This window comes from Sphingobium sp. GW456-12-10-14-TSB1, assembly GCF_059424385.1.
The window spans coordinates 224,047-448,173 of the sequence record NZ_JBWKZI010000001.1 but is presented as its reverse complement, the minus strand read 5'-3'; the positions used below and the strand labels follow the sequence as shown (position 1 = coordinate 448,173).

Below are 224,127 nucleotides of genomic sequence, written 5' to 3'. Positions count from 1 at the left end.
CCGCCGCCGTCCCAGTCCGCGCCGATCCCGACATGGTCCGGCCCCACGACCTTCAGCGCGTGCAGCATATGCGCCATGAAATCGTCGAAGGTCGCCCGGTCGGTCTCCGGATAGAGCCGATCGATCTCCTGCCGCCTGGCCAGCAGTTCGGCGCGTTTCTCGGCCGTTATCGCCCCCCCTCGCGCAGCGACGCGAACAGCGCACCCATCGCCTTCTGCCGCTCCGGGTTGGGTTTGGATGCTTTCAGATAGCTTCCATAGGCGTTCATCTGAATGACGCCGCCCTTCGCCGCCAGCGCCTTGAGATGATCATCGTCAATATTGCGCGGATGGTCATAAATCGCCTTGCACCCCGAATGGGTGAGCAGCACCGGCGTGGTCGATAGCGCCAGCAGATCGTCCAGTACCTGGTCTGAGCTATGCGACGCATCGGGCACCACGCCCAGCCGGTTCATCTCCTTGAGCAATTCCTTGCCCAGCGGACTAAGCCCGCCATAACGCGGCTTTTTCGACGGGTCGGTCGAACTGTCGGCAAACTGGTTATGCGCGAAATGGGCAAAGCCCACCACCCGCACGCCCATGTCGTAAAATGTCTGGAGCAGCGACACATCCTCGCCCAGCGGATAGGCGTTTTCGATCGACATATAGACGACCCGCTTGCCCGCCGCCGCGATCGGCGCTGCGTCCTTGGCTTCCAGCGCCAGCGCAAAATTGGCCGGGTCCGCCGCCACCATCTGGCGGATCGACACGCCCCGCAGGATCGCAAAATCGCGCGCCTTGTGGAAACCCTCGACCGTCAGCGGTCCCTGGCTCGTATAGATCGCCCAGAAACCGCCATCCAGCCCGCCCTTCTTCATGCGCGGCAGATCGACCTGGGTATAATCCAGATGAACATCATGCTCCTCTTCGATCGACCAACCCGGCAGGTCCAGAGAGGCAGGCGTGTCCATATGACTGTCGAGCGTCAGTAATTTCTGGTGCAATTGCTGCACCTTCTTGGGCACCGCCTGCGCCGACGCCGGACCTGCAAGCAGCGCCGCCAGCGCTGCCCCCATCACCAAAGTCCTCCGCATCAGATTTCACCCGAAATGGTCAGCTGGAACGTGCGCGGCGACAGCGGTCGGAAGAAGCCGTCGCCCGTCACCACCGGCGAAATATAGGATAGCGTATCCTTGTCGAACAGATTGTCGACATTGGCGCGCACCTTTATCCCCTTGACCGGACCGAAGCTGATGCCGTCGCCAATATCGACATAAGCGCTGAACACGGTGAACCCCGGCACGCTGGAACCGGGCGAGTTGGTGAAGGTCGACCAGCGCTTGGACGTATATTTGCCCGAAATATTGGCCACCAGCCAGCTCGCCGGCTCCACTGTCACGCCGCCGCTGACGATCCATTTGGCGCTGTCGGGGATATATTTGTCGGCGATCAGGATCGGCGTCGCCGCGGGCACGTCATCCTTGAACTTGGCATTGTTATAGGTGACGTTCAGATTGCCGTAGGCCAGCCCGTTCAGGAAGGACGGCTTATAGGTTCCGGCAAATTCCACGCCATAGGAACGGACCCGGCCGACATTCTGGAAGAAGGTTTCGGTCGCCAGCCCGCCGCCCGGTATCAGGCTGGTGATCGACTGGATGCGATTGTCAAATTTGGTGTAGAATGCCGCCAGCGACGCATAAAGCTGCCCCTGGTTGGTGCGGATGCCCAGTTCCATATTCTTGGATCGTTCGGGCGCAGGCTGCGGCACCAGCCCGCCGCCGGGGCGGATGACCGAATAGATGTCGTCCAGCCCCTTGGGCAGCGCCATATTTTCAGCGTAGGAGGCAAAGAGCTGCGTGCGCTCGTCAAATTTGTAGAGCAGCCCCGCCATCGGCAGGAAGAAATCGCTATAGTGCGCCGTATTGATCTGCGGACCATAGCCCGGCACGCCGACCCCGCCGACGACGCGATAAAAATCGTCAAATTCGCGATAGCCGTTATGGACATAGTCCAGGTTCAGCCCCTTGAAGCCGACATCGATGATGAAACGATCATCCGCCAGCTTGAGCGTATCCTTCAGGAAGATCTGAAGCGTATCGCGCTTGGTCCGATAATCGCGGCGCAGATAGACCAGTTCATCCAGATTGGGTGCGCCATCGGGCGCGCCGCCGACCGTATTATACCGTGCCTGCGTCCGGTGATATTTATCGACTTCGGCCCACACGCCCGCCTCGACCGTGTTGGCGCCCATCTCCCAATGCAGCTTGCTGGTAATGCCGTACCGGTCACCGCCCACGCCCGACAGGCCATATTGCACGCCCTTGGGCGCGACCACGGGCAGCCCCGCCTGCGCCTGCGGCGTGTAGCGGCCCAGCGAGTTGGCATAGCCGTCGGGCGACACGCCATAGCCGTCCTTATCCTCCCAATAGAGGGTGGATTCCGCCCAGACGCCCTCGGCAATCCCGGCATGGAAGGTCGCGCCATACAGCTTGTCCTTCCGCACGTTGATCGCCAGATTATAGACAGCGGTATAGGCGGCGTTCGAATAATAGACGCCGGGCGCGGTCGCCAATGGCGCAAAGCCGGGCGTTGTGTTGGGCACATTTTCGATCAGCGCAAAATTCCGGCCGCACTGGCCCAGCGCATTCCGGACCGTGCAATTATATTGCGCCCGGCTGATCGTGGGCGAGTCATAATCGAAAAAGTCGTTCGACACGAATTTGAACCGCGCCCAGCTGTCGCCGCCCAGGTCCGCGTGAATCTGCCCTTCCCAATGCTCGCGATCGACCGTGCCGGGACCGCGCCACAATTCCGTGTCCAGCTTGGTGCGGCTGACATAGGCCGTAAACGGCCCGACCCGCCCTGTGCTCGCGCGAATGAAGGTGCGGCGCAGATCCTGATCGCCAAAGCTTTGCGACACGAACAGGCCCATCTCTTCCTGTGGCGCGATGCTGTTATACTGGATGACCGGGCCCAGCGTCGAATAGCTGGGCAGGCTGACATCGCCCGCGCCGATCGCGGCTTCCACCACGCCCAGATTTTCATTGTCGACGTACCGGAATACCGGGCTGCCGCCAAAGGCGTCGCTGCGCCCGGTCGGAATACCATCGACCACAAAGCCGATCTGGTCGAGGTTGAAGGCGCGGGTCTGCACGCTGTTGCCAAATTCATACAGGCCCAGAGCGCCGTCGGTCTGGACGTTGAAACCGGGCAACTGCTCCAGCATTTTCAAGCCCGAAATGCCCGAAGGGGCCGACAGCAGCGCTTCCCGCGTGACCGCCACGACATTGCTGACCTTATCTTCGCCAATCGCTTCGGACGATTGCGAAATGCGGCGGCCAGTGACGGTGATGTTCATTTCGTCGTCGGCGGCCGGTTCCTGCGCGAAGGCCACCGGCGCCAGTGTGCCGGCCGCGCAGGCGAGCAGCAGCGCGCGAATGGACAGGCGGGCGGAAAATAGGTCGGACATGAAGAGGCTCCCTGCATATTATGAGCCTTTCAGGGCGGCGCGCCGCGCCACACCTCTCCATGTCTTTTGTTCCGTTTCCAAGTGAAACGAGAATGCCGGAAAACCCCTCTATGGGCTGATGCGAATTTGTCAGCAGACTATCAACCGCCATGGTCCCATGCAGGCGGAACCCAGTTCAGCGGACCTACTGGTCTCCCGCATTCGCAAGAGACCACAGCACCCTGAACGCTTAGCGCCCTTTCCAGACGCCCGGCCGCTTTTCGACAAAGGCGGTCATGCCTTCCTTCTTGTCCTGCGTCGCCGTCAATATCTGGAACATGCGCCGTTCGGTCAGCAGCCCCTGGGCAAGGCCGGTTTCGAACGCGATATTGACCATTTCCTTGTTCACCATCGCGGCCATAGGCGGCATCGCGGCAATCGCGGCGGCCGTCTTGAGCGCATCGTCCAGCAGATCAGCGGCAGCCACGACACGGCTGACAAGCCCGGACCGCTCGGCTTCTTCCGCGCCCATCATGCGCCCGGTCAGGCACATTTCCATCGCCTTGGCCTTGCCCACCGCGCGGGTCAGGCGCTGCGACCCGCCCATGCCCGGCGCGACGCCCAGCTTGATTTCGGGCTGGCCGAATTTCGCCGTGTCCGCCGCAATGATGAAGTCCGCCATCATCGCCAGTTCGCATCCGCCACCCAGCGCAAAACCGGCCACAGCCGCGATCCACGGCTTGCGCGTCGCAACCACGCCGGTCTGCCAGCCGGAAAAGAAATCCTGCAGGAAGAAATCGGCCGCTTCCTTTTCGACCATTTCCTTGATGTCGGCGCCCGCCGCAAACGCCTTTTCGCTGCCGGTCAGGACCGCACAATGCTGGGTCGGGTCAGCGTCATAGGCGGCAAAGGCGGCGCTCAGGTCCGTCAACACCTGCCCATTCAGTGCATTCAGTGCCTGCGGGCGGTTGAGCGTGATCAGCGTTACCGCGTCGCGCTGTTCCACCAAAATCGTCTCATAGGTCATCGCCGTCTCCCTTATGCCTTTGGACAGGCTCTATGGTCGACGCGCGTCGACCGCCAGCCCCTACTCCGCCGCATTTGCGCCGCACCTATCGGCATAGATGCATGAAATCCCGGTCGTAGCTGCGCATGTGCGCGCCGCCATCGACATATAGCGTCTGCCCCGTCACCGCACTGGCGTCGACCAGATAGAGGACCGCCTGCGCAATCTGCTCCGCCTGCGGCAGGCGACCCAGCGGCATCATATGCTCCAGCCGCGCCATCTGATCCGCATCATAGTCGGGCGTCGCGATCGTCAACCCCGGCGCCACCGCATTGACCCGCACCTGCGGCGCCAGACTGCTCGCGGTCGTCCGGGTCAGACCCGCCAGCGCCAGTTTGGACAATGTATAGGCCAGTTGGTCGCCATGGGGATGGTCGATCCGCTGGTCCAATATATTGATGATGCACCTGTCGCCCGATCCGGCCGGGACGGTTGCGAATGCCTTGGTCAGCATGGCCGGCGCGGCGCAATTGACCGCATAATGGCGCATCAGATCCTCGGCCGTCACATCGTCCAGTCGGTCCTGCCCGAACAGCGCAGCGCTATTGACGAGGATGTCGGGCGGGCGGCCAAAGCGCGCCGCGACCTGTGCGATCAGTTCCTCGGCATTTTCGGGGTCGGCGAAATCGACGACAAAGCCTTCCCACTGCGTCCCCTCCTCCTCCAGCGTCAGCGCCAGATGCGAATCGAGCCGCGTATCATGGCTGCCGTGGATCGCCAGCGAATGGCCCGCTCTGGCCAGCACCCCGGCGATGATCCCGCCCAGACGCCGATGGCCGCCGGTCACCAGCGCCAGCCTTTTGTTCGCGATCGGCAAGGCACCCGCCTCGCCCTGACCGCGCGCGCTGCCCAATGGGCGATAGGGGACGTCCTCCTCGATCATGACGAGATGAGTTTCAGCACTTCTTCCCGCGACTTTTCGTCATCACGGAATACGCCCAGCATCCGACTGGTTTTCATGATGACATTGGGCGTCCTGACCCCACGGCCGGTCATGCAACCATGGGTCGCCTCTATCACGACGGCCACACCCTGGGGCTTCAAATGCTCCCAGATGCAGTTGGCCACTTCGGACGTCAGCCGCTCCTGCACCTGCAAGCGATTGGCAAAGGCATGCAGCACGCGGGCCAGCTTGGAAATGCCGACCACATAGTCGCCCGGCAGATAGGCGATATGCGCCTTCCCCACGATCGGCGCCATATGATGTTCGCAATGCGACTGAAACGGAATGTCCTTCAACAACACGACATCGTCATATCCGCCCACCTCATGAAAAATGCGCGAGAGATGATAGGCGGGATCGTCATGATAGCCCCGGCAATATTCGCGCCAGGCCCTCGCCACACGTTCAGGCGTCTCGATCAACCCTTCGCGTTCGGGCGCATCGCCCGACCAGCGGATCAGCGTGCGGATCGCTTCCGAAACCTCTGCCGGAACCGGCTCCTTGCCTTCGCCAACCATCTCCGCATCGGGATCACATGCCATGAACAGGGCCACTCCTTATCGTATCGGCCCCGCATATGGCGACTAGCCCCGCCGATGACCAGACCCTTTGACGGTGGTGGACACAAGATCGCGGCGGTGGCAAATCGGACAAAAACAGAAGGTCGCCACACATAATATGCCAATCATTGTCTCGTCTCATGCGTACTGAACGGATCGCAGCTGTCCTGTTGGCGGCCGGCACCTCATCGCGTTTTGGTGAGGAGGACAAGCTGATGGCGGAGCTGCGCGGCAAGCCGCTCGCCGCCCACACGCTTGAAACCGTAGCTTCGATGGCGTTTGCCGAACTGATCGCCGTCGTCCGCCCGATAGAGGTCGCCCCCGTCCTGCATCGCAAGCTTGACCGGCGCGGCTACACCATCATCGTCAACGATCGTCCCGAAGACGGCATTTCGGGCAGCATCGTGCGCGCGGTCGAGCATGTCATGCCGGTGAACCGCATCCGCGGCATCCTTATCTGCCTGGCCGATATGCCCGAAGTGCCCCAGACCCACTATAACCGCATCTGCCTGGCAGCGGAGGACATAAGATCGGTCGTCGCCAGCACCGATGGATTCTCCTCTTCCCCGCCCGCTTTCATAGGCCGCAAGCATTTCCCCGAATTGCTGGCGCTCAAGGGCGATCAAGGGGCGCGGGCGCTGCTCAGCCACGGGCTTCAAATCGAAACCACCGGCAATGTCCTGCATGACATCGACACGCCGGAGGACTTGCCCGGCTGGCGACCGGCACCCTCCGATTGATCAGCTCGATCGCGTCGGGTCCGTCATCGCATCGCCCATTTCGCGCGGATCGGGCGCGCGGCTGATCGGCAGCGATCCGGTCTGCCGTTCCAGCATCCGGTGAACCACTGGCGGGATCGGGCCGGTGTGCAGCGCCCAGATCGCGTCGCTATTGGCAATATCGGCCACGGTGCGCCGCTGGTTATGGCGCACATAGTCCAGCCAGGTCGACACATGATAGCGTTCCAGCCATAGTTCCGGATCGCCAAGATCGCGCATCAGCGACCAGCCATGCGCGCCGTCGCGCCGCCTGATCCGTCGCCGCTCGCTCATTGCCGCCAGAAAGGGGACGATCGACCCCGCCGGAATGCGATATTCGATCGTCACGACCACTGGCCCGCTACGCGGTTCGACCGGCACGGCGGTATCAGGTTCACGCCAGCTGTTTTGCAGATCCAGATTGTCGTCGCCCGTCTGTGGCAAGCGCCAGACAAGGCCCAGCATCGCCGCGACAAACTGGGCCGCCGCCGACGCATAGAGCGCTTCGACCACGCCATGAGACTCGGCCAGCCAGCCAAACAGCCAGGCGCCGATCGCCATACCGCCGAAAGCAGTCATCTGATAGAGCGACACCGCGCGCGCCACCACCCAGCGCGGCGCGGACATCTGCACCGATACGTTGAACGTCGCCAGCGCCGTCACCCAGCCGAACCCGGCGAGGAGATAGCCCAGCAAGGCTAGCGCCAGCCAACCGCTCGCGCCGGTGATCGCGGTTCCCAGCGCCAGCGTCAGCGCCGCTGTCCGCACGATGGTTTCGACGGAATAGCGCGTACGCAGTCGGCGCGTGGACAGCGCGCCAATCACGGCGCCGATGCCGAAAGCGCCGCTCGTCACGCCGAATGTCAGCGCCCCGCCGCCCAATATGTTGCGCGCGACCAGCGGCATCAGCGCCGACACCGCACTCGCGCCGATGCCGAACACGCCCGCGCGCAGCAGCACCAGCTGGATTTTGGGCGACATCGCCACATAACGCACGCCTGCGCGCATCGCGACGCCCAGCCGCTCGCGCGGCAACAGCTTGGCTGGCAGGTCGGGCCGCCAGCGGAACAGCACCGCCAGCAGCGCGATATAGGTCAGCGCATTGGTCAGGAATGCGGCTGCGGCACCTGCGGTCGCGACGATGACCCCGCCCAGCGCCGGGCCGACGCTGCGTGCCAGGTTGAACCCCATGCTGTTCATCGCCACCGCGCTCGGCAGGATTGCGCGCGGGACCATATCGCCCACCGATGCCTGCCAGGCCGGGCCGTTGATCGCTGTGGCGCAGCCCAGCGCAAAGGTGAAGGCCAGCAGCAGCCATGGCGTAATCATCCCCGCCCAGGCCGTGATTGCCAGCGCAGCCGACACGATCAGCATCGCCAATTGGCAACCGATCATCACCATGCGCCGGTCCAGATTGTCCGCAACCGCCCCCGCCCATAGCGACAGCAGCATGATCGGCAGTGTCGTCGCCGCCGGAACCAGCGCGATTAGCAACGGGGAAGCCGAAAGCGACGTCATCATCCATGCCGCGCCGACAGACTGGATCAACCCGCCAAAATTCGACACCAGACTGGCCGTCCAGATCGCACGAAAAATGGGAATGGAAAGCGGCGACGGGGCTTTGGGGGAATCAACATCGGGCACATGCCCATGAAGCGGAATATCGTCCGCCGGTCAAACCCGTCAGTCTTTGGCCCCTGCCCTTACGTCAGAGCCACGCCACGCAAAAACTGCATTTCTTGCTTGCACTTTACGTAAACGTAAATACATTCAAGTGCGTATCCGATGCCCCCGGCAAGGGTGACCCACGGAGAGGGAAAATCTTATGGAAGCCTATATTTATGACGCCGTCAGGACGCCCCGTGGTCGGGGCAAGCCCGATGGGTCGCTGCACGAAATCACCCCGATCCAGTTGGCGACGCAGACGCTGGAAGCGATCCGTGATCGCAACGCCATCGATACCGCCGATGTCGACGATGTGATTCTGGGCTGCGTAACGCCAGTGGGCGAACAGGGCGCGGACATTGCGCGCACCGCCGTGCTGAACGCCGACTATGCACAGACAACGCCGGGCGTGCAGGTCAACCGGTTCTGCGCGTCTGGCCTTGAAGCCGTGAACATCGCGGCGGCGAAGGTCATGTCGGGCGAAGCGCTCTTCGCCATCGGCGGTGGCGTCGAATCGATGAGCCGCGTGCCGATGGCATCTGACGGCGGCGCAATCGCGATGGACCCCGCAGTCGCCTACAAGACCTATTTTGCGCCGCAGGGCATCGGCGCGGACGTCATAGCCACCAAGTTCGGCATCAGCCGCGACGATGCCGACGCCTATGCCGTGGAAAGCCAGAAGCGCGCCAAGATGGCGTGGGACGAAGGCCGCTTTGCCAAATCAATCGTCCCCGTGCGCGACGTGATCGGCCAGATCGTGCTCGACCATGACGAACATATGCGCCCGGACGCCACGATGCAGTCGCTGGGCGCGCTGAAACCCAGCTTCACCGCCCTTGGTGAGGAGATGCCCGGCTTCGACACCGTCGCCCTGCTGCGCTATCCCGAACTGGAAAGGGTCAACCATATTCACCATGCCGGCAACAGCAGCGGCATCGTCGATGGCGCCGCCGCCGTCCTGGTCGGTGGCAAGGATATTGGCGACAAATATGGCCTGAAGCCCCGCGCCAGCATCCGCGCCATGGCCTCGATCGGTTCGGAACCGCTCATCATGCTGACAGGGCCGGAATTTGTCGCAGGCAAGCTGCTGTCACGCGCGGGCATGACTGCCGCCGACATCGATCTGTGGGAACTCAACGAAGCCTTCGCCAGCGTCGTGCTGCGCTACATGCAGGCGATGCAGCTCGACCATGACCAGATCAACGTCAATGGCGGCGCGATCGCCATGGGTCATCCGCTCGGCGCGACCGGCGCCATGGTGCTGGGCACCGCGCTCGACGAACTGGAACGGTCGGGCAAGGGCACCGCGCTCATCAACCTGTGTGTTGGCGCAGGCATGGGCACCGGCATCATCATCGAACGTATCTAGCTATTTCCGTTCGGGCTGAGCGACGTCGAAGCCCACCATCGAACGCAGTGAGATGCCTTCGCTCCGCTCAGGCGAGCCCTTAGACCGGCTCAGGGCGAACGGGGGAGAGGAGATCAAAATGAACAGCATCACTATCAGCACCGACGCCGACGGCATCGCCACCTTGATGATCGACGTGCCGGACCAGTCGATGAACGTCATCGGCCCGGATTTCATCGCCGATCTGGACGCCGCGATCACCCGCATCGCGTCGGACGACGCGATCAAGGGCGCCGTGATCGCGTCGGGCAAGGATAGCGGCTTCATGGCCGGCATGGACCTTAAATATTTCGGCTCGATGCTTGCCACCAGCGATGGCAGCCGCCCGCAGCCCGCTGCGATCTTCGATCAGGTGTTCGTTCTCAACCAGTTGTTCCGCCGCCTCGAAACCTGTGGCAAGCCCGTCGCCTGCGCGATCGAAGGCACCTGCGTTGGCGGCGGCTTTGAACTCGCCCTCGCCTGCCACCGCCGGATCGTCGGCGACAGTCCCAAGACCCAGCTTGGCCTGCCCGAAATCCTGATCGGCCTGTTCCCCGGCGGCGGCGGGTCGCAGCGTCTGCCACGCCTCATCGGCGTGCAGGCTGCGCTCATGTACATGCTGCAAGGCAAGCTGTTCCGTCCCGCCGAAGCGGCGATGCTGAAAGCCGTCGATCAGGTCGTGCCGCAGGGCACGGCGCTGGAAACCGCGCGCGAATGGGTCAAGGCCAACCCCAACGCCGCGAGCCAGCCATGGGACGTCAAGGGTTTCAAATTTCCCGGCGGTGCGGGCGGGTTCAACCCCGCCTTCGTGCAGACCATGGTGGGCGCGCTGCCGATGACGCTCAAGCAGACCCAGCGTAACATGAATGCGCCCATCGCCTTGCTGTCGGCGGTCTATGAAGGGGCGATCCTGCCCTTCGACCGCGCGATCCGCGTCGAAAGCAAATATTTCGCCAGGGTCGCGGCCGATCCGCAGGCCGGCAACATGATCCGCAGCCTGTTCGTCAACAAGCAGGCCGCCGAACGCGGCGCGCGCCGCCCCAAGGACCAGCCCAAGGCCCCGACCATGAAGCTCGCCATGCTGGGCGCGGGCATGATGGGTGCAGGGATTGCCACCGTCGCCGCGCAGGCGGGGATGGAGGTCATCCTGTTCGACCGCGACATTGCCTATGCGCAAAAGGGCAAGGCGCATGTCGAATCCGTCCTGTCCAAGCGGCTTGGCAAGGGGATGACGCCCGAAAAGCTGGCCGCCACCCTCGCCCGCGTCACGCCGACCGCAACCTATGCCGACCTGGCAGGCGCGGACTTCGTGATCGAGGCGGTGTTCGAGGATGTCGCGATCAAGGCTGAAGTCACGAAGCAGGTCGAGGCTGTGCTTGGCCCCGACGTCATCTTCGGGTCCAACACCTCCACCCTGCCGATCACCAAGCTGGCGGGCGCATGGTCCAAGCCGGAAAATTTCATCGGCGTCCATTTCTTCTCGCCGGTCGAAAAAATGCCGCTGGTCGAAATCATCCTGGGCAAGCAGACTGGCCCCGCCGCCATTGCCAAGGCGCTCGATTTCGTCGCCCAGATCAAGAAAACGCCGATCGTCGTCAATGACTCGCGCGGTTTCTACACCTCGCGCTGCTTCGGCACCTATGTGCAGGAAGGTGCGGAACTGGTGGCCGAAGGGATCAATCCCGCGCTGATCGAAAATGCGGGCAAGCAATTGGGTATGCCCGTCGGCCCGCTCGCGGTCAGCGACGAAGTGTCGATCGAACTCGGCTATAAGGTGATGACGGCGGCCAAGAAGGAACTGGGCGACGCCTATGTCGCGCAATGTTCCGACGACGTCATGACGCAGATGGTGGAACTCGATCGCCTGGGCCGCAAAAATGCCAAGGGATGGTATGACTATCCCGAAAATGGCAAGAAAGCGCTCTGGCCCGGTATCGCCGATCTGTTCCCCCGTGCCGAGGATCAGCCGGATGTCGAGGCGGTCAAGGAGCGCCTTCTCTATCGCCAACTGGTCGAATGCGCCCGCTGTTTCGAGGAAGGCGTGCTGGAAACGCCTGAAGATGGCGACATTGGCGCCATCTTCGGCTGGGGCTTTGCCCCTTACACCGGCGGTCCCTTCGCTCATATGGACACGGTCGGCATCGCCCATGTCGTTGCGGTGCTGGACCGGCTGGCCGCGACCCATGGGAATCGCTTCGCGCCCACCGCGCAACTGCGCGAGATGGCGTCCACCGGCAGCACATTCTACCGCCCCGCGCCATCCCGCGCTGCGGCATGAAAAGACTGTAAATCGTAGCGTCGCTCGTTTAGGTCTCCCCATGACATCTGGGGAGACCTATTCTTTATGAGCGACAAACCGACGATCCTGGTAACAGGCGGCGCAGGCTATATCGGCAGCCACGCCGTATTGGCTCTGAAGGACGCCGGCTATGGCGTCGTCGTCATCGACAATCTTGTCACCGGGTTCGACTGGGCGGTGCCCGATGGGGTGCCGCTGGTGCGTGGCGACATTGCCGATCAGCCTTTGGTCGAATCCACCCTGCGCAAGCATGAAATCCGCGCGATCATGCATTTTGCAGGATCGGTCGTCGTGCCCGAATCCGTCGAAAACCCGCTCAAATATTACCACAATAACAGCGCCAAGACCCGCGACCTGATAGAGAGCGCGGTTCGCGTCGGCGTCAACCATTTCATCTTCTCTTCGACGGCCGCCACCTATGGCATTCCCGAAGAAAGCCCGGTCAAGGAAACGACGCCGCAACGGCCGATCAACCCGTACGGCATGTCGAAACTCATGACCGAATATATGCTGCGCGACGTCGCGGCGGCCCATCCGATGAACTTTTGCGCCCTGCGCTATTTCAACGTTGCGGGGGCGGACCCGCAGGGACGCAGCGGCCAGTCGACCGCAGGCGCCACCCACCTCATCAAGGTCGCGGTTGAAGCAGCGCTCGGCAAGCGCGCAGGCGTCTCGGTTTTCGGCACGGACTTCGACACCCCTGACGGCACCGGCGTTCGCGACTATATCCATGTAACGGACCTTGCCGCCGCCCATGTCCTCGCCCTCGAAGCCCTGATGGCCGATCCCGCGCGCAGCCACCTGCTCAATTGCGGCTATGGCCGGGGCTTCTCCGTCCTTGAAGTGCTCGACGCCGTGGATCGTGTCACCAACATGACCATCAACCGCACCTTGGGACCGCGCCGCGCGGGCGATCCCGATGCGCTGATCTCCGACAATCGCGCCATTCTGTCCACCTTCCCATGGGAACCGCGCTACGCCGATCTCGACCTCATCGTCCGCCACGCCCTGGCATGGGAGCGCAGCCTGAGCGAACGCGCCTGATGAGCGAAGCCTCCGTACGCGCCTGGTTCGCTGCAAATGCGCCGGACATCGCGATCATCGACCAGGGCGTCAGCACAGCTACCGTGCTGGAGGCGGCGCAGGCGCTGGGCGTCGAGCCTGCCCGCATCGCCAAGACGCTGTCGCTGCGCGTCGGTGACACCGTCGCCTTGGTCTGTACCCGTGGCGATGCCCGCCTGCATAACGCAAAGGCGAAAGCCGCGCTCGGCGCCAAACCCCGCATGCTTGGTGCTGACGAAGTCGAGGCCATCACCGGCCACCCGGTCGGCGGCGTCTGCCCTTTCGGCCTCGCTGCGCCGCTTCCGGTCTATTGCGACGTCTCGCTCCAAGCCTTCGCCACCGTCTTTCCAGCCGCCGGTTCACGCACCAGTTCGGTCGAACTCACCCCCGCCCGCCTCGCGCAACTGACTGACGCTAAATGGATCGACATCTGCACCCTGCCTGAAACCGTGGAATAATCACATGCCGACAGAGTATCATTTCACCGACGGTGGTGCAGCCGCCGCCGACCTCGCCACCCGCATCGCGACCGTGCTGAGCGAAGCGATCGCAACGCGCGGCACCGCTAGCCTCGCTTTGTCCGGTGGCCGGTCGCCAAAGCCCGTGCTGGAGGCACTCGCCCGCACCCCGCTCGACTGGAGCAAGGTTGTCGTAACTTTGGTCGACGAACGATGGGTGGCGCCCGATGCGCCCGACAGCAATGAACGGCTGCTGCGCGATACCTTGCTGACCGGCCCGGCCGCCGCCGCGCACTTCGTGCCGATGAAAAATGACGCGGCAGATGCTTATGCAGGCCGGCCCGCCGTCGAAGCCGCCTTCGCCGCCATTCCTTGGCCGCTCGACATAGTGCTGCTGGGCATGGGCGAGGATGGCCACACCGCCTCGCTTTTTCCCGCTGCGGCGGAACTGGCCGATGGCCTATCGAGCACCGCCCGCACCATCGCGGTCACGCCCCCCGCAGCGCCGCACCAGCGCCTCTCGCTGACGGCCAGCGCCATATTGGCCGCGCGCCACATCTTTCTGCAAATCAGCGGCGACGCCAAGAAGGCGGTCTATGCCCAAGCGCTGGAGGATGGCCCGGTCGAAACACTGCCTATCCGCCTTGCCCTGCTTCAGGCGCAGACGCCGGTGGAAGTCTGGATTAGCGCCTGAAAAGGCTTCCCCCGGCAGGAGAGGATTGACGACAAAAACGCCGCCTCCCCCCGGAAGCGGCGTCCAGTCAGCCTTAGTTGGCTTTGCTCATATCCACCTTCTCAACCCATTCGGGGTAGAAGGTCGGCTCGCGGTTGGACCAGCCAGCCGCCGTCGCCGCCGCTTCGCTGATCGACTGAAGCAGCGTACGACGCTTTTCGGGATGCAAATGCGGCAGACTGGCCGCCGCGCAGAAGGCGCCCGGAAGCCAGGGCCGTGCCCCCGCACCCAGCAGCCGCTCATAAAGAAAACGATAGGCCGAAAAACTTGCCAGCCGGTCCTGCCCCAGATCGAAGGCGGAGATGGTGACGAGCGGCGCCATGAATGGCTCGACCTGATCCAGCCCACTATCATCGGGCACGCGCGCCTTGATCTCCTCGATCCGGCCATAGATGCGGGCTTGTGCGCGAATGGAGGCTTCCTCCACCATGTCGCGCGACCACAGCTTCATCGCATCGCGACGATGCAGCCCAATATCCAGCGACCGACGAATATAGCGTTGCGTGGCAGACGGGAAACTGGCGAATTCACGCAATTCCGCCAAGGTTACGGCCCCGTCCGCAGGTCTTGCACTCGTACCCATTGTCATGCCCTCCGACTCCAAGTCGATCGTAGGAACATGCGCCTCTTATGGTTGCTAAAGGCTTAAGCGCCTGTTCCACGGCCATTCACAACGGACCAGATTTTGTTGTGCGGCGCAACATGAAAATTTGGCCTCGGTTGCGCAATCTTTCACGCGCCCGTCTGTCGCTCCAGCACTGCGCCGATCATGCTGCGCCACACCGCGACGTCGCCCGCCTGCGCCATCTGCGCGTCCGGTTCGCGCAACGTGTGCAATATTGCATAGGCATCATCGACATGACTGGGCCACGCCGCATCCACCGCGCCTGCCGCATGGGGATCGCTGCCGCCGCCATTCAGGCTAAGCTGACGGCCGGCAAGAACGCGGGCTATGCGTTCGATCGCGGGGGTGGCAGATGTCGGCATGGATGATCGCTCCTCTCAAAAACGCAGGTGCGTATTCGCAATCCCGCGAAGCAAAACTAGCATGATTTGCGGCAAAGAACCATCAATCCTGCCCTTCCTTGAAGCCCGACGAAGGCACCGGATCGCCCTTGTCACCCGGACGGGTGGCGGCTGGTGGATCGGACGCATCCATCGAATCCTTCAACCCTTCGTCCAGCTTCTCTTCCTCGCTCAGCACATGATCCTGTGCATCGGATTCACGCGCATCGCCCGCTTCCTCGCGACTGTTGGGGCGGACATCATCCTGATCGTTCATCACACTCTCCTTCTTGCCTGTTTCAACGGGCGGCGGCGGGCGGCGGTTCCCATGTTCGACCAACGGGCGGGGCAGTTCGACCAGCTACCGTGCCATGGGGCGACATTTCCCCCGCCAGCGCGTAAAAGGTGAAGATGACAAGCCTTCCCGACGACGGCGAACGCGGCGTATCCCCCGCGGTCGCGCTTTATTCCATTCTTGGTTTCTGGCTCTTCTACGCCATACTCGTAACCCTGCGCGCCGCCGTGATGGGCTTTGAATCGCAGGGCGAACTGGGTATTCGCCGCGCCGTCGTCACGGTGATCGGCATAGTCGTCACCTGGGTTCTCTACCTGGTGCTGCGCCGCTTCGACGCCAAGCCTTTAAGCGTCCGCATCGTCGCCGCCTTCTCGCTCGCCGCCCCCTTCGCGCTCGCGATGGCGTCTGCCAATTTCTACATGTTCAACGTCTATGACCCGGTGAATATCTTCACCGACGGCGATCGGGGCAAATATGCCAGCGAAGAGGCTTTTGCCCTGATCCAGATCGTCGAAGATGCGATCAGCCGCTATTTCTTCCTCGCCGCCTGGGCTGGCCTCTATCTCGCCTTGTCCTACGCCAGCGAAGCCCATCGTACGGAACGCCGCGCTGCCCGGCTGGAGCGCGCGGCCCAGCAGGCCGAACTGCGATCGCTGCGCTATCAGGTGAACCCGCATTTCCTGTTCAACACGCTCAACTCCCTCTCCTCCCTCGTCATGAAGGACCGGCGGGACGAGGCGGAGCAGATGATCATGTCACTCTCCAACTTCTACCGCACCAGCTTGACCGGCGATCCGCTGGACGACGTGCCGTTGGAGGAGGAAGTCCATCTCCAGAAACTCTATCTCGATATTGAGGGGGTTCGCTTTCCCGACCGGCTGAATACGGTGATCGATATTCCTCCCGGCCTGATGAGCGCTTGCGTCCCCGGCCTCATCCTCCAGCCGCTCGTCGAAAATGCCATCAAATATGGCGTCTCGCGCACCTCCAGCCCGGTCGAGATCCGTATCACCGCAAGGGAAGATGGCGGATTGATGCACATCGCCGTCACCGACGATGGCGACAACCCGCCCAGCCTGTCGGACAGCGGCAGCGGCATTGGCCTTGCCAATGTGCGGGACAGGCTATCAGCGCGCTTTGGCGATCAGGGCCAGATCGCCTATGGTCCGCGCGAGGAGAAGGGATTTTCCGTCCTCCTCACCCTACCCATCATCCGTCGGGGTTGCTGACGTCCATGTCCATCCGCACCATGATCGTTGACGATGAACCGCTTGCCGTCGAGCGGCTCCAGATGCTGTGCGCGCGTGAACCGCGCATCGCGCTTGTGGGCACCGCCACCGATGGCGAAGCTGCGCTACGCCTGATCGAAGGATTGAAGCCCGACCTCGTCATGCTCGACATCGCCATGCCGTTGCTCGACGGCATCGGCGTCGCCCGCGCGGTCGGGCGCATGGGCATCCGCCCGGCCGTCATCTTCGTTACCGCCTTTGAAGGGTTCGCGGTCGAAGCCTTCGACCTGGCCGCCATCGATTATATGCTCAAGCCCGTGGCGCACGATCGCCTGACCCGCGCCATCGACCGGGTCGAGGCAGTGTTGCGCAACCGCGCGCCCGAAGGCATCCCTGCACCCGCCGAACCACAACCCGACTGGGCCGAAGAATTCTGGGTGCCCCATCGTTCCGAACTGATCCGCATCGCCACTGACCAGATCGACCGGATCGAAGCCGAACGCGACTATATGCGCCTGCATGTCGGCAGCCACAGCTATCTGCTGCACCAGACGATCAGCAGCTTGGAGGAGCGGCTCGATCCGCAGCAGTTCGTCCGCCTCCATCGCTCCCACATCGTCCGGCGCGATCATATCGCCCGCCTGCGTCATGACGGCAGCGGCGTCTGGTTCGCCGCGCTCGTCGACGGTAACGAAATCCGCATTGGCCGCACCTTCCTGGCGAACGCCCGCGCCATGACGGGACGCTGAGGCGGAACAACGGCGCGTCGCCCTGCCCTCACGCAAAAAAGCCCGGCATTGGCCGGGCTTCTTCACAATTTGGCGGGTACCCCGGTAATCAGTTCTGCATGCCCTTCGCGCCTGCATCGGCATAGCGTTCGCTGGTTTCGGCACGAGCGATGGCGGCGTTGACCGGCGCTTCGACATGCGCGATCGCCTGCGTCTTGCATGCCTGCTTGGTGGCGTGGTCGGTCGACTTGCAAACCCGGTTTGCCGCGCGGGAAATGCGCTGACGCAATTCCCGCTGGTCGGACGCCTTGGACAGGTTCAGGTCGCCATGGCGCACTTCGCTCGTGCGGCCATTGGATATAAATTCACCAGCCGAAGCCGAACCGGCGGTGGCGATCAGCGCGAAGGAACCGAGCGCGGCGAAAAGGGTCGAACGGAACATGGGCTTATCTCCTCAAATCTGCTGTGGCTCAATCGCCACTTATCGACCACCGCCTGTTAGGGGCGGGCGGCGGTCCGGGTGCGAACGGGGCGGGCCTGGGGATCATTTGGGGTCGGCGCCGTCTCCCGTTCGCCCACCCTGTTTAGGCGCGGGCCGATGATGACGCCCGCCTGGTTCGACCGGCGGCACTCCGCATCGGCCAACGACGCTCCCATCGACAAAGCGCCGCGCGGCTCGGACAAACAGCGCGACGAACGACATGAACAGGCCGCCAAACGACATTTGCCGTAACGGAAAGCGGGAATCGCAACGAATGGCGGATGCGGAATTCGCGCGCCTGCGACAGCAGGGTCAGCGCATCGGTCCGCGCCAGCCAAACGAGAAAACGCCCCCGGCGCAAGGGATGGCCGGGGGCGTATCCAGGATGCTGTCGGGCACCGGGATCGGGATGAACTGTTGCGGAAAAGACGGTGCGACATCTGCGCAGCCGTTTTCTGCATGGCGCTCATCATAGCTGCAATGCCGCTGCGCGAACGCCCCGTTCGACAACCTGCCCCGGCAATACGCCCGGCGGCATTCCCCGGCGACAAACCGCCGACCGACATCCACCAACGACATGGGACGCGCCGTTGGCAGCGTTCCTGCGTTGGCCAGGATAGGCTCAGTCGGATGACTGGACGCTACGTCATGGCCGACAAAATCGGCAATGACGCGCAAATCAACGCCCATGTCTTTGGTACAGGGCAGCTAGCTTTGCGCTCCACGGTGCGGATTTTCCCTTCTCAAATCCCTGCCCTCGCCCCATCTGTCGGGACGATCGGCAGATGGACTTGCCCGAACAGAACAAATCTGGAACAACACGCCCCATGAGTCTGACCCACATAAGTGTGCGCGGCGCGCGCGAGCATAACCTCAAGGGCGTCGATGTCGATTTGCCCCGCGATTCCCTCATCGTCATTACTGGCCTGTCGGGATCGGGCAAAAGCTCGCTCGCCTTCGACACCATCTATGCCGAAGGACAGCGGCGCTATGTGGAATCGCTTTCCGCCTATGCGCGCCAGTTTCTGGAGATGATGCAGAAGCCCGATGTGGAGCATATCGAGGGTTTGAGCCCCGCAATCAGCATCGAGCAGAAGACCACATCCAAGAATCCGCGCTCGACCGTCGCGACCGTTACCGAAATCTACGATTATATGCGCCTGTTATGGGCGCGGGTCGGCATCCCCTACAGCCCCGCCACCGGCCTGCCGATCAGCGCCCAGACCGTCAGCCAGATGGTCGATCGCGTGATGCTGCTGCCGCAGGGCACCCGCTTTTACCTCCTTGCGCCCGTCGTGCGCGGGCGGAAGGGCGAATATCGCAAGGAATTGGCCGAATGGCAGAAGGCGGGCTATACCCGCGTCCGCATCGACGGCGAAATGATGCTGATCGAGGACGCCCCCGCGCTCGACAAGAAATATAAGCATGACATCGAAGTCGTGGTCGACCGCCTGGCCGTGGAAAACGACATGGGTACCCGCCTCGCCGACAGTTTCGAGCAGGCGCTCAAACTTGCCGACGGCCTGGCCTATGTCGATCTGGCCGATGGCGTCGTGCCGGGCCGCGAGGATGAAGCCCCTGCCGCCGACAAGAAGATGAAGGGGTCCGGCATCCCCGCCAACCGCATCGTGTTCAGTGAAAAATTCGCTTGTCCCGTCAGCGGTTTCACCATCGCGGAGATCGAGCCGCGCCTCTTTTCCTTTAACGCGCCCATGGGCGCCTGCCCGGCGTGCGACGGCCTTGGCGAACGGCTGGAGTTCGACCCCGAACTGGTCGTCCCCAACGAAGCCCTGAGCCTCAAGAAGGGCGCGGTCGTCCCCTGGGCAAAATCCAACCCGCCCAGTCCCTATTATATGCAAGTGCTCGGCTCTTTGGCCAAGGAATTCGGCTTCAGCCTCGACACACCCTGGTCGGACCTGCCGGGCGAAGTGAAGCTCATCATCCTGCACGGTACCGGCGGCAAGCCGGTCACCCTGAAATTCATGGATGGCCGCAAGAGCTATGAGGTGAAGAAAGCGTTTGAGGGCGTCATCGGCAATCTCAACCGCCGTCTGTTGCAAACCGAATCCGCCTGGATGCGCGAGGAACTGAGCAAATATCAGCGCGCCCAGCCCTGCGAAACCTGCCACGGTGCGCGCCTCAAACCCGAAGCGCTGGCGGTCAAGATTGCGGGCGAGGATATTTCCCTCTCCACCCGCCGATCGGTCGTGGACGCGCTCAATTTCTTCACCGCGATGCCGGACAAGCTAAACGATCAGCAGAACCAGATCGCCAAGGCCATTCTCAAGGAAATCGTCGAGCGCCTGGGCTTCCTCAACAATGTCGGGCTCGATTATCTCAATCTCGACCGCACCAGCGGCACGCTGTCCGGCGGCGAATCCCAGCGCATTCGCTTGGCGTCCCAGATCGGTAGCGGGCTGTCCGGCGTACTCTACGTCCTCGATGAACCGTCGATCGGCCTGCACCAGCGCGACAATGACCGGTTGCTCGTGACCTTGAAGCGCCTGCGCGACCTGGGCAACAGCGTGATCGTCGTCGAGCATGACGAGGATGCGATCCGCCACGCCGACTATATCGTCGACATGGGGCCGGGCGCAGGCATCCATGGCGGGCAGATCGTCACCCAGGGCACGCTGTCCGACATCCTCGCCGCCAAAGGGTCGCTGACCGCCGACTATCTGAACGGCACCCGCCGCATCGACGTGCCGAAGAAGCGCCGCAAGGGATCGGGCAAGAAGATCACCGTCCACAATGCCCGCGCCAACAATCTGCGCGGCGTCACCGCATCGATCCCGCTTGGCACCTTCACCTGCATCACCGGCGTCTCCGGCTCCGGCAAGTCCAGCTTCACCATCGACACGCTCTACGCCGCCTCCGCCCGCGCCCTGAACGGCGCCCGCATTCTGGCCGGCGCGCATGACAAGGTGACGGGCCTGGAACATTGCGACAAGGTGATCGACATCGACCAGTCACCCATCGGCCGCACTCCCCGCTCCAACCCGGCCACCTATACCGGCGCCTTCACCAACATCCGCGACTGGTTCGCGGGCCTCCCCGAAGCCCAGGCGCGCGGCTACAAGCCCGGCCGTTTCAGCTTCAACGTCAAGGGCGGCCGATGTGAAGCGTGCCAGGGCGACGGCGTGCTCAAGATCGAGATGCACTTCCTGCCCGACGTCTATGTGACATGCGACGTATGCCACGGCGCACGCTACAATCGCGAAACGCTGGAGGTGAAGTTCAAGGGCCAGTCGATCGCCGACGTGCTGGACATGACGGTCGAGGACGCGGTCGAATTCTTCAAGGCCGTCCCGCCCATCCGCGACAAGATGGCGATGCTCGCCGAAGTGGGCCTTGGCTATATCAAGGTCGGCCAGCAGGCCACGACCCTGTCCGGCGGCGAAGCGCAGCGGGTCAAGCTCGCCAAGGAACTTTCCCGCCGCGCCACCGGCAACACCCTCTACATTCTGGATGAACCGACCACGGGCCTCCATTTCGAGGATGTCCGCAAACTCTTGGAAGTCCTCCACGCGCTGGTCGACCAGGGCAACAGCGTCGTCGTGATCGAACATAATCTGGACGTCATCAAGACCGCCGACTGGATCATCGACATGGGACCGGAAGGCGGCGTGAAGGGTGGCGAAGTGGTTGCCGAGGGCACGCCGGAAAAGGTCGCCAAGGAATCCCGCAGTTTCACTGGCCACTATCTCGCTCCCCTTTTGGCTCGTCCAAAGGCCGAGGCCGCAGAATGATTGAATCCTCGACATTTGAACGCGCCAAGACCGTCCGGGGTACGGTCAACGCAGTCAACCAGAGGGCGGCGTCAAGAGCGGCGAGGTGGTAGCTGAGGGCACATCGGAGACGGTTGTGAAGAGCCGCGATGATTTACGGGGTAACATCTCGCTTCAATCTTAGCTTAACTGATGAATGAGTTTTCTATATAATATACAGGGGCATATAATTAATTAATAAAACTATTGAAAATGATATGTAGATCAATTTCTATGTTTTATTGTAATAAATTATTGGATATTGAAATGACCATATCTGAAAATGAATACTCTGGTTCATTTGGTCACTATTTTCAACACTATTTGCCTGATAATAGATTTGGCGACATCGAGAACATACTAGAAAAAAGGGGATTTTCTGGAAAAATAATAAGCTACTCAGAGGCCGTTTCGAAAGGGGTTGAGCAGCTGAGGCACATGTGATTCCGGGAGTTTGCAGACATCTCGGAGGCAGGTATGTGGACCCCAGCCACCCGCGCGCAGCATACGCGGGTCTCGAAGCGATACCAGACGGATTTGATCGACGCGGAGTGGCAGTTGATCGCAGTTTTTCTGCCGATGCCCGGTTCGACCGGACGACGGCGCGGATGGCCGATGCGTGAGATCGTGAACGCCATTTTCTATGTTCTGCGCGGCGGGATCGCATGGCGCTTGCTGCCGAAAGACTTTCCGCCATGGCAGACGGTCTATCGCTGGTTTGCCCGTTTGCGGGACGAGGCCGTGTTCGAGCGGATAAACCACGCGCTGGTGATGGCGGATCGTCAACGCGTGGGGCGCGAAGCCAGCCCGAGCGCGGCCATCATCGACAGCCAGAGCGTCAAAACTACGGAAAGCGGCGGCCCACGGGGCTACGACGCCGGCAAGAAGATCAAGGGCCGCAAGCGCCATGCCTTGGTCGATACCGATGGCAGGGCGCTGCTGGTCGAACCCCACACCGCCGATGTGCAGGATCGTGATGGCGGCGGCGCAGTGCTGCAAATCTCCCGCAGCCTGTTCCCGTTCATCGAGAAGGTCTGGGCCGATGGTGGCTACAACCATGAGCGCGTCACCCAGGCCACCAATATCAAGGTCGAGATCGTCAACAAGATCACCGGTCAGACCGGCTTTGTCGTCCTGCCACGACGCTGGGTCGTCGAACGCTTCTTCGCATGGATCAACCGAAATCGCCGCCTGGCCAAGGATGTCGAGGCTACGCTGAAATCCGCAGCGGCCTTCCTCTACGCCGCCGCCGCACTGCTCATGATCCGCAGACTGGCACGGTCAGCATGAGTTTCGAAACCGACTCTCAGATATTTATTCATTATCCCCGATCAATGCCGTCCTATGTAATTTAGCAGATAATATTATAAATTACTGTAATTTAACATGGGGTTGCAATTCGGAAATTAATATCTGCTTTATTGATTGTGATGGTTTAGAAAATGCATTTTGTTCTAAAATACGAGACAGATATGTTATTTGTTATTTTAGCGGACTTACTGGTTTACTAGCTAGAAACTGCAGCATATGGCCATGTACTGAAATTGGAAAAGAATTCATGGACATATCAGATGATTTCCATGAAGTTATCACAGAAAAAAATTACAAAAAACTACCTAGAGAAAATGGAATACCTATTATTACGACCACCAAAGATCCATCTCTTTTTAAACTATTATGTGGCGTCTTTGGAATGGTTATATTTCATGAAATTGGCCATATCTTGAACGGGCATTTAGATTTTAAAATATCGAAAGAAAATTTTCTTTCTATTGATGGAATTCATTTATTCGAGGACAGAAGCTCCTCGTTGAGAACGTATAACACGCTAGAATTTGACGCCGATGCTTTTGCTGCAATTGGTTGGCTAAACATGGTTCGCAGCGCCATGAATAAAAAATATTCAAAAGTACCAGAGTTTCTCAAATTTTCGTATAAATCCCCTAACGACTTAGGTGAGTTTTCTTTGATATGCGCGTTTCTTATGTTTCTCGGTGATGACGTAATTCCTTATCGGGACAATGATGATTATACTTTTGATAAAACCCATGCCAGATCCGACGTAAGAGCATGGTGCATCATGTTAACTATAGCAGAATTCCTACATCGCCATCGACTATCTAAGAATCCTTACGAACATATCGCTTCAGTCTATACTAGTATGATATCATCTTCTGTGCTAATTACAGGAAATGATGTAAAAAGTATGTCAGAAATAATGGATTACTATTTAGAATATCTTAATCTTGTCCTGCCGCGGTGGGCAACGCTGAGAGATACTTTGCAACTAATAAAGCCGTCCAAATTGAGCAACTTGGCACCTGCAAGTTGTGAAAAGGGTTAGCTCTAGACTATTCCCCCGTTCTCAATTTCCCCCTCCCCCGCTGATAGTCAAGCAGGATAGGTATGTTCGACGACCCATCCACGGCTGGTTTCATCCTGTTCTGCAACGCGGCTTTGAAGTTGTCGGTTTCGCCCTGCTGGATGGGCTGGCCGACCCTATCGGGTCCGCTTCTTCGATGCAGCAAGTAGTGATCAGTTCCTGACCATTGCACGAGAGTATTTGATCGCAGATCACATGGGCTAATATGCATCCGGGTCCGCCCCGGAAATGTTGGAACTAGTGCGCAACCACGCCAGTCCTTCGGAACGCGAGAAAGCCCCTCTTAAAGCCATCAAGGACATAGGCGGCAACTGGTAACATAAGTCGCTGGCGATAGTACTAACCCTTTGTCTAGGGCCACCGTGCCACTAGAGCGCCTTTATGGCGACGAACGCTGCAAAGTGCAGACCCGCGTGGTCTTTGCCGACGCCCGCGCGTTCACCAGCCCGGTCGACTATTGCGGGGTCACCAATCTGGTCGTCACCGACAGAAATATGTTCACGGAGTAACAGAGCCGCCCCCCCTTTGGGACAGCGCTGCAACATATAGGCGTGGCGCGGCACGACGCGCCGCCTGGCTTGGGCGGATCGCGGCAAAATGCGCCGAAAGCGCCTGTATCCCGCTCGACATGCGGCGCGGGCTGGCCGATAGTCACGTCACGACCTGCCCCGCCGGCCTGTTCGGGGCATGTTGCGGTGCATCATATTATTTCAATGTTAAGACACTTTATTTCGCAATCAGACTTGAGCCTCCCGATGGGCGGAGGCATATAGACGCTCGAAAGCCGAGGAGACGCATGGCGGCGATCCAGTGCCTCCTCCGTTCAATTCCAAGCGGGACGAACCCGCATGAGAGGTTAGGCGAATGACGGCGCTGGCGGACGCGAACATCAAGGAAGTCGACAAGTTCATTCGGGAGGCGCTGGAGACAGCGCTGGAGCGTGGTGCGCTGCCCGGCGAACGCGAAGGGCTGGACGAGCATGGCATTGCCGCCGCCGCCGCCTTTCTGGGCCGCACCGCCAACGGGCGCAAGCCGGGCGAAGCCGCCATCATGGTCGAAACATTGGGCGAAGGCGCCAATGGCCGTTACATGCGGATCGCGATCGTCAACGACGACATGCCGTTTCTGGTCGACAGTATCGCCAACGCGCTCGCGGCCGCCGACATCACCATCCACCGCCTGCTGCACCCCGTCCTGTCGGTAACCCGGCATGCCGACGGATCAATCGCCGCCATTCTGGACGATGACGCGCCGGGCGCGCGGCGCGAATCGATGATTTACATGGAAGCGGACCGGGCAGACGCCAAGGCGCGGCGGGCGCTGGAAAAGGCGATGCGCGATACGCTGGCCGACGTGCGGGCGGCGGTGGCGGACTGGGCGCCGATGCAGGCGGCGATGTCGGCGGACGCCGATGCTGTGCCGGATGAGGAAGGCGCGGCGCTGCTGCGCTGGTTCCTGGCGCGCCATTTCACCCAGACCGGGCACGAACTGTGCAACCGCGACGGTACCACCCAGTCGCAGCTCGGCATCTGCACCCTGCGCGACAAGACGCTGATCGCCCCGGCTTCGCTGGAAGCCGCCTTCGTGTGGTTCGAGGAAGGCAAACGCACGCCGCTGATCATCAAGTCCAGCCGCCTCTCGCGCATTCATCGCCATGTGCTGCTCGACCTGATCATCATCCCCGTGCGCGAAGGTCGCGAGGTCAAGGCGCTGTCGATCCATGCGGGCATGTGGACCAGTTCGGGCCTGTCGGCGACCCCGGACAAGGTGCCTTTGCTGCGATCGACGCTGTCGAACCTGATGGACAAGTTCGGCTTCGATCCGGCGGGCCATGCGGGCAAGACGCTGGCCCACGCGCTCACTGCCCTGCCCCATGACATCACGATCGGCTTTGATCGCGAGACGCTGGAGCGGCTGGCGCTGACCTTCATGTCGCTGACGGACCGGCCGCGGCCGAAACTGGCGCTCGCGACCAGCGCACTGGCGCGCCATCTTTATGCCTTTGTCTGGCTGCCGCGCGACGAATTGTCGACCGCGCGCCGGATGGCGGTGCAGGATATGCTGGCGCAGGCGTCGAACGGGCCGGTTCTCAGCTGGTCGATCGCGCTGGAGGAAGGCGGACTGGCGCTGCTGCGCATCACGCTCGACCTGCGCGAAGGCGGCGTGGTGCCGGATGACGCGGAACTGGACCATCAACTCAAGCAGATGGTGCGCGGCTGGCTGCCCGCCGTCGAGGAAGCGCTGGCCCAGACCGAGGAGCCGGGCCGCGCCGCCGCGCTGGCGCAACGCTACGCCGGGGGTTTCCCTGCGGTCTATCGCAACGGCGCCGGGCCAGCCGAAGCGGCTATCGACATCCGCCTGATCCATGGTCTGTCCGGGGCGGACGACAAATCGATCCGCATCTATCGCAATCCTGAGGATAGCGCGGAACGGCTGCGGCTCAAACTCTACAGCCATATGACGATCGCCTTGTCAGAAGTCGTCCCGGCGTTCGAGAATTTCGGTTTTCGCGTGATCGAGGAGATGACGACGGCCATCGACGCCAATGGCCAGAAGGGCGCGCTGGGCCATGTCCAGCGTTTCGTGCTGGAACTGCCCGCTGGCGGCGATGCACAGGGCGTGGTCGACCGCGCCGACATCGTCACCGAAGCGATCGCCCAGGTGCTGGAAGGCCGGGCGGAAAATGACCGCTTCAACGAACTGATCGTCACCGCCGGGCTGACGCCGCGATCGGTCGTGCTGTTCCGGGCGCTGTTCCGCTATCTGCGCCAGACCGGCATGGCCTATGGCATGGCGACCTTTGCCGAAACGCTGCGCCGTGCGCAGGGGGTTGCCGTCAATCTGGTCGCCCTGTTCGAGGCGCTGCATGATCCCGCCGCGCGCGATGGCGCGGACGCGCGCGTGACCGAGGCGCAGGCGGCGATCGACGCCGGGCTGGAAGCCGTGACCGCGATCGACGAGGATCGGGTGCTGCGCCTGTTGCGCGCGGTCATCACCGCGACGCTGCGCACCAATTTCTTCAGCAAGGCCGCAGTCGAGGCGCTGGCGTTCAAGCTGGACAGCGCGCAGGTTCCCGGCCTGCCCGCGCCGCTGCCATGGCGCGAAATCTGGGTCTATTCCCCCAGGGTAGAGGGCATCCATCTGCGTGCCGGGCCGGTCGCGCGCGGCGGGTTGCGCTGGTCCGACCGGCGCGACGATTTCCGCACCGAGATATTGGGCCTGATGAAGGCGCAGCGGGTGAAGAACGCCGTGATCGTGCCGACCGGGGCCAAGGGCGGCTTCTATCCCAAGCAATTGCCCAATCCGCAGGCCGATCGTGATGCCTGGCTGGCCGAGGGTACGGAAAGCTACCGCATCTTCATCCGCGCGCTGCTGTCGGTCACCGACAATATCGTCAACGATCATGTGAAGCACCCCGCCCAGGTCGTCGTGCGCGATGGCGACGACCCCTATTTCGTGGTCGCCGCCGACAAGGGGACGGCGACCTTCAGCGACGTGGCCAATGGCATTGCGCTCGACCGCAAATTCTGGCTCGGCGATGCCTTTGCCAGCGGCGGGTCTAACGGTTACGACCATAAGGCGATGGGTATCACCGCGCGCGGAGCATGGATCTCCGTCCAGCGCCACTTTGCCGAAATGGGCGTCGACGTGCAGAGCGAACCGATCAGCGTCGTGGGCTGCGGCGACATGTCGGGCGATGTGTTCGGCAACGGCATGTTGCTCAGCAAGGCGATCAAGCTGGTCGCCGCCTTCGATCATCGTCACATCTTCTTCGATCCTGCGCCCGATCCCGCCAGAAGCTGGGAGGAGCGCAACCGCATGTTCCAGCTGCCCCGCTCAAGCTGGGACGATTATGACAAGGCGCTGATCTCGAAGGGCGGCGGCGTATTTTCCCGCGCGCTCAAGAGCATAACGCTGACTCCGGAAATCCAGGCGATACTGGGCGTCACCGATGCCGAGATGGAGCCGACCGCGCTGATTTCCGCGATCCTCAAGGCCCCGGCCGACCTGCTCTGGTTCGGCGGCATTGGCACCTATGTAAAGGCGGCCGCGCAAAGCCACAGCGATGTCGGCGATCCCGCCAATGACCGGTTGCGCGTGAATGCAGAGCAACTGCGCGTCAAGGTGATCGGTGAAGGTGCCAATCTGGGCACGACGCAGGCTGGGCGCATCGCCTTTTCGCTGCATGGCGGACGGATCAACACCGATTTCATCGACAATAGCGCGGGCGTCGATTGTTCGGATAATGAGGTTAACATCAAGATCGCGCTCAACAAGGAGATGGCCGAGGGTCGCCTGCCGTTCGAGGAGCGCAATGCGCTGCTGGAAAGCATGACCGATGCCGTCGGCGCGATCGTGCTGGAGGATAATCGCCTTCAGGCGCTGGGACTGTCGATCGCCGAAAATGGCGGCGCGGCGGATCTGGCAAGCTATGTCCGCCTGATCGAGACATTCGAGGAAAGTGGGCGCCTTGACCGGCAGGTTGAAGGACTGGCCGCCAATGACCAGTTGCTGCGGCGTGGGCAGGACGGCCAGGGGCTGACCCGACCCGAACTGGCTGTGCTGCTTTCGACCGCCAAGCTGTCCTTGCAGGATGCGATCGAACAAAGCGACATCGCCAGCGACGACAGCATGACTGGCGAATTGATGGCCGCCTTCCCGCCTGCGATGCAGGAAAAGGAGGCCGATGCGATTGCCGCCCATGCGCTGCGCAGGGAAATCATCGCCACCAAGGTCGCCAATCGCATCGTGAACCGGCTGGGCCTGATCCATCCGTTTGAAATGGTGGAGGAGGAAGGCTGTTCGCTGGGCGACATGGCCAGCGCCTTCCTGATTGCCGAGCGCCTCTATGACATCGACGCGCTATGGGCGGATATTGACGCCGCCGAGATGGCGGAAAGCGCGCGCCTTGCCCTGTTCGGCGACATTGCCAGCGGGATGCGGGCGCAGATTGCCGACATCTTGCGCAGCCAACCGGCCGGAACATTGCCCAGCGCCGGACTGGCTGCCCTCAAACAAGGAGTCGGCACATTGGCGGCGCAGGTCGACGATCTGCTGACGAGCGAAGCACAGCGCCGCACCAATGCGGTGACAGACAGGCTGCTGGCGCTCGGCGCGCCAGAGGCTCTGGCGCGGCGTGCGGCGGGTCTGTTCAAGCTGGACGGCGCAGTCGGAATCGCGGCCCTGGCCGGAAAGATGGGCGTGGGTGAAGTCGCGCTGACCCGCGCCTTCACCCATCTGGGCGAAGCAGTCGGAATCGACTGGGTCCAGTCAGCCGCCGCGCGCATGGAGCCGAGCGACCCGTGGGAGCGGCTGCTGATTTCGGGCGTCGCCCGCGACATGCAGCAGGTCCGGCTCGATTTCCTGGCCCATGGCAAAGGCAAGGACATATCGGACCATGTCGAGCAATGGCTGATCCAGCGCGGCCCCCGCATCCGCCAGTTCCGCACCCTGGTACAACGCGCCAAGGCCGCGGCGACGCCCAATGTGGCGATGCTGGCCGAAATTGCCGGTCAAGCGCGCGGACTGTTGGGCCGGTAACCAGCGCCGCTGAGGGACGAAGGAGGCGGCCACCGCCGTCTCCGCTTCCCGCATGATTCGATGATGTTTGTCAAACGGCGTTCAAAAGGGACCCCCGATCGGCGTCGAAGAGGGACCCCCTTTTCAGATAATATGATGCTGGTTTGTTGAAGATGGCCTTGCGCTGCGTGCGGCGGAGGGCGGGCGTAGCCCGACCGGAGGCGCGCGCAGCGCAAGATAGATTTTTGAAGGCGCCGAAGGTGGCTGTCAGCTGGACACCTCGAAGAACCGCTGGATTTGCGTGTAGGGTCGACGGTGCGGATTGAGGCGGCGTGGAAGGAGTGATGTTGCAGCGTATTTGTCGGTGATTTCGATATTGCCGGTGCCGCAGTGGCCGGATTTACCGTCGGTAGCGCTTGGTTCATATCAAGCAGGCGCAGTTCGCCCTTCGAGCCAGGCCAAGCGCTGGAAGTTATAGGCCAAGTTGGCCATGCCGATCTTGATGGTAGCGCGGGCGATGCCGATGGTGCGCACGACCAGCCCCATGCGGTTCTTTTGCCCGGCGAACACATGCTCGACCTGGGCGCGGATCTTGGAACGCCGGGTATTGGCCTTGGCGATCCGCTCAGGCAACGCTCGCCGCGGTTTACGCCGCTGGTGAATGTGGCTGGTGAACATGCCACTGGCCAGGAACGCCTCGTTCTTCTTGGATCGATAGGCGGTATCAGCCCAGACGCCGGAGGCAGTGTTGTCCTTACTGATCAGAACCGGCAGCCGTGCGCCGTCATGGGCATTGGCGGCGCTGGCATCCCAGGTGCGGATCAGCCCATGGGTTTTGTCGATGCCGATATGATTCTTGTACCCGAACATCGGGATGGCCAGATCGACCGGCCTAGCCGCCTTGGGATCGGCGCCCTCTTTGATCTTGGCCTTGCTGTACTTGATCGACCAGCGCGCATCACGGTCCTTTTGCCGGGTCTTGGCCGGCTTCCAGCCCTCGGGCACGCCGCCTTCCTTGATCGCTGCTTTCTCCGCTTCGGTATTGCGCTGTTTGGGTGCCTGCACGACCGTAGCGTCGATGATTTGCCCGCCCATGGCGAGATAGCCCCGATCCTTGAGGGCAGCGTCGAAGCGAGCGAAAAGTTTGTCTATGGCCTTGGCATTTACCAGGCGTTCCCGAAACAGCCACACCGTGGTCGCATCCGGCACGGTGCCATCGAGCCCAAGGCCCAGGAACCGTTGGAATGACAACCGGTCTTTGATCTGAAACTCGGCGGCCTCGTCCGACAGCGAATAGAGCGCCTGTAGAACCAGAATCTTGAACATCAGCACCGGATCAAAGGGCGGTCGCCCACCCTTGCCGCGAACGCAGCGACGAAGCGCTGCCACCAGCGGACCACGGAAAACCTCGAAATCCACAACTGCCGCTAATCGCTCCAGCGGATCGCCCGCCGCGCTCAGCGCATCGTACCGGTCCGAAAGATCGAAGAAACCAGGCTGACTTGCCATCATCGCCTCCTACGCATCGCCGACGAAGTGAATCAAATCCGCCGATCAAACGCCAGAGTTTTTCGAGGTGTCCAGCTGCGGTTTTTGAAGCGCCAGCTGTCGTTGCCCGTCTCGACGATATCGCAGTGGTGGGTGACGCGGTCGAGCAGCGCCGTGGTCATCTTGGGATCGCCGAACACGGTCGGCCATTCGCCGAAGGCGAGGTTCGTGGTGATGATGACGCTGGTCCGCTCATAAAGCTTGCTGATGAGGTGGAACAGCAACTGCCCTCCCGAGCGGGCGAACGGCAGATAACCGAGCTCGTCGAGAACGATCAGGTCGAGCCGCGACAGCTGCGCCGCCAGGGTCCCGCCTTTGCCGATCCGGGTCTCCTCTTCGAGGCGTGTCACCAGATCGACGGTGTTGAAGTAGCGGGCGCGAGCGCCCCTTCGCACGACATTGGCGGTGATCGCGATGGCGAGGTGGGTCTTGCCTGTCCCCGTGCCGCCGACCAGCACGATATTGCGGCGAGGCGGGAGGAAGGAGCCATCGTGAAGGGAGCGGATCATCTCCTCATTGATCGGTGTGCCCTCGAAGCTGAACCGCTCCAGGTCCTTCACCACGGGCAGCCTCGCAGCCGTCATCCGATAGCGGATGGAGGCTGCATCCCGGTGGGTCGCCTCAGCACGGAGCAGGTCGGTCAGTATCTCCATGGTGGTGCGCTTGCGCTGGAGGCCGGTGGTGACCGCCTCGTCGAACGCCGCCGCCATGCCCTTGAGTCCGAGGCCGCGCATCGTGTCGATCATATCATGCCGCTGCATCATAGCCTCGCAGCAGATCATAGCGGGCACAGTCGGCGAGCGGAGGATGCTGCAGCATCCGGTCTTCCGAAGTGACGATGCTGTGGGGTGTCGCCGGCTCGCGGCGCCGGGAGAGGATGTTGAGGATCAGCTCGTCGCTGGCCGTTCCGTTCGCCAACGCTTCGCGCACGGCAGCCTCTACCGGCTCCAGGCCATCGGTGAGCACCGCCGAGAGGACCCGCACGAACCTGCGATCGGCCTCGTCCCCGGTGCCGAGCCTTCGCCGTAATCGGTGCAGGGCGGGCGGCAGATCCCAGTCCTGGAACGGTGCGCCGTTACGCAGCGCGCCGGGCTTGTGCGCGAGGACCGGCAGATAATGCCAGGGATCGTATATCGTGCGGTTCCGACCGAAGTGGCGCTCATGCTCCCCGACGATCGCATCGCCGCAGCGTATGACGATGCGATCGGCATAGGAGCGCACCTGAACGGTCCGGCGTGCGGCCGTCGACATGACCGAGTAGCGGTTGCGATCGAAGCTGATGAGGCAGGTGCCGGTGACGGCATGCTCGCTCTCATGGAAGCCGTCGAACGGTGCCAGGATCGGCTGCAGGGCCGGTCGCTCCATATCCAGCGCCTCGGCGACGGTAATATCCCCGCGTTCGGGATGGGCATGATGCTCGGCCCAGCGCCGGCACTCGGCCTCCAGCCACCCGTTGAGCTCGGCCAGGCTGGCGAACCGGAGCCGCGGCTGGAAGAAGCGGCCTCGGATTGTCTGGACCTGCTGCTCGACCTGGCCCTTCTCCCATCCCGCCGCCGGCGAGCAGGCGGTCGGCTCGACCATGTAATGATCGGTCATGATCAGGAAGCGGCGGTTGAACACACGCTCCTTGCCGGTGAACACGGCCGTCACCGCCGTCTTCATATTATCGTAGATACCGCGTCGCGGCACACCGCCGAAGAACGCGAACGCCCGGGCATGGGCATCGAACAGCATCTCCTGGCCCTCGCGCGGATAGGCCCGGACATAGGGTGCGCGCGAGTCGCAGAGACGCATATGCGCCACCTTCACCCGCATCGGCTTGCCGGCGATCTCCACATCCTCGTGGCTCCAGTCGAACTGGTAGGCCTCACCCGGCTGGAAGGTCATCGGGATGAACGCCGGTGCGCCTTCGCCAGCATCCTTCCGCCGCGCAGCACGCCAGCGCGCCGCATAGCGGCGCACCGCATCATAGGATCCATCGAACCCCTCGCGCACCAGCAGGTCATGGATACGCGTCATCCGTAGCCGATCGCGGCGGCCGCGACCTTCGTTCTCCTCAAGCAGCGCATCGAGACGATCCTGATAAGGACCGATCCGCGGCAGCGGCTGGACTTTGCGCTGATAGTTGAACGCCGCCTCCGGCGACCGGATCGCTTTGCGGACGACCTTCCGCGACAAACGAAGGTCACGAGCGATCGCCTTGATCGCCTTACCCGCTGCATGCTCACGCCGAATCCGAACCACTGTCTCCACGATCAACATCCCGTTCTCGCCAACTGATCAAAACCAGTCGGCCGACTAAATCCCCGGGATGAAGGGGTCCTTTTTGCACGCCGATCACCCCACGAAGGGGGTGCCTATTGCACGCTGATCCTCAAACCTCGATCTCGATCCGTCCACCGTCGGTCGTCACCGTCTTGCGGCCATAGCCGTTCCGGCTGTTGTTCCCTTGCTCCTCCTGGCCAAGATGGTGATCCATCTCCGCGTTGAGGGCGCGTTCGGCAAAGGCCTTCTTCAAAGAATCGAGCAGGCCGCCTTGGCTGAGTGCCGCTGCCGCGTCAGTGCCGGCCAGCAACTGATCGAGAATGGCGTTCGGTATTGAGGGTTCTTTCCGTCGTGACATATTGGGTCTCCTTGTTGCCCATTATGCCTCGCCGCACACGAAATTCCTGACAGTCCCAATCAGAATGATCGCTACCTTCTCGATGTTCAATGGGGCCAACCATGTCAGCCGATGATGATCGAAAAATTTGCCACAACTGTGTCGGCGAGGCCTATCTGAGCAACCTCATCGAAACCGATGGCGAGGTCGCTCTTTGCCATTACTGCGGTGACGATGAAGAAAAATGCATTCCGATTGAGGAGCTTGCCGATCATATCGAAGGCGCTTTCGAAAGACACTACTACCGCACTTCGGATCAGCCCGATATGTACGAGTCCATGCTGCTCCGGGACAAGGAGATCGACTACGACTGGGACCGTCACGGCGAGCCCGTCCTCGAAGCCATTGCCGAGGCTGCGTCCATCGAGGAGGATGCAGCAAAGGATGTCCTCGACATTCTGGAAGACCGCCACGCTGACTTCGAGTCAGCGCAAATGGGCGAAGAATGTGAATTCGATTCCGATAGCCGATACGAATGGAAGAGCGCGCGCGATCACGAGTTTGCGTTCGAATGGCGGAACATCGAACGCTCCCTCAAATCCCAATCGCGCTTCTTCAATCAGGGAGCAGAAGCATTTCTCGCGCGCCTCTTCGCCAATCTCGACGGACGCACGACGCGCGACGGCCATCCTGTGGTCGTCGCCGCTGGCCCCGATACCGCGCACGCCTCGTTCTTCCGTGCGCGGGTGTTCCACAAATCGGATGACCTCGATGAGGCCATGAAGCGTCCCGATCTCCACCTCGGGCCGCCGCCCGAACGCTTCGCCCGTGCTGGCCGCATGAATGCGAACGGCATCTCGATGTTCTATGGCGCATCCGACAAAGGCGTCGCACTCGCCGAGGTGCGCCCGCCTGTCGGTAGTCGCGCTCTCGTGGCCGAATTCAAAATAATGCGGCCACTACGTCTGCTCGACGTGACCGTTTTGCAATCGGTTTATGTCGATGGCAGCGTGTTTGATCCTGACTATCTGGAACAGCTATCGCTCGCGAAATTCATGGGACGGCTGAGCGACCGCATCACCATGCCGGTCATGCCAGACGATGAGCCAACCGAATATCTGATCACCCAGATGATCGCCGATTATCTGGCACGGCAGCCAGCTCCGGCCCTCGACGGTATCTTGTTCCCATCCGTCCAATCACCTGGCGATCATCGCAACGTCGTCTTGTTCCATCACGCATCGCGCGTACAGCACTTGGAGATTCCAAAAGGCACGGAAATTTCGGCACGCCAGTATGACTCGACCGAGGACGGTGACGAAACCGATTATCGAGTGTGGGAGGAAGTCCCGCCCGCTCCGGAAAAGAAGGAAGAACCGGATGATGAATTCGGCTTTCTTGCCTTCACGAAGCCGCCGCGATTTGATCCGAATGAGGATGCCCGAGACGTCACGCTTGCCGTCATGACGAATGCCATCTCGGCCCACCACATCACGGGTGTGACCTTCGCCACGGACGATTTCGAGGTCAGCCGCAGCCGGATGGAAAAGCGCGAGTGGAAGTTTGCGAGACCAGCGCAGAAGCCAATGCCTGATGATCTTGATTTCTGACACATTGCGCAGTTCATCTTGTCAAAGGCTAGAGCGCCGCGCTGGCCGCTCCGGCTAGGGCTGTCGCCGCCCGCTCCGATTAGGGCTGTCGCGTTGCTCTATGTCCCCAGATCAACGGGCGATTAGCACTTTCACATAGGTTGGCTCACCGCCCCATTTCCAGTTAGCGACACAAAATTCTGTGCGCCCCACCAATTCGCTAACCTCATCCCCAATCATTGCTTGGTTGGCGGGAACCCATGCATCGGATGCCGGGGCTTCGGCGAATACGGCACCATCTATAGCGTGAGCTAAATATCTTATATAGGTAAAATTATCTGCCGGAAATGTATTGCTCATTCCCAGATTTCTATTTATTTCTTCGCATATAGAACGGCTGATGCCGACTATCGCATACAGCATTTCTGATCTTGAATCATCTCCAACGCCTTTTATTCTTGCATCTATTAGTCCGGGGCCAACAGAGCTGTAATTTTCGATAATATATGGAGGAAAAAAAGAAATATTGGCGACCGGGCCTTTAGGGGCAAAAATCCATGTTCCCGGAATTCTGCTGGTAACGCAATTTGAGCTGCCCCATAGATAGCAAAATTGGTCCTCTTTAACCCCTTCGGAAAGCATCAGCCGTTTGACCAGATTTTCTGCTAGTGTGGCGTTCCCGACAATTAAAGCCGCTTGAGTTCTTATATTCTCGCTCGAACCGTCCTTGCTGCCGCCTTGTATGGAGCTCGTGACAGCATAAGAAAGCGCTGCAAACAGCACGACGGCCAGCAGGATCATGAAAAGAGCGGAACCGCATTGCGAGCGCGTATGACGGAGTGCCGAAGGCATTGATATACAAAGAGTATCATGGCCGATTCCGGCATGACAAGGGGGGCTTAGCCCCCCTTGCTTGTTCCGCCCGCAATGTCCAACTGCGCTACCGTGAGCGGCTGATTCCCTTGTCCGGCCTCTCGGTTACAATCGACTTGAACTCCCGATTGACATCACTCGCCTTGCCGACCTCTCGCGGCGGTTTGGGAACGCGGATCGGCGAGGCTTCCCGCCCCATTTCCATCGGCTGCGGTACTCTAATGCCTGACATACCCGGAGGGGCCAGCCGGGGATTGGGCAGACGGATGTTTTGCGGTGGCGGCATGCGCTGCTGCGTGTTGTCCTGATCGCGCTGCACAGGGCGGGGCGGCTGTGCCGCCCTCGCAAAGGGTGAGAACGGCTTGTCCTTATCCATCGACCCTCTCCCGCACTTCTTGTTCGGCGCGGAGGTTGCGCCCGAGCGTCTTCAGCCCAGGGTCTTCAAACCACCGAACTTTGGTGCCCATGATCGGATGATGGTTCTCAACAAAGATGAGCTGCTTGCCGCTGGGCAGGCGCATCAGTTCGTCAGGGAACGCCAGCTTGCGCTGTGCGAATGCATAGTTCTGGGTGTTGCTCATCGACGAGCTGGTTGACGTGCCATCCTTGCCCGAGGATGAGCCAAAGGTCCGCGCAATCGCATGGCTCAGATTCCAGACCGTCGTCACACCGCAAAGGGCCGAGAAATACTCCGCCGTCAGCCGGTCCCGGCTCCCGAAATATTGGATCATGCCGCTGTTCGCGATCATGCCCTCATACCCGTCGCCGTAGATGCTCTTCAGCTGACTCAGATCCTGGGCTATGCCCCAGAGCTGAATGCCAAAGCCTGCCATCAGCCCGAATGCCTGCTCGACCATGGTCAGGCGACCGAGCGCAGGCATCTCATCGAGAAGGAACAGGATGGGGTGCTCCGGCTGAAGTTCGATGTTGCGCGCATTGACGGTGATCGCCTGCTGAATGACCAGACGCAGCCAGCGGTCAAACGTCTTCAGGCGATCCGCAGGCAGCACGAGATAGACCGTCATCTCGCGCAGCTTCAGGTCTTCGAACGAGAAGTCCGACGCAGACAGGCTCTCACGGACGCGGTGGCTGTCGAGGAAGTTGGTCTGCGCCTGTGCCGAGGAGAGCACGTTCGAAAGCAGCCGCTCTTCCTTCTGGAGCGACCGCCGTCCGGTGCTGGCGACGACGTGATGCGGCGACGCCGCCATACGCATGAACAGGGGACTGTCAGGAATTTCGTGTGCGGCGAGGCGGTTGACCATCAGGCCGTCATGGCCCTGATGAAACGTTCGCCGAAGAGCACGGCAAATTGCGCCTTCGCCATGTTCCACTCACGCGGTGGCATTTTCCACTCTTTCTCCGATCGGTTCAAGATCAGATAGAGCAGCTTTGTCGCCGCCTCATCGTTGGGGAAATGGCCCCGCGCCCGGACAGCGCGGCGGAGCTTGGAATTGAGGGCCTCGATTGAATTGGTCGTATAGACGATCCGCCTGACCTCGTCGGGGAAGGCGAAAAATGGGATGACCTCAGGCCATGCCCGGCGCCAGCTCTGGCCGATAGCGGGATAGCGCTGGCCCCAGAAGCTGGCTTCGAAGGCGGTCAGCGCCTCCTCGGCGGCTGCGGCATCGACGGCACGATAGATGGCCTTCAGGGCTGTTCCGAGCGCCTTGCGATCCTTCCATGCCACGAAATCCATCGAGTTCCTCAGGAGATGGACGATGCAGGTCTGGACCATCGCTTCGGGGAAGACGGCGGTGATGGCATCGGGAAAGCCCTTGAGGCCATCGACGACGGCCAGCATGATATCCTCGACGCCGCGATTGCGCAGTTCGTTCATGACGCGCAGCCAGAATTTGGCGCCTTCATTCTGCTCCAGCCATAGCCCAAGGACCACCTTGGTGCCGTCGGCCATGACGCCCAGGGCAATATGGATCGCCTTATTGCGGACCATCCCCTCGTCGCGGATCTTGACCCGGATCGCATCGAAGAAAACCAACGGATAGGCTGGGTCCAGAGGCCGCTGCTGCCAGGCCGCAACCTCCTCCAGCACAGCGTCGGTGATCGTGCTGATCAGGTCGGGCGAGGCCTCTATGCCGTATAGTTCGCGCAGATGCCCGGTGATCTCACGGGTGCTCATGCCGCGCGCATACATCGAGATGATCTTGTCATCGAAGCCGGGAAAGCGACGCTGATACTTGGCGATCAGTTGAGGATCGAAGCTGCCCGCTCGATCACGCGGAACCTCGATCTCGATCCGTCCACCGTCGGTCGTCACCGTCTTGCGGCCATAGCCGTTCCGGCTGTTGTTCCCTTGCTCCTCCTGGCCAAGATGGTGATCCATCTCCGCGTTGAGGGCGCGTTCGGCAAAGGCCTTCTTCAAAGAATCGAGCAGGCCGCCTTGGCTGAGTGCCGCTGCCGCGTCAGTGCCGGCCAGCAACTGATCGAGAATGGCGTTCGGTATTGAGGGTTCTTTCCGTCGTGACATATTGGGTCTCCTTGTTGCCCATTATGCCTCGCCGCACACGAAATTCCTGACAGTCCCCATGAACAGCGACTTTAGATCGAGTCCATCCAGCAGCAGCAGATCGCGCACGCGGCCAAGGTGACGATCTTGCGCTTCGTCTTCATCCGTCGCGACGAACAGGATGACACCCTGGAACAGTGCGCGCACCTCATCCGACCAGAACGGCTCGTTCACGCTGGGTATGACCAGCGCGTCCGCCAGGATCATGGCATTCTCGGCAATGTCGGGATCATCCAGCCGGAGCCAGTCGAGAGGGTTGAACCGGGAGGGCTGCACCTTGCCGTCAGTGATGCCCCACGGATCAACGACATGGATTTCCTGGCCCATCCTCGCGCGCTGGGCGCGCGTGATCATCGCATTCTCGCCCTTTGGATCGACGACAACCGCAGAGCCTTTGTACAGCAGCAGATTCGGAATGATCGCTGACGTGCCCTTGTTCGAACGGGTCGGCGCAACGGTCAGGAGATGGCGGTCGCCCGTATAGGCCAGAGGCGCAAGTCCGTCCTCGCATGGAAACCCGCCGAGACGGATGCCATCGAGACCGATCAGTCCATGCTTCTGAATGTAGCGCAGCGACGCCCATTCAGCGGAGCCGAACGTGGTAGGCCGATCAAAGAAATGATCGAACGCCCCCCGAAACCATGAACTGAACGCGATGAGGAAACATCCCAGCGCGATCAGCGTGGTCAGGCTCCAGCCCAGCTTGCCCCGATCACCGATGGCCACGAGCACAAGCAGCGTGAACCCCGCGATCATCATGAACTTCCGAAACGCGCGTGCGCGCGGCGAGCAAAGCCAGCCGAGCGCATAACCCTGCACCCATGCCAGCCCGACCATCATCACCTGTTGCAGTGCGGTGCCGACATAGAACTGGAAGAAGTAGAATTTTGAGGCAAACAGCAGCGCCATCGCGCCGAGCACGATGAGATCAGCATTTTTCTTCCACATGGGAAGGACTCCTTTTTCCTAGCGGTCGTGGGAGATGCCGCGTGGGCGGCGGTGCGGATGATCCGGGGATGTCGGATCAGGCCGTTCGAGTTGCGCATCACGGCTGAGCTGTGCCGCCCGCATGAAGCGGACGACTTCGCGCGTGAGCAGCTTGCGGTTTTCAAGATGGCGCAGGCGCATCGCGTTGATGCGCTCCTGGAGCACCGCGCGTTCGCGCATCTGATCGAAGACCAGCGCGTCGCGCTGCTTCTGATCGCGGACGAGGCCCGCCATGGCTTCGCGCAGATTCTCGTCGCGCAGGGCTTTGGCCTTGCCCGTCACGCGGTCAATCAGACCCATGAACCCGGTTCGGATGCGAGCGGCACGTTCTGCCGTCTCCGCATTCCAGCGTTCCGCCTGTCTGGCTTTCAGGGTTTCGCGCTTCGCGCGGTGCTGTCCGCGCATGGCGATAAGCGCCTCGCGCAAGGATGATGCATCGCGCTGATGCTGGCTCTTCACTTGCGCGATAAAGCTGCGCAGTTTTTCGGTCATCAGCCCTGCGACCTCGCGCTGGACCGATGTCACGTCAGGCAGATGATCCGGGCTACCGAACCGGGATGTAATCTCTTTGGCTTTCAGCCCGGTCCATTTGGCGACCGCGAAGACTTCGCCCTGGGCATCCGTTGCGACGAAGCCGCGCCGGTCGCCCTTCGCGAGAAAGAACCCACGTTCGGCCAGTGCCGCCCCGAACGCCTTGAGCGAGTCGGACTGCTTCCACGCTTCCCGGAAAACCTGCCGGATTTCCCGAGGGTCGATGTCGAGACGCTTCGCGCGCTGCCATTCGTCCAGCGTGAAGTTGAGCGGGCTTTTGCCGCCCGCATGTTTCATCCCGTCCGGCAGTGGCCAGTCATGCTGGAGATAGAGTTCCTTGCCGAGTTCGTTCAGCCGCCGCTTGAAGTGCGACAGGTTGATCGCCTTCATCGTCTCCGCATCGATGCGCGACCACACGACATGTGCGTGCCGCCGACCTTCCTTTTCGTGGAAGACGATGGCGCGCGGCTGGCCTTTCAAGCCGAGCCGCTGTTCCGCTTCTTCCGCCGCCTGGCGGAATTGCTCCTCGCTGACCGACGCGCCAATCGGCGGATTGAGGCTGAGCGAGAACAGATATTGCGTGCAGCGCGTGCCCTTCGAGATCGCTTCCGCTTCTCGAAACGCACCCAGCAGATCGCTTGCGACAAAGCCGCGCAGCTCGAACACGGTGACATGATCATTGTCCCGCTCATTGAGCAGGTGAACGGCCAGCGGCTTCGCGCCCGACCGTTGCGAGCCTTTGAGGATCATGGCCGTGGCCGCGTCGGTACGGTCGCGCGCGTGAAAGACTGCGCGACCGACTCGCGCGGCCTCTCTTCGCCATCGAGCTTCAGCCCGAGGGCCGTCATCAACAGTTGCCGCATGATCCTGACATCGCGGCACGCGCCCTGGATCGCCGCCTTCGTATCTTCATCGAAGTAGAAGGTCGCAACGTGCGTCGAATGCGCGAGCTGGTTCAGGTTGCTCGACAGGCGGCTGGCACCCAGACATGCCAGCACCTGCGCGAGCGCCTGGTGATCCTTGACCGGCTCTTTCGAGCGAGCCTGATATCGCGGCGCATCGTCCGCGAAGAGAAGTGACTTGATATAAGCCGCCACGGGCATGTTGCCCGCGTTGGCTTCGACTTTGGTTCGTTCTTCAAACGACAGGCGAAGCGAGAACGGTGCAGCTCGCTTGCCTCTTTGACCATAGCTCATGGCCTCGCTGCCTTTCGGCCCGCGACACCTCGAAGCACAAAGACGCTGTTCCTAAAGGCAAATGCCTAGGAACGAACCGTCTTCGAAACTTTGGAAATGTCGTAGGCGTTGAACAGCAGATTCAAGCCGTAGGTAATGCTGGCTGGGGCGGCAGGATTCGAACCTGCGCATGGCGGCATCAAAAGCCGCTGCCTTACCGCTTGGCGACGCCCCAGCAGGGCCGACTATCGTCGACGCGGTCAGGCATATAGCGTGTGATTGGCGAAAGGAAAGCCCGGCGGATTGATTTTGACATTTGCATCCCCCTGGCGGCTAGGATGGGCCTGCAAATGTCAAAATCGCAAAATCCACCAGGATAAAAGCGGGCTGGTGGTCCGAAAAGATTCTGACATTTGAACAGGCCTTACCCCATAAGGTAGCAAATGTCAGAATCGGACCACTAGTCATCATCCTTTTGGGACGGCAATAAGATACTTTCCTCCCGCGCTGGATCATCACAGCCATGACCGTTACCAGTTCATCGCCTTCCTCGGCCCAGATGTCGCCCGCTTCCCCGCTGTTCCTGCGCGAGGATGAGATACGGCGCGGGATCGAAATGCTCTATTTCGGCTATTCGGCGCTGACCCGGTCCATCGACGAGGGGTTGGCCGCGATCGGGCTGGGCCGGGCGCATCATCGCGCGCTTTATTTCATTTCGCGCCAGCCCGACCTGACGGTCAAGGATCTGCTGCGGCTGCTGGCCATTACCAAACAGTCACTGGGTCGGGTTCTTAACGACCTGATCGAGCGCGGCTATATCGAGACGCGGCCCGGCGCCAGTGATCGCCGCCAGAAATTGCTGCGGCTGAGCGAAGCGGGCGCAGCGTTGGAGGCGGAACTGTTCCGCGCCCTGCGCGAGAAGATGGCGGCAGCCTATGCGCAGGCGGGGCAAGGATCGGTCACCGGCTTCTGGCGGGTGCTGGAAGGGCTGATCCCCGATCAGGACCGGTCGATGGTGTTCGGCCTGCGCGGCGGATAGGCCCGCCGACGCAACCTTATCGCGCCTGCTGCGCTTATCTCCTTCCATGCCATGGGGAAAAGGAGACATCATGCGCACTTCAGTTCTGGCCGCCCTAGCGGTCCTGTCTATCGCCAGCCTGTCGGCTTGCTCGGAAAAGACCCAGGATAGCGTCGAAAACGCTGGCGCTTCGATCGGCAATGACATCAGCCAGTCGGTTGATCGGGCTGGCGACAAGATCGACAATGGCCTGGATGAGGCCGGACGGACGATCGACGAGGGCGCGGACAAGATCGGCGCCGCGACGAGCGATGCGGCCGCAGATGCGGAACGCAAGGCGGATGCCGCCAAGCGCGATGTCGGCGCGTCACTGGAAGAAGCGGGCAAGGATCTGAAGAACGAATAATCCGTCCGGGTGCGCGGGCGCATCCCGCGCACCCCTGGCTTGACCGCGCCCTGCGCGGTCCATAGCGGTCGGTCATGACCCATGCCGCCGTCCTAGACCGTAAGCCCGTCCCAAGCCGCTGGCTTATAGGCCGCGCGGAACTGGCCCTGATCGGCATAACGATCCTGTGGGGCGGCACATTTCTGATCGTGCATGGCGCAGTAACGCATTCTGGCCCGCTCTATTTCGTCGGGCTGCGCTTCGGTACGGCGGCCCTGCTCACCCTGCCGCTGGCGGCTCCGCTGCTGCGCGGCATGACATTGCGCGAATTATGGGCCGGGCTGGTGATCGGGCTGGGCATATTCGCGGGTTACACGCTCCAGACTTGGGGCCTTCAGACGATTTCGAGCAGTTCTTCGGCCTTCATCACGGCGGCCTACGTCCCGCTGGTGCCGGTGCTGCAATGGATCATCCTGCGCCGCCGCCCGCGTCTTGCCAGCTGGATCGGGGTGGTTCTGGCCTTTATCGGCCTGCTGCTCGTCGCCGCGCCGCAAGACGGGGTGAAGTTGGGCAAGGGCGAGTTGATCACGCTGGTCAGCACGGTGCCGATCGCGCTGGAGATTATTTTCATCAGCCTGTTTGCAGGCAGCGTCAACATATTGCGGGTGACGGTGGTGCAGCTTGCGGTGACGTCGCTGCTGGCCTTCGCCTGCATGATGCCCGTGGGCGAGGCGATCCCGCCCTTTTCCTGGGCGGTGGTGATCGCTGCCTGCGGCCTGGGCGCGATGACGGCGATCATCCAATTGGTCATGAACTGGGCGCAGCGCACCGTGTCGCCGACGCGGGCGACCCTGATCTATGCAGGCGAGCCGGTCTGGGCCGGGATCATCGGGCGGATCGCTGGCGACCGGCTGCCGCCCATGGCGCTGCTGGGCGGGGCGATGATCGTCGCAGCGGTGATCGTGAGCGAATTACGGCTGGGCAAGCAGGCCGACGGCCCTAGCCCCGCCTGAATACGGGCGCGCGCTTTTCGAAGAAGGCGGTGAAGGCTTCCTGTGCTTCGGGTGATGTCAGCGATTCGCGGAACAGCCGCGCCTCCTCGTCGATCCGGGCAGTGAGCGTGGCGGGATCGCCCTTCATCAAGCGGCGGGTGACGGCGAGAGCCTGGGGCGGTTTCGCCATCAGTGCGGCGGCCTTGGCGCGGGTATGGTCGAGCAACTGGTCGGCCGGAACGATGGCGGTGACGAGGCCGACGCGGTCAGCCCCTTGTGCATCCATAGGTTCGCCCAGCATCAGCATCGCTGCGGCCTTCGCATGACCCATCAACGCTGGCGCGAGCAGGCTGGACCCGGCTTCCGGCACGATCCCCAGATTGACGAACGGCATGACGAAGCGCGCATCGGGCGCGGCGTAGATCAGGTCGCAATGGAACAACATGGTCGTGCCGACGCCAACGGCCAGCCCCTGCACTGCCGCGACCAGCGGTTTGTCGAACGCGGCGATCGCGCGGATGAAAGCGAAGGCGGCAGCGCCCCCTTCCGGCCCGGCCAGAAAATCCTTCAGATCATTGCCCGCGCAAAAGGCGTCACCACGCCCCGCGAACAGCACGGCGCCAATGTCCGCACGCGCAGACGCATCGGCGAGCGCGGCGGTCATGGCGCGATACATGGCGGCGGTCAGCGCATTTTTCTTGTCGGGTCGGTCGATGTGGATTTCCAGCACGCCAGCCTGCTCGATCACCGCAATATGTTCGCTCATCATCCGCTCCTTGCCTGCTTGTGCGAATCTGTTGGCTCAATGAAGAGGCGGCGTCTATCCCCGATTTTGCGCCCTTCCCTGCCCAAGGCTGACCCATGACCCGCCTTCGTGAACTGATCGATCCATTCCTGTTGCTGCTGCTGGGCACGGTTGCGCTAGCGTCATTGCTGCCCGCGCGTGGTGACGGAGCACGGATCGCGGATGCCGTGGCGGATGCGGGCATCGTCCTGCTGTTTTTTCTGCATGGCGCAAAATTGTCGCGCGCCGCGATCTGGGACGGGGCCAAGGCCTGGCGGCTGCATCTGGCGGTACTGGCGACGACCTTCGCCGTCTTTCCGCTGCTGGGGCTAGCAAGCCAGCAGATCGGCGCGGTGCCCGACGGGATGCGGGCCGGGCTGCTGTTCCTGACGCTTTTGCCATCGACCGTGCAATCGTCCATCGCCTTTACCGCGATCGCGCGGGGGAATGTCGCCGCTGCGGTCGTCAGCGCCTCCTTCTCCAATCTGCTGGGCATTGTCCTGACGCCTTTGCTGGTCGCGCTGCTGATGCAGCGGACGGGCAGCGGCAGTCTGATCTCGCTGGCTTCGGTCGAGGGGATCGTGCTGCAATTGCTGCTCCCCTTCCTGATCGGGCATCTGGCGCGACCCTGGATTGGCGGGTTCGTGGCGCGGCACAAGGCGATGATCGGACGGGTCGATCGCGGATCGATATTGCTGGTCGTCTATGCCGCCTTCAGCGCGGCAGTGGTCGAGGGGCTGTGGCAGACGGTGTCTGCGGGGGAGATGGCGCTGCTGGCGGGGCTTTGCGTTGCCCTGCTGGCGGTGGTCCTGTGCTTCACCTGGGGGCTGGGGCGGATGATGGGCCTGGCGCGGGCGGAGCGGATCGTGCTGGTCTTTTGCGGGTCGAAGAAAAGCCTGGCGACCGGGGTACCGATGGCCGGATTGCTGTTCCCGGCGAGTAGCGTCGGCGCGATCCTGCTGCCGGTGATGCTGTTCCACCAGATCCAGTTGATGGCCTGCGCCGTGCTGGCGCGGCGTTATAGCGCGCAGGTCGACAAAGCCGACACTGACCTGGACATATAGCTGGCATGAACGCGGGTTATATTATACGTTCGTAAAATTGATCGGCAGCGTCGGGGGATGCGCGGAAATGGTGGAGCAGGCAGGAAGCGGGGCAGACCCGGATGCGGGCTGGAGCCTGCCAGCCTGGACCTATAGTGACCCGGAATTTTTCGCCGCCGAAGTCGAACGCATCTTTCGCCCCGCTTGGCAGATCGTCTGCCACATCAGCGACATAGCCCAGCCGGGCGATTTCCAGACGCTCGACTATATCGGTGAAAGTGTCATCGTCATCCGGGGCGAGGATGGCGCGGTGCGCGCCTTTACCAATGTCTGCCGCCATCGCGGCGCGCGGATCGTCGACGGGGTGTCGGGCTGCGCCAGAAAGCTGGTCTGCCCCTATCATGGCTGGACCTATGAGAGCGACGGACGGCTGACCGGCGTGCCGATGAAGGCGGGCTATGCCATGGACCTGGCCGACCATGGCCTGACGCCCGTGCAGGTCGAGGATTTTCACGGATTTCTCTTCGTCCGCCTGACCGATGATGGTGGCCCTTCGGTCGCGCAGATGATGGCCCCCTATGTCGAGGAAATCGCGCCCTATCGCTTTGCCGACCTGCGCGCGCTGGGGCGGGTGACGTTGCGGCCACGCAGCGTGAACTGGAAGAATATCGGCGACAATTATTCCGACGGGCTGCACATCAGCGTCGCGCATCCGGGGCTTAAACGGCTGATGGGCGACGGCTATGGCGTGGAGGCCAGCGCCCATGTCGACAAGATGTGGGGGCCGATCGTCGAACGGCCATCGGCCAACTGGTCGGAGCGCGCCTATCAGCACTTCCTGCCCGCCGTGCCGCATCTGCCGCCGGAGCGGCAGCGGCTATGGACCTATTTCAAGCTGTGGCCCAATTTCGCGTTCGACATCTATCCCGATCAGGTCGATTTCATGGCCTGGCTGCCCGTGTCGCCGACGCAGACGCTGATCCGCGAGATCAGCTATGCTGTGCCGGATGACCGCAGGGAGATGAAGGCGGCGCGCTATCTCAACTGGCGGATCAACCGGCAGGTCAATGCAGAGGATACGGCGCTGGTCGCGCGGGTGCAGGCGGGCATGGCGTCGCACAGTTTCACCGTCGGGCCGCTGCATCAGGATGAAGTGGCGCTGCGCCATTTTTGCGGGCGGATGCGCACGATTATTCCACAGGCGCGGCAGCACCGCGCACCCGCGGCGGGATGGAGCGCGAACGCATGACCAAAAGCTACGACGCCGTCATCATCGGCGGGGGGCATAACGGGCTGGTGTGCGCCTTCTATCTGGCGCGGGCTGGCTATAAGGTGCGTATCCTGGAGCGCCGCGACGTCGTTGGCGGTGCGGCGGTGACGGAGGAATTTCACCCCGGTTTCCGCAACTCGACCGCCAGCTACACGGTCAGCCTGCTCAATCCCAAGGTCATTGCCGATATGAGGCTGGCCGATCACGGCTATCGCGTCATCGAACGGCCCATCAGCAATTTCCTGCCCCAGCCCGATGGCGGCTATCTGAAACTGGGCGGCGGGCTGGAACGGACGCAGGCGGAATTCGCCCGGTTCAGCGCGAGGGACGCCGCCGCCCTGCCCGCTTATTATGATGCGCTGGAGGTGGTGGCCGACATATTGCGCGACCTGGTGCTGAAAAGTCCGCCCAATGTCGGCGACGGCCTGTCGATGATCATCGACGCGCTGAAACAGGGGCGGCGCATCGCGGGGCTGACTATCGAACAGCAGCGCGATACGCTCGACCTGTTCACCAAATCGGCGCGCAGTTTCCTGGACGGCTGGTTCGAGAGTGACGCGGTGAAGGCTGCGTTCGGGTTCGACGCCGTGGTGGGCAATTATGCGTCGCCCGACACGCCGGGCAGTGCCTATGTGCTGTTGCACCATGTCTTTGGCGAGGTGAACGGAAAGAAGGGCGCCTGGGGCCATAGCGTCGGCGGCATGGGCATGATCACCCAGATCATGGCGCGGGTCGTGACCGCCATGGGGGTGGAGATCAGCCTGGAAGCGCCGGTCGGGCGCGTGCTGGTGGACGGCGCGCGGGCCGTGGGCGTGCGGCTGGAGAGCGGCGAAGAGGTGATGGGCAAGGCGGTGATCGCCAATGTCGGGCCGAAACTATTGTATGAGCGGATGATGGCCCCGGCCGATCTGCCCGCCGATTTCGCCAGGCGGATCAAGGCGTTCAAGGCCGGTTCCGGCACGTTCCGCATGAATGTGGCGCTGAGCGCCCTGCCCCATTTCCCCTGCCTGCCCGGCGTGGGGGAGCACCATCAGTCGGGCATCATATTGGCCCCGACGCTGGATTATATGGATCGGGCGTTCATGGACGCCAAGCGCGATGGCTGGTCGAAAGCGCCGATCGTCGAAATGCTGATCCCGTCCACCATCGACGCCTCTCTGGCGCCGGAAGGATGCCATGTCGCCAGCCTCTTCTGCCAGCAATTCGCGCCTGAACTGCCGGATGGCCGTAGCTGGGACGATGAGCGGGAGGCGGCGGCGGACTGCATCATCGCTACGGTGGAGGCGGCTGCGCCGGGCTTTGCCGGCAGCGTGATCGCGCGGCAGATCCACTCGCCGCTGGACCTGGAGCGCAAATTCGGGCTGGTCGGCGGCGACATCATGCACGGCCACCTGTCGCTGGACCAGATGTGGGCCGCGCGCCCGGTGCTGGGCCATGGCGCATACCGCGGGCCGGTGAAGGGCCTGTATATGTGCGGCGCGGGCACGCATCCCGGCGGCGGCGTGACCGGCGCACCGGGACATAACGCCGCGCGGGAGGTGTTGCGGGACGGGGCGCTGCTGGGGCGGCTTCGGGGCCGAAGGTGACTGCGATCCCACGGAAAGAACAAGGCTTCGACAGGCTCAGCCCGAACGGATGTCGGGTTTGCGTTCAACTTCATCACCGCTCCCTTGCCCTCTCTCCTCCCCTCGCCTAAAGCGCATCCCATGCCCGAAACGACCGCCGCGCCCGCTTCGTCCGACCTGACCGGTCGGGCGCTGTTTCCGCACAGGCATTTGCTGTCCATTGCGGACCTGATGCCCTGGGAAATCCGTTTTTTGCTGGACGAGGCGGAGCATTGGGCGCGGGCGAACCGCAGCGGCGCGCGCAAGCATGATGACCGGCTGGCCGGGATGACGCAGATCAACGCCTTTTTCGAAAATAGCACGCGGACCTTGCTGTCGTTCGAGATTGCGGGCAAGCGGCTGGGCGCCGACGTGGTCAATATGCATGCGGGCCAGTCGAGCGTGAAGAAGGGCGAGACGCTGATCGACACGGCGATGACGCTCAACGCCATGGCCGCCGACGTCATCGTGATCCGCCATGCCAGTTCCGGCGCAGTCGCGCTGATCGCGGACAAGGTGGACTGCCCGGTGCTTAACGCGGGCGATGGCTGGCACCAGCATCCCACGCAAGCGCTGCTGGACGCGCTGACCATCCGGCGGCGCAAGGGCGGTTTCGAAGGGCTGGTCGTCGCGATCTGCGGCGATGTGCTGCACAGTCGGGTCGCGCGCTCCAACATGCTGTGCCTCGCCGCGCTGGGCGCGCAGGTCCGGGCGGTCGCGCCGCCCACGCTGATGCCGCCGGAAGTGGAGATGCTGGGCGCGACGCCCTTCACCAACATGGCGCAGGGGCTGGACGGCGCGGACGTGGTGATGATGCTGCGGCTTCAGAATGAGCGGATGGACGGGGCGTTCATCCCGTCGGCGCGCGAATATCACATGCTCTACGGCCTGACGCCTGAGCGACTGGCGCTGGCCAAGCCGGACGCGCTGGTGATGCATCCCGGCCCGATGAACCGGGGCGTGGAGATTGCCAGCGTGGTGGCGGATGATCCCACGCGATCGGCAATCACCGAACAGGTGGAAATGGGCGTGGCGATCCGCATGGCGTGCCTGGACGTGCTGACGCGCGGCGCGCGGGGGGTGGAGGGATGGGCGTGATGAATTCCACAACCTCCGTTCGGGCTGAGCCTGTCGAAGCCCTGACCTTTTCCTTGACGCAACAGAAAGAACGGCCCTTCGACAGGCTCAGGGCGAACGTTTTAGGGGTATTTCTCGGTGACTAAACTCGCCATCATCAACGGTCGCCTGGCCGATCCGGCGGGGGATGCGCTGCTCTCCGGCTCCATCCTGATCGAAGGCGATCGCATCGTCGCGGCCGGGGACATCGCCGTGCCTGCGGACGCGGAGCGGATCGATGCGCAGGGGCAGGTGGTCGCGCCGGGCCTTGTCGACCTGGGCGTCTTTGCGACGGACAAGCCCGCCTTTCATTTTGGCGGGATCACGCGCGCGGCGCTGATGCCCGACCAGTCGTCGCTGCTGGACGATGCGGCGCTGATCCGGCAGGCGACGCGGGCGGGGAAGCCCGATTTCTGGGTTCACCCGATCGCGGCGGCGACGCGCGGCCTCAAGGGCACGGAACTGGCCGAGATTGGCATGATGCAGGCGGCCGGAGCGAAGGCGGTCGGCACCGGGCGGCAGTGGATCGCGGATTCGGGCGTGATGCTGCGGGTATTATCCTATGCGGCCGGGCTGGGGCTGACGGTGATCGCCCATGCCGAGGATGGCGGGCTGGCGGGCAAGGCGGTGGCGACGAGCGGTGAGACGGCGACGCGACTGGGCCTGCCGCACGCGCCCGCCTGCGCCGAAGCCATGGCGATCGCGCGGGACATCATGCTGGCGCGGCAGGCAGGCGCGGCGATCCATTTCCGGCTGGTGACGACCAGGGCTGGCTTCGACCTCATTCGCGCGGCCAAGGCGGAAGGGCTGCGGGTCAGTTGCGGCATCAGCCCCGCCTATCTGTTCCTGGCCGACAATGCGGTGACCGATTTCCGCACCTTCGCCCGCCTGTCGCCCCCGCTCCGGTCGGAGGATGATCGCAAGGCGAGCATCGCGGCGGTCGCGGACGGAACGGTCGACGTCATCACGTCCAGCCATGATCCGCGCGGGGCGGAGGACAAGCGCCTGCCCTTCGCCGACGCCTCGCCCGGCATGGCCGGGGCGGAGACGCTGCTGGCGCTCTCGCTCAATCTGGTGCGGGACGGGCATGTGTCGCTCAACCGGCTGATGACCCTGCTGAGCGCCAATCCGGCCAGGATTTTGGGCGTCAATGCGGGCAGTTTTGCAAGCGGCAGCGCGGCGGACCTGATCTTTGTCGACCCCGACGCGCCGTGGATCGTCGACAGTGGAAAAATGGCGGCGGCGGCGGGCAACACGCCGTTCGACCGGGTGCCGGTGCAGGGCCGCGCGCGGCGGATCATGAAGGGCGGCGTGTTTTTGTAACCCCCAACGGCGGGAACCGCCCTCCCCTTTCATGCGCTTGCCTGGTGTAGCAACAGGGGAAACCGATGAAGCAGCCAGTCGCGCAGCAGGTGCATGTCGATGCACCGTGGAAAATTCCGCCGCGGGCCTGGTGGGAGATTTTGAAGCGGGTCTATGGCGCGCTGTCGGCCAACCATGTCGGTTTGCTCGCGGCAGGCGTCGCTTATTATGCATTCCTCTCGATCGCGCCGATGATGGCGGCCGTCGTGCTGACCTATGGCCTGTTTGGCGATCCGGCGATGGTCGGACGGCATATGCAGGCGATCATCGCGGTCGTGCCGGCCGATGCGGCCAAGCTGATCAACGACCAGTTGCTGGGCGTCGTCAGCACCGCCAAACCGGCGATCGGCTTTGGCCTGGCCGCAGCACTGGGCATTGCGATCTATGGCGCGACGCGCGCGGCATCGGCCATCATGGAGGCGCTGAACATCGTCTATGGGCAGAAGGAAGGACGCGGCATCATCGCGTTCACCCGCGTGTCGATGGGCATCACCTGTTCCGCCGTGCTGGTGATGGTGGCAGGCGTTTTTACGGCCACGGTCATCGGCCTGCTGCAAAAGCTGCTGGTCAACTGGGGACCGGGCGTACTGTTCGCGATCAAGGCCGTGACATGGATTTGCGCCGGCCTGTTCGCCAGCCTGATATTCGGGCTGATCTACCGTTTCGGGCCGCACCGGCGACAGGCGCAGTGGCAATGGCTGACGGTCGGGTCGGTCACAGCCACCCTGTTCTGGCTGGTGGTCACGCTGGGCGTGTCCTTCTATGTCGCGACATTTGGCAATTATAACGAGACATACGGGTCGCTGGGCGCGGTCGTCGTGCTGCAATTATGGCTTTTCGTGTCGGCCTATGTCGTGCTGCTGGGCGCGCAGATCAATGCGGAGGCAGAGCGGCAGACCAGTGCCGAAACGAGCATCGCGGACCGCCAGGAAAAAGCTGCATAATCGCGCTTGCCCTGCCCGTCATGCCACGCTAAAGCGCCCTCCTTCGCCGGCACAGGAGTGTAGCTCAGTTGGTAGAGCGTCGGTCTCCAAAACCGAATGCCGGGGGTTCGAGTCCCTCCACTCCTGCCAGGCGTTCCAGCAGCATCCTTGTCTTGCATGAGGTTTGCCGCTAGACGCGCCGTCGAAATTGTGTCGCGAAGCTATGCGGCCGCATCCCCCGGACGCCGATATGGGCGGGATCGGGAGGGCGGACTATTGCTTCGCGTTTTGGTGTTTGTGCAAAGGGTTTGAGGCAGGCGATGGCGAAGGTTTCCCCCGGCGAATTCGTCAATCAGGTGCGGACCGAAGCGTCGAAGATCGTGTGGCCCACGGGTCGCGAAACGATCATGACCGGCGTGATGGTCGTCATCATGACGACGATGCTGGGCCTGTTCTTCTTTGGCATCGACACTTTTTTCGGCGCGATCGTCCAGTGGCTGCTGAGCCTCGCGGCGGGTCGGGCCTGAGCATGACCGCCTTGGTTTTTGGGAGTTTGAAACGGTAACATGGCGCGCTGGTACATCATCCACGCCTATTCGGGCTTCGAGAACAAGGTCAAGGAATCGATCCTGTCCGAAGCCGAGCGCATGGGCCTTTCCCAGCTGGTCGAACAGGTCGAAGTGCCTGTTGAAACCGTGACCGAAGTGAAGCGCGGCAAGAAGGTGCAGGTCGAGCGCAAGTTCATGCCCGGCTATGTTCTGGCCAAGCTGGCGATGAACGACGACATCTATCACCTGATCAAGAACACGCCCAAGGTGACGGGTTTCCTGGGTTCGATGGGCAAGCCGCAGCCGATCAGCGAATCGGAAGCCGCACGCTATTTCGGCGCCCGCAAGGAAGCCGAGGCCGCGCCCAAGCACAAGGTCAGCGTCGATTACGAAATCGGCGATGCGGTCAAGGTATTGGACGGTCCCTTCGCCAGCTTCAACGGCACGGTCGAGGAACTGGATTTCGAAAAGAACCGGGTCAAGGTGTCGGTGTCGATCTTCGGTCGCGCCACGCCTGTGGAACTGGATTTCGAGCAGGTAGAGCTTTCCAAATAAGGAAAGCTCGTGTCCCGGCGAAGGCCGGGATCCAGGGCGTCTGGGCGTGACGTCGCATGATTTCGCCCTGGGTGCCGGATCAAGTCCGGCATGACGGGGCAAACAGAATTTCCGGGCGACCGGGAATAAGCGCGGGAGGAGGCTTCGCCTTCGTTAGCACCGCTAAACTTGAACCGGGCGTGGCTTTCGGGTCCGCCCAGCAACAGAGTGAGTCATAATGGCCAAGAAAATTACGGGCTATATCAAGCTCCAGGTGCCCGCTGGAGACGCCAAGCCTGCACCGCCGATCGGCCCGGCCCTGGGTCAGCGCGGCGTGAACATCATGGAATTCTGCAAGGCGTTCAACGCGCAGACGGCCAATGTCGACAAGGGCACGCCCCTGCCGACGATCATCACCGTCTATGCCGACCGCAGCTTCACCTTCACCACGAAGCAGCCGCCTGCGACCTTCCTGATCAAGAAGGCGATCAACCTGAAGTCGGGTTCCAAGGAACCGGGCAAGGTCGTCGCTGGCAAGATCACCCGCGCCCAGCTCGCCGAAATCGCCCAGGCCAAGATGGTTGACCTGAACGCGAACGACATCGACGCAGCAACGAAGATTATCGAAGGCTCCGCGCGCGCGATGGGCCTCGACGTGGTGGAGGGCTAAGACCATGGCAAAGCAGACCAAGAAGGCGAAGGCTCTCGCCGCCGCGATCGACAAGAACAAGCTGCACGGCGTTGACGAAGCGCTGGGCCTGATCAAGACCCACGCGACCGCCAAGTTCGACGAAAGCGTCGAAATCGCGATCAATCTGGGCGTCGATCCCCGTCACGCTGACCAGATGGTCCGTGGCGTCGTCACCCTGCCCGCAGGCACCGGCAAGGACGTTCGCGTCGCCGTGTTCGCCCGTAACGACAAGGCTCAGCAGGCGCTCGACGCCGGCGCCGACATCGTGGGTGCAGAAGACCTGCTGGAATCGATCCAGGCCGGCAACATCGACTTCCAGCGCGTCATCGCGACGCCGGACATGATGGGCCTGGTCGGTCGCCTGGGTAAGGTTCTGGGCCCCAAGGGCCTGATGCCCAACCCCAAGCTGGGCACCGTGACCCCGAACGTCGCCGAAGCCGTGAAGGCCGCCAAGGGTGGTCAGATCGAATTCCGCGTCGAAAAGGCCGGTATCATCCATGCGGGCCTGGGCAAGTCGAGCTTCACCGCCGAAGACCTGCGCAAGAATTTCGACGCGTTCGTCGATGCGATCGTCAAGGCGAAGCCGACCGGTTCGAAGGGCAAATATGTGCGCAAGATCGCCCTGTCCTCCTCGATGGGTCCGGGCGTGAAGGTCGATGTGGCGGAAGTCGCCGCAGTCTGATTTTTGCGTTATAGACAATCAGGCAAGCCTCCTTCCTCGCGAAATGGGGAAGGAGGCTTCCTGTTTTTATGTTCATCCTCCCCTGCAAGGGGAGGGGGACCGCCGCATAGCGGTGGTGGAGGGGTATCACCCTATCGAGAGGGGGGACACCCCTCCGTCAGGGCTTCGCCCTGCCACCTCCCCTTGCAGGGGAGGATGGTATGAAACCGAAGCGTGCGACCTTGCGCTTCGGGCGTCCGATTGAACGGGCGGAAGGAACAGGTCTTTTGGTATCCGTCGGTATATGGCGGGTCGCTATTATCCGATGGAATACAACAATATGGCATTTGAAACTCTCCCCCCCATCCTGGCGCAGGCGCTCACGACGAAGGGGTATGAAAACCTGACCGAAGTGCAGGCGTCGGTCATCGAACCCGAAGCGATTGGCCGCGACATGATCGTGTCGGCCAAGACCGGGTCGGGCAAGACCGTCGCCTTTGGCCTGGCCATGGCGGGCGAATTGCTGAACGAGGAAGGCCGCCTGCCCCCGCCCGCCTGGCCGCTGGCGCTGGTCATCGCGCCGACGCGCGAACTGGCATTGCAGGTCAGCCGCGAACTGGAATGGCTCTACGCTGGAGCGCGGGCGCGCATCGCCACCTGCGTTGGCGGCATGGACGCCGCTCGCGAGCGCAAGGCGCTGGCGCAGGGCGCGCATATCGTCGTGGGCACGCCGGGCCGCCTGCGCGACCATCTGGAACGCGGCGCGCTCGACCTGTCGGCGCTGAAAACCGCCGTGCTGGACGAGGCCGACGAAATGCTCGACATGGGCTTTCGCGAAGATCTGGAGGGTATTCTCGACGCCACCCCTGATGGCCGCCGCACCCTGCTGTTTTCGGCGACCATGCCCAAGCCGATCGTGGCGCTGGCCCGCCGCTATCAGAAGGATGCGTTCCAGATCCAGTCCGCCGGCAATGATCGCGGCCATGGCGACATCAGCTATCAGGCGATGACCGTCGCGCCCGCCGACATTGAAAATGCCGTGGTCAACTTGCTGCGCTTCCATGAAGCGGAGACGGCGATCCTGTTCTGCGCCACGCGCGACAATGTCCGCCATCTCCACGCCAGCCTGACCGAGCGTGGCTTTGCCGCCGTCGCGCTGTCGGGCGAACATAGCCAGAATGAGCGCAACCATGCGCTGCAAGCGCTGCGCGACAAGCGAGCGCGCGTGTGCGTGGCGACCGACGTGGCCGCGCGCGGCATCGACCTGCCCACGCTGACGCTGGTGGTGCATGTCGAAATCCCGCGTGACGTCGAGACCATGCAGCATCGCTCCGGTCGTACCGGCCGCGCGGGCAAGAAGGGCACCGCCGTCCTGATCGTCCCCTATCCACGCCGTCGCCGGGTAGAAGGGATGCTGAAGGGCGCGAAAATTCCCGTCGAATGGACGTCCGCCCCCACCAAGGAAGCGATCGCCGCGCAGGATGCCGAACGGCTGCGCGCGCGCCTGCTGGAGCCGATGGAACTGGAAGAGTCCGACTGGGCACTGGGCGGCGAACTGCTGGAAGCCAAGAGCGCCAAGGAAATCGCGGCCATGCTGGTGCGGTCTGCCCGCGCCGCGCTGCCTGCGCCCGAAGAGCTGCTGGACGGCAGCGAAGCGCCCGCCCGCCGCGACGGGCCACGTCCCGGTTTTGAGGATACCCAGTGGTTCCGCATCAATATCGGTCGCCGCCAGAATGCCGATCCGCGCTGGATCCTGCCGCTGATCTGCCGTCGCGGCCATGTGTCGCGCGGTGACATCGGCGCAATCCGCATCACCACCAACGACACGATGTTCGAAATTCCCAAGGCGATCGCGTCCAAATTCCTGGCCGCCGTTCGTCGCACCGGCGAAGCGGGTGACGAGGGCGCGGACGTGCTGTTCGATCCGGTCGATGGCGCCCCGCGCGAGGAAGCGCGCGAAAAGCGCAAGCAGTTGCGCCCTGCCAATGGCGACCGCCCCAACCGCAGCGGTCCGCCCCGCGGCGGTCCCGGCAATTTTTCGCGTGGCGGCGCAGCGCCGCATAGCCCACGCCCGTTCAAGGGCGCGGGCGCAGGCGGCCCGCGCAAGGGGCCGCCGCGCAGCCGGGGGTAAGTTGCAAGATACTTACACATCCGTTCGTGCTGAGTAGAGACTGAGCTTGTCGAAGTTGAACAGGTCGGATCGTCCCCCGGACGATCCTGAACCATCCGGGGGATGGTTCACCTGTTCAAGTATCGAAGCATCGTGCGCATACGCATCCTTCGATACGCCATTTCGACTTCGCTCAATGGCTACTCAGGACGAACGGTGTTGATGTAAACCAGCACCCTTTAGAACAGCTAGGAGCCAAAGGGGCCGTCGGTCATTGCTATGAAGCATGACCGACGGCCCCTTTCTCATTCCGGTGCTGGGCGACCAGTTGACGCCCGACATCGCCGCGCTGCGGCACGCCGACAAGGCACGCAGCGTCGTGCTGATGATGGAGGTAGCGGATGAGACCCGCTATGTCCGCCATCACAAGGCGAAGATCGCCTTCATCCTGTCCGCCATGCGTCACCATGCCGATCGGCTGCGCGCGCTGGGGTGGACAGTCGATTATGTGAAACTCGACGATCCGGCCAATAGCGGCAGCTTCACTGCCGAGGTTGCGCGTGCCATCGCGCGGCATCACCCCGTCGCCATTCACGTGACGGAAGCAGGTGAATGGCGGGTGCGCGCGATGCTGGAAGATTGGGAACTGCGTTTCGGGCTGCCGGTCACGATCCATGAGGATGACCGCTTCCTCTGTTCCCATGCGGAATTCGACAGTTGGGCGGCGGCGCGCAAGCAGTTGCGGATGGAGTTTTTCTATCGCGACATGCGGCGAAAAACCGGACTGTTGATGACAAGCGCGGGCAATCCGGAGGGTGGCGAATGGAATTATGATGCGGAAAATCGCAAGCCACCGCCGGGGCGCGACCTGTTGATGCCGCAGCCCGTCCGGTTCCGGTCTGACGCGGTGACGCAAGATGTGCTGGCGCTGGTTGCGGATCGCTTTGCCGATCATATCGGCAGCCTTGACCATTTCCATTTCGCTGTGACGCATGAGGAAGCGATGCGCCAGCAGCGCCGCTTTCTGGACGAGGCATTGCCGCGCTTTGGCGACTATCAGGACGCGATGCTGACGGACGAGCCGTTCCTGTGGCACTCGATCCTGTCGCCCTATATCAACGCCGGGCTGCTCGATCCGCTGGCACTCTGCCAGGCGGTCGAGGCGCGCTATCGGGCGGGCAAGGTGCCGTTGAACGCAACGGAGGGCTTCATCCGCCAGATCATCGGCTGGCGCGAATATGTGCGTGGCATCTATTGGCACGAAGGGCCGGACTATGCGCAGCGTAACGCGCTGGGGGCGACACGGCCCCTGCCCGGCTTCTACTGGACCGGCGAAACCGACATGCATTGTATGGCGCAGGCCATCGGCCAGACCATCGACCATGCCTATGCCCACCATATCCAGCGACTGATGATCACTGGCAATTTCGCGCTGCTGGCCGGGATCGATCCGCACCAGGTTCATGTCTGGTATCTGGAAGTCTATGCGGACGCCTATGAATGGGTCGAACTGCCCAACACGCTGGGGATGAGCCAGTTTGCCGATGGCGGCCTGCTGGGGTCAAAGCCCTATGCCGCGAGCGGCGCCTATATCAACCGCATGTCGGATTACTGCAAATCCTGCCGCTATGACGTGAAGCAGCGGGTGGGCGAGGATGCGTGTCCGTTCAACGCCCTTTATTGGGATTTCCTGGCCCGTAATGAAAAGCTGCTGGGTGGCAATATGCGGCTGGCCATGCCCTATCGCAACTGGGCGAAGATGGCGCAGCCCGACCGCGCGGCGATCCGGGATCAGGCCGCGCGGTTTCTGACGTCTCTCGATTAATTGGCTCCGCACAGGCTGAGCATGCGGCCCGCCAGTTCCCGTTCCCCCATCACGATTTGCGGCACGCCCAGTTTCTCCAGATAGTCGACCTCCGCGTCGCTGTGCGCGCGGGCGACGACGGCCAGGTTGGGGTTCAAGCGGATCGCATGTTCAAAAATCGCCCCGCCCTCGAAACCTTCCGGCACGGCAATCAGCAGATGATGCGCCTTTTTAACTCCCGCCTTTGTAAGGTGCCGGTCCTCCAGCGCGCTGCCGCGTACCACGGACAGGCCGGCGGATTGGGCATCCTCGGCTTTCGCGCCATCGCCCTCGATCACGACGAACGGCACGGATCGCTCGGTCAGGCGGGTGGCGATCAGCTTGCCGACGCGGCCATAGCCTACCAGCACGACATGCCCCACCGGCGGGCGCTCCGCCGCGACGCGGGCGGCTTCTGCATCCACCTCGTCCTGCTTGCGGCCACGCACGGCCAGCGAGAAGAGGATGGGGTTGAGGAAGATCGAGACGATGGCGCCCGCCAGGATCAAATCGCGCGCATCGGCAGGCAGGACGCCAAGTCCCGTCCCCAGCGTGGCGAGGATGAAGGAAAATTCGCCGATCTGCGCCAGGCTGATCGCGATGGTCATGGCGGTGTCGGCTGGCTTGCCGAAAAGTCGGACAATGGCATAGGCGGCGATCGATTTGCCCACGATGATGATCGCCACGGTGGCCAGCAGCGGCAGCGGCTGTTCCACCAGCACCGCCGGATTGAACAACATGCCGACCGATACGAAGAACAGCACCGCAAATGCGTCGCGCAGAGGCAGCGTCTCCTCGGTCGCGCGGCGGCTGAGCGGCGTTTCGCCCAAAATCATGCCCGCGAAGAATGCGCCGAGCGCGAAGGAGACGTCGAACGCATAGGCCGCGCCGAACGCCACGCCCAGCGCGATGGCCAGAACCGCAAGCCGGAACAGTTCGCGCGATCCGGTATGCACCACCCAGTGCAACGCCCAGGGGATCACCCGTCGCCCCACCACCAGCATCAGGGCCACGAAGCCCGCAACCTTGAGCAGGGTACCGACCAGCGGCGCGATCAGGGCGCCTGCCCCTGCCCCTGCATTGGCGTCGTTGATGACGGTGGCGAGTGCGGGCAGCAGGACCAGCGCCAGGACCATCACCAGATCCTCGACGATCAGCCAGCCGATCGCGATGCGGCCCCGCCGCGTCTCGACCAGATCGGCGCCCTGTAACGCCCGCAGCAGTACGACGGTACTGGCGACCGACAGGGCAAGGCCAAAGACGATGCCCCCCATCAGCGGCCAGCCCATGACATGCGCCAACGCCATGCCAAGGCCGGTCGCGACTGCAATCTGCACCAGTGCGCCGGGGATGGCGATATTCTTGACCGACAGCAGGTCTTTGAGCGAAAAATGCAGTCCTACCCCGAACATCAGCAGGATGACCCCGATTTCGGCCAGTTCGTTGGCCAGCGCAGTGTCGGCAACGAAACCGGGGGTGAAGGGACCAACCATGATCCCGGCGACAAGATAACCGACGAGCGGCGAGAGTTTGAGGCGATGCGCGATCGCCCCCATGATGAAGGCAACAACGAGACCGGCGACAATCGTGCCGATCAGGGGCGTGTGATGGGGCATAGCAGGCTTTCTATTCTGCACGGCGGCCACGCGCATGACAGGCGCGGCCAGCCGGGCGACCTATCCCTGGGCGATGGGCAGCATGGCTAGCGATAGCGCGGCAGCGGCAATGGCCAGCGCGACCATGACGGCCGGCATGAACCACCAGGGCGGGCGTTTGCGGGGCATGAGCGAAGCTCCTTGTTCCGAACGAAGGCCCGCACAGGCGGGCCGGGACTCGATTCGTCAGGAACTGGCGGGCGGAGCGCGGGCGCGTCTATCGTTGGAGTGGAAGCTTGATCGCGCGCTTTCCCCGACAGGGGCGAAGGCGGGGGCAGCAGATTGCCGCCACAGGATCACAAAAGCGGCGGCAAACGCCGCCAGCAACAGCAGCGGGACCGACGGACCTTCGCCGTCCGGTTGCGTGGCCTGCACTGCCTGCGGGGCCAGCGGCGCGCGTGCCTTGATCACGACATCGATCGTCGCGGGATTGAAGGCGGAACCCGCGACCCGGCTGAGCGGAGGCCCAAGCGGCGCAAGCGCGGAGAGCAGGATGACCACAATCAGCGTACACACGGCAGCGACGACCGACAGGCGCTGGCCCGCCGATGCTCCACTGTCCGTTGCAATGCGCTTCATGTGTGTCACTATCCCTTTATCCTGCTATAGATAGGGCAAGGCAGGTCGAAAACCACCCCTCGAACCAGCCTATCGTGGTTGACAGGTCCGAGTCATTCCACTACCGGGCCACATTCCCGCGCGGGTCGGCTAAGGCTTCATGTCTTTGGTGATCTGCGTAAAGCAGATTTGAACGAGAAGAGACAAGCCATGTTCGCTATCGTGCGCACGGGCGGCAAGCAATATCGCGTCGCCGCCGGAGACAAGATCGTCGTCGAAAAGATGGCCGGTGAGGCCGGCGACAAGATCACGCTGGACGACGTCCTGCTGGCCGGTGAAGGCGGCGATCTGAAGGATGTGGCCGGTCTGACCGTCGCAGCCGAGATCATCGCGCAGGCGAAGGGCGAGAAGGTCATCGTCTTCAAGAAGCGCCGCCGCCACAATTATCGCCGCAAGAACGGCCACCGTCAGCGTCACACGATCCTGCGGATCGTTTCGATCGGCAGCGAAGCGAAGAAGGCCAAGAAGGCCGCTGCCAAGACCGAAGACGCGGCCCCTGCCGCTGCCGAAGCCTGATCGCTTCGCGACTAGAATTAGGAGTTTAGACAATGGCACATAAGAAAGCTGGCGGTTCGTCGCGCAACGGTCGTGATTCGGAATCGAAGCGCCTTGGCGTCAAGAAGTTCGGCGGTCAGGAAGTGATCGGCGGCAACATCATCATTCGCCAGCGCGGCACCCGCGTCTATCCCGGCCGCAACGTCGGCATGGGTAAGGACCACACGCTGTTCGCACTGGGCGAAGGCCGCGTGGTATTCCACGCTGGCAAGCAGGGCCGCAAATATGTGTCGGTAGACGCCGTCGCACAGGCCGCTGAATAACGGACGATCGATGACGGATCGTCCCTCCGCAAAGGGGCGATCCTCCCGACAGGGCCAATAGGCACTGTCGGTTTTCGAGGGAAAAAGGGGCGCTCCTTCCACAAGGAGCGCCCCTTTTTCATTGTTGCGGGCCTCCCCTCCACTTTCCCTCAAGTCCTTGGAACTTAAGCCCTTCTCGCGCGTCATGCGGGCGGGGCCAGTCCATGAACCCACGCCGTCGTCAAGCCGTCATCATTGGCGGCTATCGGCGCCGACAAAGAGGAGAGACGAGAATGTTCGCCCGTACCCCCCGCCTGCTCCTGCGTCCGGGCTGGATGGAAGATGCCCCTGCCCTGGCCCAGGCCATTGGCGACCCTGCCGTCCTGCGTAACCTGACGCGCGTGCCCAGCCCCTATGGCCTGGAAGACGCGCTGGCGTTTCTGGAAAGGCCGCAGGACGTGCATCTGCCCAGCCTGCTTGCCTTCACCCGCACCCACGGCGCGCCGCGCCTGGTCGGCGGCTGCGGCATCACCCGCGCCGACGATGGCGGCCATGAGCTGGGTTACTGGATCGCCCGCCCCTATTGGGGGCTGGGTTTCGCGACGGAAGCCGCACAGGCCGTGCTGCGCATGGCGCGCGCCAATGGCGTCAGTGGCATCCGTGCCGTCCATTTCGCCGACAATGGCGCGTCGGGCAATGTCCTGCGCAAGCTGGGCTTTCGCCAGACTGGCCGCGTCGAACCCCGTTTCAGCCCGGCGCGCGGCGACACTGCGCCCTGCCTGATCCTGGAAGAAGGCGGCGTGGCCCGACGGGGCGATGACCCGGCGATGGATCTGTACGCTGACGCCATGCCTGCTATGGCGGCGTAAGCTCCGGTCGTTCGATCATCGTCGACGACCCGGACGGAAAATCGACGCCCGTAAATTCAGGATACGCGGCGCGCAGCAGGGCAACTTGCTGCGCGCTGTCGATGCGGATCAGATACCATTGGCCTTCATCCTGTAACGCCAGCGTACTCGTCTGGCTACGCAGTGTCCCTACATCAGGAATAGCGATCTGACTCTCTGTTGGGATGAGCATATAGGCACGCTGTCGATCTGGCGTCGTGTTAACTGTCGCGGCCTGCATATTCATGGTGAAGGAGAGGAAGCGTACGCCCGCCACGGCATCGGCAATCTGCTTGCCGACCAAAAGCTTCACTTCGCTTTCTGGCACGCCAAAGCGATGCGCGATGCTACGGATCAGGCGGGGCGGAAGAAAGTCCAGGCTGTCAGCGATGCGCCCGTCATTCATCATAGCGTTGAACTCGACAACGCGGGAAGCGATGGCCGCTCGATCCACCTCTCCGATCACGGGCGCAGCGACGATAGCCATTACAGGCACGGACCAGCCGATCATGCCAACAGTCTCCGCCGATCGAACAGCCTGATCGCCTTGCCCGCCAGCATCGCATCGCCAAATTCGGCAAAGCCCAGCTTTCCCGCGACCTTGATTGACGCGCCATTATCGGGTCCGATGATGCAGCGGATCTTGGCCGCGTCCAGATTGGCGTCCGCCCAGCCCAGCACTGCCGTCATCGCCTCGGTCGCCAATCCCCGCCCCCAGGCCTGCGGTCCCAGCACCCAGCCGGCTTCGGGCACGCCCTCCAGTTCAGGCAAACCGCGTGCGGCGCTCAGCAATCCCGCCTCCCCGATCAGCGTGCCGGTCGCCCGGTCCTCCATCACCCACATGCCATAGCCCAGCAGCGACCACATGCCCGCATAGCGCAGCAGGCGGAACCACACCGCCTGCGCATCCTGCGGCGATCCGCCGATATGGCGCACGACATCGGCGTCGGCCCACAGCGCGCAACAGGCGGGATAGTCCGCAACGCCGTGCGGACGCAGGATCAGCCGGTCGGTTTGGAGCGTCGGGGGATGGAGCATGGCCGCGATAAGACCGCACCCCGCCCCGCCGGTCAAGCCGTGGCGGGCGCCGCCATCCGCGCATCGGCATAGGCGCTGTCGGCCAGCGCGATCAATGCCCGGTCGTCCACCCGCCATGGATGAAAACCGGGAAGAAAATAGCTCATCCAGGGTCGTGCCACGCGCCGCAATATGCCGGGCCGCACCAGAGCATAGTGCAGCAGCCCGCCCCATGCGCGCACATTTGTAATCCCGTCCTGCCGCAACAACTCCATCATCCCGCGCGCACGATGGTGCAGGAAATGCCTGGTCACGATCAGCATCATCAGCGTCTTGACGCGCCAGCGTTTCGCCCTGCTCCAGTTGCGGGTCGCATGCATCCATGTGTCATGCGCCGCCCCCTTATGCTCGATCTCCTCGATCGCGTGCCAGCGCCACATCGCGGCCGCTTCCGGCTCTGCCCCGACCAGGTAGCGCGGATCGCGCAGCAGTTCATGGGCCAGGATGGCGGTAAAATGTTCCAGCGCCATGGTCGCGGCCAGGCTGATGATCGGCGGCCGCTGCCGGGCAAGGTCCAGCAACCGAACCACGTCGGCGTCGAGCAGCGACACGTCATAGCCATTGTCCGTCACTTGCCGGTTGAAGGCCAAATGCTCGCGGCTATGGACCACTTCCTGCCTGGTGAAGGCCGCGATCTCCTGCGCCAGCCGATCAGGCACGCCTTCGCGAAAAGCCCGGACACTGTCGATGAAATAGGCTTCGCCGCGCGGAAAGGTGATCGACAGGGCGTTGAAGAAAGCCGTGGCGATCGGATCGCCATTCAGCCAATGTCGGGCGGACCCTTGCCCGCGCCCGAAACGGCGGTCGCGCGGCGTGATGGTCAAGTCAGTCGGGGTCATGGGGACATCTCTTCACTACTTACATGAATGTAAATACGAGTTGCTTACACTAATGTCAATAAAACGTGCCCGCCTCAGCCCCGATGAAAGCCGTCACGCGGCCGTGGAAGCGGCGCGCATGCTGCTGATCGAGGCCGGACCGCAAGCCGTGACGCTCAAGGCCGTGGCAGCGCGGATCGGACGGACCCATGCCAATCTTCTCCATCATTTCGGGTCGGCCGCGGGCTTGCAAAAGGCGCTGGCAGCGCATCTGGGCGAAACGATCACCGCGACGATCGGCAAAGCGGTGGACGCCATGCGGCGCGGCGAAGTCGCCCCCCGCCTGATCGTCGACATGACGTTCGATGCGTTCGACGCGGGCGGCGCGGGCGCGCTGGCCAGTTGGATGCTGGCGTCAGGCAATGAGGATGCGCTCGACCCTGTGGTGGAGGCGATCCACCGGCTGGTCGACAAGCTGGTCGCCACCGCGCTGACCCCGGACCTGGGCGATGTAATCCGCGACAATACGCTGATGCTGGTTCTGCTGGCGCTGGGCGATTCGCAGATGGGCGGGCCGATGGCGGCGTCGCTGGGCCTGCCGCGCGAAAAGGCGCGCGAGATCGCCACGCGCAGCCTGGTCGCTGCGCTCATGGCCGAAGCTGCCGCCTTTGCCGCGACCGAAGCGGCGCAAGCCAAGGTTTAACCTTGTGCGATTGCACGCTATTTCTCATTTTCCGCATTCCGCGAGCGCTCGGCTGTTCCAGCAGAGTTCAGAATGCTCTATGGGCGCCCCATGCATTTTCTCGATCAAGCAAAAATCTTTATCAAATCCGGCTGGGGCGGCCCCGGCGCGGTCAGTTTCCGGCGCGAAAAATATGAAGAATATGGCGGCCCGGATGGCGGCAATGGTGGCAAGGGCGGCGACATCATCTTTGAAGCGGTGCAGGGCCTCAACACCCTCATAGACTTTCGCTACACCCAGCATTTCAAGGCGCAGCGCGGCACGCCCGGCATGGGCAAGAATCGCTATGGCGCGGGCGGCAAGGATCTGGTGATCAAAGTGCCGGTCGGCACCCAGATATTGTCCGATCCCAAACCGATCGAGGGCAGCGAGGATGAGGACGGCATTCCCGATTATGAGGATCAGGAAGTGCTGGCCGACTTCACCGAAGTGGGACAGCGCATCACCTTCCTGCGCGGCGGCGATGGCGGCCGGGGCAACATGTCCTACAAGACCAGCACCAACCGCGCGCCGCGCCAGCATGGCACGGGCTGGCCGGGCCAGGAAATGTGGGTGTGGCTGCGGCTCAAGCTGCTGGCCGATGTCGGCCTTGTCGGCATGCCCAATGCGGGCAAATCGACGCTGATCAATCAGGTCACCAATACCAAGGCTAAGGTTGGCTCCTATGCCTTTACGACCACCAAGCCGCAACTGGGCGTGGTGCTGCACAAGAATCGCGAATTCGTGCTGGCGGACATTCCGGGCCTGATCGCCGGCGCGGCCGAGGGCGTGGGGATTGGCGACCGCTTCCTGGGCCATATCGAACGCTGCCGCGTGCTGCTCCATCTGATCGACGCGACCGGAGACGATCCGATCGAGGCTTTCCACATCGTACAGGACGAACTGGCCGCCTATGGCGAGGGGCTGGACGAAAAGCCGCAGATCGTCGCGCTCAACAAGGGCGACCTGCTTGGCCCCGAACTGATGGAAGATATTGCCGGCCAGCTGCGCGAGGAAGGCGTGGAAGATGTGTTCATCATCTCGGCGGGCACTGGCGAGGGCGTGGAAGCGTTGCTCGACTCGATCCTGCCGATCGTGGGACAGGCGCTGGACGATGCGAAGGCTGAAGGCAGCGCGGATGAAGAAGGCGAAGGCCCATGGTCGCCGCTCTAGGCGTCAACCAACCCACCCCCGTTCGGGCTGAGCCTGTCGAAGCCCTGCACGTCTCTTCAAGAAAGAACGGCCCTTCGACAAGCTCAGGGCGAACGGAATGATAGCTGTGTCCATGCCCCCCCTCTCCGGCTTTCCCCCCGCCCTCATTCGCCGTCTGGTCATCAAGATCGGCTCTGCCCTGCTGGTCGATCCGGCGGGTCAGGTGCGGGTGGACTGGTTGCGTACGCTGGTCGCCGATGTCGCGGCGCGGAAAAGCGCGGGGCAGCAGGTGATCATCGTATCGTCCGGCGCGATCGCGCTGGGCGCGCGCCGGTTGAAATTGCCCAAGGGCGGACGCGGCAGCCTGGAGGATGCGCAGGCAGCGGCGGCAACCGGACAGATCGCCCTGTCGCAATGCTGGGCCAGCCTGCTGGACGAATGCGGCATCACTGCCGCGCAGATGCTGGTGACGCTCGACGACCTGGAAAATCGCCGCCGCTATCTCAATGCGTCCGCTACGCTCGAACGGCTGATGACGCTGGGCGTCGTGCCGGTGGTGAACGAGAATGACAGCGTCGCTACCGCCGAAATCCGCTTTGGCGATAATGACCGGCTGGCGGCGCGTATCGGACAGGCGGCACGGGCTGACGCAGTTGTCCTGCTGTCGGACGTCGACGGGCTTTACACCGCCAACCCGCACGTCGATGCGGACGCGATGCTGATAGAGACAATAGAACGCATCGATGCGCGAATCGCTGCCATGGCCGATGGCGGTTCCGCGTCCGGCATGGGATCGGGCGGGATGACCTCAAAGATCGAGGCGGCCAGGATCGCGACCGGCGCGGGCGCCCATCTGGCCATCATTTCGGGCAAGGTCGATGCGCCCCTGTCGCACTGGACCACTGGTGGCAAGGGGTCGATCTTCCTCGCCGCTCCAGCGAAACGTGCGCGCAAGGGCTGGCTTGCCGGGCGGTTGACCGTGCGCGGGCGGATCATCGTGGATGCGGGCGCGGAACGGGCGCTGGGCCAGGGCAACAGCCTGTTGCCAGCCGGTGTCGCCAGTGTCGAAGGCGTATTCGCGCGCGGCGACGTGGTCGATATCATGACCCCCGATGGCCGGACGATCGCGCGCGGCCTGAGCGAATATGACAGCGAGGAAGCGGCGCGGATCGCGGGCAAGCGCAGCGAGGATATTGCCGTGCTGCTTGGCCATCTGCCACGATCCGTGCTGGTCCATCGCGACCATATGGCGATGGTCTGACGCCATGACATTGCGGATTGCGATGACCGGCGCGACGGGTTTCGTCGGCACGGAGACGTTGGATCAGGCGTTGGCGGCGGGGCATCATGTCACCGCACTGACGCGCAAGGCACAGCCGCCGCGCGCGCGGCTGAAATGGGTGCCGGGATCGCTGGAGGACGCCGCGGGGCTGGATACGCTGGTCCGCGACGCCGATGTCGTGGTGCATATCGCGGGCGTGGTGAACGCGCCGGACAGGGCGGCTTTCGCTGTCGGCAATGCGCGCGGCACCATCGCCGTGATCGACGCGATGCGCAAACGTGGCGTGCGGCGGTTGATCCACGTTTCTTCACTGGCGGCGCGCGAACCGGACCTGTCCGACTATGGCTGGTCCAAGGCGCTGGCCGAACGCCATGTACAGGCCAGCGGCCTCGACTGGACGATTGTGCGCCCGCCCGCCATTTATGGCCCCAATGATCGGGAGATGCTGGAACTGTTCCGCATGGCCAAGCGCGGCGTCATGATGCTGCCGCCCGGCGGGCGCCTTTCGGTGATCGAAGTAGGCGATCTGGCCCGGCTGCTGCTGACGCTGGCGGGCGAGCAGGAAATCAGCCTGACGCACATCTATGAGGCGGACGACGGCACTGTCGGCGGGTGGGATCACAAGGATTTTGGCGCAGCGATCGGCCGCGCGATGGGGCGCACCGTACGGACGCTGGCAACTCCGGCATGGCTGCTGGGCGTGGCGGCACGGACTGACCGGATGATCCGGGGCAAGGGCGCGAAGCTGACCCCTGACCGGGTCGATTATTTCTGCCATCCCGACTGGGTCGCCGCGACCGGCGCGCATGTCCCCCGGCAATTATGGATGCCGCAAGTGCCGACCGAGGCGGGGTTGAAGGCGACGGCGGAGGCTTATCGGGCCAAGGGCTGGGTGTAGGTCCGCCCCCCTTACCCTCACCGTTATGATTCGACGGGCTTCTTCGCTCGCTGTTCCGCCAGAAATTCGCTGATCGCCTGCCCGCTGGCATTGAGCAGCGGAAAGGTGCGCGCGTCGGACAGCCAGTCCGGGCGGCGCGCGCCGCTGCCATACATGGTGTCATAGACCAGACTGAATGCCAGAAAGATCAGGGTCGCGCCGATCAGTCCCTTGACCGCGCCAAAGCCGCCGCCCAGCACCCGGTCGACCGGCCCCAGCACGGACTGGCGGGTACGGCGGCCAATGGCGTGGGCGACCATCTTGCCCGCTGCGAAGGTAACGCCGAACACCAGTACCAGCGCCAGCACGGCGGCCCCGCTGGTCGTCCCGACAAAGGCGCTGAGCAATTCGGTGGCGGAGGCATGGAACAGGCGAATGGCGAAGATCGCGAGCACCCACGCCATCAGCGAAAGGGTTTCCAGCACGAAACCGCGCAGCAAGCCCAATATGGCGCAACCGCCAATGGCGAGCAGGACAAGAATATCAACGGCGTTCATCGCCAGCGTGGCTATCCCCTGCCCAGCATCTGGTCAACCAGCCCCGCGAGCGTGCGGAAGCCATTGACCGCAATTCCCTTCACCCCGTCCGCCGCCGCGGCGGGGATGAAAGCGCGATTGAACCCGAGCTTGGCCGATTCGCGCAGCCGCAGCGGCGCATGGGCGACGGGCCGGATTTCACTCGACAGCGCGATTTCGCCGAACAGCACGACGTCGGCGGGAACGGGCTTTTCCGACAGGGCGGAGACCAGCGCCGCTGCCACCGCCAGGTCCGCCGCCGGGTCCGACAGGCGATAGCCGCCCGCGACGTTCAGATAGACTTCGCAGGTCGAAAAGCTGAGGCCACAGCGCGATTCCAGCACCGCCAGCACCATCGCCAGCCGACCGCTGTCCCAGCCTACTACGGCCCGGCGTGGCGTCGCCCCGCTCGACAGGCGCACGACCAGCGCCTGTATCTCTACCAGCACCGGCCGGGTTCCTTCCAGCGCCGGGAACACGGTCGCGCCGGTCACGCTCTCATCACGATGGGTCAGGAACAAGGCGGACGGGTTGGCGACTTCCTCCAGCCCCTCCGCCACCATTGCGAACACGCCGATCTCGTCCGTGCCGCCAAAGCGGTTCTTGATCGCGCGCAGGATGCGGTACTGGTGGCTGCGCTCCCCCTCGAACGCCAGCACGGTATCGACCATATGTTCCAGCACGCGCGGCCCGGCGATGCTGCCATCCTTGGTCACATGGCCGACCAGCACGAGCGCACTGTTGCGCTGCTTGGCAAAGCGGATCAGTTCCTGAGACGATGCCCGCACCTGGCTGACCGTGCCGGGCGCACCCTCGATCAGATCGCTATGCATCGTCTGGATCGAATCGATGATGAGCAAGGCGGGCGGCTCCCCCTCCCCCAGCGTCGTCAATATGTCGCGCACCGACGTGGCGCTCGCCAGCATCACCGGCGCGCCCCCCAGGCCCAGCCGCTGCGCGCGCAGCCGCACCTGATCGGTCGCTTCCTCGCCACTGATATAGACGACCGACAGCCCGCGCGCCGCCACCCGCGCCGCGGCCTGCAACAACAAGGTCGATTTGCCGATGCCCGGATCGCCGCCGATCAGCGTGGCCGATCCCGCCACGATTCCGCCGCCCAACGCCCGATCGAACTCGGCAATGCCGGTGCTGGTGCGCGGCGGCAGCTCGACCTTGCTGTCCAGCCCGATTAGCGTGATCGCCCGTCCGCCAGCGTGCAGGTCGTGCCGCGCCGAAAACGCGGTTTCCGGCGCTTCCTCGACGATGCTGTTCCACTCGCCGCAATCCTCGCACTGGCCCTGCCACCGCGGCGAGACTGTGCCGCATTGCTGACAGACGAATTTCCGCTTTGCCTTGGCCATGGCGGAGATATGCCGACCATGCGCGAACATTGCAAGAACATCCGGTGATGGACTGGAAACATCATCGCGGCTCAGGCATTGAAGCGGTAATGAAGACAATCCGCGTTGCCAGCTACAATATCCGCAAGGCCATCGGCACCGACCGGCGGCGGATGCCCGAACGGGTGCTGGAGGTGCTGGGCGAGGTGGACGCGGACATCATCGCGCTACAGGAAGCCGACCGGCGCTTTGGCGTGCGATCTGCGGCCATTCCGTCCGTGCTGATGGAGCGCCTGAGCGATTACAAGCCCGTGCCGCTCGACGTGCAGGTGGATTCGATGGGCTGGCACGGCAACGCCCTCCTGGTGCGCAAGGCTGCACAGATCGACCTGAGCGACGTGCTGCATCTCCCCTATCTGGAACCGCGCGGCGCGACCATGGCGGAAGTGACGCTGAACGGCCTGTCGCTGCGCGTGTTCGGCATGCATCTGGACCTGTCGGGCCTGTGGCGGCGGCGGCAGGCCGCAGCCGTCATCAATGCGGCGGCACAGGGTGCGCCCATGCCCACCGTGCTGATGGGCGATCTTAACGAATGGAGCGCCAATCGCGGCTGCCTGGCCGACTTTGCGCATCATTATAGTTTCGCGCCGTGCGGACGCAGTTTCCATGCGCGCCGTCCGGTGGCGCGGCTCGACCGGATCATGCATTGCAACCGGCTGACGCTGACCGACTGCGGCGTCCATGACAGCGCTTCGTCGCGCAAGGCGTCCGACCATTTACCGATCTGGGCCGATTTCCGCGCCTGACAGCCCCTCGACAAGCTGTCTCCGCTCTGCGACGTTCACGCCATGAAGGAGAGGGAACTCAGGCTTGGGCTGGTCTGCTATGGCGGCATCAGCCTGGCCATTTACATGCATGGCATCACCAAGGAGGTATGGCGGTTGGCGCGCGCCAGCCGCGCCTATCATGACGGCGTGCAGCCGGAGACAGGCAGCGAGGCCATCTATCACAAGTTGCTTGCCGATATGGAGGAAGCCAGCGGGGTGCGGCTGCGCGTGCTGCCGGACATTATCGCCGGGGCCAGCGCCGGCGGCATCAATGGCATCTTTCTGGCGCAGGCGATCGAGACCGGCCAGTCGCTGGAGCCGCTGACCAACCTGTGGCTCGACAATGCCGATGTCGACAGCCTGCTCGATCCCGACGCCCGCCCGACCCGCGCGCTCACAAAATTCTGGGCGACGCCGCTGGTCTGGATGGCGGCGCGGCGGCCCGGCGATGCGGTGGAGCGCACGGTCGCGCCGGACACGCGCGAGGAAGTGCGGATGAAATTGTCCCGCTTCATCCGCTCCCGCTGGTTCGAACCGCCCTTTGGCGGGGAGATTTTCACGACGCTGATCCTCGACGCCTTCGACGCGATGGCGGCCAGCGAGCGCGGGCCGGTGCTGTTGCCTGACGGCCATCCGCTCGACCTGTTCGTCACCGTCACCGATTTTGAAGGGCATCCGCAAAGCCTGACCCTCAACAGCCCGCGCCAGGTGATCGAGACCGAACATCGCCTGTCGATCGGCTTCCGGGCACGGGGTCGGGGAGCGCGCGAATTTGCCGATACCGCCGAACTGGTGTTCGCGGCGCGCGCCACCGCCAGCTTTCCGGGCGCCTTCCCCCCCTTCACCGTGCGGGAACTGGACCGGGTGCTCAAGCGCCGCCATCGCAATTGGCCGACGCGCGATGCCTTCCTGGCCCGCGCGCTGCCGCGTCACTGGGCGCGCGGCACGGCCGAGGATGCGGTGCTGATCGACGGGTCGGTGCTGGCCAATGCGCCCTTCGCGCAGGCCATCGGCGCGCTGCGCAACCGGCCATCGCGGCGGGAGGTCGACCGGCGCTTCGTCTATATCGATCCAAAGCCTGGACATCGCACCATCCAGCTCAACCGCCATGGCGATCAGGTCGCGGTGCCCACGGGCGAGGATGCGCCGCTGCCCGGCTTCTTCCGCACCATCTTCGGCGCGCTGAGCGACATTCCGCGCGAACAGCCGATTCGCGACAATCTGGAGGCGATCGACCGCCATTCCTCGCGCATTCGCCGGATGCGCCGCATATTGAACGCGCTGCGCCCCGGTATCGAGGCGGAGGTGGAAGGGGCGATCGGCGGGATGCTGTTCCTCGACCGGCCAACCCCGTCGCGCCTGTCGGCCTGGCGCGCCAAGGCGCAGCAGCGGGCGGCCAGTTCCGCCGGTTTCGCCTTTCCCGCCTATGGCCACCTCAAATTGTCAGGCATCGTCGAATCGCTCGCAACCTTGCTGTTCCGCCTGTCGGGGGAGGACAGCCGGATGCTGCGCGAAACCTATCGCGCGGCGATATGGGCACAGGTGCGCAAGGATGGCGCGGATCAACTGGACGGGAGCGGCGGGTCGGCTTCCGGCCCGGTCACCTTCTTCCGCACCCATGATCTGGCGTTCCGCATTCGCCGCCTGCGCTTTCTGGCGCGGCATCTGGCCGACACGCTGGAAAGCGAGGGCGCGGCGGAGGATGAAGCGGTGCTGGCAATGCATGACGCGATCTACCGCGCGCTGGCGCTCTATGCCGAATGCGAGGAGAGCGATTTTCACGGGGCCGCCGTGCTGGCCGCCGCGCGCGATGTGCCGGGCGATGCCGCCGCCGCACTGGAAGCGGTCGCGCAGGAACGCGGCCTGCGGACGCGGGACGAGGGTGCGGAGATGATCCTGGCCGAAGCCTTCGCCGCCCTGCCCAAGGCCGGTCGCAGGTCCATGCTGCTCGCTTATCTCGGCTTCCCCTTCTATGACATAGCCACCCTACCGTTGCTTCAGGGTGACACTATGGACGAATATGATCCGGTGAAGGTCGACCGGATTTCGCCCGAAGATTGCTCCGCGATCCGGCCCGGCGGCGCTGCCGCCACACTTAAAGGCATTGAATTCAATAATTTCGGCGCTTTCTTCAGCCGGGTCTATCGGGAAAATGACTATCTGTGGGGCCGCCTGCATGGGGTCGAGCGGCTGCTGGACATCGTGATTTCAGCCATGCCCACCGCAAGCCGCCTTTCCCCCGACGCGCTGCGCGACTATAGGCGAGCGGCTTTTCTGGCGATCCTGGACGAAGAAGAGTCGCGGCTACCGCATGCCGCGGACCTGATCGCCAGCTTGCGGGAGGAAATCGGGTGAGCAGGCGTTTGAGGCTGGTTCCGATAGGCATGACGCTGGCGCTCGTCGCCGGCTGCGGAGATTCGTCACCGCAGGTTGCGCAGGCCGATCCCAGCCCCAGCCCGCCGGTCGTTCCCGCGCCTGCCCCGCCACCCCCGCCCAAAGCGGTCGTCAGCCCACCGCCGCGGCCCAAAGCCGGGCCGGTCGTTACCGTTCGCGCCCAGCCCGCGCCATGGCATTCGCTCGACCTGCCGCCGTCGGACGTCGCCGCCAGCGCGGCCCCATTCCCGCGCGAAGTGACCCAGTTCATGGTGGAGCGCGACAGTTGCGACCATTTCCGGGGCGAAGAAGCCTATGATGCGGAACGGCGCGCCTATATCGAGGAAAATGTCGCGGAACTGTGCCACGGGTCCGACGCGACGCTGGCGACGCTCCGCCGCCGCTACGCCGCCGATCCGTCCGTCACCGCCGCACTGCATGGATATGAGGACCGGATCGAAGGGCGCGACGAAGAATAGGCGCTCCCCCCATCCGTTCAGTATTACAACAACCCGTCGACCTGGTGCGCCAGGTCAATGTCCCGCTGCGACAGGCCGCCTGCGTCATGCGTGGTCAAAACCATGTCCACCCGGTTATAGACATTGCTCCATTCGGGATGATGATCCGCCTTCTCGGCCAAGATCGCCACCTGCGTCATGAAACCGAAGGCGGCGACGAAATCCGGAAAGGTGAAACGGCGCGAAATGCCGTCCGGCTCCGCGACCACCAACCATTCGGGCAGGTCGGCCAGCGCCAGCGCGCGCGCCTCATCGCTCAGCTTCTCGATCATGTCCCTATCCTCTGAAAATAGTTTCGCCTATGTGGCAGCCATGTCGCACGAAGGTCAACCGCACCGCTTCGCTCCCACTGCGCAGGATATTGAGGCGCTGGCGCTTGAAGCGCTGGCGCGCCTGCCCGCCCCCTTTACCGACCATCTGCACAATGTCGTCCTGTTCGTTGAGGAATTTGCCGATGCGCAGACGCTCAAGGACATGGACATTGACGATCCGTTCGGCCTGACCGGCCTCTATACCGGCCGCCCCGTCGGGCAGGAGGCGCAGACCGGGGATGCGCCGCCCACCGTCCATCTGTTCCGCCGACCCCTGCTGGACGAATGGATCGAAACCGGGGTGCCGCTGGACGCGCTGATCACCCATGTGGTCGTCCATGAAATCGGCCATCATTTCGGCCTGTCGGACATCGACATGCATGTGCTGGAGGATATGGTCGCGCCATGAGCCGTGCGGCGCTGGCCCTGTCGGACGTCGCCTGCCTGCGCGGCGGACGGATATTGTTTCGCGGCGTCAACCTGACGCTCGATGCAGGCGCCAGCGCGTTGCTGACCGGCCCCAATGGCGTCGGCAAATCCAGCCTGTTGCGGCTATGCGCGGGGCTTCTCCCCGCCTTTTCCGGCACGATGGAACGCCATGGCGCGGTCGCGCTGGCCGATGAGCGGCTGGCGCTCGACAGTGAATTGCCGCTGGCGCGCGCCCTCCATTTCTGGGCGCGACTGGACGGCAGCGCCGCGAATGCCGTCGCCGCGGCGCTCGAGGCTATGGCGCTTACGCGGCTTTCCGACGTGCCGGTTCGGATGCTGTCGACCGGGCAGCGCAAGCGGGCGATGCTGGCGCGGGTCATCGCCAGCGGCGCGCCGATCTGGTTGCTGGACGAGCCGGGCAATGGTCTGGACAGCGCCTCGCTGGCCCTGCTGGGATCGGCCGTGTCCGCGCATCTGGCGGGCGGCGGCATCGTCGTTACAGCGTCGCACCAGCCACTGCCGCTGGGCGCGCCGGTCGTGCTGTCGCTGGCTGACCATCTGCCCGATCCGGCGGAGTGGGACGCATGAGGATGCTCTGGTTGCTCGCCTCGCGCGATCTGGGCACCGCCTGGCGCTCGTCGGGCCTGTGGCTGCCGGTTGCCTTCCTGCTGCTGGTCGCCAGCCTCTATCCCTTTGCTGTCGGCCCGGACCTTGGCCTGCTGCGCCGCACCGGGGGCGGGATGGTGTGGATCGCCGCGCTGCTGGCCAGCCTGCTGCCGGTCGACCGGCTGATCGCGCCGGATCGCGACGCGGGGGTGCTGGATCAGATGGCGCTGCGCGGCATTGGCGACGAAATGGTCGTGCTGGCCCGGCTGATCGCTCACTGGCTGGGCTTTGGCCCGCCGCTGATGATCGCCACCCTGCCCGCCGCCGCCTTGCTGAAGCTGGATGGCGGGACGATCTGGATGCTCGAGGCTGGCCTGCTGATCGGCACGCCTGCGCTGGCGGCGCTCGGCCTGCTGGTCGCGACGCTGACGGCGGGCCTGCGATCCAGCGGTGCGCTGGCGGGATTGCTCGCTCTGCCGCTGGCGGTGCCGCTGCTGATCTTTGGCGCCGGCACGCTGGGCGATGGCAGTGGCGCAGCACTCAAATTCCTCGCCGCCGCCTCGATGCTGCTGGTCGCGATCACGCCATTTGCCGGTGGCGCAGCGATACGGGCGGGGCGGGAATAGTCCGGCATCCGCCGATCGCGAGGCTGTAAAAGGCGAACAAGCCCGACACGGCCCTGCTCCTTCCGCCTCTCGACATCGCCCTTCGCCTGCGCCACAGCCGCCCCATGCTTGCCCTTGCCGCCTCGATCCTGTTCGTCCTGATCTGGTCCACCGGATTCATCGTCGCCCGCGCGACGGTGCCGCACGGCGCGCCAGAACTGGTGCTGGCGATCCGCCTGACGCTGGTTGCGATTCTATTGTGCGGCGCGGCCCTGTTCGCGCGGCAGGACTTTCCGCGCGGGCGCAGGCTGGCCCTCCACCTGCTTGCCGGCGCCATGTTGCACGGCGTCTATCTTACGGTCGGCTGGTGGGCGATCAGCCGTGGCATGCCCGCCGGGATCATGTCGCTGCTGGGGGCGCTCCAGCCGCTGATGGTCGCGGTCGCCAGCGTCGTCCTGCTGGGCGACCGGCTACCGCGCCGCACCTGGGTGGGACTTGCCATCGCGATCCTGGGCGTCACCTGCGTCCTGCTGCCCGCCATCATGCGCAGCGGCACCGGCTCCATCTCCATCGGGTTGGCGATTGCGGGTCTGGTCGCGGTCATCGCCATGACCGGCGGCACGTTGATTCAGCGCGGCGGACTGGCGGGTGATCCGATTTTGGTGTCGGGCGGGGTGCAGAATATCGGCGGCGCACTGGTCGCGATCACCGCCACGCTGATCGTGGGCGAATGGCGTTGGGACAATGATCCCATGCTCTGGGCCGCGCTCGGCTGGTCGGTGCTTGTCCTGTCGGCGGCTGGTCTCAGTCTGCTCGTCTGGCTGGTCCGCCATCAGGGGCCGACCGCCATGTCGATGCTGTTGCTGCTCGTCCCGCCCCTGGCCGCGATCGAGGCTTGGCTGCTCTTTGGCGAACGGCTTGGCCCTATCCAGCTTGTCGGTTTTGCGCTGGCGCTGGGCGGGGTGCTGCTCGGTCGATCGGCGCCCGCCAGACAAGCGGACCTGACCGAACCGGCCTGATCAGCCTTCGCGCAGCCTTTCATGATGGCGGATCACTTCGTCGATGATGAAGCGCAGGAATTTTTCGGTGAAGTCAGGGTCCAGCTTCGCGTCCAGCGCCAGCTGCCGCAACCGGGCAACCTGCCGTTCCTCCCGCCCCGGATCGGCCGGGGGCAGCGCATGGCTCGCCTTATATTCGCCCACCGCCTGCGTCACCTTGAACCGCTCGGCCAGCATGAACACCAGCGCGGCGTCGATATTGTCGATGCTTTCGCGGTAGCGCTGCAATGTGTCGGTCACGTTCATCCTCCGGTCAATCGGCGCGCTTTTTGCGCCATCTGGCCTCACAGGCAAGCTATTCCCGCTTGCCATCTGCATTTTGCCCGGCCAAGGGACGCACATCATGACAGCACCCGCCCCCGGTAACGTCCACCCCATCGGCCGCGCCAAAAGCGCGCCGTCGCTGGCCCCCATCATGAATCTGGTCGCCGATGGCATGAACCAGGTCAATGCCGTGATTCTGGACCGGATGCAGTCGCGCATCCCGCTGATCCCCGAACTGGCCGGGCATTTGATTGCAGGCGGCGGCAAGAGGCTGCGGCCTATGCTGACTCTGGCCTGCGCCGATCTGGTCGGCTATGCCGGATCGCGCCACTACAAGCTGGCCGCCGCGGTCGAATTCATCCACACCGCCACGCTGTTGCATGACGATGTCGTCGATGGATCGGGCCTGCGCCGGGGCCGCAAGACCGCCAACATCATCTGGGGCAACAGCGCCAGCGTGCTGGTCGGCGACTTCCTCTTCTCCCGCTCCTTCGAGCTGATGGTCGAGGCGGAATCGCTCAAAGTCCTGAAAATCCTGGCCAACGCATCGGCGGTGATCGCGGAGGGCGAAGTCAACCAGCTGACCGCCCAGCGCAAGATCGACACCAGCGAGGACCAGTATCTCGACATTATCGGCGCCAAGACCGCAGCGCTGTTCGCCGCCGCCTGCCGCATTTCCGCCGTGGTCGCCGACCGGGACGAGCGGGAGGAGCAGGCGCTCGACGTCTATGGCCGCAATCTGGGCATCGCCTTCCAGCTGATCGACGACGCGATCGATTATGAATCGGATGGCGCGACCATGGGCAAGGATGCTGGCGATGATTTCCGCGATGGCAAGGTGACGCTGCCGGTGATCCTGGCCTATGCCCGTGGCAGCGATGAGGATCGCGCCTTCTGGAAGGCGGCGATCGCGGGTCACAAGATCAGCGATGATGATCTGACCCACGCCACCGGCCTGCTGCGCCGCACCGGCGCGATCGCCGACACGCTCGCCCGCGCCCGCCATTACGGCCAGCGCGCGATCGACGCGCTGGGCATGTTCGACAATGGCAAGGCCAAGGCCGCGCTGACCGAAGCCGTCGAATTTGCAACGATCCGCGCCTATTGAGGATTTGGGTCCGCGTTTCGTCTGACCAGCAAAGGCCGTTCGCCCTGTTTCGAAGGGTCATTCTTCTTAGAAAGTATCAGGCTCCGACAGGCTCAGCCCGAACGGGATGGGGTGGCGGGCCAAAGCACCCATGATCCTGACTCCCGAAACCCTCGCCTTCCTGATGGCCGCCGCATTGACGGCGAGTTGCATCGACGCGATGGCAGGTGGCGGCGGGCTTATCACCCTGCCCGCGCTGATGGCTGCTGGCATTCCGCCGGTGCAGGCTGTCGCCACCAACAAACTGCAAAGCTGCTTTGGCACATTCGGTGCGTGCCTCGCCTATGCCCGGCGCGGGCATATGGACCTCAAAACCTACAAGGCGCCGGTGATCGCCGCCTTCATCGGATCGGTCGGCGGCGCATGGCTGCTCCAGCGGGTCGATCCATCGATCCTAGCCGGGCTTATGCCTGCCCTGCTCATCACCATCGCCGCCTATTTCACCTTCTCTCCCAAACTGGGCGAGGCAGACCGGCACGCGCGCGTCGGCATTGCTGCGCTAAGCGGCCTGATCGGCGTCATCGGCTTTTACGACGGCTTTTTCGGTCCGGGCGCGGGCGCTTTCTACACCACCATCTTTCTGGCGCTGGGCGGCCTGTCGATCCTGCGCGCCACCGCCCAGACCAAGGCCGCCAATTTCGCCAGCAATGTTGCGGGCCTGCTGACCATGGTGGCTGGCGGCCATGTGCTATGGGTCGCGGGCCTCACCATGGCGATCGGCAGTATCATCGGCGGGCAGGTGGGATCGCATCTGGCCATGCGTTTTGGTTCCAGGCTGATCAAGCCGCTGCTGATCATCATGTCGCTGGCGCTGACGACCAAGATGCTGATCGATCCGAAGAACCCGATTCACATCTACCTGTTCGGCTGATCGTCGGACTGGAGCAAGGCGGCGACCCGGCGGCGCAATTCCTCAACGGCGAAGGGCTTGGTCAGCACTTCCATGCCATGTTCGATATGCCCGTGGTTCAACACGGCATTCTCAGCATAACCCGTCACGAACAAGATGCGCAGGTCCGGCCGCAACGCCCGCGCCGCGTCGGCTACCTGCCGCCCGTTCAGCCCGCCCGGCAAGCCGACATCGGTAACCAGCAGGTCTATCCGCGCCGGTGATTCCAGCACCTTGAGGCCCGATGGCCCATCGCCCGCTTCGACGCAGACATAGCCAAGATCGGTCAGGGCATCGACCATCAGCATGCGGACCGATGGTTCATCGTCGATCACCAGCACCGTCTCGCCCGCTTCGGCTTCGGTGGCGGCGTCGGGCAGGGCCGGACTTTCCTCATCCTCTTCGCCGCGATGGCGCGGCAGATAGACGCACACCGTCGTCCCCTGTCCGATTTCGGAATAGAGGCGGACATGGCCGTGGCTCTGCCGGGCAAAGCCATAGACCATCGACAGGCCCAGCCCTGTCCCCTGCCCCATCGGCTTGGTAGTGAAGAAGGGATCGAACACCCGGTCCAGAATCGTCTTTTCAATGCCGGTCCCGGTATCGCTGACGGACACGGTGACATATTGGCCCGGCGTCAGACCATGGTCGCGCGCGGTGCGATCATCCAGCCATCGATTGGCGGTCTCGATCGTGATCTTGCCCCCGTCCGGCATGGCGTCGCGCGCATTGATGCACAGGTTGAGCAGCGCATTTTCCAGCTGGTTGGCATCGACCAGCGCAGGCCATAACCCGCTCGCCGCAATCGTCTGCACCTCGATCTGCGGCCCGACGGTCCGGCGCACCAGTTCGGTAAAGTCGGTGAACAGGCGGTTGATGACAGTTGGCTTGGGCGTCAGCGTCTGACGGCGGGAAAAGGCCAGCAGCCGGTGGGTCAGCGATGCAGCGCGCCGGGTCGCACCCTGCCCGGCGGCCAGATAGCGTTCGACATCCGCCGTGCGTCCCTCGGCCAGGCGCAGGCCGATCATTTCAAACGCGCCGGAAATCCCGGCCAGCAAATTGTTGAAATCATGGGCCAGGCCGCCGGTCAATTGCCCCACCGCCTCCATCTTCTGCGCCTGTCGCAGCGCGGCTTCCGCTTCCTCCCGCTCGGCCAGCGCCTGCGCGATCCGCGTCTCCAGCGTTTCGTTCAGCTGCCGCAACTCGGTTTCGATGCGAATGCGATGGGTCACATCCTTGAACAGAACCGCAACCTGCTTGTCCTCCAGCGCGCCGATGCGAAAGGAGGAAATGTCGAGATGGCGGCCGGTAGCGATCAGTTCGCGCTGGAAGTGGATCGGCTCCCCGGTGCGCAACACGCGGCCATATAGTTCCAGCCAGCCATCGGCCTCGTCCGGAACCATTTCACGCAATGTCTGGCCAACGACATTGGAAATGCCGGCATGGCGTTCATAGGCCGGGTTCGCCTCGATATGAATATAGTCGCTTAACGGTCCATGCGGCCCGTCGAAAAATTCGATGACGCAAAAGCCTTCGTCCATCGTTTCAAACAGCGTACGATAGCGTTCCGCATCTTCGGTAAATGCCGACATGCCCTGTTTATCCCCCACCCATGCTCGCGCGCGCAAGGGCTATAATTTCTGCCTATCACGCAAACGCCTGAAACGGCTAATCTTTCCCTCACCGCGCAATTTCCGTTCCGCTTGCGATTTCGCGTCAATGGGGCGAGAGGAAGGGCCATGAGCGCCCTGCCCATCCATGCCGTCCTGCCCGATCTGCTCGCTGCGCTGCGCACCGGCAGCAACGCCGTGCTGGTCGCGCCGCCGGGGGCTGGCAAGACGACGGCGGTGGCGCCCGCGCTGCTGGACGAACCATGGTGCAGCAGGCAGGTCTTGCTGCTTTCCCCCCGCCGCCTTGCGGCCCGCGCCGCTGCCGAACGGATTGCCGAAATGCTGGGCGAACAGCCGGGCGGCACGGTCGGCTATGCCACGCGGATGGACAGCAAAATGTCGGCGCGTACCCGTCTGCTGGTGCTGACGGAGGGCATTTTCGTCCGCCGAATTCAGGACGACCCCGAACTGACGGGCGTGTCGGCGGTGCTGTTCGACGAAGTGCATGAGCGTAGTCTGGACAGCGATTTCGGCCTCGCGCTGGCGCTCGACGCGCAGGAGGCGCTGCGCCCGGACCTGCGCATCGTGCCCATGTCCGCAACCCTCGACGGCGCGCGCTTCGCCGCCTTGCTGGGCGACGCACCGGTGATCGAGAGCGAAGGCCGCATCCAGCCGCTCGAACTGCGTCATATCGGCCGCCATGCGGAACGACGGATCGAGGATGAGATGGCCGCCGCCATCCGCCGCGCCATCAGCGAGGAAGCGGAAGGCGACCTGCTCGCCTTCCTGCCGGGCGTGCGAGAGATTGAACGCACGGCGGAGCGGATCGACGGCGGCCCCTATGACGTGCATCTCCTCCACGGATCGCTTGGTCCCGCCGCCCAGCGGGCCGCGATCCGGCCATCGCGGTCGGGCGTGCGAAAGGTCATTTTGGCGACCAGCATCGCGGAAACCAGCCTGACCATCGATGGTGTGCGGATCGTCGTCGACAGCGGGCTGGCGCGGCGCCCCCGTTATGACAGGGCGGCGGGCGTCACCCGGCTGGTGACCGAACGGGCAAGCCAGGCGTCGGCGACCCAGCGTGCGGGCCGCGCCGCGCGGCAGCGGCCCGGCGTCGCCTATCGCCTGTGGGAAGCAGCCGCGAACGCTGGCATGCCCCCCTTCGATCCGCCGGAGATATTGGAAAGCGACCTTTCCAGCCTGCTGCTCGATTGCGCGCTGTGGGGCGTGAGCGATCCGGGGACGCTGCGCTGGCTCGATCCCCCGCCCGCCGCAGCCGTCGCCGAGGCGCGGGCAAGGCTGACCGCGCTGGAGGCGCTGGATGGCGACGGTCGGATCACGCCCCATGGCAAGGCGCTGGCGAAACTGCCGCTCAGCCCGGGCATCGCGCATATGCTGGTGCGCGCCGCCGAAATGGGGCTGGCGCAGACCGCCGCCGATATTGCCGTGCTGCTGGGCGAACGCGGCATTGGCGGACAGGACACAGACCTTACGCTGCGCCTGCAACGCTGGCGGCGGGAGGGCGGCAAGCGGGCCGATGCTGGCCGCGCGCTGGCCAAGCGCTGGGCGGGTCTTGTGGCGACGCCCAACCATCTTGCTCCCCTCCCGCTTGCGGGAGGGGCCGGGGGAGGGTCTGTACCAGCTAATCTAGCGACACGCCCTCCCCTAACCCCTCCGGCAAGCGGGAGGGGAACAGTCAGCGCGACGGAAGCCACCGGCCTCTGCCTTGCGCTCGCCTTTCCCGATCGCGTGTCGAAACGCCGCTCCGCCGATGGCGCGGACTGGGCCAGTGTGGGCGGGCGCGGTTTTCGGCTCGACCCCCTGTCGCCGCTCGCCCGCGAAGAATGGCTGGCGGTGGGAGAGGTGCAGGGCAGCGCGGCAGGCGCGCGCATCCTGTCCGCCGCGCCGATCGCCGAAGCGGACGTGCTGGCGCTGTTTCCGGACCGGATCATCACCAGCCGCACCGTCCGCTTCCGCCCCGCCAATGGCGGGATAGAGGCGCTGCGGGAACGGCGGCTGGGCGCGGTGCGCCTGTCGTCAGGCTCCGACGACCGGCCCGATCCGGCGGCGGTGGTGGCGGCGCTGCTGGACGGCGTGCGACAGGGGGGCCTCGATCTGCTTCCCTGGTCGGAGGCCGCGCAGTCGCTGCGGATGCGCGCCGACTTTGCCGGGGTGGAGGCGCTGTCCGATGCCGCCCTGATCGCCAGCCTGGACGAATGGCTCCCGCCGCTGCTGGCGGGCAAGCGCCGCCTGTCGGACATCGACCGGTCGCACTTGTCGGGGGTGCTGGACGGCCTGATCGGCTGGGACGGCAAGCAGCAGGTGGACCGGCTGGCCCCGCCCGATTTCCGCTCCCCGGCAGGCAGCAGCCATGCGATCGACTATATGGCCGATGGCGGCCCGCGCGTCGAATTGCGGGTACAGGCGCTCTACGGCCTGGCCGAGCACCCGACCGTGGGCAGCGCGCGCATCCCGCTCGTCCTGTCGCTCACCTCGCCCGCTGGCCGCCCGATCCAGACCACGCGCGACCTGCCCGGCTTCTGGGCGGGCAACTGGCGCGATGTGGCGAAGGAAATGCGCGGCCGCTACCCCCGCCATCCCTGGCCCGACGATCCGACCGCCGCCCCGCCCACGTTGCGCACCAAGCGCGCCGATGCCCGCACGCGCACTTGACTTCACGCCGGACGCTGGTGCAACGCAGCATGACGATTTACCGGAGTCTTTCGCGATGAGCGCGCGCATTTACCAGATCCAGAAGAACGCCCTGCAATCGGGCAAGGCGCTGACCCATAAATGGGTGCTGGAATATGCACCGGCAGAAGCGAAGCAGGCCGATCCGCTGACCGGATGGGCAGGCTCCGGCGACACGCAGCAGCAGCTCAAGCTCAGCTTCCCCTCGCAGGAAGCCGCCATCGCCTATGCGCAAAAGCAGGGTGTGCCCTACACCGTGATAGCGACGCCGCCCAAGACGCTGAAATTGCAGGCCTACGCCGACAATTTCCGCTAAAGGCGCAAAAACACCGTGCAAATTCGGGCGCGATGCTGCCCGATTACCGCCTTATTCACTTGCCATAGGGCAGGCCAAGGCGGCAAAAGCCGTGCTTTACGGAAAGACAGAAGCAAAAGATGACGGATCGCACCGAAATTTTCGACAGCGTCGCCGCGCAGGTCGCCCCCTTCAACAAGAAGGGCGTCGCGCTGACCGAAACCACCACCTTTGCCGGCGATCTGGAATGGGACAGCCTGACGGTCATGGATTTCGTCGCCGCGATCGAGGATGAATTCGACATTCTGATCACCATGAACATGCAGGCGGAAATTGAGACGGTCGGCCAGCTGGTCGATGCCGTCGCGAAGCTGAAGGCCGCCTGAGTTTGTCGTCACCCCGGACTTGATCCGGGGTCCAGTGCGCCAGGCACTCCGCATGGAACCCTGGATGCCGGATCAGGTCCGGCATGACGAATTGGGAAAGACAGAAGAGATATGACCGACACCGCCACTGAAACCCGCGATCTGCTGTCCAAATTCGATCCCCTGATCGCCGAGCGGCAGGCGCTGCTCGACACCGGCGTGCGCGATCCTTTCTCGATCGTGATGGATCAGGTGCTTTCTCCCACGCGCGCGATCATCAAGGGCAAGGAAACCATCCTGCTGGGCACCTATAATTATATGGGCATGACCTTCGACCCGGACGTGGTCGCGGCGGGCAAGAAAGCGCTGGACGAATTTGGCGCTGGCACGACCGGCAGCCGCGTCCTCAACGGCACCTATCAGGGCCATCGCGAAGTCGAGGACGCGCTCAAGGAATTTTACGGCACATCGTCCGCCATGGTCTTTTCGACCGGCTATCAGGCCAATCTGGGCATGATTTCGACGCTGGCCGGACGCGGCGACTATGTCGTGCTGGACGCTGACAGCCATGCGTCCATCTATGATGGCTGCTTCCTGGGCGACGCGGAAATCGTCCGCTTCCGCCACAACAGCGTCGAGGATCTGGACAAGCGCCTGGGTCGCCTGCCCGCCGACGCGCTCAAGCTGGTCGTGCTGGAAGGCGTCTATTCGATGCTGGGCGACATCGCCCCCCTGCCCGACATGGTGGCCGCGGTGCGCAAGCATCAAAATTGCATGATCCTGGTCGATGAAGCGCATGGCATGGGCTTTTTCGGTCCCAATGGCCGGGGCGTCTATGAGGAACAGGGCGTCGAACAAGACGTGGATTTCGTCGTCGGCACCTTTTCCAAATCGGTCGGCACGGTCGGCGGCTTCTGCGTTTCCAACCATCCCAAGTTTGAGATCATGCGGCTGGTCTGCCGTCCCTATGTGTTCACCGCATCGCTGCCGCCCAGCGTGGTCGCGACCGCCGCGACCTCCATCCGCAAGCTGATGCATGCGGGTGAAAAGCGCGCCCACTTGTGGAAGAACAGCAAGCGGCTGCATCAGGGACTGACCGACCTTGGCTTCACCCTGGGCACCACGACGCCGCAATCGGCAATCATCGCAGTGATCCTGACCGATCAGGCGCAGGCCGTGGCGATCTGGCAGACGCTGCTGGAACTGGGCCTCTACGTCAACATGGCGCGCCCGCCCGCAACCCCGGCCGGCACCTTCCTGCTGCGCTGCTCGCTATGTGCCGATCATAGCGACGAACAGGTCGAACAGATTATCGGCATGTTCAAGGCCGCGGGTCAGGCGACCGGCGCGATCGCCTGACCGGCACGCCGTTGATCAGCGCTGTTTCGCTGCTATGCTTGTTCCGCTAGTGTGACGAGTGATGGCGGACGGCGACACTTTGGATCATGAAGGCAGCAGCTTGCGCGTTAAGGCGCGACGCCTGCTGCCATTCCTGCTCGGCATCCTGCTGGTCGGGTCGCTCGGTGCTTTGCTCTATAGCGCCAGCAACGCCTCGCGCGATCATCAACTGGCGCTGGCCGAACAGCAGCGCAGTTTCGAGATCATCGCGCTGGCCCGCGCGTTTGAGGCCCAGACCGCACGCGCGGAAGTGACGCTGGCCCGCTATGTCATCGGCCTCAACCCCGATACCGGCCGCCTGTTTCAGGACCAGTGGCGCACTGCCGGCGCGCAACTGAAGGCGCTGGCCTTTGCGACGCGCGGCACCGGATGGCAGCGCGGCAATGTGGAGGCGCTGCAAAAAGCCTTCATGGCGCGCGGCAAGACACTCAACGAAATCGGCCTGCGCACCACCTACGACCAGAAGATGGCAGCCCTCGGTCGCTTTCACGAAGCGGGGACGTCGCGCGACCTGAAACGCATCACCGCGCTGCTCAACCGCGTCATAGAGGCGGAAAATCTGCGCCTGCGCGAACGTAGCCTTGCCGTGGCGCTCGCGGGGGACCGTACCGAATGGATGGGGCAGACCTCACGCCTGCTGGGGCTGGCGATGCTGGTATGTGTGCTGTTCGCTGCCTGGTTCGCCCATATCGCCTATAGCGATCGCCGCAACGCCCGGCGGCTGGCGGAGGCGGAGGCGGAACGGGCCGACCGGCTGGACTTGGCGGTGCGCGCACGCACGGCGGAACTGACCGATGCCTATGAGCGGTTGCAACAGGAAACGATCGATCGCGCGGCGGCGGAGGAAAATCTGCGCCAGATGCACAAAATGGATGCGGTGGGTCAGCTGACGGGTGGTATCGCCCATGATTTCAATAACATGCTGGCCGTTGTTGTCGGTGGACTGGAACTGGCGAAGCGCAATATCCGGCTAAAGCCGCAGGAAGCATCCCGTCATCTCGACAATGCGATGGAGGGGGCCAATCGCGCCTCCGCCCTCACGCGTCGCCTGCTTGCCTTTGCCCGGTCCGAACCATTGCTGCCCAGCGCAGTCGATCCCGATGCGCTTGTGTCGGGCATGGCGGACCTTATCGACCGCACCATCGGCGACCAGATCACCGTGGCGCTCGCACCCAAAGCGCAGGGATGGCGCATCTTCGTTGACCAGCACCAGATGGAAAATGCGATCCTGAACCTGTGCGTCAATGCGCGCGACGCCATGGACGGGCGCGGGCGGCTGACCATCGGCACCAGCCAGACCGCGCTAGCGGCGGGTGAGGTCGGCGATTGTCAGGCGGGCGACTATGTCGTGCTGAATGTCACTGATGATGGCTGCGGCATGAGCGCCGAGGTACTGGCGCGCGTGTTCGAGCCGTTTTTCACCACCAAGCCGGTCGGCAAGGGCACGGGTCTGGGCCTCAGCCAGATCTTCGGCTTCGTGCGCCAGTGCGAAGGCGAAATCCGCATCGAGTCCGAACCGGGCAAGGGCACCAGCGTCCATATCTACCTGCCCCGGCGGATGGGCGACGCGGCAGCCGATGCCAGCGAGGCCATATCCTCCCCGCACGACGCAACGCTTCATCCGCCCACCCGCATCCTGGTGGTGGAGGATGATCCGCGCGTGCTGAAACAGACCATGGCGGCGCTGGCGGAACTGGGGCACCTGCCCATCGCCTGCGATCATCCGTCCAAGGCCGCAAAGCTGCTGTCCAATAATAGCGATATTGGCCTGATCATGAGCGACGTGCTGATGCCGGACCTGACCGGGCCGGAAATGATCCGCGCCCTGCCACAGCAATATCGCCATCTGCCGGTGCTGTTCGTCACCGGCTATGCGGGCGACGCAACCGCCAGCGCCGATTTTGCGGGCCATGAAGTGCTGCGCAAACCCTATACGCTGATGTCGCTCGCCAATGCCCTGTCCGTCGCGCTCAGCGGATCGAACCAGAACGGAACAGTCGCGGCAGCAGAGTGAGCGCGCCCAGCAGCGGCCAGCGCCGCTGCCATGGCTTGATGACGATCGCCGTCCCCGCATGACGATTGATTTTCCACGCCAGATAATCGATCCCACCCGCATAGGTGAAGCTCGCCTTGGCCAGCCTCACGACCGACAGCCACTTGCCCCGCCGCTGAAGCGCACGCCAGCGCTGCGCGGCCTGCTCTGGCGATGGGGGCAGGCCATCGGCCAGCGCCGCCTCGCCGAAACGACGGTAGCGATCGGGGTCCGCATCAACGATGGACAGCGACCGCCCCTTGCGCTCCGCCCGCAACTCGGCCTGGTAGGTCAGGGTGAAGCCCGCCTTCCACAGGGACAACGCATCCTGACCTTCCGCCATGGGCAGGGCCAGCGACAATAGGGTCGGTGCGGCTTGAGCCACCGCCGCGATGGCCCGCGCCCGCGCATCCTCATCTACCGCCCACAGCAATCGCGACGGCTGCGCAAAGCGCGCCCAGACCGACACATTGTCCGCCGCTGGACTGCACAGCCGGGCAAAGTCCGGTTCGGACAACACCGCATATTTGGCGATCAAGCCATTATGTTCAAACGGAAACACATTGGGTGGGATCAGCGCATTGGCCCGCGCCAGCCAGCTTTTGCCATAAGCGGCGCGATAGTCCGACACGATCAGATAGAAATCCAGCATCAGCCCGTCGAGATTGGCCTCCCGCAGGCAGGAGCCGTAGAATAGGACCGCGCGGGCCGCGTGCGGATATTGCGCCGCGATCGCCCCGGCCATGGCCGCCGCACGCGGATCGGCGGGCTGGAGCATCTCGGCAGCGACAAGGGGAAGGAGTTGGCTGGACATTGCGCTCCCCTTATCCGTTCGGCCTCAGCTTGTCGAAGGCCTGTTCCTGTTCGCGGGACTGTAAAGCGCTTCGACAGGCGCAGCGCGAACGGATTTCAGAAGGCCGCTCGCCTGAAAATCAGCGACAGATTGTTCGCCGGCATGTCCACCATCCTGTCGAGGCGCAACCCTTGCGCCTGCGCTGCGGTCACGACATCCTCCACCCGGCGCAGGCCCCAGCGCTGGTCGCGGGCCTTGAGCGAGGCGTCGAACGCCAGGTTGCTGGGCGCAGTCTCCACATCATCGCGCATATAAGGTCCGTACAGATAGAGCGGCCCACCCGGCGGTAGAACCCGCCCTGCCCCCTGCATCAACCCCAACGTCGCGTTCCATGGGCTGATATGCACCATGTTGATGCACAATATCGCATCGGCCCGATCGACCGGCCAGTCTCCCGCCGCGTCCAGCCGGATCGGTTCATGCAGATTGGAAAGGTCCGCCTCCGCCCGCCATGCCGCGATGGAGGCCAGCGCAGCCATATCGGGATCGCTTGGCTGCCAATCGAGCGCGGGCAGCGCGGCGGCGAAATGGATGATATGTTCGCCGCTACCGCTCGCCACCTCCAGCACCAGACCGGATGGCGGCAAGGCATCGCGCAGGATGGTCAGGATGGCGTCCCTGTTCCGCAGCGTCGCGGGGGCGTGGCGCTTCTGCGCCTCGCCGCCCGCTTCACCCGGAACCCAGGGCGTCATTCCGCCGCCTGCGCCAGCGTCGGCGCTTCCCATGTCAGCACGGGCTTTCGCGCCGCCAGCGTTTCGTCGAGGCGACGGCGCGGCGCATGATAGGGCGCACCCTTCAATGCCTCATCCCCTGCCTTGGCCCGCTGCGCCAGGCTGCGCAGCGCCATGATGAACTGGTCGAGGGCCGCCTTGCTTTCCGTCTCGGTCGGTTCGACCAGCATCGCGCCATGGACGACCAGCGGAAAATACATGGTCATCGGGTGGAACCCCTCGTCAATCAGCCCCTTGGCGATGTCGAGCGTGGTAAAGCCATCGGCCAGTCCCTTGTCGCTGAACAGCGCCTCATGCATGCAGGGGCCGCTGCCGCCGAACGGCGCGTCCAGCACGTCGTCCAGGCTACGCAGGATATAATTGGCGTTGAGGACCGCATCCTCCGCCACCTGCCGCAGGCCGTCCGCGCCGTGGCTCAGAATATAGGCCAGCGCGCGGGTGAACATCCCCATCTGGCCGTGGAAAGCGACCATCCGCCCGAACGTGCCGGCGTGATGATCCTCGGCCGATTCCTCCTCGATCAGGACGAAGCGATCGCCCTGCCTTTCGACGAAGGGCAGCGGCGCATAAGGGGCAAGCGCCTCCGACAGCACGACCGGGCCGGAACCGGGACCGCCCCCGCCATGGGGCGTGGAGAAGGTCTTGTGCAAATTGATGTGCATCGCATCGACGCCCAGGTCGCCGGGGCGGACCCGGCCGACGATGGCGTTGAAATTCGCGCCATCGCAATAGACGAACGCGCCAGCCGCATGAACCGCGTCGGAAATCGTCTTGAGATCCCGCTCGAACAGGCCGCACGTATTGGGGTTGGTGATCATCACCGCCGCGACGTCCGGTCCCAGCCGCGCGGTCAGCGCCGCCAGATCGACACGGCCCTCAGGGGTCGCCGGAATATCCTCGACCTTATAGCCACAAAAGGCTGCCGTCGCAGGGTTTGTGCCATGCGCGCTTTCGGGCACCAGCACGACGCTGCGCGCGTCACCCCGTGCCTCCAGCGCCGAACGGATCGCCAGCAGGCCGCACAATTCGCCATGCGCCCCGGCCTTGGGCGACATCGCTACCGCATGCATCCCCGTCAGCGTCACCAGCCATTCCGCCAGTTCATGGATCACCGCCAGCGCGCCCTGCACCGTCGATTGCGGAGCGAGCGGGTGAAGATCGGCAAAACCGGGCATCCGCGCGACCTTTTCGTTGAGGCGCGGATTATGCTTCATCGTGCAGCTGCCGAGCGGAAACAAGCCAAGATCGATCGCATAATTCTGGCGACTAAGGCGCGTATAATGCCGCACCGTTTCCTGTTCGGACAGGCCGGGCAAGCCGATCGCCCCGCGCTCCAGTCCGCCAAGGCGGGTGGCAAGCTTGGGCGCGGGCGCGAAATCGACGCCGGTGGTATCGGTCGATCCAATCTCGAAGATCAACGCTTCTTCCAGCATCAGCGCGCGGTTTCCCGTCGCCGTGGCCGGGGCCATATGCGCATCCTTGACGGTGACGGGCGCGGTGGGACGGCCTTCCTTGAGCATGGTCATGCGACAATCTCCTTGTTCGCGCCGTATTCCCGCGAAGGCGGGAACCCAGTCCTGCCCTTGCGGGTAGCTGAACGGCCGGACTGGGCTACCGCCTTCGCGGCAGCACTGAGGCTATGAACCGTCATGCCAGTTCCTCCTCCAGCGCCTGGGCCAGCGTTTCGATATCCTCCGCCGTCACCGTCTCGGTCACAGCGACGACCAACCCGTTGCCGACCGATGCGTGTTGCGGAAACAGACGGCCCAGCGACACGCCGGCCAGCACGCCCTTGTCGGCCAGGCTGCGCACCACTTCCCGCGCATCCTTCGTCAGGACCAGCGTGAATTCGTTGAAGAAGCTCTCATTGAGCAGCGTCACGCCCGGCACCTGCGCCAGACGATCCGCCGCCTGGCAGGCCAGCCCATGATTGAGCGCCGCCAGTTCACGCAACCCGCGCTCACCAAGCAGGGTCATGTGAATACTGAACGCCAGCGCGCAAAGCCCTGAATTGGTGCAGATATTCGACGTCGCCTTCTCGCGGCGGATATGCTGTTCGCGGGTGGAGAGCGTCAGCACGAAACCGCGCTTGCCCGCCGCGTCCACCGTCTCGCCACACAGGCGGCCCGGCATCTGGCGGACATATTTCTGCTTGCAGGCAAAGAGGCCGAGATACGGCCCGCCAAATTGCAGGCCGACGCCGATCGACTGGCCTTCGCCCACGACGATGTCCGCGCCCATCTCGCCGGGCGGGACCAGCGCGCCCAGCGCCACCGGCTCGGTCACCACCGCGACCAGCAGCGCACCGGCGGCATGGGCCGCGTCGGCCAGCGGGGTCAGGTCGGCAATGCGGCCCAAAATGTCGGGATATTGGACGACGACGCAGCTCGTCTCCTTGTCGATGCCGGCGATCAGCGCGTCGATATCGGGGTCGGCGCTCAGGGTCGGCGCGTCATGCACCAACTGGTCGCCGGTGAACTTCGCCATCGTATTGGCGACCGACACATAATGGGGATGCAGGCCCGACGACAAGATCGCCTTGCCCCGCTTGGTGATCCGCCGCGCCATGCCGATCGCTTCCCAGCAGGCGGTCGACCCGTCATACATGGATGCGTTCGCCACGTCGCAGCCCAGCAGGCGCGCCACCTGCGTCTGGAACTCGAACAATACCTGCAACGTCCCCTGCGCGATTTCCGGCTGATAGGGCGTGTAGGCGGTCAGAAACTCGCCGCGCTGGATCAGATGATCGACACTGGCCGGGACATGATGCTTGTACGCCCCCGCCCCCAGGAAAAAGGGCGCTTCCCCCGCCGACAGATTTTGCCGCGCCAGCTTGCTCATATGGCGTTCGACCGCCAGTTCGCTCGCATGATCGGGCAGACCCGCGATCTTGGTCGAAAGGCGGGCTTCAGCGGGCACGTCGACGAACAGATCGTCAATCGACGCCGCGCCGACGACGGACAGCATATCCGCGCGGTCAGTGTCGGTTAGGGGTAGGTAGCGCATCAATTTCTCCTTCTCCCCTTCTGGGGAGGGGCCGAGGGTGGGCGCTGTCCGCTCCACGCGGCGCGTGAGGCAAGCCCCCACCCCAACCCCTCCCCTGAAGAGGAGGGGCGATTAAATATCAAAGGCTGGCCACAAACTTCTTGTAGGCCGCTTCGGTCATCAGCCCTTCCAGCTCGGACGGGTCGGTCATGCGCAGCTTGAAGAACCAGCCATCTTCCTCCGCGTCGCTGTTGACCAACGCGGGTTCATCCTCCAGCGCGCCATTGGTTTCGATCACTTCACCCGAAATCGGCGCATAGACGTCCGACGCGGCCTTCACCGATTCGACCACGGCGGCATCGTCGCCCTTGTCGAACGTGGTGCCTTCGGCGGGCAGTTCGACGAACACGATGTCGCCCAACTGCTCCTGCGCATAGTCGGTAATGCCGACCGTGGCGATCTCGCCCTCGACATCGATCCATTCATGTTCGTCGGTGAAATAGCGGCTCATGGGTCTGTCTCCCCTATCGGACAAAAAATTCAGGCTTTGCGGCGATAATTGTGCGGTACGAACGGCATGGGCGCGACCGTTGCGCCGATGCGCTTGCCGCGCACTTCAATTTCCAGCGCGGTGCCGATGGCGCTATGGGGCAGGCTGACCCAACCCATCGCAATCGGCGCGCCCACGGTCGGGGCAAAACCGCCGGAGGTGACGTCGCCCACCTGCACATCGCCGACATAAATCTGTGCGCCCTCGCGCGCGGGCAGGCGGCCCTCGATGGTCAGGCCCACGCGCTTTGCGCCCGGCCCGTCCGCCAGTTCCTTCATCACCCGGCCATGGCCGATGAAACCGCCCTCCTCACGACGACGCTTTGGAATCGCAAAGCCCAGATCAGCGCCGATCGTGCTGACCGCAGGGGTCAGGTCATGGCCATAGAGCGGCAACCCCGCCTCCAACCGCAAGGAATCGCGCGCGCCAAGGCCGATTGGTTTCACCTGCGGCAGGGCACACAAGGCGTCGGCAAAGGCGTTCGCCGCATCGGCGGGCAGGCTGATCTCGAACCCGTCCTCGCCGGTATAGCCCGACCTGCTGATCCACAGCGGCACCCCGTTCCAGTCGAACGCGCCGCACTGCATGAAAGTCAGTTCGGCAGTCCCCGGCACCAGCACCGCCATCGCCTCGCCCGCTTCCGGCCCCTGCAAAGCCAGCAGCGCCTGATCGGCCATATGGTTCATGGTCACGGCATCGGGCAAATGCTCAATCATCCAGCCAATATCGTCATATTTGGTCGCGCCGTTCACGACCATGTAGATCGCCGCGTCATCGAACGCCCCATCGCCAAGGCGCGATACCATCAGGTCATCCAATATGCCGCCATCGCGATCCAGCAACATCGAATAGCGCTGGCGAAAGGGCTTCAATCCCTTGATATCGCTGGGCAGCAATAGCTCCAGCGCTTCGTCCACGCCCTCACCCGAAAAGGTCAGTTGCCCCATATGGCTGACGTCGAACAGGCCTGCATGTTCGCGGGTCCAGCCATGTTCGGCCATGATGCCATCATATTGGATCGGCATGTGATAACCGGCAAACCCCACCATCCGCGCGCCGCGCGCGCGATGCCAGGCGTCGAGCGGCAAGGCCTCCAGCGGCAGGCTTTCTTCCAGCGTGGCGATATTGTCCGTGGCGGTCATGAAACGACCTTTCCGTAAGAGGGCACAGCGACGATCGACCCGGCCAACGGACCGCCTTTTCGTCACCCCCTCTGTCACGGGAACCTGAGAGCTTTGACCGTCCTTTGCGGGACGGCTTACCCCTTCGGTGGGACAGGTTCCCCCATCCGCTTTCCAGAGCGTCTGCGCGTGATGCGGTCCTTTGGCCTGAGAGATTCCGGGGCGGTTGCTCCTTCGGCGACGGGCTTGGCCTGAAAGGCCGCCCATACTCTCCCGCATCATGCCCGGCGCCGAATCCTCAGCGCCGACGACATGATTTGCATTGCGTCAAACGCACCGGCGCGTCAATCCGCCACCGCCCCGAATATCTCGGCATGGCGCTTTTCGGCGTAACGGTCGGTCATGCCCGCGATGAAATCGGCGATGTGGCGGCTGCGATCGGGTTCGCCGGTCACGCACTCATCGCGCCATTCGCCCGGCATCAGCGCGGGATCGGCCTGATAGGCGGCGAACAGGTCGGTGACGATCACCCGCGCCCGGTCGGCAGCGGCCAATTGTTCGGGATGATGATACAGGCTGGCATACATGAAACGCTTGAGACCACGCTCTTGCGCCGCCAGTTCGGGCGAGAAGGCAACCAGCGTACGGCCCAGCGCACGCACATCCTCCACCGTCCGCACCCCCGATTCTGCGATATTGGCGCGGGTCGCGGCGATCAGGTCGTTGGCCATCACGCCAATCTGTTCGCGCACCAGTTCGCGCAGCAGCCTGTCCTGCGCGACATCGGGATAGCGGGTCCGCACCCGGTCCCAACAGCGCGCCACGAACGGAACCTCCAGCAACTGCTCCAGCACCAGCAGCCCCGCGCGCAGCCCATCGTCAATGTCGTGATTGTCATAGGCGATATCGTCGGAAATCGCCGCGAGTTGCGCCTCCAGCGAGGCATGGCTGGTCAGGTCGAGCGGGAATAAAGCGTCGAGTTCGCGCATCGCCCAGCCGGGATTGCGGATCGGCCCATTATGCTTGGCCAGCCCCTCCAGCATTTCCCAGCTCAGATTGAGTCCCCGGAACCGCGGATAGGGACTTTCCAGCAGCATCAGCGTGCGCAGCGTATGGGCGTTATGATCAAAGCCACCATGCGCCTCCATCGCCGCCTCCAGCGCATCCTCGCCAGCATGGCCAAAGGGCGGATGGCCAATGTCGTGGGCCAGGCACAGAGCCTCGGTCAGATCCTCGTTCAGCCCCAGCGTCCGCGCGGTGGTGCGCCCGATCTGCGCAACCTCCAGACTGTGGGTCAGGCGGACGCGGAAATGATCCCCGTCTGGCGACACAAATACCTGCGTCTTGTGGCGCAGGCGACGAAATGCGATCGAATGGATGATGCGATCCCGATCCCGCTGGAACATGTCGCGCGGGCCGCGCACCTCGCCCCCCTCTTCGGGGTGGAGGCGGCCACGGCTGGCGGCGGGATGGCAGGCATAGGAAGCAAGGGTCGTCATGGGACGCCCCTCTACTCGCCGCTCAGCCTTTCGACCACCTCTCCGGCATCACTTTGCCAGGCAAAAACATCTGCACCCTCGCCCTTCAGCTTGGTTTCGAGCGTCCTGGCGCGGGTGAAGCTGGCGAATGGACCGACGACCAGACGATTGGTCCGGCCCCAACTGGCGGTCCAGGCGCTTTGCGGGGCCAGCTCGTCATATTTCTTGCGCAGCGCCTTCAGCGTGAATGCCAGCGCGCTCTTGTTCGCGCCGGTCGCGATCTGAAGCCAGTTGCGTGACGGATTGTCGGCCAGCCGCTTCTTTTCCTCCGCCTCCTTCTTCGCCTTCGCATCGGCTTCCGCCTTGGCCTTGGCTGCGGCGGCTTTCTTCACCTTTTCGGCAGCCGCCAGACGCTCGGCGCGGCGCGCGGCCTGCATTTTCTCGATCTCGGCCAGATCGACGGCCGCGACGGTGGGCCGCCGTTCCGCTTCCGGCACATCGATGGCGCGGATGATGTCGGCCAGCGTGCGGGTCGCCTGCGGATCGGGCTGAGGCGGCGGCGCGGGCGGCGTGGGCTGGACAACAGGCGAAGCAGCGGGCGTCGATGCCGGTGCGGAAGCCTGGGCCAGCGCGGTGGCATTATTCGGTACCGTGGTTGCAGGCTGGCTGGCGACAGGTGCCGCGGTCCGCGGCGTGTCGAGCGATTCAAGACCGGGCGCTGGCGGCCCCTGTACCTGCGGCGTGGCGGCGGCAAGCTGCCTTGGCGGAGCAGACTGGGTCGGGGCCGGTGCGCCGGGCGTCTGCTGGACCATCTGCACCTGCGCCGGTGCGGGTGTGGGCGCCGGTGTCGGTTGGACGGTTTGCGGCGCAGGCTGCTGCGGGGTGGGCGCTGCACTCGGTGTCGGCGCTGGAGTCGGGGTGGGCGTCGGTGCCGGCGTCGGTTGAACCGTCGCCGTTCGCGGCGTTTCGGCCCGCGCCAGCCGCGTTGCTTCGCGGCGCTGGCGCTGTTGTTCGGCGCGACGCGTGCGGCGATCCTGCGCCGGGCTGGTCGGGGCGGCCGCCACAGCGACTGGCGGTGGTGCCTTGGTTGCAACCGGCTGGCTGTAGCCGGGAGCCGGAGGCGTCGGCACGATCGCGGCGATGGTGGTGCCGACCTGCGCCGGGAAATGCCCGAAATGAATCGCAGCAGCCTTCTGCGCTGGGGTCAGATAGGGCATTTTGCGCAGATAGGGCATCATCGCGGCGGCGAGCTGCGGCGGCATAGTCTGCTCGGCTATCTTCTGCGCTTCAGCCTGCCGGTTGTTCATCGCCAAAATGAATACGCGCGATCGCCATGCCGCGCGATCGCTCTTGTAGAATAGCGGCTGCATGACCTTGTCCGACGCATCGATCTGCCCGGCTATCCCCAATGACGATGCATAGCGGCGAATCAGTTCCGCGTCGTCGGGCGTGCGTTGCAGCGCCGCCTGATAATCGCGCTGCGCCCCGGCCTGATCCCCGGTCATGTCGCGCGCCAGCCCGCGATCGGCCAGGATCGTCGCGTCGGGATAGCCCAGCCGCGCCGCCTGATCGAACAGGCGCAGCGCTTCGCCCGGATTTTGCAGCTTCAACATCACCCGCCCCAGCCCGGCCTTGATCCGGCCATTACCGCTGGCGATCGCATCGGCACGGGCAAAAAAGCCGGTGGCGGCGCGCGGGTCGTCCAACGCCAGCGCCGCCTCCCCCGCGCCGATCAGCGCCGCCACATCGCGCGGATTGGTGGACAGACGGGCAAGGTAGCTGTTGAGGTCGGCCGCGTCTGGCGGACGGACCAGTTGCGATTGGTCAACCTGCGCGAATGCGCCGCCCGGAAGCATCAGCGCGGCAATTATCCAGGGAAGAGAGCGTTTCACACCCGTGCCTTAACCGATGCCGCCATGAATGGGAAATGACCGCCAACGAAAAAGCGCGCCCGGTTGCCTTGTGGGACCGACGGCGCGCTTCTGGTGGAGCAGATGCCCCGGCAAGCGGATCGCTTACTGGTTGTTCTGGCGATTGAGGAAGCGCGGAATGTCCATCCCCGGCGCGCCTTCGTCGGCGGCAGGCGACTTTTCCGTACCGCGGGTCAGGCCGGCCATCCGCTCGAACAGGGTGCCGCCCGATGCGACACGCGGCGCTGGCTCTGCTGGCGGAGGCGGTGCCGCACTTTCCGCGCCGAGCACCAGTTCATCCTCTGCCGGGTCGTCGTCCGAAAAGACAGCGACCGGGCGCGGCGCAGCGAACGGCGCGGGCGCGGCGGCTGCCACCGGCGCGGGGGCCGGCGCTTCGGGGACGTCCAGTTCCAGCGTTTCCGGTTCAGGTGCTGGCGCGGGAGCTGCCTGTGGCGCGGGCGCGGGTGCAGCGGCCTTGGGTGCTGCCGACTGGGGCACCGACACCGCAGGGCGGCTGGCGAAGCTGAAAGGCTGGGTCAGCGGCGCGGCATGATTGCCAACATCATTGTCGATGCCCGTGGCGACAACCGACACGCGAATCTTGCCATTCAGATTGTCGTTGAACGCGCTGCCCCAGATGATGTTTGCGTCCGGGTCCACCAGTTCGCGAATATGGTTGGCGGCTTCGTCCACTTCCATCAGGCGCATATCCTCGCCCCCGACGATCGAGACGATGACGCCCTTTGCCCCGCGCATCGACACGCCATCGAGCAGCGGGTTGGCGATCGCCTTCTCCGCCGCCTGAAGCGCACGACCGTCGCCTTCGGCTTCGCCGGTGCCCATCATCGCCTTGCCCATTTCGCCCATCACAGAGCGGACGTCGGCGAAATCCAGGTTGATGAGGCCGGGCATGACCATCAGGTCGGTGATGCCGCGCACGCCCTGTTGCAACACTTCGTCCGCCATCTGGAACGCTTCCTTGAAGGTCGTGTTCGGATTGGCGATCAGGAACAGATTCTGGTTGGGAATGACGATCAGCGTATCGACATGCTTTTGCAGCTCGTCGATGCCCGATTCCGCCGACTTCATGCGGCGATTGCCTTCGAACGTGAACGGCTTGGTCACGACGCCAACGGTCAGGATGCCACGCTCGCGCGCCGCCTTGGCGATGACGGGGGCCGCCCCGGTGCCGGTGCCGCCGCCCATCCCGGCGGCGATGAAGCACATATGCGCGCCCTCCAGCGCCTGCTCGACCGACACGATCGTTTCTTCCGCAGCCGCCTTGCCGATTTCGGGACGCGATCCTGCGCCCAGACCCTCGGTGATTTGCGGGCCAAGCTGGATGCGGCGTTCGGCTGGCGAGGCGTTGAGCGCCTGCGCATCCGTATTCGCCACGATGAAGTCCACGCCCTCGACATGGGCTGCAATCATGTTCGCGATGGCATTGCCGCCCGCGCCGCCGACACCGATCACCGCGATACGCGGCTTCAGTTCATCCACATGCGGAGGGCTGATCTCAATGCTCATATATTCTGCTCCCTCAGCTTCCTCGTCAGGAAGCAACAACCGACATCAAATGTTAACACCAGAAACTGGAGTATTTCACCAGTTAATTTCGTCTTACTGTAAATTCGTTCAATAGTTGGTCTTTATCGCCCGCATCATCCGCTGCCACCACAAGGGTGCGCCCAGACGATGCACGGTTTGCGGCGCGGGCGCCATCGTGCGGAGATCAACCGGGTTGGAAGCGCCGTAAAGCGCCAGTCCCGCCAGCGTCGCGAAGGCCGGGCCACTATGCGCTTCGGGCATGGCGGACAAGCCCCTTGGCCGACCGATCCGCACCGCGCGGCCCAGCGCGCCCTGCGCATAGTCGGCAATGCCCTTCATTTCCGCGCCGCCCCCGGTCAGCACCACCTGCCGCCCGGTGGGGGAATTGAATCCCATGCCCGCCAGCGCGGCGTTCACTTCGGACATCAACTGATTGAGCCGTTCGCAGATAACGCCGACCAGCGCCGCGCGCGTAATCTTGCCCCCTTCCGCATTGGGACCGGCGCTTTGCCCCGGCAGGGCGACATCGCCATGAGGGGTTGCGATCTCGATCATCTCGCGGAAATCGCGGCGGTTCTGCATCGCCGAACCATAGAAGCATTTGATCCGCTCCGCCTGGCTGCGGCGAATGCCAAAGGCCGATGCAATATCGTCGGTAATGTCGGATGCCCCGATGGGAATGGAATGCAGGCCCACCAGCATTCCCCCGGCATAGAGCGACACATTGGTCACCCCTGCCCCCAATTCCACCAGCGCTACGCCCAGATCGCGTTCTTCTTCGGACAGGCAAGCGAGGCCCGTCGCGATCGGCGATGCGACGATGGAATTGACGTTCAGATAGGCGCCACGCACGCACAGGTCCAGATTGGCAAGCGGCGCGCCGTCGGCCAGCACGACATGAATATCCACGCCCAGCAGGTCCGCATGCATCCCGGCGGGTTTCTTGACCGGCACCTTGCCATTGATGGTGAAGCAGGTGGGTTGCGCGTGCAGCACCACGCGACCATCCGGGTCGATGCCCTGTTGCCCGGTCGTCAGCAAATCGTCGATATCGGCCTGCTCGATGCGATAGCCGCCCATGTCGCGCTCTACCGTCACGACGTCGCTGACCAGGCTGCCGCCCGAAAAGCTGACCCACACATCCTCGATATTGGTGCCAGCAACCCGCTCGGCCTGCTCGATCGTTTCACGCACCGCCAGTTCGGTGCGCTCCATGTCGGCGATGAAGCCGCGCCGCACGCCCCGGCTTTCGCGCTGGCCCGTGCCCAAAATCGCCAGTTCACCTGTGTCGGTTCGCCCCGCGATCAGCGCAGACACTTTCCACGATCCGATGTCGATCGCGGTGATCAGCTTTTCGACCTTGGGCTGCGCCATGGGGCTTAGCCTTCCTCGCCCAACGGCGCGGCGCTGGCCGCGGTGTCGGCCGCATCGACCGGCCGTTCCTCGACCTTGCCCTGCGGCAGCCGCAGGACGAACCGGTCAGGATCGCGCATGTCGAATTTCACGATACCCCGGCCCAATAGCCGGTTGACCCCGTCCATCCGTGCGAAGTTGACCAGAGCGGCTGCGGAAACCTTGTCCCCTTCGGGCAAGGACAGTGTCTCGCCCGACTGGAAGCGCAAATCCCAGCGGCGATTGCCGACCCAGGTGGCACCCGCCAGCATCGGCTTGAGCGCCGGGGCATTTTCCATCAGCCGATTAAGCCCCGCCGTCTGGCGGTTGGCGTTGGGGCCGACAACCAGCGGCAGGTCCGGCATGGCGCTGGCCGACACGGGTTGCAGCACCACGCCCGCCACGTCGATCAGGTGCAATTGCCCGCCATGCTGCCACACCGCCACCGGATCGCGTTCGACAATGTCGACCACCAGCGTATCGGGCAGACGGCGGGAAATGCGCGCATCCTTGACCCAGCCCAGTTTCAGCATGTCGGCGCGGACCTTGGGCAGATCGAGCGAGAGCATCGATCGATCCACCTGTCCCAGCGCGATATTATAGACCGGCAGTTCGTCCATCCGCTCGACGCCGCGCACCTCGACCTTGTCGACCTCGAAACCGGCGCGCGCCGCGATCAGCGCGGCCTGTTGCTGCACCATGGCGGGCAGGCCGAAGAAAATCGCAAACCCGATCAGGATCGCGGCGAAAATGCCCACGATCGTCCAGCTGGCCATGCGTTGCAGCGTGGCTTCGCTGACCGGCAGCGCCTCGATCAGTCGATCGAGTGAGGACTGGCGCTTGAGCGTCCGGCCGCGACCGCCCTTGGTCGCCCTGCCCTTCGCGCTGCTCAGTCGCGCCGTGCCCCCGCGCCTGATCCGTGCTTCAGCCATGTTTCGCTCCCGCCCTGTCCGGCATCCGGGCACCTGCCAGTGCTTCCTCGACAATAGTCTCTACCAGCGTGGCATAGTCAATGCCCAGCTTCGCCGCCTGTTCGGGAACCAGGCTCAGCGGCGTCATGCCCGGCTGGGTATTGACCTCCAGCAGGAACAGCCCCTCGACGCCGCGTTCATCGTCCCAGCGGAAATCGGACCGCGATGCGCCCTTGCACCCCAGCAACTGGTGCGACCGCAACGCCAGCGCCTTGCACGCCTGCGTAATCTCGTCGGGAATGTCGGCGGGGCAGACATGCTCTGTCATGCCATCGGTATATTTGGCATCGAAATCATAAAAGCCGCTCTTGGGCCGCAACTCCGTCACCAGCAGCGCTTCGTCGCCCAGTACGGCGGTGGTCAGTTCACGCCCGCGAATATAGGGTTCGGCCAGCAATTCGGGGAAATCCTGCCATGGCCCCACACTGTCTCGCGCGATGGGGTTGCCATAATTGCCCTCCGCCGTGACGATGGCGACGCCGACAGAACTGCCTTCATTGACAGGCTTCAATACATAGGGACGCGGCAGCGGATCGCCCTCGAACAGGCTCTCGCTCTGCACGATATGGCCGCCGGGCATGGGAATGCCGTGCGGTACCAGCGCCTGTTTGGTCAATTGCTTGTCGATCGCGATGACAGAAGTGGCAAGGCCCGAATGGGTGTAGGTCAGCCCCATCAGGTCCATCATCCCCTGCACGGTGCCATCCTCACCCGGCACGCCATGCAGCGCGTTGAACACGACGTCGGCTTTTGTTTCCGCCAACCGCGCCGCGACATCACGGTCCATGTCGATCCGCGTGACTCGATGCCCACGCGATTCCAGCGCCTTGGCTACACCCTCCCCGCTCATGAGGGAAACAGGCCGCTCCGCCGACCAGCCGCCCATCAGGACGGCGACATGCCAAGGGCCACGCATTAAAATCCTCCCCTGCAAGGGGAGGGGGACCGTTCGCGAAGCGAATGGTGGAGGGGTGTCGCCCTCTCGATAGCGCGACACCCCTCCGTCAGCACTTCGTGCTGCCACCTCCCCTTGCAGGGGAGGATGAAATCAATCCCACTCACTTCACCAACCCCACCCGCTGTATTTCCCATTCCAGCTCCACGCCGCTCTTGTCCTTTACCCGCCGCCGCACTTCTTCGCCCAGCGCTTCGATGTCGGTGCTGGTCGCCTCGCCCAGGTTGAGCAGGAAATTGGTGTGCTTCTCGCTCACCTGCGCGCCGCCCAGTTGCAGCCCGCGACAGCCCGCTTCGTCGACCAAAGCCCAGGCCTTGTGCCCGTCCGGGTTCTTGAAGGTCGATCCGCCGGTCTTGCTGCGCAGCGGCTGGCTTTCCTCGCGCGCGGTGGCGATGCGGTCCATTTCTGCCTGGATCGCGGCGGGTTCGCCCGGTTCGCCCCGGAACGTCGCGCTGACCACGATCGCACCGTCGGTCAGGTTCGAATGGCGATAGGTGTAATGAAGATCGCGGTTGAGCAACGTCACCTGCTCGCCCGACCGCAGCACCACCTGGCATTCCACCAATATATCGCGGGTCTCACGCCCGTAGGCGCCGCCATTCATCCGCACGAAACCGCCGACCGTGCCGGGGATCGAGCGGAGAAATTCAAGCCCCGCAATGCCCGCATCCCGCGCGGTCGATGACACCAATATCCCCGACGCGCCGCCGCCACAGGTGAGCGTCACCGCGTCCAGTCGCTCGACTTTTGCAAACGGCTTGCCCAGCCGCACCACCACGCCCGGCACCCCGCCATCGCGGACGATAAGGTTGGAGCCGAGGCCGAGCGCCATGACCGGCACATCGGGGTCCAGCATCGCCAGGAAATCCGACAGGTCGTCGGCATCTTTCGGCTCGAACAGCCATTGCGCCGCGCCGCCCGCCTTGAACCAGACGAGCGGGGCCAGCGGCGCATCCGCCTTCAAACTGCCGCGCACGGGCGGAAGGGCAATCGTCGCTGTCAACCGCGCATGCCCCACAACTTCATCCAGCTTTTCATCGCCGTCAGCCCCGCCTCGCCCGCCTGATTGGCGGCCATGCCTGCCTTGGCATTTTCCTGCGCCGCCTGCACCATGTCGCGCGCGGCCTCCACGCCCTGCATCTGCACGTCGATCATGCGCTTCTGCATTTCCAGTCCAACCGCGAACAGTTCGAACATCAGGCCGACTCCTTGACCTTGGCGGAAACGGCAGCGGCCAGCCCCGCCGCCCATTTGGTGATGTCGCCAGCACCCAGGCAGATGACCATATCGTCCGCCTGAATGTCGGCGGCCAGCGCCGTCGCCAGCGCATCGGCGTCCGCGATCGTGGAAGCATTGCGATGCCCCCGCCGCTTCAGCCCCGCGACCAGCGCCGCGCTGTCCACACCCTCGATCGGCTGTTCGCCAGCGGTGTAGACGGGCGCGGCATAGACGATGTCGGCATCGTTGAACGCCTGCTGGAAATCATCCATCAGGTCGCGCAGCCGGGTGAAGCGATGCGGCTGGACGACGGCGATGACCCGTCCCTGCGCGCCTTCGCGGGCGGCAGCCAGCACGGCTTTGATCTCGACCGGGTGATGGCCATAATCGTCGATCACGGTGGCAACGCCGCCATCGACGGCGATCTCGCCGACCTTGGTAAAGCGCCGCTTCACCCCACCGAACTTGGCGAAACCCGTCTGGATCGTCGCATCGTCGATCCCCATGTGCAGCGCCACGCCGATCGCCGCCATGGCGTTCAGCACATTGTGGCGACCGGGCATCGGCATCTCGATCCCCTCGATCTTGCGCGTCGACCCGTCCCGCTCGCGGATCTGCACGTCGAAGCGGTTGCCGCCGGGGAAGCTCACCACATTGTCGCCGCGAATATCCGCCTGCGCGGAAAAGCCATAGGTGACGATCCGCCGGTCCTGCACGCGCGGCAAAATCGCCTGCACTTCGGGATGGTCGAGACACAGCAACGCCGCGCCATAGAAAGGCACATTGCCGACGAACTCGACAAACGCATCCTTCACCCGGTCGAAACTGCCATAATGGTCCAGATGTTCGGGATCGATATTGGTGACGACCGCGATCGTGCCGTCGAGCCGCAGGAAACTGCCGTCGCTCTCGTCGGCCTCCACCACCATCCAGTCGCTATTGCCCAGCCGCGCATTGGAGCCATAGCTGTTGATGATGCCGCCATTGATGACGGTCGGGTCCACCCCGCCCGCGTCCAGCAAAGCCGCGACCATCGACGTCGTCGTGGTCTTGCCATGCGTCCCCGCCACGGCAACGGTGGATTTGAGCCGCATCAGTTCGGCCAGCATCTCCGCGCGGCGGATCACCGGCACGCGCGTTTCCAGCGCCAGTTCGACCTCCGGGTTGCCGCGCTTGATCGCGGTGGACGTCACCACCACGGCGGCATCGCCCAGATTTTCCGCCTTGTGGCCGATCATCACGCGAATGCCCTTGGCCCGCAGCCCTTCGACCACATAGCCTTCGGCCACGTCGCTGCCCTGCACATCATAGCCCAGATTGTGCATCACCTCGGCAATGCCCGACATACCGATGCCGCCAATGCCGATGAAATGGATCGTGCCGATGTCCGTGCCGACACCCTTCATGAGCGAGATTCCTTGTAATTCATTATAATAGATCCTCCCCTGCAAGGGGAGGTGGCTGGCCGAAGGTCAGACGGAGGGGTATCACCCTCTCGATGGGACAACACCCCTCCACCATTCGCTTCGCGAACGGTCCCCCTCCCCTTGCAGGGGAGGATGCAGTGCGGACAGCCAGCCTCAAGCAGGAACCCCCGCCAGGTTGAGCGACGTCGGCGTCGGCCCGACCCGCACCGCATCATTGACGATCGGCGCATGGCCGATGCTTTCCAGCAGGTCCGCCATGTCCCGCGCCGCATTGGGACGGCCACAACCGCGCGCGCGCTTCGCCGCATTTTGCAGCGCGCCCGGCTCCATCGCCATCTTCTGCATCTGCTTGGCCAGTTCCACCGCGGTAAAGCGCGCCTGCGGAATGGTGCGCGCACCACCCGCCTCGGTCATTTCACGGGCATTGGCGGTCTGGTGATCATCCATCGCGCTTGGCAACGGCACCAGTATCGCAGGCCGCCCGGCGCAGGTCAGTTCCGCCAGCGTCGACGCGCCCGCGCGCGCGATCACCAGATGCGACCAGCCCAATTTCTCCGGCACATCATTGAAATAGGTGGCAAGGTCGGCGGGGATTTCCATCTCCGCATAGGTTTTGCGAACCCGCTCAATATCCTCGGCCCGGCATTGCTGCGTCACCTGCAAGCGGCGGCGCAGCGCGACCGGCAGCATCGACAGCCCTTCCGGCACGACGCTCGACAGGATCGACGCGCCCTGGCTGCCGCCGATCACCAGCACCCGGAACACGCTCTCTTCCGTCAGCGCCGGGAAATCCTCCTCGCGCAACTGCTTCACTTCCTCGCGCACCGGATTGCCGATCAAATGCACCTTGGCGGCATATTTTTCCTTCAGCCGCTCGACCCCCGGATAGGCGGTCGCAATCGCATCGACGCGGCCCGCCACCAGCCGGTTGACGCGACCGAGCACCGCATTCTGTTCATGCACGGCGGTCGGCACGCCATCGGCCAGCGCGGCGAGCAGAGCCGGCATCGCCGGATAGCCGCCAAAGCCGACGACGGCGGTGGGGCGGAATGTCTCATTGAGCCGCCGCGCCATCGCCCGGCCCGCCAGTATCGCCTTCAATGCGCCCGGCCAGCTTTTGGGATTCTTGGTCATGCGCCCGGCAGGCAACACATGAACCTGCGCCTTGTCGAAGATGCCGGGGATCTTCGCCCCCCGCTCATCGGTGACCAGCGCGACATGATGGCCGCGCGCCATCAATTCCTCGGCCACGGCATGCGCTGGAATCATATGACCGCCCGTCCCGCCGGCAGCGAGGACGAAGTGACGGGAAATGCTCATCGACCACTCCATTTGACGACCGTATGCCGACCCATGAAGGGGTTGCGTCGCGTGAAGGCGAGCAACAGGCCGACGCCGATGCAAAGCGCCAGCATAGAGGAGCCGCCATAGCTGATAAAGGGCAGCGTCATCCCCTTTGACGGAAATATCTGCGCATTGACGCCCATATTGATGATCGCCTGCAATCCAAACTGCGTCGTCAGCCCGGCCGCGGCCAAAATGGTGAAACTATCCTCTTCATCCAGCAGGCGCAGCAGCACCCGCACGACGACGGCCAGATAGACCAGAGCGATGGCGATACAGGCCAACAGGCCGAACTCTTCCCCGATCACCGAAAAGATATAGTCGGTATGCGCTTCGGGCAGGCGGAACTTGTGCTGCCCGCCGCCCGGTCCCACGCCGGTAAAGCCGCCATGAGTGATGGTGCGGAAGGCCAGGTCCGTCTGATCCGGCCCGGCGCTATGATCGACGCCGATCCCCAGAAAGTCATTGATCCGCTGGCGGCCATTTTCATAGAACATATAAACCGCGACCAGCCCAGCCAGCCCCATGCCGCCCAGCGCCGCTATCCATCGCATCGGCAGGCCCGACAGCAGCAGCAGGCAGCCCCAGCAAGCCAGGAAAATGACGGTCTGGCCAAAATCGGGCTGACGCATCAGGATCGCCGCGATCAGCAACGTCATCGCGCCGGTCAGCGGGATCACCGGCAAAGTCGCATCCTTGCCGCGTAGCGACAGCAGCCAGGCCAGCGTCACGACATAGACGGGCTTCAGAAACTCCGACGGCTGAAAGCGAAATCCGGGCAGGTCGATCCAGCGCTTCGCCCCGTTCACCGTACTGCCCAGCAACGGCACGAACAACAGCATGACAAAGAAAAAGACGCACAGAAAGGTCGCCAGCCGCCGCGCCTGCGGTCGGGGCAGCATGGATATGACCAGCATGATCGGCAGGCCGATACCGACCCACACAAGCTGGCGGTACAGATAGTTGAGCGGGTTGACCGCAACCTGCGCAGTCGACCGGTCGATCGCCGCCACCGGCGATGCCGCCGCGACCGCCACCAGACCGATCGCCATCAGCGCGACGATCAGCGACAGAAGGACGCGGTCGATTTCCCAGAACCATATGGCGAGCGCGGTGCGTTCGCGCGGCACGGTGCGGGTGCGAAACCCCTTCACCAGTTCGCCTGCTCTAGACATGTGCCCCGTCCCTTCCCTGTTCGGCCCGTGCCATCACCCTATTCCAGCGCCCCGACCGCCGCGACAAAAGCATCGCCGCGCGCCTCGAAATCGCGAAACTGGTCGAAACTGGCGCAGGCGGGCGACAGCAGCACCACGTCGCCGGGCTGCGCGATCCGCGCGGCGCGGCGCACCGCGGCGCTTAGCATCTCGCTATCGTCCACCGCCATAGAGCCGCGCAGCAGGTCAGCGAACATATGCCCCGCCTCACCGATGGTATAGGCATGGGCGACATTGCCGAAATGCGGCACGCACTCGTCCAGATTATCCGACTTGGCTACCCCGCCCAAAATCCAGTGGATGCGCGGCCGTCCATCAACCGGCGGCCATGCGGCGAGCGCGGGCGCAGTCGAAGCCGCATTGGTCGCCTTGCTGTCATTGACGTAGAGAACGCCGTTGCGCGTGCCGACCGCCTGCATCCGGTGGGGGAGGCTGGCGTAGCTGACGAGCGCATTGGCGATGGTCGCCTCATCAATGCCCAGCGCTTTGGCCACAGCAATTGCGACAGCGGCGTTTTGCGCATTATGCGGGCCTTGCAGGGCGGGCCACGTCAGTTGGGCGACGGGATCAATGTCGCTCGACCCAACCTCTTTCACGTCATCCCCGCGCAGGCGGGGATCCATTTCTCCAACCTCGCCTTGGCCCATAATATCGGGAGATGGGTTCCCGCTTTCGCGGGAATGACGGAGGTTTTGAGCAATCGCCCGGCTCGGTTCATCCTCCGTCGCGATCACCGCGACATGATCCGCCGACTGCATCGCAAACAGCCGCGCCTTGCTCGCCACATAGCCCTCAAACCCGTCATAGCGATCAAGGTGATCGGGCGTGATATTGAGCAGCACCGCCACATCGCAGTCCAGGCTATGCGTCAGGTCGATCTGGTAACTCGACAGTTCCAGCACATAGACGCCCGGCCCCTTCAGGTTCGGCTCCAGCGGCGGCTGGCCCAGGATCGGCAGGCCGATATTGCCACCCATCACCGTCGGATAACCGGCCTGCTCGATGATATGGTGGATCAGCGCCGTGGTGGTCGACTTGCCGTTGGTGCCAGTGATGCCGACCACCTTGTGCGGCGGTAGGGTCGGGCGGGCCAGCGCGAACAGTTCGATGTCACCGATGATCGGCACGCCAGCCAGCTTCGCGCGCATGGTAATGGGATGGCGATTGAGCGGCACGCCCGGCGACACGACGATGCCGTCAAAGCCGCTAAGGTCGATCTCCATCGGATCGCCCAGTTCCGCCTTGCCCGCGACCGCAGCGCGCGCTTCCTCGCGCCCGTCCCACGCCACGACCCGCGCGCCGCTGGCCGACAGGCAATTGACGGTGGCAAGGCCAGACCGCGCCAGCCCCAGCACCGCATAGGTCTTGCCCGCAAAGGCGTCCGAAACGATCATCGCAGCTTCAACGTCGCAAGGCCGGCCAGCGCCAGAATGAAGGCGATGATCCAGAAACGGATCACCACCGTCGGCTCGGCCCAGCCCAGTTGCTCGAAATGATGGTGGATCGGCGCCATCTTGAACACCCGCTTGCCGGTGCGCTTGTAGAAGAACACCTGGATGATGACGCTCATCGCTTCCACCACGAACAGCCCGCCAATGATGCCCAGCACGATTTCATGATGCGCAGTCACCGCGATCACGCCGATCGTCCCGCCCAGCGCAAGGCTGCCGGTATCGCCCATGAATACAGCCGCTGGCGGCGCGTTGAACCACAGAAAGGCCAGCCCCGCGCCAATGATCGCCCCGCAAAGGATCGTCAGATTGCCCGCGCCCGGCACATGCGGGATGCCCAGATATTCGGCAAAATCCGCGCGCCCCACCAGATAGACGATCAGCATGAAGGCCAGGCAGGCGATGATCACCGGCATGGTCGCGAGGCCGTCCAGACCGTCGGTCAGGTTCACTGCATTGCCGAACGCCACGATCACGAAGGCTGCAAACAGGAAATAGAACGGCCCCAGTTCGATCGCCGGGCCATTGTAGAAAGGTACGTAAAGCGCGGTATTGCCGTGCTGCGACACGATCAGCCAGGCGGCAAAGCCAGCGATCAGAAATTCGAACAACAACCGCGCCTTGCCCGACAGCCCCTTGTGGCTGGCCTTGGTCACCTTGTCATAATCGTCCAGAAAACCGATCGCGCCGAAACCCAACGTCACGAACAGGCAGGCCCAGACATAGATGGAACTCAGGTCCATCCACAACAGGACCGACGCCACCATGGAGGTCAGGATCATCAGCCCGCCCATCGTCGGCGTGCCGCGCTTGGCCAGATGGGTCTGCGGCCCGTCGGTACGGATCGGCTGCCCCTTGCCCTGCCGCACGCGCAGCCAGCCAATGAATTTGGGGCCGATCAGCAGGCCGATGAACAGCGCGGTAAAGATCGCCGCGCCCGCGCGGAAACTCAGGTAACGGATCAGGTTGAACCCACCCGCAAAATCCATGGTCTGGGCAAGCCAGTAGAGCATTAGTTGGTCTCTCCGTCGCGGGCGGGTTCGCCAAGCGCCGCGACAAGGCGGGACAGCCCGATGCCGTTGGAGCCTTTGACGAGGACAGCATCGCCCGCGCGTATCTCGGTGGTCAAAAGGGTGGTGGCGCTGGCCGTGTCGGGAACGTGCACATAGGCGATGCTGCCGTCCAGCACATCGGCCAGCGGCGCCATTTCCGCGCCGACCAGGATGGCATAGTCGACATGCCCCGCCTCCAGCGGCCCGGCCAGATCGGCGTGCAACTCAGCGCTGCGCGCGCCCAGTTCGCGCATCCCGCCCAGCACGGCAATGCGCCGGTCGGCCTGCTCGCGCCCCAATTGCTTGAGCGTTGCGGCCATGGACAGCGGGTTGGCGTTATAGCTTTCGTCGATCAGCAGCGCCTCTCCGCCCGCGACCGGCACTATGCGCCGCTCGCCGCGCCCCGGCAGGCCCGGCATTTCCGCGAGCGCCAGCCCGGCCGCCGCCAGATCGCCGCCCACAGCCGACACCGCCGCCAACACCGCCAGCGCATTGGACACCCAATGATCGCCCGGCGCTGCAACGGTAAAGCAGAGTTCCGCGTCCGGCAGCTTCGCCGTCACCAGCGTCCCGCCGCCCGGCGCCGCCACGGCCTCGCGCGCATGAACGTCCGCGTCGGCGCTCATGCCGAAGGTCAGGATATTGGCGGCGTGCCGCTCCGCCCTGTTGTAGAGCAGCGCCACATGCGGACTGTCATAGGGGATGATCGCGGTGCCGCCCGGTTCCAATCCTTCGAAAATCTCCGCCTTGGCCTCGGCAATCTTCGCCTCGGTGCCGAAATATTCGATATGCGCGGGCGCAATGGCGGTGACGATCGCGACATGGGGGCGCACCTGCCGGGTCAGCGCCGCCAGTTCGCCCGCATGGTTCATCCCCATTTCGAACACGCCAAAGGCGGTATCGCGCGGCATCCGCGCCAGGCTCAGCGGCACGCCGACATGATTATTATAGCTTTTGACGGAGCGATGCACCTGCCCCGGATGGGCGCGGTCCAGCGCCTGAAACAGCGCTTCCTTCGTGCCGGTCTTGCCGACCGAGCCGGTCACGCCGATCACCTTGCCGCCCATCCGCTTGCGCGATGCCCGGCCCAATGCTTGGAGCGCTGCGGCACTGTCCTTCACCAATATGTGCGGATGATCGACCGCTTCGCTGACGATCGCCCCTGCCGCACCTTGGGCAAAGGCCTTGCCGATGAATTTGTGCCCGTCGGTCGCCTCGCCCTTCATCGCGACGAACAAATCACCGCCGCTCACTTCGCGGCTGTCGAACGCGACGCCTGAAACGGCAAACGGCGCCGACACGGCGCCGCCCGTTGCCTCGGCGATCTCGGCAGAGGTCCACAGGTCCGCCATCAAACGCCCCCACCGTTCGGGCTGAGCGAAGTCGAAGCCTTCCACTGAGCGGAGCGAAGTGGCCTCCCTATCGGTCGGCCGAGCCCTTCGACTTCGCTCACAGCGAGCGGAATTGAGAACCGCATCAACCCGCGCACTCCCGCGCCACGGTCACATCGTCGAAAGGCAGCACCCGGTCGCCGATAATCTGGCCCTGCTCATGCCCCTTGCCCGCCAGCAGCACGATGTCATCCGCGCCCGCCTGCGCAATCGCCGCCGCAATCGCCGCGCGTCGCCCGCCAATTTCCTCAGCGCCAGCAGCACCCGCCATCACGGCGGCACGGATCGCGGATGGCTCCTCCGACCGTGGATTATCGTCCGTCACGATCACATGATCGGCCAGCTGTGCCGCCACCTGCCCCATCAAAGGCCGCTTGCCCGCATCGCGGTCCCCGCCCGCGCCGAACAGCACGATCAGCTTGCCCTTGGTATGCGGCCGCAGCGCCTCGATCGCGGCGCGCAGGCCGTCGGGCGTATGGGCATAATCGACATAGACCGGCGCGCCCGCCTTGCTGATGACCGCGCGCTCCAGCCGCCCGCGCACCGGCTGAACCCGGCCCAGCAGTTCCAGCACCTTCGCCACGTCCCCGCCGGTCGCAATCACCAGGCCCGCCGCCGTCAGCGCATTGGCCGCCTGATAGGCACCGATCAGCGGCAGATTGACCTTATATGTCTTGCCGTCCGCCTCAATGCCCAGCGTCTGTCCCAATTGCGTCGGCGTGCGCGTGACGAGCCGCAGCGCTTCGCCTTTCTCGCCAACGCTCAACAGGCGCAGGCCGCGCGCGGCCACCCGCGCAATCACCTTGTCCGACCAGGCATCGTCCGCCCACACCACCGCCGCGCCATCCGCCGCCACGACTTTATCGAACAGCCGCATCTTCGCGTCGAAATAGCTGTCCATGTCGCCATGATAGTCGAGATGGTCGCGCGACAGGTTGGTGAAGCCGCCCGCCAGCACCGGCAGCCCTTCGGTACGATATTGCGCCAGCCCGTGGCTCGACGCCTCGAACGCGGCATGGGTAACGCCTTCGCGGCGCAGCCCCGACATGTTCGACAGGAAAGTGACGATGTCCGGCGTGGTCAGGCCCGTCGACACCTGATCCACCGATGTCGTGACGCCCAGCGTGCCGATCGACGCGGCATGATGGCCCATCATCCGCCACAGCTGCCGGGTCAGTTCGACCGTGCTGGTCTTGCCGTTCGTGCCGGTGACGGCAACCGTCACATCGGGAAAGGGCGCGAAATAGCGTGCGGCAAGCTGCGCGAAAAGGCGGCGCGGATTGGCGTGGGCGATATGGATCGCGCCTTCGACCCTGGCTTCTGGCCGCGCGACGACCGCGATCGCCCCCGCCTTCACAGCGTCGGCAATGTAATCCTCGCCATTGACGCGCAGCCCCTGAAAGGCGCCGAACACCGTGCCGGGCGCAACCTTGCGATTGTCGATTGCAAAGCCGGTGACATTGGCGTCCAGCACCGCCCCGGCGCTCACAGCCGCGTCCAGCCCGTCGATCAGCCCGGCAAGGCGCGTCATTCGGCTTCCCCCTTGGGTTTCCACAGCAATGGCGTCAGGTCCGAAATATCGACGTCGCGGCGCTCATCGGGCATCACGCCCAGCATCGGCCCGGTACGCTCGATCACACGCTTGACCACCGGCGCAGCGGTCCAGGCGGCAGTGCGCAGGCCGATCGCGCTGGTCGCGCCATCCATCATGGTCAGGACGACATAGCGCGGATTATCCATCGGGAAAGCAGCAGCAAATGTCGTCACCAGCGAACTCTTATTATAGCGACCATCCTCAGGTTTCTCGGCGGAACCTGTCTTGCCGCCCACCCGGAACCCCGTGGCGTCGGCGCTACGCCCTGTACCCGCCGCAACGATCAATCGCAACAGCTGGCGCATCCGCGCGCTGGTGGCGGCGGAAAAGACGCGCTGTCCGACCGGCGCTTCGCCGGGCTTCAACTTGCGCAGCGTCGCGGGGCGATACATCCCGCCATTGACCAGCGCGGCATAGGCGCTGGCCAGATGCAGCGGCGTTACCGCAATGCCATGGCCATAGGATACGGTCATGGTGGTGATCCGTCCCCAATTGCTCGGCCAGATCGTCCCGGCCCGCTCCTTCAGTTCGATCGGCGCGCGCTGGTCGAATTTGAGCGTGCGGAAAATCTGCTGCATCGGCGCAGCGCCCATTTCATCGGCGATCCGCGCGGTCGCGATGTTGGAGCTGTGGACCAGCGTTTCAGGCACGTTGATCCAGCGTCCCAGCGAATGATCGTCCTTGATGCGGAACCCGCCGATGGAGATCGGCGCGGTCGCGTCATAACGCTTGCTCATCGACGTCACGATGCCATGGTCCATCGCCGCCCCGATGGAGATCGGCTTGAAGGTCGATCCCAGTTCGTAACGGGCCTGCACCATCCGGTTGCACAGCGGTGACTCGCTGCACGATTTGCCGGCATAATTTTGCAGCTTGTTGGGATCGAACACGGGGATGGAGGCCATGGCGATCACTTCGCCCGTATTGGCGTCCAATATGATGCCGCCCGCACCCTTGGCATGTTGCGCGACCATCTGGGCGTAAAGCTCGCTTTCCAGCGCGCCCTGCACCCGGCTGTCGATGGAAATGGCAAAGGGCTGGCCGCGCAGCGCCGCATCGGTCAGCCGATCGTTGAACGCAGCCTCCACGCCCATGCCCCCGACCCCGTCGGCATTGGGCGCAAAGCCCAGCACATGCGCGGCAAGTGTGCGCTGCGGGTAGAGCCGCTCCTTCTCGCGCGGGAATTCGATGCCGATTTCGCCCAGCGCATTTACCGCCGCCACCTGCTCAGGCAAGGCCCGGCGACGCAGATAGGCCCAGCCACGGCCGGTCAGCTTCTTGTAAAAGACTGCCTCGGCCTCATCGGGGAAAATCTCGTGCAGCTTGCGCGCCAGTTCGTCGGGTTCGCCGATCAGCCTGGACGGACGCACCGCCACCGAATAGGCGTCCATCGTCCGCGCCAGCGGCACGCCGTTGCGATCGACTATGTCGGCGCGGGCCGGCAGGAACGCCGACAGGGCGTCGTCGCCCGTTCCGCTGTGCGCGAACACGCCGACCCACAGCAGCCGGCCGACCAGCACCATCGTCACCGCCATGAACAGGATCAGCAGCAGCATCAGCCGGTGATGCGCAATGGCGGTCAGGCTGACCCGTTGCCGCCCCGCCCGCGCCACGCCCGGCTGAACGATGATCGTCGCCATATCAGCGCGCTCCCTTCTTGCGCTCGCGCGCCGCCGTCGCGCTCAGTTCGCCCAGCGTATTGTCGTCCAGCAGCTTGGCGTCCAGCATCGCCATGCGCTCCGCCTTGCGCGCCACCGGATTGGGCCTCGACACATCGGCGTCGACCTTCGCCTGCACCGCAGGCGTGTGCGGCGCGGGCTTGGCCAGTTTCTCGACATTGTCGGCGGCGTGCGCCTCGCGAATCACGGCGATGTCGCTGCGGATCTGGGTGGCGGCGGGGCTGGCGGGCGCCGCCTGCGGAGCGGACGGCAGGTCAGCGGGGGTTTCCACCATCGCCACCATCACCGGCGGCGCGACGTAGTCCGGCCCGTTGGGCTGCACCCCGTCCAGTTGCGCCAGCGCGCGTTCGCCCGCCAGATATTGGCCAGCGGTCGGCGTGCCATACATGAAATCATGCTGGTTCCAGCTTTCCAGCTGCCGCATCGACGCACGCGCGCTGAATTCCGTCTCCAGATAGCGAATATCCCCCTTCGCCCGCGCAATCTGCATCCGCACCTGCATCAATTCGTTGCGCTCGGTCGCGACCTTGAGCGACACCAGATAGGCACCCAGCGCGCCCAGCGCGACCAGCAATACCCAGATCAGGCTCTGCAACCTTTTGACGGCGATCATGCGCGGGGACTCCCGGAGGACGAAACAGGGGCAGATGTACGCACGGCACTGCGCAGCGTGGCCGATCGGGCGCGGGGGTTGCGCGCCAGTTCAGCATCACCCGCGCGCACCGCCTTGGCGGGCTTGGCAAAGGTCGGCGCATCGGCGGCGCGCTTTTCGGGCATGTGCCGCGACCAGCCGCCTTCCCCGCCGCTGCGGTTGCGCAGGAACTGCTTGACGATCCGGTCTTCCAGACTGTGGAAGCTGACGATGGCCAGACGCCCGCCTTCCTCCAGCAGCGCCTCGGCCGCTTCCAGCGCGCGCTCCAGTTCCTCCAGTTCGCGATTCACATGGATGCGGATCGCCTGAAAGGCGCGGGTTGCAGGGTCTTTCTTGTCATGCGGCTTGTGGCCCAGCGCGCGGCGGATGACATGGGCCAGCTGCCCGGTCCGCTCCAGCGGGCGCGCCTCGACAATCGCGCGGGCGACGCGGCGCGAACGCGGCTCCTCGCCATAGCGGTAGAGGATGTTGGCGATCTCCTCTTCGGGCGCATTGTTCAGGAAATCGGCCGCGCTCATCCCGTCCTGGCTCATGGTCATGAGCAGGGGGCCATCGGACTGGAAGGAAAAGCCACGGTCGGCCCGGTCCAGCTGCATCGAGGATACGCCAATGTCGAGCGTGATGCCCGACACCTTGTCGATCCCGCGTTCCGCCAGCAATTCCGCCATGCGCGAAAATTCGCCCGCGATCAGCGTGATGCCATGCGCATCGGCAACCGCCTGGCCTTCGCGGATCGCATCGGGGTCGCGATCCAGCGCATAGACCGTCGCCCCCGCCTTCGCCATGGCGCGCGAATAGCCGCCCGCGCCGAACGTGCCGTCCACATGAATCTCGCCAGGGGTGATGGCAAGAGCATGGAGCACTTCGTCGAGCAGCACGGGGATGTGCGGGGCGGTATCAGCGTCAGACAGGCTCACTTGCCGCCCTCCGCTGTGCGCGCGTCGAGCCAGCGCTTCACCTTGTTGCGGATCAGCGCCGGGCGATCGGGGCTTTCCACAAGGGCTTCGGGCTTCCAGATCTGGAAATAGCGGCCCACACCATAGAAAAACGCCACGTCGGTGATGCCCGCTTCTTCCTTGATATCGGGGTGGAGGAAGAAGCGGCCGCCATCATCGAAATTGACGTCCTCGATCGTGCCGAGGCGATTTTCGCGTTCCAGATCGCCGTTGAAGGGCCGGTTCGCTTCGCGCGCCAGCCGTTCCAGTTCAGCGACTTCATCGAACAGGAAACGCTTGTGGGACAGGCCAAAGCCGGTGGCGCAGCCATTGTCCATGTGGACGGACAGGCACAGGCGATTTTCATCGCCGCTCGCCTGGCGAACCAGCTTGCGCATCTCCAGGGGCAACACGAAACGGCCCTTGCCGTCCGCGACGCTGAACGCGTTGCCCGAATAGAGAATGACATCCGACACGCTGGAAATTCGCCCCTTTCATGCGGGGCACAGGCCACCCGTCGCCGGAATCACTGGAATGACATCCGGCACGCAGGAATCGCCAACACCTGATTAACCCCAATTGCTGATTACCTACCAAGCAAGGGGCCAACTGAAAAGGGAAAAGTCGGGAGAAAGTGGGCTGAGCTGTTAGAAAATGGGTCTAACGGATTTTCCTCGGCTTTTCCAGCATATTTTCATGATTTGTTCTCATTCTCCTCATTGTTCAACTCGCTGTTCAGTCCGGCGGAACAGCACCATTCCCAGGATCGCCCATCCCGTCCCAAAGATCAGCGCCCAGCGTAGCCCTGTCACCACGTCGCGCGCCTCGCGAAACCAGTGCCGCCCTTGTGCAATCGACGCGCCCAGACAGCGCCCGACCAATGCGGGCGTATCCGCCGCCCAGGCGCGCGGATCGAGCGGACTGGCCGGATCGGCGAGCCAGAGCCGGTCATCGATCAGGTCGGCATCGCCCACCAGTACGACGCGCCCCTGCCCGATCCGGCAGCGCATGATCGCACCGCGCGGCGGGATGCAGCCCGGCTGCCTCCCCGTAAATGCCTGCGTCCCGGACAGGGTGACAAGCTGCCCATCATCCAGAAAGTGGCGCGTCTCCGCCTCGTCCAGCCCGCCCGGCTCAACGCCCCAATGCGCCAGCAGCGGGCCTAGCAGACTGATCGATGGCGCGCGCCGACGGTCGCCGGGCGGCAGCGCAGTCGGCCAGCGCAACAGCGGATCGGCCAGTACCAGCGCCGTGCCGCCTGCCCTCACCCAGGCGTCGATGGCTACCAGTTCCTCCGCCGTCATCGCGCGCGGCTGGGCCAGCAGCAAGGCGCGCGCGCCCGATCCGGCCAATGCGCGCGGATCATCCAGCGGTCGCATCGTGAAGCGCGTTCGCAGCACAGTGATGATCGGCGCGTCGGCGCGCGCCCCTTCGGCCCAGAACAGCGGCAGCGCCGTGATCACCGCCAACACAGGCCGGTCGGCCACCGGCGTCAACGGTTGCGCCGGACCGCGCCAGGCCAGCAACCCGGCCAACGCCAGCAACCCGACCGCGATCAACCTTGTCCCGCCTTCCCGCAACCCGCGACTGCCCAACCCCGCCAGCAGCGTCATAAGCAGCAATCCCACAGCCGCCCAAAGATCGGGCGGACGCGCCGCGGCTATCGTGCAGAAAATCAGTGCCGCCCCGGTCGCGCCGATCGCGATCCATAGCAACCACCGCCAAAGATTTTTCGCCAGCAACTGCCCCATCAGCGCCACCATCAGCGCAGCGGGCAAGGCCCATGTCCATGGATCGGCCTGCCCGCCCGATCGCCAGGCGCGCGCCAAACCCGCCACCAACGCCGCAACAACGGGCAGAAACAGAATCAGAAAGATCGTCAGGCGGCGCGGCACCTTCACCCGCCCATCATTCAACGCGGCTGCGGATCGCGGTCCATCGGCTTGCGCAGATTGGGATCGGGCTGAAGATCGGGCACGACCGGCGCCTGATCGGGCACCACCGGCGCCTGCTCCGGCGCGGGCTGCACGCCCAGTTCAGCGAGCGGGTCCTTGGGCGACACGACATTGGTGGGGGCAGTGGACAATGTCGGCACCACTGGCGGCGGCAGCGCGGCATCGTCCTTGCGCGCCTTGTCGATGACGATATTGGCCAGACCCACCAGCAACACGACACCTGCCAGACCGGTCAGCCCGATCTGAACGCGCTGCAACCCTTCCAGTCGGCGGGGTGTTTCAGCCATGCCTGCGCTCATTTGTACATCGCCGCGACCCGTGTCGGCGCTCATGCAGTCTGCGCCAGCCAGGGAAAGACCGTCAAGCCCTTAGATTCCAGCCATTGCCGGTTGTATAGCGTCGACAGATAGCGAAAGCCGGTATCGCACAAGATCGTCGCGATCCGCTTCCCCGGCCCCAACTGCCGCGCCAGCGCCACCGCGCCCGCGACGTTGATGCCTGACGACAGGCCCAGGCAAAGCCCTTCCTCCGCCAGCAGGCGACGGACCCACTCCAGCCCTTCCTCGTCGGAAATGCGGAACTGCGTGTCGATCGGCGCGCCTTCCAGATTAGCGGTGATCCGACCCTGCCCGATCCCTTCGGCAACGGAGCTACCCTCCGCCTTCAGTTCGCCACAGGCATAATATTGATACAGGGCCGCGCCGTGCGGATCGCTCAGCGCAATGGTGATGGCCTCATCCTTGGCCTTGAGGCCCAGGCCCACGCCCGCAATCGTGCCGCCCGTGCCCGCAGCGCAGGTAAAGCCGTCGATCCGGCCTTCCATCTGGGTCCAGATTTCCTCGGCAGTGCCGACGATGTGCGCCTTGCGATTGGCGATATTGTCGAACTGGTTGGCCCAGATCGCGCCTTCCGTCTCCTCCGCCAGCCGGCGCGAGGTGTGGACGAAATGACCCGGATTGGAATAGGGCGCCGCGGGCACCGTCACCAGTTCCGCCCCCAGCGCGCGCAACGTGTCCATCTTCTCGCGGCTCTGGGTTTCGGGCATGACGATGATCGTCTTGTACCCCTTGGCATTGGCGACCAGCGCCAGGCCGATGCCGGTATTGCCCGCCGTCCCTTCGACGATGGTGCCGCCGGGCTTCAGCAGCCCCCTCTCCTCGGCATCATTGACGATGAACAGCGCAGCCCGGTCCTTCACCGACGCGCCGGGATTGGCAAATTCGCACTTGGCGAAAATATCGCAGCCCGTCGCAGCGGAGGGACCGGCAAGGCGCACCATCGGCGTATTGCCGATCAGCGCGAGACTATTGGATTGTAGCAGCATGGCGCACGCATAGCGGACCCCATACGCCTTTGCCAAGCAAGGGAATGATGCGCAGTCAAAAGAGGCGATTTCACCGCCGCGTTAACCCCTGCCCCTCACCCTGTCCCAACACGGCACAGGGCGGAATCGGGGGAGGAAGTGGAAAGGAAATGCGTCTATGGGCGGCATGGGCGACGGTGCGTCGCTGCATATGAAGGATCTGGACATGGGCGCGATCGGGTGGAAGGGACGCAGCGGCATCGTCGCCCTTGTCCTTGCCGCGCTCGTCGCACCGCGCTTCATCACCGCCGCCCCGCTCGACATGCTCGACGGGCAGCAGTCCCATGACGACCCGGCCGAAGAGGCCGCCGCCAACTTCCCCGGCTCCGCCTTCTTCTTTGCAGAAGGCGCTTTCGATCCCGTTCCCGGCGCGCAGACGGTGCAGAGTGAGCATGTCATGGGGCTGGACGAGGTGAAGGCCGCGCCCGCCGCCATCTTTCGCGGCATGACTGGCCTCGACAGCTATCGCGCGCTCAACTGCCTGACTTCCGCCATCTATTATGAGGCAGGCAACGAGCCGGACGATGGCCAGCGGGCCGTCGCACAGGTCGTGCTCAACCGCGTCCGCAGCCAGCTCTGGCCCAATACGGTGTGCGGCGTCGTCTATGAAGGCTCCGAACGCACCGACTATAAATGCCAGTTCACCTTCAGCTGTGACGGCGCGATGGCGCGCCTGCCTGCCGCTGCCCAATGGGTACGCGCGCGGCGGGTCGCGCAGGACGCGCTGGCGGGTCGCGTCTACGCCCCGGTCGGCCTCGCGACCCATTATCACACGCTGGCGGTCCGCCCCGCCTGGTCGTCCAGCCTGCACCCGGTCGCAGTGATCGGCGCGCATATCTTTTATCGCAATCCCGGCTTCAACGGCACATTGGCGGCTTTCCGCACCCCCTATCTGGGGCGGGAAACCATATCCGGTCCCGCGCGCCGGGTCTGGCCGACAAAGCCGGTCACGCCCGTGGAAGCGTTCGCCGCGCCTGCACCTGTCGGCAACGCAGCCGCCGCGAACCCATCGACGGGCTGGATCGCGCCCATCGCCCGTCCTGCGCCATCCGCTCGCGAAGACAGCCTGCCGGAATCCACCATCCGCCCAGAATATCGCAACAGCGGCCGCCCGATCGTCTGAGCAGCGCCAACTTTTTTCAGGTTAACGCGCGCTGCACCAGCCAAATGTCTGGAATTGCGCGGGATTAAAAAATGCATTTTTCCGGGCAGCGCGGGAACCGATCCGCGCCATTGTGGGTTCTTCACTTCGGATAGCAAATCTTTTGCCCCCCGCTCTTGCTATCCACATAATATGAGCCCGGAACGCCTCCCCCCCCCGACGCGTTCCGGGCTCAGATTTTTTTGGACGACCTTCCTGTTGAAATCATTAAATTTTTGATGGTCGGAACGCTTGTGTAAGAAGCGGGTTCTGTTCCTCGTCACCAACATGGCTCACCCCATATGGTCGCATGTTTCTCAAGGAGAGTTTCGATGACGAAAAAGATCCTCGCAGCCTTGCTGCTCACTGGTTCGCTGATGGTCGCCGCCTGCAACACCGTCGAAGGCGCTGGCCGCGACGTGCAGAGCGCAGGCGAAGCCGTGGAGAAGGCGGCGGATTAATCGCCGCCAGCAATACGACTACCCGACTCCCCTAGCATCGGCCCGCCCCTTAAAAGGCGGGCCGCTTTTTGTTCAGGTCGACGCTTCCTCGACCTCTTGCATATTGGCCTGCCGTCGGTCCGTGAACCAGATCGCCACGATGGTGATTTCGTACAGCAGCAACAGCGGAATCGCGAGCATGAGCTGCGACACGACATCGGGTGGCGTCAGCACGGCGGCCAGGATGAAGGCCGCTACGATCATGTAGCGGCGCAGGCTGATCAGCTGCGCGCGGCTGACGAAACCGGCCCGGTTGAGCAGCATCAGCAGCACCGGCATCAGGAAACTGATGCCGAACGCCAGGATGAACTGCATCACCAGCCCCAGATAGGCGTCGGCGCTTGGCAAAGCCTCGACCTGCAAACCGCTGCTGTCGCCCTGAAATTCCAGAAAGAAATGGAAGGCGGTCGGCATCACCACGAAATAGGCAAGGCTCGCGCCCATCGCGAACAGAAAGGGCGTCGCCAGGATGAAGGGCAGCAAAGCCTTCTTCTCCTTGGCATAGAGGCCCGGCGCGACGAACGCCCATAGCTGGTTGGCGATGATCGGGAAGGACAGGCAGAAGGCCCCGAAAAAGGCGATCTTCACCTGCACGAAAAAGGCTTCGTACAGCTTGGTATAGACCAGCTTGCCGCCGCCATCGCCAAAGGCTTCCTTGAGCGGATGGACCAGGATCGCGAACAGTTCGGCGGAAAAATAGAAGCAGAGCGCGCCGGTCAGCGCCAGCGCATAGACGCATTTCAACAAACGGCCACGCAACTCGATCAGATGGTCGAGCAAGGGCGCCTTGCTATCATCAATATCGCCGATCATGCCGCCGACCCGCTCTTATGGTCAGCAGCCGCTTCCCCGGCCAGATAGGGGGGTGCGTCGGTCGTCGGCGCCACGGGCGCGGATTCCGCCACGAAGGGCGGCGGCCCGTCCGGCGCGGCCTCAACATCCGGCGGCGGCAGCGCCTCCATGGCTGGAGCGGCAACCTCTGGCGGATGCTCTTCCATGATCCGCTTGTTCTGCGCGGCCCACTTCTTTTCCAGTTCCTCCAGCTCGACCTCTCGCACCATGGCATCGAGACCAGTGCGGAAATGGCGCGCCATGCCCTGCGCCTTGCCGACGATCTGACCCACCTTGTAAAGCGCGCGCGGCAAATCCTTCGGCCCGATCACGATCACCGCAACGATGACGATCAGCAGGAACTCGGTCGAATCGATACCAAACATGCGTGGCTACCCTACCACCCGGCGCTTGAACGTCAGGCCTTGGTCTTTTCTTCGGTAGCGCCGGTCGCCGTCGTCCCCGCATCCTGTTCGGGCACGCGATGGCCCTCCAGCCGGGTCGCGGGCTTGGCCGGAGCGACATCGTCGTCATCGTCCGCCATGCCCTTCTTGAAGCTCTTGATGCCCTTGGCCACGTCACCCATCAGGCCGGAAATCCGGCCGCCACCGAACAGCAGCATGACGACCAGGAGCACGATCACCCAGTGCATCAGCGAGAAGGAACCCATTTCAAATACTCCTGTAAGGCAACCTATCTAGGCCACATCATCGTCATTTTCCAGAACGGATTGCCCGCCCAGACCCTCCAGCACCAAATCGACCGGATCGAGCAGCCCGGCCGCACGCAGATCGTCGATACCGGGCAAGTCCCGGCGGCTGCTAAGCCCGAAATGTGACAGAAAATCTACGGTCGTCGCATAGATGAGCGGTCGTCCCGGCACCTCGCGCCGTCCGGCGGGACGCACCCAGCCTGCCTCCATCAGCACGTCCAGCGTTCCCTTGGCCACCTGAACGCCCCTTATCGCCTCTATCTCGGCGCGGCTGACCGGCTCATGATAGGCGATGATCGCCAGCGTCTCCATCGCCGCGCGCGACAATTTGCGCGCCTCATCCTTCTCGCGCCGCAATATATGCGCCAGATCCGCCGCCGTCTGGAAATGCCAGCGCCCGCCCCGCTCCACCAGGTTGATGCCGCGCCCGGCATAATCGTCCGCCAATTGCCGGAGCGCCGCCGCCAGATCGCCCGCATCGCCGACATGCAGTCTCAATTCCGCAGCCGTCAGCGGCGCTTCGGCGACGAACAGCGCCGCCTCTACGGCGCGCAGATAATCGTCGGGTTCCCCCTTCATGCCCCCGCCTCCATGTCCGGCGCCCCGGCGCGCAGAAAAATGGGCTGGAAAATCCCGTCCTGCTGGATTTCCAACCGCCCCTGCCGAGCCAGTTCCAATGCCGCGACAAAGCTGCTGGCCAGCGCCGACTTTGCCTTGGCATTGTCCAGCCCGGCGGGCAGAAACGCCTCCAGCCGCGTCCAGTCGATTGCCGCGCCGACCAGCGCACCGACCCGCTGGATCGCCTCGTCCAGCGTCATCACCGGCCGCACCGCGATGGTGTGGACGACGGGCTGGGTCCGGGCGCGGATCTGCCCATAGGATTGGATAAGGTCGTAAAGGCTCGCGTGCCATTTGGCCTTGCGCACCAGCCGCAGCCCTTCGGGATTGCGCCGCACGAACACGTCGCGCCCAATCCGGTCGCGCGCCATCAGCCGCGCCGCCGCATCGCGCATCGCATGCAGCCGTTGCAGCCGCAATTGCAAGCGCAGGGCCAGCTCTTCGGGGCTGGGATCGGCCTGCTCCTGACGCGGCAGCAGCAGCGCGGATTTGAGATAGGCCAGCCACGCTGCCATCACCAGATAGTCGGCGGCCAGTTCCAGCTTCACCTGCTGCGCGCCGTCGATGAACTTCAGATATTGTTCGGTCAGCGCCAGAATCGAAATCTCGCGCAAATCCACCTTCTGCGACCGCGCCAGCGTCAGCAGCAAGTCCAGCGGCCCTTCCCACGCATCGAAGCTGACGGTCAGCGTGTCGGGGCTGGGAATGGCCGGGGCAATGAACAGGTCGTCCACGTCTAGTCCCTCCCGCATGGGCCAGGATTATGGCATATGAAACGGCCCTCTATTTCACCGTCATCCTGAACTTGTTTCAGGATCCATTTTTCCAGCTCACACAGTTGCTTGTGACGAGAAATGGATGCTGAAGTAAATTCAGCATGACGTTGGAGGGATAACCGAACGTCATGCGCAATGGTCGTCGCCCTATGGGAGGCATTTTCGAGTTCGCCCCTCAAGCCGCCACCAACCCCAGCAGACTGTCCCGCGTCGCCAGCAACTCCGCCAGTTCCGGCTGATCGCCGCCACGCTCGACCGACCCCATCGCCCGGTCGAGCCGCGCGCGCGCTACGTCCGTTATCTCCGGCAACTGGTCGGCAATGCCCAGCATATCGTCCATCCGCCCCCAGCAGTTGAGCGCCAGATCGCACCCTGCCGCGACCACGCCCGCCGCCAGATCGGGGATGCCGCCCTGCAACGCCTTCATGTCCAGATCGTCGGACATGAGCAGCCCGTCAAAGCCGATCCTCGTGCGAATAACATCCTCGATCACGGTCGGCGACAGGCTGGCGGGGCGCTGCGCGTCCCAGGCGGTGTAAACGACATGCGCGGTCATCCCCATCGGCGCGTCGCGCAAGCGCTCGAACGGTTGCAGGTCGCTCGCCAGCATATCGGCATCCGCGCGCACCACCGGCAATTCCAGATGGCTGTCCACCAGCGCCCGGCCATGGCCCGGCATATGCTTGACGATGCCGACCACCCCGCCATCGGCCAGCCCTTCGAGAGTCGCCCGCCCCAGCGCGGCGACCCGCATCGGCTCGGCGCCCAGCGTGCGATCGCCCATGATGTCGCTTGCCCCATCCTGCCGCACGTCGAGCAACGGCAGCGCATCGACGGTAATGCCGACCTCTGCCAGCGTCAGCGCGATCGCGCGGGCATTGGCGCGTGCCGCGGCGATCGCGCTGGACGGCGCGACGTCATAAAGCCGGTCGAACATCGCTCCCGCCGGGAAGGCAGGCCAGACCGGCGGCTGCATCCGCGCCACCCGCCCCCCTTCCTGATCAATCATGATCAGCAGGTCGTTGCGGCCATGCAGCGCCCGCAAATCGTCGGTCAGCGCGCGCAGCTGCGCCCGATCGATGATGTTGCGCCGGAACAGGATATAACCGGCCGGTTGTGAATCCGCGAAAAAAGCGCGTTCGTCAGGGGTCAGTGTTGCGCCGGACAGGCCGAAGATCACGGGTTTCATGCGGCAGATGGTAGCGCCAAGTCCCGCCCCTGTCGAAGGCGAATTGATGAACTGCGATCAGGCTGGCGCAGCCGCCGCAGACCTTTCCGCGTCCATCATCGCCTGCAACATGCGCCGACCCTCCACTGCGTTGCGATCGGTCTTGATCAGCAGTTCGTCGGGATTCTCGCCGACGATCGCCAGCATCTTCTCAATCTCTTCGGTCGCGAACTTGTCCTCCTCCAGCACGGGCTTCAGATAATCGAACATGAAATCCATGCCCGCCACATCTTCGGACGCCATGGCGAAGAAATAGATGCAGCTATGCGGCGTCGCGGGCGTAACGGCGTGATAGACCCGGCTCGTCACGATCATCTCGCCGGGATGTTCGGGGTGGTCCTGCGGATAGGCCATGTCGCCAATCCCGGCATGAAAGCCCGGCAGGTAGAAATCCATCCCCGTCACCCGGTCGATCTTGCCCGCATAGCGCCCGGTCGCCGCCATCACGGCAGGCGCGTCGGCATTACGGATATATCGGCGGCAACTCAGAAATCCGGGGCGCTTGACCAGTTCTTCAGGTGCCTGCGCATTTTCCACCGTGCCGATGCTGCTGGCGTGGAGGAAGGCAAGGTGCGACAGGTCGAGCAGATTGTCGTTGAGCAACTGGTAGCGCCCTTGCACCTCCTGCACATAAAAGGGCCGCGCCGTCATGCCCGCCGCAGTCACCCCGATCTCCTCCAGATCGGGCAGCAGCGCGACATCGGCCTTGTCCGCGTCCCCCATCCATATCCACGCCCACAGGCCATGCTCGACCAATGGATAGGTCGGAATCGTGTAGGCGCGCGGCACGACATCCTGCGATGGAATATCGACGCACCGGCCATCCGCGCCAAAGGCGATGCCATGATAGCCACAGACGATCGCATCGCCCTTCAGACAGCTTTTGCCCAGGGGGAAATGTCGGTGCGGACAGCGCCCGCCGACCGCAACCGCCTCGCCATCTTCCTTGCGATACAGGACGACCGGCTGGTTCAGGATCGTCCGCGCCAGCAGGTCACGGCCCAGTTCGTTGCGAAACGCGGCAACATACCAGCCATTGCGAACGGCAAACGACCCTTCCCGAAATGGGTACATGGCATCTCTCCCTGACAAAGGCCGGCATCATCGTCTGTCGCGATTGGTGCCGGACCAGCTAAACTAACAATGTTAGCCTAACACTGTTAGGGAGCAGGATCAAGGCCATGGATCAGCGCGTCCAACCCCTCGGCAAAGGCGGCGTCGATGGGCAATTGGGATTGGAGATAGGCCGCGTTCGGTCCCTGCGCGAACGTGGTCCAGCCAGTGACCAGCGCCTGCACCGACGCCTGCATCATCATGGCGCGCTCCGGTTCCAGCCCCAGCGCAATCAGGGGCGCGCTGGTCGCATCCTGCATCGCTTTGAGCACCTCGACCGGCTGCCCCGCCCCCAGGATCAAGCGTCCCGCGTCGCGCGTCGCATTCTGCGCCTGCCACAGCGCCTTGCCGAACGCACGCAACCAGTCGCGCCAGTCGGCACAGGCCGGAATTTTCGACAGGCAATCTGCGAAGATGCTTTCGGCCAGCAGCGCCAGCAACATATTCTTGTCGGCGACATGCCAGTAGAGCGAGGGCGCTTTGACATCCAGCCGCGCCGCGACCTTGCGCAGGCTCAACTGGTCCAGCCCCTGTTCGTTCAGCACATCCAGCGCCGCCGCCGCGATCGCGGCGCGGGTCAGTTTCCGTTCGGTCATGCCCCTCCTTCGAACAGCATGACGCCTATGTCCATCGCAACGCGAAGGCTCAGTTCACCACCATGCAGCTTTCGCCCGCCACCTTCAGCTTGCCGCAGATCAGGCTGGCCTGCCCGCCAGCACTCGCACGCAGGCGATAGACGGTGCTGCCGCCAACTTCCGCCGGTTCGACGGTCATGGCGAGCGGGGCGAGATAGGCAAAGCGCTTGGACAATCTGGTCCAGGCATCCTTTGCGCCGGACGCGCTGCCATAGGCGCCCAGCTGAATCAGCGCGCCGCCGCTGGCCGCCTTGGGCGCCACGGTCGCGCGATCGCTGGTTTCGTCGGCGACGCGCGCGGTCACGCTCTGTGCAGGCTTGGCCGGGACGGCCGGCTTGGTCCCGGTGGGCGCGGGCGCGGTCTTGGTGATCGGTGCTTCGGGGACGCGGCTGGCGTCAATCCGTCCGTCGCGCGGCACGCCCTCGCTTGCCGCAAAGCTCGCATCGCCCTCGCCATCGAATTTCTTCGCGTCAGCCTCATTGGCGGCGATCTTGTAATTGTCCGCGGGCGCCTCGATCAGTTGGCCCTCACCCGCAGCGCCGGGACCATTGCGGTTCTGCAACCACCATATCCCGGCCACCACGACACCGATCAGCGCGAGACCGAGCAGGATCAGGCTCAGCAGCCGCAGTGGCGAGATGCTGTTGTCATCCTCGTCATCGACCGCAGGCTCCAGCCAGGGCAGCCGGTCCTCATCGTCAAAATCCAGCCGGCCTCGTGCATAATCGCCCATCGTCCGAAACTCCGCCCGCCTTTAGTTCAGCTCAGTCAATGCCGCCACGCCCATCAGCGCAAGGCCATTGCGGATAATCTGCCCTATTCCACGGCTCAGGAAAAGCCGCGACGACGTAACGGCCGGATCGTCGGCCAGAATGACGCGCGCGCGCGGATCATCATTGCCCATATTCCACCAGCCGTGAAAGGCCGAAGCCAGATCATTGAGATAGAAGGCAATTCTATGCGGTTCGCGGGTCAGCGCCGCGCCTTCGACCACACGGGGGAACTGGGCCGCGAGCTTGACGAGGCCCAGCTCTGCCGTCCCAAGAAGGGACAGGTCCGGGGCTGGCAGTTCGATCCCCGCCTCTTCCGCCCGCCGTCCCAGCGATGCAATGCGGGCATGGGCATATTGGACGTAAAAGACCGGATTGTCCTTCGACGCCTCGACCACCTTGGCAAAGTCGAAGTCCATCTGCGCGTCGGCCTTGCGCGTCAGCATGGTGAAGCGCACGACATCCTTGCCCACTTCCCGCACGACATCGGCCAGCGTCACGAAATTGCCCGCGCGCTTGGACATTTTCACCGGCTCGCCATCGCGCAACAGCCGCACCATCTGGATAAGCTTCACGTCGAAACGCGCCTTGCCCTCCGTCAGCGCCGCGACCGCCGCCTGGATGCGCTTGACCGTCCCCGCATGGTCCGCCCCCCATATGTCGATCAGCTGATCGGCGCTCTGGGCCTTCTGATAATGATAGGCCATGTCCGCGCCGAAATAGGTCCAGCTGCCGTTGGACTTCTTGATCGGCCGGTCCTGATCGTCGCCGAACTTGGTCGACCGGAACAGCGGCAGCACGACCGGCTCCCAGTCATCGGGCAATTCGCCCTTGGGCGCTTCCAGCACCCCGTCATAGACCAGATCATGCGCCCGCAACCAGGCTTCGGCCTCGTCAGGCTTGCCCGCCGCCTGCAATTCGGCCTCGGACGCGAAAATGTCGTGATGGATGCCCAGCAGCGCCAGATCGGCGCGGATCATGTCCATCATCTTTGCGACGGCAAAGCTGCGGAACGTGACCAGCCAGTCGGCTTCCGGCGCCTTCAAGAAGCGGTCGCCATATTCAGCAGCCAGCGCCTGCCCAACCGGCACCAGATAATCGCCAGGGTAAAGACCCTCAGGGATTTCGCCCACATCCTCGCCCAGCGCCTGCGCGTAGCGCAGATGCACCGATCGGGCGAGGACATCCACCTGCCCGCCAGCGTCATTGATATAATATTCGCGGATCACCTTGTGCCCGGCATATTCCAGCAGGGTGGCGAGCGCATCGCCCACCACGGCGCCCCGGCAATGCCCCATATGCATGGGGCCGGTCGGATTGGCGGAAACATATTCGACGTTGACCGTGACACCTTGCCCGATGTCGGACCGGCCATAATCGTCGCCCTCTTCCGCCATCACGGAAAGCTCCGAGCGCCATGTCGCGTCGGTCAGCGTCAGGTTGATGAAGCCCGGCCCGGCGATCGACGCGCTCTCGACCTCGGCCAGCCCCTCCAGCTTGCCGACAATCGCCTCGGCCAGCGCGCGCGGGTTCGTCCCCGCCGGCTTGGCCAGCACCATCGCGGCATTGGTCGCCAGATCGCCATGGCTGGCGTCACGCGGCGGCTCGACCGTCACCGGCTTGCGATTGAGGCCGGCAGGCAGGACGCCGTCGGCTTCCAATATGTCCAGCACAGTGTCGAGATGGGCGGTGAAACGGGTATAGAGGGACACGAGACGAAACTTTCTACAAGTCCCGTTCGCCCTGAGCCTGTCGAAGGGCTGCTCTTGTCTTCAAGAAGTGCAAGGCTTCGACTTGTCTCAGCCCGAACGGATGATGGGCTGGCCGTTAACGCGTGGCGTTATATTGGAGCTGGTCCTGGGTCAGGTTGAACCCCACGAGCAGCTCGAAACTGGTTCGTTGCAGCGCCGCCTTGACCTCTGGCTGGGCGAAGGGATCGATCGCGGCATCCGCGTCGCCCGCCTTGCGCTTCTGCGTGATCTTGGCCTGGATGTCGGCTGGCAGCGTTGCCGATGCCTTGTCGACATAGGAACCCGCCTTCGCCTGCGCGCTGGCGCGATATTCGCCCGCGGCAAAGTTCAGCGTCACCTGGCCGACCCGCTTGGCGACCACGCTGTTGCCGCCGCGCACCACGGCGGAGAAATAGGGCAGCGTCACTTGCCGCGCCACGCTGGCGTCGCTGCGCCGGGCGTTCACGGTGAAGCTCGCTTCGGTATAGAATTGCGCCCCATCGGCGCAGGTCGAGCGCAGATTGGTGATGTCGGCCACCACGTCGATCGCGGAAGCATCGCGGCTCTGGGCCGGATTGAACAGGGTGATGTCGCCGGTATAGGCCGGGACGGCCGCCGTCGGGCAGGCAGAGCGCACAGCGACGATACCGCCGGAAGCGTCGATTTCACCCCGGCGCGAACAGCCCGCCAGGGCCAGAGCCAGCATGCCGGTCACAACGACGCGGTTCAGGGCAGTATGAGGCAGGCAGATGTTCCTTGGCACAGGCAGAAATTCCTTGGCATGGCCCGTCGGCCAGAAGCTTTGCGCTTCCTTATCCATCCCCCGCCCCTCGCGCAACCGCAAGGAAGCGGCTTTCCTCCCGGCCCACATTCGCCTAAGCGCAAAGCCATGACCGACAGCGCAGCCGCCCGCCCGCCCATGACCCTTCTGATCGCCGCACCGCGCGGTTTCTGCGCCGGGGTCGACCGCGCCATCATCATCGTCGAACGGGCGATCGAAACCTATGGCGCGCCGGTCTATGTCCGCCATGAAATCGTCCATAACAAATATGTGGTGGACAGCCTGAAGGCGAAGGGCGCGATCTTCGTAGAGGAACTGGACCAGGTGCCCGATGGCGTGCCGGTGGTCTTTTCCGCCCATGGCGTGCCCAAGGCCGTCCCTGCCAAGGCGGAGGAACGCGGCCTTTCCTATCTCGACGCCACCTGCCCGCTGGTCAGCAAGGTTCATCGCCAGGCCGAACGGCAGGTCAAGGATGGCCGCCACATCTTGTTCATCGGGCATAAGGGGCATCCCGAAGTCATCGGCACGTTCGGCCAGGTGCCAGGCGGCACCATGACCCTGATCGAAACGGTCGAGGACGCGCAGGCCTTTACCCCCGCCGATCCCGCCAATCTCGCCTTCCTGACCCAGACCACCCTGTCGGTCGATGATACAGCCGCGATCGTCGCCACCCTGCAAGAGCGCTTTCCAGCGATCGTCGCGCCCAAGGGCGAGGATATTTGCTACGCCACATCCAACCGCCAGACAGCGGTGAAGGCGATCGCCGCGCGTTGCGAAGCGCTCTATGTCATCGGCGCGCCTAACAGTTCCAATTCCCTGCGACTGGTCGAAGTCGCCGAACGCGAAGGCACGCCAGCCCGCCTGATCCAGCGCGCCGACGACATCGATTTTGGCTGGCTGGACGGCGTCACGACGCTGGGCCTGACCGCCGGGGCATCCGCACCCGAAATATTGGTGCGCGAAGTGGTCGACGCGATCGCCAGCCGCTTCACCGTGACCGAGGAACAGGTCGAAACCGCGCGCGAGACCATCGCTTTCAAGCTGCCACGCGGGCTGGAGACCGTCTGAACCATGGCCGTCTATACCCATGTTCCCGCCGAAGAGATTGACGCCTTCCTCAGCCGCTATGACGCAGGCCGCCTCGTATCCGCCAAGGGGATCGCCGAAGGGGTGGAAAACAGCAATTATCTGCTGGAGACCACCGGCCATGATGGCTCTGGCCACCGCTATATCCTCACGCTCTATGAAAAGCGGGTGGATGAGGCCGACCTGCCCTTCTTCATGGACCTGCTCGATCATCTGGGCGCGCGCGGCTGCCTTGTGCCGCGCTTCATCGCCGACCGGGACGGCCAGCGGCTCCAGACCTTGTCGGGTCGCCCCGCCTGCCTGATCGAATTTCTGACCGGCATTTCGCTGACCGAGCCGACCCCGGAACAGGCGCGCGCGACCGGCGCGGCACTGGGGGAGTTGCACCGCGCGGCAGAGGGCTTCCCGCTCGAACGGCGCAACACGCTGGACCTTGCCGGCTGGCATGATCTGGCGGCCCGATGCGGTGAGGATTTCGATCAGATCGCGCCGGGCCTTGCCGCCCGTGTCCGCGACGAACTCGCCTTTCTCGACGCGCACTGGCCCGCCGACCTGCCCCGCAGCATCATCCATGCGGACCTGTTCCCCGACAATGTGCTGATGCTGGGCGACAAGGTGACGGGCCTGATCGATTTCTATTTCAGTTGCACCGACATCCGCGCCTATGACCTGGCCATCACCCACAGCGCCTGGGTGTTCAGCCATGACGGCGGCAGCTTCTTTGCTGATCGCGCGGCGGCGCTTGGCGCTGGCTATGACTTGGCCCATGGCCTGACCGACGCAGAGCGCGCGGCCTTCCCCATATTGTGCCGGGGCGCATCGCTGCGCTTCCTGCTGACCCGCGCCTATGACTGGATCAACACGCCGCCCGACGCGCTGGTGACCCGCAAGGACCCGCTCGCCTATCTGCGCCGCCTCGATTTCTACGCCAGCGCCAATCCAGCGGAATTATTGGGCGCATGAGAGCAGCAGATAAAAGCAACCTGTTCCCGCGCAGCCGGGAACCCGGTTCCATGCCTGCCTATCCTCGCGACGGGACCGGGCTCCCGCCTGTCCAGGAGCACGCAGCATGAGCACTGACCTGCCCATCGTCGACATCTTCACCGACGGCGCGTGCAAGGGCAATCCAGGTCCGGGCGGCTGGGGCGCGGTGCTGCGCTTTGGCGACACGGAAAAGGAAATGTCGGGCGGCGAAGCGCTCACCACCAACAACCGCATGGAGATGATGGCCGCGGTCGAGGCGCTCAACGCGCTCAAGAAGCCGTGCCGCGTCACCCTTCATACCGACAGCAAATATGTGATGGACGGCATCACCAAATGGGTGTTCGGCTGGCAGAAGAAGGGCTGGCGCACCGCCGACAACAAGCCGGTCAAGAATGTCGAAATCTGGCAGGCTCTGGTCAAGGCCGCCGCCCCGCATCAAATGACCTGGAAATGGGTCAAGGGTCATGCCGGCCACCCCGAAAATGAACGCGCCGACCGTCTGGCCAGCGCCGCGGCCGACAGTTTTCGCCGTTAGAGACACGCCCGAAGCAACAGCGTATCTTGCCAGACGCATCGCCAGACCCCAAAGCGGGCCTTCGGGGGAAGAAATGACAGAAAAGCCAGTAAACCGTAAGGGAATTTCAAAGACACGCGCGCGCTTCATTCGCGAAAGCGCCGACGTGCGGCGACAGGCGCTGATCGAAGCGACCGCGCGGTGCCTTGCCGAAAAAGGCGTCGCTGGCACGTCGGTCCGCGCCATCTGCGCGCGCGCGGGTGTTTCGTCGGGCCTGCTCACCCATTATTTCGACGGCGTCGACGCCCTCATCCTCGCCACCTATGAGGATGTCGGCGTGCGCGTGTCCGCCGCGCTGGAACAGGCGGTCGAGGAAGCGGGCGACGATCCGCGCGACCAGCTCCGCGCCTGCCTTCAGGCCAATTTCCGCGCGCCCATCCTTGATCCCGATCTGCTCGCGACCTGGACCGCTTTCTGGAGCCTGGTCCGGACCGACCCCGGCATCGCCGCCATCCATGCCGATGTCTACCGGCGCACCCGCGCCCAGCTCGAAGCGCTGCTGCGCGCGATCGTGCCGGAAATGCCGCAGGACCGCGCCCGCCTGGCGGCGATCAGCCTCACTGCTCTGGTCGATGGGCTGTGGCTCGAGATCTGCCTCGATCCCACCACCTTCTCCGCCGAGGAAGCCCAGGCCATGGTCGAGCGCGCGATGATGCTGGCGCTGGGGCAATGGCGGGGCGACGCGGGGCGCGGTGACTGGATCGATCAATCAGATAAGCCGTGATCGTTTTTCTCACTCTCCAAGTCCGATAAAACCAATTTCCCTCGACTCAGCCGCTACCCTACATGGGGTCGGCAACAGCAACCCCTCAGAAGGAACTGACAAGCCCATGGCTCTCATCAACACCACCATCAAGCCGTTCGCCGCGACCGCCTATAAGGAAGGCAAGTTCGTCGACGTCACCGACGCGGACGTGAAGGGCAAGTGGGCGATCTTCTTCTTCTATCCCGCCGACTTCACCTTCGTCTGCCCGACCGAACTGGAAGACCTGGCCGGCATCTACCCGACCCTCCAGTCGCTCAACGTCGAAGTCTATTCGGTATCGACCGACACGCATTTCAGCCACAAGGCATGGCACGACACCTCGCCCGCCATCGGCAAGATCAACTATTACATGCTGGGCGACCAGTCGGGCACGATCACCAATAATTTCGACGTGATGCGCCCCGGCGTTGGCCTGGCTGACCGCGCAACCTTCCTGGTCGATCCCGAAGGCGTGATCCAGTTCATGGAAATCACGTCCGAAGGCGTGGGCCGCAACGCGACCGAACTGCTGCGCAAGGTGAAGGCCGCGCAATATGTCGCCGCGCACCCCGGTGAAGTCTGCCCGGCCAAGTGGGAAGAAGGCGAAGAAACCCTTGCCCCATCGCTCGACCTAGTCGGCAAGATCTAAATTATCATTCCCCTAGCGGGTCGCAAAGTGGCTCGGAGTGGAACCTCTCCTCCGCTCCGGGCCATTATTGTATCTAACGTAAGGATTATTCCATGCTCGACGCCACCCTGACGCAGCAGCTCAAGGCCTATCTGGTCAACATCCGTGAGCCTATCGAACTCGTCGCCTCTCTGGGTGACGATGCCAAATCGCGCGAACTCAATGACCTGCTCAATGAAATCGCTGCCCTGTCCGACAAGGTCAGCGTGACCACCGGCGCTGACAAGCGCGTCCCCAGCTTCATGATCCGCCGCGTGGGCACCGACATCGGCGTCCGGTTCGCGGGGATTCCGATGGGCCATGAATTCACGTCGCTGGTCCTGGCCCTCCTCCAGGTCGGCGGCCACCCGTCAAAGGCCGCGCAGGATCTGATCGAACAGGTCAAGGGGCTGGACGGCGACTTTGCCTTTGAAACCTATTTCTCCCTGTCCTGCCAGAATTGCCCGGACGTGGTGCAGGCCCTTAACCTGATGAGCGTCCTCAACCCCCGCATCAGCCACGTCGCCATCGACGGCGCGCTGTTCAAGGCGGAAGTGGACGAGCGCAAGGTGATGGCCGTGCCCACCATCTTCCTGAACGGCGAACCCTTTGGGTCGGGCCGCATGGAACTGGAGCAGATCGTTGCCAAAATCGACAGCGGCGCGGCCACCCGCGCGGCGGAAAAGATCAAGCGCCAGGACCCTTTCGAGGTTCTGATCGTCGGCGGCGGGCCTGCCGGGGCCGCGGCGGCCATCTATGCCGCGCGCAAGGGCATCCGCACCGGCGTTGCCGCCGAACGCTTCGGCGGCCAGGTGCTCGATACGATGGACATCGAAAATTTCATCTCCGTGTCGCGCACCGAAGGGCCAAAGCTCGCTTCCGCGCTCGAAGCCCATGTGAAGGATTATGACGTCGAGATCATGAACCTGCAAAAGGCGACGAAGCTGATCCCCGCCCGTACCGAAGGCGGCTATCATGAGGTCGTGCTGGAAAACGGCGCGTCGCTCAAAGGCCGCACCCTCATCCTCTCCACCGGCGCGCGCTGGCGGCAGATGGGCGTGCCGGGCGAGGACGAATATCGCAACAAAGGCGTGGCCTATTGCCCCCATTGCGACGGCCCCCTGTTCAAGGGCAAGCGCGTCGCGGTGATCGGCGGCGGCAATAGCGGCGTCGAAGCCGCGATCGACCTGGCGGGCATCGTCGCCCATGTGACGCTGATCGAATTTGACAGCCAGCTCCGCGCCGACGCGGTGCTGCAACGCAAGCTCGCCAGCCTGCCCAACGTCAAGATCATCACATCGGCGCTGACCAGCAAGGTCGACGGCAATGGCGATCGCGTCACCGGCCTGTCCTACAAGGACCGCAACAGCGGCGAGGAACATGACGTCGAACTGGAAGGCATCTTCGTCCAGATCGGCCTGGTCCCCAACACCGAATGGCTGAAAGACACGGTCGCCCTTTCCCCCCGCGGCGAAATAGAAATCGACGCCCGCGGCGAAACCAGCGTGCCGGGCATCTTCGCGGCAGGCGACTGCACGACCGTGCCCTACAAGCAGATCGTCATAGCCATGGGCGCAGGCTCCACGGCGGGCCTGTCAGCCTTCGACTATCTGATCCGCCTGCCCGCCAGCGAAGAGGCCGCACAGGCGGCGTGACGGGAGAAGTTCGACGGTAAGTTGGACATATGTGAAGCGGCCGATCCGGTGACGGGTCGGCTGCTTTTTTGTGGGGTGGGGAATGGCTGAAGTGCGCCATTTGTCGCCGTTCGGCAGCTACGTACCAGCACTCGGAAACGGACATTCAAATTGTGAATGGGTCTAGGACTTCGCGGCCATTTCCTTCGGACGCGCCCAGCGGCAGGTACACCGCCTCTCTAAAGCCCGAAGGCTACTTGGTCATTGTTGCAAGCGAAGATAGGCCACGATCCATCTTTGCAAATCCGTACATTAGGTCCGCCGGCCAAGTCGCTAGAGTAGGAGACGAAATTGCGGTGGTAGCAGCCACGACTGAAGTGTGCGCGGCTTCACCTCGATAGGTTGCGAGTTGGGCTATACGAGATTTGAACGTAGCACCGACCAAATCGAGATCAAATCCAAGCGCCGTCAATAGTTTAAACTGATACTTCAGCGCCGCTCCATGGTTGTTAGTGACGGTCTGCTTATAACGCTGATAGCCGATGTTCAGCAGCCTCCCGTATTCGATTCTGTTTTGAGCGATCGACTTGGCCGATGCCATAATGCCAAAACCGCTAGTCCCGAAAATTCTTAACATCTTCTGGGACTGTCAGGAATTTCGTGTGCGGCGAGGCATAATGGGCAACAAGGAGACCCAATATGTCACGACGGAAAGAACCCTCAATACCGAACGCCATTCTCGATCAGTTGCTGGCCGGCACTGACGCGGCAGCGGCACTCAGCCAAGGCGGCCTGCTCGATTCTTTGAAGAAGGCCTTTGCCGAACGCGCCCTCAACGCGGAGATGGATCACCATCTTGGCCAGGAGGAGCAAGGGAACAACAGCCGGAACGGCTATGGCCGCAAGACGGTGACGACCGACGGTGGACGGATCGAGATCGAGGTTCCGCGTGATCGAGCGGGCAGCTTCGATCCTCAACTGATCGCCAAGTATCAGCGTCGCTTTCCCGGCTTCGATGACAAGATCATCTCGATGTATGCGCGCGGCATGAGCACCCGTGAGATCACCGGGCATCTGCGCGAACTATACGGCATAGAGGCCTCGCCCGACCTGATCAGCACGATCACCGACGCTGTGCTGGAGGAGGTTGCGGCCTGGCAGCAGCGGCCTCTGGACCCAGCCTATCCGTTGGTTTTCTTCGATGCGATCCGGGTCAAGATCCGCGACGAGGGGATGGTCCGCAATAAGGCGATCCATATTGCCCTGGGCGTCATGGCCGACGGCACCAAGGTGGTCCTTGGGCTATGGCTGGAGCAGAATGAAGGCGCCAAATTCTGGCTGCGCGTCATGAACGAACTGCGCAATCGCGGCGTCGAGGATATCATGCTGGCCGTCGTCGATGGCCTCAAGGGCTTTCCCGATGCCATCACCGCCGTCTTCCCCGAAGCGATGGTCCAGACCTGCATCGTCCATCTCCTGAGGAACTCGATGGATTTCGTGGCATGGAAGGATCGCAAGGCGCTCGGAACAGCCCTGAAGGCCATCTATCGTGCCGTCGATGCCGCAGCCGCCGAGGAGGCGCTGACCGCCTTCGAAGCCAGCTTCTGGGGCCAGCGCTATCCCGCTATCGGCCAGAGCTGGCGCCGGGCATGGCCTGAGGTCATCCCATTTTTCGCCTTCCCCGACGAGGTCAGGCGGATCGTCTATACGACCAATTCAATCGAGGCCCTCAATTCCAAGCTCCGCCGCGCTGTCCGGGCGCGGGGCCATTTCCCCAACGATGAGGCGGCGACAAAGCTGCTCTATCTGATCTTGAACCGATCGGAGAAAGAGTGGAAAATGCCACCGCGTGAGTGGAACATGGCGAAGGCGCAATTTGCCGTGCTCTTCGGCGAACGTTTCATCAGGGCCATGACGGCCTGATGGTCAACCGCCTCGCCGCACACGAAATTCCTGACAGTCCCCATCTTCTCCAAATCTGACATCTGCTTCGGCGCATCTATGAACGGGAAAACGCATAAGTGCCTGGCGACCCTGCCAAAATCTCCCCCGCTATCGAAGGCTGCTTTGGCTTCATCCGCAACTTTCAATGCCCTTTTTTCTAAGAAATGCTCACATTCCGCATGCAATAGAATGACGAACGCAGCCATTTTATCGGCATCCTGCCTTGACGGCGTCGCTCCAGCCGCTGGTGCCGGCGGCAGCAGATGGGTCAGACTTGTTAGCCTTGCCTTCAGGGCTAGATAATCAGCGGTATACGCGCGCGGCATGACGTCGAATCAGCTTAAGGATTGCGAGCCAATGGAAATTCACGAACAACTGCGCCAATAACCTTTCTTAGTGCGTCGCCCCAGTCATGGAACCGCTGGCTTGTAGCCTTTGTTGTCTTCGTTGATGTCTGGAGAGCCTGCAAAAACTTCGCGTTATTATCGCAGAGATCTTCAAACGCGGCGCGAATGGCCGGCTTCTTGTCGTCGGGGATTGCAGCACGCACGGCGGGATCGGCAAAATAGTATGCCATTATATCAATAACGGCGCGGTTCGGACTGCGCTGATACTTTCCGTCCTGTCTGGACTTGAACGCATCCTTGCCGAAGATGGTGCTTGCTAGAGACATACCATCTTCAAGCTGCATCCAGTCATGCTCTAACTGGCCCAGCTGAGAGTCGGTTTCGAAACTCATGCTGACCGTGCCAGTCTGCGGATCATGAGCAGTGCGGCGGCGGCGTAGAGGAAGGCCGCTGCGGATTTCAGCGTAGCCTCGACATCCTTGGCCAGGCGGCGATTTCGGTTGATCCATGCGAAGAAGCGTTCGACGACCCAGCGTCGTGGCAGGACGACAAAGCCGGTCTGACCGGTGATCTTGTTGACGATCTCGACCTTGATATTGGTGGCCTGGGTGACGCGCTCATGGTTGTAGCCACCATCGGCCCAGACCTTCTCGATGAACGGGAACAGGCTGCGGGAGATTTGCAGCACTGCGCCGCCGCCATCACGATCCTGCACATCGGCGGTGTGGGGTTCGACCAGCAGCGCCCTGCCATCGGTATCGACCAAGGCATGGCGCTTGCGGCCCTTGATCTTCTTGCCGGCGTCGTAGCCCCGTGGGCCGCCGCTTTCCGTAGTTTTGACGCTCTGGCTGTCGATGATGGCCGCGCTCGGGCTGGCTTCGCGCCCCACGCGTTGACGATCCGCCATCACCAGCGCGTGGTTTATCCGCTCGAACACGGCCTCGTCCCGCAAACGGGCAAACCAGCGATAGACCGTCTGCCATGGCGGAAAGTCTTTCGGCAGCAAGCGCCATGCGATCCCGCCGCGCAGAACATAGAAAATGGCGTTCACGATCTCACGCATCGGCCATCCGCGCCGTCGTCCGGTCGAACCGGGCATCGGCAGAAAAACTGCGATCAACTGCCACTCCGCGTCGATCAAATCCGTCTGGTATCGCTTCGAGACCCGCGTATGCTGCGCGCGGGTGGCTGGGGTCCACATACCTGCCTCCGAGATGTCTGCAAACTCCCGGAATCACATGTGCCTCAGCTGCTCAACCCCTTTCGAAACGGCCTCTGAGCGTCGAAATTTTCAGACAGCCTTTGGGAAGTTTCGTTCAAAAACTTCTTCATGTTGCCCTCATACAGGTCGGTAAACCTGTGGAAGCCGAGAAATCGAGTTGCAACTTCCATATCGCGCATGCGGAAGTCCGGCACTTTTTTGAAGACCGATTTCATCGCTGCGGACTGTGCGGTCTTATCATCCAGCCAGTCCATGAACTTGCCGGGATAGAGAGCCCTACGAAGCTCTTGAGGAGAAAGCGTTACGCTATTCTGGTTTAACCTCAAGAACAATAAGTAAAGTAGGCTGTCTGACTTCCAATTCTTGACTACAACTGTCCGTACCGTGTGATTTTGGAAAGCATCTACTGACGGCTCCAGAGCCGGGATTGCTTGGAGATCATCGTAAGTATTGTTGTTCAGGTCCGCGCGATACTCACATCCGCCCAGCCGCAAAGGTGCCTTATCGTCCAAACAAAACCGCGCCAGCGAATTGATACGCTGCTTACCATCGATAACGGCAAAGACCCCGGGACGCATTTCAGCCAAGACAATCTGAGGGACCGGCAGCCGCATGAAAAGGCTCTCAATGAACCGAGACATCTTCCCCTCGTCCCAGGCCACTCGTCGCTGGTAGTTCGGCTGCAAATCGATCTTACGCTTGCGAAGCAGATCAACGAGGACACTTATCGTCCAGTCGGTGGGCGCGACAACCAGTTGCTGGATATCGTCCGCGACCAACCCCAGATCGTCTTCGGTGATCTCACCGTATTGTAGGACTACCTCGGGACCGATATCTTCGCCCTCGTTACCAGACATTACTACACCTATGAAAAATCATGCTTCATATGTCCTACGCGAGTTCGGTTTAGCAAGGGCTTCCGTTCGGCATCCACCGTGTCGCCGTTTCTGTCTCAAGCCAACATTTCTGAAAGCAAATCAAAACGAGCCACTCTGGTCGGGAGCCGACGCCGTGCGAGAGTCAGCTAGCCCCGTGACCCGATACCAAACCGGCCAGTTGCCTTCCGGCCAACCCGCCCCACTCACCGTCGACCCCAGACCCCGAAAATATCCGGGTCGATCTCCAACATCGGCACCCGCGTCGCCGCGCCCGTCCGCATGGCGCTGCCGCCCATGCCGCCCTCCATCCCGAACGTCACCACGCTGCTCCCCTTGTCGCCCAGCACCAGCGGGTCGAGCAGGATCGCGGCGTTCAGACGGTTGGCGGTCACCTGCGTCAGTGTGCCGATCTGCGTCAGGGCGAAGAGTTGCCGGGCGAAGGCATAGGGCAGGCGGATGCAGCCATGGCTGGCGGGGTAGCCGGGATTATGCCCGGCGTGGAGCGCTATGCCGTCCCAGGTCAGCCGCTGCATGAAGGGCATGGGCGCATTGCTGTAGAGGTTGGAGCGGTGCCACTGGCGCTTTTGCAGGATAGGGAAGCTGCCGGTGGGGGTGCGGTGGCCCTTCGTCCCCGTGGACACGCTGGCCGCGCCGATCAGCCGGTCGCCGCGATAGACATGGACGCGCTGCCGTTCCAGGCTGATGATCAGGTAGAGCGGCCCGCTGGCGGCGGCATCATCGGCCCAACGATACGCCCCCGGCGCCAGCGGCAGGTCGGCCAGTTCCGCCCGCGCGGACGGCATGCCCAGGATCAGACAGCATGATAGGACGAACAACCGGGCGAAAAGCATAAGCCTTTCTTAACCATATGCCAGCGTCGCGCCAGAGGGGGACGCTGCGCTTTGCCGCATTGGTCCCGACTTGGGACAGGGGAGAGAACAGCGTCCCCCGTTCGTTTCGAGCCCTTCGATTGCCCATCTGCGGCAGACGCTCTGGATAAACTATGTCGAGAAACGATGCGCCCTGTTTCTCGACTAAGCTCGAAACGAACGGAGGTTGTGTGGGACAGTGCCCTTAAATCAGCAGCATCTGCGCCACGGGGGCAAAGCTGCGCCGGTGCAGCGGCGTTGGCCCATGGGTGCGCAGCGCGGCGAGATGCTGCGCGCTGCCATAGCCCTTGTTGCTTTCCCAGCCATAATGGGGGTGGATGGCGGCCGCCTCCCGCATCATCCGGTCCCGCGCTTCCTTGGCCAATATGGAGGCCGCGGCGATCGACAGGCACCGGGCGTCGCCGCCCACGACCGGGGTGGCGGGCCAGCGCCAGTCGGGCACGCGGTTGCCATCGACCAGGACATGCTGGCAATCGCGCCCCAGCGCCTCGACCGCGCGGGTCATGGCCAGCATCGTCGCCCATAATATGTTGATCCGGTCGATCTCCTCGACACTGGCGACGCCCAGCCCCCAGCACAGCGCCCGCGCCTTGATCTCCGCCTCCAGCGCGGCGCGGCGCCTGGCCGACAATGCCTTGCTGTCGTCCAGCCCCTCCGGGCAATCCTCCGCCCGCAAAATCACCGCCGCCGCGACCACCGGCCCGGCAAGCGGCCCCCTGCCCGCTTCATCCACCCCGGCGACCAGCCCCGGATGGTGGCGCAGTTCATGGGCGAAATCAGGCACGGAAGGGCGCTTCGAACCCGCGCGGCGCACCCATCGGCCCATGCCCGCCACCCAGCCCCGGCGCGATGGTCAGCGCCGCGCGCACATAGGCCCGCGCCCGCGCAATAGCGCCCGGCAGCGCCATCCCCTGCCCCAGCCCGGTCGCGATCGCGCTGGCCAGGGTGCAGCCGGTGCCATGGGTGTGCGGCGTGTCGATGCGCGGATCGGTCCAGTCGGTGACCAGCCCGTCGGGACCAAGCAGCCGGTCGACCAGCACCGGGCCGACGCCATGCCCGCCCTTGGCCAAAACATGCGTGCCAAAGCGCGCGGCAACCCGCTCCCCGCCCAGCGCCAGAAGTTCCGGGATATTGGGCGTCACCAGCGTGGCGATCGCCATCAGTTTCTCGAACGCCGCGATCGTTTCCGCATCGGCCAGCACCGACCCGCTGGTCGCCACCATCACCGGATCAAAGACGATCGGCACATCGCGCAAACCCGTCAGCAGATCGGCCACCGCCATCGCCGTTTCCGCCGACCCGATCATGCCGATCTTCACCGCATCGACGCCAATGTCGCTGATGCAACTGCGCATCTGCGCCAGCACCATGTCGGCGGGCACCGGATGCACGCCCTGCACCCCCAGCGTATTTTGCGCCGTGATCGCGGTGATCGCGGTCATGGCGAAACCGCCCAGCATCGTCACGGCCTTCAGATCCGCCTGTATGCCCGCGCCGCCGCCACTGTCGGACCCGGCGATGATCAAAATGCGCGCGATGCTCATCCCTTGAAGTAACGCACGGTGGACGCGGGATTGCCCGCCAGCGCCTTGCCCGTGCGGGTCGGCCGATCCATCAGCTCGCCGCCGCAATTGGGGCAGCGATCGTCCAGCGCCTCCGCACAGGGCGCGCAGAAGCTGCATTCGAACGAGCAGATGAACGCGCCGGGCGCATCGGCAGGCAGGTCCGTGCCGCAGCGTTCGCAATCGGGGCGCATTTCAAGCATGATCGATCCCCGTCACGCCGCCGCCTTCTCGACCGCGGCGCAGATACGGTCGACAACGTCGCGCACCTGTTCCTCCCGGTCGCCTTCGGCCATCACCCGGATCACAGGTTCCGTACCGGACGGGCGGATGACCAGCCGGCCAACGCCGGTCAGTTCCGCCTGCGCCTGCGCAATGACGCGCCGGACATCATCATGCTCCAGCGGCTTGCCCCCGGAAAAGCGGACATTTTTGAGCAATTGCGGCACGGGATCGAACTGGTGCAGCGTCTCGCTGGCGGGCTTGCCGGACCGGACGAGTGCAGCCAGCACCTGCAACGCCGCGACCGTACCGTCGCCGGTGGTCGCATAATCGGACAGGATCATATGGCCCGACTGCTCCCCGCCGACATTGAAGCCGCCGCTGCGCATCCGCTCCAGCACATAGCGGTCGCCCACGCTGGTGCGTTCGAGGGCAATGCCCTGCCCGGTCAAAAAGCGCTCCAGCCCCAGATTGGACATGACCGTCGCCACCAGCCCGCCGCCGCGCAGCGTGCCCGCGCGCGCGAAGTTGGCGGCGATCAGCGCCATGATCTGGTCGCCATCGACGATCTGGCCTTTCTCATCGACCACGATCAGCCGGTCCGCGTCGCCATCCAGCGCGATACCAATGTCCGCGCCCGACGATACGACGGTTTCCTGGCACAGCAGGGGCGCGGTCGATCCGCAGCCGTCATTGATGTTGGTGCCATTGGGATTGACGCCAACCGCCACGACGGTCGCGCCCAGTTCCCACAAGGCGGACGGCGCGACCTGATAGGCGGCGCCATTGGCGCAATCGATGACGATTTTCAGGCCATCGAGCCGCAGGTCGGCGGGAAAGCTGGATTTGACCGCATGGATATAGCGGCCACGCGCATCCTCGACCCGGCGGGCACGGCCAATATCCTTGGACGCGGCCAGCGGCACCTGCTGCTCGATCAGCGCCTCGATCTTCAGTTCATCCTCGTCCGACAACTTGTAGCCGTCCGGGCCGAACAATTTGATGCCATTGTCGAAATAGGGATTGTGGCTGGCGGAAATCATGACGCCCAGATCCGCGCGCATCGAATGGGCCAGCATCGCGACAGCGGGCGTCGGGATCGGCCCGAACTGCACCACGTCCATGCCCACCGCGGTAAAGCCAGCGACCAGCGCATTTTCCACCATATAGCCCGAAAGCCGCGTATCCTTGCCAATCACAACGCGATGGCGATGGTCTCCGCGCTGGAAATGGGTGCCCGCCGCCATGCCGACCTGCATCGCCAGTTGCGCCGTCATCGGCCATGCGTTGGTGCGCCCGCGTATGCCGTCGGTGCCGAAATATCGTCTGGTCATGCGTTTCTCATGCACCGGAGAGACGCCCGGTATCAACCCCAGAACCGTTCGGCATGAGCGGGATGAGAGAAAGCCAAGTTTTTCTTGATCGACTTTCCAACGGCCTCGCGGCATCCCCGCGCGATGGACAGTTTCAATGGCTTTATCGACGCGCTGTCGGGCGCGGTATTTTTCAAGGTGCCCGTGGCGGGCGCGCAGATCGAACTGATCGTGCTGTATCTGGCGCTGCCGATGCTGTTCTTCACCCTGTGGCTGGGCTTTCCCAATATCACCCAGATCGGCCGCGCGATCCGCATATTGCGGACCCAGCCGGACAAGGGCGAGGCAAAGGGCGATGTCAGCCAGTGGGCAGCGCTCAGCACGGCGCTGTCCGGCACGATCGGGCTTGGCAATATCGCGGGCGTTGCGGTGGCGCTGACCATGGGTGGACCGGGCGCGATATTGTGGATGTTCATCATCGGCTGGTTCGCGATGACGGTGAAGATGGCGGAGGTCACGCTGGGCCTCAAATATCGCATCTTTGACGATGCTGGCCATGTCCATGGCGGGCCGATGTATGTGCTCAAATCCGTCGGCGCTGCGCGCGGATGGCCGAAAATCGGCATGATATTAGGCGGTGCCTACGCCTTTTTCGCGCTGTTCGGCGCCATACCGATGGTGCAGGTCAATCAGAGTTTCGCGCAAGTGAAGGTGGTAACGGGCCTGACCAACGGATGGGCCTATGGCGTGTTTCTGGCCGGGGCCGTCGCGCTGGTGACGCTGGGCGGCGCGGCCTGGCTGGGAGAAGTCGCCAAAAGGCTGACCCCGCTCAAGGTCGCGGTCTATCTGGCGGGCGTGCTGGCGATCCTGATCCTGCATCTGGACGCCATCCCCGGCGCGCTGGCGCTGATCTGGGACGGGGCGTGGAATGGCCAGGCGGCGACAGGGGGCGCCGTGGGCGCGTTCGTCGCCGGGATGCGCCGCGCGGTGTTCGCCAGTGAGGCGGGCGTCGGATCGGCCGTGATGGCGCACAGTCTGGCACGGGCGCGCCACCCGGTGTCCGAAGGGCTGGTCGCGCTGCTTGAACCCCTGCTCGGCACCATGATCGTGTGCGCGTTGGGCGGTCTGGCGCTGGTCGTCGCGGGGACATGGAATATGGGGCTGGAGGGCATTGCGATTACCTCCGCCGCCTTTGCGCAGGTGTCGCCCTGGTTCCCCTGGCTGCTGGCGGTCGTGGTGTTTCTGTTCGCCTATTCGACGCTGGTCGCTTGGGGATTTTACGGCTTGCAGGCCTGGGGCTATCTGTTCGGCCATGGTCCGCGCGCGCAATGGACCTATAAAATCCTCTACATCGTCGCTTTGCCACCCGCAGCAGCGATCGACCTTGGCCGTGTCGTCGACATTGTCGACAGCAGCTTCTTCCTGATGGCGATCCCCAATGTCATCGCGCTATATCTGTGCGCGGGCGAATTGCGCCGGGACGTGCGCGCCTATCTGGCGGATAAAGAAAACCCCGCCGGATAAGGGCGGGGCTTTCTCCTGCTTGGGAGCAAGTCGAAATCAGATTTTGTCGCCAAGGGCGCCCTTGACCGATCCGGAAACGTCCTGAGCCGTGCCCTTGGCCTTCTGCGCCTTGCCTTCGGCTTCCATGCGCTCATTGTCGGTCGCCTTGCCGATACCTTCCTTGACGGCGCCCGCCGCCTTGTTGCCAGCGGCCTTCAACTTGTCGGTTACTTCACCCATGTGAATACTCCTTGCGTGATTTCCACAAGTTAAACCAACGCGGGGAGAAAGGGTTTCAGCCAGAACGCAGGCGTAACGTTACTTTTCGATCACATCATGGCGCATCGGCGCGAGTTTGGAGAGAAAGCGGTTCTGCGCCTGGAAGCTGACCCCTTCCTCGCTCATCGCGCGCTGGAGCGTTTCGACGAGGCGGTTCATGTCCGCCTTCTGCACGCCCAGATCCTTGTGCGCGCTGGCCATGTCCCGCCCGCTATAGGTGCAGCCCGCATTCAGGATGAAGCAGAATTGCTCGAACAAGGTGCGCTTCAGGCGAACCTTGTCATGATTGGCGAAAATCTCGCCAATCACCGGATCGGCGAAATTGATCGCGACGAAGCGATCGACGATGCGGCGGATGCCATCCTGCCCGCCAAATGCCTTCGCCATGCCGTCGCCCGTAAAAGGCACGGCCCCGGCTTGGCGATTGTCGGCGACATAAGGGTCCACGGCGGCCTCCCCCGGCAAAGCATAGGGCGCCTGCAACAACAGCAGCGAGAGGATGATGGACATGGGCATGCGTCCTTTAGAAGGCGGTCTGAAGCTGGAGAAACACGCCGCGCTGCTTCTTTACCGTGGCGATCGAGCCAAGGTCGGCATAGGCGATGGTCGCGGTGACATTGCGGCTGATGGCGACGGCGGCAAAGGCGTCGAACCAGTCATCTTCCCGCGCGATGTTCAGATTGTCAGGCTTGCGCCGATATTCCCCGCCGATCGCGATCCGGCGCGACAATTGCCAGGCGGCCGATCCTTCAAACTGAAGCGTGTGATTGCCCTGCTTGCCGCCGCCAAAGCCCAGCAGCCCCATCTGGTTCGCCTTGGTCAGGCGCGCGGTCGCCGACAGCAGGATGGAGCGCGCGAGGAATAATTTGCTGACCGACGCATAATAATCGACGCCTTCGTCCCCTTTGGCCCCCACCGCCCGGACGATCGCACCCTGATTATTATTCTTATACTGAACGCCGACCGCGATGGCTGGCAGCCGGTCATAGACCAGATCGCCCGCAAGCCTGACCTTCGCGCCGAAAATATCCTGCGAAAAGGCGAAATCCTTGCCCAGCCCCAGCGCCGCGCCAATCTCGTTCGTGTTGAAATCCTGATGCGTGTAGCTCAGTTCGATGCTATCGCGGATGCCGATCGCGACGCCAGCGCTTTGATAGTCATAATCCTTGACCTCGACCAGCGTGCCATGGGCCGACAGGCCGAAGCCGTCCGATGTTTCATTGCCGGCGATCACCGCCCAGGGCGTCAGGCCACCGCCCGACGCCCCTTCCAGCGAACTGATGCCATTGGTCAGCAGCAATTTGCCACCATTGCGGATCGGTCTGGCCATGCCCTGTTGCGGGGACAAAGCAGCCAGCGCGAGCATGATGCACAGGAAAGGACGGAAACAGGTCATGATCGGCAGATAGGCAAATCATGGTTAAAATAATGTTTCCCGCCCCGTCAGCGTGAAAATGCGGTCCATAACGAACTAAACATTTGTTCAATGTTTGCTTTTACCAACAGTAACCATGAACGCGCCACGCCTTTTCCTCGCCGCCCTCTCCCTGATCGCCAGCCCGGCCATGGCGGGCGACATCGATCTTCGGATCGTCGATGCCGCTGGCCGCCCGGTCAGCGATGCGGTCGTCACCGTCCGTCCCGCCGGCGGCATCCCGGCTGGCCCGATCCGCTTCCCATGGGGCACGACCATGGTGCAGCAGAATATCGCCTTTTCGCCCCATGTGCTGATCGTACCCGTTGGCGCGACGGTCAAATTCCCCAACAAGGACAAGGTGCGACATCATGTCTATTCCTTTTCCAAGGCGGCCAAGTTTGAAATCAAGCTGTTCGGACAGGATGAAAGCCGCAGCTACACCTTCACCAGTCCGGGCGCGGTGGCGCTGGGCTGCAATATTCATGATGCCATGAGCGGCTTCATCAAGGTGGTCGACACCCCCTTCGCCGCCAAGAGCAATGCCGCCGGACAGGCGCGGATAAACGGGCTGGGGACCGGCACGGCGCGGGTCACGGTCTGGCACCCGTTGCTCAAGGGCAAGGACAATGAATTGCTGATCAACCTGCCCATTCCGGCGAGCGGCATGGAGAGCAAGACCGTGCCATTGGCGTTGCGCGCGTCCAAATGAGCCTACCCCTTCGCCTGAAAAGACGGTGGCTGCGCTGGCGGCGCACGGCACAGTCGACCCTGACGATCAGGATGACCTTGTTCTACGGCGCGCTGTTTCTGGCCGTAACGACGCTCACGCTTTTGGGCACGCGCCAGGCCATCGAAAGCTATGCCGAAAATGCCATCCGGCATGAGATGAATGTCGGCAGCGCCCTGTTCGACCGGATTTCGGCGATGCAACGGCGTCAACTGAGCCAGGGGGCCGACGTGCTGGCCAGCGATTTCGGCTTTCGCGAGGCGGTGGGCACCAATGACGCCCCGACGATCGAATCCGCGCTGCATAGCCTCAAGGGCCGCTTCCAGCTCGACCATGCAATGTTCGTCGGGGTCGATGGCACGGTGGTGGGCGACCTTCAACATCTTGGCCGTACCGATCAGGACCAGCTTTACGACGCGCTCGACGCCGGGCGGATACAGGGCGTGGTGCGATGGGGCAGCGAGGGTCATATCGTCGCGGCCGCGCCCGTCCGCGCGCCGATACTGACCGGCTGGGTCGTCTTTGCCCGCAACATGGGCCCGACCGACCTGAAGGCGCTGGCGAAACTGTCCTCGATCGACCTGCATCCGCAACTCATGCCGCTGGCACGTGTCGCCCGGACGGACACGGCCAATGGTGGCCTGCGCGAAGTCGTGCGGAACGGCGAACTGATGCTGGTGCAGACCCGGCCTGTTGAAACGCTGATAGAGACTGCGCCGGAAATGCTGGTGCTGGAATATAGCCTGACCCGCGCGATGGCTGGCTATGCGCCGATCCTGTGGGCCTTGTTCGGTTTCGGCGTGGTTGGCGGCGTATTGGCCGTGGCCGGCGCATTTGCCGCATCGCGCAGCCTGTCGCGGCCGATCGTTGCGCTGGAAGCCGCCGCCCGCAAGGTGAGCGCAGGCGAACATGCGCAGGTGAAGGTCGAAACGCGCGACGAAATCGGGCGGCTGGCGCAAAGCTTCAACCGCATGGTCGATGCGGTCGAGGCGCGCGAGGCGCAGATTGCGCATATGGCCTTCCACGACGCGCTGACCGGCCTGCCCAACCGGGCGATGCTGCGCGAACAGGTTGCGCTTGGCCTCACCCGCGCCGAAGGCGGCAATCTGATGCTGTTCTGCATCGACATCGACAATTTCAAATCGATCAACGAATCGCTTGGCCATCCGGTTGGCGACGCCCTGTTGTGCGAAGTCGGCGCACGACTGAAGGCGACCTGCCCCAGTGGCTTTGCCGCCCGGCTGGCGGGCGACGAATTTGCCATCAAGCTGCGCGCCGGGGGGCAGACGGCCGATCAGGCGGGTCGCGCCATCGTCGCGGCGCTGGCCGAACCGTTCGACATAGATGGTCATCGCATCATCGTCAGCGCCAGCGTGGGCATTGCGCTCAGCCCGCAGGACGGCGCGGACGCAACCAGCCTGCTCAAAAATGCCGAACTGGCGCTGCACCGGGCCAAGAGCGAGGGCAAGGGCAGCCATCGCTTCTTTGAAAGCGCCATGGACGCAGAGGCGCAGGCCCGCCGCGCGCTGGAAACCGACCTGCACGACGCGCTGCGCAATGGCGAACTGGCGCTGCATTTCCAGCCGCTGTTCGGCCTGTCGCAAAATCGCGTGACAGCGTTCGAGGCACTGCTGCGCTGGCAGCATCCCACGCGCGGCATGGTGTCGCCGATCCATTTCATACCGATGGCGGAGGAAACCGGCCTCATCATCCCGATCGGCGAATGGGCGCTGCATGAAGCCTGCCGTATCGCCGCGACCTGGCCCGACCATATCCGCGTGGCCGTCAACATATCGCCGATCCAGTTTCGCAGCCCCAATCTGGCCGCCGTCGTGCTTCAGGCGCTGGCGCGGTCTGGCCTCGCGCCCAACCGGCTGGAGTTGGAGATTACCGAAAGCCTGTTCATCGACAATGTCGAGGCGACGCTATCCTCGCTCCATAGCCTGCGGGCGCTGGGCGTGCGCGTGGCGCTCGACGATTTCGGCACCGGCTATTCCTCGCTCAGCTATCTGCGCAGCTTCCCGTTCGACAAGCTCAAGATTGACCGCAGCTTCATCGTCGATCTGCTGGAACATCAGGGCGCAACCGCCATCATCCGCGCGATTACGACGCTGGCCGACGCGCTGGGCATCGAAACGACGGCGGAGGGCGTGGAGCATAGCGACCAGCTCGACATATTGCGCGCCGAAGGATGCGGCCAGATCCAGGGCTATCTGTTCAGCCGCCCGATCCCGGCGCAAGATGTCGACGCGCTGCTGGACAAGCTGGACGGCGCGCGCAAGGCGGCCTAGGCGCATCGTCGCGCCAGATTGAACCTACCTCCGCTCGTTTCGAGCGAAGTCGAGAAACGTAGCGCACAAGTTTCTCGACTTCGCTCGAAACGGACGGATCAAGGTGATTGCGCGCCTAACCGCGCGCGGCGACGATCCGTTCGATCAGCACGACATCGTCCGGCTTGTCAGCGTCGATACAGGCTTCGGCCTTCTCCATCGCCACCAGCCGCGCGGTCAGCCCGAAGCGCCGCCCGATCCGCGCAATCCCGCCGCGCAGCGTCAACAGGCGCAGCAGCGTGCCGATCAGCGCAACCGGGCCAAAGGCCGATACGATCTTCCACCCCTTCTTGCGGTCCTGCTCGACCTCCTGCCACAAGGCGATGATCGAGCGCGCCCGGTCGCTGCCGAACCAGAAGATGTTGGCGCCCGACCACCAGCCATCGCGAAATTTGAGCCATGTGCGGCGCGACCCAGGATAGCGCGCCAGCAATATGCGCCGCTCCACCATCGCCACGGCGATATCGGCGCCTGCGGCCTCTTGCGTAAACTGATCGAGCATCGCGCTGTCGAGCAGCACATGATCGGCTGTGGTGAGCAGGATCGGAAAGGGGACATCGCCCCGCTCCAGCAGCGCCAGCAGGGAGGAGGCTATGCCCGCCCCGCTCTGCTCGAACCGGACCTGCGGATGTGTCGTCAGCCAAGCCGTCGCGGGATCAGCGGCAAAGGGGGCGGACGACTGGGTCAGGATGATGACCTGTCCCACCGCCGGCTGCGCCAGCAGCGCGCGCGCGGGATGATTGATCATCGGTTGGCCCGCGACCGGGGCGAGCGGCTTGATCGCCACGCCAGCAGCGACCGCCAGAGGATCGGGCGTGGGCCGTGATCCGGCAAGCAGGATGGCGGTGATGGGCGCGCTCATGTCTGCCCTCTACCCAAGCAGGGGCAGCGCGGAAAGCGGCTTATTTCCCGCTCGTCACCGGCCCCAGCGCCTTTTGCGCAAAGCGGTCCTGCTCGCCGACATGCAGCCCCTTATATTGGGCCAGCTTGGCGCGGAATGCGGACAGTTCGGCCCCGGCCAGTTGCGCGGTTGTGGTGAACTTCACCGACAGCGGATTGATCGTCGCGCCATTGCGATACAGTTCATAATGGAGGTGCGGTCCGGTCGACAGGCCCGTCGACCCGACATAGCCGATCACCTGCCCGCGGCGCACCCGCTGACCCGGCGCGGCGGCGATACGGCTCATATGGGCATAGCCGCTGGCCAGACCCCCGCCATGCTGGATGCGGACATAATTGCCATGCCCGCCATGCCGCCCGGCAAAGGCGACAACCCCGTCCGTCACAGCATAGATGGGCGATCCGTAGCGCGCGGCGAAATCGACGCCTGCGTGCATGCGCGTATAACCCAATATCGGATGGCGACGCATGCCATAGCCCGACGTCATGCGCCCGGCGACCGGGGATGACAGCACGCCGCGCCGTTCGCCCACGCCCGACGCCTCGAACCATTCGGTGCGGCCATCCTTGGTCCAGCGCAGCATGTCGATCGACTTGCCGCTGGCGCGCTGAAGGCCAGCATAGAGAAGATCGCCCACCTCCACATCGCCGGTTTCGGCGCGGCGATAGGCGGTGACGATGTCATAGCGGTCCCCCGCCCCGATCCTGCCCAGATCGACCTGCCCCGCAATCACCCGCAGGAAAGCCTGCACCGCCTTGGGCGGTGCACCGGCTGCGCGGGCCGAGCGATAGATGCTGTCGCCAACCACGCCCTGAATACGCAACGGCGTATCGTCGACGCGAATGGGGATGCGCTTGACCGACAACACGCCACCTGCGCGCGTCAGTTCCATCCCCAGGTCGAGCCGGGCGCGGAACGCCAGCCTGTCGAGCGGCCGGGGCCGGTCGCGACTGGCGCGGCGGCCCAATATGATGTCGAGCCGCGTGCCCGGCTTCACCCCGCCAGCGATATTGCTGCCGACCAGCGCGTTGATCGTCGCCACGTCCCCGCTGCTCACGCCAGCGCGCGACAAGGCGCGCGACAGCGTATCGCTGCTGCCGACCTGGGCGTTCAATTCGATCTGGGGGCGTTCTGGTGTCTGGCGCAGCGGCTGGACCGCATCGGTCGATCCCATGCGATGGCCACTGTCCGCACCCAGCGCCAATGGCGTGATCATCTGGCTGCGCACTTCGTCGAACTGCTTTTCGCCAAGCAGCGCGCCGGGCGCGCCGGGCACGGGCTGAAAACCGGGCGACAGATAGATGGCCGTGGCGCACAGGCCGATACAGGTGGCAAGGCCGCGAAACCAGGTCAGGCTGCCGACACGCTGGCCAAGATCGGGGACCAGTTCCACCGCGTCCGACCATTCGCGCAAACGCGCGCGCCAGTCCTGCGGCGGCTGGGCTACCGGCGTCCGGGCAATCGAATCGGCCAGCCACAGCGACACGGACGCGCCGCCCTGTTGCGATCCAAACTGGCTTTCCTGAAACAAACCCGCGACCCCCAGGGCATTTTCTCATTGCGTCCGCAACGGCCCCGCGCGCCGTGCGTCGAGCGCGACTGTTGTGAACGCCCAAGGTTAAAGTCAATTTAAGACGGGGCCGCGACACGCATCCATGCGACGAACGGTGCCAGCGGTCCGACAGGATCGCGGCAGACCATGGAACCACGGAATCCGCTTGCCCCCGGACCCGTCCTGCCCGACAGAATGGGCCATGGTCCAGTTCACCCGTTCGCCCGTTACCGCCGTTCTGGGCCCGACCAATACCGGCAAGACCCATCTGGCCGTCGAACGCATGTGCGGCCATTCCAGCGGCATGATGGGCTTTCCGCTGCGATTGCTGGCCCGCGAAGTCTATGACCGGGTGGTGGCGATCAAGGGACCGGCCCAAGTTGCGCTGATCACGGGCGAGGAAAAGATCGTCCCGCCACAGGCCCGCTATTTCCTCTGCACCGCCGAATCCATGCCGCTCGGCATAGGCCGACAGGCCGGAGCCGCACCCCAGGGCCAGTCCGATTACGCCTTTGTCGCTCTGGACGAGGCGCAGATCGGCGCGGACCCGGAACGCGGCCATATCTTCACCGACCGGCTGCTGCGCGCGCGCGGGCGGGAAGAAACAATGATCCTTGGTTCGGCCAGCATTGCGCGGCTGGTCAAATCGCTGATCCCCGATGTCGACATTATCGGTCGGCCGCGTTTCTCCACCCTGTCCTATGCGGGCGCAAAGAAGCTGTCCCGCCTGCCCAAACGATCGGCCATCGTCGCCTTCTCCGCCGAAGAAGTCTACGCTGTCGCTGAAATGCTGCGCCGTTTTCGCGGTGGCGCGGCGGTGGTGATGGGCGCGCTCAGCCCCCGCACCCGCAACGCGCAGGTGCAGATGTTCCTGAATGGCGAGGTCGATTATCTGGTCGCCACCGACGCGATCGGCATGGGCCTCAATCTCGATGTCGCCCATGTCGCCTTCGCGTCGCTGCGCAAGTTCGATGGCCGCCGCAGCCGCCGGTTGACCGTCGCGGAAATGGCGCAGATCGCCGGGCGCGCGGGCCGCCATCACAAGGACGGCACATTCGGCAGCCTGGGCGGGGAAGATGGCCATGCCGCCTTCACCCCGGAAGAGATAGAGGCGATAGAGGCGCACCGCTTTCCGCCCATCGAGCATCTATACTGGCGCGACGGCGCACCCCGGCTCGACAGTCTGGCGACATTGATCGCCGATCTGGAGATGCGACCCGACCGCCCCGAACTGCGCGCCGCGCCGGAAGCGGTCGACCTTGCCGTGCTGAAGCGCATGGCCGCTGACCCGCAAGTCATCGACCGGGTGCGCGCCCCGCGACAGGTCGCCCGGCTGTGGGATGCGTGCGGCCTGCCCGACTTTCAGAAACTGGGCGCGGATCATCATGCCCGCACGGTCAATCGCATCTGGCAGTTTCTGTCGGAAGGAAACGGCCATATTCCGCGCGACTGGTTCGCCCAGCAACTCGCCCGGCTCGATTCGGTGCAGGGCGATATTGACACGCTGTCGGGCCGGATCGCGGCGGCGCGGACATGGGCCTATATCGCCCATCGCGCCGACTGGCTGGCCCACCCCGCCGAAATGGCCGAACGGACGCGCGCGCTGGAGGAAAAACTGTCCGATGCGCTGCACGCCGCGCTGACGCAGCGTTTCGTCGACCGCCGCACTACCGTTCTGTTGCGCGACATCGGCCAAAATGTGAACCAATTGCCCGTAACCGTGGAGGCCGACGGCAATGTCTGTGTAGATGGCGAAACGATAGGACGACTTGACGGCTTCCGATTCTCGGTCGATCCCGCTACGCGCCATCAGGACAGGAAATTGCTGTTGGCTGCGGCGGAAAGGCGCCTTGGAAAGGTATTACGGGTGAAGGCAGACGAATTGATCGGCGCGGCGGACGTGGATTTCGCGCTTCTGGACGCAGCGGGTGACGCGCCCTGCATCGCGTGGAACGGCACGCCGGTCGCAACGCTGCTGGCCGGGCCAACCCTGCTGGCCCCCGAAATCCGGCTGGATCGCGCGATTCTGGCGCTGGATCAGGATGCGCAGAAGCAGGTATCGGCGCGCCTGACCAACTGGGTCGATGCGCAAAAGCAGAAGCATCTGCTGCCGCTCGTCAAGATGGCCGAAAGCGCCGCCGATCCGCAGGTTCCCCCCGTGGTGCGCGCTGTGTTCGCGCAACTGGGCGACGCTGGCGGGGTCAGCCCGCGCACCGATCTCGATTCGGCGCTGGGCCATCTGGACAAGGATCAGCGCCATTTGCTGCGCCGGGCGGGTATCGATATTGGCGTGCTCGACCTGTATCATCCCGGCCTGCTCAAGCCCGGCGCAGCGCGCTGGCGCGGCGCGTTGCTGGCGGCGCGGATCGGCAAGCCCTGCCTGCCGCTGCCCCTGCCCGGCCTTACCCTGATCCCGGCGGGCGAGAAATTCGACCAGATGGGCGCGCGGATCGCGGGCTTCCGCACCTTTGGCGAACAGATGCTGCGCATCGACATGGCCGAACGCATGGCCCGCACCGCGCATGAAGCCATTGCCAAGGGCGAAGCCTTCACCGTCGCCAGTCCGCAGATCGTCTCGCTCGGCCTGTCCGAACCCGCCTTCCTGGCGCTGATGCGCGCGGCGGGCTTCCGCCCGGTCGAAGGCGCGGAAGAAGGCAAGCCCAACTGGATATTCAAGGGCCGCCAGAAAGCGCGCGCACCCCAGCAACAGCCCGCCCCGGCGCGCGAGGGCAAGCCACGCGGCAGGCCAGCGCCCCGCCCTGCCGCAGCAACGCCCGCCAGAGCGCCCGCAGCGCCAGCCAACAACGCCTTTGCCGGTCTTGCCGCGCTGCTCGGCCGCAATGGCTGATCCGGTCGCGGTGGGCGGCCATGGCCCCACGCTGCGCATCGACAAATATCTGTGGTTCGTCCGTCTGTGCCCCAGCCGGTCGAGCGCGCAGAAACTGGCGGAGGACGGCCATATCCGCGTCAATGGCCGCCGCATCGAACGCGCCCACGCCGCCATCCGCGTGGGCGACCTCATCACCTTCCCCCATGGCCAGGGCGTGCGCGTGGTGCGCGTGGCGCAATTGCCGGTCCGCCGTGGCCCCGCGGTGGAAGCGCAGCGCTGTTATGAGGAATTGACGGTCGGGGGATGAAGCCCAAGCTGTCGCCTGCCAAGATTATCCTCATTGACCTTGGGCGTGCCTGCGCATAGCAGGACCGCGCTTTTCCAACCAAGAGTGCCCTGACAATGACCTATGTCGTGACCGACAACTGCATCCGCTGCAAATATATGGATTGCGTCGAGGTCTGCCCCGTGGACTGTTTCTACGAGGGCGAGAATATGCTGGTCATCAATCCAAGCGAATGTATCGACTGCGGCGTGTGCGAGCCGGAATGCCCGGCCGAAGCGATCCTGCCCGATACCGAGAATGGCCTGGAAAAATGGCTGGAACTCAACACCAAATATTCGGCTGAATGGCCCAACATCACGGTCAAGGGCGAAGCGCCCGCCGACGCCGACGAAATGAAGGGTGTTGAAGGCAAGCTGGAGAAATATTTCTCTCCCGAACCCGGCTCAGGCGACTGATCCGGGCGGCCTCGCGCCGCTGCCATCTTGTTCCTTTTGCCAACCGCGCCCGGCGATTATGTCCGGGGGTGGCAATTTTGTTACGAATCTGCTATGTACCTTCCCAACGGTCGGACACCCTCCTGTCCGTCCCTGGAGAATTAGCTTCATGTCCTGACGGTGGCGCCGTGGACCCCTCATGCATATGCCCCTAGCGCATATGTTCCGCGACGGCCCCGTTCCCCGGTTGATTGGAAAGGTTCCAAATGGCTGCCAAGGCGCTGTCCTTTGACGTTGGTGATTATGTCGTTTACCCCAAGCATGGCGTGGGCCGTGTGATCGAACTGCAAAAGGAGCAGATCGCAGGTATGGAGCTGGAGCTCTATGTGCTCCGCTTCGAAAAAGAGCGCATGACGCTCCGCGTGCCGACCAACAAGGCGGAAGGCGTGGGCATGCGCAAGCTTTCGTCCAACAAGACGCTCGAAGAATCGATGGAAACGCTCAAGGGCAAGCCCAAGGTCAAGCGTACCATGTGGTCGCGCCGCGCGCAGGAATATGAAGCGAAGATCAATTCGGGCGACCTGGTGTCGATCGCCGAAGTGACGCGCGACCTGTTCCGCGCCGATGACCAGCCGGAACAAAGCTATTCCGAACGCCAGATTTTCGAGGCTGCGTCCAGCCGCCTCGCCCGCGAACTGGCGGCGATGGAAGAGACGGACGAGCCCGCCGCGCTCAAGAAGATCCTCGCGATCCTCAACGAAGCCGCGCCGAAATATGCCAAGGTCGAAGGCTGACATCAGCCACTGACGCAAAAAAGGGGCGCGCCTTTCGCAAGGCGCGCCCCTTTTTTTATGAGCGCAATCGGGCTTATTCGCCCTTGCTGCCAACTGCATCCTGTGCCGCGTCGCCGACATCGCTGGCGGCCTGCCCCACCTGTGTCGCGGCGCTGGTCACGGCATTATCCTTGCTCGTCTCGCTGCTGACCAGGAAGAAGGCGGCGACCGCCACCACGACGACCAGCAGCAGGATCGCAAATGTCATGCCGCCACTGCCGCGCTTTTCAATCACTGTCGTCGTCGTCGTTGCCGGACGCTCCTGATACTCGGCCATGATCCTCTCCTCCTCAACACAATAGATGGCCGCATAATGCGCGGCTGTTGAGGGAGGTTCCCGCCCGGCAGGGTCCGACCTATTGGCCAATCGGAACGAAGGCGCCCTTCGCGCGGTCCTTCACTACCGCGTCGGCGCGGAATACGGACCCGCTCATCGTGATGTAGATGCCGGGCTCCGCCACCTGAACGGTGGCAAAGGCCATGCCCAGATTGAAGCTCGCGTCGCTCTCGCCAAAACGCGCCGGAGCCAGCGCACCCACCAGCACCACCGTCTTGCCGGGAATATCGGCCAGCAGCTTGGCCGTATCGGTCATCGTGTCGGTGCCATGGGTGATGACGATATGGCTTTCCGGCGCAGCGGCGACGCGGGCACGGATCAACGCCCGATCGGCATCGTCCAGTTCCAGACTATCCTTGCGCACGACTTCCTCGACGCGGAAGGGCCGCTTGACCCGCGCCACATCCAGCAAACGGGCCATGACGGTTTCGCCGACCTGATAGTCGGACAGCGCATCGAAATAGATTTTGTCGATCGTGCCGCCAGTGGTCAGGATCAGTATAGGCGTGTCGGGGGTCAGCATAATGGCTCCGGTCAGGTTCAAGCCCCGCGCGCCATGGCTTCGCCACGATCGCGGGCAGCGGCCAGCGTGTCGGTGAGTAGCGCCAGCAGGCGGTCGTCGGCGTCCAGCACATTCATTCCCTCGCGCGTCATGCCGCCGGGGCTGGCGACCCGGTCGGCCAGCACGCCGGGACTGTCACTCGCCCGCGCAGCCATGCTGGCCGAACCCTGCACCGTCGTCAGGGCCATGCGCGCAGCCTGATCGGCGGGGATGCCCAGCGCTTCGCCAGCCCGCGCCAGCGCGTCGATGAAGCGGAACAGAAAGGCAGGGCCGCATCCCGACAGCGCCGTCACCTGATTGAACAGCGCTTCGTCGCCAATCCATTCGGCCAGGCCCAGCGGTTCGATCAGTCCGCCAATATCGGCCTTGGCCTGCGCGGATGTCCCGTCGTCGGCAAACAGCGCCGTGACGCCCTCTCCCAGCCCCACCGGCAAGTTGGGCATCGCCCGCACCATGTCGCCCACGGCCGGAAAGCGCGCCCGCAAATCGGCGATCGGCGTACCCGCCAGGATGGAGACGATCCGCACGTCCGCCCCGCACAAGGGCGCCAGCGCCGTGGCGACATCAGCAATCTGATAGGGCTTCATGCCCAGCAATATGGTCGTCCCGGCCGGCAATGTGGCGGGGTAGGTCGTCACGACTGCTACGCCATCGGCAACCGGCCGCCCGCTTGGCCGCAGCACCGTTACCCGCGCGGGATCAAGCCCGCAGTCGAGCCAGCGCGCCAGCATCTGCCCGGCCATATTGCCGCAGCCGACAAGGAAAAGATGATCGGGCCAGCAGATCGTCATCGCGCGCTCAGGCTTCGCCGCGGGTTTCGATCAGGCTGGCGGCAATCGCCTCGGTCGGGCTTTTGCCGCCCCACAGCACGAACTGGAACACCGGATAGAAACGCTCGCACTCGTCGATCGCGGTTTCGACCAGCAACTGCGCCTGATCCAGCGTCAACGTGCCGCCAACGCCCAGCAGCGCGCCGTGGCGGAACAGGATGATGCCGCTCGACGACCAAAGCTCGAAATGGCCCAGCCACAGCTGTTCGTTGATCAGCCCCAGCGCCTCGTAGATCGTGCCCCGCTTTTCGTCGGTGACGCGAATGTCCGGCAGCGCCAGCAGTTGCAGCACCTGATCTTCGTCACGCCAGATGCCGCGCAGTTCATATTGCGCCCACGACCCTTGCGTATTGGCGACGATCTCATCCTCGCCGACCTGCTCGTAGGTCCAGCCATGCGCCTCGAAATAAGCCGCCAGCATGTCGATCGGCGCGGCTTCCTGGCCGCCATGTTCAAACTCGTCACTGTCCATCATCGGCGCGCCTTAACACCGTGAAGGATGAAAGGACAGACAGGATCAGTCCACCCCGCCGGGCTTGGGCTTGGTCGCCTTGACGCTTTTCTTGACCGGTTCAGGGGTCTTGCCTTCCAGCGCGTCGATGCGTGCCTTGAGCAGTTCGACCTCTTCGCGCGCCGCAGCCGCCAGCGCCTTGACCGCGTCAAACTCCTCACGCGACACAAAGTCCGCGCCGCCCATCCATTCCCGCGCCTTCTCGCGCGCATTGGCTTCAAACTCGCGGCTCATGCCCGCCACGGTCCCGGCTGCGCCGTTCACCAGCTTGGCCAGATCGTCGAAAAAGCGGTTCTCGCTCTGCATGATGCTCATCCTCTCAACGGGCGCGGAAAGCCGCGCCAAAACTCATATCTGGGTCTGGAGCGCGGGCGCGACAAGGGTTTCCGCGTCCGGGTTCAGGCGATTAATCTCAAAATTGAGGAAAGACGCGAAGGCCAGCCAGGCCAGATAGGGCAGCAGCAGCCAGCCCGCGACACGGCGGATGCGGCTGAACAGCCAGGTCGTGATGGCGACCAGCACAATCAGGACAAGGATCAGCACCAGCGCGCTGCCGACCTGGTGTGCGCGGAAAAATAGCGGTGACCAAGCAAGGTTCAGGACAAACTGGACGACGAACAGGGTGATGGCGGTGCCCCGCCCGTTGGCTCCGCGCGCATGCAGCACGATTGCCAGCGCCAGCGCCATGGCGATGTAAAGGATGGTCCAGGCAACGCCAAACGCCCAGCCCGGCGGCATCAGCGCCGGTTTTTCCAGCGCGTCGAACCAGCGATTGCCAAAGCCGCTATTGGCGAGCTGACCCGACAGAAAACCCAGCAGGACAATGACCGGCACAGTCACCAGCGCCCAGCGCAGATAAGCAAGGCGCAACTGGCCGGGGGACGCGATTTCGTTCATCGGCAACGCTTCTCCACGCTCATCCTATTCGGCTGGATCGGGCGAATCCTTCAACGCCGAATCCAGCTTGCGACCAACGGTTTGCGGAGAAACGGTCCGCTTCGCAACACGCGAATAGAATATGGGGATCAGGAATAATGTTATCAGCGTCGCCAGACTGACCCCGAACACGATGACCACGCCGATCGAATTGCGAGCAGCAGCGCCAGCGCCCCCGCGAATCACCAGCGGAACCGCGCCGATGACCGTGGCGATCGACGTCATCAGGATCGGCCGCAAGCGCCGGGTCGCGGCCTCGCGAATGGCCTGCGCCACCTCCATGCCCTCGTCGCGCAACTGGTTGGCGAATTCGACGATCAATATGCCGTTCTTGGCCGCCAGCCCGACCAGCATGACGATGCCGATCTGGCTGTAGAGATTGACCGATCCGCCCGTAACGATCAGCCCCAGCACACCGCCCGCCACCGCCAGCGGCACCGTGGCTATAATCACGCCGGGGTGAATGAAACTTTCGAACTGCGCGGCCAGCAGCAGATAGACGATCAATATGGTGAGGCCGAAGATCAGCCAGATCGACCCGCCGGTTTCGCGCAAGGACTGGCTTTCGCCGCGATAGCCGATCGCCAGCACTTCGGGCGACTGGCGCGCTTCATTTTCCAGAAAGGCGAGCGCCTGCCCCAGCGACGTGCCGGGGGCCAGCGCCGCTGACAAAGTGATCGCGCGCAGCTTGTTGTAGCGGTTGAGCTGGCGCGGCCCGGCGACTTCGCGCACCGTGACCAGCGCCGACAGCGGGACGAGCGCCCCATTGTTCGCGCGCACCTGAATCCGCTCCAGATCGGCGAGCGTCTGGCGTCCCTCCTGTTCCGCCTGCACCAGCACGCGATATTCCTCGCCCCGGTCGACATAGGTGGTCACGCGCCGCGACCCCAGCAGGCTTTGCAACGCCTGGCTGATGTCGTTCACCGACACGCCCAGATCGCCCGCGCGCTGCTGGTTGACGTCGATCCGCATCTGCGGCTTGGTTTCCTTATAGTCGCTGTCCAGGTTGATCAGCCCCGGATAGTTGGCCGCCGCCGCAAAGACGCGATCGCGCGCCGCCACCAGCCCTTCATAGGTCGAACCAGCGAGCACGATATTGACCGGCAGCCCGCGCCCGCGCCCCAGGCCCGACCGGGGGGCGGCGTTGCCGCGCACGCCGGGCTGCTCGGCAATCACCTTGTTGATGATGGTCGCGACTTCCGCCGTCGTGATCGTGCGGTCCTCCCATGGACGCAGGAAGGCGATCACGTTGCCGCTGTTGAAATCGTCCGACGTGCCGAAACCGGCGGGGGTGCGGACGACCAGATTCTGGAGGGTGCCATCTTCCCGCAGCGGCGCTAGCGCCGCTTCGATCTTGCGCATATAGGCCAGCATCCGGTCATAGCCGGTGCCCTCCGGCGCGCTGATCTGGCTGTCGACGACGCCGGTATCCTCCGCCGGCGCCAGTTCGTTCGGCAGCAGGGTGAACATCCCCCCGGCAAGCGCCAGGAACAGTCCGACGCCGATCAACGGCAGCAGCGGCTTGCGCAGCACATGGTCCAGCCAGCGGGAATAGCGGCCCTCCAGCCGCTGGAACCGGGCATCCACCCAGCGCGCCAACCGCCCGCGTTCGGCATTGTTGAGCAGCTTGGAACAGAGCATCGGGGCCAGGCTGAGCGATATGAAGCCCGAAAAAGCGATGGCAGCGATCATCGCGACCGCCAGTTCGCGGAACAGCAGCCCGGTCTGCCCCGCCAGGAACATCACCGGCACGAACACCGCGCACACGACCAATGTGGTGGAAATGATCGCAAAACCCACCTGCCGCGTGCCGAGATAAGAGGCGACCAGCGGGTCCTCCCCCTGCTCGATGCGGTGATAGACATTTTCCAGCACGACGATGGCGTCATCCACCACCAGCCCGATCGCCAGCACGAAGGCCAGCAGGGTCAGCAGGTTGATGGACAGGCCAAGCAGCCACATGACCGCGCAGGTCGCCAGCAGGCAGATCGGCACGGTGATGGCGGGAACGATCGTCGCACGCACTGAGCCTAGGAACAGGAAGATGACGAGAATCACGAGCAGCGCGGCTTCAAGCAGCGTGTCATAGACATTGTCGATTGCGCGGCTGATGAACAGCGACTCGTCGGAGCCGACCGCCACCCGCATCCCCTGCGGCATGTTCGGGCGCAATTGTTCGACCAGCGCCTTGGCCTTGTCCGCAACCTCCAGCGTGTTGGCGCCCGATTGCCGCACGATCCCCAGGCCGATGGCCGTCCCCGCGTTGGAACGGAAGCTGCTATAGGGATTTTCCGCCCCTTCCTCGATCCGGGCGACGTCCCCCAGCTTGACCTGATAGCCATTCGCGCCCCGGCCAACCACCAACTGGGCGAACTCGTCGGGCGTGGCGAAGGGCCGCTCGACGCGCAGCGTCTGGTTCTGATCCTTCGATTCAAATCGACCGGCGGGCAGTTCGACATTCTGCGTGCGCAGCGCATTTTCGACGTCGGCTGGCGTCAGGCCGAAGGCCGCAAGCCGTTCGGCGTTCATCCACACACGCGTCGATGGACGCGCCTCGCCACCGATCGTGACGCGGGCCACCCCGTCAATGGCGGAAAAGCGATCGGCGATGTTGCGGTCGATATAGTCGCTCAGCTGGATTTCGCTCCAGCCGGGGCGGGAAAAGGACAGGTATAATATCGGCCGCGCATCGGCGTCGACCTTGCGGATTTCGGGCGCCAGCGCCTCTTCCGGCAAATCCTCCACCACCGATCCCACCCGATCGCGCACATCGTTCGCCGCAGTGTCGATATCGCGCGAGGGATCGAATTCGATGCTGATGTCGGACGTGCCATCCTGGGATGTCGACGTAATGGTGCGGATGCCCTGAACGCCTGCGACGGCATCCTCGATCAACTGGGTGATCCGGGTTTCGACGACCGAAGCGGCAGCACCCGTGTAGATGGTCTCCACCGACACGATCGGCGGGTCGGTGTCAGGATATTCGCGCACCGACAGGCTGAGATAGCCGACCACCCCGACGATGCAGAGCAGGATCGCGATGACTGCGGAGAATACCGGGCGGCGGACGGACAGGTCGGACAATTGCATGGCGGTGCCCTACCCCGCCGATTTGGAAGACGGTGCGGGCTTGTCCCCCGCCAGCCGCACCGGCACGCCATCGCTCAGCTTGACGACGCCATCGGTCACCACCTGCTGGCCCGCCTTCACCCCGCCCAATATCTCGACCAGCCCGTTCTGCCGCAGCCCGGTATCGACTTTGACCCGTTTGGCCTTGCGATCCTCCACCACGAACACGAAGCGATCCTCGCCATCGCCCACCACCGCCAGTTCGGGCAGCGCGAGCGACTGGCGCTGGCGCGACACGATGCTGACGGTCAGCAACATGCCCGGTTTCAGCGCATGGTCAGGATTGGGCAGGATCGCGCGGACACGCACCGCGCGCGTGGCGGGGTCGATCACAGGGTCGATGGTCGCGATCGTGCCGTTGAATGGCCGGTCGGGCCAGGCGGCGGACACGGCGCGGATCGTCTGCCCTTCGCGAATGGTCGACAGGCGGGTTTCGGGCACGGTGAAGTCCAGCTTGATCCGTGAAATGTCGCTGACCGTGGCGATGGCCGTGCCCGCCGTCACGATTGCGCCGGGCGACACGGTGCGCAGGCTGAGCCAGCCGCCAAAGGGCGCGCGGATCACCCGGTCGTTGATCGCGGCACGACTCTGATCGGCACTGGCCTTGGCTGCGTTCGCCAGCGCAAGTTGCTGGTCCAGCAAGGCGGCCGTGGCAAAGCCGCGCGCCTTTAGCGCCTGTACCCGTTGCAGTTGCTGTCCCGCCTGCAATGCCTGCGCCTGCGCCGCGGCCAGTTCGGCCTGTTCCTGCGCGATCGCCATGGTCGCGATCACCTGCCCTTTGGCGACATAGCCGCCATCGGCGAAATTGATCGAGGTGACCCGTTCGGTCACGGGCGCGGACAGGATCACCTGTTCATTGGCCAGCGCCGTGCCGACGGCATCCAGCGTATCGGCAAAATCCGCCTTCGCAATCGGCGCTGCCTCGACCAGCGCAGCCTGGCGCGGCTTGGATGTCTTGTCGCCACTGCAACCGGCAAGGCATAGGGCGGTGATAAGAAACAGGGATTTGCGCATGGTGGAGGGCTATCGGGCCTTTCGATGCGACACAACATGGCCTTTTGTCGCAAGATGTAACAACGTCGCAAATAACGAATACAGGACGCTTATCCACCAAGCCGGGCATAGAGTAAAAATTCGACATTGCCCTGCGGTCCCGTGATCGGGCTGGGCGTGATGCCGATGGTGGTCCAGCCCTGCCCCTCTATCCACGCGCGCACATCCTGGCAGACACGATCATGGATCGCCGGATCGCGCACCACCCCGCCTTTGCCGACCTCCTCACGTCCCGCCTCGAACTGCGGCTTGATGAGCGCCACCAGCGACGCGCCGGGCCGGGCGAAGGTCAGCGGCCGTTCCAATACCTTGGCAAGCGCGATGAAGCTGGCGTCGCACACGATGATGTCGATCGGCTCGGCAATATGGGCCTGTGTCAGGATGCGCGCGCTGGTCTGTTCATGGACGATGACGCGCGGATCGCTGCGCAACTTCCACGCCAGCTGGTTGGTGCCGCTGTCCACCGCATAGACGCGAACCGCACCATTGGTCAGCAGCACGTCGGTAAAGCCGCCGGTCGAGCTGCCCACGTCCAGCCCCACCATGCCGGTCACATCGATGGCATATTCGGCCAGCGCATGGGCCAGCTTGATGCCGCCGCGCGACACCCAGGGATGGTCCCGGCCCCGTACGTCCAGTTCGGCATCGGGCGCGATCTGCTGCCCGGCCTTGTCGATCTTCCTGTCGCCCAGAAAGACGAGGCCAGCCAGGATCAGCGCCTGCGCGCGCGCGCGGCTTTCCGCCAGGCCATTGTCGACAAGCAGCTGGTCGGCGCGAATCTTCGCCATCAGCCCACCAGCGCCGTCAGCGTCGCGGGCGTCAGCAATTGCGGCAGCGTCTGCGCGTCCTTGCCCGGCGCATACCACAGATAGAGCGGCACGCCCGACCGGCCCTGACCTTCCAGAAAGCGGGTGATCGCCGGATCGGCATTGGTCCAGTCGCCGACCATCACCGTCACGCCCCCCTTGTCGAAGGCGGCGCGGGTCTCGGCGCGGTCGATCGCGGCGGCTTCATTGGCCTTGCAGGTCAGGCACCAGTCGGCGGTGAAATAGAGGAATACCGGCTTGTTCGCCGCGCGCAGGCTGGCCAGCCGTGCTTCGTCGAACGGCAGCGCCGCCCCCTCCTGCGCAGCGGCGGCAGGCGCGCGCGACGGCAGCAGCGCCGCCGCCCCGCCCAGCACCGCAAGGGCCGCCAGCGCCACGATCCAGCCGCCGCCCCGCCCGGCCCGCTGTCGGCTGCCCAGCCACCAGAGCAGCAGCACCAGCGCCAGCATGGCGGCCAGCCCGATCGTCATGCCCGTCACGCCGCGCTGTTGCCCCAGCAGCCATGCCAGGCCCAGCGCGGTCAGGAACATCGGGATCGACAATATCTTCTGGAACCGCCCCATCCACGGCCCCGGTCGCGGCAACCGTGTGCGCAACGCGGGGATATAGGCCAGCAGCAGGAAGGGCAGCGCCAGCCCCAGCCCCAGCCCGGCAAACACCGCCAGCGCGGCGGCCAGCGGCAGCACCAGCGCCGCGCCCATCGCCGCGCCCATGAACGGCCCGGTGCAGGGCGTCGCGACAAAGGCGACCAGCGCCCCAGTCCAGAAGGCACCCGCCATGCCGCCCTTGCCCGCCAGCCCCTCGCCCCCGCCGACCGCCTGCAATTCGAACAGGCCCGCGAGGTTGAAAGCGATCGCGCCGACCAGCAACAGCAGCGTCAGGATGATGCGCGGGTCCTGCAACTGGAACGCCCAGCCGACAGCCGCCCCCGCCGCGCGCAACGCCAGCAGCGCCGCGCCAAGCGCCAGGCAGGTGGCGATCACCCCGGCGGCATAGGCGATCGCTTCGCGCCGCACGGTCCGTTCATCGCCCCCGGCCTTGGCCAGTTTCATGGCCTTGAGGCCCAGTATCGGGAAGACGCAGGGCATGATGTTGAGCAGCAACCCGCCCAGCAGCGCCCCGCCCAGCGCGATCAGGATCGCGCCGGTCACGCCGCCGCCCGATGCCGCCACCTGGCCGGGACGGGCCGTCAGCAGAAAGCCGACATGGTCGCCCGTGGCCAGCACCGCCTGCACCGCGCCGCCCTTGCCGCCCTCGCCCGCATCGGTTTCGACCAGCAGCCGGTCGCCATCGCGGGTCACGCTCTGCGGCGCGGCATAGCGCGCCAGCCCTTCGCCCAAGGGAAACAGATGCACCTGATCCGCCTGCGCATCGGCGGGAAAGGGTACGGACAGGCGCAGCTTGCCATCGGCAATCGCATAGGTCGCTTCGGACCCCAGCGGCCGCGGCAGATGGCTGCGCCAGGCGTCGAACCGCGCCCGATCGGCTGCCGCCACCTGCCCGTCGCCCGCGACCAGATCCAGCGCCATCTCGCCACTTTCCGGCACGCACACCTTGTCGGTGCAGGCCAGCCATTGCGCCTTCACCCGCACGGGCAGGCGCGTGCCTGCCGCGACATCGGGCGCAACCGTCAGGGTCGCCAATATGCCATAGGGGCCTTCATACACATGGTTCATCAGGCCCGAAATCAGCAGCGTTTCAGGCACTGGATAGCGCAGGCGACCGACGCTCACGCCCTTGGGCAATGTCCAGCTCACCGTCATGCCAAGGCCGGCGTCGCCCGGATTTTCCCAATAACCGTGCCATCCCGCCTCCGGCACCATGGCAAAGGCTATGTTCGTCGTCTTGCCCGGTGCGGGCGTAGCGCTTTCGGCCACCAGATGCGCAGAAATATGCGGCGCACCGCCCCCGAACGCGCCCTGCGCCTGCGCGCCTGAAACCCCGGCCAGCAAAGCCAGCGTCATCAATATGACATGAAAAATCCGCATCGGGCCTCTGGTCGCGTGGGTGTCAGCGGGCTAGGTCGGGTGACGTTCGCCGTCAAGGCTGGAGAAGGTAGAGTAGATGTTGAGAAAAGTCGCCACAGCTCTGCTGCTCGCCACCGCGATCCCGGCCACGGCCCAGACGACGCCACCCAAGCTGATCGTCGCCATATCGGTCGACCAGTTTTCCGCCGACCTGTTCAGCGAATATCGCCAATATTATAGCGGCGGCCTGAAGCGGCTGACGCAAGGGGTCGTGTTCCCCAAGGGCTATCAAAGCCATGCCGCGACCGAAACCTGCCCCGGCCATTCAACCATCCTGACCGGCAGCCGCCCGTCGCGCACCGGGATCATCGCAAACACATGGTTCGACCTGTCGACCGCGCGCGAGGACAAGGCGGTCTATTGCGCCGAGGATGAAAGTCAGCCGGGCAGCAACAGCGGCAATTATGTCGCCTCCCCCGTTCACCTGAAAGTCCCCACATTGGGCGGCCGGATGAAGATCGCCAACCCCGCCACCCGCGTCGTATCGGTCGCGGGGAAGGATCGCGCCGCGATCATGATGGGCGGACCGACCGCCGACCAGACATGGTGGATCGGCGGGGCACAAGGCTTCGTCAGCTACAAGGGCGTCGGCACCCCGCCACTGGTGGCGAAGATCAACGAAGCCTTTGCCGCGCGACTGGCCCAGCCCAATGCTGGATTCGATCTGCCGCAACAATGCGTGGCCAAGGATTTCCCGGTCGCGATCGGCGCTGGCAAGAGCGTTGGCACCGGCCGCTTCGCGCGCGTAGCCGGTGATTTCAAAGCCTTCCGCGCCTCGCCCGAACAGGATGCGATGACGCTGGTGCTGGCCGCCGGTGCGATCGAAAGCATGGCGCTGGGCAAGCAGGCGCAGACCGACATCATCTCCATCGGCCTGTCGGCGACCGATTATGTCGGCCACACCTACGGCACCGAAGGCACCGAAAGCTGCATCCAGATCGACCGTCTGGACCGCGAACTGGGCGCTTTCTTCGACCGGCTCGACAAGGATGGCATCGACTATGCGGTGGTGCTGACTGCCGACCATGGCGGCCACGACCTGCCCGAACGTCACCGCGAAAATGCCATGCCGATGGAAAACCGCGTCGACGCGGCGTTGACGCCCAAGGCGCTGAGCGCGACGATCGGGGCCATGACCGGCCTGTCCGGCAAGACGCTGATCTGGGGCGACGGCCCGGCGGGCGACCTTTATGTCGACAAGGGGCTGACCGCCGCCCAGCGCGCGAAGGTGGAGGCCGAGACGCTCAAGCTGCTGCGCGCGCATCCGCAGGTCGAGGCCGCCTATACCAAGGCGCAGATCGCCGCCGTCCCCTCCCCGTCCGGCCCGCCGGAAAGCTGGTCGCTGCTACAGGAAGCGCGCGCCAGTTTCGATCCGGCGCGGTCGGGCGACATCCTGTTGCTGCTCAAGCCCCGGATCACGCCGATCGTCGATCCGACCAAGGGCTATGTCGCCACCCATGGCAGCCCGTGGGACTATGATCGCCGCGTGCCCATCCTGTTCTGGCGCAAGGGGCTAACCCATTTCGAGCAGCCGCTGGGCGTGGAAACGGTCGACATCATGCCGACGCTGGCGGCTCTGATCGGCCTGCCCGTTCCCAAGAGCGAGATTGATGGCCGTTGCCTGGATCTGGTGGCGGGTGAAGGGAGCAGTTGCCCCGCGCAATGACGGGGCTTTGGCGGGGCTATTCCCGTTCGCGCCGCGAATATTGCTCGCGGCCGCGGTTTCTCATTTGCCCGAAGGCAGGAACAGGCAGATTTCAGCGCGCAAGCCCCCTTCGGGCCGGTTCGCGAGCGTCAGCTTGCCGCCTTCGGCATCGACCGCCTTCTGCACGATCGCCAGCCCCAGCCCCAATCCGCTGGTATTGCGCTGGCGCGCGGTGTCGAGCCGGGCAAAGGGTTTGAGTACGGCGTCGAGCTGGTCGCGGGGGATGCCCGGTCCATCATCATCGACGCGGATCAGCACCTCATTCCCCTTGCGCTCCAGGCTCACGCGGGCGCGCTTGCCATAATGCAGCGCATTTTCGATGAGGTTGCGCACCGCCCGGCGGAGCGATAGCGCCCGCACCGCCAGTTCCAGATGATCCGGCCCGGCATATTCGACATCATGGCCATGGTCCTGAAACGAATCGACGATCGTCGCGACCGTCACCGCCAGGTCCGTCCGCACTGCAGGTTCAGGGTCTTTCTCACCGCCCAGAAAATCGAGCAGCGATTCGATCATCTGCCCCATTTCCTCCAGGTCGCCATCCATCGCCTCGCGCGTTTCCCCGTCGGGCACCGTTTCCAGCCGCAATTGCAGCCGCGCCAGCGGCGTACGCATGTCATGGCCAACCGCCGCCAGCGTCTCCGTCCGTTCATCGATCAGACGGTGGATGCGGGTCTGCATCACGTTGAACGCGCGGATCAGGTTGCGCACATCGTTGGTGCCCGCTTCTGGCAGGATCACCTCGCGCCCCAGGCCGATCTGCTCGGTCGCGCGGGTCAGGTCGCGCAGCGGGTCCAGCGTCTTGCGGATCAGAACCCAACCCGCAATCAACAGCGCCAGCACGGGAATGAGCGCCATCCCCATCCGTCCGATGGTGAAGGCCCATTTGCCCCCGCCATGGTGCATACCGAAATAGAGCCAGCTGCCATCGGGCAATTGCAGCCCGCCATTGATTTCCGAATGGCGGCCCGGCGACGCCAGCCGCAGCCAAAGGCGGGACCGTTCCAGACTGGGTTCCCAGGCGATGATCTGCTGGCGCATCCGCTCCAGTTCGGGCGACAGGGGCGGCGGCGGAGGCGCAGCGGGCGACCAATGCACGTCATAGCGGTCCGTGGTCAGCTGGACGCCCATCGTGCGCCGCTCCTCGACCGGCTGTTCGGTCAGCAGCTTGCGCGCGATCACCAGATGCTCGGCCAGCCGCCGCGCCTCGTCATCCTGCAGGGATAGCTGGCTGGCCCGCTCGTACATCAGCGTGCCGACGGCAAATTCCAGCGTCACCGTCAGCAAAAGGATCGCGAAAATGCGGCCGACCAGCCCCAGCGATCCTTTGAAATGCCGTTTCAAGCGCGGCTGACCTCAGCATTGAACATATAGCCGACGCCTCGCACCGTGGTGATGGGCGCTGGCCGATCCTCTGTGGTCAGCTTGCGGCGCAAACGGCTGACAAGCACGTCAATGCTGCGGTCGCTGCTGTCGCCCATGCGGGTGCGCGACAATTCTATGAGCCGCTCGCGCGCGATCACCCGCTGCGGATGGCTGAGGAAGCTGCCCAGCAGGTCGAATTCCGCGCCCGTCAGGTCGACGATCGCGCCCGTGGGCGACCGCAGTTCGCGGCGGGGGAAATTGACCACCCAATCGTCGAAGCGCGCTTCATTTTCGCGATGATCGTCCGGCCCGCGCTCCAGCCCGACACGGCGCAGGATAGCGCGGATGCGGGCGATCAGTTCGCGGGTGCCGAACGGCTTGGGCAGATAATCGTCCGCGCCCAGTTCCAGCCCGACAATACGATCGGTCTCGCTGCCCTTGGCGCTGATGAAGATGATGGGAACGTCGCTCTTGCGCCGGATCTGGCGGCACAGGTCTATGCCGTTGGTGCCCGGCAACATGACGTCCAGCACGACCAGATCGACCGGCCCGGCATCGAACGCCACCCACATTTCCGGTCCCGAAGAGGCTGGACGGACCTGATAGCCATGCTCCTGCAACGCCCGCGCGGTCAGCGTACGCAGTGGCGGGTCGTCCTCGACCAGGATGATGGTGGGGGCGGTCATGATGGGAACGACAGGACGTTGGTCATGTCAGCAGGGATAAGGTCGCCCGGAACAGGGGTCAACCATGAGACGCTTGGGAAACGAACTGCAAGCGCGACAGCAACAATTTGTCATGCCCGCGACATCGGCGGGTTGGCGCGGCGGGACAGGTTGCGCCGGGCCTGCGTGACAGGCCCGGCGCATCTGGATCAGAAGGCTGCGGTCAGCGAGAAGACGACCTGGCTACGTGCGATCGACTTGCCGACATCCTTGCTGTCGCCCGACACCATGAAGTTGGGGCGGAGGTAGTTTTCTTCGACGCGCGCAATGTCGGTATCGACATAGGCGACGCCCAGCGTCAGCGGCGTGCCGGGAATGGCGACGTCCGCGCCGACCAGCCAGTCGAGATATTTGCCGGTCGGGGCAATCGACGTGCCGTTCGGGCCAAGGCCGGGGTTGCCGTTCGACCAGCCCAAATGCGCCTTCAGCGAGACAGGCGTGTTGGGGATGGCGCCGCTCACGTCAGCCCAGACGTAAAGGTTGTCTTCCTTGTCGCCCGGATTGAAGATCGTGCAAGCCGCGTCGCTGCACACATTACCCAGCGCTTCCTGCTTGGGCGCATAGGCAACGCCAACCAGACCCTTGACCGGACCAACGGTGCTGGACAGCTTGACATAGGGTTCGGCGAAATCGGTCGTGTCGGCACCCGACGGATACATGTACCAGGTCAAACCAACGTCGAGCGTCGCGCTGCCCAGCGGAATGGCGTAACCGGCGAACAGGTCGAGTTCCATATTGGAACCACCGAAACGGCCCCAGCCGCCCAGGTTCGATGCCCAGGTGCCGACATAGGCGCCGCTTTCATGCGTGGCGGTGATGCCGCCCTGAACGGCCATGCCCTTGTCCGTCTGCGACACGCCACGGAAGCGATAGTCGGAAACCAGGGCAACGCTGCCCGATATGGTGACGGGACCGGCAGGTTCTTCCTGCGCGAAAACCGGGACGCTCGACATAAGGGCGAGGGCGGCGGTAGCGATCTTATACTTCATGAACATTCCCCTTTACGAAAGAATGTTCCGTCCTGCGTCCACTGGCCCGAAAGTCTGTTGCTGCCGCTTCCAGTGCCTGTGGTCGACGTCTGACTAATTCTCAAATGCCCGGCAGGCAAACAGGTTTTTCTCGCATATGCGAGATGTTGGAAATTGCTGTGACATAAAAGTAACGATTTGACCGTCACCCTCGCCGCTCTGAAACGGCAAAATGCCGCCGTGTCGGGAGGAACACGGCGGCATTTTGGTCGCCTGATCAGGGGGGGGATGATCAGGCGACGAGCTGGCGCATCCGTCCGGTTGCGCCGAACAACTCCACGGGGGAACCGGCACCGCGGCGGCGATCGACCCATTCCCGCACCATTTCGGCGCAGGTATGGTCGATATGCCCCAGCCGCTCGACATTCAGGATGACGAGGCCGGCCGCAGGCAGCGAGTCGAGCTTGGCCGACAGTTTGGGCAGGTTGAGGAAGGTGGCCGAACCGCGTAGCGCGACTTCATGCGTGTCGCCACGGCTTTCTTCCTCCATCTTCAGCCGCAGACGGCTCAGATGCGGGATCAGTTCCAGCATCGACAGGCCAATGCCGACCAGCACGCCGGTCAACAGGTCCGTTGCGACCACGCAGATCAGCGTCGCGGCCCACACGATGGCCGGCAACGGCCCATAGCGGTGCAGCAGATGGCGAACATGATCGACACTGACCAGACGGACGCCGGTGACAACCAATATGCCTGCCAGCGCAGCCATCGGAATTTCACGCAGCAACCAAGGGAGCAGCGCCACGAAGCCCAAAATCCAGATGCCGTGCAGTATGGTGGACATCCGGGTCTTGGCCCCCGCCTGCACGTTGGCGGAACTGCGCACGATAACGCCGGTCATCGGCAACGCCCCGGCAAAGCCGCAAAGCAGATTGCCGACGCCCTGCGCGCTGAGTTCCCGGTTGTAATTGGTGCGCACACCATCATGCATCCGGTCGACGGCAGCAGCCGACAGCAGGGTTTCGGCGCTGGCGATGAAGGCGATCGCAACGGCGGTGGTGATCACGGTCGGATTGAGCAATTGCGCCAGCAATCCGCCCTCGGGCAGCGTGATGGCGCCGACAATCGATTCCGGCACGACGACCCGCGCAACCGGCAGGGCGAGCAGGAAGGCGACCAGCGTGGCCGCAACCACACCAACCAGTGCGCCGGGCACCAGCTTGAGCGAGGCGGGGCGGAATTTCTCCCAACCCAGCATGCCGAAGATGGTGATGAGGCCGACCGCGAAGGCCGTCGCCGCATCGCCGTTGGTCAGGCCGAAAATCTGGCCCGGCATGGCGATCAGATTGTGCAGGCCGCTCGACAAGGGCTTGTCGTCGAACAGCACATGGAACTGGCCGACCACGATCAGCACGCCGATGCCAGCCAGCATCCCGTGTACGACCGCGGGCGAAATCGCGCGGAACCAGCCGCCGACCCGCAACAGTCCGGCAATCACCTGGATCGCGCCTGCCAGGATCAGGATGGGACCAAGGGCGGAAAGCCCCTGTTCGCGGACGATTTCAAAGACGATGACGGCCAGGCCCGCCGCCGGACCACTGACCTGCAAGGGCGAACCTGCCATCAGACCAACGACGATGCCGCCGATGATCCCGGTGATCAGACCCTTTTCCGGTGGCACGCCGGAAGCAACCGCAATGCCCATGCACAGCGGCATCGCCACCAGAAAGACAACGATCGACGCTACGAAATCGCGGCTGAATGTGCCGCCGGAAAAGGCTTTCAACATGGCTTACTCCGCCGCCAGGGCATATTCGCCTTCGCCAGCGAGGCGACGGGCGTGGGGGAGCGCTACGGGCAGCGGCTGGCCTTCGCGCAGCGGCGAGAAACGGCCGGTTTCGCCATCAAGGCCCATCACCAGACCGGCATGAATGTCGACATACCAGCCATGCAATGCAATCTCGCCACGGGCGATGCCCGATGCGACCGATGGATGGGTGCGCAGATGGGCGAGTTGCGCGACGACATTTTCCAGCGCCATGTTGCGCAGCTTTTCCGCGTCGCTCAGATCGGCGGGATAGCTTGCCTTGCAGACCTGCTGCGCGGCATGGCTGTGCCGCAGCCAGGCAGCGACATTGGGCATGGCGGTCAGGTCGGCCTCGGTCGACAAAGCCTTCATCGCGCCGCAATCGCTATGGCCGCAAACGATGATGTCGCGGACGCCCAGAACCATGACGGCATATTCGACCGTGGAGGTGACCCCGCCATTCTGCGTCGCGTGCGGCGGGACGATGTTGCCTGCATTGCGGCATACGAACAGATCGCCCGGCTGCGCCTGCATGATATGTTCGGGAACGATTCGCGAATCGGCGCAGGAGATCATCAGCGCCTTGGGGCTCTGACCGTCACTGGCGAGTCGGTTGTAAAGCGCGCTTTCGTTCGGAAAAGTGTGCTTTTCGAAGTTGAAAACGCGACCGATGAGCTCGTTCATGGAGTCTCTCCTTCGTTGTTTTGCCAGTCGGAACGGACCGGCCTGTCACGTTAGATAGGAGAGCGGCTTTGCTAGGTCGCAGCGGCTTTGTTAAATAGTATGTCTGAACGTTGAATCGATGTTGCAGTGCGGCGAAAGCATATTTCAGCAACGATCGACGGTGGCACTGAACATGTAGCCGATGCCGCGGGCGGTCACGATCGGCGCGGGCTGGTCGCCATGGCGCAATTTGCGGCGCAGGCGGCTGATCAGCACGTCGACGCTGCGATCCGAGGATGGCGCGTCGCGCACGCCGGCCAGTTCCATCAGCCGCGCCCGCGCGATTACCGTCTGGGGATGGTCCAGCAACACAGCCAGCAATGTAAACTCCGCAGCCGTCAGATCGACCGGCGCGCCGGCTGGATCAAGGATGGTCCGCCGTCCGAAATCGACTGTCCAGCCGTCGAAGACCGCCTGGGTCTGGCGATTGAGGCCTGGGGACCGATCGCTCCTCCCGCGGCGCAGCACGGCCCGCACGCGCGCAGCCAGTTCCCGCCCCGAATAGGGCTTGGCCATATAATCGTCCGCCCCCAGTTCCAGCCCGACCACCCGGTCCACTTCGCTGCTATTGGCGCCGACCAGAATGACAGGCACGTCGCTGCGTTCGCGCACGTCGCGGCACAGGTCCAGCCCATCCGCCCCGCGCAACGCCGAATCCAGCACCACGACACCCACAGGCACTTTACCGAGCGCCTGAAACACATCGTCGGACGATTGGGCAGGCAGGACGCGGAAGCCGCTTTCCTCCAGAAACTCGCGGATCGTCCGGCGCAGATCCGGCTGCGTCTCGGCGACCATGATCAACGGCGCGGTTACCGGCATCGCGGACCATTCGGCGCGGCATTGTGCGTCATCATCGCAACTCCTGCTCAGGCGAAAGCATCCGGCCCCTGCGAAGCCGGCGCGCCCGAATTAGGGCAGGCGAATGTCTCCGAAATTTGCCGGAGGTAACAAATTGTTGCTAATGGCCGACGGCAGATTTGGATCAGTAGCAGGACATCAGCGGCATCCGCACCGGCGGAGCAGCGGCAAGGTCGGGCCAGAGCTGCGCCATGACGCATGCCAGCCACAGGGCATCGCTGCCTGCCCGGTGCCGCGTCGGACAGCGCTGGTCGGCGATCCGCACGGCCGCACTGATCTGCGCCTCATCGACCTGCCGTTCGTCGAGCAGCGTTGCGACATGATCGATCGCAAAGGGGGCCGCCCGACCGGCCGCCGCCGCCAGCGTCTCCAGCCAATAGGGGTCGATCAGGCTGTCGGCGACCACGCGCTGGCCACCCACCGCCTCGACCAGTTGATCCAGCACGACATGGGCAGGCAGCCCGTCCCGTTCGATCCGCGCCCGGCTCAGCCCGTGCAAAGCCTCGGCCTCCGCCGTCCAGCCCCAGCCCGCCCAGTCGGGATGCGGCCTTATGATCCAGCTGCGCGCGCCATCCGTTCCCGCCAGTCCGACCTCGATCGGAAAGGACCGTCCGTGGCGCGGCAGGCAGGATGCCTCGAAATCTATGGCCAACATGATGGGGACCGCCTTCGCCTGCTATTTCCAATCCCCCTCTCGCCCCCAACTATGTCAGGGCGAAGTCACCTGCCACCGCTTCGTCGAAAAATCATGCGGGCCGTGGCCTGATTGGGATAGGACGCCATCCCCGCCATCTGCTAATCGAACCTCGCCTTGCCCCAAGCCGGACCTGTTCATGACTGTCATCGCTGCCTATCTCTATCGCAACGGCGCCCGTGTCCGGTCGGTGTCGATCGACGAGCGAATCGACTGCGCCCACGACAAATCCGAATTTGTCTGGATCGGCGTCGCCGACCCCACGCTGGCGGAAATGCAGGCGCTCCAGCGCACCTATGATCTGCATCCGCTGGCTGTCGAGGATGCGGTCAAGGCCAACCAGCTGCCCAAAGTCGACCTTTATGGCGACCAGCTGTTCGTCGTCGCCCGGACCGCCCATGTCGAAGATGACAGCATCTGCTACGGCGAAACCGCGATCTTCGTGGGCCACAGCCATATCATCACCGTCCGCCACGGCTCTTCGCGCGCGCACCTTGCCCTGCGGCAGGATCTGGAGGCGGTGCCCGCCCGCCTCGCCCAGGGGGTCGATTATGTCCTGCACGCCATTCTCGACTTCGTGGTTGATGGCTATCTGCCGATCATCGAGGGGATAGAGGAAGAGGTGCTGGCGATGGAACAGCACACCATCGACACGTTCCTGGGACATGATGACATCACCCGCATCTTCAACCTGCGCCGTCAGCTGCTGCGTTTCCAGCGTATCCTGACGCCGATGCACGAAGTCGCTACCAAATTCGTCAAGCAGGAACTGCCCTGCATCGATGCGGAGGCCCGCCCCTATTTCAGCGACGTGCGCGACCATGTGCGCCGGGTCCAGACGATGGTGGAGGATCTGCGCGAGATTCTGGCGTCCGTGTTCGAATTCAGCAATTTGCTGGAACAGCAGCGCACCGGCGTCATCACCCGCCAATTGGCTGCCTGGGCCGCCATCCTGGCCGTTCCGACCGCGATTGCGGGCATTTACGGCATGAATTTCGAGAATATGCCCGAACTGCGCACCCGCTATGGCTATTTCGTGGTGCTGGGCGTGATCAGCATCATCTGCGCCCTGCTCTATGTTCGCTTCAGGAAACTCAAATGGCTGTAACCAACGCCCTGGAACGCGCAGCCCGCGCCATGTACGCCAATATCGCGCCCGACTGGGACTGGGACGATCCCGATGCAGAACCGATGCGGCGCATGTATCGCGACAATGCCCGCGTCGTGCTGGCTACGATCCGCGATCCCGACCTGGCGATGGATAGCACAGCGCTTGCCGCCTGGCAGGCGATCATCGACGCCATGCTGGCAGAAGGCTGAACGGGCACGCATGCCCGCGCTGGCGCCTGAAGCTGTAAAAAATGGTGCACCCGACGGGGTTGCTTGTTTCTCCGATTTATAATGGCTTAGGCTGGCGAACCCGGCCAACAGCTGCCAAGCAAGTTCAATGCGTTATGAACGCGTTGGCGAACCGAACGAAGCCACTTTTGCGCCTCTCTAAGGCGGCGCGGCTATGTTTCGGTTCGGTCCATGGCGACTGAGCCTAGCCCCCCTGCGATCGACCAAAAGATACTTTCCACCGCCTTGGCCTATGCTGCGCGGGGTTGGCCGGTGTTGCCCTGCAATCCGCGCGACAAGCGTCCGCTTGTCCAGCGCGAGATTGTTGACGGGAAGCCGGTTCCCAAGAGCGGAGGCCTGTCCAAGGCCAGTTGCGACACGGAGACGGTGCGGGCCTGGTGGAGGCGCTGGCCACACGCGCTGATCGGCATTGCGACGGGAAAGAGCGGTTTTTTCGCCCTCGACTTCGATCCGCGAATAGACGCCGATACGGGCGAGGAATGGACGCTCGATCGACTGAAGGCGGAATTAGAGGCGCAGATGGGCTGCGCCCTGCCGCCGTCACTCGCCGTCCGAACCCCCTCGGGCGGGGTCCATGTATATTATCGCCAGCCTGACGAGGATCCGATCCGCAACAGCAATGCGCTGCCCGATCATGTCGATGTGCGCGGCGATGGCGGCTATGTGATTGCACCGCCTGGGCGCAATGCCGCCGGTGGCGTTTATCGTTGGCTACGCGATGATAGCGCCGCGCCGATTGTCGATGCGCCAGACGCGCTGCTGTCGATCCTTCGCCCGCGCAAGGCCAGCAAGGCCAATGGGTCGCCTCCTCTGGGCAAGGGAAAGGGTGACGCGGCGACGGAGCGCTATGCCTTGACCGCGCTCCAGCGCGAGTGTGCCGAAGTGGAAACCGCAGGAACGGGCGGGAGGCAGGACAGCCTTAACCGCGCAGCGTTCAACATTGCTCAGCTGGTCGCGGCTGGCGCTTTGCCAGAAGGGATGGCGCGCGCAGCGCTGGAACAGTCGGCCGCGAAGAATCCGGGAAGGGACAGCGAGGCGCAACTGACGGCCACCATTGACAGCGGTTGGTTGGCGGGCCTGGGCAAGCCACGCGACCTTGCAGCCATTGCGGATCGGCAGCAAGTGCGCCGCCAAACAACGGCGCGGGTGCGGCCTGCAGAGGCCAATGACAATACGCCGGATGAGGATGCTCTGCATCGCCGTCTATGCATGGTGCCGCTGACTGACCTGGGCAACGCGGAGCGTTTCGCGGCCCGCTTTGGTGATCGCGTGCGCTATGTCGATAAATGGGGCTGGATTGCCCATGACGGGCGGCGCTACATCCATGACGGGGCCGAAGCCCTGATTGGCGGGTGGGTGCATGCGACCGTGCGCGCGATCAGGCAGGAGGCGCGCGTCATGCGGGACAGCGGCCGTCGCGATCATGGCGACGCGGGCGCGCTGGATGACCTGATCGAGACGAAGCGCAACGGTGATGAGGTGCTTTTGTCGGATAAGCTCGCGGCCTGGGCGAAGGCCTCGGAGAGCGCGGCGAAGCTCGCCTGTATTGCTGGTATTGCACGCCAGCTCGAAGGCTATGGCCTGACGGTCCAGCCTGAGCAGCTCGATCGCAATCCGTTCCTGATCAATTGCGCCAACGGCACGTTAGAGCTTGTGCATGAACCGGATGCGCCGGAACCGTGGGCGCAACTGCGGCTACGCCCGCATGATCCGCGCGACCTGATCACGCGGCTTGTGCCGGTAGAGTATCGGCCAGGCGCGACGTGCGAGCGCTATGATCGCTTTCTAGAGAGGGTGCAGCCTTCGGACGAAATGCGGGCTTTTCTCCATCGCTGGGGCGGGTTGTCCCTGACAGGCGACGTGAGCGAGCAAAAGCTGGCGTTCTTCTATGGCAAGGGTGCAAACGGCAAATCGACGCTGGTGGACACATGGGCGACGATCGCGGGCGATTATGCCGGGACCGTGCCGATCGAGACCTTCCTTGATCAGGGTCGAAAGCGGAAAGGGTCAGAGGCTTCCCCGGACCTGGCGGCGCTTGTGGGCGTTCGTCTGCTGCGCACGTCCGAACCTGAAAAGGGATCGAAACTGGCCGAAGCGCTGATCAAACTGGCGACGGGCGGCGAGCCTATGCCGGTCCGGCGCTTAAACCGTGATCCTTTCGATCTGCATCCCGCTTTCAAGATGATCATATCGGGCAATCATCGCCCGTCGATCAGTGGGGTGGACGATGGCATCTGGCGGCGCGTGATGCTGGTGCCGTGGGACGTCCAAATCCCCGACGCGGAGAAAGACCGGCAATTAGTCGCCAAGCTTCGGGATGAGGCCAGCGGGATACTCAACCGGCTTTTGGCCGGGCTACTCGACTGGCGGCTTCGCGGCCTTCAGGAACCGGCCAGCGTGCGCGGTGCGACGGCCGACTATCGGGAGCAGAGCGACCCGCTCGGTCGCTTCCTGGCGGCCTGCACGCGCCCTGCCGATGGGCAGCGGGTCCAGTCATCCAAGCTCTACGCTTTGTTCCTGGCATGGGCGCGCGCCGCCGGTGAACGGGAGTGGACGCAGATGGGCTTCAGCAAAGCCATGCTCGATCGCGGTTATCGCAAAATCGAAAGTCACGGCATGCGGTGGCTCGACCTGGAGATGACGCGCACGGCCGACGACCTGGCGAGTGATGAGATGGCCGACGACTTCGTGCCCGGATTTGAAGCGCCCCGTCGCCCCTGGGAGGATGACGATGACTTGCCAATCTAGGCTTGCAACGCTTCGTGCAACGCTAGCGCAACACCTGATGCAACGCTTTAGGCGCGGTTTTCTGCGCCTTTGCAACACCTGCAACGCCTATGTGCATTGTTGTCCTCATGCGTGTGCGCGCGGGCGCGCGTCTGCGCGCATGCGCGAGAGTTACACAAAAGCCTTGCTAGTCTTGCAAGTATTGCATTCTCTCAAAGAGAATGGCGGTTTTCCGCCATTCCATGTCTCCAGACTGCGCAAGGGTGTGCAAGGCTCACAGCTTTTGGTGCAAGGGTCGGTGTTATGAGGCGGGTTTCCCCTTCATCCCGGCTGCGCTCGCTCGCCCGAGAAGTCGGCCGCCTTCATCCCGATTGGCAAAACCCCGAACGCTACTTCGAGCGGCGCGATGAACTGCGCCGGGAGATCGCCGCGCTCGCCACTGACATGGAGGCTGGACGATGAGCCAAAAGGGACAGCGAGACCGTGTGGTCAATCACACGTCTGGGGACGCAGGGTGTGATACAGCACCGGCAAACAGAGGCCGGGGGGGGTGGTCAAAAGTCGCTAAGGCCGGGGGGGTCTGCACCGCCTCAGTCCCCATCGGGAGACTTTTTTTAGCTGAAAGCGATTTTCAGAGCGCGGTTCCGGCGTGTGATACGCCACCCCGACGAGGTGGCATACCACCCCACAATAAAACGCCAGAAAAATCATTACTTGTCAGTGACTTGGTACGTTCCGGTAAAACACGCCAGCGATAGCGCGGGCTATCGGTGTCTCGCAGTCCACCCTTTACGCCATTTATTTTTCTGAGCTTGGCGTCGGCTCTGTCCCGCGCGGACGGCCCCGCCACGTCCCGACCGATGCGACCCGCGCCCAAGTGGCCCGTATGCGCCGCGCCGGGGCGAGCAAGATGACGATCGCAAAAGCGCTGGGCGTGTCCGAGCCAACGCTGCGCCGAGCATACGCGGACGAGCTTTTCTCAAAACGCAAAGGAACCGAAAGTGAATGAACTGGATCAAGCGGGCGCGGTGGCGCAGCGAGTCAGTGCGGCCATTTACGAGGAGCTGGCCCTACACCCGCGGCATTTAGTTCTGGCGGGATCTGTTGCTGCAACGGTCGAGCTATTCCGGCGATTTGGTGCGAGCCGTGTGCTTTCCGATGCCCTCAGAACGGAAGCCGATCGCGTGGACCGCATGGACCGTTTGGACACTGCGGCGCGCCCACATCGGGGCGCTTGATCCTCGATCACTCCTTTGCTATGCCGTGAAGGTCAAAACGCGGGTGTCCGTGTTTCTGACCCTCTGCCAACCGCGAGGATCGCGCAAGGCGACGGCTTCCTGAAACGCCCATTTGGGCGAGCTGTCGGACTATGCGCATGAATTTCCCAATTACCATTTCAAGTCTTGATGATGCTGGCACCCTGACCGGCATTGCCGCTTTCGACGATGGTCAGCTTGATCGAAACCGGCGGCGTTATGCGGCCGGTGCCTTCGACAAGTCTGTAGCGGCGCATATGGCGGCCGGGACGATGCCCGCCATGTTGATGTTTCATGACTTGAATCGCCCGGTCGGCGCATGGCGGTCGATCCAGTCGCAGGGCAACAAGATGCACGTGCAAGGAACGATCGAGCGATCGACCCGCGACGGTGCAGAAGCCTATGCCCTTGTCAAGGCAAAGGCGATCCAGAGCCTATCGACTGGCGCACTTCACATCAAAAGTCAGGTCGTTCGCCCGACTGGACGATCCGCCGGCGACGTTTCGGGCGAGATCATCACCGAGGCGGATCTCGTAGAGATCAGCCTTGTGAGCGTCCCTGCGAACAAAGGCACGAACATCCTTCAGGTCAATTCGCTCAACGGACCGCGCGAGGTTGAAGAGCTGTTGCGCGACGCGGGCATGTCAGGGCGCAAGGCAAAAATTGCCGCAAGTGCGGCCTGGCGGGCGATCAACGCCAGCGACGGGCAGGCCGACGAAGCCATTTCCACCATCCTCACCAGCGCCAGCAGTAAACTGGCCCGTTTCAAGAAGGACCGAACATGAGCGAAATTGAAGAACTGCTGCGCCAGCATACCGATAGCGTTGACGCGGCGCTGTCCGGCTTCGAGGGGCAGATTACCACCATCAACGACGCCGTTCAGGCGCTCCAGCGGTCACAACGGCAACAGCCCCTCCATCCAGCTGCCGCACGCGGCGGCGGCATCTCCCGCCCCGGACAGCAGCCGGCAGGCAACGTCGACGGCATCGCCCCTTCGAGCTTCGGCATGGCGGATATGCGGAACCTGAGTTGCAGCGGCGATGCCCGCGACAGCCTGGCCAACATCATGCGGGGCGTGGTGACTTCGGCCATGCGTGAAAATAGCGACCCCGATGGAGGCTATCTGGTGCCGGAGGTCATAGCAGCGCAGATCGAGACCCTAGTGCTGCGCCAGTCGCCTTTGCGCCGCATTTGTCGGGTGGTTGATTTCATATCCAGCCCCAAGGTCGTACTGCCCGTAAACGCGCGGGGTGCGACGGCCGGATGGGTCGGTGAAACCGAGGAGCGCACTGAAACAGAGACGCCCGAACTGGCGACAGTCAATCCGCCGGGTGGCACCCTCTACGCCCTGCCCGCTGCGAGCGAAGAAGTGGTAGAGGATGCAATCATCAACATGGACCAGTTCCTGGAGGAAAATGTGGTGGACGCTTTCGCGGAAAGCGAGAGCGAAGCGTTCATCCGGGGCAACGGGATTAAGAAGCCAGCCGGTTTTCTTGCACCGGATCGCATCGCCACCACGCAGGCCGATGGCGCGCGTCCAGTGGGCACCCTGCAATATATCCCGACCGGAAACCCTGCGTCTGAGGATCAGCGTGCAATAGGCACCCCCTTCGTGGGGTGATCGGCGTGCAAAAAGGACCCCTTCATCCCGGGGATTTAGTCGGCCGACTGGTTTTGATCAGTTGGCGAGAACGGGATGTTGATCGTGGAGACAGTGGTTCGGATTCGGCGTGAGCATGCAGCGGGTAAGGCGATCAAGGCGATCGCTCGTGACCTTCGTTTGTCGCGGAAGGTCGTCCGCAAAGCGATCCGGTCGCCGGAGGCGGCGTTCAACTATCAGCGCAAAGTCCAGCCGCTGCCGCGGATCGGTCCTTATCAGGATCGTCTCGATGCGCTGCTTGAGGAGAACGAAGGTCGCGGCCGCCGCGATCGGCTACGGATGACGCGTATCCATGACCTGCTGGTGCGCGAGGGGTTCGATGGATCCTATGATGCGGTGCGCCGCTATGCGGCGCGCTGGCGTGCTGCGCGGCGGAAGGATGCTGGCGAAGGCGCACCGGCGTTCATCCCGATGACCTTCCAGCCGGGTGAGGCCTACCAGTTCGACTGGAGCCACGAGGATGTGGAGATCGCCGGCAAGCCGATGCGGGTGAAGGTGGCGCATATGCGTCTCTGCGACTCGCGCGCACCCTATGTCCGGGCCTATCCGCGCGAGGGCCAGGAGATGCTGTTCGATGCCCATGCCCGGGCGTTCGCGTTCTTCGGCGGTGTGCCGCGACGCGGTATCTACGATAATATGAAGACGGCGGTGACGGCCGTGTTCACCGGCAAGGAGCGTGTGTTCAACCGCCGCTTCCTGATCATGACCGATCATTACATGGTCGAGCCGACCGCCTGCTCGCCGGCGGCGGGATGGGAGAAGGGCCAGGTCGAGCAGCAGGTCCAGACAATCCGAGGCCGCTTCTTCCAGCCGCGGCTCCGGTTCGCCAGCCTGGCCGAGCTCAACGGGTGGCTGGAGGCCGAGTGCCGGCGCTGGGCCGAGCATCATGCCCATCCCGAACGCGGGGATATTACCGTCGCCGAGGCGCTGGATATGGAGCGACCGGCCCTGCAGCCGATCCTGGCACCGTTCGACGGCTTCCATGAGAGCGAGCATGCCGTCACCGGCACCTGCCTCATCAGCTTCGATCGCAACCGCTACTCGGTCATGTCGACGGCCGCACGCCGGACCGTTCAGGTGCGCTCCTATGCCGATCGCATCGTCATACGCTGCGGCGATGCGATCGTCGGGGAGCATGAGCGCCACTTCGGTCGGAACCGCACGATATACGATCCCTGGCATTATCTGCCGGTCCTCGCGCACAAGCCCGGCGCGCTGCGTAACGGCGCACCGTTCCAGGACTGGGATCTGCCGCCCGCCCTGCACCGATTACGGCGAAGGCTCGGCACCGGGGACGAGGCCGATCGCAGGTTCGTGCGGGTCCTCTCGGCGGTGCTCACCGATGGCCTGGAGCCGGTAGAGGCTGCCGTGCGCGAAGCGTTGGCGAACGGAACGGCCAGCGACGAGCTGATCCTCAACATCCTCTCCCGGCGCCGCGAGCCGGCGACACCCCACAGCATCGTCACTTCGGAAGACCGGATGCTGCAGCATCCTCCGCTCGCCGACTGTGCCCGCTATGATCTGCTGCGAGGCTATGATGCAGCGGCATGATATGATCGACACGATGCGCGGCCTCGGACTCAAGGGCATGGCGGCGGCGTTCGACGAGGCGGTCACCACCGGCCTCCAGCGCAAGCGCACCACCATGGAGATACTGACCGACCTGCTCCGTGCTGAGGCGACCCACCGGGATGCAGCCTCCATCCGCTATCGGATGACGGCTGCGAGGCTGCCCGTGGTGAAGGACCTGGAGCGGTTCAGCTTCGAGGGCACACCGATCAATGAGGAGATGATCCGCTCCCTTCACGATGGCTCCTTCCTCCCGCCTCGCCGCAATATCGTGCTGGTCGGCGGCACGGGGACAGGCAAGACCCACCTCGCCATCGCGATCACCGCCAATGTCGTGCGAAGGGGCGCTCGCGCCCGCTACTTCAACACCGTCGATCTGGTGACACGCCTCGAAGAGGAGACCCGGATCGGCAAAGGCGGGACCCTGGCGGCGCAGCTGTCGCGGCTCGACCTGATCGTTCTCGACGAGCTCGGTTATCTGCCGTTCGCCCGCTCGGGAGGGCAGTTGCTGTTCCACCTCATCAGCAAGCTTTATGAGCGGACCAGCGTCATCATCACCACGAACCTCGCCTTCGGCGAATGGCCGACCGTGTTCGGCGATCCCAAGATGACCACGGCGCTGCTCGACCGCGTCACCCACCACTGCGATATCGTCGAGACGGGCAACGACAGCTGGCGCTTCAAAAACCGCAGCTGACAGCCACCTTCGGCGCCTTCAAAAATCTATCTTGCGCTGCGCGCGCCTCCGGTCGGGCTACGCCCGCCCTCCGCCGCACGCAGCGCAAGGCCATCTTCAACAAACCAGCATCATATTATCTGAAAAGGGGGTCCCTCTTCGACGCCGATCGGGGGTCCCTTTTGAACGCCGTTTGACACCCTGCGTCGCTTTCCACTGACATGATCTCGCTCCTGGTGAAGATGATTTTCAGCATGAAGGCCGGTTACCGACAGGCGCCTGGCGTGGCATGGCTCGCCGCAACCGAGATGATTTCCTATCTGACCCAGCTCAGGGATGAACTTGGCCGCCCGCTCTTCATCCCGTCATTGACCGATGGTGTGCCAGGAACGCTGTTGGGCTATCCTGTGCTGGAGGCGGAACATATGGACCCGGTTGTTGCGGACGCTACGCCGCTCGCCTTTGGCAACTGGCAACGCGGCTACGTCATCGGCGACCGCACTAAGCTGAATGTGTTGCGCGACCCCTACACCACGAAGGGGATCATCAAATGGTATTTCCGCAAGCGGGTTCATGGCTCCGTTCTGAACAGCGAAGCGATCAAGTTGCTGCGGGTCTCCGCCGAATAAGTCCGCCGACTCCCGAGGCCGACGCCGTGCGGCCGACAGCGACAAGTGCGATGCCTGGCGGATGCCTAGCGTGGGCTGATTGGTTCAATCGCGCAGCACGGCAGTAGGAGGGACAGGCGAAAGTCTGTCCCTCCTATGCTCATTCAGTCGATTCTTCAGGAGGATTGACCGTGGGCGGAGCAAGGGCATTTTGTCCGGCGCGAGCGTTCGCGATCGCTGCCTTCTTTTCGTCACTCACGCTGGCAATGCGTGCAAGGCGCTGCTGGCGACTGTTGCGAGCGACATACCATTCCTCGAACAGCATTTCGATCAATTGAATAAGAACCTGGGCTTCATCGGCATCAACCGGAATGATCAGGTTGATGTCTTTTTCCATGTGGGCACCGATATTGCCGATACCCCTCACCTGGTCGATCGCGTCGACAGCCTCACTATTGACGCCCTTAGGTGCGTCGCCTTCATCTACCCTTTTTCTCAACTCGGTAATTTCTTGCAAAAGAGTCGATTTTGATATGCCGCAAAAGTCTCTTATCATGCCTTGCAAACAGCGCCGTGATAAAGTGGCGGAGGCCTTTGGACTAAGGGTCCGGATACGACAGGCTTCAGCGTAATCTTCCAAAAGTGGAGCGGGTATATAGTTGGGCTGCGGCTTCGCCGATCCTTCTGGAAGAAAATTCCACTCTTGGTAGCATGAATCAAAATCAAGTCGATCAGGAGAATAACTGGGATGAACACGTCGTAAAGCTACGAAAACTGTCAACCGAGAACAATCTGAATTGGCGCATCCGATCGATTCTATAGAAAATCCAACCCGTCCTTCAGAAAGATTCTCTATACCAACCAGAGAGGTCTTTAGGCTCCTCTGTGAGGGCACAACTACTTGCGCGGTTTGACAGTAGGGACATGTCCATTTCACATTATTTCCCCTGAATTTTCGACACTAAATTAGACGGTCGATTAGAATGCGGATCGCTTCGGGTCTTGATAGCCGCCGTCCGTCTTGGCGCATAATCCATGCGTCTAGCGCAGCTAGTTGCTCAGGCTGAAGGCGGACCTGGATAGGCGTGCCTGCCCCGATCGCTGGGCGGCCTCGCTTTTTTGGTTGCATTTTTTCGCTTGCGTTCACTAATTTAAGCAACCATAAATAACGGGCGGACGCAAGGGGCCTAATCCTTGCGCCAGCCCTAACCAACAACCGATCCAGGAGATCGATCGTGGCTCACTCCCATCTACGGGCGGAATCCGCCTATGCCAACCCTATCGGTCGCCGCCAGGCACTCGCTGCCTTGGCCATTTCCCAAATTGCGACAGTGCCCTCCGTTCACGCGCTGACCCCTTCCATTTCGGAAGGGCGGAAGCCTCTCTTTGCTCGCGCAGATGAAGCGGACGCGCTTTTTTGGCAGCTGCACGCGCACAGGATCAAGATCGATGCGGCATGGGAGGCGAGTTTCAAAACGACGTCATCTGACATGTCGGATGAGGAAATGAATGATTGGGGCGCGCTTCATAGGGAGGCAGAGCGGGCCATGATGGCTGCGCCTATTGCCACCCTGACAGCACTACGGGCCAAGCTCACCTACATCAAAACAGGCGATATGGACGTGCTGGATGGTGATGATGAATATCCAGCGGTCATCGATCTAGTTTTGCGTGACGCTGATCGCCTTCTTAGCATGTGGGAGGCTGCCCGATGAGCATGCATTTCCCTTTCCCCGTAGCATCGCCCCTGTCCTGGTCGCCAGCGAATCGTCGCGCGATCGAGGATCAGATTGAATTTCTGATTGCCATGCTCGACGCGGCGGATGGCGACCCCGATCGGGAGGATGACGATGAAGATTGTTGCGCCGCGTCGGACGACGACGCCCGCACGTTTTCGCATGGCCGGTTGGGCTATGACTGCCAGCTCCAAGACCCCGACGCCGAACCGGACAGCGACGATGACCAGGACGACTGGTTCGGCGGTAATGTCGAGGACGAACCGCAGGCGGCAGAGGGCCAGGACTATTACCGCCTTTTGCCGGTCTATGGCGTCGATCAGACATTAGGGCCGCTCAACGAGATCGAGTCAGAGCGCCAGCGGCGCTGGGATATGGGTTGTCGTCCATGATCGCCCGGTCAGAGCGTGCCGTACGCATTCGCTCGCCTTTCTGGCGTGGAATGCCAAAATGCGCGCAAAGTGAAAACTGCTTGCATGATACCGCAGTAACAGACATACGCCTTGATACTACAGTGTTAGGTGATCAGATGAACATTTCCAACGCCAAATTCTCCAGTTCGCAAGTGGCAAAAGCCGCAGGCATGACCGCCATCAATTTCCGCGCGCACCTGTCGCGAGGAAACTGGCGCATTATTGGAGATTCCAAGGCCGCCGAGACATTCGGCAAAGGGCATGAGTTCACCCTCGAAGATGCGCTAGGCTATGCTCTGGCGCATCAGCTCGTGTCTTGCGGGATCGAACCCAAAGTCGCTTTTGACCGAGCGATGTATGATTTTGCCCATGTTGGCTCTGTCACGGACAGCTTCGGCGGTCATGATCGCAATCCGGGCGACGTGTTTGATGAGAAGACTTTGGGCTATACGCTCTATGTCTATTGCCCCGGCGCGGAGCGCGGCCAGTGCGTCGCGACGAACGATGTTTTGCCAATCGAGTTGATGTTCAATCCATCTTCGCAACTCATGGCTCCCGCGACGATTTTGATCAATCTCAATGCCCTCCGCAATCAAGTTTTGTCCGGGCTTGGACTGTCGTGAAGGCTATTTAGCGATGACCGCACGCCGCGCCACATTCAAACAAGCCGACGCTACACGCGCCTTAAAGGCAGCTGTCGCGGCCGGATTGAAGCCGACCGGCGTTCGTTTTGACCCGGCCGGCTTGATCGAAGTTCTGTTTGACGGCCAAGCACGCGCAGCAGCCAGCAATTCATTCGATGAGATCCTAGGCACATGAAACGGCGTTGGCTTCCTGAATGGGTAAGCGAGTATCGCGACCGGCACGGAAAGCCGCGCTATCGCTTTCGTCGCAAGGGCTTCACCTCATATGCTTTCAAGGCTGCGCCGGGCACGGACGCATTCCGGCAGGAATATGCGGCCTGCCTTGATGGCATAACCGCGCCCGCGATCGATCCTGGCGCCGATAGGGCGATGCCCGGCACGTTTGACGACCTGATAGCCCGTTATTACCGGTCACCCGACTTTCTCGATCCTGGCGAACGCACCCGGGTCGTGTATCGCGGGGTGCTGGAGCGCTGGCGGCAGCAAAAGCCGTCTAGCGGCAGGCGCTATGGCGAGGCACTGGTGCGCGACCTACAGGCGCGTCACGTCGAGAAGATGATGGCCGACATGCTGCCGCACCGGACATCGGCAAACATGCTTCGCAAGCGCCTAAAGGCTCTAATGCAATTCGCGATTCGGCAGGGTCTCGCGAAAACCAATCCCGTCGATGCTACGCGGCCCTTCAAGGTCGAAGGTGGCGGCTTTCACACTTGGACCGAGGCGGAGATTGCCGCCTATGAGGCGACGCACCAGATCGGCACGATGGCGCGCCTTGCGTTCGACCTGCTGCTGTTCACCGGCCAGCGCGGCGGCGACGTGCGCTTGCTCGGGCCGGGCCATGTTCGTGACAAGCGAATTACCCTCACACAGGAAAAAACCGGTGTGACGGTAAGCCTGCCTGTCCTGCCTCCGCTGGCAACCTCGATCTTAGCGACCCCTTCCCGCGCGATGGTGTTCATCGTCAACGGCTTTGGTCGTCCTTTCACGCGCAAGGGATTTGGCAACAAAATCCGCGAGTGGTGCGATGAAGCCGGTCTGACCGAATGCAGCGCCCACGGCCTCCGCAAAGCGGCTGCACGACGATTCGCAGAGGCAGGCTGCTCCAATCAGCAAATCAAATCTTGGACCGGTCACACGACTGATAGCGAGGTCGCGCGCTACACAGCGGCGGCTGATCAAAAGTCACTTTCGGACGAAGCTGGTGCGATGTTGATGGCTAACCTTGGCAAACGGTTAGCCAATCAGAGCGACAAGCTATTGAAAAAGGAGGCATAAATGAAAAAGGTGGTGCACCCGACGGGATTCGAACCCATGGCCCTCAGATTAGGAATCTGATGCTCTATCCTGCTGAGCTACGGGTGCCCATCGCTTGGCCTCTATTATGGGCGGGCGACGCGGTCAATTCTTCGCTTCGGGGGGAATGACGGGAAAAGGCAGCGGCGCGACCGGCACGCCCTCTTCCATCAGCGCTTTCGCCTCTGCCGGGGCGACCTCGCCATGGATGCTGCCGCTGGCCTGTTCGCCATAATGCATGGCGCGCGCCTGTTCGGCAAAGCCGCGGCCAACCCAGGTGGACCCTTCCAGCAGCTTTTGCTGGGCCTGCGCAAGCGCTTCGACCATCGCGCGCATCTTGGCCGCGTCGCCCGTGCTGATCGCGACGGCGGCGCCGGGCGCAGGCGCGGGGGCGTCCTGCACCACGACCGAGCGGCTATTGCCCTTGGCCGCAACCGCGGGCGCCATCACTGCTTTGGTCACCTGCGGGTCGCCACATATCGGGCAGGCCAGAAGCCCGCGTTCCTGCTGGTCCGCATAGTCGGCGCTGGAACCGAACCAGGCTTCGAACACATGGCCCTGCGACTGGCATTTAAGGTCGAACACGATCACGAAATTTGCACTTCCTGCGCAATGGCACGGCGGTTGGCGATGGCGGGCACACGCACCCTCACATCCCCTAGCCGCGTCAGGTCGATATCGACAAGCCCCAGTCCCCCAGCCTCCCCCATGTCGAGCAGCACCTCGCCCCATGGATCGACAACCAGGCTATGGCCATAGGTCACGCGCCCGTCCGCATGCGCGCCGACCTGCGCCGTCGCAATGACGAAGCAGCCTGCCTCGATCGCGCGGGCGCGCAACAGCACATGCCAATGCGCCTGTCCGGTCGGCACGGTGAAGGCGGCCGGGGCCAGAAGGATCGTCGCCCCGGCATTGGTCAGTGCGCGATACAGGTCGGGAAAGCGCATGTCGTAGCAGATCGAAAAACCCATACGGCCCCAGGGCGTATCGGCAGCGACCACCTGTTCGCCCGGCCCGTAGACCGACGATTCGCGCCAGCTTTCGCCCGTCGCCAGATCGACGTCGAACAGGTGGATCTTGTCATATTGCGCCCGGATCGCGCCGGTGTCGTCGATCAGGAAGCTGCGATTGGCCCAGCGACCGTCGGCGCGCTCATCTTTCAAAGGCAGCGATCCGATATGAATCCACAGGCCCTCCCTGGCCGCAGCATCGCGCACGGCGGCAAGCACCGCATCATCGGCTTGGCATCGCAATGTGGCAGCAGCGCGCGCGCGGTCGCGGTCCAGATAGCCCGCCATTTCCGGGGTGAAGAGCATGTCCGCCCCCTCCCCCCTGGCCCGCGCCGCCATCGCCACGATGGCAGCGGCATTGGCGGCAGGATCAATGCCGCTGGTCATCTGGAACAGCGCGGCGCGCATGGTGGTCACAGCCCCAGCAGCGGGTCGAGCTTGCCCTGCCGGTTCAGCGCCGCCATGTCGTCGCTGCCACCGATATGCTGTCCGTCGATGAAGATTTGCGGCACGGTGCTGCCGCCCCGGCTGCGTTCCAGCATCTCGGCGCGTTTCGGCCCGCCCATCGTGATGTCATATTCCTCGAACGCGACACCCTTGTCATTCAGCAGCGCCTTGGCCCGCGCGCAATAGCCGCAAAACGCCTTGGTATAGATTTCGACCTTTGCCATCTGTCCGTCGTTGCTCCTTATTCCCTGAAATTGGGGCTTTGCTCTACATTGTCAATCGGCGCTTTCGCGTGGCAGGGCCCGCGCCCAACACAGCAGCCGCACCTCGCCAGCCCCGCCGCGCTTGAGAATATGGGTGCAGGCGGCCGCCGTCGCGCCGCTGGTATGAACGTCGTCGATCAGCAGGATGCGTCGTCCCGTCATCCGATGCCCGGCCGCCAGCGCAAAGGCGCCGCGCACCGCCCTTGCCCGCTGCCCCGGATGCATGCCGCGCAAGGGCGCCGTCCGTTTGACCCGCAGCAGACCATGTTTGTCCACCGCCAGCCCGGTCAGTCGCCCCAAATGATCCGCGATCAGCGCCGACTGGTTGAACCCCCGCCCCCATAATCGCCAGCGATGCAGCGGCACCGGCACGATCAGCGGCGGGTCTTCGCCGGTCGCGGGCACATGGCGCAACATCTGCCGCGCGACCAGCCGGGCAAGGCCGATGCGCCGCCCATATTTCAGTCGCAGCGCCACCGTGCGCGCGACATCGCCATAGGCCAGCACCGCCCGCGCGCTGTCGAAGGGCGGCGGATCGGCCAGACAGGCGCCGCACTCCGCGCCCTCCCCCATGTCATGCGGAAAGGGTATGCCGCAGCGCGCGCAACAAGGTTCGCCCAAAAATTCCATGCCGTCCCAGCAGGACAGGCAGAAACCATGATCTTCCCCCACGATCACGCCGCAACCGGGACAGCGCGGCGGCAGCGCATAATCAAGCGCGGGGCGGATCGCGCTCTTGAGAAGCGGCAGGAAAGGCATCATCTGCCTTGTCCCCCCTTCCCGCCCGTTGCACAAGGCCCGGCATGAGCAGCCCCGACATATTCGACCGTTCCCTGCGCAGCATTCGGCGGGACCGGATGCTGGCCGATTTTGCGGCCCATGACTTTCTCTATCGCGCCATGCTGGACGAACTGCTCGACCGGCTGGGCGATGTGCAGCGCGACCTGCCCGAAGCATTGGTGATCGGCTGCCCGGACGGCAGCGCCAGGGCCGCTCTGGAAGCGATGGGCAAGCGGGTCGCCTGCATCGACCCCGGCTTCCGCGCCGCCCGTGCCAGCAATGGGGTGCAGGGGGATGAGGACGCCCTCCCCTTTGCCGACAATAGTTTCGATCTGGTCATCGCCTGCGGCACGCTCGACAGCGTCAATGACCTGCCCGGTGCGCTGATCCTGATGCGGCGGGTGCTGCGGCCCGACGGGCTGATGCTGGCTGCCTTCACCGGTGCTGGCAGCCTGCCGCGATTGCGCGCCGCGCTGATGGTGGGCGAAGGAGACCGGCCGGGCCAGCATATCCACCCGCAGGTCGATGTGCGATCGGCGGGCGACCTGCTCAGCCGCGCGGGCTTTGCGATGCCGGTGGCCGATGGCGAGACGCTGACGATCCGCTATGGCGATCTGCTGCGGCTGATGCATGACCTGCGCGGCATGGGCGCGGGCAATGTGCTGACGGCGCGCGCCCCCGCGCTGCGTCGGGACGCGCTTGTCGCCGCCGCGCGCCATTTTGCCGATGCAGCGGACCCGGATGGCCGGACGGCGGAGCAGATGGCGATCCTCTATCTGTCAGGCTGGAAACCCGACCCCAGCCAGGCCGCCCCGGCCCGACGCGGCAGCGCGACAGTATCGCTGGCGGAGGCGTTGAAGGGGAAGGCGGGATAACGCCTGCCCCCTGCCCCACTTCATTCGATAGTGATGCCTGCTATGCGCCACTGCCCATCCTCGCGATCCAGACTGACCGTCTCGATCGCCTCTCCCTTGTTGGCGAAACGGGTGCGGAATTTCACCACTTCATAGCCGGCGGGCGGTGCAGGCAGATTTTCCTGACTGACGAAGATACGCGAAAGTGCCGCGCCCAAGGGCACGCGCACCTGTTCCGAGGTATCGGCCCACACCTTTGCCGTGTTCATCCGGCGAAAGGTCACGGTAGTCCCGCGATAGCTTTCGTCCCAACGCCCTTCGTCAACTAGCACCAGCCATCGACGCGCTGCATCCACCACTGCCGGATTTTGTGCTGTGCTGGCAACTGCCACCGGGGAAGAAGGGGCAGAAGCGAGTTGCGGCAGAGCGGTGAGGGCCAACAGGCCAAGGGCAAGCGTCATGAGAGCTACTCCGATGATGATCCAGTAAGGGCGGATGGCCCGCCCTGCGCCGCTAATCGGCACGCTGTCCTGATCCACCGGACTATCCGGCGCGTCTGCCCGGATTTCCTTGTCCCCCACATAATTGGGGGACGGTCCCGCACCGTCCCCCTCCACCTCCAGCAGCAACCGGGCCGCTTCCCGGCTGCTCGATACCGCCATTTTCCGCCGCGCATCGCGCAACCGCTCGTTAATTGTGTGGACCGACAGGCCCAGACTTCGCGCGACCGACTTCGCGTCATGACCGCGAACGATCAGGCGCAGCGTCTGCTTCTCCTTCTCGGTCAACGCCCAGCCCATATCCGTCCTTTGCGTGTCCATCATGTCGACGACCTAGGTCAGGCCAGGGAAAGCAGCTACCCCCAAAAATTTGTAGTGTAATCGGGCAGCCATATCCTCACTCCACGATCTCACCGATCCTTGGAGCGTCCGCCAAGTCCCGAGGCGTCCAATCCTGCCCGTCGCGGACATATTCCACATGGCTCGCCCGGCGAAAGCCTGCGCCGTCCCAGACGATCACTTGCAGCTCCATCGCATTATTGCGCCGGACGTGCAGCCAGTTGAAGCTTTGCGGTTCGGCGTTGCGCAGCCGGGTCGATGTCGCGGTGCCGGCCTGGATGATCAACGCGCCGCCCGCCCGTTCCACCATCTTGCGCGCCGCCTGCGCATAGGTGCGGTGAAAATGGCCCGCCAGCGCCAGATGGACGCCTGCTTCGCATGCCGCCTGGACCGCGTCGTCATGCTGGCCGACCGCTTCGCTCAATTCCCCGCCCCGGCCGATCGGCATGGCAAAAAGGGGATGGTGCGTCACCAATATGCGGGTCTTGTCGCTGGCGACCGGCGCGAAATAGTCCCGCAGCATGTCCATCTGGTCATGATTGATCCGCCCGTCCTTGATGGTCAGCGACCGGGCGGTGTTGAGGCCAAGGATCGCGACTTCGTCATCCTCATACCAGGGGCACAGGTCGTGACTGATATAGCGTTTGTAGCGTTTGAGCGGGGCAGCAAAGCGCCGCACAACGTCATAGAGCGGAATGTCATGATTGCCGGGAATGACCAGCAATTTCAGCCCCGCCGCGCGCAGCCGGTTGAGCCATGCGGACGCCGCGCGGAACTGCTCGACCCGCGCGCGCTGGGTCAGGTCGCCGCTGATGATGACCAGGTCGGGCCGACGCTCCTCCAGCCAGGCTGTGGCGGCGTCGACTATGCGCGGATCGTGCGCGCCGAAATGAATGTCGGACAGATGAGCGATACGGGCCATGATCAGTTAACGATCCAGCGGGACATGGTTTCCCCGGAGCCGAACCCGCCTTCGCGAGTTGTTGTGGCATGATAATGAAATCCTCCAATCGCCCCCTCCCGCGTCAGGCCGCGCTGATCGTCAACGCGCACAGCCGCAAGGGCGAAGCGCTCTTTGCGGAGGCGAAGGAAAAACTGGAGGAGGCGGGCATCGACCTGCTCGCCGCCCATGCAGTCAAAAACCCCGCACTGATGGAAGAAACCGTGGGGAAGGCGATTGCCGATGGCGCGCCGATGGTGATTGTAGGCGGCGGCGATGGCTCCATGTCCAGCACGGTCGACCAGTTTGTCGGCAAGGATTGCGTGTTCGCCGTCCTGCCGCTCGGCACCGCCAATAGTTTCGCGCGGACACTGGGCCTGCCGCTCGATCTGGACGGCGCGATCGCGGCCATCGCCAACGGACGCCGACGCCGGGTGGACCTGGGCATGATCGACCAGGATTATTTCGTCAACGCCGCCTCGCTCGGCCTGTCGCCAATGATCGGCCGGACGGTGCCGCACAAGCTGAAACGCTATCTGGGGCGGATCGGCTATCTGCTATGGGCGATCAAATGTTCGGTCGGCTTCCGCGCCTTCCGCCTGATCATCGACGATGGCCAGCAGGAACGGCGGCTATGGTCCACCGAAGTACGCATCCTGAACGGCCCCTTTCATGGCGGGGTCGAACTGTCCGATCATGCCGACGTCGATAGCGGCGAAATCGTGGTCCAGGCGGTCGTCGGGCGCAGCAAGCCGCGGCTGGCGTGGGACTGGTACGCCAAATTCGTCAAGCTGCGCGATCGCGACGCGCATACGCAGGAATGGCATGGCAAGGCCTTCACCATCACCACCCGCCCGCGCCAGCGCATATCCATCGACGGCGAAGTGCTGGCGAAAACGCCGGTCGTGGCGCGGATTGCAGCGGGCGCTGTCGATGTCGCAGTGCCCGCCGATCCATGATCAGAGCGGCTTTTCGTACAGCTGATAGACTTTGTTGACCTTGCTGTTGATCGCCTGCGCAATGGCGTTCATGCCCTGATTGTCATCCAGAACCCAGCCGATCTCGCCACGGGTCGCGCCATAATGGGCGATCGCTTCTAGCCTTATCGCCTCAATCATCATGAAGGCCAGCTGGCTGGCCAGCCGGGACGATTGCAGCCGTTGCAGCACGCCCATCAGCGGCACGCGCATCGTGCGCACCTTGGGCTTGCGCAGCCACCAGAGCAGCCTGGCCCAGCCAAAGGGAAACAGCGCGCCGTTGAGCGGCTTGATCGCCTCGTTAAGGTCGGGCAGCGTCATCATGAAGGCGACCGGCTCACCGTCCAGTTCGGCGACCATGATCAGATCTTCGAATACGATGGGTTTCAGCTTCTTGCCGGTATGCGCGATTTCCGCATCGGTGATCGGCACGAAGCCCCAGTTGCGGCCCCAGGCGTCGTTCAGGATGTTGAGGATGATCGCCGCCTCCGCATCGAATTTCGACTTGTCGACCTTGCGGATACGGATGCGCTCGTTCTTCTGGCCCGAAGCGATGATCCGCTGGATCAGCGGGGGGAAATTCTGGGTGATGTCCAGCTCAAAACAGTTGAGGGTCTTGACCGGCTGATACCCCGCCCCCTCGATCATCGCCTGATAGGTCGGGCTGTTGTGCCCCATCATGACCGTCGGCGGATGGTCATGCCCGGCGATCAGCAGGCCAGGCTCTTCCCAGATCGACAGCGAGATCGGACCGACCACGCGGGTCATGCCCTGTTGACGCAGCCATTGCTCGGCCTGCGCGATCAGCGCCGCGCCAATCGCATCATCTTCCGCCTCCAACAGGCCGAAATTGCCGGTCCCCGGCCCCATGCCCTGTTCCGGCGGCATCGACAGCGCCAGTTCGTCATAATGGGCCGAAATGCGGCCAACGACACGGCCGTTGCGACGAGCCAGGAAATATTGCGCCTTGGCATGTTCGAAAAAGGGATTTTTGCCGGGCGTCAGCAATTCGTACATTTCCGCCTTCAGCGGCGGCACCCAATTGGGGTCCGTGGCGTAAATCGACCAGGGCAGGTCGATAAACGCCTTGAGGTCGCCCTTGCCCGAAACGGGCGTAATCACCAGATCAGAATGTGCCACGGCTGCCGCTTTCACCAAAAGATGGCAGCAGTTCGCCGCTTGTTTGCGGATTGTCAATCACAGCCCGCCGCCAGCCCGCTATTGGGCGGATAATGTCATCGTGCTGCCACGATGTCAGCGCATTTGGAGATTAGGACGCCTGCCATGACTGTGCATGATCCCATCCTTGCCGCCGCGCAGCGCGCCCGTGTGACCATTCCCGATGACGTGGCGATGCTGCGTGCGGCGGCCGACCTGACGCGCGACCTGTCCACCGCCAATCCGCGCATCTACTGGCCCGACATGCTGGCGTCCGCGCTGATCGGCTGGGGTGCGCTGGCGGGTGCTATCCTGATCGACAGCGTGCCGCTGGCCATAGCCTGCGCGGTGATTGCGATGCTGGCGCTGTATCGGGCGGCCAGCTTCATCCACGAACTCACCCATATCCGCGCCGGCGCGCTGCCCGGTTTCCGCGCCGCGTGGAACCTGATCGTGGGCATTCCGCTGATGATCCCGTCCTTCATGTATGAAGGCGTCCATACCCAGCATCACGCCCGCACCCGCTATGGCACGGCGGAAGATCCGGAATATCTGCCGCTCGCGCTCATGAAGCCCTGGTCGCTGCCGCTGTTCATCCTCGTCGCCGCGCTGGCGCCTATCGGCCTTATCCTGCGCTTTGCTGTGCTGACGCCATTGTCCCTTATCATCCCGCCGCTCCGCGCGAAGATGATCGGTGAACTGTCCGCGCTGTCGATCAATCCGGCCTATCGCCGCCGCAAGCCCGAAGGGGCCTTCGCCCGCATGTGGGCGTGGCAGGAGGCTGGCGCGTCCCTGTTCGCGCTGGCGCTGGTCGGCAGCGTGTTCGTGGTCGGGTGGAAGCCGTTGCTGGTCTATATGGCCGTCCATTCGGCGATGACCGTCATCAACCAGCTGCGCACTCTAGTCGCGCATTTGTGGGAGAATGAAGGCGAACCGATGACCGTGACGGCGCAATATCTCGATTCGGTCAATGTGCCCCCGCCCGGCAGCCTGCCTGCGCTATGGGCGCCGGTCGGCCTGCGCTATCATGCGTTGCACCACCTGCTGCCCAGCGTGCCCTATCACAATCTGGCCGCCGCGCACCGCAAGCTGGTGGCGACGCTGGACCCGCAATCGCCCTATCATCGCGGCAATTATCGCGGGATGATGCCGCTGGTCGGCAAGATCGCCCGCAGCACCATGGTGGCGCGCTAGGCTATTCTTCCGTCCTGAACAGCACAGTCTCACCGACCAGCAGGAACAGCAGGAAGGGCGCCCAGGCCGCCAGAAACGGCGGATAAGCGCCCAGGCTACCCATCGCGAGCGAGAAATTGTCGGCGACGAAATAGGCAAAGCCCAGCGCCATGCCCATCACTGCGCGCACGAACAACTGGCCCGATCGCGCCAGCCCGAACGCCGCGACCGACCCCAATATCGGCATCAGCAGGGCCGAAAGCGGGCCGGACAGCTTGTGCCACAAATTGGCCTCCAACTCCGCCGTGGGTCGCCCGGCATCATGCAGGTCGGAAATCGCGGCCTGAAGCTGGCTGAAGGTCAGGGCATCGGGATCGACCTTGGCCAGGGTGAACTGGTCGGGGCGAATGTCGCGGCCAAAACGCACCGTGCCGACATTGGTCACGGTGCCGCGCGCCACGTCGAACTGGCGCGCCTCTTCCAGCACCCAGCTCTTGTCCGCCGCGTCATAATGGCCGCGCGGCGCCTGGATGATGGTCGTCAGGCTGTTGTTGATGCGGTTGAAAATCTCGACCTTGCGCAACTGCACCTGCGTACCGCGCCCGGCGACGATGGCGGCGTTGACCAGATTATTGCCGTCGCGCACCCAGGGATTGCTTTTGACCCCGCTATCGCGCGGGATCGGGCCGTAATCGACCGCTTGCCAGGCACTGAGCGCCGCGGTGGACCGGGCGACGATCCGGTCGTTGAAGGCATAGCTGATGATCGCAACGCCCAGCGCGGACACCACAAGCGGGGCCAATATCTGGTGCGCGGACAGGCCCGCCGCCTTCATCGAGATGATTTCGCTATTCTGGTTCAGCGTCGCCAGCATCACCAGCGTACCGAGCAGCACCGAAAAAGGCAGGAAGCGCGCCACGATCTGCGGCACGCGCAGGCCGACATAATGCCACAATTGCGCGTCGCCATTGCCGGGATAGGCAAGGATGTCGCCTGACTGGCCCAGAAGGTCGAGCGTCTGTAGCACCAGCACCAGCAGCGCCAGCACCGCCAGCGTCCGCGTAAGGAACAGGCGCGCCATGTACCAGCTGATCTGGCGCGAGGGGAAGAAAGCAAATTGCATGGGTCAGGCGGCTCCTTCCGCCGCGGGCGGGCGTCGACGGCCCAGCCGCAACAGGCGCACGATCTGCTTGCCCACCTTGGCAAAGGCGACTTCCAGCGCGCCGATCGGCTGCCCGCCGGGGCGGTGCGCGATGACATGATACATCCAGAAGATCAGGCCCGCCGTCAGCAGAAATGGTCCCCATAGCGCGATGATCGGGTCGACCTTGCCCAGCGCGCCCACGCTTTCGCCATATTGGTTGACCTTGTGATAGGTCACGATGAAGATGATCGACAGGAACACGCCCAGCGCCGATGTCGACCGCTTGGGCGGGATCGCAAAGGCCAGCGCTGCCAGCGGCAACAGCATCATCATCACCACTTCCACCATGCGGAAGTGGAAATTGGCGCGCACTTCGTTGCGCAATTTGTCCGGGGTGGCCGGATCGCGGCCTATGACGATCAGTTCGGGGATCGTCTTTTCCCGATCGACGTCGCGCCCGCGGAAATTTTCGATCTGCGGCAGGTCGATCGGCAGGTCGTGGCTGGAAAAGGACAGGATTCGCGGCGTCTTATATTTGGGCGCGTCGTTGACCAGAACGCCGTCGCGCAGGCGGAAGATGATCGTGTCGGGATCGTCCGTCGCCAGGAACATGCCCTGCGCCGCCGTGACCGCGACCGATTGTCCGTCCCGGCTGACCGCGCGGACGAAAATCCCCTGCAGATTGCGCCCGCCGTCCAGGCTGCGTTCGATCCGCATCGTCATCCGCTTGCCCAGATTGGTGAACTCGCCGACCTTGATCGACGCACCCAGCGCACCCGACCGCAATTCGAATCGCAGCGCTTCATAGGCGTGGCGGGACAGCGGCTGGACGAAGCCGACAATGCCGAAATTAAGCAGCGCGAGCGCAATCGCATACATGTACGGCACCCGCAGCAGCCGCCCGTAGGACAGGCCGACCCCGCGCATCACGTCCAGTTCCGACGACAGCGCCAGTTTGCGGAAGGCCAGCAGGATGCCAAGCATCAGGCCGATGGGAATGCCGAGCGAGAGATATTCGGGCAGCATGTTCGCCAGCATCCGCCACACGACGCTGACCGGCCCGCCTTCCGCCGCGACGAAATCGAACAGGCTGAGCATCTTGTCCAGCACCAGCAGCATCGCGGCGATCACGAGCGTACCCAGCATGGGCACCGCGATCAGGCGGGCAAGATAACGGTCGGTGGCGGTCAGCATTCTCTAAGTCGTCGTCCCATCACCATGTTTTGGCCGCAAACCCATTCCATATTGGAATCAGGAAAATAGCGGGGCGAACAGGGGCTGCCGTCCGACCCGATCGGGCGGCTATAGCTTCCAGGAGTCTAATGGTCATGGTAAAAGTTGCAGTGGGTCTGATGTCGGTGGCAGCGATGATCGCAGCTATCCCGGCAATGGCCCATGGTCAGGTCATTCCCAACGATCTGGAACGTTGCGGCGGCAGCCGGAACGGCCCGGCCGTATTGGTCGACGTGCGCGGCTTTGCGGCGGAAACCGGCAAGGTGCGCGTCCAATCCTACCCCGCCACCAAATCCGCCTGGTTGAGCAAGGGCGAATGGCTCAATCGTATCGACATTCCGGTTCGCCCGTCCAATGGCACGATGCGCTTTTGCATGCCGGTGCCGCAGCCGGGCAAATATGGCATCGCCGTGCGTCATGATCGCGATGGCAATGGCAAGACCGACATCAGCCGCGACGGCGGTGGTTTTTCCAACAATCCGTCGATCAACATCTTCAATCTGGGCAAGCCTGGGGTCGAAAAGGCCGCTTTCTATGCCGGTCCCGGCGTGACGAAAATCACCATCACCCTCAAATATATGTGATCAAAAGCCATGGTCTGCGTCGCGCTCCTGTCCAATCCCAAGTCCACGGGCAACCGCCAGACCCTGCCGCGCGTTCGCAGCTATTGCGCCAGCAACCCGGACATCTTCCATTATGAAGTGGAGCATGTCGACCAGATCGGCCGCGCGCTCCAGACGATTGCCCGCGTCGATCCCGTCGTCATCGTCATCAATGGCGGCGACGGTACGGTGCAGGCGGCGCTGACCGAGCTTTACCAGGGCGAACATTTCAAGGGCCGGGTGCCGCCCATCGCCGTGCTGCCCAATGGCAAGACCAACCTGATCGCGCTCGACCTTGGCATCCATGGCGATCCCATCAAGGCGCTGGAACGAATCGTCGCGCTGGCCAAGGCTGGCGTTGACGACCATGTCGTCGCGCGCGAACTGATCGCCCTGTCGGACGGGCAGGTCGGCAGCCGCCCGGTGCTGGGCATGTTTTTGGGCGGCGCGGGGCTGGCCGATTACATGCTCTATTGCCGCAACCAGATCTATCCGCTGGGCCTGTCCAACGGCCTCAGCCATTTCCTGACGGCGATGGCGGTGCTGGTTTCCCTGATTTTCGGCATCCGCGCCAAATTCCTGCCGCCATCCAGCAAGCCGGTCAGCATATCCCTGATCCGCGACGGGCAACTGGCCGGGCGATTCTCCGTGCTGATCGTCACCACGCTGGAACGACTGCTGCTCGGCGTCCAGCCGGGCGACAGCCGCCGGGGCAATATGAAGCTGATGGCGGTGGAACAGAGCTTGCCAGCCCTGCTGCGCCTGATCTTTGCAAGCCTCTTCAAGCGCGTGGGCAAGAGCCAGATGCAGGGCATCCATCTGGAACAGGGCGACACCATCCGGATCGAGGGCAATCACAGCAGCGTCATTCTGGACGGCGAACTGTTCGAAGCGTCGGAAGGCAAGCCGATCGTGCTGCGATCGACCCAGCCCGTACCGTTCCTGCGGCTGGCGGCTTAGGGCGAGACGCGACCATTTGCCGACGCTAAGCAACTTCGCAATTCGGCTCAAAACCGGACGCTCGAAAGCATTGCTGTTCGTCACAGCCCTCCGCATAATAAGCTCATGAAAAACATCCAGATCATTGACGGTGCGCTCAATGCGACCTTCAGCCTGTTTCAAGCCACTGACGATGAATTTGGTGCGATTTTTGTCGGGAATAGTGACATGGCAATCATTGAGGACGTGTTTGCGCGTCTTGGGGATGCCGAAGCGGGCCGCGTTATTTCGCCTCTTTGGGATCGCCCCATTCTGAAGAGCGAAGCGCAGGGGATACATGGAACGCTATTCTACGACTATGATGACCGGCGAGAAAGCTTCCCGCCATCAATGCGTGAGGTTGATTGGGATGAGCTTTCTATCAATCAGGCGCAAAGAGAACTGTTTCGCGCAAAGCGGTAAGGCTGTTTCCACCTGAAACTGCGAGCGAAGTCGCCAGTCCGCTAACCACCCTTTTTCGTCATTCCCGCGAAAGCGGGAACCCATCTCCCAAACTCTCAACACGGTGCGAAGGCGGGAAATGGATCCCCGCCTTCGCGGGGATGACGGTGTGGGAAGGGCACGGCGGCTACCCACCCAAACCGCCCTTCCTCAGCCCCGCAATTCCACCCAGGTCGGCGCATGGTCGCTGGCCTTCTCTCTGCCGCGGAACTCCTTGTCCACCTGCGCATCGACCAGACGGTCGGCGGCGGCGGGGCTGAGCAGCAGATGGTCGATGCGGAAGCCCGCGTCGCGGGGCCAGGCGTTCATCTGATAGTCCCAATAGGTCCACACCCCGCCCGCGGGATGGCGGCTGCGCAGCGCGTCGGTCCAGCCATCGGCCAGCAACCGGCGATAGGCGGCGCGGCTTTCGGGCTGCATCAGTGCGTCGTCCGCCATCGCCTTGACCGAATAGACATCATCGTCGCGCGGGATGACATTATAGTCGCCTGCCAGAATCGCGGGCACTTCCTCCACCCAGATTTCCGCCGCACGGGCGCGCAGGCGCTTCATCCAGCGCAGCTTGTAATCGAATTTGGGGCCGGGCTGCGGATTCCCGTTGGGCAGATAGATGCTGGCGACGCGCACGCCCTTCACATCCGCTTCCAGATAGCGGCTATGCTCGTCCTCCGGCTCGCCCTCCAGCCCGCGCCGCACTTCCACCGGGGTTTCGCCGCGCGCCAGGATAGCAACGCCGTTAAACCCCTTCTGCCCGTGCCAGATGACGCCATAGCCCGCCGCTTCTATATCCTTGGCCGGGAAGGTCTCGTCGGACGTCTTGATTTCCTGCAGGCAGGCAATGTCAGGCCGCGTTTCGTCCAGCCATTCCAGCAGGCGCGGCAGGCGCGCCTTGATGCCGTTGATGTTGAAGGTGGCGATGCGCATGACCTAACCCAATCCGTTTCGATTCCAATGTCGATGCCCCGCCCATAGCATGAAATGCGCTCCCGCGAAGGCGGCAGCCCCGTTCCGATGGCTCGACTGGACTCCCGCCTTCGCGGGAGCACGTCATGGATGAAATCAGACCGAGAAGCTCGTGCCGCAGCCGCAGCCAGCAGTGGCGTTGGGATTGGTCACCTTGAACGCCGCGCCGCCAAGGTCGGAAACGAAATCGACCGCCGACCCGCGCACCAGGTCCAGGCTGACGTCATCCACCACCAGCGTCACCCCGTCGCGCTCGACCGCCAGGTCATCCGCCTCGACCGCATCGGCCAGGCCGAAGCGATACTGGAAGCCGGAGCAGCCGCCCCCCTCCACCGCCAGCCGCAGGATCGCAGGCTTGCCCTGCTTGGCAGCGATCGCGGCAACACGAGCAGCGGCAGATGAGGTGAGATCAATATCGGTCATGCTACCCTAGATAGGATGACGCAAAAGGCCCGGCAACCCATAGGGTACCGGGCCTTTTACGAAAGTCGATAAAAGCGCGATCAGTCGATGCTCTTTTCCTGCGCCTTGGTCGGGCCGCCCATGGCGACCGGGGGCTTGTTGTTCATCGCCACCAGATAGTCGGTGCCAGCGACGAAGGGCAGCGGGTTGATCGCGGCTCCGTCAACACGGACTTCATAATGAAGGTGGCTGCCGGTCGAGCGGCCGGTCGATCCCATCAGGCCGATGATCTGGCCGCGCTTGACGAAGCTGTTGGCGGGCACCAGCAGCTTGGACATATGGCCGTAGCGCGTTTCCATGCCATTGCCATGAGAGATCTGGACGAGATTGCCATAACCGCTGGCCCAGCCAGCACGGTTGACGATGCCGTCGGCGGTGGCGTGGATCGGCGTGCCGACGGGACCGGGAATATCGATGCCCTTGTGCATCCGGGCGCTGCCATTGAACGGATCAGACCGGACGCCGAAATTGGAGGTCAGCGCCAGTTTTTCGACCGGGCGGCCCGACGGGATATAGGCAGCGGTCTTGGCATTGCCATCGAGGCGTTGAAGGCTGGAGAAGAGGTTAGAGAAACCGACATCCTGCGGCCCAAGGGCGCTGGTGTTGATTTCCGACGCATCGCCATAGGGATCGTCGGTTTCCGTCGCATTGGCCGATGCAGCGGCGCAGAGTGCGCCCGCGATACCGAGTCCTGCGAAAATCTTTGTCGCCTTTACGGCAGATTGGAACAAACGCGCACCACGAGTATTGATCATATGACGTTCAAACATGCCGACCCCGACTATGTCACCGGAGGCTTATGCCCCTCGGCGCTTCCCGTGTTACTTTTTGGCGACCTGGATCGCCCCCGCTGTTAGGCAGACTGCAAATCGGCGGTCATGTTGCAAGCGCGGCGTAGAATTCTAGCGTCAAACCGGCCTGCCGACGCGCTGAGTCGTTGAACGGTGGCTTAACCGAACCACGAAAATGCCTTTTCACAAGCATTTGGTAATGATTTGGGGCGGACAGCCCCAATCGGTTCGTCGCCGCAAGGAACCATGTCGTCCCTGCGGCGACATGGCGAATCTCATCCGCCATGATGCGGCGCAGGGACTTTGCCGACACAAAGTCGCCCGCCCCTTCGAACCGCTCGACCGTCGCTGGCGTGATGTCTAGGGCGCGCGCTTCCAGCACCATCGGGACGATGGCGAGCCGGGCGAGAACGTCGTGCGCCGTTTCCTCCGCCGCCTGCCACAGCCCGTCATGGGCGGGGAGCGCGCCATAATGGCTGCCGCACTGGCGCAGCCGCCGGTCGAGCAGCGCGAAATGCATCGCTTCCTCAGCACCAACCTGCATCCACTGGTCGACAAAGGCCGGCGGGAACTGATCGCCGAAACGACCGATCAGGTCGAACGCAAGGTCGATCGCGACAAATTCGATATGGGCCAGCGCGTGGAGCATGGCGACGCGCGATCGCGCCGACCCCATCTTGCCGCGTCGGGGCATCTGGCCAGGATGCAGCAGGACGGGCGCGTCCGGGCGCGCGGGCTGATCGGGCATCGCCCCATCGAAGCGGTGCGCCAGCCGTCCCAGCCGCCACGCCCGCGCGACGGCGCGCGCAGCCATGACCTTGGCATGGGGATCGGCAGTCAGCAGGACATGGCGGCACGCCGCCCCGACACTGTCGGGCAGGGTCAAAGCGCCTTCGCCGCCTCCAGCACCTCGGCGGCATGCCCCTTGACCTTCACCTTGGGCCAGACCCGCGCGACAACGCCGTCCGCACCGATCAGGAAGGTCGCCCGCTCGATCCCCATATATTTGCGGCCATAGAGCGACTTTTCGAGCCATGTCCCGAACGCCTCGCAGGCATCGCCCGACTCGTCCGACGCCAATGTGACCGTCAGGCCATATTTGTCGGCGAATTTCTTGAGCTTGGCGGGCTTGTCCTTCGACACGCCGACCACCGGCACGCCCAGCGCGGCAAAGTCGCCGGCCAGTTCGGTGAAATCCTTGGCCTCATTGGTGCAGCCGGGCGTGTCCGCCTTGGGATAGAAATAGACCACGACCGGCTTGCCCCGATAGCGAGCCAGGGTGAAATCCGCGCCATCAGCATCCTTGAGCGCGACGTCGGGCGCGCTGTCGCCTTGTACCAGCATCACATATCCTCCTGATAGGGCGCGGCGAGCGCAGCCCAGGCTTGGGCTATGCTTTGCCGCGCCTTGGCATAGCTTTCAAGCAACCTGTCCCAATGTTCAGCACCGCAGGCGCGGGCGACCAGCGGGCGCGTCGCTTCGGGCGGTTCGGTCGAAGAAGGCGACACTAACCTCGACACAATCAAATAGCGCGTGATGAGCGCATGGGCCTCGATCAGATCGGCAGGCAGATGGCCCGTCTCCACCAGCATGGCCAGCGCCTTGCCCAGATCGGGGTCGAACGCCATGCCGTAGCGGAATTGATTGATGTGGATCAGAAATTCCAGATCAACCAGACCACCCGGCACCAATTTGACGTCCAGTTCGCTCGCTGGCGGCTTATGGGTTGCGATGTCGCCGCGCATCTTGACGGCCTCTCGCTCCAAATCATTGATATTGCGTTCTTTTTCTAATGTTTCGGTCAGAATGGCGGCCAACGCCGTGCGGGCCTTGGCCGATCCGAATATCGGCCGCGCCCGCGTCAGCGCCAGATGCTCCCAGGCCCACGCCTCTTCGCGCTGATATTTGGCGAAACTGTCGAAACTGACCGCCAGCAGGCCCTGCGCGCCCGATGGGCGGAGCCGCGTATCGACCTCATAAAGCGGGCCGGAAGCGGTATGGACCGACAGCGCGTTGACGATGCGCTGCGCCAACCGGTTGAAATATTGGGTCGCGCCCAGAGGCTTGGGGCCGTCGGATTCGGCGCGGAAATCGCCGGTGAACAGGAAGATGACATCCAGGTCCGATGCATGGGTCAACACCCCGCCCCCCAGCCGCCCCAGCGCCAGAATGACGATCTCGCCCCCTGGCACCCGGCCATGTGCAGCCTCGAACTCCGCAACCGTCCCAGCCGCCAACGCCTCGATCGCGGCCTCCGCCACCCGGCCATAGCCGCGCCCGGCCTCCAGCGGATCGCCGCCCCGGATGATCTGCGCGCCCAGCGCGAAACGGCGATCGCCCACGCGCTGGCGCACCCGGTCGAGCAAGGCCTGATAATCCTCGCCCGGCTCCAGCGCGGCCAGTTGCCCGGCCAATATCTCGACCGGCGGCGGCGGGTCGAAAGCCGTGGCGTCAATCAGGCCGTCGATCAGTTCCGCCCGCCGCGCCAGCGCATCGGCCAGCGTCGGCGCATGACTCAATATCTCCGCCAGCAGCGCGACCAGCGCGGGCCGCGCGGCGAGCAGCTTGAAGAAATTGATCGCGCTGGGCAGTCGTCCGATCATGTCGTCCAGCCGGTTGAGCGCGCGCGAAGGATCGGGCGCGGTCGCCAGCGCGCGCATCAGGCCAGGCAGCAGGCTTTCCAGCGCTTCGCGCGATGGGCCGCTGCGCAGCGCCCGCACCTTGCCCGCGCGCCAGTGGGCGATCCGCGCCATCGCCGTTTCAGGATCGGCAAAGCCCATCTCGACCAGTTGCCCGGCCAGCAGCGCCTCATCCTGCGACAGGGAGGCGTCATCCTGTTCGGGGCTGAGCCGGTCATAATTCTGCCCGACCCATTCGACCTGCGGCCGCAACAGGTCCAGCAGCGCGTCGCCATCGACCACACCATGGAGCCGCGCGACATTGTCCATCGCTTCCGCCGATTTGGGCAGTTCGTGGGTCTGCAAATCCTCCACCATCTGAAGCCGGTGCTCGATGGTGCGGAACAGGACATAAGCCTCGTCCAGCCGCGCCGCGACGTCAGGCTCGATCAACCCCGCCTGCGCCAGCGCCGCCAATGCCTGCCGCGTATTGCCCGATCGCAGCGCCGGGTCGCGACCGCCATGGATCAACTGGTGAACCTGCGCGAAAAATTCGACCTCGCGGATGCCACCCCGCCCCCGTTTCAGGTCAAATCCCGGCCCGAACGCCTGCCCCTGCGCATAATGGTCGCGAATTCGGCGGCTGATGTCGACGATCGCGTCGATCGCGCTGAAATCCAGATGCCGCCGCCAGACGAAGGGGCGAATCTGGCGCAGGAAATAGTCGCCCAGCGCCATGTCCCCTGCCGCCGCGCGCGACCGGATGAAGGCCGCCTGTTCCCACCCCAGCGCGGTCGATTCATAATAGCCGATCGCCGCTTCCACCGGCAGGGCGATCGGCGTCGCTTCGGGCGAGGGACGCAGGCGCAGGTCGACCCGGAATACATAGCCGTCGCCATCGCGCGCGGTCAGCAATTCGCTCATCCGCCGCCCGATCCGAACCGCTGCATCGGCGGGATCTTCGCGCGGGCCGTGCGGCAGCGTGGCGGGATCGTAGAGCAGTATGGGGTCGATATCCGACGAATAATTCAGCTCGCGGCTGCCATGCTTGCCCAGCGCCAGCACGACGAACCCTTTATGCTCGGCATCGGGATAGCGTTCGGCCATGGCGGCGGCCAGCGCTTCCTCCACGGCGGTATCGGCGAAATCGGACAGGGTGCGCGTCACCCGGTCCAGCCCCCATGCCCCGGACAGATCGGCAGCCGCCGTCACCAGCGCGATCCCCGTGCGCCGCCGCCGCAAGGACCGGGCGACGCCATCCTCCGGCTGGCCAAGCGCCTGCGCCACAGCCAGAGCCGCGTCCATGTCTCCGGTCGCCAGCGCCGCCGCCACTTCAGGGTAGCGATCCAGCGCGCGCGTCAGAAAGGGCGAATGGCCGCGTATCCGCGCGAGTGTTTCGGGCCAGTCCGTCACCATCGTCTCTCCCCTTGCGCCGGGCCTGCTGTCGCGCGCTATCGCTTGGGCTTGCGACGAATGCCAGAAACTTTTGCCTGCGACGTCCGTTCTACTGACATGGAAATGCAGCGCAAATCGTCCGGCCGATCGGCACCGGGTCGCCAAGGCGACAAGGGACGGGTTGTGACTGTCGCGCTTCCCCTGCCTTATGAAGGCGTTGGCAATGCGCTGCGCTCTACCTACGCGCCGCCGCGCGATGGGCTGCCCGACGATATGACCGCCCTGCTGGCTCGGCTCGATGTGTTCAGCCGGTAAAGCGCTGATCGGCACAGGCATTTATTTACCGATTTTGGATATTGTCGCCCGGTCGATCAGCAAGAAGTCCAGGCGATGATATACCGCAATTTTGCCATCTGCACGGTGATCGCAGCACCCTTGGTCGTGCTGGCGGTGCAGGACGTGTTGCCCAGGCGTCCCGAATCTTCCCCATCGCAGCCCGCCATCTTCGGCACGTCGCCACCGCCGTCCGTCACCGCGCCCGTAGCGCAACCGGCGGTCCCGCCACCCCCGCCTGCGGATGCGCCAGCCTTTGGCCAGCCAATGGCCGGAGCCGGGCAACCGATGCTCGCGCCGGGCGCTGGCCTGCCTGAAACGAGCGCCGCGCCAACGGACGCCAACGGCCAGATGGTCGACCCGGAGGCAGATCAGGCCGAATCAACCGACGATCAAGGACAATAGGCTCAGAGCGATCCGTTGAACGTGTCGCACTGGGCCGGATCGCCGGTCGACAAGCCCTTGCGCAGCCAGGCCATGCGCTGGGCGCTGCTGCCATGGGTAAAGCTTTCGGGCACTGGACGACGTCCCGCCGCCTTTTGCAGCGTGTCATCGCCAATCGCCTCTGCCGCGCGCACTCCTTCTTCCAGGTCGCCTGCTTCCATCAAATTGGTGTCGCGCGCCGCCCACACCCCGGCATAGCAATCCGCCTGCAATTCCATCTTCACTTGCAGCGCATTGCCCTCCGCTTCCGATGCGCGCTGCTGCGCCCTGCGAATCCGGTCCGCCTCGCCCGTGATGGTCTGGATGTGATGGCCCACTTCATGGGCGATGATATAGCCGATCGGGAAATCGCCCGGCGCGTTGAACCGCGTCTCCATTTCCTTGAAGAAATCGGTGTCGATATAGATGCGCTGGTCGGCGGGGCAGTAGAACGGCCCCATCGCCGCCTGCGCCGCGCCGCAGCCTGACTGGCCGTTCTGGCTGTAGAATACCAGCGTCGGCGGCGGATAGCTTTGTCCTTCCGCCCTGAAAATCTCGTCCCAGCGGCGCTCGGTCGATCCCAGCACTTTGAGCGACGTGCGCTGAATGTCGGTCAGTTCGGTCGTCGCAGGGCGCTGCGTCTGCACAGGCTGGCCGCCCCCGCCGCCGCCGATCAGGCTCAATGGGTTCATACCCATGACAATCATGATGATCAGCGCCACGACAATGCCGCCGCACCCGAATCTGCTACCGATCAGCGGCAGGAGCATCCCCAGCCCGCCACCAAAGCCGCCTCCGCCGCCCCGGCCGTCCTGCACCTCGAAATGGCTGCTTTCCTGTTCGTCGTCGAGACGCATGACGCCCTCCCTGTTCAGGCCTGTGCCTAGCCGATTCACCGGATGCTGCAAACCGCCGGAATGGCCAGAGGGTTGCGGGCAAAGCAAATTTTATCTGGCGACATAAAGTTGGATTGCCGTTCGCAAAGCCTATATTGCACTGCATCATGGATATTCAGCCAAAGCCCCTCCGCCGTGCCCGCACGCCTTTGCCCCTCCCCCGCGAAGTCGCGCTCCTGCTTCAGGGGGGCGGCGCGCTGGGTTCCTTCCAGTCTGGCGTCTATGAACGGCTGGACGAACTGGGGGTCGATGTCAGCTGGGTTGCGGGCATATCGATCGGCGCGGTCAACGCCGCGATCATCGCGGGCAACCCGCCCCACCGGCGGATCAGCCGCCTCAAGAAATTCTGGTACACCGTATCGGGCGGAATGCCCAATATCCTGCTGCCCGACATCGACCATATCCGCGAGATCGCGCATCTGGCCGCCGCAGGGACGGTCGCGACCTTTGGTGTGCCGGGCATGTTCCGCCCGCGCCTGTGGCCAGCGACGATGATGCCCGAAGGATCGGCCGGCGCGATCAGCTTTTACGACAGCGCCCCGCTGAAAGACACGCTGGACGCCTGTATCGACTGGGACTTGCTGAATGACGGGCCAGTGCGGCTTTCGGTTGGCGCGGTCGATGTGGAAACGGGCAATTTCGCCTATTGGGACACGCGCGGGCCGGGCGGCAACACCCGGATCGACGCGCGCCACATCATGGCGTCGGGCGCGCTGCCGCCTGGCCTGCCGCCGGTCGAGATTGACGGGCGCTGGTATTGGGACGGCGGTATCGTATCCAATACGCCGCTGGCCCATGTGCTGGACCATCAGACAGAAGACATGCTGGTGTTTCAGGTCGATCTGTTCCCCGCCGAAGGGCCGATGCCGCGCCAGATGACCGACGTCTATTCGCGGACCAAGGACATTCAATATAGCAGCCGTACCCGGCAGGTGACGGACCAGTATCTGCGGCTGCGGCGCGAACATGGCACGATCCGCGCTTTGCTCGACAAACTGCCCGAAGAGCTGCGGAACGATGCGGATGCGCAGCAGTTGCGTCAATATGTCGAAACCGGATCGATCAACATCGTCCACCTCATCTACCGCAGCCGCAACTGGGAAAGCGGCGCGAAGGATTTCGAATTTTCCCGCGCCACGATGCTGGACCATTGGAGCCAGGGCCGCGACGCGGTGGAAGAAGTGATGCACAAGGGCGACCTGATCGCCCGCAACATATTGGATGGCAAGAGCGCCACGTTTGACCTCGACCGTCCCGATCATCTCAAGGAGAAAAAGGCATGAGCAAGTCCCTCGCTGGCAAGACCGCTTTGATCACCGGATCAACATCCGGCATCGGCCTCGCCTATGCCAAGGCGCTGGCTGGCGAAGGCGCGAATGTCGTCATCAACGGCTTTGGCGACAAGGACGCGATCGAAAAGGAGCGGTTGGGTCTGGAGGAACTGAGCGGGGCCAAGGCGCTCTATAGCGGCCATGACCTGACCAAGCAGGAAGAGATCGAGGCCATGATGGCGGAGGCCGCCGCTACCTTTGGCGGGGTCGATATTCTCATCAACAATGCCGGAACCCAGCATGTCGCCCCGGTCGAGGATTTCCCGGTCGACAAGTGGAACCTGATCATCGCGCTCAATCTGACCAGCGCATTCCACACGACGCGGCTGGCCGTCCCCTATATGAAGAGCAAGAAATGGGGCCGGATCATCCAGACCGCCAGCGCGCATTCGCTGACCGCGTCCCCGTTCAAAAGCGCCTATGTGACCGCCAAGCATGGCCTGGCCGGTTTCACCAAGACCGTGGCGCTGGAAGTCGCGACCTGTGGCATTACCGCCAACTGCATTTCGCCCGGCTATGTCTGGACGCCGCTGGTTGAAAACCAGATCCCCGACACGATGAAGGCGCGCGGCATGACGCGCGAGCAGGTCATGAACGATGTGCTGCTGGCGGGCCAGCCGACCAAGCAGTTCGTGACGGTCGAACAGGTCGCCGCGATGGCGCTGTTCCTGTGCAGCGACGCCGCCGCCAATATCACTGGTGCGAATATGAGCATTGACGGCGGATGGACGGCGCAATGACGCGCCGCCCGGCCTGACGTCAGGCCGGGCCAGCCTCCAGCCGGCGCAGCACCGCTTGCAGGCCCTCCTCGCTCGCCGTCGCCAGCGGCAGCGGGCGGTCGGCCATGCCCTCATGCTGGCTGTTGAGGAACAGGATCGCGGCAGGCGCGCCCAGCCTCTCGATCGCGATCCGGGTGACGCGGCCCTGCCGTTCGGCTTCCGCCGGGGACAGGCGCACGGCATTGTGCGGCGTGAAGCGCCGACCCGGCGATGTGCGGTTGGAAGCGGGCGCTGGCGCGGACTGATCGGGTGTGTCGGTCGTCATCGTTCAGCTTTTCAACGTCACGATGCCGACCGGGCCGGGCTTGGTAGACGGGTTGGACGCATTGGCCTTGGGCGGTTTTCCCGCCTTGGGCTTGCGGATTTCCCGGTTCGATTTCTTCTGACCCTTGGCCATGATCTGGATCTTTCCGCTATGTGAGAGGGAGGTCAGCGCGCCGTGTTCAACGCGGCTTCGGCGTCATCTTCAGCGCGAAATTCGGCGGCGATCGCCTCATCTTCCGTCGTGATCGTGCGCGTCGCGCGGCGGCGTTCGGCGCTCGCGGCCAGCTTGGCTTCGCGGCCCCAGGCATTGGCAGCGGCCAGCGCAACGCCACGGGCGTTGGGCAGGGTTTCGGACAGGGAACGGGCGTGATGGATCGACTGCTGGGCAAGGCAGAAGGCGGATGTCTGGGCCATGGAGCAGGCTCCTTTGCGCGAGGGATCGGGATAACAGGGCAACAGGATGCGCTTCGTCGGACGCGCGCGGATCAAGCATGTCGCAGGAGGATGGACGATCATCGCGCCACGCGATGCGGCGGATCGTTCCTTTCACTTGTGAAATAGTATCGACGGGACGGGTTTACAAGGGCCGCCGCTTTTTCGGCATTTGGCACGCAGCCCCCCCTTTCACCGCCCTGAAATCGCCTTATGCTGCGGGCAGCCAAGGGAGACTTTCATCATGCGCCATGCGCTCGCAGCCATATTGGCCGTCGCCAGCTTCACCTCCATCGCGATCGCCCAGACCGATCCGGCAACGCCGCCGACAGCCCCGGCGGAAACGCCGCAAAGCGCGATCGGCGCGACCATAGCGAAGGATATGGAAGGGCTGATGGCGCTCTATCGCGACCTCCATGCCAATCCCGAATTGTCGGAACAGGAAGTCAATACCGCCGCGAAGCTCGCCAAGCGGCTGAAAGCGTTGAAGTTCGACGTGACCGACAAGGTCGGCGGCACGGGCGTGGTTGCGGTGATGAAGAACGGGTCCGGCCCGGTGCTGCTGATCCGGGCGGATATGGACGCATTGCCGGTCGTCGAACAGACCGGGCTGCCCTTCGCGTCGAAAGTGCGTACCAAGACGCCCGAAGGCGTTGAAACGGGCGTCATGCACGCCTGCGGCCATGACACGCATATGACCGCCTTTATCGAAACGGCCAAGCTGCTGGCGGCGGCCAAGGATGAGTGGAAAGGCACGCTGGTGATGATCCTCCAGCCTGCCGAGGAAGTCGGGCGCGGCGCGCGGCTGATGCTGGAGGACGGGCTTTACACCCGCTTCCCCAAGCCTACCCACGCCATCGCCTTTCACGACGCGGCCAATCTGGAGGCGGGCAAGATCGGCTATACGCCCGGCTATGCGCTGGCCAATGTCGACAGCGTGGACATATTGGTGCGGGGCGTGGGCGGCCATGGCGCCTATCCGCAAACGACCAAAGATCCGATCGTGCTGGGATCGCGGATCGTGGGGACGCTCCAGACGCTGGTGAGCCGGGAGCAGGAGCCATCCGACCCGGCGGTCGTGACGGTGGGCAGTTTCCAGGGCGGGGCCAAGCATAATATCATCCCTGACGAAGCGAAATTGCTGCTGACGATCCGTAGCTATTCGGACGAGACGCGGGCCAGGCTGATCGACGGGATCAAGCGCATTTCGCGCGGCGAAGCGATCGCGGCCGGGGTGCCGGACGACCGGATGCCGGTGGTGACGGTGAAGGACGAATTCACCCCCTCCACCTACAACCCGCCCGAATTTGCCGAACAGATGGCAGGCGTGCTGAAAGGGCATTTCCCCGAAGGCCGGGTGGTCAAGACCCAGGCGGTGATGGGCGGCGAGGATTTCGGCCGCTTCTATCGCGCGGACAAGAGCATCCACAGCTTCATCTTCTGGGTCGGCGGCGTGCCTGCGGACAAGATGGCGGCGGCGCAGGCGGGCCAGGCTCCCCTTCCCTCGCTCCACAGCCCTTTCTGGGCGCCGCAAGCCGACGCAGTGATCGCAACGGCGAGCGAAGCGATGACGGTGCTGGCGCTGGATATATTGAAGAAGGAGTAGGCTGCCTATTGCGGCCGATGCCCCTTGCGCCATTTGGTCCACAGGTGCCGGGCCAGCATCAGGGGCGGCATTCTTAGCCAGTGGGAGCGCAGGAAGAAGGCGAACACCAGCGCCTTGCGGGTCTCGCGGCCCCAGCCGTCGCGGGCCAGCAGCCGGGCGCGGATCAGGCGATCCCACAGGGTCAGGCGCGCGCCGGGGCCGTAGAGCGCGGCGGCCAGTCGCTGCGCTTGCCGGACATGGGACGTCAGGCCATGGCGGGCGGCGCGGGTCGCCAATATGTCCGGGTCAGTGTCGGCCAGCAGATGATGGATGTCCCACAGGTTGCGCAGCCCGCCCTGCAAATCGCCATCGGCCAGCATATGGGCGACGGCATGGACGACCCGATCTTCGGGGGACAGGACGAAAAGGCCATCATCCACTGGCACGGCGTCGGCGATCATCGCGGCGGCATCGGGGGTCTGGCGCGCGGTGAGCGGCAATATCGTGTGATGCACGTCGATCATCCGGTCGCGCGTCGCGTGGATCATCGGCGGGAGTTCGTGCATCCATTGGCGATAATAGACATCGTCATAGGGATCATCCTTCACCCATTCCCAGCCCGCCGCGATCAGCGCCTGTTCGACCGCCGCCATCGCCTCGACCGGCACGAGGATGTCGAGATCGCCGATGAAGCGCCCCTGCCCGGCCTTCAGTCCGGCGGCGGCATAGGCCGTGCCCTTGAGCAGGACGACACGCACGCCCAGAGCCCCAAGCGCCTGCGCCGCGCGATCAGCCTCCCATAGCGCCTGCCGCGCTTCGCGGGCGGCATCCAGCCGCGCATCGGACAGGATCGGCGTGAGCGCTGAGGGCACCGTCACCCCATCAAGCCGAAACGCCAGCGTCCCGATCAGCCGTTCGGCACGCGCGGCGGCGATCAGGCCGTTCCAGCCGGATGCGTCCAGCCCGGCGACGGACGCAGGATCACGCAGCGTGCGCACCAGCAGCGCGGCGCTCATGCCATCTCCTCCCACAGCCGTTCGACCATGGCGATGGCGTCCTCACCCGTGGGGAAGTCGATCGCGCGGGCGGGAACATCGCGCACGAACCGGGTCAGCGCCGTGAAAGCGGGTTCGCCCAACGCGACATAATTGGTCGAGGCTTGCGTGAGGCGCATGAAGATTTCCGCCTGGCCAACGGCACGCACATCGGCGGCGTGGCCGAAGCGGGGGAAAAGCAGCAGTGCGGGCATCGCCCCCTGCCCCATGCGCGCGACCGCATCATGGCGGGGGACCATATGGCGAATGTCGCCCTTGGCCGTGGCGGCGAGCAGCGGCCCCATGCGCCCCTCCCCGACTTGGCCCGCCACCACGTCGATCGCGCGATTCTTGAGGCTGACGAGGCGGGGAAAGGGCAGGATCGCGCCGCTATCAAGGTCCAGCAAGGCAAATTCATCGCCCATGAAGCGCCAGCCACGTTCGCCAAGCAGGGCCGCGAGGGTCGATTTGCCCGAGCCAGACTCGCCGGTCATCACCAGCACGCGACCATCTTTTTCTACGCTGGAGGCATGAAGCAGCAGGTGCCGCCGCCAGCCCAGCGCCATTTGCAGGTTCATCCCCATCTCCGCCGCGAGCAGGCCATGGGACAGGCTCATCGGCGCAGCATCGGCCAGGCCATGGTCGCCGGTGATGAAAATGGACGGGCGGATGAAGCGGCGCACAAGACTGGTCGGCTGGAGCCGGACGGTGAAATCCGCGATGGCGTCGGCAGGTTGCGGATAGGCGGCGTAGAGGCTGGCAAGTTGGTCGATCGGCGCTGGCCAGGCGGAGCCGATGCGGAAGGTCGCCGGGCCAATGCGCAGCGTCAGATGGTGCCTCATGCCGGGCGCACCAGGCCGAGCGCCACCAGCGCGTCAAGATGGGCGGCGATTTCGTCGATCGCTTCGTCTGCCGGGCCAAGGTCGAAGCTGCGGGCCAGCCGGTCATGGATCTGCGCCACGCTGGCCGGGCCGCCATCGGCCAGTTGATCAAGAATTTCGGGGACCGGGCTGATCACCATATGGGTCTGCTCCGACCGTGGATGGTAGAGGAGGACGATGTCGTCGAGCGCGCAGGCGGTCACCGCATCCGCCCCGTCCCGCCGATAGAGTTTCGTCGCTGTCACTCTCTGCTACCCCATAAGCAGCGCCCTGCTCCGGCGCTATTGCATATGGTGCCACCACATGCCCGTCATGCTGAACTTGTTTCAGCATCCATTTCTCGTCCCAAACAACTGCTTGATCTGGTGAAATGGACCCTGAAACAAGTTCAGGGTGACGATGAAGGAGATGTTGGCCTCACATACATCCGCCCTGCCCTAACGCAGAGGGGTAGCCAAGTGCCTAACGCGGCATCTGGAGCGAGGCGTAGCAGGTGAAGCCGCTGGTGCCGGACTGAAGGCGGCGGATATAGTTGAGATAGGCCTGATTCTGCTGATAGCTGGTGCCCGGCAGCGGGCGTCCCCGCAAGGCTTGCTTGACCTGTTCGCCGGTGAAGGGGCGACCCGCGCCGGGAAAGGCGCCGGGCGTCCCGGCGGGGACGAGCTGGCCATTGGGGGCGATCAGATTGCCCGCCCGGCCGGCATCCGGCACGGGTATCGTGCAGTTGAGGACCGAGGCGGCGGTATTGGCCAGCGCCGGGCGGATCGACACGATCGCGGACGCCGCCGCTGCGCCACCCATCAACAACTGGCGACGCGAAGGCACGGCCAGATCGGGCGTGTCGGCCTGCGCAGCCATATCGGGCTGCTGGTCATCATCCTGTCCGGTCATCGGCTCGCTCATCTGATCCTGGTCCGCTATCGGGCTTGCCAAAGCGTCATGATTGCACGCTATTGGGCCAGACATCGCAGCAAATGCGCGACAAATCCAGTGCGGTAACCATGAATCGACTCAGTCCTTCCCAGATCATCGCCTCCTTCGCCGTCCTGCTGCTGAGCACGGGCGCTGCCCTGATGATGGGCGCATCCCCCTTTGCCGTCATGCTGCCGGTGCTGGCGGGCGTGATCGTCCTGGCCATTACCGCCGAAGCCGGTACGCCACGGCGCGACGTACCGAAAGTGACGCTGGACGAGCCGGACCTGATCGACCATCCCGATTTTGCGAGCCTGCTGGAGGGGATTTCCGATCCGCTGATGCTGGTGGAGCGCGGGCGGATCGCGCGGGTCAACCGGGCGGCGCAGCGCCTGCTGGGCGCGCATATCGAGGGGGAGGATGCGCGCATCGCCATCCGGCATCCTGCCGCCGCCGAACGACTGGCGAGCCTTGCCCCGCTGGCCGAACCGTTCATGATCGAACTGGTCGGGCTGGGCACGCGCGAGCAGCGCTGGCAGATGCGGGTCGCGCCGGTGGGCGCGGTGGCGGACATGCGCCGCCTGGTGCATCTGGTCGACCATAGCGGCACCCATGCCGCCGAGCGGATGCGGGTCGATTTCGTCGCCAATGCCAGCCATGAACTGCGCACGCCGCTGGCCGGGATATTGGGCTTTATCGAAACGCTGGCCGATCCCGAACTGGGCAAGGACGACGAAACCCGGCAGCGCTTCCTTAAAATCATGGATGGCGAAGCGCGGCGGATGCAGCGACTGGTCGATGACCTGATCTCGCTGTCGCGGATCGAGGCGGAGAAATATCGCGCGCCCGCGGACGCGGTCGATCTGGGCGAACTGGTCGCCGAAGCGGTCAATGTGTTCCGATCCAGCCATGGCGAGCGTGGCCGCGAGGTGGAGATGGATGTCGCGCCGGGGCGGCAGGCGGTGCAGGGCGATCGGGCGCAGCTGTCGCAGCTGCTGCACAATCTGATCGGCAATTCGGTCAAATATGGCCGTCCCGGCACGCCGATCCGGGTGACGCTGAGCGAAGGCGGCAGCCGCATGTGCCGCCTGTCCGTCGCCGACGAAGGGGAAGGCATAGGCCCGGACCATCTGCCACGCCTGACCGAGCGCTTCTACCGCGTCGATTCAGGGCGCAGCCGGGCGATGGGCGGCACCGGGCTGGGGCTGGCGATCGTCAAACATATTGTCGAACGGCATCGCGGACGGCTGGACGTAGCAAGCGTTTTGGGCAAGGGAACGACCGTGACCGTGCTGCTGCCGCTGATGAACGAGGCGGAAGCCGGGCAGGTTTGACCAAAATAGCGATCCTGTCATCATCGCCTTTTGCGATGTCATCAAACTGCAACCTGAATGTCACAATGCCGCGATGGAGCGGCCCTATAGCGCCGGTCAAAGGGGGCAGCGAACAGCGAATCGCGGCCTTTCATAATGGAGGTTTCCGTGCATAAATTCACCCTGTTCGCCGCAACGGCATTGAGCGTCATTTCCCTGTCCGCCTGCGGCGACCAGAGCGGCAGCGGCGGCGCGGGCCAGACCCGCGACCAGATTCGCGCGGTCGGATCGTCGACTGTCTATCCCTTCGCGACGGCGGTTGCCGAACTGTTCGTTCAGGGCAATCCCGGCATGAAGTCGCCGATCATCGAATCGACCGGCACTGGCGGCGGCATGAAGCTGTTCTGCGCCGGCGTCGGCGCCCAGCATCCCGACATTGCCGATGCATCGCGCCGGATGAAGAAATCCGAATTCGACATGTGTGCGACCAATGGGGTCAAGGACATCATCGAAGTGCAGGTCGGCGTCGACGGCCTGGCCTTTGCCGAAGCCAAAAACGGTCCCGGCTACAAGCTGACGCCGAAAATCGTCTATGAGGCGCTGGCGGCCAATCCCTATGGCAAGGGCCCGAACAAGGCGCAGACCTGGAAGGATGTCGATCCCAGCCTGCCCGCCATCGCGATTTCGGTGTTCGGTCCTCCGTCCACCAGCGGCACGCGCGATTCGCTGGCGGAACTGATTCTGGAAAAAGGTTGCCAGTCCGACCCGGCGATGAAGGAACTGAAAGAGAAGAACGAGGACGAGTATAAGGCAACCTGCACTCGCGTCCGTGAGGACGGCAAATATGTCGATTCGGGCGAGAATGACAATCTGATCGTCCAGAAACTGGGCGCGAACCCCAATGCGGTCGGCATATTCGGCTACAGCTTCTTGGAAGAGAATAAGGACACGCTCAAGGATGTGCCGATCAACGGCATCCAGGCGACCTATGAAACGGTCTCGACCGGCCAGTATCCGGGTGCGCGTCCGCTCTATATCTACGTGAAGAAGGCGCATATTGCGGCCATTCCGGGGCTGCAAAACTATCTCAACACCTTCGCCGCCAACTGGGCGCCCGATGGCGCCCTCACCAAGCGCGGCATGGTCGCGGCCCCCGAAGATGTCCGCAAGGCCAGCGCCGAAACGATCAAGGCGCTGACCGTGCTTGACGGCTCCAAGCTGAAGTAAGGGCCATAATGACCGGTCCCGCACTTTTCCTGCTGCTCGCTGGCCTGGGCGCTATCGCCTGGGTCAGCGCCCGCGCCCGCGCCATGCGTTTGCAGACCGTGGCACGGGCGACCGGGCGGCGCGATGCCGTCCATTCGCTGCCGGGCTATCATGGCTGGTATGTCGCCTTGTGGGCGATCGTACCGGCGGTCCTGTTTCTGGCGGTCTGGTCCAATGTCGCGCCCGGTCTGGTGACGCAGGCAGTGCTGGCCGATCCGGCGGCGCAAAGCCTGCCCGCCGACGATTTCTCGCGCTCCGCCATATTGGGTGAGGCACGGGCGATCGCGACGGGCGCGCAGGCGGGCGCGTTCAATCCGCTGTCGCAGGGACTGGTCGAACCCTATCGCGCCGCCATCAGCAAATATGGCCTGGCGGGCGCTGTGCTGGCGATCGTGCTCGCCTTTGCCGGCGGCGCCTATGCCTTCACGCGCGTTCGCCCCGATTTCCGGGCGCGCACGCGGGTCGAACGGCTGGTGATGGCGACGCTGCTGATCGCATCGCTGATCGCGATCGTGACGACGGTGGGGATCGTCGCGTCCCTGCTGTGGGAAAGTTTCCGCTTCTTTTCCATGGTCAATCCGCTGGACTTCCTGTTCGGCACCAAATGGTCGCCGCAATCGGCGGCGATGGGCTATGGCAACAAGGATGCGTTCGGCGCGGTGCCGCTCTTCTGGGGCACCATCTTCATCGGCGCGATCATCGCCATGGTCGTCGCCATTCCGCTGGGCCTGATGAGCGCCATCTATCTGACCCAATATGCCCAGCCCGTCGTGCGCAAATGGATGAAACCGACGCTGGAGATGCTCGCGGGCGTTCCAACGGTGGTCTATGGCTATTTCGCGGCGCTCACCATTGCGCCTGCGCTGCGCGACTTTGCGGTGACGATCGGCATCCATGGCGCTTCGTCGGAAAGCGCGCTGGCGGCTGGTCTGGTGATGGGCGTGATGATCATTCCCTTCGTCTCTTCCATGGCCGACGACAGCATCGCCGCCGTGCCGCAGTCGATGCGCGACGGCAGCCTGGCGATGGGCGCGACCACGAGCGAAACGATCCGCAAGGTGTTGATCCCGGCCGCCCTGCCCGGCGTGGTCGGCGGCGTATTGCTGGCGGTCAGCCGCGCGATCGGCGAAACGATGATCGTGGTCATGGCCGCCGGTCTGGCCGCGAACCTGACCCTCAACCCCTTTGCCAGCGTGACCACGGTGACGACCCAGATCGTCCAGTTGCTGACCGGCGACCAGGAATTTGACAGCGCCAAGACGCTGGCCGCCTTCGCGCTTGGCCTCGTGCTGTTCATCGTCACCCTGCTGCTCAACATCGTGGCCCTGCGGGTCGTGAAGAAATATCGCGAGGCTTACGAATGAGCCGGAACACCCAACATCCGTTCGCCCTGAGCGAAGTCGAAGGGTTCGACCGACCGGAAGGAGGTCACTTCGCTGCGCTCAGTGGAAGGCTTCGACAGGCTCAGCCCGAACGGGGAGAGACAGAATGACCACTCGCAACCCCACCGACTGGAAGTCGGACGCGATGCGCAAGCGGATTGCGCGGCGCTATGCGGCCGAGCGGCGGTTCAAATTCGCCGGCCTGTTCGCCGTGGCGCTCTCTGCCGCCTTCCTCGCCTTCCTGCTGTTCACGATGATCGGCAACGGGCTGCGCGGATTCACCCGCACGGAAATCCCGCTTCAGGTCAACTTCCCTGCGTCCCCTCTGCTGCTTGATCCGGCCAACATCACCGACGCAGCCTTGGCCAATGCCAATCTGCCGATGGTGACCGGGCAGGTCGCGAAGGCAGCGCTCGGCCCGGACGCCGACGCCCTGCTGTCGCCGACCGCCTGGATCAGCATCCGCGATGCGATCAAGGCCGATCCGGCGATATTGGGACAGACGGTGACGATCCGCGTTCCAGCCTCGACCACCATAGACCTCGCCGCCAAGCATGAAGGCGCGCCGGAAGCCGAAGCGGCAGTGGAGCGCCTGCGCAAGGCAGGGCTGCTGACGACCGGCTTCAACTGGGGCTTCCTGACGTCCAGCGACGGCACCGATCCGACGCAGGTCGGCATCTGGGGGGCGTTCAAGGGTTCGTTGCTGACGATGCTGGTGACGCTGGCGCTCAGCTTCCCGGTTGGCGTGGCCACCGCCCTCTATCTGGAGGAATATGCGCCCAAGACGTGGTGGACCGACATTATCGAAGTGTCGATCAACAATCTGGCGGCGGTCCCCTCCATCATCTTCGGCCTGCTTGGCCTGTCCATCTTCCTCAACTTCATGCACCTGCCACGATCGGCGCCGCTGATCGGGGGCATGACGCTGGCGCTGATGACGATGCCGGTCATCGTCATTGCCGGGCGCAACGCGATCAAGTCCGTCCCGCCCAGCATCCGCGACGCGGCGCTCGGCATCGGCGCCTCGCCGGTGCAGGTCGTGTTCCACCATGTCCTGCCGCTGGCGCTGCCCGGCATCCTGACCGGCACGATCATCGGCATGGCCCGCGCGCTGGGCGAAACCGCGCCGCTGCTGATGATCGGCATGCGCGCCTTCATCGCAACGCCGCCGGGCGGGATCAACGATCCGGCGACCGTGTTGCCGGTGCAGATCTTCCTGTGGTCCGATGAAGTCTCCAGGGGCTTTGTCGAAAAGACGTCGGCCGCGATCATCGTGCTGCTGGCCTTCCTCCTCGCGATGAATGGCCTGGCCATCTATCTGCGCAACAAGTTTGAAACACGGTGGTAAACGCGCCCATGACCGAAGCAACAAACCCTCTGGCCATTGCCAACCCCAAAATGTCGGCCCGCGACGTCAAGGTCTTTTACGGCGCGAAGCAGGCGATAAAGGGCGTGTCGATCGACGTCGACATGGACCATGTCACCGCCTTCATCGGCCCGTCGGGCTGCGGCAAGTCGACCTTCCTGCGGACGTTGAACCGCATGAACGACACGGTTGCCAGCGCGCGGGTGGAAGGCACGATCACGCTGGATGGGGACGATATTTATTCCCCGTCGATGGACGTGGTGCAACTGCGCGCGCGGGTCGGCATGGTGTTCCAGAAGCCCAATCCCTTCCCCAAGTCGATCTACGAAAATATCGCCTATGGGCCGCGCATCCATGGCCTGGCCCATGCCAAGGCGGACCTGG

The 224,127-nt window shown here is 63.7% G+C and carries 224 protein-coding genes, 3 tRNA genes, 2 pseudogenes and 1 riboswitch (2 of these 230 cut by a window edge); of the genes and pseudogenes, 101 read left to right on the top strand and 128 right to left on the bottom strand.

Annotated elements, in window-relative coordinates; genetic code table 11:
- From AC07X9_RS02245 to folE, 5 genes and pseudogenes are all read right to left on the bottom strand, one after another.
- Positions 1 to 1,072, bottom strand: a pseudogene (locus AC07X9_RS02245) (dipeptidase); it reaches 151 nt to the left of the window's first position.
- Positions 1,072 to 3,447 carry a TonB-dependent receptor gene (locus AC07X9_RS02240; protein ID WP_017182034.1) on the bottom strand — a complete coding sequence of 792 codons (2,376 nt, stop codon included), beginning with the start codon at positions 3,445 to 3,447 and terminating at the stop codon, positions 1,072 to 1,074. Before AC07X9_RS02240 ends, AC07X9_RS02245 begins: the two are co-directional and overlap by 1 nt.
- Before the next feature lie 229 nt (positions 3,448 to 3,676).
- A complete protein-coding gene (locus AC07X9_RS02235; RefSeq protein WP_017182033.1) occupies positions 3,677 to 4,453 on the bottom strand; it encodes an enoyl-CoA hydratase-related protein in 777 nt (258 codons plus the stop codon).
- Positions 4,454 to 4,538: 85 nt separating this feature from the next.
- Positions 4,539 to 5,375: an SDR family oxidoreductase gene (locus tag AC07X9_RS02230; RefSeq protein WP_086485434.1), complete on the bottom strand. Its 837-nt coding sequence runs from the start codon at positions 5,373 to 5,375 to the stop codon at positions 4,539 to 4,541.
- On the bottom strand, positions 5,372 to 5,977 hold the full coding sequence (gene folE / locus AC07X9_RS02225; RefSeq protein WP_017182031.1) for a GTP cyclohydrolase I FolE: 606 nt from the start codon (positions 5,975 to 5,977) through the stop codon (positions 5,372 to 5,374). The genes AC07X9_RS02230 and folE overlap by 4 nt, the downstream gene beginning before the upstream one ends.
- Before the next feature lie 158 nt (positions 5,978 to 6,135).
- Here folE and AC07X9_RS02220 point away from each other — a divergent pair, with 158 nt between their 5' ends.
- Positions 6,136 to 6,735, top strand: coding sequence for a nucleotidyltransferase family protein (locus AC07X9_RS02220; RefSeq protein ID WP_017182030.1), 600 nt, complete (start codon positions 6,136 to 6,138; stop codon positions 6,733 to 6,735).
- On the opposite strand, the gene AC07X9_RS02215 is transcribed toward AC07X9_RS02220, so the two are convergent.
- Entirely contained in the window at positions 6,736 to 8,397 is a 1,662-nt protein-coding gene (locus AC07X9_RS02215; protein WP_017182029.1) for an MFS transporter, read from the bottom strand.
- Between the two features lie 181 nt (positions 8,398 to 8,578).
- On the opposite strand from AC07X9_RS02215, the gene AC07X9_RS02210 reads away from it, so the two are divergent.
- From AC07X9_RS02210 to pgl, 5 genes are all read left to right on the top strand, one after another.
- Positions 8,579 to 9,787, top strand: a complete 1,209-nt coding sequence (locus AC07X9_RS02210) for an acetyl-CoA C-acetyltransferase (protein WP_017182028.1) — start codon at positions 8,579 to 8,581, stop codon at positions 9,785 to 9,787.
- Positions 9,788 to 9,905: 118 nt separating this feature from the next.
- Entirely contained in the window at positions 9,906 to 12,083 is a 2,178-nt protein-coding gene (locus AC07X9_RS02205; protein ID WP_017182027.1) for a 3-hydroxyacyl-CoA dehydrogenase NAD-binding domain-containing protein, read from the top strand.
- A gap of 66 nt (positions 12,084 to 12,149) precedes the next feature.
- Positions 12,150 to 13,148: a UDP-glucose 4-epimerase GalE gene (gene galE, locus AC07X9_RS02200; protein WP_017182026.1), complete on the top strand. Its 999-nt coding sequence runs from the start codon at positions 12,150 to 12,152 to the stop codon at positions 13,146 to 13,148.
- A complete protein-coding gene (locus AC07X9_RS02195) occupies positions 13,148 to 13,624 on the top strand; it encodes a YbaK/EbsC family protein (protein ID WP_017182025.1) in 477 nt (158 codons plus the stop codon). The genes galE and AC07X9_RS02195 overlap by 1 nt, the downstream gene beginning before the upstream one ends.
- Before the next feature lie 4 nt (positions 13,625 to 13,628).
- Positions 13,629 to 14,318: a 6-phosphogluconolactonase gene (gene pgl / locus AC07X9_RS02190; RefSeq protein ID WP_017182024.1), complete on the top strand. Its 690-nt coding sequence runs from the start codon at positions 13,629 to 13,631 to the stop codon at positions 14,316 to 14,318.
- Between the two features lie 73 nt (positions 14,319 to 14,391).
- On the opposite strand, the gene AC07X9_RS02185 is transcribed toward pgl, so the two are convergent.
- The 3 genes from AC07X9_RS02185 to AC07X9_RS02175 all read right to left on the bottom strand — a co-directional run bounded on the left by AC07X9_RS02185 (position 14,392) and on the right by AC07X9_RS02175 (position 15,639).
- Complete coding sequence (locus tag AC07X9_RS02185) at positions 14,392 to 14,940, bottom strand: hypothetical protein (RefSeq protein ID WP_026002204.1); 549 nt, start codon at positions 14,938 to 14,940, stop codon at positions 14,392 to 14,394.
- 149 nt (positions 14,941 to 15,089) lie between these two features.
- Positions 15,090 to 15,344, bottom strand: coding sequence for a hypothetical protein (locus AC07X9_RS02180; protein ID WP_017182022.1), 255 nt, complete (start codon positions 15,342 to 15,344; stop codon positions 15,090 to 15,092).
- 82 nt (positions 15,345 to 15,426) lie between these two features.
- Positions 15,427 to 15,639 carry a hypothetical protein gene (locus AC07X9_RS02175; RefSeq protein WP_241763599.1) on the bottom strand — a complete coding sequence of 71 codons (213 nt, stop codon included), beginning with the start codon at positions 15,637 to 15,639 and terminating at the stop codon, positions 15,427 to 15,429.
- A 134-nt stretch (positions 15,640 to 15,773) separates the two neighbouring features.
- On the opposite strand from AC07X9_RS02175, the gene AC07X9_RS02170 reads away from it, so the two are divergent.
- Together AC07X9_RS02170 and AC07X9_RS02165 are read left to right on the top strand one after the other, a co-directional pair.
- Positions 15,774 to 16,886 carry a sensor histidine kinase gene (locus AC07X9_RS02170; RefSeq protein WP_017182020.1) on the top strand — a complete coding sequence of 371 codons (1,113 nt, stop codon included), beginning with the start codon at positions 15,774 to 15,776 and terminating at the stop codon, positions 16,884 to 16,886.
- A 5-nt stretch (positions 16,887 to 16,891) separates the two neighbouring features.
- Entirely contained in the window at positions 16,892 to 17,635 is a 744-nt protein-coding gene (locus AC07X9_RS02165; protein ID WP_019051471.1) for a LytR/AlgR family response regulator transcription factor, read from the top strand.
- An 88-nt stretch (positions 17,636 to 17,723) separates the two neighbouring features.
- Here AC07X9_RS02165 and AC07X9_RS02160 read toward each other — a convergent pair whose 3' ends face one another.
- Positions 17,724 to 18,056, bottom strand: coding sequence for a UrcA family protein (locus tag AC07X9_RS02160; protein ID WP_017182018.1), 333 nt, complete (start codon positions 18,054 to 18,056; stop codon positions 17,724 to 17,726).
- A 156-nt stretch (positions 18,057 to 18,212) separates the two neighbouring features.
- On the opposite strand from AC07X9_RS02160, the gene AC07X9_RS02155 reads away from it, so the two are divergent.
- From AC07X9_RS02155 to AC07X9_RS02125, 7 genes are all read left to right on the top strand, one after another.
- Positions 18,213 to 18,347 carry a hypothetical protein gene (locus AC07X9_RS02155; RefSeq protein ID WP_017182017.1) on the top strand — a complete coding sequence of 45 codons (135 nt, stop codon included), beginning with the start codon at positions 18,213 to 18,215 and terminating at the stop codon, positions 18,345 to 18,347.
- 575 nt (positions 18,348 to 18,922) lie between these two features.
- Entirely contained in the window at positions 18,923 to 21,844 is a 2,922-nt protein-coding gene (gene uvrA, locus AC07X9_RS02150) for an excinuclease ABC subunit UvrA (RefSeq protein WP_017182015.1), read from the top strand.
- Positions 21,845 to 22,129: 285 nt separating this feature from the next.
- Complete coding sequence (locus tag AC07X9_RS02145; RefSeq protein WP_176342094.1) at positions 22,130 to 22,306, top strand: hypothetical protein; 177 nt, start codon at positions 22,130 to 22,132, stop codon at positions 22,304 to 22,306.
- Between the two features lie 33 nt (positions 22,307 to 22,339).
- Positions 22,340 to 23,152 (top strand): IS5 family transposase, encoded by an 813-nt coding sequence (locus tag AC07X9_RS02140; RefSeq protein ID WP_086485423.1) that lies wholly within the window; start codon positions 22,340 to 22,342, stop codon positions 23,150 to 23,152.
- Between the two features lie 268 nt (positions 23,153 to 23,420).
- The gene (locus AC07X9_RS02135) at positions 23,421 to 24,206 is read left to right on the top strand and encodes a hypothetical protein (protein ID WP_140159553.1); all 786 of its coding nucleotides are present in this window, start codon (positions 23,421 to 23,423) and stop codon (positions 24,204 to 24,206) included.
- 401 nt (positions 24,207 to 24,607) lie between these two features.
- Positions 24,608 to 24,754 carry a hypothetical protein gene (locus AC07X9_RS02130; protein WP_167383149.1) on the top strand — a complete coding sequence of 49 codons (147 nt, stop codon included), beginning with the start codon at positions 24,608 to 24,610 and terminating at the stop codon, positions 24,752 to 24,754.
- Positions 24,755 to 25,109: 355 nt separating this feature from the next.
- Positions 25,110 to 29,786, top strand: a complete 4,677-nt coding sequence (locus AC07X9_RS02125; protein WP_017183327.1) for an NAD-glutamate dehydrogenase — start codon at positions 25,110 to 25,112, stop codon at positions 29,784 to 29,786.
- Between the two features lie 405 nt (positions 29,787 to 30,191).
- On the opposite strand, the gene AC07X9_RS02120 is transcribed toward AC07X9_RS02125, so the two are convergent.
- The 4 genes and pseudogenes from AC07X9_RS02120 to AC07X9_RS02105 all read right to left on the bottom strand — a co-directional run.
- Positions 30,192 to 31,274 (bottom strand): IS5 family transposase, encoded by a 1,083-nt coding sequence (locus AC07X9_RS02120; RefSeq protein WP_031309815.1) that lies wholly within the window; start codon positions 31,272 to 31,274, stop codon positions 30,192 to 30,194.
- Positions 31,275 to 31,306: 32 nt separating this feature from the next.
- Positions 31,307 to 32,074: an IS21-like element helper ATPase IstB gene (istB, locus tag AC07X9_RS02115; RefSeq protein ID WP_086485926.1), complete on the bottom strand. Its 768-nt coding sequence runs from the start codon at positions 32,072 to 32,074 to the stop codon at positions 31,307 to 31,309.
- A complete protein-coding gene (gene istA / locus AC07X9_RS02110; protein WP_021238707.1) occupies positions 32,061 to 33,575 on the bottom strand; it encodes an IS21 family transposase in 1,515 nt (504 codons plus the stop codon). Before istA (AC07X9_RS02110) ends, istB (AC07X9_RS02115) begins: the two co-directional genes overlap by 14 nt.
- A 115-nt stretch (positions 33,576 to 33,690) precedes the next feature.
- Positions 33,691 to 33,936, bottom strand: a pseudogene (locus tag AC07X9_RS02105) (transposase); the annotation flags it as partial.
- A 101-nt stretch (positions 33,937 to 34,037) separates the two neighbouring features.
- On the opposite strand from AC07X9_RS02105, the gene AC07X9_RS02100 reads away from it, so the two are divergent.
- Positions 34,038 to 35,525, top strand: a complete 1,488-nt coding sequence (locus tag AC07X9_RS02100) for an RES family NAD+ phosphorylase (RefSeq protein ID WP_086485432.1) — start codon at positions 34,038 to 34,040, stop codon at positions 35,523 to 35,525.
- A 111-nt stretch (positions 35,526 to 35,636) separates the two neighbouring features.
- Here AC07X9_RS02100 and AC07X9_RS02095 read toward each other — a convergent pair whose 3' ends face one another.
- From AC07X9_RS02095 to AC07X9_RS02060, 8 genes are all read right to left on the bottom strand, one after another.
- A complete protein-coding gene (locus tag AC07X9_RS02095) occupies positions 35,637 to 36,305 on the bottom strand; it encodes a hypothetical protein (protein WP_140159552.1) in 669 nt (222 codons plus the stop codon).
- A gap of 139 nt (positions 36,306 to 36,444) precedes the next feature.
- Positions 36,445 to 36,753: a hypothetical protein gene (locus tag AC07X9_RS02090; RefSeq protein WP_140159551.1), complete on the bottom strand. Its 309-nt coding sequence runs from the start codon at positions 36,751 to 36,753 to the stop codon at positions 36,445 to 36,447.
- Complete coding sequence (locus tag AC07X9_RS02085; protein ID WP_086485431.1) at positions 36,746 to 37,639, bottom strand: type IV secretory system conjugative DNA transfer family protein; 894 nt, start codon at positions 37,637 to 37,639, stop codon at positions 36,746 to 36,748. Before AC07X9_RS02085 ends, AC07X9_RS02090 begins: the two co-directional genes overlap by 8 nt.
- A complete protein-coding gene (locus tag AC07X9_RS02080) occupies positions 37,639 to 38,862 on the bottom strand; it encodes an IS256 family transposase (RefSeq protein WP_026002694.1) in 1,224 nt (407 codons plus the stop codon). The genes AC07X9_RS02085 and AC07X9_RS02080 overlap by 1 nt, the downstream gene beginning before the upstream one ends.
- Before the next feature lie 21 nt (positions 38,863 to 38,883).
- The gene (locus AC07X9_RS02075) at positions 38,884 to 39,849 is read right to left on the bottom strand and encodes a type IV secretory system conjugative DNA transfer family protein (RefSeq protein ID WP_086485430.1); all 966 of its coding nucleotides are present in this window, start codon (positions 39,847 to 39,849) and stop codon (positions 38,884 to 38,886) included.
- 18 nt (positions 39,850 to 39,867) lie between these two features.
- Positions 39,868 to 41,169, bottom strand: coding sequence for a relaxase/mobilization nuclease domain-containing protein (locus tag AC07X9_RS02070; RefSeq protein WP_086485429.1), 1,302 nt, complete (start codon positions 41,167 to 41,169; stop codon positions 39,868 to 39,870).
- Positions 41,166 to 41,615: a hypothetical protein gene (locus tag AC07X9_RS02065; RefSeq protein WP_176342093.1), complete on the bottom strand. Its 450-nt coding sequence runs from the start codon at positions 41,613 to 41,615 to the stop codon at positions 41,166 to 41,168. Before AC07X9_RS02065 ends, AC07X9_RS02070 begins: the two co-directional genes overlap by 4 nt.
- A 139-nt stretch (positions 41,616 to 41,754) precedes the next feature.
- Positions 41,755 to 41,829: transfer RNA gene (locus tag AC07X9_RS02060), tRNA-Gln, on the bottom strand.
- 288 nt (positions 41,830 to 42,117) lie between these two features.
- Here AC07X9_RS02060 and AC07X9_RS02055 point away from each other — a divergent pair.
- The 3 genes from AC07X9_RS02055 to AC07X9_RS02045 all read left to right on the top strand — a co-directional run bounded on the left by AC07X9_RS02055 (position 42,118) and on the right by AC07X9_RS02045 (position 44,010).
- Positions 42,118 to 42,633, top strand: a complete 516-nt coding sequence (locus AC07X9_RS02055) for a MarR family winged helix-turn-helix transcriptional regulator (RefSeq protein WP_174302216.1) — start codon at positions 42,118 to 42,120, stop codon at positions 42,631 to 42,633.
- A gap of 70 nt (positions 42,634 to 42,703) precedes the next feature.
- The gene (locus AC07X9_RS02050; RefSeq protein WP_017183100.1) at positions 42,704 to 43,018 is read left to right on the top strand and encodes a hypothetical protein; all 315 of its coding nucleotides are present in this window, start codon (positions 42,704 to 42,706) and stop codon (positions 43,016 to 43,018) included.
- A 74-nt stretch (positions 43,019 to 43,092) separates the two neighbouring features.
- On the top strand, positions 43,093 to 44,010 hold the full coding sequence (locus AC07X9_RS02045; RefSeq protein ID WP_017183101.1) for a DMT family transporter: 918 nt from the start codon (positions 43,093 to 43,095) through the stop codon (positions 44,008 to 44,010).
- On the opposite strand, the gene AC07X9_RS02040 is transcribed toward AC07X9_RS02045, so the two are convergent.
- A complete protein-coding gene (locus AC07X9_RS02040) occupies positions 43,997 to 44,755 on the bottom strand; it encodes an enoyl-CoA hydratase-related protein (protein ID WP_017183102.1) in 759 nt (252 codons plus the stop codon). The genes AC07X9_RS02045 and AC07X9_RS02040 overlap by 14 nt on opposite strands.
- Before the next feature lie 95 nt (positions 44,756 to 44,850).
- Here AC07X9_RS02040 and AC07X9_RS02035 point away from each other — a divergent pair, with 95 nt between their 5' ends.
- The 13 genes from AC07X9_RS02035 (at position 44,851) to AC07X9_RS01975 (ending at position 58,460) form a co-directional block, all read left to right on the top strand.
- Positions 44,851 to 45,837 carry a bile acid:sodium symporter family protein gene (locus AC07X9_RS02035; protein ID WP_017183103.1) on the top strand — a complete coding sequence of 329 codons (987 nt, stop codon included), beginning with the start codon at positions 44,851 to 44,853 and terminating at the stop codon, positions 45,835 to 45,837.
- A 67-nt stretch (positions 45,838 to 45,904) separates the two neighbouring features.
- Entirely contained in the window at positions 45,905 to 47,065 is a 1,161-nt protein-coding gene (locus AC07X9_RS02030) for an aromatic ring-hydroxylating oxygenase subunit alpha (RefSeq protein ID WP_174703655.1), read from the top strand.
- Positions 47,062 to 48,672 (top strand): phytoene desaturase family protein, encoded by a 1,611-nt coding sequence (locus AC07X9_RS02025; protein WP_026002379.1) that lies wholly within the window; start codon positions 47,062 to 47,064, stop codon positions 48,670 to 48,672. Before AC07X9_RS02030 ends, AC07X9_RS02025 begins: the two co-directional genes overlap by 4 nt.
- Before the next feature lie 120 nt (positions 48,673 to 48,792).
- Positions 48,793 to 49,788 carry an aspartate carbamoyltransferase catalytic subunit gene (locus AC07X9_RS02020; RefSeq protein WP_017183106.1) on the top strand — a complete coding sequence of 332 codons (996 nt, stop codon included), beginning with the start codon at positions 48,793 to 48,795 and terminating at the stop codon, positions 49,786 to 49,788.
- Positions 49,789 to 49,905: 117 nt separating this feature from the next.
- A complete protein-coding gene (locus AC07X9_RS02015) occupies positions 49,906 to 51,129 on the top strand; it encodes a dihydroorotase (RefSeq protein ID WP_017183107.1) in 1,224 nt (407 codons plus the stop codon).
- Positions 51,130 to 51,194: 65 nt separating this feature from the next.
- The gene (locus AC07X9_RS02010; RefSeq protein WP_017183108.1) at positions 51,195 to 52,112 is read left to right on the top strand and encodes a YihY/virulence factor BrkB family protein; all 918 of its coding nucleotides are present in this window, start codon (positions 51,195 to 51,197) and stop codon (positions 52,110 to 52,112) included.
- Positions 52,113 to 52,165: 53 nt separating this feature from the next.
- Positions 52,166 to 52,241, top strand: a tRNA-Trp gene (locus AC07X9_RS02005).
- 170 nt (positions 52,242 to 52,411) lie between these two features.
- Positions 52,412 to 52,618, top strand: a complete 207-nt coding sequence (gene secE / locus AC07X9_RS02000; RefSeq protein ID WP_017183109.1) for a preprotein translocase subunit SecE — start codon at positions 52,412 to 52,414, stop codon at positions 52,616 to 52,618.
- A gap of 39 nt (positions 52,619 to 52,657) precedes the next feature.
- Positions 52,658 to 53,194, top strand: a complete 537-nt coding sequence (nusG, locus tag AC07X9_RS01995) for a transcription termination/antitermination protein NusG (protein WP_017183110.1) — start codon at positions 52,658 to 52,660, stop codon at positions 53,192 to 53,194.
- A 217-nt stretch (positions 53,195 to 53,411) separates the two neighbouring features.
- Positions 53,412 to 53,843, top strand: a complete 432-nt coding sequence (gene rplK / locus AC07X9_RS01990) for a 50S ribosomal protein L11 (RefSeq protein ID WP_017183111.1) — start codon at positions 53,412 to 53,414, stop codon at positions 53,841 to 53,843.
- 4 nt (positions 53,844 to 53,847) lie between these two features.
- Entirely contained in the window at positions 53,848 to 54,546 is a 699-nt protein-coding gene (gene rplA, locus AC07X9_RS01985; RefSeq protein WP_017183112.1) for a 50S ribosomal protein L1, read from the top strand.
- A 319-nt stretch (positions 54,547 to 54,865) separates the two neighbouring features.
- The gene (locus AC07X9_RS01980; RefSeq protein WP_026002380.1) at positions 54,866 to 56,656 is read left to right on the top strand and encodes a DEAD/DEAH box helicase; all 1,791 of its coding nucleotides are present in this window, start codon (positions 54,866 to 54,868) and stop codon (positions 56,654 to 56,656) included.
- A gap of 265 nt (positions 56,657 to 56,921) precedes the next feature.
- Complete coding sequence (locus AC07X9_RS01975) at positions 56,922 to 58,460, top strand: cryptochrome/photolyase family protein (RefSeq protein ID WP_086485428.1); 1,539 nt, start codon at positions 56,922 to 56,924, stop codon at positions 58,458 to 58,460.
- Here the strand turns inward: AC07X9_RS01975 and ybaL are convergent.
- Positions 58,457 to 60,094: a YbaL family putative K(+) efflux transporter gene (gene ybaL / locus AC07X9_RS01970; RefSeq protein WP_017183115.1), complete on the bottom strand. Its 1,638-nt coding sequence runs from the start codon at positions 60,092 to 60,094 to the stop codon at positions 58,457 to 58,459. The genes AC07X9_RS01975 and ybaL overlap by 4 nt on opposite strands.
- Before the next feature lie 225 nt (positions 60,095 to 60,319).
- Positions 60,320 to 60,712, bottom strand: a complete 393-nt coding sequence (locus tag AC07X9_RS01965) for a hypothetical protein (RefSeq protein ID WP_086485427.1) — start codon at positions 60,710 to 60,712, stop codon at positions 60,320 to 60,322.
- 189 nt (positions 60,713 to 60,901) lie between these two features.
- Here AC07X9_RS01965 and rplU point away from each other — a divergent pair, with 189 nt between their 5' ends.
- From rplU to AC07X9_RS01950, 3 genes are all read left to right on the top strand, one after another.
- A complete protein-coding gene (gene rplU / locus AC07X9_RS01960) occupies positions 60,902 to 61,267 on the top strand; it encodes a 50S ribosomal protein L21 (protein ID WP_017183118.1) in 366 nt (121 codons plus the stop codon).
- Positions 61,268 to 61,299: 32 nt separating this feature from the next.
- Positions 61,300 to 61,569, top strand: a complete 270-nt coding sequence (rpmA, locus tag AC07X9_RS01955; protein WP_017183119.1) for a 50S ribosomal protein L27 — start codon at positions 61,300 to 61,302, stop codon at positions 61,567 to 61,569.
- Positions 61,570 to 61,841: 272 nt separating this feature from the next.
- Positions 61,842 to 62,417 carry a GNAT family N-acetyltransferase gene (locus AC07X9_RS01950; protein ID WP_017183120.1) on the top strand — a complete coding sequence of 192 codons (576 nt, stop codon included), beginning with the start codon at positions 61,842 to 61,844 and terminating at the stop codon, positions 62,415 to 62,417.
- Here AC07X9_RS01950 and AC07X9_RS01945 read toward each other — a convergent pair.
- From AC07X9_RS01945 to AC07X9_RS01935, 3 genes are read right to left on the bottom strand one after another with little or no spacing between them, the layout of a single operon-like run.
- The gene (locus AC07X9_RS01945) at positions 62,404 to 62,946 is read right to left on the bottom strand and encodes a hypothetical protein (protein WP_017183121.1); all 543 of its coding nucleotides are present in this window, start codon (positions 62,944 to 62,946) and stop codon (positions 62,404 to 62,406) included. The genes AC07X9_RS01950 and AC07X9_RS01945 overlap by 14 nt on opposite strands.
- On the bottom strand, positions 62,943 to 63,473 hold the full coding sequence (locus tag AC07X9_RS01940) for a GNAT family N-acetyltransferase (RefSeq protein WP_017183122.1): 531 nt from the start codon (positions 63,471 to 63,473) through the stop codon (positions 62,943 to 62,945). The genes AC07X9_RS01945 and AC07X9_RS01940 overlap by 4 nt, the downstream gene beginning before the upstream one ends.
- A 32-nt stretch (positions 63,474 to 63,505) precedes the next feature.
- Positions 63,506 to 64,351, bottom strand: a complete 846-nt coding sequence (locus tag AC07X9_RS01935; RefSeq protein WP_017183123.1) for a metal-dependent hydrolase — start codon at positions 64,349 to 64,351, stop codon at positions 63,506 to 63,508.
- Positions 64,352 to 64,403: 52 nt separating this feature from the next.
- On the opposite strand from AC07X9_RS01935, the gene AC07X9_RS01930 reads away from it, so the two are divergent.
- The 4 genes from AC07X9_RS01930 (at position 64,404) to AC07X9_RS01915 (ending at position 68,383) form a co-directional block, all read left to right on the top strand.
- Positions 64,404 to 65,033: a TetR/AcrR family transcriptional regulator gene (locus AC07X9_RS01930; RefSeq protein WP_026002381.1), complete on the top strand. Its 630-nt coding sequence runs from the start codon at positions 64,404 to 64,406 to the stop codon at positions 65,031 to 65,033.
- Positions 65,034 to 65,123: 90 nt separating this feature from the next.
- Positions 65,124 to 66,224 (top strand): GTPase ObgE, encoded by a 1,101-nt coding sequence (gene obgE, locus AC07X9_RS01925; RefSeq protein WP_017183125.1) that lies wholly within the window; start codon positions 65,124 to 65,126, stop codon positions 66,222 to 66,224.
- Between the two features lie 97 nt (positions 66,225 to 66,321).
- Positions 66,322 to 67,464 carry a glutamate 5-kinase gene (gene proB, locus AC07X9_RS01920; RefSeq protein WP_017183126.1) on the top strand — a complete coding sequence of 381 codons (1,143 nt, stop codon included), beginning with the start codon at positions 66,322 to 66,324 and terminating at the stop codon, positions 67,462 to 67,464.
- 4 nt (positions 67,465 to 67,468) lie between these two features.
- Entirely contained in the window at positions 67,469 to 68,383 is a 915-nt protein-coding gene (locus AC07X9_RS01915) for an NAD-dependent epimerase/dehydratase family protein (RefSeq protein ID WP_017183127.1), read from the top strand.
- A 23-nt stretch (positions 68,384 to 68,406) separates the two neighbouring features.
- Here AC07X9_RS01915 and AC07X9_RS01910 read toward each other — a convergent pair whose 3' ends face one another.
- A complete protein-coding gene (locus AC07X9_RS01910; RefSeq protein ID WP_017183128.1) occupies positions 68,407 to 68,919 on the bottom strand; it encodes a CvpA family protein in 513 nt (170 codons plus the stop codon).
- An 11-nt stretch (positions 68,920 to 68,930) separates the two neighbouring features.
- On the bottom strand, positions 68,931 to 70,298 hold the full coding sequence (gene radA, locus AC07X9_RS01905) for a DNA repair protein RadA (protein WP_026002382.1): 1,368 nt from the start codon (positions 70,296 to 70,298) through the stop codon (positions 68,931 to 68,933).
- An 89-nt stretch (positions 70,299 to 70,387) separates the two neighbouring features.
- On the opposite strand from radA, the gene AC07X9_RS01900 reads away from it, so the two are divergent.
- Genes AC07X9_RS01900 through AC07X9_RS01890 form a run of 3 tightly spaced genes read left to right on the top strand, consistent with a single transcriptional unit; the run spans position 70,388 to position 73,956 of the window.
- Complete coding sequence (locus tag AC07X9_RS01900) at positions 70,388 to 71,083, top strand: endonuclease/exonuclease/phosphatase family protein (RefSeq protein ID WP_086485925.1); 696 nt, start codon at positions 70,388 to 70,390, stop codon at positions 71,081 to 71,083.
- 42 nt (positions 71,084 to 71,125) lie between these two features.
- Positions 71,126 to 73,459, top strand: coding sequence for a patatin-like protein (locus tag AC07X9_RS01895; protein WP_017183131.1), 2,334 nt, complete (start codon positions 71,126 to 71,128; stop codon positions 73,457 to 73,459).
- A gap of 29 nt (positions 73,460 to 73,488) precedes the next feature.
- Entirely contained in the window at positions 73,489 to 73,956 is a 468-nt protein-coding gene (locus AC07X9_RS01890) for a hypothetical protein (protein ID WP_017183132.1), read from the top strand.
- Between the two features lie 23 nt (positions 73,957 to 73,979).
- On the opposite strand, the gene AC07X9_RS01885 is transcribed toward AC07X9_RS01890, so the two are convergent.
- Entirely contained in the window at positions 73,980 to 74,267 is a 288-nt protein-coding gene (locus tag AC07X9_RS01885; protein WP_017183133.1) for a 4a-hydroxytetrahydrobiopterin dehydratase, read from the bottom strand.
- Between AC07X9_RS01885 and AC07X9_RS01880 the strand changes: the two genes are divergently transcribed.
- From AC07X9_RS01880 to AC07X9_RS01865, 4 genes are all read left to right on the top strand, one after another.
- On the top strand, positions 74,266 to 74,715 hold the full coding sequence (locus tag AC07X9_RS01880) for a metallopeptidase family protein (RefSeq protein ID WP_017183134.1): 450 nt from the start codon (positions 74,266 to 74,268) through the stop codon (positions 74,713 to 74,715). The two genes, AC07X9_RS01885 and AC07X9_RS01880, sit on opposite strands and share 2 nt — an antisense overlap.
- Entirely contained in the window at positions 74,712 to 75,323 is a 612-nt protein-coding gene (gene ccmA / locus AC07X9_RS01875; RefSeq protein ID WP_017183135.1) for a heme ABC exporter ATP-binding protein CcmA, read from the top strand. Before AC07X9_RS01880 ends, ccmA begins: the two co-directional genes overlap by 4 nt.
- Complete coding sequence (locus tag AC07X9_RS01870; protein WP_026002385.1) at positions 75,320 to 75,967, top strand: heme exporter protein CcmB; 648 nt, start codon at positions 75,320 to 75,322, stop codon at positions 75,965 to 75,967. Before ccmA ends, AC07X9_RS01870 begins: the two co-directional genes overlap by 4 nt.
- 104 nt (positions 75,968 to 76,071) lie before the next feature.
- Positions 76,072 to 76,965 (top strand): DMT family transporter, encoded by an 894-nt coding sequence (locus AC07X9_RS01865; protein ID WP_017183137.1) that lies wholly within the window; start codon positions 76,072 to 76,074, stop codon positions 76,963 to 76,965.
- On the opposite strand, the gene AC07X9_RS01860 is transcribed toward AC07X9_RS01865, so the two are convergent.
- Positions 76,966 to 77,250 carry a chorismate mutase gene (locus AC07X9_RS01860; RefSeq protein ID WP_017183138.1) on the bottom strand — a complete coding sequence of 95 codons (285 nt, stop codon included), beginning with the start codon at positions 77,248 to 77,250 and terminating at the stop codon, positions 76,966 to 76,968.
- Positions 77,251 to 77,347: 97 nt separating this feature from the next.
- Here AC07X9_RS01860 and AC07X9_RS01855 point away from each other — a divergent pair, with 97 nt between their 5' ends.
- The gene (locus AC07X9_RS01855; protein ID WP_017183139.1) at positions 77,348 to 78,376 is read left to right on the top strand and encodes a polyprenyl synthetase family protein; all 1,029 of its coding nucleotides are present in this window, start codon (positions 77,348 to 77,350) and stop codon (positions 78,374 to 78,376) included.
- A gap of 130 nt (positions 78,377 to 78,506) precedes the next feature.
- Positions 78,507 to 79,286 (top strand): TSUP family transporter, encoded by a 780-nt coding sequence (locus AC07X9_RS01850; RefSeq protein WP_017183140.1) that lies wholly within the window; start codon positions 78,507 to 78,509, stop codon positions 79,284 to 79,286.
- Here AC07X9_RS01850 and AC07X9_RS01845 read toward each other — a convergent pair.
- Complete coding sequence (locus AC07X9_RS01845) at positions 79,271 to 80,896, bottom strand: ATP-binding protein (protein ID WP_017183141.1); 1,626 nt, start codon at positions 80,894 to 80,896, stop codon at positions 79,271 to 79,273. The genes AC07X9_RS01850 and AC07X9_RS01845 overlap by 16 nt on opposite strands.
- 147 nt (positions 80,897 to 81,043) lie before the next feature.
- Between AC07X9_RS01845 and hrpB the strand changes: the two genes are divergently transcribed.
- From hrpB to AC07X9_RS01820, 5 genes are all read left to right on the top strand, one after another.
- Positions 81,044 to 83,587, top strand: coding sequence for an ATP-dependent helicase HrpB (gene hrpB, locus AC07X9_RS01840; protein ID WP_086485426.1), 2,544 nt, complete (start codon positions 81,044 to 81,046; stop codon positions 83,585 to 83,587).
- A gap of 55 nt (positions 83,588 to 83,642) precedes the next feature.
- A complete protein-coding gene (locus AC07X9_RS01835) occupies positions 83,643 to 83,921 on the top strand; it encodes an ETC complex I subunit (RefSeq protein ID WP_017184145.1) in 279 nt (92 codons plus the stop codon).
- A gap of 119 nt (positions 83,922 to 84,040) precedes the next feature.
- The gene (locus AC07X9_RS01830; protein WP_017184144.1) at positions 84,041 to 84,286 is read left to right on the top strand and encodes an acyl carrier protein; all 246 of its coding nucleotides are present in this window, start codon (positions 84,041 to 84,043) and stop codon (positions 84,284 to 84,286) included.
- A gap of 111 nt (positions 84,287 to 84,397) precedes the next feature.
- Positions 84,398 to 85,624 carry a serine palmitoyltransferase gene (gene spt, locus AC07X9_RS01825; RefSeq protein WP_017184143.1) on the top strand — a complete coding sequence of 409 codons (1,227 nt, stop codon included), beginning with the start codon at positions 84,398 to 84,400 and terminating at the stop codon, positions 85,622 to 85,624.
- A 61-nt stretch (positions 85,625 to 85,685) separates the two neighbouring features.
- On the top strand, positions 85,686 to 87,677 hold the full coding sequence (locus tag AC07X9_RS01820; protein WP_017184142.1) for an ATP-binding protein: 1,992 nt from the start codon (positions 85,686 to 85,688) through the stop codon (positions 87,675 to 87,677).
- Here the strand turns inward: AC07X9_RS01820 and AC07X9_RS01815 are convergent.
- The 28 genes from AC07X9_RS01815 to AC07X9_RS01680 form a co-directional block, all read right to left on the bottom strand.
- A complete protein-coding gene (locus AC07X9_RS01815; protein ID WP_017184141.1) occupies positions 87,634 to 88,509 on the bottom strand; it encodes a hypothetical protein in 876 nt (291 codons plus the stop codon). The genes AC07X9_RS01820 and AC07X9_RS01815 overlap by 44 nt on opposite strands.
- A 95-nt stretch (positions 88,510 to 88,604) precedes the next feature.
- Positions 88,605 to 89,240 carry a DUF938 domain-containing protein gene (locus tag AC07X9_RS01810; protein ID WP_017184140.1) on the bottom strand — a complete coding sequence of 212 codons (636 nt, stop codon included), beginning with the start codon at positions 89,238 to 89,240 and terminating at the stop codon, positions 88,605 to 88,607.
- Positions 89,237 to 90,805, bottom strand: a complete 1,569-nt coding sequence (gene gcvPB / locus AC07X9_RS01805) for an aminomethyl-transferring glycine dehydrogenase subunit GcvPB (RefSeq protein WP_017184139.1) — start codon at positions 90,803 to 90,805, stop codon at positions 89,237 to 89,239. The genes AC07X9_RS01810 and gcvPB overlap by 4 nt, the downstream gene beginning before the upstream one ends.
- A gap of 121 nt (positions 90,806 to 90,926) precedes the next feature.
- Entirely contained in the window at positions 90,927 to 92,285 is a 1,359-nt protein-coding gene (gene gcvPA / locus AC07X9_RS01800; protein WP_026002576.1) for an aminomethyl-transferring glycine dehydrogenase subunit GcvPA, read from the bottom strand.
- A 118-nt stretch (positions 92,286 to 92,403) separates the two neighbouring features.
- Positions 92,404 to 92,775, bottom strand: a complete 372-nt coding sequence (gene gcvH, locus AC07X9_RS01795; protein WP_017184137.1) for a glycine cleavage system protein GcvH — start codon at positions 92,773 to 92,775, stop codon at positions 92,404 to 92,406.
- Between the two features lie 29 nt (positions 92,776 to 92,804).
- A complete protein-coding gene (gcvT, locus tag AC07X9_RS01790) occupies positions 92,805 to 93,956 on the bottom strand; it encodes a glycine cleavage system aminomethyltransferase GcvT (protein WP_017184136.1) in 1,152 nt (383 codons plus the stop codon).
- Positions 93,957 to 94,120: 164 nt separating this feature from the next.
- Positions 94,121 to 94,221, bottom strand: a riboswitch (glycine riboswitch).
- Positions 94,222 to 94,279: 58 nt separating this feature from the next.
- Positions 94,280 to 95,434 carry a deoxyguanosinetriphosphate triphosphohydrolase gene (locus AC07X9_RS01785; RefSeq protein ID WP_017184135.1) on the bottom strand — a complete coding sequence of 385 codons (1,155 nt, stop codon included), beginning with the start codon at positions 95,432 to 95,434 and terminating at the stop codon, positions 94,280 to 94,282.
- An 11-nt stretch (positions 95,435 to 95,445) separates the two neighbouring features.
- Positions 95,446 to 97,269, bottom strand: a complete 1,824-nt coding sequence (locus AC07X9_RS01780; protein ID WP_017184134.1) for an SPOR domain-containing protein — start codon at positions 97,267 to 97,269, stop codon at positions 95,446 to 95,448.
- Positions 97,270 to 97,428: 159 nt separating this feature from the next.
- Positions 97,429 to 98,850, bottom strand: a complete 1,422-nt coding sequence (gene ftsZ, locus AC07X9_RS01775) for a cell division protein FtsZ (protein ID WP_017184133.1) — start codon at positions 98,848 to 98,850, stop codon at positions 97,429 to 97,431.
- 108 nt (positions 98,851 to 98,958) lie between these two features.
- Positions 98,959 to 100,245: a cell division protein FtsA gene (ftsA, locus tag AC07X9_RS01770; protein WP_017184132.1), complete on the bottom strand. Its 1,287-nt coding sequence runs from the start codon at positions 100,243 to 100,245 to the stop codon at positions 98,959 to 98,961.
- Between the two features lie 5 nt (positions 100,246 to 100,250).
- The gene (locus tag AC07X9_RS01765) at positions 100,251 to 101,195 is read right to left on the bottom strand and encodes a cell division protein FtsQ/DivIB (protein ID WP_017184131.1); all 945 of its coding nucleotides are present in this window, start codon (positions 101,193 to 101,195) and stop codon (positions 100,251 to 100,253) included.
- Positions 101,188 to 102,150: a D-alanine--D-alanine ligase gene (locus AC07X9_RS01760; RefSeq protein ID WP_037515017.1), complete on the bottom strand. Its 963-nt coding sequence runs from the start codon at positions 102,148 to 102,150 to the stop codon at positions 101,188 to 101,190. Before AC07X9_RS01760 ends, AC07X9_RS01765 begins: the two co-directional genes overlap by 8 nt.
- Positions 102,151 to 102,292: 142 nt before the next feature.
- A complete protein-coding gene (gene murB / locus AC07X9_RS01755; RefSeq protein ID WP_017184129.1) occupies positions 102,293 to 103,207 on the bottom strand; it encodes a UDP-N-acetylmuramate dehydrogenase in 915 nt (304 codons plus the stop codon).
- Positions 103,189 to 103,386, bottom strand: coding sequence for a hypothetical protein (locus AC07X9_RS01750; RefSeq protein ID WP_017184128.1), 198 nt, complete (start codon positions 103,384 to 103,386; stop codon positions 103,189 to 103,191). The genes murB and AC07X9_RS01750 overlap by 19 nt, the downstream gene beginning before the upstream one ends.
- The gene (murC, locus tag AC07X9_RS01745) at positions 103,386 to 104,813 is read right to left on the bottom strand and encodes a UDP-N-acetylmuramate--L-alanine ligase (protein WP_017184127.1); all 1,428 of its coding nucleotides are present in this window, start codon (positions 104,811 to 104,813) and stop codon (positions 103,386 to 103,388) included. The genes AC07X9_RS01750 and murC overlap by 1 nt, the downstream gene beginning before the upstream one ends.
- 174 nt (positions 104,814 to 104,987) lie before the next feature.
- A complete protein-coding gene (murG, locus tag AC07X9_RS01740) occupies positions 104,988 to 106,154 on the bottom strand; it encodes an undecaprenyldiphospho-muramoylpentapeptide beta-N-acetylglucosaminyltransferase (protein ID WP_017184126.1) in 1,167 nt (388 codons plus the stop codon).
- Complete coding sequence (gene ftsW / locus AC07X9_RS01735; protein ID WP_026002573.1) at positions 106,151 to 107,353, bottom strand: putative lipid II flippase FtsW; 1,203 nt, start codon at positions 107,351 to 107,353, stop codon at positions 106,151 to 106,153. Before ftsW ends, murG begins: the two co-directional genes overlap by 4 nt.
- A gap of 38 nt (positions 107,354 to 107,391) precedes the next feature.
- On the bottom strand, positions 107,392 to 108,786 hold the full coding sequence (gene murD / locus AC07X9_RS01730; protein ID WP_017184124.1) for a UDP-N-acetylmuramoyl-L-alanine--D-glutamate ligase: 1,395 nt from the start codon (positions 108,784 to 108,786) through the stop codon (positions 107,392 to 107,394).
- The gene (gene mraY / locus AC07X9_RS01725; RefSeq protein ID WP_017184123.1) at positions 108,783 to 109,856 is read right to left on the bottom strand and encodes a phospho-N-acetylmuramoyl-pentapeptide-transferase; all 1,074 of its coding nucleotides are present in this window, start codon (positions 109,854 to 109,856) and stop codon (positions 108,783 to 108,785) included. Before mraY ends, murD begins: the two co-directional genes overlap by 4 nt.
- Positions 109,856 to 111,247, bottom strand: coding sequence for a UDP-N-acetylmuramoyl-tripeptide--D-alanyl-D-alanine ligase (locus AC07X9_RS01720; RefSeq protein ID WP_026002572.1), 1,392 nt, complete (start codon positions 111,245 to 111,247; stop codon positions 109,856 to 109,858). The genes mraY and AC07X9_RS01720 overlap by 1 nt, the downstream gene beginning before the upstream one ends.
- A gap of 124 nt (positions 111,248 to 111,371) precedes the next feature.
- Positions 111,372 to 112,817, bottom strand: coding sequence for a UDP-N-acetylmuramoyl-L-alanyl-D-glutamate--2,6-diaminopimelate ligase (locus AC07X9_RS01715; RefSeq protein ID WP_017184121.1), 1,446 nt, complete (start codon positions 112,815 to 112,817; stop codon positions 111,372 to 111,374).
- Positions 112,814 to 114,520: a peptidoglycan D,D-transpeptidase FtsI family protein gene (locus AC07X9_RS01710; RefSeq protein ID WP_086485425.1), complete on the bottom strand. Its 1,707-nt coding sequence runs from the start codon at positions 114,518 to 114,520 to the stop codon at positions 112,814 to 112,816. Before AC07X9_RS01710 ends, AC07X9_RS01715 begins: the two co-directional genes overlap by 4 nt.
- Position 114,521: 1 nt before the next feature.
- Positions 114,522 to 115,172, bottom strand: a complete 651-nt coding sequence (locus AC07X9_RS01705) for a hypothetical protein (protein WP_017184119.1) — start codon at positions 115,170 to 115,172, stop codon at positions 114,522 to 114,524.
- Complete coding sequence (gene rsmH / locus AC07X9_RS01700; protein ID WP_017184118.1) at positions 115,169 to 116,128, bottom strand: 16S rRNA (cytosine(1402)-N(4))-methyltransferase RsmH; 960 nt, start codon at positions 116,126 to 116,128, stop codon at positions 115,169 to 115,171. The genes AC07X9_RS01705 and rsmH overlap by 4 nt, the downstream gene beginning before the upstream one ends.
- Complete coding sequence (locus AC07X9_RS01695) at positions 116,125 to 116,622, bottom strand: division/cell wall cluster transcriptional repressor MraZ (protein ID WP_017184117.1); 498 nt, start codon at positions 116,620 to 116,622, stop codon at positions 116,125 to 116,127. The genes rsmH and AC07X9_RS01695 overlap by 4 nt, the downstream gene beginning before the upstream one ends.
- A 240-nt stretch (positions 116,623 to 116,862) precedes the next feature.
- A complete protein-coding gene (locus AC07X9_RS01690; RefSeq protein ID WP_017184116.1) occupies positions 116,863 to 118,062 on the bottom strand; it encodes a DUF4350 domain-containing protein in 1,200 nt (399 codons plus the stop codon).
- Positions 118,059 to 118,388, bottom strand: a complete 330-nt coding sequence (locus AC07X9_RS01685; RefSeq protein WP_026002570.1) for a hypothetical protein — start codon at positions 118,386 to 118,388, stop codon at positions 118,059 to 118,061. Before AC07X9_RS01685 ends, AC07X9_RS01690 begins: the two co-directional genes overlap by 4 nt.
- 41 nt (positions 118,389 to 118,429) lie before the next feature.
- The gene (locus AC07X9_RS01680) at positions 118,430 to 119,425 is read right to left on the bottom strand and encodes a cysteine synthase A (RefSeq protein ID WP_017184114.1); all 996 of its coding nucleotides are present in this window, start codon (positions 119,423 to 119,425) and stop codon (positions 118,430 to 118,432) included.
- Between the two features lie 157 nt (positions 119,426 to 119,582).
- On the opposite strand from AC07X9_RS01680, the gene AC07X9_RS01675 reads away from it, so the two are divergent.
- Positions 119,583 to 120,587, top strand: coding sequence for a cell wall hydrolase (locus AC07X9_RS01675; RefSeq protein WP_017184113.1), 1,005 nt, complete (start codon positions 119,583 to 119,585; stop codon positions 120,585 to 120,587).
- Positions 120,588 to 120,937: 350 nt separating this feature from the next.
- Complete coding sequence (locus tag AC07X9_RS01670) at positions 120,938 to 121,066, top strand: entericidin A/B family lipoprotein (RefSeq protein ID WP_017184112.1); 129 nt, start codon at positions 120,938 to 120,940, stop codon at positions 121,064 to 121,066.
- Between the two features lie 72 nt (positions 121,067 to 121,138).
- Here the strand turns inward: AC07X9_RS01670 and tatC are convergent, their stop codons facing one another.
- The 11 genes from tatC to AC07X9_RS01615 form a co-directional block, all read right to left on the bottom strand.
- The gene (tatC, locus tag AC07X9_RS01665) at positions 121,139 to 121,918 is read right to left on the bottom strand and encodes a twin-arginine translocase subunit TatC (protein WP_017184111.1); all 780 of its coding nucleotides are present in this window, start codon (positions 121,916 to 121,918) and stop codon (positions 121,139 to 121,141) included.
- Complete coding sequence (gene tatB, locus AC07X9_RS01660; RefSeq protein ID WP_017184110.1) at positions 121,915 to 122,322, bottom strand: Sec-independent protein translocase protein TatB; 408 nt, start codon at positions 122,320 to 122,322, stop codon at positions 121,915 to 121,917. The genes tatC and tatB overlap by 4 nt, the downstream gene beginning before the upstream one ends.
- 32 nt (positions 122,323 to 122,354) lie before the next feature.
- A complete protein-coding gene (locus AC07X9_RS01655) occupies positions 122,355 to 122,606 on the bottom strand; it encodes a twin-arginine translocase TatA/TatE family subunit (RefSeq protein ID WP_017184109.1) in 252 nt (83 codons plus the stop codon).
- Between the two features lie 27 nt (positions 122,607 to 122,633).
- A complete protein-coding gene (scpB, locus tag AC07X9_RS01650; protein ID WP_017184108.1) occupies positions 122,634 to 123,227 on the bottom strand; it encodes an SMC-Scp complex subunit ScpB in 594 nt (197 codons plus the stop codon).
- A complete protein-coding gene (locus tag AC07X9_RS01645) occupies positions 123,224 to 124,000 on the bottom strand; it encodes a segregation and condensation protein A (protein ID WP_017184107.1) in 777 nt (258 codons plus the stop codon). Before AC07X9_RS01645 ends, scpB begins: the two co-directional genes overlap by 4 nt.
- Positions 124,001 to 124,217: 217 nt before the next feature.
- On the bottom strand, positions 124,218 to 125,231 hold the full coding sequence (nagZ, locus tag AC07X9_RS01640; RefSeq protein WP_017184105.1) for a beta-N-acetylhexosaminidase: 1,014 nt from the start codon (positions 125,229 to 125,231) through the stop codon (positions 124,218 to 124,220).
- A 57-nt stretch (positions 125,232 to 125,288) separates the two neighbouring features.
- Positions 125,289 to 126,344, bottom strand: coding sequence for a Rieske 2Fe-2S domain-containing protein (locus AC07X9_RS01635; protein ID WP_017184104.1), 1,056 nt, complete (start codon positions 126,342 to 126,344; stop codon positions 125,289 to 125,291).
- A gap of 86 nt (positions 126,345 to 126,430) precedes the next feature.
- On the bottom strand, positions 126,431 to 126,979 hold the full coding sequence (locus AC07X9_RS01630) for a TetR family transcriptional regulator (RefSeq protein WP_017184103.1): 549 nt from the start codon (positions 126,977 to 126,979) through the stop codon (positions 126,431 to 126,433).
- Positions 126,980 to 127,028: 49 nt separating this feature from the next.
- Positions 127,029 to 127,751: an SPOR domain-containing protein gene (locus AC07X9_RS01625; RefSeq protein ID WP_017184102.1), complete on the bottom strand. Its 723-nt coding sequence runs from the start codon at positions 127,749 to 127,751 to the stop codon at positions 127,029 to 127,031.
- A 21-nt stretch (positions 127,752 to 127,772) separates the two neighbouring features.
- Positions 127,773 to 129,500, bottom strand: a complete 1,728-nt coding sequence (argS, locus tag AC07X9_RS01620; protein WP_017184101.1) for an arginine--tRNA ligase — start codon at positions 129,498 to 129,500, stop codon at positions 127,773 to 127,775.
- A 115-nt stretch (positions 129,501 to 129,615) separates the two neighbouring features.
- The gene (locus AC07X9_RS01615; RefSeq protein ID WP_026002568.1) at positions 129,616 to 130,224 is read right to left on the bottom strand and encodes a hypothetical protein; all 609 of its coding nucleotides are present in this window, start codon (positions 130,222 to 130,224) and stop codon (positions 129,616 to 129,618) included.
- A gap of 183 nt (positions 130,225 to 130,407) precedes the next feature.
- Here AC07X9_RS01615 and ispH point away from each other — a divergent pair, with 183 nt between their 5' ends.
- From ispH to ahpF, 6 genes are all read left to right on the top strand, one after another.
- Entirely contained in the window at positions 130,408 to 131,367 is a 960-nt protein-coding gene (gene ispH, locus AC07X9_RS01610) for a 4-hydroxy-3-methylbut-2-enyl diphosphate reductase (protein ID WP_017184099.1), read from the top strand.
- A 3-nt stretch (positions 131,368 to 131,370) separates the two neighbouring features.
- Entirely contained in the window at positions 131,371 to 132,348 is a 978-nt protein-coding gene (thrB, locus tag AC07X9_RS01605) for a homoserine kinase (protein ID WP_017184098.1), read from the top strand.
- A 106-nt stretch (positions 132,349 to 132,454) separates the two neighbouring features.
- Positions 132,455 to 132,904 carry a ribonuclease HI gene (gene rnhA, locus AC07X9_RS01600; protein WP_017184097.1) on the top strand — a complete coding sequence of 150 codons (450 nt, stop codon included), beginning with the start codon at positions 132,455 to 132,457 and terminating at the stop codon, positions 132,902 to 132,904.
- Positions 132,905 to 132,977: 73 nt separating this feature from the next.
- Positions 132,978 to 133,667 (top strand): transcriptional regulator BetI, encoded by a 690-nt coding sequence (betI, locus tag AC07X9_RS01595; protein WP_017184096.1) that lies wholly within the window; start codon positions 132,978 to 132,980, stop codon positions 133,665 to 133,667.
- Positions 133,668 to 133,773: 106 nt separating this feature from the next.
- Positions 133,774 to 134,337, top strand: coding sequence for an alkyl hydroperoxide reductase subunit C (ahpC, locus tag AC07X9_RS01590; RefSeq protein WP_017184095.1), 564 nt, complete (start codon positions 133,774 to 133,776; stop codon positions 134,335 to 134,337).
- A gap of 92 nt (positions 134,338 to 134,429) precedes the next feature.
- Positions 134,430 to 136,010 carry an alkyl hydroperoxide reductase subunit F gene (gene ahpF / locus AC07X9_RS01585; protein ID WP_017184094.1) on the top strand — a complete coding sequence of 527 codons (1,581 nt, stop codon included), beginning with the start codon at positions 134,430 to 134,432 and terminating at the stop codon, positions 136,008 to 136,010.
- A 232-nt stretch (positions 136,011 to 136,242) separates the two neighbouring features.
- On the opposite strand, the gene AC07X9_RS01580 is transcribed toward ahpF, so the two are convergent.
- Positions 136,243 to 136,590 carry a hypothetical protein gene (locus AC07X9_RS01580; RefSeq protein WP_017184093.1) on the bottom strand — a complete coding sequence of 116 codons (348 nt, stop codon included), beginning with the start codon at positions 136,588 to 136,590 and terminating at the stop codon, positions 136,243 to 136,245.
- Between the two features lie 98 nt (positions 136,591 to 136,688).
- Here AC07X9_RS01580 and AC07X9_RS01575 point away from each other — a divergent pair, with 98 nt between their 5' ends.
- Positions 136,689 to 137,912: an IS256 family transposase gene (locus AC07X9_RS01575; protein ID WP_026002694.1), complete on the top strand. Its 1,224-nt coding sequence runs from the start codon at positions 136,689 to 136,691 to the stop codon at positions 137,910 to 137,912.
- 361 nt (positions 137,913 to 138,273) lie between these two features.
- On the opposite strand, the gene AC07X9_RS01570 is transcribed toward AC07X9_RS01575, so the two are convergent.
- The 8 genes from AC07X9_RS01570 to glmM all read right to left on the bottom strand — a co-directional run bounded on the left by AC07X9_RS01570 (position 138,274) and on the right by glmM (position 144,388).
- Positions 138,274 to 138,672 carry a hypothetical protein gene (locus tag AC07X9_RS01570; protein WP_086485424.1) on the bottom strand — a complete coding sequence of 133 codons (399 nt, stop codon included), beginning with the start codon at positions 138,670 to 138,672 and terminating at the stop codon, positions 138,274 to 138,276.
- On the bottom strand, positions 138,669 to 139,481 hold the full coding sequence (locus AC07X9_RS01565) for an IS5 family transposase (RefSeq protein WP_086485423.1): 813 nt from the start codon (positions 139,479 to 139,481) through the stop codon (positions 138,669 to 138,671). Before AC07X9_RS01565 ends, AC07X9_RS01570 begins: the two co-directional genes overlap by 4 nt.
- A 44-nt stretch (positions 139,482 to 139,525) precedes the next feature.
- Entirely contained in the window at positions 139,526 to 140,359 is an 834-nt protein-coding gene (locus AC07X9_RS01560; protein ID WP_086485422.1) for a DUF262 domain-containing protein, read from the bottom strand.
- 224 nt (positions 140,360 to 140,583) lie between these two features.
- Positions 140,584 to 141,231, bottom strand: a complete 648-nt coding sequence (locus tag AC07X9_RS01555) for a L,D-transpeptidase family protein (RefSeq protein WP_017182171.1) — start codon at positions 141,229 to 141,231, stop codon at positions 140,584 to 140,586.
- 223 nt (positions 141,232 to 141,454) lie between these two features.
- Positions 141,455 to 142,054: a ribonuclease HII gene (gene rnhB / locus AC07X9_RS01550; RefSeq protein ID WP_026002227.1), complete on the bottom strand. Its 600-nt coding sequence runs from the start codon at positions 142,052 to 142,054 to the stop codon at positions 141,455 to 141,457.
- A complete protein-coding gene (thiD, locus tag AC07X9_RS01545; RefSeq protein ID WP_017182173.1) occupies positions 142,047 to 142,814 on the bottom strand; it encodes a bifunctional hydroxymethylpyrimidine kinase/phosphomethylpyrimidine kinase in 768 nt (255 codons plus the stop codon). The genes rnhB and thiD overlap by 8 nt, the downstream gene beginning before the upstream one ends.
- A complete protein-coding gene (locus AC07X9_RS01540; RefSeq protein WP_017182174.1) occupies positions 142,811 to 143,035 on the bottom strand; it encodes a DUF1272 domain-containing protein in 225 nt (74 codons plus the stop codon). The genes thiD and AC07X9_RS01540 overlap by 4 nt, the downstream gene beginning before the upstream one ends.
- A 12-nt stretch (positions 143,036 to 143,047) precedes the next feature.
- Positions 143,048 to 144,388, bottom strand: a complete 1,341-nt coding sequence (glmM, locus tag AC07X9_RS01535; RefSeq protein WP_017182175.1) for a phosphoglucosamine mutase — start codon at positions 144,386 to 144,388, stop codon at positions 143,048 to 143,050.
- Positions 144,389 to 144,511: 123 nt separating this feature from the next.
- Between glmM and AC07X9_RS01530 the strand changes: the two genes are divergently transcribed.
- Positions 144,512 to 145,891 carry an alanine/glycine:cation symporter family protein gene (locus AC07X9_RS01530; protein ID WP_026002228.1) on the top strand — a complete coding sequence of 460 codons (1,380 nt, stop codon included), beginning with the start codon at positions 144,512 to 144,514 and terminating at the stop codon, positions 145,889 to 145,891.
- Between the two features lie 36 nt (positions 145,892 to 145,927).
- Here AC07X9_RS01530 and AC07X9_RS01525 read toward each other — a convergent pair whose 3' ends face one another.
- From AC07X9_RS01525 to AC07X9_RS01515, 3 genes are all read right to left on the bottom strand, one after another.
- The gene (locus AC07X9_RS01525) at positions 145,928 to 146,110 is read right to left on the bottom strand and encodes a CsbD family protein (protein ID WP_017182177.1); all 183 of its coding nucleotides are present in this window, start codon (positions 146,108 to 146,110) and stop codon (positions 145,928 to 145,930) included.
- Between the two features lie 78 nt (positions 146,111 to 146,188).
- Positions 146,189 to 146,665, bottom strand: a complete 477-nt coding sequence (locus tag AC07X9_RS01520) for a group I truncated hemoglobin (protein ID WP_017182178.1) — start codon at positions 146,663 to 146,665, stop codon at positions 146,189 to 146,191.
- Between the two features lie 7 nt (positions 146,666 to 146,672).
- The gene (locus tag AC07X9_RS01515; RefSeq protein WP_026002229.1) at positions 146,673 to 147,545 is read right to left on the bottom strand and encodes a DUF3034 family protein; all 873 of its coding nucleotides are present in this window, start codon (positions 147,543 to 147,545) and stop codon (positions 146,673 to 146,675) included.
- A gap of 115 nt (positions 147,546 to 147,660) precedes the next feature.
- Between AC07X9_RS01515 and AC07X9_RS01510 the strand changes: the two genes are divergently transcribed.
- Positions 147,661 to 148,275: a cupredoxin domain-containing protein gene (locus AC07X9_RS01510; protein ID WP_086485421.1), complete on the top strand. Its 615-nt coding sequence runs from the start codon at positions 147,661 to 147,663 to the stop codon at positions 148,273 to 148,275.
- Positions 148,272 to 150,584, top strand: coding sequence for a putative bifunctional diguanylate cyclase/phosphodiesterase (locus AC07X9_RS01505; protein WP_026002230.1), 2,313 nt, complete (start codon positions 148,272 to 148,274; stop codon positions 150,582 to 150,584). Before AC07X9_RS01510 ends, AC07X9_RS01505 begins: the two co-directional genes overlap by 4 nt.
- Positions 150,585 to 150,699: 115 nt before the next feature.
- On the opposite strand, the gene AC07X9_RS01500 is transcribed toward AC07X9_RS01505, so the two are convergent.
- Together AC07X9_RS01500 and AC07X9_RS01495 are read right to left on the bottom strand one after the other, a co-directional pair.
- Entirely contained in the window at positions 150,700 to 151,485 is a 786-nt protein-coding gene (locus tag AC07X9_RS01500; protein WP_086485420.1) for a nucleotidyltransferase family protein, read from the bottom strand.
- A gap of 40 nt (positions 151,486 to 151,525) precedes the next feature.
- Positions 151,526 to 153,055: a M23 family metallopeptidase gene (locus tag AC07X9_RS01495; RefSeq protein WP_017182183.1), complete on the bottom strand. Its 1,530-nt coding sequence runs from the start codon at positions 153,053 to 153,055 to the stop codon at positions 151,526 to 151,528.
- A gap of 223 nt (positions 153,056 to 153,278) precedes the next feature.
- Between AC07X9_RS01495 and AC07X9_RS01490 the strand changes: the two genes are divergently transcribed.
- From AC07X9_RS01490 to AC07X9_RS01475, 4 genes are all read left to right on the top strand, one after another.
- The gene (locus AC07X9_RS01490; protein ID WP_017182184.1) at positions 153,279 to 155,924 is read left to right on the top strand and encodes a helicase-related protein; all 2,646 of its coding nucleotides are present in this window, start codon (positions 153,279 to 153,281) and stop codon (positions 155,922 to 155,924) included.
- The gene (locus AC07X9_RS01485; RefSeq protein WP_017182185.1) at positions 155,917 to 156,213 is read left to right on the top strand and encodes an RNA-binding S4 domain-containing protein; all 297 of its coding nucleotides are present in this window, start codon (positions 155,917 to 155,919) and stop codon (positions 156,211 to 156,213) included. Before AC07X9_RS01490 ends, AC07X9_RS01485 begins: the two co-directional genes overlap by 8 nt.
- A gap of 95 nt (positions 156,214 to 156,308) precedes the next feature.
- Positions 156,309 to 156,647 carry a ferredoxin FdxA gene (gene fdxA / locus AC07X9_RS01480; protein WP_006963738.1) on the top strand — a complete coding sequence of 113 codons (339 nt, stop codon included), beginning with the start codon at positions 156,309 to 156,311 and terminating at the stop codon, positions 156,645 to 156,647.
- 245 nt (positions 156,648 to 156,892) lie between these two features.
- Positions 156,893 to 157,420 (top strand): CarD family transcriptional regulator, encoded by a 528-nt coding sequence (locus tag AC07X9_RS01475; protein WP_017182186.1) that lies wholly within the window; start codon positions 156,893 to 156,895, stop codon positions 157,418 to 157,420.
- 73 nt (positions 157,421 to 157,493) lie between these two features.
- On the opposite strand, the gene AC07X9_RS01470 is transcribed toward AC07X9_RS01475, so the two are convergent.
- From AC07X9_RS01470 to AC07X9_RS01425, 10 genes are all read right to left on the bottom strand, one after another.
- A complete protein-coding gene (locus AC07X9_RS01470) occupies positions 157,494 to 157,736 on the bottom strand; it encodes a hypothetical protein (protein WP_017182187.1) in 243 nt (80 codons plus the stop codon).
- 79 nt (positions 157,737 to 157,815) lie between these two features.
- Positions 157,816 to 158,319 (bottom strand): asparaginase domain-containing protein, encoded by a 504-nt coding sequence (locus AC07X9_RS01465; RefSeq protein ID WP_017182188.1) that lies wholly within the window; start codon positions 158,317 to 158,319, stop codon positions 157,816 to 157,818.
- Between the two features lie 17 nt (positions 158,320 to 158,336).
- The gene (locus AC07X9_RS01460; protein WP_017182189.1) at positions 158,337 to 159,149 is read right to left on the bottom strand and encodes a pyrroline-5-carboxylate reductase family protein; all 813 of its coding nucleotides are present in this window, start codon (positions 159,147 to 159,149) and stop codon (positions 158,337 to 158,339) included.
- Between the two features lie 7 nt (positions 159,150 to 159,156).
- On the bottom strand, positions 159,157 to 159,663 hold the full coding sequence (locus AC07X9_RS01455; protein WP_017182190.1) for a type III secretion system chaperone family protein: 507 nt from the start codon (positions 159,661 to 159,663) through the stop codon (positions 159,157 to 159,159).
- 42 nt (positions 159,664 to 159,705) lie between these two features.
- Positions 159,706 to 160,005 (bottom strand): accessory factor UbiK family protein, encoded by a 300-nt coding sequence (locus AC07X9_RS01450; protein ID WP_026002231.1) that lies wholly within the window; start codon positions 160,003 to 160,005, stop codon positions 159,706 to 159,708.
- 42 nt (positions 160,006 to 160,047) lie between these two features.
- Positions 160,048 to 160,596, bottom strand: coding sequence for a TspO/MBR family protein (locus AC07X9_RS01445; RefSeq protein ID WP_017182192.1), 549 nt, complete (start codon positions 160,594 to 160,596; stop codon positions 160,048 to 160,050).
- Positions 160,597 to 160,620: 24 nt separating this feature from the next.
- On the bottom strand, positions 160,621 to 163,725 hold the full coding sequence (locus AC07X9_RS01440; RefSeq protein WP_017182193.1) for an efflux RND transporter permease subunit: 3,105 nt from the start codon (positions 163,723 to 163,725) through the stop codon (positions 160,621 to 160,623).
- A 9-nt stretch (positions 163,726 to 163,734) separates the two neighbouring features.
- A complete protein-coding gene (locus AC07X9_RS01435) occupies positions 163,735 to 164,778 on the bottom strand; it encodes an efflux RND transporter periplasmic adaptor subunit (RefSeq protein ID WP_017182194.1) in 1,044 nt (347 codons plus the stop codon).
- 89 nt (positions 164,779 to 164,867) lie between these two features.
- Positions 164,868 to 165,605 (bottom strand): TlyA family RNA methyltransferase, encoded by a 738-nt coding sequence (locus tag AC07X9_RS01430; RefSeq protein WP_017182195.1) that lies wholly within the window; start codon positions 165,603 to 165,605, stop codon positions 164,868 to 164,870.
- Positions 165,605 to 167,629, bottom strand: coding sequence for a protein-disulfide reductase DsbD family protein (locus tag AC07X9_RS01425; RefSeq protein ID WP_017182196.1), 2,025 nt, complete (start codon positions 167,627 to 167,629; stop codon positions 165,605 to 165,607). Before AC07X9_RS01425 ends, AC07X9_RS01430 begins: the two co-directional genes overlap by 1 nt.
- Positions 167,630 to 167,705: 76 nt before the next feature.
- On the opposite strand from AC07X9_RS01425, the gene AC07X9_RS01420 reads away from it, so the two are divergent.
- A complete protein-coding gene (locus AC07X9_RS01420; RefSeq protein ID WP_017182197.1) occupies positions 167,706 to 169,334 on the top strand; it encodes an alkaline phosphatase family protein in 1,629 nt (542 codons plus the stop codon).
- A gap of 60 nt (positions 169,335 to 169,394) precedes the next feature.
- Here the strand turns inward: AC07X9_RS01420 and AC07X9_RS01415 are convergent, their stop codons facing one another.
- The 7 genes from AC07X9_RS01415 to AC07X9_RS01385 all read right to left on the bottom strand — a co-directional run bounded on the left by AC07X9_RS01415 (position 169,395) and on the right by AC07X9_RS01385 (position 176,477).
- Positions 169,395 to 170,717: an ATP-binding protein gene (locus AC07X9_RS01415; RefSeq protein ID WP_019051561.1), complete on the bottom strand. Its 1,323-nt coding sequence runs from the start codon at positions 170,715 to 170,717 to the stop codon at positions 169,395 to 169,397.
- Complete coding sequence (locus tag AC07X9_RS01410; protein ID WP_006961535.1) at positions 170,714 to 171,424, bottom strand: response regulator; 711 nt, start codon at positions 171,422 to 171,424, stop codon at positions 170,714 to 170,716. The genes AC07X9_RS01415 and AC07X9_RS01410 overlap by 4 nt, the downstream gene beginning before the upstream one ends.
- A 188-nt stretch (positions 171,425 to 171,612) precedes the next feature.
- Complete coding sequence (locus AC07X9_RS01405; RefSeq protein WP_017182199.1) at positions 171,613 to 172,458, bottom strand: TorF family putative porin; 846 nt, start codon at positions 172,456 to 172,458, stop codon at positions 171,613 to 171,615.
- Positions 172,459 to 172,723: 265 nt separating this feature from the next.
- Entirely contained in the window at positions 172,724 to 174,220 is a 1,497-nt protein-coding gene (locus AC07X9_RS01400) for a SulP family inorganic anion transporter (protein ID WP_017182200.1), read from the bottom strand.
- Between the two features lie 3 nt (positions 174,221 to 174,223).
- Positions 174,224 to 174,922 (bottom strand): carbonic anhydrase, encoded by a 699-nt coding sequence (locus AC07X9_RS01395; protein ID WP_017182201.1) that lies wholly within the window; start codon positions 174,920 to 174,922, stop codon positions 174,224 to 174,226.
- 144 nt (positions 174,923 to 175,066) lie between these two features.
- Positions 175,067 to 175,783 (bottom strand): response regulator, encoded by a 717-nt coding sequence (locus tag AC07X9_RS01390; protein WP_086485419.1) that lies wholly within the window; start codon positions 175,781 to 175,783, stop codon positions 175,067 to 175,069.
- A gap of 163 nt (positions 175,784 to 175,946) precedes the next feature.
- Positions 175,947 to 176,477, bottom strand: a complete 531-nt coding sequence (locus tag AC07X9_RS01385; protein WP_017182203.1) for a hypothetical protein — start codon at positions 176,475 to 176,477, stop codon at positions 175,947 to 175,949.
- 178 nt (positions 176,478 to 176,655) lie between these two features.
- On the opposite strand from AC07X9_RS01385, the gene AC07X9_RS01380 reads away from it, so the two are divergent.
- The 10 genes from AC07X9_RS01380 (at position 176,656) to AC07X9_RS01335 (ending at position 186,392) form a co-directional block, all read left to right on the top strand.
- A complete protein-coding gene (locus AC07X9_RS01380) occupies positions 176,656 to 177,624 on the top strand; it encodes a magnesium and cobalt transport protein CorA (protein ID WP_017182204.1) in 969 nt (322 codons plus the stop codon).
- Complete coding sequence (locus AC07X9_RS01375; protein WP_017182205.1) at positions 177,615 to 177,836, top strand: hypothetical protein; 222 nt, start codon at positions 177,615 to 177,617, stop codon at positions 177,834 to 177,836. Before AC07X9_RS01380 ends, AC07X9_RS01375 begins: the two co-directional genes overlap by 10 nt.
- A gap of 210 nt (positions 177,837 to 178,046) precedes the next feature.
- A complete protein-coding gene (locus tag AC07X9_RS01370; RefSeq protein WP_017182206.1) occupies positions 178,047 to 180,623 on the top strand; it encodes a phage/plasmid primase, P4 family in 2,577 nt (858 codons plus the stop codon).
- Positions 180,624 to 180,905: 282 nt separating this feature from the next.
- Positions 180,906 to 181,064, top strand: a complete 159-nt coding sequence (locus AC07X9_RS01365; protein WP_157742299.1) for a hypothetical protein — start codon at positions 180,906 to 180,908, stop codon at positions 181,062 to 181,064.
- Between the two features lie 292 nt (positions 181,065 to 181,356).
- Positions 181,357 to 181,611, top strand: a complete 255-nt coding sequence (locus tag AC07X9_RS01360) for a helix-turn-helix domain-containing protein (protein WP_369596847.1) — start codon at positions 181,357 to 181,359, stop codon at positions 181,609 to 181,611.
- Between the two features lie 366 nt (positions 181,612 to 181,977).
- Positions 181,978 to 182,643: an HK97 family phage prohead protease gene (locus AC07X9_RS01355; protein ID WP_157742298.1), complete on the top strand. Its 666-nt coding sequence runs from the start codon at positions 181,978 to 181,980 to the stop codon at positions 182,641 to 182,643.
- Positions 182,640 to 183,479, top strand: a complete 840-nt coding sequence (locus AC07X9_RS01350) for a phage major capsid protein (RefSeq protein ID WP_017182210.1) — start codon at positions 182,640 to 182,642, stop codon at positions 183,477 to 183,479. The genes AC07X9_RS01355 and AC07X9_RS01350 overlap by 4 nt, the downstream gene beginning before the upstream one ends.
- A gap of 75 nt (positions 183,480 to 183,554) precedes the next feature.
- A complete protein-coding gene (gene istA, locus AC07X9_RS01345; RefSeq protein ID WP_021238707.1) occupies positions 183,555 to 185,069 on the top strand; it encodes an IS21 family transposase in 1,515 nt (504 codons plus the stop codon).
- Positions 185,056 to 185,784, top strand: coding sequence for an IS21-like element helper ATPase IstB (istB, locus tag AC07X9_RS01340; RefSeq protein WP_031304487.1), 729 nt, complete (start codon positions 185,056 to 185,058; stop codon positions 185,782 to 185,784). Before istA (AC07X9_RS01345) ends, istB (AC07X9_RS01340) begins: the two co-directional genes overlap by 14 nt.
- A 221-nt stretch (positions 185,785 to 186,005) precedes the next feature.
- Entirely contained in the window at positions 186,006 to 186,392 is a 387-nt protein-coding gene (locus tag AC07X9_RS01335; RefSeq protein ID WP_241763577.1) for a phage major capsid protein, read from the top strand.
- 139 nt (positions 186,393 to 186,531) lie between these two features.
- Here the strand turns inward: AC07X9_RS01335 and AC07X9_RS01330 are convergent, their stop codons facing one another.
- Entirely contained in the window at positions 186,532 to 187,152 is a 621-nt protein-coding gene (locus AC07X9_RS01330) for a DUF4145 domain-containing protein (RefSeq protein ID WP_017181514.1), read from the bottom strand.
- A 454-nt stretch (positions 187,153 to 187,606) separates the two neighbouring features.
- Here AC07X9_RS01330 and AC07X9_RS01325 point away from each other — a divergent pair, with 454 nt between their 5' ends.
- From AC07X9_RS01325 to AC07X9_RS01305, 5 genes are all read left to right on the top strand, one after another.
- Positions 187,607 to 188,086: a hypothetical protein gene (locus tag AC07X9_RS01325; protein WP_026002112.1), complete on the top strand. Its 480-nt coding sequence runs from the start codon at positions 187,607 to 187,609 to the stop codon at positions 188,084 to 188,086.
- The gene (locus tag AC07X9_RS01320) at positions 188,083 to 188,499 is read left to right on the top strand and encodes a hypothetical protein (RefSeq protein WP_017181516.1); all 417 of its coding nucleotides are present in this window, start codon (positions 188,083 to 188,085) and stop codon (positions 188,497 to 188,499) included. Before AC07X9_RS01325 ends, AC07X9_RS01320 begins: the two co-directional genes overlap by 4 nt.
- A gap of 137 nt (positions 188,500 to 188,636) precedes the next feature.
- Positions 188,637 to 189,143: a hypothetical protein gene (locus AC07X9_RS01315; RefSeq protein WP_017181517.1), complete on the top strand. Its 507-nt coding sequence runs from the start codon at positions 188,637 to 188,639 to the stop codon at positions 189,141 to 189,143.
- A 13-nt stretch (positions 189,144 to 189,156) separates the two neighbouring features.
- Positions 189,157 to 189,339, top strand: a complete 183-nt coding sequence (locus AC07X9_RS01310; protein WP_017181518.1) for a hypothetical protein — start codon at positions 189,157 to 189,159, stop codon at positions 189,337 to 189,339.
- Complete coding sequence (locus AC07X9_RS01305) at positions 189,336 to 190,439, top strand: tyrosine-type recombinase/integrase (RefSeq protein ID WP_017181519.1); 1,104 nt, start codon at positions 189,336 to 189,338, stop codon at positions 190,437 to 190,439. The genes AC07X9_RS01310 and AC07X9_RS01305 overlap by 4 nt, the downstream gene beginning before the upstream one ends.
- A 10-nt stretch (positions 190,440 to 190,449) precedes the next feature.
- Here the strand turns inward: AC07X9_RS01305 and AC07X9_RS01300 are convergent.
- The 5 genes from AC07X9_RS01300 to AC07X9_RS01280 form a co-directional block, all read right to left on the bottom strand.
- Positions 190,450 to 190,526 (bottom strand) — tRNA-Arg (locus tag AC07X9_RS01300).
- A 36-nt stretch (positions 190,527 to 190,562) separates the two neighbouring features.
- Positions 190,563 to 191,048, bottom strand: a complete 486-nt coding sequence (locus tag AC07X9_RS01295; RefSeq protein WP_017181520.1) for a DUF1178 family protein — start codon at positions 191,046 to 191,048, stop codon at positions 190,563 to 190,565.
- Positions 191,045 to 191,875: a carbon-nitrogen hydrolase family protein gene (locus AC07X9_RS01290; protein WP_026002113.1), complete on the bottom strand. Its 831-nt coding sequence runs from the start codon at positions 191,873 to 191,875 to the stop codon at positions 191,045 to 191,047. Before AC07X9_RS01290 ends, AC07X9_RS01295 begins: the two co-directional genes overlap by 4 nt.
- Positions 191,876 to 191,880: 5 nt before the next feature.
- Complete coding sequence (gene grxC / locus AC07X9_RS01285) at positions 191,881 to 192,138, bottom strand: glutaredoxin 3 (RefSeq protein WP_017181522.1); 258 nt, start codon at positions 192,136 to 192,138, stop codon at positions 191,881 to 191,883.
- 51 nt (positions 192,139 to 192,189) lie between these two features.
- Positions 192,190 to 192,939, bottom strand: a complete 750-nt coding sequence (locus AC07X9_RS01280; RefSeq protein ID WP_017181523.1) for a ComF family protein — start codon at positions 192,937 to 192,939, stop codon at positions 192,190 to 192,192.
- A 41-nt stretch (positions 192,940 to 192,980) separates the two neighbouring features.
- On the opposite strand from AC07X9_RS01280, the gene AC07X9_RS01275 reads away from it, so the two are divergent.
- Positions 192,981 to 193,832 (top strand): class I SAM-dependent methyltransferase, encoded by an 852-nt coding sequence (locus AC07X9_RS01275; protein WP_017181524.1) that lies wholly within the window; start codon positions 192,981 to 192,983, stop codon positions 193,830 to 193,832.
- Between the two features lie 20 nt (positions 193,833 to 193,852).
- Here the strand turns inward: AC07X9_RS01275 and AC07X9_RS01270 are convergent, their stop codons facing one another.
- Entirely contained in the window at positions 193,853 to 194,632 is a 780-nt protein-coding gene (locus AC07X9_RS01270; RefSeq protein WP_026002114.1) for a helix-turn-helix domain-containing protein, read from the bottom strand.
- A 76-nt stretch (positions 194,633 to 194,708) separates the two neighbouring features.
- Complete coding sequence (locus tag AC07X9_RS01265) at positions 194,709 to 195,572, bottom strand: metallophosphoesterase family protein (protein WP_086485417.1); 864 nt, start codon at positions 195,570 to 195,572, stop codon at positions 194,709 to 194,711.
- A gap of 74 nt (positions 195,573 to 195,646) precedes the next feature.
- Between AC07X9_RS01265 and AC07X9_RS01260 the strand changes: the two genes are divergently transcribed.
- The gene (locus tag AC07X9_RS01260) at positions 195,647 to 196,549 is read left to right on the top strand and encodes a diacylglycerol/lipid kinase family protein (RefSeq protein ID WP_017181527.1); all 903 of its coding nucleotides are present in this window, start codon (positions 195,647 to 195,649) and stop codon (positions 196,547 to 196,549) included.
- Here the strand turns inward: AC07X9_RS01260 and AC07X9_RS01255 are convergent, their stop codons facing one another.
- Positions 196,550 to 197,707 carry a GNAT family N-acetyltransferase gene (locus tag AC07X9_RS01255; RefSeq protein ID WP_026002115.1) on the bottom strand — a complete coding sequence of 386 codons (1,158 nt, stop codon included), beginning with the start codon at positions 197,705 to 197,707 and terminating at the stop codon, positions 196,550 to 196,552. It abuts the gene before it with no gap.
- Between the two features lie 144 nt (positions 197,708 to 197,851).
- Here AC07X9_RS01255 and AC07X9_RS01250 point away from each other — a divergent pair, with 144 nt between their 5' ends.
- On the top strand, positions 197,852 to 198,919 hold the full coding sequence (locus tag AC07X9_RS01250) for a fatty acid desaturase family protein (RefSeq protein WP_017181529.1): 1,068 nt from the start codon (positions 197,852 to 197,854) through the stop codon (positions 198,917 to 198,919).
- Position 198,920: 1 nt separating this feature from the next.
- On the opposite strand, the gene lptG is transcribed toward AC07X9_RS01250, so the two are convergent.
- Positions 198,921 to 200,021, bottom strand: a complete 1,101-nt coding sequence (gene lptG, locus AC07X9_RS01245; protein ID WP_017181530.1) for an LPS export ABC transporter permease LptG — start codon at positions 200,019 to 200,021, stop codon at positions 198,921 to 198,923.
- Between the two features lie 3 nt (positions 200,022 to 200,024).
- Positions 200,025 to 201,236, bottom strand: coding sequence for an LPS export ABC transporter permease LptF (lptF, locus tag AC07X9_RS01240; protein ID WP_017181531.1), 1,212 nt, complete (start codon positions 201,234 to 201,236; stop codon positions 200,025 to 200,027).
- A gap of 128 nt (positions 201,237 to 201,364) precedes the next feature.
- Between lptF and AC07X9_RS01235 the strand changes: the two genes are divergently transcribed.
- The 3 genes from AC07X9_RS01235 to AC07X9_RS01225 all read left to right on the top strand — a co-directional run bounded on the left by AC07X9_RS01235 (position 201,365) and on the right by AC07X9_RS01225 (position 203,278).
- Positions 201,365 to 201,859: a DUF2141 domain-containing protein gene (locus AC07X9_RS01235; RefSeq protein ID WP_017181532.1), complete on the top strand. Its 495-nt coding sequence runs from the start codon at positions 201,365 to 201,367 to the stop codon at positions 201,857 to 201,859.
- Positions 201,860 to 201,868: 9 nt separating this feature from the next.
- Positions 201,869 to 202,837, top strand: coding sequence for a diacylglycerol/lipid kinase family protein (locus AC07X9_RS01230; RefSeq protein ID WP_017181533.1), 969 nt, complete (start codon positions 201,869 to 201,871; stop codon positions 202,835 to 202,837).
- 105 nt (positions 202,838 to 202,942) lie between these two features.
- The gene (locus tag AC07X9_RS01225) at positions 202,943 to 203,278 is read left to right on the top strand and encodes a DUF8220 family protein (RefSeq protein WP_017181534.1); all 336 of its coding nucleotides are present in this window, start codon (positions 202,943 to 202,945) and stop codon (positions 203,276 to 203,278) included.
- Positions 203,279 to 203,467: 189 nt separating this feature from the next.
- Here AC07X9_RS01225 and xth read toward each other — a convergent pair whose 3' ends face one another.
- The 6 genes from xth to AC07X9_RS01195 all read right to left on the bottom strand — a co-directional run bounded on the left by xth (position 203,468) and on the right by AC07X9_RS01195 (position 209,567).
- On the bottom strand, positions 203,468 to 204,241 hold the full coding sequence (gene xth, locus AC07X9_RS01220; RefSeq protein ID WP_017181535.1) for an exodeoxyribonuclease III: 774 nt from the start codon (positions 204,239 to 204,241) through the stop codon (positions 203,468 to 203,470).
- A 135-nt stretch (positions 204,242 to 204,376) separates the two neighbouring features.
- Positions 204,377 to 204,703: an iron-sulfur cluster insertion protein ErpA gene (gene erpA, locus AC07X9_RS01215; protein ID WP_017181536.1), complete on the bottom strand. Its 327-nt coding sequence runs from the start codon at positions 204,701 to 204,703 to the stop codon at positions 204,377 to 204,379.
- An 80-nt stretch (positions 204,704 to 204,783) separates the two neighbouring features.
- A complete protein-coding gene (locus tag AC07X9_RS01210) occupies positions 204,784 to 205,497 on the bottom strand; it encodes a M23 family metallopeptidase (RefSeq protein WP_019051600.1) in 714 nt (237 codons plus the stop codon).
- Positions 205,498 to 205,618: 121 nt separating this feature from the next.
- A complete protein-coding gene (locus AC07X9_RS01205; RefSeq protein WP_017181538.1) occupies positions 205,619 to 206,419 on the bottom strand; it encodes a ferritin-like domain-containing protein in 801 nt (266 codons plus the stop codon).
- Positions 206,416 to 206,877, bottom strand: coding sequence for a thioredoxin-dependent thiol peroxidase (gene bcp / locus AC07X9_RS01200; RefSeq protein ID WP_017181539.1), 462 nt, complete (start codon positions 206,875 to 206,877; stop codon positions 206,416 to 206,418). The genes AC07X9_RS01205 and bcp overlap by 4 nt, the downstream gene beginning before the upstream one ends.
- The gene (locus AC07X9_RS01195) at positions 206,877 to 209,567 is read right to left on the bottom strand and encodes a bifunctional [glutamine synthetase] adenylyltransferase/[glutamine synthetase]-adenylyl-L-tyrosine phosphorylase (RefSeq protein ID WP_086485416.1); all 2,691 of its coding nucleotides are present in this window, start codon (positions 209,565 to 209,567) and stop codon (positions 206,877 to 206,879) included. The genes bcp and AC07X9_RS01195 overlap by 1 nt, the downstream gene beginning before the upstream one ends.
- A 162-nt stretch (positions 209,568 to 209,729) precedes the next feature.
- Between AC07X9_RS01195 and AC07X9_RS01190 the strand changes: the two genes are divergently transcribed.
- A complete protein-coding gene (locus AC07X9_RS01190; protein ID WP_254908024.1) occupies positions 209,730 to 209,861 on the top strand; it encodes a hypothetical protein in 132 nt (43 codons plus the stop codon).
- 75 nt (positions 209,862 to 209,936) lie between these two features.
- Positions 209,937 to 210,284 carry a hypothetical protein gene (locus tag AC07X9_RS01185; RefSeq protein ID WP_017181542.1) on the top strand — a complete coding sequence of 116 codons (348 nt, stop codon included), beginning with the start codon at positions 209,937 to 209,939 and terminating at the stop codon, positions 210,282 to 210,284.
- Positions 210,285 to 210,286: 2 nt separating this feature from the next.
- On the opposite strand, the gene ypfJ is transcribed toward AC07X9_RS01185, so the two are convergent.
- Positions 210,287 to 211,159 (bottom strand): KPN_02809 family neutral zinc metallopeptidase, encoded by an 873-nt coding sequence (gene ypfJ, locus AC07X9_RS01180; protein WP_017181543.1) that lies wholly within the window; start codon positions 211,157 to 211,159, stop codon positions 210,287 to 210,289.
- Positions 211,160 to 211,305: 146 nt separating this feature from the next.
- Here ypfJ and AC07X9_RS01175 point away from each other — a divergent pair, with 146 nt between their 5' ends.
- Both AC07X9_RS01175 and AC07X9_RS01170 read left to right on the top strand, forming a co-directional pair.
- Complete coding sequence (locus tag AC07X9_RS01175) at positions 211,306 to 212,481, top strand: patatin-like phospholipase family protein (protein ID WP_017181544.1); 1,176 nt, start codon at positions 211,306 to 211,308, stop codon at positions 212,479 to 212,481.
- Positions 212,478 to 213,269, top strand: a complete 792-nt coding sequence (locus AC07X9_RS01170) for a 3-hydroxybutyrate dehydrogenase (protein WP_017181545.1) — start codon at positions 212,478 to 212,480, stop codon at positions 213,267 to 213,269. Before AC07X9_RS01175 ends, AC07X9_RS01170 begins: the two co-directional genes overlap by 4 nt.
- 19 nt (positions 213,270 to 213,288) lie before the next feature.
- Here AC07X9_RS01170 and AC07X9_RS01165 read toward each other — a convergent pair whose 3' ends face one another.
- The 3 genes from AC07X9_RS01165 to AC07X9_RS01155 are packed head-to-tail and all read right to left on the bottom strand — an operon-like array spanning position 213,289 to position 213,986.
- Positions 213,289 to 213,573, bottom strand: a complete 285-nt coding sequence (locus AC07X9_RS01165; RefSeq protein ID WP_017181546.1) for a hypothetical protein — start codon at positions 213,571 to 213,573, stop codon at positions 213,289 to 213,291.
- A gap of 3 nt (positions 213,574 to 213,576) precedes the next feature.
- The gene (locus AC07X9_RS01160) at positions 213,577 to 213,705 is read right to left on the bottom strand and encodes a hypothetical protein (RefSeq protein ID WP_017181547.1); all 129 of its coding nucleotides are present in this window, start codon (positions 213,703 to 213,705) and stop codon (positions 213,577 to 213,579) included.
- A 32-nt stretch (positions 213,706 to 213,737) separates the two neighbouring features.
- Positions 213,738 to 213,986: a hypothetical protein gene (locus tag AC07X9_RS01155; RefSeq protein ID WP_241763575.1), complete on the bottom strand. Its 249-nt coding sequence runs from the start codon at positions 213,984 to 213,986 to the stop codon at positions 213,738 to 213,740.
- Positions 213,987 to 214,248: 262 nt separating this feature from the next.
- On the opposite strand from AC07X9_RS01155, the gene AC07X9_RS01150 reads away from it, so the two are divergent.
- Entirely contained in the window at positions 214,249 to 215,610 is a 1,362-nt protein-coding gene (locus AC07X9_RS01150; protein WP_017181549.1) for an amidohydrolase, read from the top strand.
- Positions 215,611 to 215,615: 5 nt separating this feature from the next.
- On the opposite strand, the gene AC07X9_RS01145 is transcribed toward AC07X9_RS01150, so the two are convergent.
- From AC07X9_RS01145 to AC07X9_RS01130, 4 genes are all read right to left on the bottom strand, one after another.
- On the bottom strand, positions 215,616 to 216,605 hold the full coding sequence (locus tag AC07X9_RS01145; protein ID WP_017181550.1) for a nucleotidyltransferase domain-containing protein: 990 nt from the start codon (positions 216,603 to 216,605) through the stop codon (positions 215,616 to 215,618).
- Positions 216,602 to 217,465: an HprK-related kinase A gene (locus AC07X9_RS01140; protein WP_017181551.1), complete on the bottom strand. Its 864-nt coding sequence runs from the start codon at positions 217,463 to 217,465 to the stop codon at positions 216,602 to 216,604. The genes AC07X9_RS01145 and AC07X9_RS01140 overlap by 4 nt, the downstream gene beginning before the upstream one ends.
- Positions 217,462 to 217,749: an HPr-rel-A system PqqD family peptide chaperone gene (locus AC07X9_RS01135; RefSeq protein WP_017181552.1), complete on the bottom strand. Its 288-nt coding sequence runs from the start codon at positions 217,747 to 217,749 to the stop codon at positions 217,462 to 217,464. Before AC07X9_RS01135 ends, AC07X9_RS01140 begins: the two co-directional genes overlap by 4 nt.
- 217 nt (positions 217,750 to 217,966) lie before the next feature.
- Positions 217,967 to 218,407: a hypothetical protein gene (locus AC07X9_RS01130; protein ID WP_017181553.1), complete on the bottom strand. Its 441-nt coding sequence runs from the start codon at positions 218,405 to 218,407 to the stop codon at positions 217,967 to 217,969.
- A gap of 98 nt (positions 218,408 to 218,505) precedes the next feature.
- Between AC07X9_RS01130 and AC07X9_RS01125 the strand changes: the two genes are divergently transcribed.
- The 5 genes from AC07X9_RS01125 to pstB all read left to right on the top strand — a co-directional run.
- On the top strand, positions 218,506 to 219,750 hold the full coding sequence (locus AC07X9_RS01125) for a sensor histidine kinase (RefSeq protein WP_026002117.1): 1,245 nt from the start codon (positions 218,506 to 218,508) through the stop codon (positions 219,748 to 219,750).
- A gap of 135 nt (positions 219,751 to 219,885) precedes the next feature.
- A complete protein-coding gene (locus tag AC07X9_RS01120; protein WP_017181555.1) occupies positions 219,886 to 220,956 on the top strand; it encodes a substrate-binding domain-containing protein in 1,071 nt (356 codons plus the stop codon).
- A gap of 8 nt (positions 220,957 to 220,964) precedes the next feature.
- Complete coding sequence (gene pstC, locus AC07X9_RS01115; RefSeq protein WP_017181556.1) at positions 220,965 to 222,359, top strand: phosphate ABC transporter permease subunit PstC; 1,395 nt, start codon at positions 220,965 to 220,967, stop codon at positions 222,357 to 222,359.
- Positions 222,360 to 222,483: 124 nt separating this feature from the next.
- On the top strand, positions 222,484 to 223,725 hold the full coding sequence (gene pstA / locus AC07X9_RS01110) for a phosphate ABC transporter permease PstA (RefSeq protein ID WP_017181557.1): 1,242 nt from the start codon (positions 222,484 to 222,486) through the stop codon (positions 223,723 to 223,725).
- A gap of 8 nt (positions 223,726 to 223,733) precedes the next feature.
- Positions 223,734 to 224,127 carry the 5' end (the start) of a phosphate ABC transporter ATP-binding protein PstB gene (gene pstB / locus AC07X9_RS01105; RefSeq protein ID WP_017181558.1) on the top strand. Its footprint extends 395 nt past the window's final position, so 394 of the gene's 789 nt are visible here — the first part of the coding sequence; the start codon lies at positions 223,734 to 223,736; its stop codon lies off the right edge, out of view.

Bases quoted from the DNA above. Each gene is read 5' to 3' on its own strand.
- AC07X9_RS02240 (WP_017182034.1), bottom strand. From the start codon at position 3,447: ATGTCCGACCTATTTTCCGCCCGCCTGTCCATTCGCGCGCTGCTGCTC.
- AC07X9_RS02235 (WP_017182033.1), bottom strand. From the start codon at position 4,453: ATGACCTATGAGACGATTTTGGTGGAACAGCGCGACGCGGTAACGCTG.
- AC07X9_RS02230 (WP_086485434.1), bottom strand. From the start codon at position 5,375: ATGATCGAGGAGGACGTCCCCTATCGCCCATTGGGCAGCGCGCGCGGT.
- folE (WP_017182031.1), bottom strand. From the start codon at position 5,977: ATGGCATGTGATCCCGATGCGGAGATGGTTGGCGAAGGCAAGGAGCCG.
- AC07X9_RS02220 (WP_017182030.1), top strand. From the start codon at position 6,136: ATGCGTACTGAACGGATCGCAGCTGTCCTGTTGGCGGCCGGCACCTCA.
- AC07X9_RS02210 (WP_017182028.1), top strand. From the start codon at position 8,579: ATGGAAGCCTATATTTATGACGCCGTCAGGACGCCCCGTGGTCGGGGC.
- AC07X9_RS02205 (WP_017182027.1), top strand. From the start codon at position 9,906: ATGAACAGCATCACTATCAGCACCGACGCCGACGGCATCGCCACCTTG.
- galE (WP_017182026.1), top strand. From the start codon at position 12,150: ATGAGCGACAAACCGACGATCCTGGTAACAGGCGGCGCAGGCTATATC.
- AC07X9_RS02195 (WP_017182025.1), top strand. From the start codon at position 13,148: ATGAGCGAAGCCTCCGTACGCGCCTGGTTCGCTGCAAATGCGCCGGAC.
- pgl (WP_017182024.1), top strand. From the start codon at position 13,629: ATGCCGACAGAGTATCATTTCACCGACGGTGGTGCAGCCGCCGCCGAC.
- AC07X9_RS02185 (WP_026002204.1), bottom strand. From the start codon at position 14,940: ATGGGTACGAGTGCAAGACCTGCGGACGGGGCCGTAACCTTGGCGGAA.
- AC07X9_RS02180 (WP_017182022.1), bottom strand. From the start codon at position 15,344: ATGCCGACATCTGCCACCCCCGCGATCGAACGCATAGCCCGCGTTCTT.
- AC07X9_RS02175 (WP_241763599.1), bottom strand. From the start codon at position 15,639: ATGAACGATCAGGATGATGTCCGCCCCAACAGTCGCGAGGAAGCGGGC.
- AC07X9_RS02170 (WP_017182020.1), top strand. From the start codon at position 15,774: ATGACAAGCCTTCCCGACGACGGCGAACGCGGCGTATCCCCCGCGGTC.
- AC07X9_RS02165 (WP_019051471.1), top strand. From the start codon at position 16,892: ATGTCCATCCGCACCATGATCGTTGACGATGAACCGCTTGCCGTCGAG.
- AC07X9_RS02160 (WP_017182018.1), bottom strand. From the start codon at position 18,056: ATGTTCCGTTCGACCCTTTTCGCCGCGCTCGGTTCCTTCGCGCTGATC.
- AC07X9_RS02155 (WP_017182017.1), top strand. From the start codon at position 18,213: ATGATGACGCCCGCCTGGTTCGACCGGCGGCACTCCGCATCGGCCAAC.
- uvrA (WP_017182015.1), top strand. From the start codon at position 18,923: ATGAGTCTGACCCACATAAGTGTGCGCGGCGCGCGCGAGCATAACCTC.
- AC07X9_RS02145 (WP_176342094.1), top strand. From the start codon at position 22,130: ATGACCATATCTGAAAATGAATACTCTGGTTCATTTGGTCACTATTTT.
- AC07X9_RS02140 (WP_086485423.1), top strand. From the start codon at position 22,340: ATGTGGACCCCAGCCACCCGCGCGCAGCATACGCGGGTCTCGAAGCGA.
- AC07X9_RS02135 (WP_140159553.1), top strand. From the start codon at position 23,421: ATGGACATATCAGATGATTTCCATGAAGTTATCACAGAAAAAAATTAC.
- AC07X9_RS02125 (WP_017183327.1), top strand. From the start codon at position 25,110: ATGACGGCGCTGGCGGACGCGAACATCAAGGAAGTCGACAAGTTCATT.
- AC07X9_RS02120 (WP_031309815.1), bottom strand. From the start codon at position 31,274: ATGGCAAGTCAGCCTGGTTTCTTCGATCTTTCGGACCGGTACGATGCG.
- istB (WP_086485926.1), bottom strand. From the start codon at position 32,074: ATGCAGCGGCATGATATGATCGACACGATGCGCGGCCTCGGACTCAAG.
- istA (WP_021238707.1), bottom strand. From the start codon at position 33,575: ATGTTGATCGTGGAGACAGTGGTTCGGATTCGGCGTGAGCATGCAGCG.
- AC07X9_RS02100 (WP_086485432.1), top strand. From the start codon at position 34,038: ATGTCAGCCGATGATGATCGAAAAATTTGCCACAACTGTGTCGGCGAG.
- AC07X9_RS02095 (WP_140159552.1), bottom strand. From the start codon at position 36,305: ATGATCCTGCTGGCCGTCGTGCTGTTTGCAGCGCTTTCTTATGCTGTC.
- AC07X9_RS02090 (WP_140159551.1), bottom strand. From the start codon at position 36,753: ATGGATAAGGACAAGCCGTTCTCACCCTTTGCGAGGGCGGCACAGCCG.
- AC07X9_RS02085 (WP_086485431.1), bottom strand. From the start codon at position 37,639: ATGGTCAACCGCCTCGCCGCACACGAAATTCCTGACAGTCCCCTGTTC.
- AC07X9_RS02080 (WP_026002694.1), bottom strand. From the start codon at position 38,862: ATGTCACGACGGAAAGAACCCTCAATACCGAACGCCATTCTCGATCAG.
- AC07X9_RS02075 (WP_086485430.1), bottom strand. From the start codon at position 39,849: ATGTGGAAGAAAAATGCTGATCTCATCGTGCTCGGCGCGATGGCGCTG.
- AC07X9_RS02070 (WP_086485429.1), bottom strand. From the start codon at position 41,169: ATGATCCTCAAAGGCTCGCAACGGTCGGGCGCGAAGCCGCTGGCCGTT.
- AC07X9_RS02065 (WP_176342093.1), bottom strand. From the start codon at position 41,615: ATGAGCTATGGTCAAAGAGGCAAGCGAGCTGCACCGTTCTCGCTTCGC.
- AC07X9_RS02055 (WP_174302216.1), top strand. From the start codon at position 42,118: ATGACCGTTACCAGTTCATCGCCTTCCTCGGCCCAGATGTCGCCCGCT.
- AC07X9_RS02050 (WP_017183100.1), top strand. From the start codon at position 42,704: ATGCGCACTTCAGTTCTGGCCGCCCTAGCGGTCCTGTCTATCGCCAGC.
- AC07X9_RS02045 (WP_017183101.1), top strand. From the start codon at position 43,093: ATGACCCATGCCGCCGTCCTAGACCGTAAGCCCGTCCCAAGCCGCTGG.
- AC07X9_RS02040 (WP_017183102.1), bottom strand. From the start codon at position 44,755: ATGAGCGAACATATTGCGGTGATCGAGCAGGCTGGCGTGCTGGAAATC.
- AC07X9_RS02035 (WP_017183103.1), top strand. From the start codon at position 44,851: ATGACCCGCCTTCGTGAACTGATCGATCCATTCCTGTTGCTGCTGCTG.
- AC07X9_RS02030 (WP_174703655.1), top strand. From the start codon at position 45,905: ATGGTGGAGCAGGCAGGAAGCGGGGCAGACCCGGATGCGGGCTGGAGC.
- AC07X9_RS02025 (WP_026002379.1), top strand. From the start codon at position 47,062: ATGACCAAAAGCTACGACGCCGTCATCATCGGCGGGGGGCATAACGGG.
- AC07X9_RS02020 (WP_017183106.1), top strand. From the start codon at position 48,793: ATGCCCGAAACGACCGCCGCGCCCGCTTCGTCCGACCTGACCGGTCGG.
- AC07X9_RS02010 (WP_017183108.1), top strand. From the start codon at position 51,195: ATGAAGCAGCCAGTCGCGCAGCAGGTGCATGTCGATGCACCGTGGAAA.
- secE (WP_017183109.1), top strand. From the start codon at position 52,412: ATGGCGAAGGTTTCCCCCGGCGAATTCGTCAATCAGGTGCGGACCGAA.
- nusG (WP_017183110.1), top strand. From the start codon at position 52,658: ATGGCGCGCTGGTACATCATCCACGCCTATTCGGGCTTCGAGAACAAG.
- rplK (WP_017183111.1), top strand. From the start codon at position 53,412: ATGGCCAAGAAAATTACGGGCTATATCAAGCTCCAGGTGCCCGCTGGA.
- rplA (WP_017183112.1), top strand. From the start codon at position 53,848: ATGGCAAAGCAGACCAAGAAGGCGAAGGCTCTCGCCGCCGCGATCGAC.
- AC07X9_RS01980 (WP_026002380.1), top strand. From the start codon at position 54,866: ATGGCATTTGAAACTCTCCCCCCCATCCTGGCGCAGGCGCTCACGACG.
- AC07X9_RS01975 (WP_086485428.1), top strand. From the start codon at position 56,922: ATGACCGACGGCCCCTTTCTCATTCCGGTGCTGGGCGACCAGTTGACG.
- ybaL (WP_017183115.1), bottom strand. From the start codon at position 60,094: ATGCCCCATCACACGCCCCTGATCGGCACGATTGTCGCCGGTCTCGTT.
- AC07X9_RS01965 (WP_086485427.1), bottom strand. From the start codon at position 60,712: ATGAAGCGCATTGCAACGGACAGTGGAGCATCGGCGGGCCAGCGCCTG.
- rplU (WP_017183118.1), top strand. From the start codon at position 60,902: ATGTTCGCTATCGTGCGCACGGGCGGCAAGCAATATCGCGTCGCCGCC.
- rpmA (WP_017183119.1), top strand. From the start codon at position 61,300: ATGGCACATAAGAAAGCTGGCGGTTCGTCGCGCAACGGTCGTGATTCG.
- AC07X9_RS01950 (WP_017183120.1), top strand. From the start codon at position 61,842: ATGTTCGCCCGTACCCCCCGCCTGCTCCTGCGTCCGGGCTGGATGGAA.
- AC07X9_RS01945 (WP_017183121.1), bottom strand. From the start codon at position 62,946: ATGATCGGCTGGTCCGTGCCTGTAATGGCTATCGTCGCTGCGCCCGTG.
- AC07X9_RS01940 (WP_017183122.1), bottom strand. From the start codon at position 63,473: ATGCTCCATCCCCCGACGCTCCAAACCGACCGGCTGATCCTGCGTCCG.
- AC07X9_RS01935 (WP_017183123.1), bottom strand. From the start codon at position 64,351: ATGACCCCGACTGACTTGACCATCACGCCGCGCGACCGCCGTTTCGGG.
- AC07X9_RS01930 (WP_026002381.1), top strand. From the start codon at position 64,404: ATGTCAATAAAACGTGCCCGCCTCAGCCCCGATGAAAGCCGTCACGCG.
- obgE (WP_017183125.1), top strand. From the start codon at position 65,124: ATGCATTTTCTCGATCAAGCAAAAATCTTTATCAAATCCGGCTGGGGC.
- proB (WP_017183126.1), top strand. From the start codon at position 66,322: ATGATAGCTGTGTCCATGCCCCCCCTCTCCGGCTTTCCCCCCGCCCTC.
- AC07X9_RS01915 (WP_017183127.1), top strand. From the start codon at position 67,469: ATGACATTGCGGATTGCGATGACCGGCGCGACGGGTTTCGTCGGCACG.
- AC07X9_RS01910 (WP_017183128.1), bottom strand. From the start codon at position 68,919: ATGAACGCCGTTGATATTCTTGTCCTGCTCGCCATTGGCGGTTGCGCC.
- radA (WP_026002382.1), bottom strand. From the start codon at position 70,298: ATGGCCAAGGCAAAGCGGAAATTCGTCTGTCAGCAATGCGGCACAGTC.
- AC07X9_RS01900 (WP_086485925.1), top strand. From the start codon at position 70,388: ATGAAGACAATCCGCGTTGCCAGCTACAATATCCGCAAGGCCATCGGC.
- AC07X9_RS01895 (WP_017183131.1), top strand. From the start codon at position 71,126: ATGAAGGAGAGGGAACTCAGGCTTGGGCTGGTCTGCTATGGCGGCATC.
- AC07X9_RS01890 (WP_017183132.1), top strand. From the start codon at position 73,489: ATGACGCTGGCGCTCGTCGCCGGCTGCGGAGATTCGTCACCGCAGGTT.
- AC07X9_RS01880 (WP_017183134.1), top strand. From the start codon at position 74,266: ATGTCCCTATCCTCTGAAAATAGTTTCGCCTATGTGGCAGCCATGTCG.
- AC07X9_RS01885 (WP_017183133.1), bottom strand. From the start codon at position 74,267: ATGATCGAGAAGCTGAGCGATGAGGCGCGCGCGCTGGCGCTGGCCGAC.
- ccmA (WP_017183135.1), top strand. From the start codon at position 74,712: ATGAGCCGTGCGGCGCTGGCCCTGTCGGACGTCGCCTGCCTGCGCGGC.
- AC07X9_RS01870 (WP_026002385.1), top strand. From the start codon at position 75,320: ATGAGGATGCTCTGGTTGCTCGCCTCGCGCGATCTGGGCACCGCCTGG.
- AC07X9_RS01865 (WP_017183137.1), top strand. From the start codon at position 76,072: ATGCTTGCCCTTGCCGCCTCGATCCTGTTCGTCCTGATCTGGTCCACC.
- AC07X9_RS01860 (WP_017183138.1), bottom strand. From the start codon at position 77,250: ATGAACGTGACCGACACATTGCAGCGCTACCGCGAAAGCATCGACAAT.
- AC07X9_RS01855 (WP_017183139.1), top strand. From the start codon at position 77,348: ATGACAGCACCCGCCCCCGGTAACGTCCACCCCATCGGCCGCGCCAAA.
- AC07X9_RS01850 (WP_017183140.1), top strand. From the start codon at position 78,507: ATGATCCTGACTCCCGAAACCCTCGCCTTCCTGATGGCCGCCGCATTG.
- AC07X9_RS01845 (WP_017183141.1), bottom strand. From the start codon at position 80,896: ATGTCGGCATTTACCGAAGATGCGGAACGCTATCGTACGCTGTTTGAA.
- hrpB (WP_086485426.1), top strand. From the start codon at position 81,044: ATGAGCGCCCTGCCCATCCATGCCGTCCTGCCCGATCTGCTCGCTGCG.
- AC07X9_RS01835 (WP_017184145.1), top strand. From the start codon at position 83,643: ATGAGCGCGCGCATTTACCAGATCCAGAAGAACGCCCTGCAATCGGGC.
- AC07X9_RS01830 (WP_017184144.1), top strand. From the start codon at position 84,041: ATGACGGATCGCACCGAAATTTTCGACAGCGTCGCCGCGCAGGTCGCC.
- spt (WP_017184143.1), top strand. From the start codon at position 84,398: ATGACCGACACCGCCACTGAAACCCGCGATCTGCTGTCCAAATTCGAT.
- AC07X9_RS01820 (WP_017184142.1), top strand. From the start codon at position 85,686: ATGGCGGACGGCGACACTTTGGATCATGAAGGCAGCAGCTTGCGCGTT.
- AC07X9_RS01815 (WP_017184141.1), bottom strand. From the start codon at position 88,509: ATGTCCAGCCAACTCCTTCCCCTTGTCGCTGCCGAGATGCTCCAGCCC.
- AC07X9_RS01810 (WP_017184140.1), bottom strand. From the start codon at position 89,240: ATGACGCCCTGGGTTCCGGGTGAAGCGGGCGGCGAGGCGCAGAAGCGC.
- gcvPB (WP_017184139.1), bottom strand. From the start codon at position 90,805: ATGACCATGCTCAAGGAAGGCCGTCCCACCGCGCCCGTCACCGTCAAG.
- gcvPA (WP_026002576.1), bottom strand. From the start codon at position 92,285: ATGCGCTACCTACCCCTAACCGACACTGACCGCGCGGATATGCTGTCC.
- gcvH (WP_017184137.1), bottom strand. From the start codon at position 92,775: ATGAGCCGCTATTTCACCGACGAACATGAATGGATCGATGTCGAGGGC.
- gcvT (WP_017184136.1), bottom strand. From the start codon at position 93,956: ATGACCGCCACGGACAATATCGCCACGCTGGAAGAAAGCCTGCCGCTG.
- AC07X9_RS01785 (WP_017184135.1), bottom strand. From the start codon at position 95,434: ATGACGACCCTTGCTTCCTATGCCTGCCATCCCGCCGCCAGCCGTGGC.
- AC07X9_RS01780 (WP_017184134.1), bottom strand. From the start codon at position 97,269: ATGCTTCCGGGCGGCGCATTCGCGCAGGTTGACCAATCGCAACTGGTC.
- ftsZ (WP_017184133.1), bottom strand. From the start codon at position 98,850: ATGAGCATTGAGATCAGCCCTCCGCATGTGGATGAACTGAAGCCGCGT.
- ftsA (WP_017184132.1), bottom strand. From the start codon at position 100,245: ATGGCGCAGCCCAAGGTCGAAAAGCTGATCACCGCGATCGACATCGGA.
- AC07X9_RS01765 (WP_017184131.1), bottom strand. From the start codon at position 101,195: ATGGCTGAAGCACGGATCAGGCGCGGGGGCACGGCGCGACTGAGCAGC.
- AC07X9_RS01760 (WP_037515017.1), bottom strand. From the start codon at position 102,150: ATGCGTGGCCCTTGGCATGTCGCCGTCCTGATGGGCGGCTGGTCGGCG.
- AC07X9_RS01750 (WP_017184128.1), bottom strand. From the start codon at position 103,386: ATGTTCGAACTGTTCGCGGTTGGACTGGAAATGCAGAAGCGCATGATC.
- murC (WP_017184127.1), bottom strand. From the start codon at position 104,813: ATGAAGGGTGTCGGCACGGACATCGGCACGATCCATTTCATCGGCATT.
- murG (WP_017184126.1), bottom strand. From the start codon at position 106,154: ATGAGCATTTCCCGTCACTTCGTCCTCGCTGCCGGCGGGACGGGCGGT.
- ftsW (WP_026002573.1), bottom strand. From the start codon at position 107,353: ATGTCTAGAGCAGGCGAACTGGTGAAGGGGTTTCGCACCCGCACCGTG.
- murD (WP_017184124.1), bottom strand. From the start codon at position 108,786: ATGATCGTTTCGGACGCCTTTGCGGGCAAGACCTATGCGGTGCTGGGG.
- mraY (WP_017184123.1), bottom strand. From the start codon at position 109,856: ATGCTCTACTGGCTTGCCCAGACCATGGATTTTGCGGGTGGGTTCAAC.
- AC07X9_RS01720 (WP_026002572.1), bottom strand. From the start codon at position 111,247: ATGGCGGACCTGTGGACCTCTGCCGAGATCGCCGAGGCAACGGGCGGC.
- AC07X9_RS01715 (WP_017184121.1), bottom strand. From the start codon at position 112,817: ATGACGCGCCTTGCCGGGCTGATCGACGGGCTGGACGCGGCTGTGAGC.
- AC07X9_RS01710 (WP_086485425.1), bottom strand. From the start codon at position 114,520: ATGGCGACGATCATCGTTCAGCCGGGCGTGGCGCGGGCGGGGCGGCAA.
- AC07X9_RS01705 (WP_017184119.1), bottom strand. From the start codon at position 115,172: ATGATCGCCGTCAAAAGGTTGCAGAGCCTGATCTGGGTATTGCTGGTC.
- AC07X9_RS01685 (WP_026002570.1), bottom strand. From the start codon at position 118,388: ATGGCTGAAACACCCCGCCGACTGGAAGGGTTGCAGCGCGTTCAGATC.
- AC07X9_RS01680 (WP_017184114.1), bottom strand. From the start codon at position 119,425: ATGCTGCTACAATCCAATAGTCTCGCGCTGATCGGCAATACGCCGATG.
- AC07X9_RS01675 (WP_017184113.1), top strand. From the start codon at position 119,583: ATGGGCGGCATGGGCGACGGTGCGTCGCTGCATATGAAGGATCTGGAC.
- AC07X9_RS01670 (WP_017184112.1), top strand. From the start codon at position 120,938: ATGACGAAAAAGATCCTCGCAGCCTTGCTGCTCACTGGTTCGCTGATG.
- tatC (WP_017184111.1), bottom strand. From the start codon at position 121,918: ATGATCGGCGATATTGATGATAGCAAGGCGCCCTTGCTCGACCATCTG.
- tatB (WP_017184110.1), bottom strand. From the start codon at position 122,322: ATGTTTGGTATCGATTCGACCGAGTTCCTGCTGATCGTCATCGTTGCG.
- AC07X9_RS01655 (WP_017184109.1), bottom strand. From the start codon at position 122,606: ATGGGTTCCTTCTCGCTGATGCACTGGGTGATCGTGCTCCTGGTCGTC.
- scpB (WP_017184108.1), bottom strand. From the start codon at position 123,227: ATGAAGGGGGAACCCGACGATTATCTGCGCGCCGTAGAGGCGGCGCTG.
- nagZ (WP_017184105.1), bottom strand. From the start codon at position 125,231: ATGAAACCCGTGATCTTCGGCCTGTCCGGCGCAACACTGACCCCTGAC.
- AC07X9_RS01635 (WP_017184104.1), bottom strand. From the start codon at position 126,344: ATGTACCCATTTCGGGAAGGGTCGTTTGCCGTTCGCAATGGCTGGTAT.
- AC07X9_RS01630 (WP_017184103.1), bottom strand. From the start codon at position 126,979: ATGACCGAACGGAAACTGACCCGCGCCGCGATCGCGGCGGCGGCGCTG.
- AC07X9_RS01625 (WP_017184102.1), bottom strand. From the start codon at position 127,751: ATGGGCGATTATGCACGAGGCCGGCTGGATTTTGACGATGAGGACCGG.
- AC07X9_RS01615 (WP_026002568.1), bottom strand. From the start codon at position 130,224: ATGCTGGCTCTGGCCCTGGCGGGCTGTTCGCGCCGGGGTGAAATCGAC.
- ispH (WP_017184099.1), top strand. From the start codon at position 130,408: ATGACCGACAGCGCAGCCGCCCGCCCGCCCATGACCCTTCTGATCGCC.
- thrB (WP_017184098.1), top strand. From the start codon at position 131,371: ATGGCCGTCTATACCCATGTTCCCGCCGAAGAGATTGACGCCTTCCTC.
- rnhA (WP_017184097.1), top strand. From the start codon at position 132,455: ATGAGCACTGACCTGCCCATCGTCGACATCTTCACCGACGGCGCGTGC.
- betI (WP_017184096.1), top strand. From the start codon at position 132,978: ATGACAGAAAAGCCAGTAAACCGTAAGGGAATTTCAAAGACACGCGCG.
- ahpC (WP_017184095.1), top strand. From the start codon at position 133,774: ATGGCTCTCATCAACACCACCATCAAGCCGTTCGCCGCGACCGCCTAT.
- ahpF (WP_017184094.1), top strand. From the start codon at position 134,430: ATGCTCGACGCCACCCTGACGCAGCAGCTCAAGGCCTATCTGGTCAAC.
- AC07X9_RS01580 (WP_017184093.1), bottom strand. From the start codon at position 136,590: ATGGCATCGGCCAAGTCGATCGCTCAAAACAGAATCGAATACGGGAGG.
- AC07X9_RS01575 (WP_026002694.1), top strand. From the start codon at position 136,689: ATGTCACGACGGAAAGAACCCTCAATACCGAACGCCATTCTCGATCAG.
- AC07X9_RS01570 (WP_086485424.1), bottom strand. From the start codon at position 138,672: ATGAGTTTCGAAACCGACTCTCAGCTGGGCCAGTTAGAGCATGACTGG.
- AC07X9_RS01565 (WP_086485423.1), bottom strand. From the start codon at position 139,481: ATGTGGACCCCAGCCACCCGCGCGCAGCATACGCGGGTCTCGAAGCGA.
- AC07X9_RS01560 (WP_086485422.1), bottom strand. From the start codon at position 140,359: ATGTCTGGTAACGAGGGCGAAGATATCGGTCCCGAGGTAGTCCTACAA.
- AC07X9_RS01555 (WP_017182171.1), bottom strand. From the start codon at position 141,231: ATGCTTTTCGCCCGGTTGTTCGTCCTATCATGCTGTCTGATCCTGGGC.
- thiD (WP_017182173.1), bottom strand. From the start codon at position 142,814: ATGAGCATCGCGCGCATTTTGATCATCGCCGGGTCCGACAGTGGCGGC.
- AC07X9_RS01540 (WP_017182174.1), bottom strand. From the start codon at position 143,035: ATGCTTGAAATGCGCCCCGATTGCGAACGCTGCGGCACGGACCTGCCT.
- glmM (WP_017182175.1), bottom strand. From the start codon at position 144,388: ATGACCAGACGATATTTCGGCACCGACGGCATACGCGGGCGCACCAAC.
- AC07X9_RS01530 (WP_026002228.1), top strand. From the start codon at position 144,512: ATGGACAGTTTCAATGGCTTTATCGACGCGCTGTCGGGCGCGGTATTT.
- AC07X9_RS01525 (WP_017182177.1), bottom strand. From the start codon at position 146,110: ATGGGTGAAGTAACCGACAAGTTGAAGGCCGCTGGCAACAAGGCGGCG.
- AC07X9_RS01520 (WP_017182178.1), bottom strand. From the start codon at position 146,665: ATGCCCATGTCCATCATCCTCTCGCTGCTGTTGTTGCAGGCGCCCTAT.
- AC07X9_RS01515 (WP_026002229.1), bottom strand. From the start codon at position 147,545: ATGACCTGTTTCCGTCCTTTCCTGTGCATCATGCTCGCGCTGGCTGCT.
- AC07X9_RS01510 (WP_086485421.1), top strand. From the start codon at position 147,661: ATGAACGCGCCACGCCTTTTCCTCGCCGCCCTCTCCCTGATCGCCAGC.
- AC07X9_RS01505 (WP_026002230.1), top strand. From the start codon at position 148,272: ATGAGCCTACCCCTTCGCCTGAAAAGACGGTGGCTGCGCTGGCGGCGC.
- AC07X9_RS01500 (WP_086485420.1), bottom strand. From the start codon at position 151,485: ATGAGCGCGCCCATCACCGCCATCCTGCTTGCCGGATCACGGCCCACG.
- AC07X9_RS01490 (WP_017182184.1), top strand. From the start codon at position 153,279: ATGGTCCAGTTCACCCGTTCGCCCGTTACCGCCGTTCTGGGCCCGACC.
- AC07X9_RS01485 (WP_017182185.1), top strand. From the start codon at position 155,917: ATGGCTGATCCGGTCGCGGTGGGCGGCCATGGCCCCACGCTGCGCATC.
- fdxA (WP_006963738.1), top strand. From the start codon at position 156,309: ATGACCTATGTCGTGACCGACAACTGCATCCGCTGCAAATATATGGAT.
- AC07X9_RS01475 (WP_017182186.1), top strand. From the start codon at position 156,893: ATGGCTGCCAAGGCGCTGTCCTTTGACGTTGGTGATTATGTCGTTTAC.
- AC07X9_RS01470 (WP_017182187.1), bottom strand. From the start codon at position 157,736: ATGGCCGAGTATCAGGAGCGTCCGGCAACGACGACGACGACAGTGATT.
- AC07X9_RS01465 (WP_017182188.1), bottom strand. From the start codon at position 158,319: ATGCTGACCCCCGACACGCCTATACTGATCCTGACCACTGGCGGCACG.
- AC07X9_RS01460 (WP_017182189.1), bottom strand. From the start codon at position 159,149: ATGACGATCTGCTGGCCCGATCATCTTTTCCTTGTCGGCTGCGGCAAT.
- AC07X9_RS01455 (WP_017182190.1), bottom strand. From the start codon at position 159,663: ATGATGGACAGTGACGAGTTTGAACATGGCGGCCAGGAAGCCGCGCCG.
- AC07X9_RS01450 (WP_026002231.1), bottom strand. From the start codon at position 160,005: ATGCAGAGCGAGAACCGCTTTTTCGACGATCTGGCCAAGCTGGTGAAC.
- AC07X9_RS01445 (WP_017182192.1), bottom strand. From the start codon at position 160,596: ATGAACGAAATCGCGTCCCCCGGCCAGTTGCGCCTTGCTTATCTGCGC.
- AC07X9_RS01440 (WP_017182193.1), bottom strand. From the start codon at position 163,725: ATGCAATTGTCCGACCTGTCCGTCCGCCGCCCGGTATTCTCCGCAGTC.
- AC07X9_RS01435 (WP_017182194.1), bottom strand. From the start codon at position 164,778: ATGCGCAAATCCCTGTTTCTTATCACCGCCCTATGCCTTGCCGGTTGC.
- AC07X9_RS01430 (WP_017182195.1), bottom strand. From the start codon at position 165,605: ATGGCGAAGATTCGCGCCGACCAGCTGCTTGTCGACAATGGCCTGGCG.
- AC07X9_RS01425 (WP_017182196.1), bottom strand. From the start codon at position 167,629: ATGCGGATTTTTCATGTCATATTGATGACGCTGGCTTTGCTGGCCGGG.
- AC07X9_RS01420 (WP_017182197.1), top strand. From the start codon at position 167,706: ATGTTGAGAAAAGTCGCCACAGCTCTGCTGCTCGCCACCGCGATCCCG.
- AC07X9_RS01410 (WP_006961535.1), bottom strand. From the start codon at position 171,424: ATGACCGCCCCCACCATCATCCTGGTCGAGGACGACCCGCCACTGCGT.
- AC07X9_RS01405 (WP_017182199.1), bottom strand. From the start codon at position 172,458: ATGTTCATGAAGTATAAGATCGCTACCGCCGCCCTCGCCCTTATGTCG.
- AC07X9_RS01400 (WP_017182200.1), bottom strand. From the start codon at position 174,220: ATGTTGAAAGCCTTTTCCGGCGGCACATTCAGCCGCGATTTCGTAGCG.
- AC07X9_RS01395 (WP_017182201.1), bottom strand. From the start codon at position 174,922: ATGAACGAGCTCATCGGTCGCGTTTTCAACTTCGAAAAGCACACTTTT.
- AC07X9_RS01390 (WP_086485419.1), bottom strand. From the start codon at position 175,783: ATGCCGGTAACCGCGCCGTTGATCATGGTCGCCGAGACGCAGCCGGAT.
- AC07X9_RS01385 (WP_017182203.1), bottom strand. From the start codon at position 176,477: ATGTTGGCCATAGATTTCGAGGCATCCTGCCTGCCGCGCCACGGACGG.
- AC07X9_RS01380 (WP_017182204.1), top strand. From the start codon at position 176,656: ATGACTGTCATCGCTGCCTATCTCTATCGCAACGGCGCCCGTGTCCGG.
- AC07X9_RS01375 (WP_017182205.1), top strand. From the start codon at position 177,615: ATGGCTGTAACCAACGCCCTGGAACGCGCAGCCCGCGCCATGTACGCC.
- AC07X9_RS01370 (WP_017182206.1), top strand. From the start codon at position 178,047: ATGGCGACTGAGCCTAGCCCCCCTGCGATCGACCAAAAGATACTTTCC.
- AC07X9_RS01365 (WP_157742299.1), top strand. From the start codon at position 180,906: ATGAGGCGGGTTTCCCCTTCATCCCGGCTGCGCTCGCTCGCCCGAGAA.
- AC07X9_RS01355 (WP_157742298.1), top strand. From the start codon at position 181,978: ATGAATTTCCCAATTACCATTTCAAGTCTTGATGATGCTGGCACCCTG.
- AC07X9_RS01350 (WP_017182210.1), top strand. From the start codon at position 182,640: ATGAGCGAAATTGAAGAACTGCTGCGCCAGCATACCGATAGCGTTGAC.
- istA (WP_021238707.1), top strand. From the start codon at position 183,555: ATGTTGATCGTGGAGACAGTGGTTCGGATTCGGCGTGAGCATGCAGCG.
- istB (WP_031304487.1), top strand. From the start codon at position 185,056: ATGCAGCGGCATGATATGATCGACACGATGCGCGGCCTCGGACTCAAG.
- AC07X9_RS01335 (WP_241763577.1), top strand. From the start codon at position 186,006: ATGATTTTCAGCATGAAGGCCGGTTACCGACAGGCGCCTGGCGTGGCA.
- AC07X9_RS01320 (WP_017181516.1), top strand. From the start codon at position 188,083: ATGAGCATGCATTTCCCTTTCCCCGTAGCATCGCCCCTGTCCTGGTCG.
- AC07X9_RS01315 (WP_017181517.1), top strand. From the start codon at position 188,637: ATGAACATTTCCAACGCCAAATTCTCCAGTTCGCAAGTGGCAAAAGCC.
- AC07X9_RS01310 (WP_017181518.1), top strand. From the start codon at position 189,157: ATGACCGCACGCCGCGCCACATTCAAACAAGCCGACGCTACACGCGCC.
- AC07X9_RS01305 (WP_017181519.1), top strand. From the start codon at position 189,336: ATGAAACGGCGTTGGCTTCCTGAATGGGTAAGCGAGTATCGCGACCGG.
- AC07X9_RS01290 (WP_026002113.1), bottom strand. From the start codon at position 191,875: ATGCGCGCCGCGCTGTTCCAGATGACCAGCGGCATTGATCCTGCCGCC.
- grxC (WP_017181522.1), bottom strand. From the start codon at position 192,138: ATGGCAAAGGTCGAAATCTATACCAAGGCGTTTTGCGGCTATTGCGCG.
- AC07X9_RS01280 (WP_017181523.1), bottom strand. From the start codon at position 192,939: ATGATGCCTTTCCTGCCGCTTCTCAAGAGCGCGATCCGCCCCGCGCTT.
- AC07X9_RS01275 (WP_017181524.1), top strand. From the start codon at position 192,981: ATGAGCAGCCCCGACATATTCGACCGTTCCCTGCGCAGCATTCGGCGG.
- AC07X9_RS01270 (WP_026002114.1), bottom strand. From the start codon at position 194,632: ATGGACACGCAAAGGACGGATATGGGCTGGGCGTTGACCGAGAAGGAG.
- AC07X9_RS01265 (WP_086485417.1), bottom strand. From the start codon at position 195,572: ATGGCCCGTATCGCTCATCTGTCCGACATTCATTTCGGCGCGCACGAT.
- AC07X9_RS01260 (WP_017181527.1), top strand. From the start codon at position 195,647: ATGAAATCCTCCAATCGCCCCCTCCCGCGTCAGGCCGCGCTGATCGTC.
- AC07X9_RS01250 (WP_017181529.1), top strand. From the start codon at position 197,852: ATGACTGTGCATGATCCCATCCTTGCCGCCGCGCAGCGCGCCCGTGTG.
- lptG (WP_017181530.1), bottom strand. From the start codon at position 200,021: ATGCAATTTGCTTTCTTCCCCTCGCGCCAGATCAGCTGGTACATGGCG.
- lptF (WP_017181531.1), bottom strand. From the start codon at position 201,236: ATGCTGACCGCCACCGACCGTTATCTTGCCCGCCTGATCGCGGTGCCC.
- AC07X9_RS01235 (WP_017181532.1), top strand. From the start codon at position 201,365: ATGGTCATGGTAAAAGTTGCAGTGGGTCTGATGTCGGTGGCAGCGATG.
- AC07X9_RS01230 (WP_017181533.1), top strand. From the start codon at position 201,869: ATGGTCTGCGTCGCGCTCCTGTCCAATCCCAAGTCCACGGGCAACCGC.
- AC07X9_RS01225 (WP_017181534.1), top strand. From the start codon at position 202,943: ATGAAAAACATCCAGATCATTGACGGTGCGCTCAATGCGACCTTCAGC.
- xth (WP_017181535.1), bottom strand. From the start codon at position 204,241: ATGCGCATCGCCACCTTCAACATCAACGGCATCAAGGCGCGCCTGCCG.
- erpA (WP_017181536.1), bottom strand. From the start codon at position 204,703: ATGACCGATATTGATCTCACCTCATCTGCCGCTGCTCGTGTTGCCGCG.
- AC07X9_RS01210 (WP_019051600.1), bottom strand. From the start codon at position 205,497: ATGATCAATACTCGTGGTGCGCGTTTGTTCCAATCTGCCGTAAAGGCG.
- bcp (WP_017181539.1), bottom strand. From the start codon at position 206,877: ATGCTGGTACAAGGCGACAGCGCGCCCGACGTCGCGCTCAAGGATGCT.
- AC07X9_RS01195 (WP_086485416.1), bottom strand. From the start codon at position 209,567: ATGGTGACGGACTGGCCCGAAACACTCGCGCGGATACGCGGCCATTCG.
- AC07X9_RS01185 (WP_017181542.1), top strand. From the start codon at position 209,937: ATGATATACCGCAATTTTGCCATCTGCACGGTGATCGCAGCACCCTTG.
- ypfJ (WP_017181543.1), bottom strand. From the start codon at position 211,159: ATGCGTCTCGACGACGAACAGGAAAGCAGCCATTTCGAGGTGCAGGAC.
- AC07X9_RS01175 (WP_017181544.1), top strand. From the start codon at position 211,306: ATGGATATTCAGCCAAAGCCCCTCCGCCGTGCCCGCACGCCTTTGCCC.
- AC07X9_RS01170 (WP_017181545.1), top strand. From the start codon at position 212,478: ATGAGCAAGTCCCTCGCTGGCAAGACCGCTTTGATCACCGGATCAACA.
- AC07X9_RS01165 (WP_017181546.1), bottom strand. From the start codon at position 213,573: ATGACGACCGACACACCCGATCAGTCCGCGCCAGCGCCCGCTTCCAAC.
- AC07X9_RS01160 (WP_017181547.1), bottom strand. From the start codon at position 213,705: ATGGCCAAGGGTCAGAAGAAATCGAACCGGGAAATCCGCAAGCCCAAG.
- AC07X9_RS01155 (WP_241763575.1), bottom strand. From the start codon at position 213,986: ATGGCCCAGACATCCGCCTTCTGCCTTGCCCAGCAGTCGATCCATCAC.
- AC07X9_RS01150 (WP_017181549.1), top strand. From the start codon at position 214,249: ATGCGCCATGCGCTCGCAGCCATATTGGCCGTCGCCAGCTTCACCTCC.
- AC07X9_RS01145 (WP_017181550.1), bottom strand. From the start codon at position 216,605: ATGAGCGCCGCGCTGCTGGTGCGCACGCTGCGTGATCCTGCGTCCGTC.
- AC07X9_RS01140 (WP_017181551.1), bottom strand. From the start codon at position 217,465: ATGAGGCACCATCTGACGCTGCGCATTGGCCCGGCGACCTTCCGCATC.
- AC07X9_RS01130 (WP_017181553.1), bottom strand. From the start codon at position 218,407: ATGAGCGAGCCGATGACCGGACAGGATGATGACCAGCAGCCCGATATG.
- AC07X9_RS01125 (WP_026002117.1), top strand. From the start codon at position 218,506: ATGAATCGACTCAGTCCTTCCCAGATCATCGCCTCCTTCGCCGTCCTG.
- AC07X9_RS01120 (WP_017181555.1), top strand. From the start codon at position 219,886: ATGGAGGTTTCCGTGCATAAATTCACCCTGTTCGCCGCAACGGCATTG.
- pstC (WP_017181556.1), top strand. From the start codon at position 220,965: ATGACCGGTCCCGCACTTTTCCTGCTGCTCGCTGGCCTGGGCGCTATC.
- pstA (WP_017181557.1), top strand. From the start codon at position 222,484: ATGACCACTCGCAACCCCACCGACTGGAAGTCGGACGCGATGCGCAAG.